The sequence below is a fragment of the Saccharothrix sp. 6-C genome (assembly GCF_016695385.1).
In the GTDB taxonomy this organism is placed as follows: domain Bacteria; phylum Actinomycetota; class Actinomycetes; order Mycobacteriales; family Pseudonocardiaceae; genus Actinosynnema; species Actinosynnema texasense.
Map to the genome: position 1 here is coordinate 7,963,473 of NZ_CP064192.1, position 225,813 is coordinate 8,189,285.

Sequence of the window (225,813 nt, forward strand, 5' to 3'; positions counted from 1 at the left end):
GGATAGTTGAAGATCGAGGAGTACTTCTGCCGGCCCGAGATCAGCTTCTCGGTCAGCTCGCCCCGGTCCGCGCCCAGGGTCTCGGTGGCGGCGTACAGGTAGAGCCCGTGCCCGGCCTCGTCCTGGACCTTGGCCAGCAGGATCGCCTTGCGGCGCAGCGACGGCGCGCGGCTGATCCAGTTGCCCTCGGGCTGCATGCCGATGATCTCGGAGTGCGCGTGCTGGGCGATCTGCCGGATCAACGTCTTCCGGTAACCGTCTGGCATCCAGTCGCGCGGTTCGACGCGCTGCCCGGCCGCGACGGTGCGCTCGAACTGTGCCTCCAGCTCCATGAGAGCGATGTTACACCTGGAGGCCGATTTTGGGCAGGACTGTCACAAGGGTGCCGCGGGAGGTGTCACCAGCGGCGGCGCACCCACCAGAGCAGCGGCGCCAGCACCGCCCACACGGCGAGCAGGAACGTGCCGATCGGCAGCAGCGCGAGCACGGCCGTGCGCCCGGCGACCCGCGCCACCTCGGGGTCGGCCGTGTCGTACTCGATGCGCACCAACTGGCCGGGCTCGAGCCCCGCCGGGTACAGCAGGCCCTGCGACGGGCTGTGCACCGCGCCGTCCGGTGTGGCGAAGCGCACCACGGTGCGCTGGAACGAGACGGACACCACCTCGGCGGTCGCCTTGCCCAGCCGCTCCTCGATCATCAGGTCGTCGCGCCAGCACGCCGCGAGCAGGATCACCCCGATCAACGTCACCACCGCGCCCAGCAGCCCCAACGCGCGGCTGACCAGGAGCCGGACCTTGGGGCGGGCGCCTGTTCGCACTGCGTCGTCCACCACAACTGAGGAGTCTAGGGCGGCCTCCGCGCCGGATCTCAGCGATGAGTCCATACCCTCGACGCCGTGACCTCAGCTCCTGCCTCGCGGACCCGACAACGGCTGCGCGTGCACACCAGGCGCGTCGCGGGCGACGACCTGCTGGACAGGCTGCCCGCGCCGACCGGTGCGCTGAGCTGGGTGCGGGACGGAACCGGCCTGGTCGGATGGGGTGAGGCGGCCCGGTTCGAGGTGTCGGGGCCGGACCGGTTCGCCGCCGCCGACCGCTGGTGGCGCGAGTTCACCGACGGCCTCGACGTGGACGACCGGCTCGGCGTGCCCGGCGCCGGCCCGGTGGCGTTCGTCAGCATGGCGTTCTCCGACCGGCCCGGCCACTCGGTGCTCGTGGTGCCGGAGGTCGTGCTCGGGCGCCGCAACGGGCACAGCTGGCTGACCACGATCGGCGACGTCGGCAAGCGGCGGGTCGAGCCGGTGCGCAGGCCGTCCCAGGTGCGCTACAGCGACGGGCAGGTGTCCGTCACCGGGTACCGCGAGGCCGTGCGCGCGGCGGTCGAGCGGATGCGCGCGGGCGAGCTGGAGAAGGTGGTGCTCGCGCACGACCTGCTCGCGGTCGCGGACGTGGACATCGACCACCGGTTCGTGCTCGAAGGCCTCGCCCGGCGCTACCCCGAGTGCTGGGTGTACGCGGTGGACGGCCTGATCGGCGCCACGCCCGAGCTGCTGCTCCGGCGCAGCGGGTCCGTGGTCGACTCGCGGGTGCTGGCGGGCACCACGTGGCCGCACGACGGCATGTCGGACGACGAGCTGGCCGCCGCGCTGCTGTCGTCGGGCAAGAACCGCGACGAGCACGAGTACGCGGTGGCGTCGCTGGTGCAGACGCTGCGGCCCTTCTGCGAGACGATGTCGGTGGAAGGCCCTTCGGTGCTGCGGCTGCCGAACGTCTCGCACCTGTCCAGCGACGTCATCGGCACGCTCAGCGGCACCCCGTCGCTGCTCGCGCTGGGTGCGGCGCTGCACCCCACGGCGGCCGTCGGCGGCACGCCGCGCGCGGACGCCATCGCGATGATCGCGGAGCTGGAGGGCATGGACCGGGGTCGCTACGCGGGCCCGGTCGGCTGGATCGACGGCAACGGCGACGGCGAGCTCGGCATCGCGCTGCGCTGCGCGCAGGTGGACGGCCGCACGGCCCGCCTGTTCGCCGGCTGCGGCCTGGTCGCCGAGTCCGACCCCGACTCCGAGGTCCACGAGGCGCACGCCAAGATGCTGCCCTTCCGGGAAGCCCTCGAAGGCATGTGACGCACGTCACCGGGACGCCCGAGGGCACTTCGGCCAACCGGTACGTGACCACAGCACTGGACGAACCACCGGACCTGCGCGGGCCGGACGTCACGGCCGCGTTCGCCGAGCTGTTCGACGCGCACGCGCGGCGGCTGCGCGGCTACCTGGCGGGCCGGGTCGGCGATGCCGCGGCCGACGACCTCGTCGCCGAGACGTTCCTGGTGGCGTTGAAGCGGCGGAACAGCTACGACCCCGACCGCGCGCCGGTGACGGGCTGGCTCTACGGGATCGCCACCAACCTCGTGCGCGAGCACGTCCGCCGGGAGACCCGCGGCCGACGCGCGGGCCTGCGCGCGGTCGGCCGCCCCGAACCCGACCACGGCGGCGCGGTCGCCGACCGGGTCGACGCGCAGCGGCACGCCGAGCTGCTCGCCGGCGCCCTGGCCGACCTGCGCGACGAGGACCGCGACGCGCTCCTGCTCACGTCGTGGGCCGGGCTGAGCCCGTCCGAGGTGGCCGCCGCGCTCGGCGAGCCCGCCAGCACCGTCCGCTCCCGGCTGCACCGGGTCCGCACCAGGCTCCAAGCCCTGCTCACCGAGGAGAACCGCGATGCGTGAACTCGACGACGCCCTCGACCGCCTGCACCACGACGTCCGCACCGCCGACGTGCCGCTGGACGCGGTGCGCGCCCGCGTCCTGGCCGCCGCGGCGGCGTCCTCGGCCCCGAAGCGCGCGCGCCACGCCCGGTGGCTCGCGCCCGTCGCCGTCGCCGCGGCGGCGGCCCTGATCACGGGTGTGGTCGTGCTCGACGACGGGGCCGGGCAGCAGCCGGCCGTGGCCGGCACGTCCTCCGGGGCGCCTGCCGCCACGACGCCGCCGGCCGTCGAGCTGCTGTCCGCGCGGGAGTACCTGACGCGGGCGGCCGACGCGATCACGGCCGTCGACCAGCCGTTGGCGGCCGGCCAGTACCGCTACATCGCGGCGCACGAGTGGAACAGGCGCGGCATGATGATCGGGACGTCGGTCGACGAGCCGGCCGCCGCGCCCTCCGGCTACGCGTACCTGGTCGAATCGCGCACCGAGACGTGGATCCCGCAGGACGTGACCCGGGAGTGGCTGAACCGGCGCACGCCGCTGGCGGGCGCGAAGTGGCTCGGCGGGACCGTGCCGCAATCCGAGGCGCCGCTGCCCGAGCCCGACGTGACCGCGAAGGGCGAGCGCCGGGGCGCGTGCGGCGACTTCTTCCCCGGGTCCCTGCCGGAGAAGGTGTGCGGCGACCCGGCCGACTGGGACAACCCGGACTTCTACGCGCCGCTCCCCCGCGACCCGCGGGCCCTGCTCCAGTGGCTGCGCGACCTCACGGCGCAGCGCGGCAGCACGCCGACCGTGGTGTTCCACTTCGGCGTGCAGCTCCTGCACACCGGTCTCGTGCCCGCCGACCTGCGCGCCTCGCTCTACCGGGCGCTCGCGCTGCTCGACGGCGTCACGGTGGCCGACGGCAGGGCGAACCTCGACGGCCGGGTCGGCGTCGCCGTCACCATCGAGGACGTGCACGAGCGGCGCGAGCTGATCGTGGACCCCGCCACCGGCGACTTCATCGGCGAGCGCACCGTCGCCGGCCCGCAGCCCCACGAGCCGTACATCGAGCCGGGCACCGTCACCGGCTACAGCGCCATCACCACGAAGGTCGTCGACGGGCTCGGCGAGACCGGCTGAGCCGCGGCGGGCCGCCCTCACCGGAGGGCGGCCCGCCACCGGTCCTCAGTGCCGATGACCCGCGAGCAGCTCGTGCGTCTCCCGGATCTTCTGGTACGACTTCGGTTCGGCCGCGGCCGCCGCCCGCGCCGCGAAGCCGCCCGAACCCGGCGCGGCGGCCGGCTTGACCGGCGTGGACAGCCAGGTCCGGAACAGCTCGTCGAGCTGCTTGCCGGACAGCGCCTCGGCGAAGGCGATGAACTCGTCCGTCGTCGCGTCGCCGTTGCGCTTCGCGGCCGGCCACTCCTGCAGCAGCCGGAAGAACGCCTCGTCGCCGATCTCGGCGCGCAGCGCGTGCACGGTCAGCGCGCCCCGGTCGTACACCGCGCCGTGGAACTGGTTCGCCGCGCCCGGGTCGCCGGGCAGCACCTGCCAGAACTCGTCGTCGGCGGGGTAGGAGGCGTAGACGAAGTCGGCGTTCTCCTGGACCGTGCCCTCGCCGACGTGCTCGGACCACAGCCACTCGGCGTAGCTGGCGAAGCCCTCGTTCAGCCAGATGTCCTTCCAGCCGTGCACGGACACCGAGTCGCCGAACCACTGGTGCGCCATCTCGTGCGTGACGACGTAGGTGTTCGAGCCGCGGCGGAAGAACCCGGCGTCGTAGGTCGGGCGGGTCTGGTTCTCCAGCGCGAAGCCGATGCCCGGCGCGACCACGCCGCCCTGCGCCTCGAACGGGTACGGCCCGAAGTGGCCCTCCAGGAACTCCGTCACCTCGGGCGTGCGCTCGATGCTGGCGACGGAGGCGCCGTAGTCCGCGCCCAGCCGCTCCGAGTAGGCGTTGAGCACCGGCCGGCCGTTCGGCGCGGTCGACTGGCGGATCTCGAACTGGCCGATGGCGATGAACGCCAGGTACGTGGCCTGCGGCTCCAGGCTGCGGTAGCGCCACCGGGTCCAGCCGTTGATCTGCTGGGTCGTGCCGCCGAACAGGCCGCCCGAGAGCACCTCGACGCCGGTGGGCACGGCCACCGAGATGTCGAACCTGGCCTTGTCGGTCGGGTGGTTGTTGCTCGGGAACCACCACGGCGCGATGTCGGGCTGGTCGATCGCCAGCGCGCCGTCCGGCGTCCGCTTCCACGACGTGTAGCCGTCCACGGCGTGCGTGGAGGGCACGTCGGCGTACGTGACGACGACCGTCACGTTGGAGCCCTCGCGCAGCGTGCCGCGCGGGTCGACCACGAGCTCACCGCCGGACTGGGAGAACGCGGCGACCTTGTTGTTCACCCGGACCGAACTGACCTTCAGCAGGAAGTCGAGGTTGAACCGGCTCAGGTCCTGGGTGGTCTTGGCCAGGATCGTCGTGGTGCCGGACAGGGTGTCGTCGGCCGGCTGGTAGTTGAGCCTGATGTCGTAATGGGAGACGTCGTACCCGCCGTTGCCCGCATTCGGGTAGTACGGGTCGCCGATGCCAGGTGCTCCCGGTTGGGCCGCCGTCGCCGTGCCGGCGAGCAGGAGCAGGGACGCCGCGGTGGCGGTACCGAGGGTCAGCTTCGCTCTCAGGGACATGCGGCGAAGCTAGTCGCGGCCACCGGCGGTCTGTACCCCCGTCGGTAGGATTCCCCCTAGTGGAACGCGGTTGACACGGCGGTTTTCAAACGGGCGTGCAAATCGCGCAATTCGTCTCGTTTCGCCCGGATTTCCACCACCCGGATTCCGCTCGGCCGGTCGAGCGCCCGGTTCAGCTCTTCCGGTGTCGTGGCCCGCGTGTGCGGCACGTGGTGCGCCGCGCACAGCGACTCCAGGTCGACGCCGTGCGGCGTGCCGAAAACGCGTTCGAAGGTCCGCTCGTGCTCCTTCGCGCCCTGCTCCAGCAACGCGAAGATGCCGCCGCCGTCGTCGTTGAGCACGACGACCGTCAGGTCGGGTCTCGGCTCGTCCGGGCCGATGAGCAGGCCGTTCGCGTCGTGCAGGAACGTCAGGTCGCCGATCAGGGCGTAGGTCGGGCCCCGGGTGAGCGCGATGCCCGCGGCGGTGGAGACGCTGCCGTCGATGCCGGCCACGCCCCGGTTGGCGTAGGTGCGCACGTCGCGGCGCGGCGCGGCGACCAGGTCGACGTCGCGGACCGGGTTGGACGAGCCGAGGAACAGGTTCGCGCCCGGCGGCAGCGCGGCGACCAGGTCGCGGGCCACGTGCAGGCCGGTGGGCCACGGCTGCTCCGCCAGCAGGCCGTCCACCACGTCGGCGACCGCCTTGTCCGCGTGCTGCCAGGCGGTGAGCCAGTCGTCGTCCACGTCGTGCTCGCCCAGGACCAGGTCGGTCGACGTGTGCGTGGCGGCGAACCGCGGGTCCGGCCAGTCGAGCTCGTCGGACAGCACGTGCACGACGGGGGTCCGCGCGATGAGGTTGAGCACCCCCCGGGAGAGGGTGGCGCGGCCGACCACGACCACGGCCCGCGGCCGGAGGTGCTCGGGCAGCTCGCCCGCGTTGAGCAGGAGCGTGCCGTGGCGCAGGCCGTGGCCGGTGGGTTCGGCGACGACCGGCCAGCCGGCGCGGTCGGCCAGGTCGGACAGGTCGTGCCCGGTGTCGCCGACGATCACCAGGGTGCGCGGGCCGAGGTGGTCGGCGGCGTGCGTCGAGGTGGTCGTGCGGCGGGCCGCGCGGGTCCACGGCATGTCGAACGGGCGGCCGTCCAGGCTCTCCGGCCAGTCGGCGGCGGCGTCCGGCACGAGGGGTTCGCGGAACGGGACGTTGACGTGCACCGGGCCCTGGTCCCGCGCGGTGGCGACGGCGCGGCACACCAGCGAGCGCCACAGGCCGTTCTGGTCGTCGCGGCGTTCGGCGATGGGGAACTGGAGCGTGTCCAGGCCGAAGACGCGCTGCTGGTCCACGGTCTGGCTGGCGCCCGTGCGGTAGAGCTCGACCGGCCGGTCCGCGGTGAGCGCGATGACCGGCACGCCCGAGTGCCTGGCCTCCAGCACGGCGGGGTGCAGGTTCGCCACGGCGGTGCCGGAGGTGCAGGTGACGGCGGTGACCTCGCCGCTGCCCCTGGCCAAGCCCAGGGCGAGGAAGCCCGCGGTGCGCTCGTCCACGCGCACGTGCAGGGTGAGCCGGCCGGCCGCGGCTGCCTCGTGCAGGGCGAACGACAGCGGCGCGTTGCGCGATCCGGGGCTCAGCACGACGTGTCGGACGTCGTTGCGGATCAGCTCGTCGACGAGCACCCTGGCCTGCGCGGTGGACGGGTTCACCCGCACATTGTCGCTCAGCCCGCGACCAGGTGATCCCACGCGCTGAGCCGGGCCGGTCCCGCTCCCGGCCGCCACGCGGGCCTATTGTCCCTGCCGTGGCAGATCAGGACGTTTCCGAGCTGTTCGACGCCGCCCGCTGGAAGCGGGTCGAGGGCTTCGACTTCACCGACATCACCTACCACCGCGCGGTCGACCAGGGCACGGTGCGCATCGCGTTCGACCGGCCCGAGGTGCGCAACGCGTTCCGGCCGCACACGGTCGACGAGCTGTACCGCGCGCTGGACCACGCCCGGATGAGCTCGGACGTCGGGTGCGTCCTGCTCACCGGCAACGGCCCGTCGCCGCGCGACGGCGGCTGGGCGTTCTGCTCGGGCGGCGACCAGCGCATCCGCGGGCGCAGCGGCTACCGGTACGCGTCGGGCGAGACAGCGGAGACCATCGACCCGGCGCGGGCGGGCAGGCTGCACATCCTGGAGTGCCAGCGCCTGATCCGGTTCATGCCGAAGGTCGTCATCGCGGTCGTGCCCGGGTGGGCGGCCGGCGGCGGGCACAGCCTGCACGTGGTGTGCGACCTCACGCTGGCCAGCGCCGAGCACGCCAGGTTCAAGCAGACCGACGCCGACGTCGGCAGCTTCGACGGCGGCTACGGCTCGGCGTACCTGGCGCGGCAGGTCGGCCAGAAGTTCGCCCGCGAGATCTTCTTCCTCGGCCGGGCCTACGGCGCCGAGGAGATGCGGCAGATGGGCGCGGTGAACGCGGTCGTGCCGCACGCCGAGCTGGAGTCGACGGCGCTGGAGTGGGCGAAGGAGATCAACGGCAAGTCGCCGACGGCGCAGCGGATGCTGAAGTACGCGTTCAACCTGATCGACGACGGCCTGGTCGGGCAGCAGATCTTCGCGGGCGAGACCACGCGCCTGGCGTACATGACCGACGAGGCGGTGGAGGGCCGGGACGCCTTCCTGGAGAAGCGCCCGCCGGACTGGTCCGACTACCCCTACTTCTACTGATGGCCACCCTCGATGAGCTGCGCGCCGCCCTGTCAGGCGGCGACGCGGTGCGGGCACAGCCCGGCGACCTGCCGCCGTTGCGCGGCTGGGAGGCCGGGGCGGCGCTCGCGGTCACGACGTCCGGCTCCACGGGCGAGCCGAAGACCGTGCTGCTCGGCGCGGACGCGCTCACCACGTCCGCCGAGCTGACCCACGCCCGCCTCGGCGGCCCCGGCCGGTGGCTGCTCGCCCTGCCGACCACGCACATCGCGGGCATCCAGGTGCTGGTGCGGTCGGTCGTGGCGGGCGTCGAGCCGGGCGTGATGGATCTGGAGCCCGGGTTCCGCGCCGCCGACTTCGCCGTCGCCGCCCGGCCGGTGCTGGCCACGCCGGGACGCCACTACACCGCGCTCGTGCCCACCCAGCTGGCCCGCCTGGTCGCCACCGAGGGCCCGGGGCTGGCCGCCGCCCGGCAGTTCGACGCCGTGCTGATCGGCGGCGCGGCCACCCCGCCCAGCCTGCTGGAGCGGTCGCGGCGGCTCGGCGTCCGGGTGGTCACCACGTACGGGATGAGCGAGACGTCCGGCGGGTGCGTCTACGACGGGCTGCCGCTGGACGGCGTGCGCGTGCGGCTGGTCGGCGGCCGGATCGAGGTCGGCGGCCCGGTGCTGGCGCTGGGCTACCAGGGCGGCGAGCCGTTCGGCGAGTGGTTCCGCACCGGCGACCTCGGCCGCGTCCGCCCCGACGGCACGGTGGAGGTGCTCGGCCGAGCCGACGACGTGATCATCAGCGGTGGCGAGAACATCGCGCTGACCAGGGTCGAACGGGTGCTGGCCGCCCAACCTGGCGTGCGGGAGGCGTGCGTGGTGGGCCTGCCCGACCCCGAGTGGGGTCAAGTGGTGGCCGCGGCCGTGGTGCCGGAAGATCCGGGTGACCCGCCCGACGCGGACGAGCTGTGCGCGGCGGTCGGCGACGTGGTGGGGCGGTTCGCCATGCCGAAGCGGGTCGCGTTCGTGGCGGAACTGCCGTTGCGCGGGCCCGGCAAGGTGGATCGGAAGGCGGTCGCTAGCTCGTTTGGGTGAGTTTCTGTCTTAATAGCAAGATTGTTGGTTGACAGGTAACCACACCAGGCGATTGGCTCGGCAGCGCCGAGGCGCGCGGCCCTGCCGCGGTCACCACCGCACCGCGCGCCCGGACGAGGAGTGCTGCGATGACCAGGCGCTACCTGATACCGCTCGCCGTCGCCACCGTCCTGACCGCCGGTCTGGCGGCGCCCGCCGCCGCCGAGACCGACCGCGAGTGGACGGCCGACCTCTCCACCGTGAACGCCGACGACAACGGCGTCACCGCGCACCGCGGCGCGGTGCGGCTCGACCGCGCCGCGCCGACGCCCGCCAGCGCGCGGGCCGCCGTCCGCACCGGGTTCCTGCACCTCGACCCGCGGACGTTCGACGCGCCGGTCAACGCCGTCGCCGCGACCGTGCGGAGCAGCGTCCCCGCCGGCGCGGAAGTCGCCGTGGACGTGCGCGGCGCGGTGGGCGACGAGCAGTGGACCGAGTGGGTCGAGACGCGCCCCGACGCGCCCGCCGTGCTGCCCACCGAGGTCACCACCGTGCAGGTCCGGTTGGCGTTGACGGCCGAGAAGGCGTCGCCCGAGGTGAGCCGGGTGGACCTCCGGGCGTTCACCGCGGTCGCCACGTCGGACGTCGGCGCGCAGGCCGCGGGCCTGTCCTACCGGGTCTACGCGACCCGTGAGGGCCTGGTCGGCGGCACCACCGCGAACGGGCACGTGATCGTCAGCCGCGACCACTTCGTCGCCCTGCCGTCCCGGCGCGGCCTGTCCGCCAAGGGCACCGGCACGTACAGCGTGCGGGTGTGCGCGTCGAACGGCCGGTGCGAGTGGGCCCCGGTGTGGGACGTCGGCCCGTGGAACACCAAGGACGACTACTGGAACCCGTCGTCCACCCGGGAGATGTGGAAGGACCTGCCCCAGGGCAAGCCCGAGGCGCAGGCCGCCTACCAGGACGGCTACAACGGCGGCAAGGACCAGTTCGGCCGCGCCGTGGCCAACCCGGCGGGCATCGACCTGGCCGACGGCACGTTCTGGGACGGCCTGAAGCTGACCGACAACTCGTGGGTCACGGTCACCTACCAGTGGACCGGATCGGGTCCGGCCGGCTTCGTGCGCACCGCGGGCGACCCGCTGAACGTGCGCAGCGGCGCGACCTCGACCGCCTCCCAGGTCGGCCTGGCCGCGAACTACGCGCAGGTGCGGGTCGAGTGCCAGGTGACGGGCCAGTCGGTGACGGGCTCGCAGGGCACGTCGAACATCTGGTTCCGGATCGCGTCGGGCAAGTTCATCGCCCGCGCGTACGTGTCGGGCGTGTCGGGCGCCACTGCCTGCTGATCACGCGGCCACCCGGGAGCGGGTCCCCGTTCACCATGTCGGAGGATGTCCGACATGGCCACAGTCGCCCAGTGGGTATCGGGGACCCGCCCCCGCACGCTGCCGAACTCGATCGCGCCGGTGCTGGTCGGCGCGGGCGCCGCGCACCACATCGACGGCTTCGACCCGACCCGGGCGGCGCTGGCGCTCGTGGTGGCGGTGGCGTTGCAGGTCGGCGTGAACTACGCCAACGACTACTCCGACGGCATCCGGGGGACGGACGCGCACCGCGTCGGCCCGTTCCGGCTGGTCGGCTCGGGTGCGGCCGACCCGCGGGCGGTGCGCGCGGCGGCGTTCGCGTCGCTGGGCGTGGCCGCGGTGGCGGGCTTGGCGCTGGTGGTGCTGTCGGGCCGGTACTGGATGGTGGCGTTCGGCGCGGTGTGCATCGCGGCGGCGTGGTTCTACACCGGTGGCCGCAAGCCGTACGGGTACTCGGGCCTGGGCGAGCTGGCCGTGTTCCTGTTCTTCGGGCCGGCGGCGGTGCTCGGCACGTTGTACGTGCAGACCGGGGAGGTCACCGGCATCGGCATCGGCGGCGCGGTCGCGATGGGCGCGTTCTCGACCGGTGTGATGATCGCGAACAGCCTGCGCGACATCCCGACCGACGTCCAGGCGGGCAAGCGGACCCTGGCCTCCACCCTGGGCGACCGCGACGCCCGCCGGCTGTACCTGGCCCTGGTCTCGATCCCGTTCCTGATCACGCTGGCGATCGGCCTGCGCGTGCCGCCGGCCCTGATCGGCTTCCTGGCCCTGCCGCTCGCCGTGCTCGGCGCGCGTCGGGTGCTGAACGGCAGCAAGGGCCGCGACCTGATCCCCGTGCTGCGCGACACGGGCCTGGCCATGCTCGTCTGGGGCATCGCCGTGCCGGTGGCGCTGGTGCTGGACTGACCGCCGGCCGGGAGTCCCGACGCGGACCGGTGACCGGCTACCAGGCGTCCTCGGTGAACGACATCGGCTCGTCGTCGTCACGCGGTTCGGGTTCGGGCGGGACGACGCGCGGCTCCTCGCCGCGGCACAAGGCGGCCAGGGCCTCGCGGTCCGCCTCCAGCGCCGCCTTCACGCCCCGGTCCTCGGCGGCCTCGCCCATGAGGACCTGCCGCCAGCTCAGGTAGCCGCCCGCGATCCGCCGCTGCAACGCCCGCAGTTCCGGCGTCGCCGCGTTCGACTTCGCGTACTGCATCACCCGCCGCACGTCGTCGGCCGACGGCTCGCGCTGCGGGTACCGCAGCTTCGCCGCCTCGCGCATCGCCTTGTCGGCATCGGCGACCGACCTGGCCAGCACGTCCTCCGCCGTGAGCACCTCCGCCGTCCGCCACCCGATCACCGCACACCCCTTCCGACGCGCCGATCCACGCTGCGACGCACGGCACGCGCCGCGCGTTCCCACGAAAGCGAGAATCAGCGGTCCCACGTGCCGGTCGAGCGGAACCTCGCCAGCGTGGCCAGGTGCGGTTCGAGGTCCATGCCCTGCGCGGCGACCCACTCGTCGTCGTAGTAGGTGTTGGCGTAACGCTCGCCGCCGTCGCACAGCAACGTCACCACGCTCCCGCGCAGCCGCGACGCCCGCAGCTCCGCGATCAGCTGGAACGCGCCCCACAGGTTCGTGCCGGTCGACCCGCCGACCCGCCGCCCCAGCACCTCCTCGACGTGCCGGATCGTCGCCAGCGACGCCGCGTCCGGCACCTTGATCATCCGGTCGATCACGTCGCCGATGAACGACGGCTCCACGCGCGGGCGGCCGATGCCCTCGATGCGCGAGCCCCGGGTGCCGGTCAACGACGGGTTCCCGTCGCACCACGCGTCGAAGAACACCGAGTGCTCCGGGTCCACCACGGCCAGCCGGGTCCGCAGCTTCCGGTAGTGGATGTAGCGGCCGATGGTGGCGCTCGTGCCGCCGGTGCCCGCGCCCACCACGATCCACTCCGGCTCGGGCGCGGCCTCCAGCTCCATCTGCTGGAACACCGACTCGGCGATGTTGTTGTTGCCGCGCCAGTCCGTCGCCCGCTCGGCGTGCGTGAACTGGTCCATGAAGTGCCCGTCCAGCTCGGCCGCGAGCCGCCGCGACTCGTCGTAGATCGCGCCCGGCTCGTCCACGAAGTGGCACCGACCGCCCTGGCGCTCGATCAGCGCCACCTTCTCGCGGCTGGTGGACCGGGGCATCACCGCGATGAACGGCAACCCGAGCAGCCGCGCGAAGTACGCCTCCGACACGGCGGTCGAACCGGACGACGCCTCGATCACGGGCGTGCCGCCGACCACCCAGCCGTTGCAGATGGCGTACAGGAACAGCGATCGGGCGAGCCGGTGCTTGAGCGAGCCGGTGGGGTGGGTCGACTCGTCCTTCAAGTACAGGTCGATCCCCCACTCCGGTGGGAGGGGGAAGCGCAGCAGGTGCGTGTCGGCGCTGCGGTTGGCGTCCGCTTCGATGATGCGGACGGCCTCGCACACCCATTCCCTGGTCCGGGAGCTACATCGATCTACCGAAGTCGTCACGCCGGCACGATAACTTCTGCGACGTGAACCCACTTCGGATCGGCTCACTCCGCGGCAGCCTCCTCGCCGGCGCCGTGGGCGACGCGCTCGGCGGTGCGATCGAGTTCGACCGGATCGACCGCATCCGCAGCCGGTTCGGCCCCTCGGGTCTGACCGACTACGCGCCCGCCTACGGCCGGCTCGGCGCGATCACCGACGACACCCAGATGACCCTGTTCACGCTGGAAGGCCTGCTGCTGGCCCGCAAGCGCGGCAGCGACCCGGCGCACGAGGTGCGCGTGGCGTACGCGCGGTGGCTGCGCACGCAGGGCGGCCCGGAGGTCGGACCGGACGGGTGGCTGCTGGACGTGCCCGAGCTGCACGACCAGCGCGCCCCCGGCGCCACCTGCCTGACCGCGTTGCGCTCGGGCGCGCTCGGCACGGTGGACTCGCCGATCAACGACTCCAAGGGCTGCGGCGCGGTGATGCGCGCGGCGCCGGTGGCGCTGTGGTCCGACGACGTGCGCGAGGTGTTCGACCTGGCCGCCGCGACCGGCGCGCTGACCCACGGCCACCCCAGCGGCTACCTGTCCGCGGGCGTGCTGGCCGTGCTGGTGCAGCAGGTGCTGGCGGGCGTGCCGCTGCCGGCCGCGATCGAGGTGGCCCGCGCCGAGCTGGTCCGGTGGGACGGGCACGAGGAGCAGCTGGCCCTGCTGGACCTCGCCGTCGAGCTGGGTGTCGGCGGCGTGCGCCCGACGCCCGAGGTGATCGAGACGACGTTGGGCGGCGGGTGGGTCGGCGAGGAGGCGTTGGCGATCGCGGTGCTGACCGCGCTGGCCGCGCGCGACCTGGCGGACGGGCTGCTGCTCGCGGTCAACCACTCCGGGGACAGCGACTCGACCGGCGCGCTGTGCGGGAACCTGCTCGGCGCGCGGGACGGGGTGGAGGCCGTCCCGGCGCACTGGTTGGAGGCGCTGGAGCTGCGGGACGTGATCGAGCGCCTGGTCGACGACGCGGAGGCCACGTTCGCGGGCTGAGGCGCTGGACAGGCCTTAATCTACATAGGTAGTCTTGTGTCGTGGAACCGCTCGGACGCCTCGGAGGGGCCACGGTCGACGTGCTGGGAGTGCTCCTGGAGAGCGACCAGCCGCGCTGGGGCCTGGAGATCATCAAGCTGACCGGGCGCCCGTCCGGCAGCGTCTACCCGCTGCTCGACCGCCTGGAACGGGCCGGGTGGGTCACCTCGTCCTGGGACGACGACAGCGAACGCCGCGGACCCCGTCGGCGGATGTACGTGCTCACGCCCGGAGGCGCCCTGGAGGCGGCCAAGGCGTGCGCGAAGGCCGGCGGTCGGACGAAGGCCAGGCCCGCCACCCGACCGGAGGTCGCCCGATGAGCAGACTCACCACCCGACTCGCCCTGGCCGCGGTGCGGGTCGCCGCGCTGCGGCTGCGGCGCGAGCAGCGGGACCGCTACCTGGAGCAGTGGCGCGCCGACGTGGCGGGCGCGGGCGAGCTGGGCCTGAGCCCGCTCGGCGTGGCGGTGGGCGCGCTGCGCATCGCGAGCCGGGAGCGCGAGCCGCTGATGCTGCCGATCGGCCCGCTGGCGCTGGCCCTGCGGCTGCGCGAGAGCACGAACATCGGCGCGGTGCTGGCCGTGATGGTGCTGGCCAACCTCGGCGGGGCGATCCTGCTGGTGATGTGAGGGACTAGGCGGTGTCGCCGCGCAACTGCGCGCGCAGCTTCTCGCGCTCGGCGCGCCGCACGGCCTGCTTCTCCTCGAGCCCCTGCGCGACCCGCTTGCGCAGCCCGCCGAACACGAACAGCGACAGCGGCAGCGCCACCACCACGCCGACGGCGAGGGCGACCAGCAGCGGCACGTTGGCGAGCACGAGCAGCGCGGTGACCGCGGCGACCATGCCCAGGCGCGCGCCGATGTAGAGCGTCACATCACGACCCAGGTGCACGGTTACCCAGGCTACGCGTCGCCCGGGGGACCGGCCGCCGCGGTGTTCGGACGGCCCTCGAACCGGGTGGACAGCACGACGGTGGTGCGCGTGCGCGCGACGCCCTGGATGCGCCGCAACCGGCCCAGCGAGCGCTCCAGGTCGTCCACCGTGGCGACCCGGACCTTCACGATGAACGACTCGTCGCCCGCCACCCGGTAGCACGACTCGACCTCGACCAGCTCGGCCAGCGCGACGGCCAGCTCGTCGTCGTCCGCGGTGTCGGTGGGGTGGATGCTGACCAGCGCGGTCACGCCCAGGCCCACGGCGCTCGGGTCGACCACGGCGTGGTAGCCGACGATCACCCCCGTGGCTTCCAGCTTGCCGACCCGCTCGTGCACGGCGGAGGCCGAGAGGCCCACCTTGCGCCCCAGGTCGGCGTAGGTGGCCCGGCCGTTCTCCCGGAGGGCGGCGATGATCTGACGATCAAGAGCGTCCACCGGGCACAGCGTAGGCCCACCGCCCCCGATGTCCGAACCGCGCGCTTCGTCCCTTACTACCTCTTTACCATCACCCAAGCGTTCGAGTACCCGATGGGTGAGGTGCCACGATGCGTCCGGTACGTCTGTTCGCCATCGGGGAGGATGCCGTGACGTTGACGCAGGGACACCAGGGGGAGCGCCTGCTCACGCCGGGCGAGGTCGCGAGCCTGTTCCGGGTCGACCCGAAGACGGTCACCCGGTGGGCCACCGCCGGCCGGATCGGCTCGATCCGCACGCCGGGCGGTCACCGGAGGTTCCGCGAGTCCGAGGTCCAGCAGCTGTTGTCCCAGCTGACCACCGAGGCGACCGAGCCCGTCCGCCACTGACCGCGTCACCTCCGCGGCACGGGTAATGTCGTGGCAAAGGAGGTGGCGACCATGCTCTACCTGCTCGCGGTGATCGGTGCGCTCACCATCGCCGTGCTGCTGTGGCGTGCGTTCGGACCGAACCGGGTCGATACCGCCCCCAGTCGTCGGATCGTGGCGCCGGACGACGACCCGGACTTCCTGCGCAAGCTCGGTGAGCAGCGCAAGAAGAAGCCGGACGACGAGGAGTGACAACGGCGGGGCCTCGCACGGAGGCCCCCTCGTCGTGACCCGACCGGCCCGCCGGCCCGCGGGTCAGTTGTTCGGGAAGTCGTCGGCCACGGTGGCGGCGAGCTCCAGCAGCGCGAGCCGGGTGTCCGGGGCGAGCTTGTCCAGCTCGATCTCCGCGCCCTCTTCCAGGTGCGTGTCGAACGGGATCCTCACCACGGCGCGGCAGCGCTGGGCGAAGTGCGCGGCCAGCTTGTCGAGGTCGACCTTGCCCGAGCCCGGCCGCACCGAGTTGATCACCGCGACGGACTTCGCGACCAGGTCGCGGTAGCCGTGGGCGTCCAGCCAGTCCAGCGTCGCCGCCGAGGTCTGCGCGCCGTCCACCGAGCCGGACGAGACGAGCACCAGCGAGTCGGCCTGGTCGAGCACGCCCTTCATGGCCGAGTGCATCAGGCCGGTGCCGCAGTCGGTGAGCACGATGTTGTAGAAGAGCTCCAGCAGCCCCATCGTGCGCAGGTAGTCGAGGTCGCTGAACGCCTCGGAGACGGCCGGGTCCTGTTCGGACGCCAGCACCTCCAGGCGGCTGGGCGACTGCGAGGTGTACGCGCGCACGTCGCTGTACCGGGTGATCTTCGAGGCGTCGCGCAGCAGGTGCCGCACGGTCGCCGTGGTCTCCCTGGGCACCTTCAGCGCCAGCGTGCCGCGGTCGGGGTTGGCGTCCACCGCGATGACCCGGTCGCCGCGCAGCGAGGAGAACGTCGAGCCGAGCGTGGTCGTCGTCGTGGTCTTGCCGACGCCGCCCTTGAGGCTCAGCATGGCGATCTTGTAGCACCCGCGCAGCGGCTGGTTGATCCGGCCGATCAGCTCGCGCCTGCGGATGTCCGCGGGGCTCTCGCCGAGGTTGACCAGGCCGCCGGTGACCGAGTGCACGGTCTTGCGCCAGCCGGACTGCGGCGGGCGCTTCGCGCGCTTGATCAGCTGCTGCGAGGACACGTCGCTGGCGTTGGCGGGCCGCTGCGGCTGCTGCTGCTGGGGCTGCACGCTCTGCGGGAAGTTGTTGGGGAACCCGCCCTGGTACTGGTGCGGGCCCGACTGCTGCGGTCCCGGCTGGTGCGGGCCCGACTGCCCCGGGCCGGGGTACGGACCGGACTGGCCGCCCGACACCTGGTAGGCGCCCGACTGGCCGCCCGACACCTGGTACGCGCCCGACTGGCCGCCGGGGACCTGGTACGCGCCGGACTGGCCGCCGGGAACCTGGTACGCGCCCGACTGGCCACCGGGAACCTGGTACGCGCCCGACTGGCCACCGGAGACCTGGTACGGCCCGGACTGCTGCCCCTGCACCGGGTACGGCCCCGACTGCTGGCCCTGCACGGGGTACGGGCCGGACTGCTGGCCCTGCGCCGGGAACCCGCCCGACGGGGGCCCGGTCACCGGGCCGGACTGCGCCGGGTCCAGGTACACGGTCTGGGGGTCGACGTAGTGGGCACCCGATCCCGGCTCGACCTGGTAGCCACCCGACTGGTTCGGGTTGGGCTGCTGCCCTTCCGCTCCGGCCGGCTGCTGCCACGACGGCTCAGGATTCTCGTAGCGACCGGTCACCGCTGGGGTCCTCCCTGAGCGAAGCGGATCGAGACTTCCCCGACCCCACGCGTCCGACGGTAGTCGGCGACCAGTGGTTCCACGACACTGGGTGTTCGCTCGCCCGAGCCTTCACGACCGGGTCCGCGAACACCGCGTGACACGTGGTCTACGGCATCAGCCGACGCCCGCGTACGAGTGCATCCCAGTCGTTACGAGGTTGATGAAGAACAGGTTGAACACGGTGAGCGCGAAGCCGAGCGAGTTGATCCACGCGGCGGGCCGGCCGCGCCACCCCGCCGTCGCCCGCGCGTGCAGGTACGCCGCGAACACGACCCACGAGACGAACGCCACGGTCTCCTTCGGGTCCCAGCCCCAGAACCGGCCCCACGCCGCCTCGGCCCAGATCGCGCCGCAGATGATGCCGATGGTGAACAGCGGGAACGCGAACACCGTGCTGCGGTAGGCGAGCCGGTCGAGCACGTCGGCGTCGGGCAGCCTCGTGAACCGCGCGCGGCCCGAGGTCTTCAGCAGGTACAGCACGCTGGCCACGCCGGGCACCAGCAGCACGCCGCTGGACACCGAGATCACCGAGACGTGCACCACGAGCCAGTACGACTGCAACGCGGGCTGCACGGGCGCGGCGTCGGCGTAGAGCACCGTGCCGCCGAGGAACATCAGGATCACGATCGGCACGAGCACGAAGCCGCCGAGCTTGCGGACGTCGAACGTGCGCGACAGCACGAGCCACGTCACGACGGCGGCCAGCGTGAGCAGCGAGCCGTACTCGTACATGTTGCCCCACGGCGCGCGCTCGGTCGCGAACCCGCGCAGCACCAGGGAAGCGGCCTGCAGCAGCGCGCCGAGGACGGTGAGCGCCACGCCCATGCGGCCGAGGCGTTCGGCGCGGGACCGCTCGGGCTTGGTGACCCGGCCGGGCGTCCACGTGCCGTCGGCCCGCGTGCCGCCCGCCGCGACGGCCCCGGCGAGCTCGCGGGTCTTGGCGGGCCGGGCGAACGCCGCCTCGCACAGGTACAGCACGGCGGCGAAGAAGTAGATCGCCACCGCCGCGCCGTAGGTCCAGTCGCTGTAGGTCGCCAGCGTCGTGTTGACCGGCATCAGCTCTCCTCCTTGTCGGCGGGCGGGTCCGGGGAGGGGACCAGGTCACGGGCCAGCACCGTGAACTCCTCGCCGTACCCGGCCTGATCAGTGCGCGCGAGGCCGCCGACCTCGACAACGGTACGCCCGTCCTCCCCCGGCGAGGCCCGCACCCAGACGCGGCGGCGCTTGATGCTCAGCGAGACGGCCAGACCGAGGATGACCAGCACCGAGAACACCAGCACCCACACCTGGGTGGGGTCGTGGGACACCTGCAGCGACACCCAGTCGCGCACGCCGTCGAAGCGGATCACGGTGCCGTCGTCCAGGGTGAGCTGCTCGCCCCGGACGAGGTTCTGCCGGGCGACCTTGGTCAGCTTGCCGTCCTGCACCATCTTCTGGTCGATCGAGAAGATGGACTGGCCGCGCCCGGAGTCGGTGCCCAGGTCGCCGCGGTAGACGTCGATCGCGACCGCCGGGTCGTTCGCGGCGGGGAACGCGGAGTCGAGCAGCTCGCCCTGGAAGGCGGCGGTCGGCGCGAGCAGGCCGGTGATCGCGAGCTGGCTCTTGCGGCGCTGCTCGGCGTCCGGCACGTTCGGCGGGTCGAACTTCGTCGCGCCCTCCGAGGCGAGCGTGACCTGGTCCACCGGGCGCCACTGGGTCGCGCCGGTGCGGGTCTCGCCGTTGGGGAAGGTGACGGTGAACAGGGGCGTGTAGCCGTGGCCGAGCAGGTAGAGCCGGTCGCCCGCGGTGCGCAGCGGGCTGTTGACCTCAAGCGGGTACGGCCGCCAGGTGCCGGTCTCGAGGTCCGCCCCGGACTGGTACTGGATGTTCGCGCGGAAGCTCTCCGCCTGGCCGTTGTGCAGGTAGGAGGCCTCGAAGTCGTCGACCCGCACGCAGAACTGGTTGAGCCGCGTGCCGTCCACGCGCAGGCCCGGGCGGAACGAGTCGTAGTTGTAGACGCCCGAGTTGCAGAACTGGCCGCCGGCGGACTGGACGATGACCTGGCCCTCGTAGCCGAACATCTTGCCCAGCGCGAACGCGACCAGCAGGCCGAGCAGCGAGAAGTGGAACACCAGGTTGCCGGTCTCGCGGAGGAACCCGCGTTCGGCGCTGATGGTGCGCGCGCCGTCCGGCTCGTCGCGGACGACCGTGCGCCAGCCCTTGAGCCGGCGGCCGGCGCGCTCGATGACGGCGTCCGGCGACGAGGTCGTGGTGGCCGACGCGTGGTGGGGCATGCGGGTCAGGTTGCGCGGCGTGAGCACCGGCTTGACCCGCATCTGCTTGAAGTACTCCCACGTGCGCGGCAGCAGGCAGCCCACCAGCGACACGAACAGCAGCACGTAGATCGCGGAGAACCAGAAGCTCGCGTAGACGTCGAAGAACTGCAGCCGGTCCAGCAGCCGGCCCCACCAGCCCTTGTCGGCGATGTACTCGTCGACCTTGAACGAGTTCAGCGAGCGCTGCGGCAGCAACGCGCCGGGCATCGCGCCGAGGGCGAGCAGGAAGAGCAGGGTCAACGCGGTGCGCATGGCCGTGAGGCCGCGCCACGTGTTGCGCAGGAAGGCGAGGACGGCGCGCACTACAACGGCAGTTCTAGGTCGTTGATCACGGCGTCGCGCAGCCAGGCGACGAAGTCGCCCCACAGGCCGGTGACCAGGGCCACGCCGACGCCGATGAGCAGCGCGCCGCCGAACACCTGCACCTGGCGGACGTGCGAGCGCAGCCAGCCGGTCGTGCGGACCGCCCAGCGCGCACCGACCGCGATGAGGATGAACGGCAGGCCGAGGCCGAGGCAGTAGGCGAGCACGAGGACCGCGCCGCGGGCGGAGACCGAGCCGACCTCGGTGCTGCGGGCCAGCGCCATCACGCCCGTCAGCGTCGGTCCGAGGCACGGGGTCCAGCCGAGCGCGAACACGCCGCCGAGCAGCGGCGCGCCGAGCAGGCCCGCCCTGGGCGCGCGGTGCAGGCGGACGTCGCGCTGCAGGGCCGGGACGAGGCCGATGAACACCAGGCCCATGGCGATGGTGATGACGCCGCCGACGCGCTGGAGCAGCTCGGCCTGGATGAGGAACAGGTCGGTCAGGCCGAGCACCACGAACGACATCAGCGCGAACACGACGGTGAAGCCGAGGACGAAGAGCAGCGCGGCGCCGGCGACCCGCCAGCGACCGCGCTTCGCGGTCTCGCCGTCCGCGACGGCCGGCGCCTCCGCGCCGACCAGGCCCGCGAGGTACGCGAGGTAGCCGGGCACGAGCGGGACCACGCACGGTGAGGCGAACGAGATCGCCCCGGCCAGCACCGCCACCCCGGTCGCGAGCAGGATCGGGCCGGAGGTGGCCAGATCGGTCGGGTTCACGTCGTCCAGCGTAGGTATCCGCACCTTGACGCCGTGCACCGGCATCCCTTATGGGCGACCCACGTCACAGGATCGAGGTCATCCGGTTGGCGCTGCGGCAGGTCGTTGAGACGGCCTTGATACCCGATCCAGTGAATGTTTAAACGCGACCATCAACCCTTGTGGGTTAGCGGTCGACTCCATAGCGTGACGGTCATGCGCGCACACCGGCTCACCCTGCCCGTGCTGGCCGTCGCCTTCGCCGTCGTCGCCGCTCCCCTGCCCGGCGGCGCCGCGGAGGCCGGCGGTCCCGGCGCGGAGTGGGTGGAGGTCTTCTCACCCGACGGCACGATCTCGCGGACGCGGGTCGCGGTCGCCGTCGAGACCAGGGCCGCGCCCGGCGAGGTGGCCGCCGACGTGGTGGCCGTCCAGGAGACCGGCGCGCCCGACCAGCGGTTCGACCTCGTCTTCGTCGGGGACGGCTACACCGCGGGTGAGATCGGCGTCTTCCACGAGCACGTGGTGGGCAAGTGGGAGGAGCTCTCCGCCGTGGAGCCCTTCCGGTCCTACCGCCAGTACTTCAACGTCTGGCAGGTCAACGTCGTGTCGAACCAGTCCGGCGTGGACCACGACCCGACCCTGGGCACCAACCGCGACACGGCGCTCGACATGGGCTTCTGGTGCCAGGGCCGCGACACCCAGACCGAGCGCCTGCTGTGCGTGAACCAGACCAAGGCGGGCCAGTACGGCGCGCTCGCGCCGCAGGCCGACCAGGTCATCGCGCTCGGCAACACGGCCAAGTACGGCGGCGCGGGCGGCGGGGTGGCGACCGCGGCGGGCGCGAACGACCAGGCGGGCCAGATCGCCGTGCACGAGCTGGGCCACTCGATCGGCGAGCTGGCCGACGAGTACGACTACCCGTACGACCGGTACAGCGGCGAGGAGCCGGCCGAGGTCAACGTGACCGCGGACCCGACCGGCGCGAAGTGGTCGGCCTACCTGGGCCAGGCGTCACCGGACGGCGGCGTGGTCGGCGCGTTCGAAGGCGCCCGCTACCACGCGCACGGCCTGTACCGGCCGACCGACAACTCGATCATGCGCACGCTCGGGCGCGAGTTCAACCTCGTCGGCCGGGACGCGATGGTCGAGGCGTTCCGGGCGAAGGTGCCCGAGCTGCGCTGACCGTCACGACTCCGCGGCGAGGTCCTTGACCAGCGGGACCAGGTCCGAGGCGATCACCGCCCCGAGGAACGCCGCCGCCACCCGGTGCTGCTTGTCCAGCACGAACGTGGACGGCACGGCGTTGGGCGGCAGGCCGCGGAAGGCCAGCATCGCCCGCCCGGACTCGTCGTAGATCGACGGGTAGGCCAGGTCCCGGTTGGTCATGAAGTCGCGGGGCGACTCGGTCGAGGACTCCTTGACGTTCACGCCCAGCACCCGCACGCCGAGCGGCCCGGTCTCGTCCTGCACCTTCTGCAGCTCCGGGGCCTCGGTCCGGCACGGCCCGCACCACGCGCCCCAGATGTTGACGATCACGACCTTGCCCGCGAAGTCGTCCAGGGAGACGGTCTTGCCGTCCTCCATCAGGCTGGGCCCGGCCAGGCCCGTGACCTGCTTGCGCTCGTCGCCGTCGTAGCGCAGCTTCGTCTCGCCGTTGGGCGCGACGAGCTGGAACTCCGAACCGGCGACCACCGCGTCGTCGCCGGTCGAGCAGCCGGTGAGGAGCAGGAGCGCCACGGCGAGGCCGGCGAGCGGGGACCCGGCCCTCATGCCCCGGTCACCCTCGGGTTCGTCGCGCCGGCGGGCTCGGTGTAGACGACCCGCACCAGCTGCTCCCCCTCGAACACGAGGCTGGTCAGCGACGCCAGCGAGCACTCGCGGCGACGCGGGTCGTGCCACATCCGCTTGCCCTCCAGGAACCGGCGCAGCGTCCAGATCGGCAGCTGGTGCGACACGCACACGGCCTCGTGGCCCTCGGCGGCGGACCGGGCCCGCTGCACCGCGCCGAGCATCCGGTGCGCGATGGCCAGGTACGGCTCGCCCCACGACGGCCGCAGCGGGTTGACCAGCTTCGGCCAGTGCCTCGGCGAGCGCAGCGCGCCGTCGCCGACGGCCACCTTCAGGCCCTCGAACTTGTTGTCCGCCTCGATCAGCCGCTCGTCGGTGTCCAGTTCGAGGCGGTGCGAGTCGGCGATCGGGGACGCGGTCTGCTGCGCCCGGTCCAGCGGGGACGCGACGACGTGCGCGATGTCGTGGTCGGCGAGGTGCTCGGCCACGACGAGCGCCTGCTTCTGGCCCCGTTCGGACAGCTTGAAGCCGGGCAGGCGGCCGTAGAGGATGCCGGTCGGGTTGTGCACCTCGCCGTGCCGCAGCAGGTGGACCACCGTGCGGCTCACTGGGTCGCCTCCGCGGCGGCGCGGGCGGCGTGCGGCAGGGCGTCGGCGATGACCTGGAAGTCGTCGTCGGTCATGGCCGCGTTGACGAACCACGCCTCGAAGGCGCTCGGCGGCGCGTACACGCCGCGGTCGAGCAGGGCGTGGAAGAAGGGCGGGAAGCGCCACGTCTCGGCGCGCTGGGCGCCCGCGTAGTCGGTGACCTCGGCGTCGGTGAAGAACACGCTGACCAGGTTGCCGGCGAACTGGACGCGGTGCGCGACGCCCGCCTCGGTGAGCGCGGCGGTGAACAGCGCGCCCAGGCGCGTGGCGTTGGCGTCCAGGGTGCGGTAGACGTCGTCGGTCGCGGCGCGCAGCGTGGCCAGGCCCGCCGCCACCGCGACGGGGTTGCCGGACAGCGTGCCCGCCTGGTAGACGGGGCCGGCCGGGGCGAGCTTCGACATCACGTCGGTCCGGCCGCCGAAGGCCGCCGCGGGCAGGCCGCCGGACATGACCTTGCCGAACGTGTAGAGGTCGCCCTCGACGTTCTCCAGGCCGTACCAGCCGGCGCGGGAGACGCGGAAGCCGGTCATCACCTCGTCCATGACCAGCAGCGCGCCGTGGTCCCGGCAGAGCTGCTTGAGCTCGGCGTTGTGCCGGGGCGCGATGGCGCCCATGTTGCCCGCCGCGGCCTCGGTGATCACGCAGGCGATCTCGTCGGGGTGCTCGGCGAAGGCCTGCCGGACGGCTTCGACGTCGTTGTAGGGCAGCACGAGGGTGTCGGCGGCCTGCGCGCCGGTGACGCCGGGCGAGGTGGGCAGGCCGAGCGTGGCGACCCCGGAGCCGGCCTGGGCGAGCAGCGCGTCCACGTGGCCGTGGTAGCAGCCGGCGAACTTGACGACCTTGCGGCGCCCGGTGAAGCCGCGGGCCAGCCGGATCGCGCTCATGGTGGCCTCGGTGCCGGAGTTGACCAGGCGGACCTGGTGCACCGGCGCGACCCGGTCGATGATCTCCTCGGCCAGCTCGATCTCGCCCTCGGTGGGCGTGCCGAACGACAGACCGCGCACGGCCGCCTCGCGGACGGCGTGGACCACGTCCGGGTGGGCGTGCCCGAGGATCATCGGGCCCCACGACGACACCAGGTCGACGTACCGGTTGCCGTCGGCGTCCCACAGGTGCGGTCCCTCGCCGCGCACCATGAACCTCGGCGTGCCGCCGACCGAGTGGAAAGCCCGCACCGGGGAGTTCACGCCACCGGGGATCACCGCCGCCGCGCGCTCGAACAGTGCCTGGGATCGCGTCGCTGTCACGCCGTCCAGTCTCACACGTCGGGTTCTTCGCCCTGCTTCCGACCACGGGTGCGCACGGCGAGCACGGTCTGGCGCACGGCGTCGAGCAGCAGCACGCCCGCGATCGTGACGAGGCCCACCGACGCGCCGATCCAGTTGCCCTTGAGGCGGGTGGACTCCAGCGGCGGGTGGTCGGGCACGGGGTAGCTGTAGCGCAGGACACCCCGGTTCCAGCACCACACGGCGAACACCACGAGCAGGGCGATGAGCACCACCTCGCCGGCCGCGACGAGCGCGCGCCTCGGCTGGTGCAGCGTCGGCCCGCCCGGTTCCGGCTCGGGTCCCGGCACGGTCTCGGTCTCGGCGGTGGCCGCAGTCACGTCGGTCAGCCTCTCATGCCCGGGTCGCTCGTCACGCACGTGTGCTCACCAGCTTCGCGATCTCGGCGCGGAGGGCGTCGGCGTCGCGGGCCCAGCCCATCACCACCTCGCCGCCGACGAGCCGCAGCGGCACCGCGGTCGTGCCGCGCGGCAGGGTCCAGGCGCCGCCGAGCACCTTCACGCCCGCGCGCGGTTCGACGCCTTCGACGGCCTCGACGTCGCCGAGCCTCAGCTCCTCGCGGCCCTGGCGCAGGGCGACGGGGGTGAGGCGGACCTGGTAGAGGCGGCGGCGGGCCTGCACCCAGAGGGCGGTGGGCAGGAGCAGGACCAGCGCGACGACGAGCCAGAGCAGCGGGCGGGCGGCGCCGGTCGACGCCTCGACGCCGAACCCGAGCGCGGCGAACACCGGGCCCCACAGCAGCGGCCACCAGGACGTGCCGGACTCGGCGTAGAGGATCGGCTGGTCCACCCGTCAGCTCCCCGAGAAGTACTGCCGGGTGCCGGGCAGGAAGCTGAACGCGGACGCGGCGGCGGGCAGCGCCAGCCGCAGCACGATCACCACCCAGGACACCCCGGTGGTGTCGCCGTCGCGGGCCGCCACGATCGCGGCGGCCAGGGCGAGGACGCCGATGACCAGCGCGCCGCCGCACAGGCCGAGCCGCGCGTGGTAGCTGCCGCCGAGGAGCAGCACCGCGCCCCAGACGTACGCGACGGCCAGGCACGCGCTGGTGAACAACGCCATGATCGGCCCGAACCCGGTGACCGCGCCGTCCTCGGCGAGCGTGCGGACGAGCGAGCCGACCGGCCAGGACAGGGCGGTCAGGAGCCAGAGGACGAAGGAGACGACGACGGCGGTGGGCCGGGGCAGCGCCGCGGTGTGCTGGTCGACGTCGCGCATCTGTCCCGGGTACGGGGACGGGTAGGGCATCTGCGGGCCGGCCTGCGGGTGCTCGACGGGCCGCATGGGCCGGCTGTAGGGGTCGAACGGCGGCTGCGTCACCTCGCCGCCGACCTGGTGTAGGCGTTCGACGCGGGCAGGTACATCGACACGAAGCCGAGCGCGCAGACGCCGAGGAACACCCACGACCACGCCACGCCGACGACCCAGTCCACGTACGTCACGCCGGAGGCGAACATCAGCATGGCGACCAGCCCGAAGGCCGCGACCGGCAGGCCGAGGACGGTGAGCAGGACGCGCGCCCAGTTGCGGCCCGAGCGGAGCTTGGCCGCGGCGATCACGAACGGCACGGACAGCACCGCGAACCCGAGCGCGAACAGGGCCGGGGTCAGCCGCGCGGCCACCTCCGCCTGGCCGCGGGTCAGCGCGTCGGGCCGGTCCGCGGAGTCGCGCAGGAGGTCGTCGGTCAGCCCGTCGATCCCGGTGTAGAACAGGCCGGGCAGCGCGAGCACCACCAGCGCCGCGCCGGCGATCCAGCACCACGAGGCGACGGTGGCCGTGACGGGGCGGCGGGGCGCGTACTCGCCCGAACCGACCGGCGGCATGGGCGCGGACAGCCGGAAGCCGGGCGGCAGGGGCGCGTCGGACCGCCCCTGCCCCGGCAGGTCGACGTGGTGGAAGGGCGAGGCGTACGGATCCGGTTCGGACATGGGGTTCTCCGCAGGGGTCAGTGCTGCTTCACCCACTGTGCCGTACCGGGGAGCCAGGTGAGCGCCAAACCGACGGCGATCAGCAGCAACGTCACCAGGTTCACGGCACTCGCGCCGGGCAGCACGATCCACAGCACGTGCAGCACGGCCACACCGGTGAGCACACCGCGTGACCACCGCCTGCCCCGCCTGAGCAGCCACCCGAACAGGCCGTAGCCGATCGTGAAGGCCACCGCGACGACGGTCAGCTGCGCCAGCAGCCCCGGCACGGCGGCCGGGTCGTCGCCCGCGCGGACGGCGGCCTCCTCGAACTCGGCCCGGCGCAGCCACAGCACGGCATTCTCCACCAGCAGGAACACGCCGAGGGCGAGCCACACCGCGACCGCGCCGCGCACCACCGCGGGCGGCTGCCCGGTCATCCGGCTCGCTTCACCGAGTCGAAGTAGGCCTTCGAGGCGGGCAGGTACAGGGTCACCACGGCGGCGGCCACGACCAGCACGATGACCAGGCCGACCAGCGAGAACCCGATCAGGTGGTAGATGAACACGGCGGCGCCGAGCACGGTCAGCGCGATCCGCGCCCAGTTGCGGCCCGCGCGGGCCTTCATCGCGAAGAGCACCATCAGCGCGGCCAGCACGATGCCGATGATCACGACGACCACCAGGATCGCGGTGACGGTGGACTCGAGCTGCTCCACCGTGATGCCCGGCGTCGCCGGTGCCTTGCGCGCCTCTTCGAGGGCGGCTTCGCGCTGGGTGAGCACGAGCACCGACGACACGACGAGCAAGATCGCGCCGGCCAGCCAGAGGAAGAACGACAGGCGGACTTCCTTCGGCTCCGGCACGGCGGGCCGCTGCGCGCCGTAACCGGCCAGCTCCGAGTCGCTCAGCGGCGGCGGGGCGGGCGTGTAGGGCTGCTGCGGCTGGTACGGCTGCTGCGGAGGTCGGTTGTCAGGGTCCTGTGGGCTGCTCACGCCCGTGAACGCTAGAGGCAGGCCAGGTGGCTGTCCACCGCGACAGCCGGTGGACAGCCACCCTGTGACCCGACGAGGTCAGGCGGCCTTGAAGTAGTAGTTCGAGTCGGACTTGAACATGAACACGATCGCGCCGACGATCGCCACGAGCTGCACCAGGCCCAGCAGCGCCTGGAGCACGCCCAGGAAGCCGACGGCGAACAGGATGCCGATCGCGAGCAGGCCGATCAGGCCGAGGATCGCGGCGATGCCGCCCAGCACGGTCAGCAGGATGCGTGCCCAGTTGGCGCCCTTGCGCATCTGCATCACGACCAGGACCCACACCACGGCGATGGCGAGGCTGAAGATCAGCGACCCGTAGCTCGGCTGGACGTCGACCGCCGTCGAGCCGAGGTTGAACTCCTTCAGCGTCTCTCGCGCCACGGCCTCGGCGGTGAGGAACCCGATCAGGTTCGCCACGACGCCCACGCCCGCCGCGACCAGCCAGAGCAGGTAGGCGGTGTCCACGGACTTCGGGCGGGCGGGGCGGCGCAGCTCGCTCTCGTTCAGCGGCGGGGCCTGCGGCGGGTAGCCGGGTTGTTGCGGCCGGCCCTGGTTGTAGGGGTCATTCGGATTGGTCATGCACCGGACCGTAGGAGGGACGCGGCATTGCGTCGACCGGGAATCACAATCCGTTAGCTACCTGTGGTGGCGTCCCACTGACCGAACGCACTGATCGGAAGTACCCGGAAACTGCCGGCTGGTACATCAGGACCACGGCGGTCGCGTCGATCAGCATCGTGACCACCCCGAACGCCAGGTCGACGCCGTCGACCGCCAGGCCGAAGGCCGCCGCGAAACCGGAGAAGGCGGCGACCAGCCGCACCACGCCGAGGAAGATCCCCGCGCCGGCGATGACGGTGAGCAGGACCCGCGCCCAGTTCCGGCCGCCGGCCATCCGGTTCGCCAGCAGCGTGTAGACCAGGATCAGGCCGACCGCGATCAGCAGCCCGAACACGATGCCACCGGTCGCGGCGGCGTCCAGGTCGTCCTGGCTCAGCTCCGGCTGCCGCACGCGCAGCTCGCGGATCAGCATCTCCCGGTCGCCCAGCTCCACCATGAACCGGACCACGCCGATCGCGGCGCTGAGGATGAACAGCCACCGCGCGAGGTCGATCGGCTTCGGCGGGGTCGGCTTGGGCCGCTTGGCCGGCTTGGGGGCGTTCAGCGCGTTCGTCATCCGCGGTCCAGCCAGGCCGCGGCTTCGACGGCCCAGTAGGTGAGCACGATGTCCGCGCCGGCGCGGCGGATCGACGTCAGCATCTCCAGCACGGTCCGCTCGCGGTCGATCCAGCCGTTGCGGGACGCGGCCTCGACCATCGCGTACTCGCCGGAGATCTGGTACGCGGCGACGGGCACGTCGGAGACCTCGGCGACGGCCTTGAGCACGTCGAGGTAGGGCAGCGCGGGCTTGACCATGACCATGTCGGCGCCCTCGGCGAGGTCGAGCGCGACCTCGCGGAGCGCTTCACGGGCGTTGGCCGGGTCCTGCTGGTAGGTCTTGCGGTCGCCCTGGAGCTGGGACTCGACGGCGTCGCGGAACGGGCCGTAGAGGGCGGACGCGTACTTGGCGCTGTAGGCGAGGACGCCGGTGTCGGTGTGGCCGGCCTCGTCGAGGGCGGCGCGGATGAACCCGATCTGGCCGTCCATCATGCCGCTGGGCCCGACGACGTGCGCGCCCGCTTGGGCCTGGGCGACGGCCATCTCGCCGTAGACCTCGAGGGTGGCGTCGTTGTCCACGGCCCCGTCGGGGGTGAGCACGCCGCAGTGGCCGTGGTCGGTGAACTCGTCCAGGCAGCAGTCCGACATGAGGACCGTCGAGTCGCCGAGCTCGTGGCGGAGGTCGCGCAGGGCGGCGTTGAGGATGCCGTCCGGGTCGGTCGCGCCGGAGCCCACGGCGTCCCGCTCGGCGGGAACGCCGAACAGCATGATCCCGCCGACACCCGCCTGGACCGCCTGGACGGCGGCTTTGCGCAGCGACTCGCGGGTGTGCTGGAAGACGCCCGGCATGCTCTGGATCTCGGTCGGCGCGGTCGCGCCTTCCTTGACGAACATGGGCAGGACCAGCTGGCGCGGGCGCACCGTGGTCTCGCTGACCAGGCGGCGCATGGCCGCGGTGGTGCGCAGGCGGCGGGGGCGGTGGGACGGGAACACGGCGGGTACTCCCTGTTGCTTCAGGCAGGTGCTCTCAGGCAGGTCCGGATCGCGTCGGGTCAGGACCTGCGCAGGCGCTTGGTCTTGCGCGGGGGCGGGAGGGCGCCTTCCGCGCGGAGCCTGGCGGCGTGCTGGGCGAGGGCGTCCACCAGGGCGGGGACGTTGGCGTCCTCGGGTTGGACGTCGACGCGCAGGCCGAACTCGCGGGCCGTCTCGGCGGTCTGCGGGCCGATGCACGCGACCAGGGTGCGGGCGTGCGGCTTGCCCGCGATGCCCACCAGGTTGCGGACCGTGGAGGACGAGGTGAAGCAGACCGCGTCGAAACCGCCCGACTTGATCATCTCGCGGGTGTCCGCGGGCGGCGGGGCGGCGCGGACGGTGCGGTAGGCCGTGACGTCGTCGATCTCCCAGCCGCGATCCCGCAGGCCGGCCGCCAGGGTTTCGGTGGCGATGTCCGCACGCGGCAGCAGGACGCGGTCCACCGGGTCCAGTATGTCGTCGTACGGCGGGAAGTCCGCCAGCAGTCCTTCCGAGGACTGCTCGCCGGACGGGACCAGCTCCGGGATGATGCCGAAGCTGCGGACCTTGGCGGCCGTGCTCTCGCCGACGCAGGCGATCTTCACGCCGGAGAACGCGCGGGCGTCCAGGCCGAACTCGCGGAACTTCTCCCAGACGGCCCGGACGGCGTTGGTCGAGGTGAAGACGACCCACTGGTAGCGGCCGTCGACCAGGCCCTTCACCGAGCGCTCCATCTGGGCGGGGCTGCGCGGCGGCTCGACGGAGATGGTCGGGACCTCGACCGGGATCGCGCCGTGGGAGTGCAGCCGGTCGCTCATCGCGCCCGCCTGCTCCTTGGTGCGCGGGACGAGGACGCGCCAGCCGTACAGGGCGCGGGACTCCCACCAGGAGAGCTTCGGCCGGCCGGCCACGGCCGCGCCGACGGTGACGACCAGCGGGCCGCCCAGGTCGCCGGCGTCGGCGGCCAGGGAGGCGAGCGTGGTGTCCACGGTGCGCTGGCCGAAGCCGGTGCCGTCGCAGGTCACCGCGACCGGGGTCTGCGGGGCCAGGCCGTTCTCCACGAGCGACGACGCGGCCTCGGCCAGGTGGCCGCCGGTGGCGTGCAGGACGAGCGTTCCCGGCGCGGCGGCCAGGCCGGACCAGTCGGTCACCCCCCGGACGTCGGCCTCGGTGTGGACGGCGCCCAGTGCGACGCCGGCGTAGGCGGGCACGGCGGTGCCGGCGGGGACGCCGGGCACCACGTCGAAGGCGATCGTGGTCTTGGAGACGGCTTGCGCCTCCTTCACCACGGAGTCCAGGGTCAGCGGGTCGCCGGCTACGAGGCGGACCACGGCGTGGCCGTTCTTCGCCTCGGCGACCAGGTCCTTCGCGACGTCGGCGGGATCGCCCACGGCGGGTCGCACCTCGACGCCGTCGGGTACCAGCGCCACCACCTCGGCCGGGACGTCCGGGTCCGTGACCACGAGCTCCGCCTTGTGGAGCAGGTCGCGGGCCCGGACCGTGAGCAGCCCGGTGTCGCCCGGACCTGAGCCGACGAACGCGACTCGGCCGGGGGTCTTGCGTGCGCGGGTCATCAGGGCACTCCCCATCAACTACGCCCCGCCGGCGACGCGGTGGCGTGGCCGGAGAGGTCGAGCAACTCGGCGGCCAGCGCGCGGCCGAGTTCCTCTGCTGCGGTCAAGTCACCAGTGGCGGACGCACGGAGGAGGTCGCCATCCTCCGTCGCCATGACCCCGCGCAGGGACAGGCGGAGCACGACTCGCGTCGAGCCGTCCGCGTCCCCGTCGCCTGCGTCTTCGGCGAGGTCTTCCACCACATCGGCCAGTGCGCCGACCGGCGCGCTGCAGCCTGCCTCGAGCGCGGCCAGGAGGGCGCGCTCGGCGGCGACAGCGGCCCTGCTGGCCGAATCGTCCAAAGTGGACTGGAGGAGGTGTTCGGCGTCGACGTCGTCGACCCGGCACTCCACTGCGAGGGCGCCCTGTGCGGGCGCGGGGAGCATTTGGATGGGCTCCAGGGTCTCGGTGATCTCGGCCGTGCGGCCGAGGCGGGCGATGCCGGCGCGGGCGAGCACGACGGCGTCCAGTTCGCCGTCGGCGACCTTGCGGATGCGGGAGTCGACGTTGCCGCGCAGGGCGACCACCTCGATGCCCAGTCCGAGCGCGTTGAGCTGGGCGGCGCGGCGGGGTGAGCCGGTGCCCACCCTCGCGCCGGTCGGCAGCTCGCCGAGGGTCAGGCCGTCCCGGGCGACCAGCGCGTCACGCGGGTCCTCCCGGGGCGGGACGGCGGCCAGCGACAGGCGCGGGTCGCGCGCCGTCGGCAGGTCCTTGTACGAGTGCACGGCGACGTCGATCTCGCCGTTCGCGAGCGCGTCGCGCAGCGCCGAGGTGAACACCCCGATGCCGATCTCGGCGATGGGCGCGGACGAGCGGTCACCGGGCGTGGAGATCGTGACGATCTCCACGGTCGCGCCCGCGTCGCGCAGCGCGTCGGCCACGTGGCCGGTCTGCGCCAGCGCGAGGGCGCTGCCGCGGGTGCCGATCCTCAGGGTGCGGTTCACCGCTTCTCACCTTTGGGTTGCGTCGAATGGGGGGTGCTGACGGCGGACGGCGCCTGCGGGTCGAGCCCGAACAGCTCGCGCAGCGCCTCGGCGTACCCGGCCCCGCCGGGCGCCGCGGCCAGCTCCTTCACCCGCACGGTGGGGGTGTGCAGGAGCTTGTCCACCACCCGGCGCACGGTCTTGGCCAGCTCGTCGCGAACCGGGGCGGGCAGCTCGGGCAGCCGCGAGTCCAGCCGCAGCAGCTCGGCGTCCACGACCTCGGCGGCACGCTTGCGCAGCGCCGTCACGGTGGGCGTGACCCCGGCCGAGCGCTGCCCGGCCAGGTAGGCGCGGACCTCCTCGGCCACGATCTCCGCCGCGCGCAGCGTGCCCTGCCCGGTCGGGGCGTCGGACAGCCTGCGCTGGAGAGTCTCCAGGTCGACCACGCGGACGCCGTCGAGCAGCGCCGCGGCCGGGTCGACGTCCTTGGGCAGGCCGAGGTCGCAGACGACCAGCGGCCGGTCCGGCGCGCGGTCGCCGATGTGCTCGGCGCCGACGACCGTGCCGACGGAGCCGGTGCACGCGAACAGCACGTCGGCCTTGGCGACCTCGTCGGCCAGGGCGGTCAGGCCGGTCGAGGTGGCGTTGACGCCGTCCGCGCGCAGGGCCGTGGCCAGGCGTTCGCCGTTGGCGGGCGTCCGGTTGGCGATCACGACCTCGCCGATGCCGGCCCGGCGCAGGTGGGCGGCGGCCAGGCCGCCCATCGACCCGGCGCCGACGATCAGGGCGGTGCGTCCCTCCAGCCCCACCTTGCCGCCGGAGGCGCGGCGCAGCGCGGTGTCCGCGTCCCTCAGCGCCTCGGAGACGACGGACGCGCCCGCGTGGTCGATGTCGGTCTCGGTGTGCACGCGCTTGCCCACCCGCAGCGCGTGCTGGACCAGCTCGTGCAGCGTGCGGCCGACCACGCCCTGCTCGTCGGCGGCGTTGTAGGAGTTGCGCAGCTGGCCCAGGATCTGGGCCTCGCCGACGACCATCGAGTCGAGGCCGCCGGCCACCGAGAACAGGTGTTCGACGGCGGCGGCGGAGTAGTGCACGTACAGGTGCTCGAACAGGTCGGCGGGCTCGGCCCCGGCCTGGCGGGCGAGCACCTCGACGACCTCGTTCATGCCGCCGTGGAACGTCTCGACGACCGCGTACACCTCGACCCGGTTGCAGGTCGACAGCAGCACGGCCTCGGACACGCTCGGCGCCTTCAGCAGCTGGTCGAGGACCTTGCCGCGGTCGGCGTCGGCGACCACGACGCGCTCCAGCACGGGAACGGGGGTGGTCCGGTGGGAAAGGCCTACGACGAGAACGCTCATGATGCGCGCACCACCGATCGGCTCACTACCCGCACGATCACGGGCGAATCACCACCCCGTCCACACCGATGCCGTTGACCACGTCACCGGCGGCCTCGTCAGCCCGCCGCGCGACGTGGAACGACAGGATCTGCATCTCGACCGCCAGGTCGACCTTGCGCACTTCGACGTAGTCCGGCACTTGGAGCACGACGGGTGCGAAGTTCAGGATGCACTGGACTCCGGCGGATACCAAACGGTCGCAGACGGCCTGAGCTGCCTGTGGGGGTGTCGCGATGACCCCGATCGAGACCTCGCGCTCCGCGCAGACCGACGTGATGTCGTCGATGTGGTCGACCGGGATGCCGCCTACCGGCACTCCCGTCAGGTCCGGGTCGATGTCGAACAGCGCGGCGACCGGGAAGCCGCGGCTGGGGAAGCCGCCGTAGTTGGCCAGCGCGTGACCAAGATTACCGATCCCGACGACCGCCACCGAGTGCTTGCGGGTGAGGCCGAGGATGCGCTCGATGTGGCTCACGAGCACCTCGACGTCGTAGCCGACGCCGCGCGTGCCGTACGAGCCGATGTAGGAGAGGTCCTTGCGGAGCTTGGCCGAGTTGACCCCGGCCGCGCCCGCGAGCTCCTCGCTGGAGATGGTCGTCACGCCCTGCTCGACCATGCCCGAGAGCACGCGGAGGTAGACCGCGAGCCGCGCCACCGCCGCCTCGGGGATCGCGCGCGCCCGCTCCCGGACGTCGGCGGGCGCTTCGGGGCCGGTCTCTCCTGGGCCGGTCTCCCCTGGGCGGGTCACGACACCGTCACCCTCGCCCCGCTGAGCCGCCACGCTGGAACTCCTCGACATCCGTCGCACTGACCCGCCGGGCATCGCCACCAGCGGAGTGATACACCCACCGTACCGCTTGTGAACGCTTGCACAAAGTCGGCGACCGGACCCCCGACCGTGATCGGGGCGCGGTTCCACCTTGGGGTGAATCCAGGGTCACCGGACCGTGAAGAAGACCGAGTGCCAGCCGGTCGCGCCGTCCGGGGCCGGGGCGAGGCGCGCCTGGGGCTGGGTGAAGCCCGCCCGGTCGGTGGCGCGCGACTCGACGGTGTGACCGCCGGGCGGCAGGTCCAGCTCGACCCGCCACATGCGCCACGTCGAGCCGTTGACCTCGTCGGAGAGGGTGGCGGTCCGCCACGGGCCGTTGTCGACGCGCACCTCGACCCGCTCGACGCCGGTGGGCTGGGCCCACGCCACGCCGGTGGCGACGACCCGGCCGGAGACCGCGGACCGGACCGCCGGGCGGTCGATCCGGGACATCACCTTCACCGGCGCCCGTCGCGCCCACCCGCGGTCCAGCCAGTAGCCGCGCCTGGCCTCGAACGTGGTCAGCTCCAGGTCGACGACCCACTTCGTGGCCGAGACGTAGCCGTAGAGGCCGGGCACGACCAGGCGGGCCGGGAAGCCGTGCTCCAGCGGCAGCGGCTCGCCGTTCATGCCGAGGGCGATGAGCGCGCCGCGGTCCTCCTCCAGGACCACGTCGACCGGCGAGCCCGCCGTCCAGCCGTCGGCGCTGGTGGAGAACAGCTGGTCGGCGCCCTCCCGGACGCCCGCCTCCAGCAGCACATCGCGCAGCGGCACGCCGACGAAGTTCGCGGTGGAGATGTAGGGCCCGCCGACCTCGTTGGACACGCAGACCATGGTGATCGTGCGTTCGACCAGGTCACGGCGGCGCAGGTCGTCGTAGCGGAGGGTGAGCTCGCGGTCGACCAGGCCGTGCACGCGCAGCGCCCAGTCCTCGGCGCGCACGCGCGGCACGCTCAGCGCGGTGTCGATCCGGTAGAAGTCGGCGTTCGGCGTGATGAAGGTGGGCGTGCCCTCGGCGGCGAAGTCCGCGCCCGGCGGGACGGGCGGCGCGGGCGAGGCCGGTTCGAGCGCGCCGACGGCCCCCCGTGAGGCCTCGACGTCCACCCGGCCGCCGGCGAACCGGCCGACCAGGGCGGCGAGACCGGCGCCCGCGGCCGTCGCGCCCGAGGCGATGAGGAACGCGCGCCTGCCGGCCGCGGGGTCGACCGGGTCGAGGGCCTTGGCGTGCAGCCACCGGAACACCGCCACACCGGCGACCAGGGCCGCCACCGGCGCGAGGACGCCCAGTTGGCCCAGGTCGGGCCGGTGCAGGGCGGCGCCGACGCCGAGCAGGCCCAGGACGACGGCCAGGACCGTGCCCGGCAGTGGCGAGCGGCGCGACAGCAGGCCCGCGACGACGGCCGCGACCAGCAGGACCACGGCCATGCCGAGCAGCAGCACGAGCTTGTCGTAGGTGCCGAAGGTCCGGACCGCGAAGTCCTTCAGCGCGCTCGGCGCGAGGTCGATCGCGGTGTTGCCCACCGCGAGGAACGGCGAGGCCGACGGGCCGACCACGCCCGCGACGAGGTGCCCGGCCGCGAGCGCGGCGGCCACGCCGAGGATTCCGATGAGGGCGGCGGTCGCACGGGTCACACCCTGATTCGACACCCTCGACCACCCGGTCCGCCGATTCCGTAAGCGGTCGGTAATCGTCCGCTCCCCCGCGCTCAGCGCAGGGCGGCCCGCAACCGGTCCTCCTCGACCGACCAGTACCCGTGCTCCTCGCCGTCGACCAGGATCACCGGCACCCGGTCGCCGTACTCGGCGCGCAGCTCGCGGTCGGCGTCGACGTCCCGCACGTCCCAGGGCACGCCCAGCTCGCCGCAGATCCGCTCCAGGTCGGCCCTGGCCTGCTCGCAGGCGTGGCAGTCGACCCGGCTCATCAAGGTGACGTGGTGGCTCACGGGTTCAGGCTAGGGGTAGGCGCAGCCGGGCCCGCGCGAGCTTGCCCGTCGGCGAGTGCGGCAGCGCGTCGGCGAACTCGACCACGGTCGGCACCTTGAACTTCGCCAGCCGGCCGGCGCAGTGGTCCTTCACCACGTCCTCGGTGAGCTCCGCGCCGGCGGCGGGCACCACGACGACCTTCACCGACTCGCCGGTCCGCTCGTCCGGCACGCCGACCGCCGCCGCCTCGGCCACGCCCGACAGCTCGGCCAGCACCTGCTCGACCTCGTGCGGGTAGACGTTGAAGCCGTTGACGATGATCAGGTCGCCCGCCCGGTCGACCAGGTGCAGGTCGCCCTCGGCGTCGAGGTAGCCGACGTCGCCGGTGCGGAACCAGCCCTCGGCGTCGGGCCCGTGCGCGCCGTCCGGCCAGTAGCCGCCGAACAGGTTGTCGCCCTTGGCCGCGACCAGGCCGGTGCCGGGCTCGTCCTCGTCCTGGTCGAGCGGCCGGCCGTCGGTGTCGACCAGCCGGATCAGCACGCCGGGCAGCGCGCGGCCGACCGAGCCCGCCTTGGGCGCGCCGCCGGCCAGGGTGGTGGTCAGCACGGGGCCGGTCTCGGTCAGGCCGTAGCCCTCGTAGACGGGCAGGCCGACGGCGTCGCGCATGGCGTCCAGCAGGCCGGCCGCCAGCGGCGCCGCGCCGGAGGTGAACAGGCGCACCGTGGCCAGGTCCTCGCGGAGCCGTTCGACGGGCTTGGCCAGGATCGCCGCGTACATCGGCGGCACGCCGACCACCGTGGTCACCCGGTGCTCGCGGATCGCGGTCAACGCCTGGTCCGGGTCGAACCGCTCCAGCAGCACGGCCGTGGCGCCCGCGCCCGCCACCTGGAGCAGGCCGGGGCCCAGGCCGTAGACGTGGAACAGCGGCAGCGCCAGCAGCACCCGGTCGCCCGCCGTCACCGGCGCGGGGCGCAGGGACGCGCACTGGGCGACGTTGGCCAGCAGCGCCCGGTGCGACAGCATCGCGCCGCGCGGCGAGCCGGACGTGCCGGAGGTGTAGCCGAGCACGGCCAGGTCCTCGCCCGAGCCGATCGCGGCGAACTCCTCGCCCGGCTCCATCGACGGCGCGGGCAGCACCTCGACGTCCACGCCGCCGCCGTCGCCGACGAGCAGCTTCGCGCCGCTGTCGTCGATCAGGCGCTGCAGCTCGCGCGCGGGCTGGCCGGGCCCGGCGGGCACCAGCACGCCGCCCGCCCGCAGCACGCCGAACACGGCGACGCAGAACGGGGCGCCGGTGGGCAGCCGCACGACCACCCGGTCACCGGGTCGCACGCCCGCCCGGACGAGCCGGTGCGCCTCGCCGTCGACGGCGGCGTCGAACTCGGCCCAGGTGTGCTCGGTCGCGGTGGTCCGGCCGTCGGCGGTGGTGACATCCACCAGCGCGGCATGCTTGGGTCCACGGTGCGCGGAGGCGCGAACCAGGTCGGCGATGTTGCTTGCGGATGCGGTCAACGTGACCTCCTGGTGAACCACAGCGGACCTCAGCGCAGTCTGTCACGGGCGGGCGGCGTCACGCAGTGCCTCCGTCCGCGTCGCAGATTCGAGACCACTTGCCGCTACCTACTACGGAGTAACAACACGTATGCTGCCGGCACGGCGACTCTGTGGAGGTGCCGCGAGCCGATGACCGCAAGGGCACGCGAGAACTCCGTCCGAACCATCCGGACGCTCCGCTCGAAGTGGAGTGCGGGAGGGCAGTCCAGCACGATCGAGAGCGTGGAGAGCAACGCGGCCGAGGAGCCGTGGAACCTGGTCCGCGCCGCTCAGGGCGGCGACACGGACGCGTTCGGCGCGCTGTACGACCGGTACGTCGACGTGGTGTACCGCTACGTGCTCTTCCGGGTCGGCGACCGCACCCTGGCCGAGGACGTGACCAGCGAGACGTTCCTCCGCGCGCTGCGCAGCATCGGGTCCATCAGCTACCAGGGCCGCGACGTGGGCGCCTGGTTCGTCACGATCGCGCGGAACATCGTCTTCGACCACGTGAAGTCCAGCCGCTACCGGTTGGAGATCACGACGGCCGAGCTGGCGGACAACCGCGAGGTCACGGACGGTCCCGAGCAGGAAGTGCTGACCGACGCGACCAACGCCGAACTGCTCCGCTGTGTCGCCCAACTGGGTGACGACCAGCGCGAATGCATCACCCTCCGCTTCATCCAGGGCTTGTCCGTGGCGGAAACGGCCGCGAGGATGGGACGCAATGAGGGCGCCATCAAGGCCTTGCAGCACCGGGCGGTGCGCCGGTTGGCCCAACTGCTGCCCACCTGGCTGCGGTGAGATCACCGTCGCACCTGCCGGCGTGCGCGTAACCCCGGGACCTCCTGGTTCGTTGTCCTGGGCAGGAGCGCTCGAGACGTGCGGGATGGTTGGCCAAGCGGGATGGTAGGCAACGGGATGACGCCGCTGCGGCGGCACAGGCAGCGCGAGCGGTTCGCTCGCGCGGTCGACGCGCCTCCCGGGTCCGCGCCGCCCGAGGACGAGGAGCTCGCCGAGGAGCTGGCGGTGGTCGCCCTGCTGCGGGAAGCCGCAGTCACGACGGGGCCCGACGAGGCCGCCAAGGCGCGGATGCGGGCACGGGTGCTGGGCGCGGCCGAACCGCCGCCGACGAAGCTCGCCCGGCCCGTCCGGGAACGCCGCACCGGGGCCCGCGGTCGATTAGCGGTGGCCCTCGCCGCCGCGCTGTGCCTGCTGTTCTCGCTGGCCGGGATGAGCCTGCTGCTCAGCCGGGACGCGTTGCCGGGCGACGCGCTGTACGGCGTCAAGCGCACCGCCGAGTCCGCCTCGCTCGGCCTCACCTTCGGCGAGGAGTCGAAGGGCTACAAGCGCCTGGAGTTCGCCGCCGCGCGCGTCGCCGAGGTCGAGACCCTCGTCGACCGGTACCGCGAGTCCGGCGGCGGGCCGCTCGGCGGCTACCTGACCGCGTTGACGGACTTCGACGCCGACGCCGCGGCCGGTTCCCGCGCGCTCGCCGCGCTCGGCTCCAACTCGGACCGGCGCGTCCTGGAAGGGCTGCGCGACTGGGCCGACTCGCAGGCCGCGCGGCTGACCGGGCTGCGCGCGTCGCTGCCCGCCGAGGCCGCCGACCGCGCGGGCACGTCGCTGGACCTGCTCGACCGGATCGCCGACCGGGCGTCCGCGCTGCACGCCCGAGCCGACTGCGCGTCCGTGACGTCGGGGCAGGTCGACCAGGTCGGGCCGCTGCCCGCCGAGGACGAGTGCGCGCCGCCGCCCGCCGTCCCCGGCGCCTCGCCGAGCGACCTGCCGTCCGTGCCGCGGACCACCACCGCCGCCGCCGCCGCGCCCACCACGTCCGGTGACGTGCCCGGCGGCACGAGCACACCGGGCGACGTGCCGGGCACCACGGCCCCGTCCGCGCCGCCGGCGCCGACCACCACGACCCCCGGACCGGTGCTGCCGCTGCCCACGCTGACCCTCCCGTCGCTGCCGCTGCCCGGCCTCGGCGGCTGATCGCTACCCTGTCCCCATCGGACCGCGGGAGGCGCTGACGTGGTGAAAAGGCGTGTGGTGGAGGGCTCGGCGGAACGGGAGCGGCGTGCCGCGCTGGCCGGCGAGGCTTCGGCCGAGGCCGCGACGACGGTCGGGCCGTCCGGGAGCGCGCCCACCGACCTCACCGCCGCCGCCTTCTTCGACGTCGACAACACGATGATGATGGGCGCGTCGATCTTCCACTTCGCCCGGGGTCTCGCGGCCCGCAAGTACTTCAAGAACTCGGACCTGGCCGGGTTCGCGTGGCAGCAGCTCAAGTTCCGGGTCGGTGGCCGGGAGGACCCCCAGAGCGTGGCGGCGTCGCGCGAGCAGGCGCTCTCGTTCGTGGCGGGCCGGTCGGTGGCGGAGCTGATCTCGCTCGGCGAGGAGATCTACGACGAGCTGATGGCCGACCGGATCTGGGCGGGCACCCAGGCGTTGGCGCAGATGCACCTGGACGCCGGGCAGCGGGTGTGGCTGGTCACCGCGACACCGGTGGAGCTGGCGCAGATCATCGCCCGGCGGCTGGGCCTGACCGGCGCGCTGGGCACGGTGTCGGAGCACACGGACGGCATCTACACCGGCCGGTTGGTGGGCGACCTGCTGCACGGCCGGGCGAAGGCGCACGCGGTGCGGGCGCTGGCCGCGAAGGAAGGCCTGGACCTGCGCCGGTGCACGGCGTACTCGGACTCGGTGAACGACGTGCCGATGCTGTCGGTGGTCGGCACCGCGGTCGCGGTGAACCCGGACTCCGGCCTGCGCGAGACGGCCCGCAAGCGCGGCTGGGAGATCCGCGACTTCCGCACGGGCCGCAAGGCCGCGAAGATCGGCGTCCCGTCCGTCCTCGGCGCGGGCGCCCTGGCCGGCGCCGTGGCCGCCACCCTGGCCTACCGCCGCCGCGACCGCTGACGCCGGCGAGTTGTCCACAGGCACGCTCCCGACCGACCTCGATCGTCGGTCCACTGCGGCAGACTCACAGCAGGGGTCCCCTTGCCGGGGACGCCTGCGAAGCCGCGGCCGGGGAGCACGTCGCGACGTCGGCGACCTCCGGGAAGACGTCACCGAGCCACCGCCGAGCCGGGACGAGACGGATCGCGCGCGGTTCGGTGCGGCCATGCCCCGCCGTCCCGGGCGACCCAGCGAGGCACGTCGTCCCAGAATCCCCCTCGCCGGGGACCCCTGCGAAGCCGCGGCCGGCCGGGGAGCACGTCGCGACGTCGGCGACCTCCGGGAAGACATCGCCGAGCCACCGTCGAGCAGGGACGAAGCGGTTCGGTGCGGCGTGCCCGGCCGGCCTGGGTGACCCTGCGAGGCCGTGGTCAGCCGAGGAACACGTTGCGGCGTTGGGTGAGCAGCCGGTACAGGGTCTGCTGGATGGTTTCGCGCACCTGGTCGGTCAGGTTGAACACCAGCATCGGGTCGTCCGCCGCGTGCTCGCCGTAGACGTCGGTCCGGATCGGCTCGCCGAACTCGATGTACCACTTCGACGGCAGCGGGATCGCGCCGAGCGGGCCGAGGAACGGGAAGAACGGCGTCACCGGGAAGTAGGGGAAGCCGAACAGCCTGGCCAGCGCCTTGATGTCGCCGATCTTCGGGTAGATCTCCTCGGCGCCCACGATCGAGCACGGGATGATCGGCACGCCGGTGTTCAACGCCGCCGACACGAACCCGCCCCGGCCGAACCGCTGGAGCTTGTACCGGTCCTTGAAGGGCTTGCCGATGCCCTTGAAGCCCTCCGGCCACACCCCGACCAGCTCACCCGACCTGAGCAGGCGCTCCGCGTCCGGGTTGCACGCCAGCGTCTGCCCCGACTTGCGCGCCAACGCGCCGAGCACCGGCGTCTTGAACACCAGGTCGGCGCCGAGCATCCGCAGGTGGCGGCGCTTCGGGTGGTCCGCGCGCACCGCGTAGGCGGTCATCGTGGCGTCCAGCGGCAGGGTGCCGGAGTGGTTGGCGACGATCAGCGCGCCGCCCTCGCCGGGGACGTTGTGCATCCCGATGGTCTCCACCCGGAACCACTTCTCGTACAGCGGCTTGAGCGGCGGCATCAGGACGTGGTCGGTCAGGTCCGGGTCGAAGCCGAACTCGTCCACCTCGTAGTCGCCCTGCACGCGCCTGCGGGCGAACGCCAGCAGCTCGGCCAGGCGCCGCTCCCAGCCCGCCGGCTCCTCGGCCGACGCCGGCTCGGGCGCGACCTCCGACGCGCGCTCCGCGGCGGCCTCCGACGCAGGGTCCGACGCGGCCGGTTCGGGCACGGGAACCGGCCCGGGAGCCCGGTCCGCGCCGCGCCGTCGCCGGGCCGCCTCCCGGTCCGCACCGTGCAACGGGATCACCCGTGCCTCTGCCACGTGCCACCTCCTCTGTCCGACCGCCGACGTCGTCTGATCGCCGACCCCGCCGACGTCACCGCCGGTGGAACCTGGCGGCCAGGTCGAGCACACCGCGCTCGACCGACGCCGCCATCCCTGGATCGATCACCGGGCGCAGCGCGCGCCCGCTCACGTAGTCGTCGAACGCCTGCTGGGTGGTCCACCTCGGGGTGAACCCGAACTCCCGCCTCAGCAGCGTCGTGTCCATCACCCGGCCCCAGTTCAGGAACCTCATCTGGTCGGGCGAGAAGTCCACCAGCCGGGCGCCGCGGAACAGCCGGCCCACCGTCGGCACCGCCGCGCTGGGCACGGGCAGGTTGACCCGGCCCGCCCGGCGGATGGCCTGCGACAGCATCAGCACGCCGGCGCCGCCCACGTTGTAGACGCCGGGCAGGTCGTGCAGCGTGGCCCGTTCCAGCACGGCCAGCGCGTCCTCGGCGTGCAGCAGCTGCACCCTGGCGTCGTACCCCATCACGGTCGGCACGACGGGCAGGGCGAAGTACCTGGTCAGGATCGTGTCGATGCGGGGGCCGATGAAGTTGCTGAACCGCAGCGCGGTGACGTCCACGTCCGGCCTGCGGCGCGCGAACCCGCGCACGTATCCCTCGACCTCGACCGCGTCCTTGGCGTACCCGCTGGACGGCAAGTCCTTGGGCCCCATGTCCTCGGTGAACACCGCCGGGTCGCGCGAGCTGGACCCGTACACCGCGCTGGTCGACTTCACCACCAGCTTGCGCACGTGCGGCGACTTCTGGCACGCGGCCAGCAGCTGCATCGTGCCGATGACGTTCATCTCCTTCATCACGGTCCGCCCGCTGGGGCCGGCCGGGTTCGCCGTCACCGACGCGTGCACGACCGTGTCGACCTGCGCGGTGGCGATGACCTTCGCGATGAGGGGGTTGCGGATGTCGGCGCGCACGAACTCGGCGCGGCCCATGCGGCGCAGCAGGTCGCGTGACGGCGGCTCGGTGTCGACGCCGAGCACGCGTTCGATGTCGGGGTCGGCCGCGAAGCGCGCGGCGAGGTGACCGCCGAGGTAGCGGCTGCAACCGGTGACGAGAACGACCTTGGGCGCCATGCGACTCCCTGTGCGGGTGGTGCGACTCGACGATGCTAACCGGGAACCGGCGCCGTGATCGGTCGCGGAACGTCCTCTTGACGCAGGTCACCGGCCTTCGCCGGGGAATCACCCGGATGGCGGGGCCGACCTGGGCGGCGTGGGACGAAGACACCGCCAGTCCCGCGACCGGTGCGGCCGGGGACTGGCGGTGCTAGAACCCGCAGGGGCTACTTGCCGCGCTTCCTGCGCTGGACCCGCGTCTTGCGCAGCAACTTGCGGTGCTTCTTCTTCGACATGCGCTTGCGGCGCTTCTTGATGACCGAGCCCATGCGGGTTCCTTCACTACTAGACGTTGGTGGTCTCCACGCGCCGGTGGAGACACCCGTCAAGTGGGCGCGCCGACACCAGGCACGAACGGCCTATGAGTTTACCCGGCGGCCCGATCGCGCCGTCACCCGGCGTCGAAGTAGGCGTTCCGCAGGTACTCGTTGACCGCCTTCTCCGGCACTCTGAACGACTTTCCCACGCGCACCGCCGTCAGCTCACCGGAGTGGACCAGGCGGTACACCGTCATCTTGGACACGCGCATCATCAGCGCGACCTCGGCGACCGTCATGAATCTGACTTGACCGAGCGACTTCTCCTCCGCAGGCATGGATCACCGCGTCCTTCGACACGCGTCGTGCCGTCGGCTTCCCCACCGACGGTTCGACACGCACGTGCTCCCTTGAGGGTAACGGGACGGGTGGGACTGGTGCGACGGCCAATGGCGGTATCAGTCCGCCTCGTGGCCCCGTCCCAGTTCCACCGAACGGTCGCGGGCCGCCTCGATGGCCGCCAGCATGGCCGCGCGCACCCCGTGCTTCTCCAGCTCGCGGATGGCCATGATGGTGGTGCCGGCGGGCGAGGTGACGGCCTCGCGCAGGATCACCGGGTGCTGGCCGCCCTCGTTCAGCATCGTCGCCGCGCCGACCGCCGACTGGATGATCAGCCGGCCGGCCAGGTCGCGCGGGATGCCGAGCAGGATGCCCGCGTCGATCATGGCCTCGACCAGGTAGAAGAAGTAGGCGGGGCCGGAGCCGGACAGCGCGGTGACGGCGTCCTGCTGGTTCTCCGGGACGCGGGCCACCTTGCCGACGGTCCCCAGCAGCTCCTCGACCAGGTTCAGGTGCTCGTCGGTGGCGTACCGGCCCGCCGAGATGGCGCTCATCGCCTCGCCGACGACCATCGGGGTGTTCGGCATGACCCGGACCACGGGGGTGCTGTCGGGCAGCCTGCGCTCGTACAGGGACGTCGGCAGGCCCGCGCACAGGGACACGACGAGCGTGCCGGGCTTGAGCACGGGTGCGAGCTCGTCCAGCAGCGGTTCGATGTCCTGCGGCTTGACCGCGACCACGAGGACGTCGGCCCGCTGGGCGGCGCCGGGCACGTCGAGGCCCTCCACCCCGTACCGCTCGGTCAGCGCGGCGGCCCGTTCCGGGTGCTTCTCGGTGAACAGCAGGTCATCGGCTTCGCGCCCGCCTTGGAGCAGCCCCGACAGCAGCGCTTCGCCGATCTTGCCGGCACCCAACACGGCGATGGTCGTCATGCGCCAAGCGTGCCACGCCGGCACAACCCGAATACCCGCAGGTCCCGCCCCCGCCGACCCCTCAAGATCCGTGAGTCCTGCGTTCACGTCGCGAGAGTCCTACGTCCAGGGCACCTGAGTTGAACGCTCAGGTCGCGGGCGTCAGCGCCAGCTGCCGCGCCTGGCACACGAGCCGCCCGGCCGAGTCGATCACCACGGCGTCCTCGTCGAACCACTGCCCGTGCACCGCGCTGCACGACACCCGCACGCGCAGCCACCCCGGCGCCGGGTTCGCCCGCAGCAACGCCGTCAGCTGCACGGTCGGCGACCACCCGAACCGGCCCAGGTTGAACGTCACCGGCATCGAGATGTCCCCGACGACCAGCGCGAAGTACGGGTCCGGCCGCTCGCCCAGCGGGCGCGCCCACAGCCGCAGCACCAGCGGGTCGCCGACCCGGCCGTTCAGGAACCCCGCGCCCGCCTGGTCCAGCCGCACGTCGCACACCGCGCCGAGCTTGTACACGCCGGCCGAGCCCATGGACGCCAGGTCGATCGCGTCCGGCGGCGGCGCGGCGGGCATGTCGGGCAGGTCGGCGTAGTCCGGCGCGGCCGTCGGCATCCGCCCGACCGTCACCACCGCCTCCACGCAGCTGCGCCCGCGCTGCTCCAGCGTCGACGTCACCACGGTCGCCGTCCGGCCCGCCTTGCGCACCTGGGTCCGCACCAGCACCGGCCCCACCTCGGGCGCGCGCAGGAACTGCGTGCTCACCGCCAGCGGCGCCAGCTCGTCCGACCCCGGCACGGCCGCCCGCGCGCTGTCCACCGCCGCCCGCGCGACCAGGGCCAGCAGGAACCCGCCGTGCGGCTTGGGGCCGACGGTCCACTCGGCGGGCAGGGAGGCGGTGTACGTGCCGTCGCCGAGGGGGCGGACCGCACTGGCTACCGAGAAGGACACAGGGCTCCTCACGAGCGGCTGACCAGCGAACGCAGGAAGAACGCGACGTTGGCCGGCCGCTCGGCCAGCCGGCGCGTCAGGTAGCCGTACCACTGCCGCCCGTACGGCACGTAGACGCGCACGACGTGCCCCTCCGCCGCGAGGTGCCGCTGCTCGGCCGGCCGGACGCCGTGGAGCATCTGGAACTCGAAGTCGTCGACCGCCTTGCCGTACCAGCGGGCGCGTTCGGAGACGATCTCGATCAGGCGCGGGTCGTGGGTGGCGAACATCGGGTACCCGGAGCCGGCCAGCAGGGCGTTGGCGCAGCGCACGTAGTTGAGGTCGACCTCGTGCCGGTCGACGTAGGCCACCGACGGGGGTTCGGCGTACGCGCCCTTGCACAGCCGCACGCGCGTGCCCGCGAGGTCGCGCACGTCGTCCAGGGTGCGGCGCAGGTACGCCTGGAGCACCGCGCCCGTCGACGGCCAGTGGCGGCGCAGCTCGGCGAGCACGCGCAGGGTGGCGTCGGTGGTGGTGTGGTCCTCCATGTCGACGGTGACCGCGGTGCCCGCCTGCTCGGCCGCCGCGCACACGCGGGAGGCGTTGTCGAGCGCGAGCGTCTCGCCCGAGCGGAGGCCGACGGCGGACAGCTTCACGCTGACCTCGGCGTCCGCGGCGAGGCCCAGGTCGTGCAGCTGGTCGAGCAGTTCCAGGTAGGCGCGCACGGCCAGGTCGGCGGTGGCGCGGTCGGTGGTGTCCTCGCCGAGGTGGTCGAGGGTGACGCGCAGGCCGTCGCCGATCAGCCGGCCGGCGGTGTCGATCGCGTCGGCGGTGGTCTCGCCCGCCACGAACCGGCGCACCACGTCACGGGTGACGGGGGCGGTCGCAACGAGCCGGCGCACCGCGTCGTTGCCCGCGGCGGCGAGGATCGACGTGCGCACCGGGTTCACGATCAAGACCCTAGCCGCTGACCCGCGGCGGAGCGGATGCGAGTTGGCCCTCCGTCCACCTGAGCGTTCAACTCACGTGTTCCGAACGTAGGACACGCGCGTTCTGAACGTAGGACTCACGCGGCGTGGAGGTAGGACTCTCGCGGGGGTCAGAGGTGCAGGCGGGCGAACAGCAGGGACTCGGTCAGCAGTTCGGTCCGCTCGGCGGGGGTGCGGGCGCGGCGGGTGTTGACCTCCAGCACGACCTGCCCGGTGAAGCCCGTGCGGGTCAGCCGGCCCAGCAGCTCGCCGCACGGCTGGGTGCCGCGGCCGGGCACCAGGTGCTCGTCCTTGGGCAGGCCGGAGCCGTCGGCCAGGTGCACGTGGGTCAGCCCGTCGCCCATGCGCTTGGCCAGCTCCATCGCGTCCATGTGCGCGGCCGAGGCGTGCGACAGGTCCAGCGTGTAGTTCCGGTGGCCGACGTCGGTCGGGTCGATCGACGGCCGGAACGCCGTGACCTGCACCGACCGCCCCCGCCCGAGGGGGCGCCGCACCGGGAACATGTTCTCCACCGCGATGGCGACGCCGCTGTCGTCCTCCAGCGAGGCGACCAGGTCCGCGAACCCCTCCGCGTACCGCCGCTGCCACACGAACGGCGGGTGCAGCACGACCGTCCGCGCACCCAGGTCGCCGGCGGCCTGCACGCTGCGCCGCAGCCGCTCGGCCGGGTCCGGCGACCACACGCGCTGGCTGATCAGCAGGCACGGCGCGTGCACGGCCAGCACCGGCACGCCGTAGCGCTTCGACAGCCGCCGCACCGCGCTCACGTCCTGGCTCACGGGGTCGGCCCACACCATGACCTCGACCCCGTCGTACCCCAGCTCGGCCGCCGCCTCGAACGCGGCGCCCGCGGGCTGCGGCCACACGGCCGCGGTGGACAGGCCGACCGGGATCAAGAGTTCACCAGCAGCATCGCCGCCGGCGACACCGTCACGATCAACCCGACGAGCACCGCCAGGACGGTCGTCTGGAGGTCGTCGGCCCGGCGGATCTTGCGGACCATCATCACCAGGCCGACGGTCACCGCCAGGGCCACCACCAGCGCCGCGGGCGCGGCGGTGCGCCACAGGAAGTTGAAGCCGAGCCAGAGCGCCGCGCCACCGATCACGCCGGCGGCCAACTGCCCGATCATGAGCAGCCACTCCTTGCCGGCCGAGCGGTCGGCGGGGCGCTCGTCCTCGTCGTCCTCGTCGAGGTCGCCCAGCCCGGCGGGCCCGTCGTCGTCGAGGTCCCGGCGCGCGAAGTCGCGGCGCGGGTAGTCGTCGTCCTCCTCTTCCTCGTCGAGGTCGACGTACGGGTGGAACGCGGTGCTCTCGCCCTCGACGGCCTCCTCCGGCTCGTCGTCGCCGAACCAGTCCTCGGCGGACTGGTCGGGCAGCGGGTCGGGCAGCCTCGGCGGCGCGGGCGGCACGATCAGCACCGACTCGGTCGGCAGCGACTCCAGCGGCACGTTCGGCGAGAGCTTGTCGGTGATGCGCGGCATCACCTCGGTGACCGGCTCGCGGACCGGCGGCTTCACCGCGGGCGGCGCGCCGGGCGGCACGGGCCGCACCACGTTCGTGCGCGACGCCTCGGGCTTGACCGGCGGTTTCGGCAGGGCGGACCGGGACGGCTCACCCTGGTAGTCCGCCACGATCGGCGGCACGACCCGGGTCTCCTCGGCGGGGTCCACCTCGGGCGCGCGTCTGCGCCCGGACTCGGCCTTCTTCGGCGGTTCGAGCCGGGAAGCGGGTGGTTCCAGCCGCGAGGCCGGCGGTTCCAGGCGGGACACCGGCGGCTCGGGACGCGACACCGGCGGCACCGGCGGCTGGTAGGCGGTGCGCTCGGCCTCGACGGGACGCTGCCGCTGCGGCAACGGCGCGGGCGTCGTCGGTGGCGGTGGCGGTGGCGGTGCGGCCGGTGGCGGGGCGGCTGGCGGCGGCTCGGACTCGTCGCGGATGGCGCGCAGCCGGCCGCTGTCGGAGTTGACCCGGTCGATGATGGCCTGCGGAGCGGTGTCCGAGGTCTCTTCGGCACGGCGCCGTCGCCGACGCGGCGTCACCTCGCCGGAGCCCGCGCCGTACTGGGCGAGCAACTCCGCGACGGTGCGCTGGGTCTGCTCCGACTCGCTCTCTCGACTCATCAACTCCACCGTGCCCCGTGGCGGCCAGTCCGTCCAGTGTCACCCGTCCGGCGGGTGCGATCCGGTGGGGTGTCCGGTTCCGAACCATTAGTGTGGTCCAGCCGACGCAGGATGACACCTTCCCGCAGTGCCCAGGGACAAATCTCCAGCTCGCCGAGTGACAGTGCTCGCATGGTGGCCTCCGCCACCAACGCGCCCGCCACCAGCTGGTGAGCCCGGCTCGCGCTCACCCCTTCGAGCTCCGCCAGGTCCGCCGCGGACATCCGGGAGATGAACGCGATGAGCTGCCGCAGGCCCGAGTCGGTGAGCACGCGCCGCGCGTGCGGACCGGCCGACGACGGCGCGGCGCCGGTTAGCCTGGCCAGCGTGCGGAACGTCTTCGACGTCGCGACCACCCGATCGGGGGTCCCCACCCGGCGGAGCTTCTTCGCCACCGGCGCCAGCTGCTCGGCCAGCCACTCGGCGGTCTCGCCCACCTCGGCCCTGGTCGGCGGGTCGTGGCGGAACCGGGTCCGGGTCAGCCTGCCCGCGCCCAACGGCACCGAGAACGCCTCCTCCGGCTCCTCGTCCACGCCGACCGCCAGCTCCAGCGACCCGCCGCCGATGTCCAGGCACAGCAGCCTGCCCGCCGACCAGCCGTACCAGCGGCGCACCGCGAGGAACGTGTAGCGCGCCTCGTCCTCGCCGGTCAGCACCTGCAGGTCGACACCGGTCTCGGCGCGCACCCGGTCCAGGACCTCGGCGGAGTTGCCCGCCTCGCGCACCGCGGACGTGGCGAACGCCATCAGGTCCTCGCAGCCCAGCCGCTCCGCCGCCGCCTTGGACGCGGCGACGGTGCGCACCAGCTGGTCGGCGCCCTCGCGCCCGAGCATCCCGACGCCGTCCAGCTGCTCCGCGAGGCGCAGCACGGACTTCTCCGAACTCATCGGCGTCGGGTGGGCACCACGATGAGCGTCCACCACCAAGAGGTGGACGGTGTTGGACCCGACATCAAGCACCCCTAGGCGCACGCGGTGCACCGTACCTGGTCGGGATGATCAGGATTCGAACTTGTATCCCAGTCCGCGCACGGTGACCAGGTACCGGGGCGCCGAGGGGTCGGGCTCGATCTTCGACCGCAGCCGCTTGACGTGCACGTCCAGGGTTTTCGTGTCACCGACGTAGTCCGCGCCCCACACCCGGTCGATCAGTTGGCCGCGGGTCAGGACGCGGCCGACGTTGCGCAGCAGGTACTCCAGGAGGTCGAACTCCTTGAGCGGCAGGCTCACCTCGCCGCCGTCCACGGTCACCACGTGCCGCTCCACGTCCATCCGCACCGGCCCCGCCTCCAGGACCTGCGGCAGCAGCTCCTCGGACTCGCCGCCGCGCCGCAGCACGGCCCGGATGCGGGCGATCAGCTCACGGGCCGAGTAGGGCTTGGTGACGTAGTCGTCCGCGCCCAGCTCCAGGCCCACCACCTTGTCGATCTCGCTGTCCCGCGCCGTGACCATGATCACCGGCACGGCGGAGCGGGCCCGCAGCTGCTTGCACACGTCCGTGCCGCTCATGCCGGGCAGCATGAGGTCGAGCAGCACGATGTCGGCGCCGTTGCGGTCGAACTCCTCCAAAGCCTCCTGGCCGGTGGCCGCGAGCGCCGCGGTGAAGCCCTCCTTGCGCAGCAGGAAGGCGAGCGGATCGGCGAAGGACTCCTCGTCCTCCACGATGAGCACCCTGGTCACAGCTCTCCTCCGTGGTTGCTGCCCGCGCCGCTCGGCACGGGGCTCGCCAGCTCCTGCGCCGGCAGGTCCTGGGTGGGCTCGTCCTGGTCGGGATGAGCCGGGATGCGCAGCGTGAAGGTGGAGCCGGTGCCCGGCAGGCTCCACAGCTTCACCTCGCCGCCGTGGTTGTTGGCCACGTGCTTGACGATGGCGAGGCCGAGCCCGGTGCCGCCGGTGGCGCGCGACCTGGCCTTGTCGACCCGGTAGAAGCGCTCGAACACGCGGATCTGCTGGTCCTCGGCGATGCCGATGCCGCGGTCGGTGACGGCGATCTCGACGAAGCCGTCGACGAGCTTGCGGCTGACCGACACCGGGCTGCCCGGCGGCGAGTAGGCGACCGCGTTGTCCAGGAGGTTGCTCAGGGCCGTGACCAGCAACGTCCGGTCGCCCTCGACCTCCAGGCCGCTCGGCTCGTCGGTGGCGATCTCGATGCCCGCGGACTCGGCGGCCAGCCGGGAGCGGCCCATCGCCTCGTCGATGACCACGTCGACCTCGACCCGGCTGAGCTCCGGCAGCTTCTCCGCGCCCTGCAACCGCGACAGCGCGATCAGCTCGGTGACCAGCGTGCCCAGCCGGGTGGCCTCCTGCATGATCTTGGCGCTGAACCGGCGGACCTCCTCCTGGTCGTCCGCGGCGTCCAGCACCGCCTCGGCCAGCAGCGCGAGCGCGCCGACCGGGGTCTTCAGCTCGTGGCTGACGTTGGCCACGAAGTCGCGCCTCGTCGCCTCCAGCCGCACCGACTCGGACTCGTCGGTGGCGTCGACCACCACGAAGCCCTCGGTGAGCACCTTGACGGTGGCGTGCACGGCCTGCGGCTGGCGGCCCTTGATGACCTCCAGCGACGACAGGTCCACCGAGACCACCCCACCGCCGCCGCGGGCCATCTCGGCGGCGCGCCTGGCCCGGTCGTCCGCCCGGTTGTTGCGCACCACGCCCAGCTCCTCTGCCCGGGAGTTGTGCAGCACCACGTCACCGAAGGCGTTGAGCACGGCGATGCCGTCGGGGGACGAGTGGACGACCATGGCCATCAGGTCGGCGACGGTGAGCCCGCGCGGACGCGTGTCGCGGGCCCGCGCGGTGGTCCGTCCGGCGAGGAAAGCGACGCCGCCGATCAGCAGAGCGCCGATCGACAGGACGAGGTAACCCGTTGCGGTCACGAGCGCATCGTAAGCAGGTCAGGCGGGGTACGGCCTAGAGCTCAGGCCTGGTTCGTGACTCCTGCGACACCGTCCGGGACCGATGTTCTCCCGGCGGACGACCCCCGTTCACCCAATCGTGTCCAATTGAGCCAGGTCTTGTTCGGACAGGTGCAGATCCGCGGAAGCCAGGTTCTCCTCCAGGTGACGAGTGGAGGACGTGCCGGGGATGAGCAGGACGTTCGGCGCGCGGTGCAGGAGCCACGCCAGCGCCACCTGGCGGTCGGTCGCGCCGTGCCTGGCGGCGACGTCGTTCAGGGTGTCGTGCTGCAGGGGCGTGAACCCGCCGAGCGGGAAGAACGGCACGAACGCGATGCCGTCGGCGGTGGTGCGGTCGAGCAGCGCCTCGTGCTCGCGGTCGGTGACGTTGTAGAGGTTCTGCACGCACACCACCGGTGCGATCGACAGCGCCTGGTCCAGGTGGTGCTCGTGGACGTTGCTCAGGCCGAGGTCGCGGATCAGGCCCTGCTCGCGCAGCTCGGCGAGCACGGTGAACGGCTCCTCGACGGATTCGGGGTCGTGCTCGCCGCCGACGCGCAGGTTGACCACGTCGAGCCGGTCCAGGCCGAGGCGGCGCAGGTTGTCGTGCACGGCGTCGCGCAGCTGCCGGGGCTCCCGCGCGGTGACCCAGTCGGCGTCCGGTGTGCGGCGGTAGCCGACCTTCGTGACGATGGTCAGCTCCTCCGGGTAGGGGTGGAGCGCGGCCTTGATCAGCTCGTTGACCACGTGCGGGCCGTAGAAGTCGCTGGTGTCGACGTGGTCCACGCCCAGCTCGACGGCGCGGCGCAGGACGGCCTTGGCGTTCTCCGGGTCGGCGGGCGGGCCGAAGACGTGGGGACCGGCGAGTTGCATCGCGCCGTACCCGACGCGCTTGAGGTTCAGCATGGTGTCCACGATCGCCGTCCGCCGTCGCGCCCGCCGGGATTGGCAGCTTGCTGCCATGCTCGACGCCATGGACGCGATGACCGTGGTGCGCGGCGAGGCCGAGCTGTACGAGCGGACGGCCCACCTGTTCACGGCGACCAGGAGCGAGCTGCTGTGCGCGGCGAACGCGCTGCGCACGTGGATGGGCACCCACCCGCGCAGCGGCATCGCGCAGCACCCGCCGGGCCTGCGGGTGCGCAAGCTGTTCCGGCTGAGCACCCTGCTCGACCCGCGGTGGGCGCACCACGCGCGGCACATGGCCGAGCACGGCGCGGACGTGCGGGTCAGCGCGCACGACGTGAACGAGACGATCGTGCTGGACGGCCGCGTGGTGATCCTGGCGGGCGACGAGTCGCACGGCGCGCGCAGCTACAGCGTGATCACGCAGCCCGAGGTCGTGCACGGCATCACGTCGCTGTTCGAGGCGGCGTGGCGGGCGGGCACCGAGCTGGCCGTGCACGAGGCGGAGATGGCCGAGCTGCGGGCGTTCATGCCCGGGGTGCTGGACGCGTTGAACGAGGGGTGGACGGACGAGACGGCGGCACGCGCGCTGGGTGTGTCCCTGCGCACGTACCGCCGTCGCGTGGCGGAGCTGATGGCCGCGCTCGGCGCCTCGTCCCGGTTCCAGGCCGGGGCGCGCGCCCACGAGCTCGGCCTGGTCTAGCGACCCTGGTTGGCGACGGCCTTGATGGCGTCGGCCGCGGCGTCCGGGTCGAGGTACTCGCCGCCCGGGTTGAGCGGCTTGAGCTCGTCGTCCAGGTCGTAGCGCAGCGGGATGCCGGTGGGGATGTTCAGGCCCGCGATGGCGTCGTCCGAGATCCCGTCGAGGTGCTTGACCAGGGCGCGCAGCGAGTTGCCGTGCGCGGCCACGAGCACCGTCCGGCCCGTGAGCAGGTCCGGCACGATCGCGGACTCCCAGTACGGGATCATCCGCTTGACCACGTCCAGCAGGCACTCGGTGAGCGGCAGGTCGGGGCCGAGGTCGGCGTAGCGGGGGTCGCTGTCCTGGCTGAACTCGGTGCCGGGCTCGATGGGCGGCGGCGGCGTGTCGTAGGAACGGCGCCAGAGCATGAACTGCTCCTCGCCGAACTCCTCCAGCGTCTGCTTCTTGTTCTTGCCCTGCAGCGCGCCGTAGTGGCGCTCGTTGAGCCGCCAGTCCCGGCGGACCGGGATCCAGTGCCGGTCGGCCGCGTCGAGGGCGAGGTTGGCGGTGCCGATGGCCCGCCGCAGCAGCGACGTGTGCACCACCTCCGGCAGCACGCCCGCTTCGCGCAGCAGCACGCCACCGCGCTTCGCCTCGTTCACACCCTTCTCCGAGAGGGGCACGTCCACCCAACCGGTGAACAGGTTCTCCGCGTTCCAGACGCTCTCGCCGTGGCGGAGCAGCACCAGGGTTCCGACAGCCATGGGCGTCAGCCTGCCAGATGGGCCGGCCCGGCTCACGTCGGACCTTGATCGGTGCAGCCGACCGGGCGGGCCGGGCCCCTCCCGGGCCCGGCCCCGAGGCCGGGTCAGCCGATGCCCTGCAGGTCCACGATCCCGCCGGTCAGGCCGCCGAGCCCACCGGCCGCGCCGCTCGCGCCGCCGAGGCCGCCGGTCACCGGGCCGAGCACGCTCGTCAGGGCGCCCAGCAGGTCGGCGTGGGGGACGGCGTCCATCGCCCCGTACGTCCGCTCCGCGGCGGCGTCGGACGCGTTGGCGGCCGGGGAGGCCAGCAGGATGACGGCCGTGGCGCCGGCCGCGACGGCCAGCCTTCCGAGAATGCGCATGCGTGTGCTCTCCGATGTGTGGTTCCGATTCGCACCCGACATGGTTGTGCCCCGTGACCGACCCGGCGCGCCGAGTAGCCACGATCAACACCATCGAGTGACCGGACAACGGAGGACCCCCGGCAGCGCGATCGCCGCCGGGGGTCTCGCGAGCGGAGTCAGGCAGACGCCTCGCGGGCGCGCAGGTCCTTGCGGAGGATCTTGCCCGCGGCCGACTTCGGGATCGTTTCGATGAACTCCACGACCCTCACCTTCTTGTGCGGGGCGACTCGGGAGGCCACGAACTCCATCACGGCGGCCTCGTCCAGGGCGGTGCCCGGCTGGCGGACGACGAAGGCCTTCGGCACCTCTTCGCCCTCCTCGTCGCGCACGCCGACCACGGCCGCGTCGGCGATCTCCGGGTGGGTCAGCAGCAGGGCCTCCAGCTCGGCCGGCGGCACCTGGTAGCCCTTGTACTTGATCAGCTCCTTGACCCGGTCGACGATGCTGACCAGGCCGTTCTCGTCGATGATCGCGACATCGCCGGTGTGCAGCCAGCCGTCCTCGTCGAGCGTGGCGGCGGTGGCTTCGGGGTTGTTCAGGTAGCCCTTCATGACGTTCGGGCCGCGGCACCACAGCTCGCCGCGCTCGCCGACGCCCACGTCCTCGCCGGTGGCCGGGTCGACGAAGCGGCACTCCATGTTCGGCGCGATGACGCCCACCGTGCCCACGGAGATGTCGTCGCGGCCGTCCGGGATCGCGTGGCTGACCGGGCTCATCTCGGTCATCCCGTAGCCCTGCGAGACGCGGCAGCCCAGGCGCTCGGCGACGATCGCCGCGAGGTCGACGTCCAGCGGCGCGGCGCCGGAGAAGATCGTGTCGATGCCGGACAGGTCGTACTGGTCGACCAGCGGGTGCTTGGCCAGCGCCACGGCCACCGGCGGCGCGATGTAGACGCGGTCGGTCCGGTGGTCCTGGATCACCCGCAGGAACTCGGGCAGGTCGAACTTCGGCAGCGTCACCACCGTCGCGCCGACGTGCAGGCCGTTGTTCATCAGCACCTGCATGCCGTAGATGTGGAAGAACGGCAGCACGGCGAGGATCTTCGTCTGCTCGCCGACCCGGAGCATCGGTCCGCACTGGACGATGTTCGCGACCAGGTTGCGGTGCGTGAGCATCACGCCCTTGGCCCGGCCGGTCGTCCCCGACGAGTACGGCAGCACGGCCACGTCGTGCGCCGGGTCGATCGACACCTCCGGCACCGGCTCGGTGTTCGCCAGCAACGCCGACAGGCTGGGGTAGCCCTCGGCGGCGTCCAGCACGACCACGTCGGAGATGCCCGCCTTCTCGGCGCCCGGCGCGGCGTTCGGCAGCAGCGCGGACACCGTGAACAGCATCTTCGCGCCGGCGTCGGCCAGCTGGTGCGCGACCTCGTCCGCCGTGTACAGGGCGTTGATGGTGGTCGCGGTGGCCCCCGCGCGCAGGATGCCGTGGAACACGACGGCGTAGTACGGGGTGTTCGGGCTGAGGATGCCGACGACGTCGCCCTTGCCGATCCCCCTGGCGGCCAGCGCGGCGGCCATGCGGTCGACCGCACCGGCCAGTTGGCGGTAGGTCAGCGACGCGCCCGAGCCGCCGTCGACCAGGGCCACCCGGTCGGCGCGCTCGCCGAGGTCGGCGAACAGCAACTCGTGCAGCGTGACGTCCGGGACCGCGACATCGGGGAACGGACTGCGGAAGACCATGCGGCTGCCTCACTCATCCAGGGGGCCGGGATCCCGCCATCGTGAGTCAAGCCACATCGCTGGTCAAGGCAGTCGTTCGTCACGCTACAGCGTTACTTAACTCGGCTAAGAACACCCGGATGGAGTAGTGCCGCCCCTTGTGGGGCCCACGGGGCATCTGCCAAGTTGGCAGGGCTCTCGCGGGTCGGCGCCCACGCACTCCGATCGGCCCGCGCGGCACCTCCGCGGTTCGCCATCCCCCCGTCGAACCGCGGCCCGCTCGGAGCCCGGGCTCCCCCCGCCCGGATCCACGTCAGCGGGGACCGACGCGGGGCGGCTTGAGCTCGCGACTCCCCCTCTCTCCCAAGCCGCCCCGCGCTCCCGCGGCTCAGGGCGTGCTCGGCGGCGCGACGGGCGCGACCCTGCGGCGACGCCGCCACCACAGGTAGCCGAACGTCGGCAGGCCCAGCACCACCGCGAACGGCAGCACGCCGCCCAGCACCACCAGCAGCCAGCCGAACGCGCCCACCAGCGCCTTCCAGCCGCCGGCGAACGCTGCCAGGAAGTCGTTCTCGTCGTGCACGACCACCGGCTCGCCGGTCGCGGAGATGACGACGGTCAGCGTCGCCATGGCGACCTGGCCGGTCACCGTCTCGTACCGGCGTTGCAGCGACTCCAGCTCGGACTGGCGCTTGGTCAGCTCGGCCTCGATGTCGGTGATCTCGGACGTGGTCGTGGCCCGGTCCAGCAGCCCCCGCACGCGTTCCACGCTGGCCCGCTGGTTGGCGAGCCGGGCCTCGATGTCCACCACCTGCTCGGTCACGTCCTCGGTCTGCAGCTCCCGCCTGCCGACCTCGACGCCGTCCAGCCCGGTGACCGCCCCCATCACCCGGTCCAGCCGGTCGCCGGGCACCTTCACCGTCACCGACGCCCGGCCGGGCTGCGACCGCTCCTGCGCCGAGTACCCGCCTTGCGCGATGACCAGGTCCTTGACCTGCGTCAACACCGCGTCGGAGTCCGGTGCGCGCAACTCGATCGTCGCCGTGCGCACGAGCTGCCGGTTCTGCTGCGCCGACGTGCCGGCCCGCTCCGCCTCACCCGTGGCCGCCGAGTCCTGCTTGGGCGTGCCGCCCGGCTGCGCCTTCTCCTGCGCGGGCGCAGGCGCCGCCTGGTCGGCCGACGACCCCGACGAGCTGCTCGCACCGCATCCCGCCAGCGCCAGCACCGCGAACGCGGCGACCACCAGCCCCACCCGTCTTCCCATGTGACCCTCCCTGGTTTCCGGTCACGGGTGGGACGGGGCGGGGGATCACCCCCGTTGCTCCCGGGCCATCACGATTCGGACACCAGGTGCCGGAACGCCTCGAGGTTGGCGAGCGACTCGCCGCGCGAGACCCGCCAGTCCCACTCCCGCTGGATGGCGCCGGCGAACCCGATCTCCAGCAACGTGTTGAAGTCGCCGTCGGCGGCCTCCACCACCTGCCCGAGCACGCGGTCCAGCTCGTCGGGTGTCACGGCGTGCGGCGCGATCCGGCCGACCAGGTAGATGTCGCCGGTCGTGTCGATCGTGTAGTGCACGCCGTACAGCTTGGCGTTGCGCCGCAACAGGAACCGGTAGACGTCTTCGTGCGCCTCGTCCGGTTTGCGGCACACGAACGCCTCCACGACCAGCGCGTGCCTGCCCACCACCAGCCAGCAGTTCGTCTGGAGCTTCTTCGTACCGGGCAGGGTCACGAAGAACCGTCCCGGCTCCTTGCGGTCGTAGCGCAGCTCGCGGTCGTCCAGCGTCGACTTGATGACGTCGTCCAGGCTCAAGCGATGACCTCCTCGCGGAACACGTCCCGTGCTTCGGCGTACCCGGCCAGGAGTGAATCAGTCGTCCGGTCCCAGGAGAACCGGCGGGCGTGGCCGACGGCGTTGCTCGCCAGCTCCTCCCGGCACGCCGGGTTCAGCGCGATGGACGTCAGCACCCGCGCCCACGCGCCCGGTTCGTGGCTGTCCACCAACGCGCCGGACACCCAGTCGCGCACGGCCACCGGCAACCCGCCGACCGCCGCCGCGACCACCGGCGTCCCGCACGCCTGCGCCTCCAGCGCGACCAGCCCGAACGACTCGTTGTAGCTGGGCACCGCGACCACGTCGGCCGCCCGGTACACCCGCGCCAACGCCTCGCCGCCCTGCGGCGGCATGAACCGCACCACGTCGGAGATCCGCAGCTCGGCCGCCAACCGCACCAGCTCTTCGGGCGTCTTCATGCCCGACCCCGACGGACCGCCGACCACCAGCACGACCAGCCGCGCCCGCAGCCCGGGGTCGCGCGCCACCATCTCCGCCGCCGCCCGCAACAGCACGTCCGGCGCCTTCAACGGCTGGATGCGCCCCACGAAGGCCAGCACGACCGACTCCGGCCGCAACCCCAGTGCCGCCCGCGCCCCGTCCCGGTCACCGGGCGTGAACCGCTCCAGGTCCACCCCCGGCGGCACGACCAGCACCTTCGACGGGTCCGCGTCGTACAGCTTGACCAGCTCGGCCGCCTCGACGTCGGTGTTGGCCACCAGCCGGTCCGCTTCCGCGACGACCTGCTCCTCGCCGATGACCCGCATCCGGGGCTCCGGTGTGTCGTCGGCCGCCAGCGCCAGGTTCTTCACCTTCGCCAGCGTGTGCGCCGTGTGCACCAGCGGCACCGCCCACCGCTCCCGCGCCAACCACCCGACCTGCCCCGACAGCCAGTAGTGCGAGTGCACGACGTCGTAGTGCCCGGGCTCGTGCCGCGCCTCCGCCCGCAGCACCCCGGCGGTGAACGCGCAGAGCTGACCGGGCAGTTCTTCCTTGCCCAACCCTTCGAACGGCCCCGCGACCACGTGCCGCACCTTCACGCCGGGCGCGAGCTCGGCCACCGGCGGCAACTCCGAGGACGTCGCCCGGGTGAAGATCTCCACCGCGATCCCCCGCCGCGCCATCCGGGTGGCGGTCTCCACGATGTAGACGTTCATCCCCCCGGCGTCACCCGTGCCGGGCTGCTCCAGCGGCGACGTGTGCACCGACAGCACCGCGACCCGCTTCACCGCGACACCTCCGCGACGAACCGCCCGAGGTCGGCCGCGAACCGCTCCGGCCGTTCCAGGAACGGCGAGTGTCCGATTCCGTCGTAGCGGCGCAAGTCGGCTCCGGGGATCAGGGCCGCCGCGTACTCACCGGCGGCCGGGTCGACCACCTCGTCGGCGGTGCCGTGCACGACCAGTGTCGGCTTGTCGACCGCCTTCAGCACGACGGCGCTGTCCACCTCGCGCCGGAACACCTCGCGCCGGACCCACGGCGGCACCCGCAACGCCGTGCCCACCATCCGCTGCACCACGTCACCGGCCAACCCGGGCGCCTGGTCGCGGCAGAAGTCCGTCAACGCCGGCACCGCCACCGCGGGGTCGTCGGAGAACGCCGCGGGCAACACCGCCTTCATCACCCGCCCGGTGACCGCGCCGGGCCTGTCCCGCCCCAACTCGGTGACCGCCCCGACCAGCACCACCCCGCTGATCCCGGCCGTGCCGTGACAACGCAGGTAGTCGGCGATCACCACCCCGCCGTACGACCACCCCACCACCACCGCGGGCCGTCCGACGTGGTCGAGGACGGCCTTCAGATCGGCCGCCCAGGCCGCCGATTCCCGATACCCGCTCCGGGTGACTTCCGACGCCCCGTGACCACGCAGGTCCACCGCGTAACTGCGCAACGACGGCTGAAGCGGCCACACCTCCCCCGACTGCGCCCATCCGTGCACCAGCACGACCGCGGGGGCGTCGTCGGGGCCCGACTCGCGAACCGACAGCCGGACGCCCTCGGCGTCGAGGAGAGTGTTCCGCACGACTTACGACAACGCGGAAATCATCCCACCACTTCCCGCGCAAGCGATTTTGCGCCATCGCCCACACCCGCCGACCACGTGTTGATCAGCGAACACACCTGCACCTGATCGACGGACATCATCACTTCGATCATCGAAACACGCCCACAACGGCCCCGCCGCATCCCCACCGAGGCCCGATTTGACATGGGTTCGGGTGCTTTAGGCTGGTCGAAGCCGGCAGGCCCGGCGGGACGCTTTACCCCGCTGGGCCTGCCGGCTTTGGCCTGCCTGGAGTGCCCGTAAGGGCCCCGTGTCACATCGAGCCGGACCTGGCACCGAGCCTTCGATCCGCCCCGGCACCGCCACCGAACGTCACAGGGCGGACATCGTCTGCCACTGCGCCCACGGAATCTGCCAGTCGTACCAGTCGAACTGCGCCGGCAGCGTCATGCTCGCCCCGGTCACCTCGACGGGATCGCCGACCATCGCGCTGTCGTAGTAGGCCTTGGCGTCGGCCTCCAACAGGTTCGCGCAGCCGTGCGACGAGTTGACCCTGCCGATGTTCGCCGCGTTGTCGTTGTTCTCGTGGATGAACTCGCCGTGGTTGGAGAACCGCACCGACCACTTCTTGACCACGTTGGTGTAGCCGTACTGGGGGTTGTCGAAGCTCCACGTGTCGAACTTCTGCATCACCACGAACGTGCCGTTCGGCGTGTTCAGCGCCGGGTCGTCGTCCTTGCCGAACGACGCCGGGTAGGTCGCCACGGTCTGCCCGTCACGCTGCACCACCAGCTGGTGCGACGGCGTGTCGATCTTCACGACCTGGTTGCGGCCGATGGTGAAGTCGCTGGTCACGTCCGCGCGGCCGAACGCGCCGCCGCCGTAGGCCACGCCGTACAGCTTGGCCTCGACGTGGATCTGCGTGTTGGCGGGCCAGTACTTCTCCGGCCGGTAGTGGACCTCGCGCGAGTTCAGCCACGCCCAGCTGCCCTGGACGCCGGCGGAGTTCGTCACCGTCAACGCCTTCTGCACCGTCGCCCGGTCGGAGACGTCGGCGTCGAACTCGACCTTGATGGGCACGGCCACGCCCATGGTGTCGTTGTCGCCGGGGAACAGCGTCGCGCGCACCTGGGAAGCGGGGTTCAGGGTGGTGAACCCGCCTTTCAGGTCGACGGGCCGCCCGTCCGTCCCGGTCGCCCGGCCCGCGTACGCGTACGCCTTGCCGAACCCGAGGGGCTCCGTGCTGGCCCACGACTTCTTGTCCTCGGCGAGCTTGCCCGCGACGGCCTGGCCCTCGGGGTTGGTGACCGTGACCTGGTCGATCGTCCCCTCGGCCACGGTGACCTGCACCGGCACGTTGACCGGGGCATCGACCGCGCCGTCCGCGGGCGCGGTGGTGAACTTGGCCACGGGCGGGTTGTCGCCGCCGACCGGTTTGGCCGTGCCCGTTTCCACCTTCGCCGAGCAGCCCGCCACCAGGGCCAAGCCGAGCAGCAGAGCCGCCACTGTCCTGTGCACGTTACGACCTCCTGATCGAAGGACGTCCCACCCGACTCCCGGTGCGAGTGATCCGCGTCACATGCGCGTCCCACGCTTAGGATTCCCGGTGTGAACCGTCCTATCGCAGTCGTGACCGGAGCCAGTGCGGGCATCGGCGAGGCCACCGCCCGCAGGCTCGCCGCCGAGGGCTTCCACGTGGTGCTCGGTGCCCGGCGGGTCGACCGCCTCCAGGCTATCGCGGATGAGATCGACGGCGTCGCGGTCGAGTTGGACGTCACCTCGGCGCCGTCGGTCGACGCCTTCCTCGACGCCGTCCCCGCGGCGAACGTGCTGGTCAACAACGCCGGCGGCGCGCGCGGCCTGGCCACCGTCGCCGAGGCGGACGAGGAGCACTGGCGGTGGATGTGGGAGACGAACGTGCTGGGCACGTTGCGCGTCACGAAGGGCCTGCTGCCGAAGCTGATCGCCTCCGGTGACGGGCACGTGGTCACCGTCACCTCGGTCGCCGCCTACGAGGCCTACGACAACGGCTCCGGCTACACCTCCGCGAAGCACGCCCAGTCCGCGCTGCACCGCACCCTCCGCGGCGAGCTGCTCGGCCGGCCGGTGCGGGTGACCGAGATCCTGCCCGGCATGGTCGAGACCGACTTCTCCGTCAACCGCTTCGACGGCGACGCCGACCGGGCCGCGGCCGTCTACCAGGGCGTGACGCCGTTGACCGCGGACGACGTGGCCGACGTGATCGCGTTCGCGGTGACCAGGCCCGCGCACGTCAACCTGGACCAGATCGTCCTCAAGCCCCGGGCGCAGGCGTCGGCGTCCCGCATCCACCGGGCGTGATCAGCTCCACGTCCAACTGGTCGAGCACCGGGCCGACGGGGTTCGCGAACCCCCGGTCCGGGCTCCCGCCGCAGTAGAGCCCCACCACCCGGTTCGCGTCGTCGAGCAGCACCGCGCCCGAGTCGCCGTGGTCGGCGAACCTCGGCGTCTCGATCCGGATCTGGTCGTACAGCCTCCGCACGCCCAGCCCCACCCCGAAGTCCAGCGTGATCACCGCGTCCGTCGACGCCACCACGCCTTCCGTCACCGCCGTCGTCCGGCCGCGCTTGCGCACCCGGTCACCGACCCGCGCCCGCGCCTGCCCGGTCACCGCCCCCAACCCGACCACCTCGGCCCGCGCCCGGGGCGTGGTCAGGGTGATCGCGGCGGCGTCCACCCGCGCCGACAACGCGGCCCGCGCCAACGCGCCGACCCGGTCGTGCACCGGGTGCCCGCCGTCGACCCGGGACGGGTGCACCATCGGGTCGCCGACCGCCCAGGCGTCGTCCACGCAGGCCACGTGGAACGCCGTCAACGCCATCACGATGTGCCTGCCGCGCGGCGTGACCAGCGCGCCCAGCGTCCCGGCCACCACGTAGTCGTCCACTTCCGGGACGTCCGGCGGCACCAACCGGACCGCCCGGCTGGGCCCGAGCCCGATGCCGCCCGCCAACGACTCGTGCCGCTCCGCCCCGCTCACGCCCTCGGGCGAGGCGATGGTGTGGTGCGGCCAGAACGTGTCCTCGACCACGTCGGTCGGCACGCCCAGCACTTCCGGCGGGATGGCGAACTGGGCCGCGGGCCCCTTGCGGCGGACGTACACGACGATCGCCAGCCGCCCGGTGGCCCGGCCGCCCGCGGTCTTCTCGCCGAGGTCGACACCCACCACCCCGGGCCGGCTCAGGAAATCGTCCTCAACCAGCTTCTTGATCGGCCTGACGGCCGCGCGCTCGTCGTCGGCGCAGGCCATGACGACCTCCAACGGGTGCCCCTACCTCCATGAAACGCGCGGAGTGAGGATTCGTCACACGGAGTCACCCGTTCGGCCGTTCGGCCGTTGCGCTCGCGAAGCCCTCGCGGAAGGCAGCCGGCGGGCGCTGGATGGCGATGGCCTCACGGACCAGCTCCAACGCCCGGACCTTGTCCCGCCCGGCCACCACGACGCTCGACCTGGCCAGGTTGAACAACCGCCCGGCCGCGATCAGCAGCCGCCGAGGTCGGTGGCGGCCACGGCCGACTCCCACGTCGTCCCGGACGGGGTGCGCTCGCCCAGCGACTCGTAGATCCGGTAAGCCTCGCGCGCGGGCTCCACCGCGGTGGCCACGTCACCCGCTGCGTTCACGCGGTCACCCCAGTTCGCAGCCCACCAGCACCGGCTCCGGCAGCAGCTCCACCCCGAACGCCGTCCGCACCCCGTCGCGCACCTCGCGCGCCAGGTCCAGCAGGTCCTCCGTGGACGCGCCGCCCCGGTTGGTCAGCGCCAGCGTGTGCTTGCCGGACAGCGCCACCCGACCGCCCGGCCCCCGGTGCCCGCGCCCGAACCCGGCCCGCTCGATCAGCCACGCCGCCGACAGCTTCGAGAAGCCCGGCCCGGCCGGGTAGGTCGGCACGTCCACGTGCGGCCCCAACCGCTCCGCGATCCGGATCAGCACCCCGGCCAGCGTCGAGTCGTCCAGCAGCGGGTTGGTGAAGAACGAGCCCGCGCTCCACGTGTCGTGGTCGGCCGCGTCGAGCACCATGCCCTTGCCGCGCCGCAGCTCCAGCACCGCCTTGCGGGCCGCGTCGGCGGGCACCCGGTCACCGGGCGCGACGCCCAGCGCGCGAGCCAGCTCGCCGTACCGGATGGGCGCGGACTGCCCGCCCGCGGTGAGCGCGAACCGCGCCCGCAGCACCACCGCCTGGTCCGTGCCCTTCAGCACGCTGGTCCGGTACGCCAGCCCCAAGCCGTCCGCCGGCACCTGGTGCACGCGACCCGTGCGCCGGTCCAGCAGGTCCACCGAGGTCAGCACCTGCGCGACCTCCACGCCGTACGCGCCGACGTTCTGCACCGGCGTCGCCCCGACCAGCCCGGGGATGCCCGACAGGCACTCCAGCCCGCCCAGCCCCTGCGCCACGGCCTCCGCGACGACCGAGTCCCAGTCCTCGCCCGCTTCCACGGTCAGCTGCACGAGGCCGTCGCCCAGCGGGTCGAGCCGGCGGCCGGACGTGCCGACCGCCACGACCGTGCCGTCGAACCCGGCGTCGGACACCACCAGGTTCGACCCGCCGCCGAGCAGCAGCAACGGCTCGCCGTCCGCGTCCAGGGCGCGCACGGTCTCGACGAGCTCGGCGGCGGTGGCGGCGCGCGTGAACCTCGCCGCAGGGCCACCGAGCCGCAGCGTGGTGCACTCGGCCAGCGGCACACGGGCACTGGAGGGCGGGGTGGTCACGACGGAGAACGGTAGCCTCCGCGACATGGCACGCCGCATCGAGCACCGAACCACGTCCCGCTGGCCGGCGCGGGACGTGTACGCAGCGCTGGTGGACCAGACCTACCTGCGCGACCGGCTCGCCGAGCTGGGCGGCACGAACCCGGAGCTGGTCGCCTTCACCACCACCGACCAGAGCACGTCCTACCAGCTCAAGCAGGGTGTGCCCGCGGACAGGCTGCCGTCGGTGGCCCGCGGCCTGCTCGGCGGCGACCTCGTGATCGACCGCGCCGAGTCGTGGACCGAGGCCGGTCACACGGGCACGGTGGAGGTGACGCTGAACGGCGTCCCGGGCCGGTTGGACGGCACGATCACGCTCGCCGACACCGCGAGTGGGAGCGAACTCACGCTCACGGGGCAGGTGAAGGTGAGCATCCCGATCATGGGCGGCAAGCTGGAGGCGATGATCGTCGAACAGGTCTCGCTGCTGCTCGACAAGGAATCCGAGTTCACCGCCGAATGGCTCGCACGCCGCGCCTAGCCGCGGGCCGGGCGCGCGCGCTCGGCCTGCCCACGAGGGGCACCACCAACCCGAACCGCCTGCGCCGGGTCGACCGGTGGGTCGCGCACGCCCACCGGGACCTGCTCGCCGCGCCCGACCCGCTGGTGGTGGACCTCGGCTACGGCTCCTCCCCGATCACCACCGTCGAGCTGGCGGCCCGGTTGCGCGCGGTCAACCCGGCCGTCCGTGTGCTCGGCCTCGAACTCGACGCCGAACGGGTCGCCGCGGGCAAGGCGGTCGCCGACCCGCCCGCGCTGGACTTCCGGCGCGGCGGGTTCGAGCTGGCCGGCGCGCGCCCGGTGCTGCTGCGCGCGTTCAACGTGCTGCGCCAGTACACCGAGGAGCAGGCGGCCGAGGCGTGGGACACCATGGTCGGCCGGCTGGCGCCAGGCGGGGTGCTGGTCGAGGGGACGTGCGACGAGATCGGCCGCCGGTGCTGCTGGGTCGCGTTGACCTCCGACGGGCCGCGGACGTTCACCCTCTCCTGCCTGCCCGCCGACCTGGAGACGCCGGGCGACCTGGCCGAACGGCTGCCGAAGGCGTTGATCCACCACAACGTGCCCGGCGAGAAGGTGCACGCCCTGCTGTCCGAGCTGGACGCGTGCTGGGCGACGTGCGCGCCGTTCGCGCCCTACGGCCCGCGTGCGCGCTGGGTGGAGTCCGTGCGGCTGCTGGCCGAGCGCGGCTGGCCGGTGCTGGACGACCGGAAGCGGTGGCGGCTCGGCGAGGTGACCCTGCCCTGGGACGTGGTGAGTCCCTAGGCTGTGCGGAGTGGACCACGTCGACTTCGTGCAGCACCTGAGGACCCAGTACGCCGCACTGCGCGCCGCCGCGGTGGCCGCCGGGCCGGACGCGCCGGTGCCGAGCTGTCCCGAGTGGACGGTGCGGGACCTGGTGGACCACGTCGGCCTCGTCCACTCCTGGGCGTTGCGCGCCTTGCGCACCCCGGTGGACGGCGAGCGGCCGCGACCCGACGACCGCCCCGCCGACTGGGACGAGCTGCTCGCCTGGTGGGACAAGAAGGTCGCCGAGCTGGCCGACACGCTGGCCGGCGCCCCGGCGGACACGCCCGCGTGGACGTTCATCGGGCCGAAGACCTTCGGCTTCTGGTCACGCCGGCAGGCGCACGAGACCGCGATCCACCGGCTCGACGCCGAGCACGCCCGGCACGGCGCGGACGTCCCGTCGCTGCTGTTCGACGTGGAGTTCGCGGCCGACGGCGTGGACGAGTTCCTGACCCGGATGCTGCCGCGCGCCGCCCGGCGCAAGCCGGTCGAGCGGGCGGGCCGGGTGCTGTTCCACGCCGCCGACGCGGGCCGCGCCTGGGAGGTGCGCCTCACGCCCGGACAGCCGCCGGAGGTGGGCCCGATCACCGGTTCGGCGACCGACGAGGACGCCACCGCGGCCGGCACCGCCGACGCGCTGTACCGGGCGGTGTGGGGCCGGCCGAGCGGCGCCATCACATCGGGTGACAGGTCTCTGCTGGACGGGCTGCCGCGACCGTAGATACTTCCGGTCGTGCCCCTGCCTGAACGACGCTACGTGATCACCTTCGGCTGCCCCGACCGCACCGGCATCGTGGCCCGGATCTCCTCGTTCCTGGCCGAGCACGGCGGCTGGATCGTCGAGGCGGCCTACCACACCGACCCGGCCACCAACTGGTTCTTCACCCGCCAGGAGGTCCGGGCCGACTCGCTGCCGTTCGACGTGGAGGAGCTGCGGACCCGGTTCGCCGAGGTGGCCCGCGAGCTGGGCGCGCACCCCGGGTCGTGGCGGGTCGCCGACTCCGGCGAGCGCAGGCGGGTGGTGATCCTCGTGTCCAAGGAGGGGCACTGCCTGTACGACCTGCTGGGCCGGGTGGCGTCGCAAGAGCTGGACGTCGACGTGGCCGCGGTCATCGGCAACCACGCCGACCTGGCCGGGATCACCAGGGCGCACGGCATCCCGTTCCACCACCTGCCGTTCCCGGCGAACGACCCGGAGGGCAAGGCGGCGGCGTTCGCGCAGCTGCGGCAGCTCGTCGACGGGCACCGGCCGCACGCGGTGGTGCTGGCGCGGTTCATGCAGATCCTGCCCCCGGAGCTGTGCGCGGCCTGGGCCGGGCGGGCGCTGAACATCCACCACAGCTTCCTGCCGTCGTTCGTCGGGGCGCGGCCGTACCACCAGGCGCGCAGCCGGGGCGTCAAGCTGGTCGGCGCGACGTGCCACTACGTGACCGCGGACCTCGACCAGGGGCCGATCGTGGAGCAGGACGTGATCCGGGTGGACCACACCGACTCCGTCAACGACATGGTGCGCAAGGGGCGTGACATCGAGAAGGTCGTGCTGTCGCGCGGTCTGCGGTGGCACCTGGAGGACCGCGTCCTGGTGCACGGCAACCAGACCGTCATCTTCTGAGCGTTGAACTCACCCCTCCCGAACGCAGGACTCTCGCGCTCCGAACGCAGGACTCTCGCGAGAGTCGTGCGTTCGGGGCGCGAGAGTCCTGCGTTCGCGTGCCGGGAGTCGGGCGTTCGCACGTAGGCTGCGCCGGTGCGCACCGAGTACACCGACCTCGACCAGGTCCGCGCGGCGGCCGAGCTGAGGCACGCCGTCCTCGTCGGGCTCGACCTGAGCGAGGAGGAGCTGCGCGTGCCGATGGACGGCGCGCTGTTCCTCGGCTGCACGCTCTCCCCGCTCGCCCAGCGGCGCGCGGCGGCGGCCGGGGCGCTGGTGTTCCCGACCATCCCCGACCTGCCCTACGACGTGTACCGGTCGCGGCTCTACACGCCGGCCGAGCTGTTCGCCGGGTTCGACCCGGACGACCCGCTGTCCTACGCCGACACCCCCGACGCCCGGATCTACCGCCACAGCCGGACCCGGGGCCACAACCCCGACCCGCTGCACGCCCTCGCCGAACGCCTGCACGACCACGCGATCACCGAGGCGTTGGCGGACGTGCTGCCCGAACGGCCGGTCGCCGTGATGGGCGGGCACGCCCTCGGCCGCGACACGGACGGCTACCGACGTGCCGTGCGGCTCGGCGCGGCGCTCGGCGAAGCCGGGTTCACGGTGCTGACCGGCGGCGGGCCGGGCGTGATGGAGGCCGTGCCGCTCGGCGTGCGGATCGGCGTGGACGAGCCGACGTTGAAGGACCTGGCGAAGGCGCCCGCGTTCGGCGGCGACGCCGAGTCCGTCGGCCGCTGGATCGCCGCCTGCCCCACCGACCTGCCCACCTCCGACCGACCGCGCACGATCGGCATCCCGACCTGGTTCTACGGTCACGAGCCGCCGAACCCGGCGTGCGAGCTGCACGCCAAGTACTTCGCCAACTCGGTGCGCGAGGAGGGTCTGCTCACCGTCGCCGCCGGCGGCATCATCTACACGCCGGGCAGCGCGGGCACCGTCCAGGAGGTCTTCCAGGACTACTGCCAGAACCACTACGGCTCGGTCGGCCCGGCCGCGCCGATGGTGTTCCTGGGCGCGGACTTCTGGGTCGACGAGGTGCCGGCCGCGCCGCTGGTGCGGCGCCTGGCCCGGGGCCGGGAGGCCGAGCGCTGGATCCTGGTCACCGACGACGCCGACGAGGCCGTCAGCTTCCTGCGGGAGTACGCGGCGTGAGCACCCGCTGCACCACCTCGGCCGCGGCCAGGCAGAGGTCCTCGCGGTAGGCCCGGCCGATCAGCTGCACGCCCACCGGCAGCCCGTCGACCACCCCGGTCGGCACGGCCACCGCGGGCAGGCCCGCGAAGCTGGTCGCGGTGCACAGCCGCATCGCGCCGGTCACCAGGTCGTGGCCCTCGCGCGAGCGGGACTCCAGCCCCGGCTCGGGCGCCGGCGCGGTGAACACCGGCCCGAGCACCAGCGGGAACCGGTCCAGGAACTCGGCCCACGCCCGCTTCACGCCCAGCAGCACGCCGGTGAGCCGCAGGTACTCGGCGACGTCCACCGGCCCGGTCTTCGCCATCGACATCTCGATGTACCGGTGGCCCTCCGCGCCGAGCAGGGTGCGCACCACCGGCCAGCTCGGCGTGAACTCGGTCATCAGCATGGCCCCGTACGCCGACAACGCCTCGTCCAGCGCCGGCACGTCCGCTTCGACGACCTCGTACCCGGCGTCCGACAGCACGCCGGCGGCGTCCTCGACGGCGGCCCGCACCACCGGGTCGACGCCCGCGCCGCCGGGATCGGCCGCCACGGCGACCCGGCGCGGCGCCGGCGGCCCGGTCAGCGGCACGGGCACCGCCCGCGGGTCGCGCGGCGACGTGCCGGCCAGCGCCTCGAACGCCAACCGCAGGTCGCCGACGGTCCGGGCGAGCGGCCCGTCGACCACGAACAGCTGCGCGCCCAGCGGCGGGTCGTCCGGGCCGAGCCGGTGGTCGGCCGGGAACCGCCCGGAGGTCGGCTTCAGCCCGGCCACGCCGCAGAACGCCGCCGGGATGCGCACCGAGCCGCCGGAGTCGTTGCCCAGCCCCAGGCCGGCCATCCCGGTCGCCACCGCCACCCCGTCGCCGCCGCTGGATCCGCCGGGCGTGACGGCCGGGTCCCACGGGTTCACCGTGTCGCCGAACAGCTCGCTGCGCGTGTGCATGCCGGCCAACGTGAGCGTGGGCATGTTCGCGTGCCCGATCGGGATCGCGCCCGCCGCCCGCAGCCGCGCCACCGGCGGCGCGTCCAGGGGCGCCACGAAGTCCTTGAACCGCACCGCGCCGTGCGTCGTCGGCACGCCGCCGATCGCGATGCTCTCCTTCACCGTGAACGGCACCCCGGCCAACGGCCCGCGCGCGCCGTCCCGGTCGACCTGCGCCGCTTCGGTCCGCGCCTGCTCGGCCAGCACCCGCGTGATCGCGTTGACCACCGGGTTCACCTCGGTGATGCGCGCCAGGTGGCTCTCCACCAGCGCCACCGCGGTGGTCCGCCCCGAGCGCACCGCGGCGGCCTGCTCCGCCGCCGTCCAGTCCCACATGACTTCCCCCGTTCCGATGCAAGTGCATCGGATACTATCCACGGGTGCCCAAGCAGGTCGAATACGAATCCCGGCGCAGGCAGATCACCGACGCGGTGCTCCTGCTCGCCGACGAACGCGGCCTCGAAGGCGTGACCTTGAGGGATGTCGCGGCGCGCGCGGACGTCTCGATGGGCGCGGTGCAGCGGTGCTTCCGCACCAAGGAGGAGATGCTGCGCTTCGCGCTGGAGGAGGTGGGCAAGCGCGTCCTCGGGCGGGTGGGCGACACCGCCGCCGAGGCGGCACGCGCCATCGCGCTGCCCGAGCGCGCCGAAGCCAGGGTGTGGCTCGCGTTCGTCGCCCAGGCCGCCGTCAGCCCCGCGCTCGCGCCCGTCCTGCGCGCGAGCTACGCCGACCTCGAAGCCATGTTCACCAGGCTCTTCGGCGACGGTACGCGGGCGCGGGCGGTGCTGGCGCTGGCCGACGGCCTCACCACGCACGTGCTCATCGGGCACCTCACGCCCGACCAGGCGCGCGAGGTGCTCGACCGGCAGCTGGCCGGGCCGGCGGGCTAGCTGTTCTGTCCGGGGAGGTTGTGAACGGTCCGACACGTAGTCGGATGATGTTGGAATGAGGGAGGGCCTCCGGGTTCGGTGTGGATTGCGACGTCTACACCTGACCGACGGAGGCCCTCGTGACCCACGCTAACGCACCGCTGACTCCGGCGGGCAGGCTGCGCCTGGCCCGGTGTGTCGTGGAGGACCGGTGGCCGTTGCGGCGGGCCGCGGAGCGGTTCCAGGTGTCGGTGTCCACCGCGAAACGCTGGACGGACCGCTACCGCGACCAGGGTGGTGCGGGCATGGTCGACCGGTCCTCGCGTCCGCGTACGAGTCCGCGCCGCACTCCGACCCGGACCGAGCGGCGGATCGTCAAGGTGCGGGTGCTGCGCCGGTGGGGCCCGGCCCGGATCGCCTCACATCTGGGCCTGGTGTGCTCGACGGTGCACCGGGTGCTGGTCCGCTACCGGTTGGCGCGGCTGTCACACCTGGACCGGGCCACCGGTCGCGCGGTGCGGCGCTACGAACACGCCGCGCCCGGCGACCTGGTCCACGTGGACATCAAGAAGCTCGGCAACATCCCCGACGGCGGCGGCCACAGGGTGCACGGCCGGCACGCGGGTCGGCGCAAACAGCTCCGCACATCGCGATCCCGACCGGCCCCGCACGACCCACCGCCATCCCAACCTGGGCTACTCCTACCTGCACAACGCCGTGGACGACCACAGCAGGCTCGCCTACACCGAGATCCTGCCCGACGAGACCAAGGGCACCGCGACCGCGTTCTGGACCAGGGCACAGGCGTTCTTCGCCGCCCACGGCATCACGGTCAAGCGGGTGCTGACCGACAACGGGTCCTGCTACCGCTCACGCCTGTGGCACGACACCCTCACCGGTGCCGGGATCACGCACAAACGCACCCGCCCCTACCGGCCCCAGACCAACGGCAAGGTCGAACGCTTCAACCGCACCCTGCTCGACGAATGGGCCTACGCCCAGCCCTACGCCTCGGAGGCCGAACGACGAGCGGCGCTGCCGCGATGGCTGCACACCTACAATCACCACCGCGGCCACACCGCACTCGCAGGCCAGCCACCCGCCAGCCGCGTCCCCAACCTCACGGGGCAGTACAGCTAGCGGGCCAGGCCCTCGACGACCTCGGCGGTCGGCAGCTTCGCCAGCACCTCGCCGGGCACGAGGATCTTGCTGCCGCGGAGGCCGCTGCCGATGACCAGCTCCGGCGCCGCCGCCACCTCGGGCGACAGCAGCACGGGCCAGTCCTCGGGCAGGCCGACGGGCGTGATGCCGCCGTACTCCATGCCGCTGAGCGACACCGCGTCGTCCATCGGCGCGAACGACGCCTTGCGCGCGTCGATCCGCCGCCGCACGACGCCGTTCACGTCCGCGCGCGTGGTCGCCAGCACGACGCACGCCGCGTAGCGGACGGTGTCGCCGCGCTTGCCCGCCACGACGACGCAGTTCGCCGACGCCGACAGCGGCGAGCCGTAGTGCGCGCAGAACTCGGCCGTGTCCGCCAGCGCGGGGTCGATCTCCGCGACCGCGAGCCGGGCGCCGTCCGCCATCGACCGCAGCGCCGCCGCGACCGGGTCGGCGACCAGGTCGAGCCGGTCGAGCACGGGCAAGGGGGTCAGGGTTCCCGCGATGGTCCACACGCCGACCATCCTGCCGGCCGCCCTTGACGTTGACGTTGCGTCAACCCCTAACGTGGTCGGCACAGGGAGGGAGCACGGTCATGGCCTGGTCGATCGCGCAGGTCGCGCGCATGTCGAAGGTGACTTCGCGGACGTTGCGGCACTACGACGCGATCGGCCTGCTCGAACCGGCGTGGATCGGCGGCAACGGCTACCGGTACTACGAGCGCGAGCAGCTGCTCCGGCTCCAGCGCATCCTGCTGCTGCGCGACCTGGGGCTCGGCCTCGACACCGTGGCCGAGGTCCTGGACGGGCGGCACCGAACGGTCGACGTGCTGCGCAACCACGCGCGGTGGCTGGCCGCCGAGCAGGACCGGCTGGCGAAGCTGGCCCGGACCGTCTCCCGCACGATCGAGGAACTGGAAGGGGGTGACGAGGTGAAGATGGAAGAGCTGTTCGACGGCTTCGACGCCGACCGCCAGGCCCGCTACGAGGCGGAGCTGGTGGAGCGCTACGGCGAGGACGTCCAGCGGCACGTCGACGACAGCAAGAGGCGGATGCGCGGCTGGAGCAAGGCCGACGCGGACGAGTTCACGGCCGAGTGGGTCGCCGTCGGCACGGCCTACGCGGAGCTGTTCGACGCCGGCGCGGCGGTCGACGGGCCGCAGGCGCTGGACGTGACCGACCGGCACTACCGGTGGATCTGCCGCAGCTGGACCCCTGACCGGGAGTCCTACACCGGGCTGGGCCGGCTGTACGTCGACGCGCCGGAGTTCAAGTCGCAGCTGGACGCGCACGCCGAAGGCCTGGCCGAGTACGTCCGCGACGCGATCGCGGCGTACGCGCGGGCCAGGCTGTAGGGGTCCGGCGGTAGCGGACCGGGCCGCGAGCCCACGGGGAGGTGCACATCCCCGTGGACCCGGACCCGGTGCGGGTCAGATGTCCTGGAGCCCGAAGGCCTTGAGCGCCTCGCGGTTGAACGCCGGCAGGTCGCCGGGGTTGCGGCTGGTGACCAGGGTCCACCCGGCCGCGTCGCAGACCCGGACCTCCTCGTCGGCCCAGTCGGCGCCCGCGTTGCGCAGGTCGGTGGCCAGGCTCGGGAACGAGGTCAGCTTCTTGCCGCGCACCACGTCCGCCTCCACCAGCAGCCACGGCCCGTGGCAGATGGCCGCGATCGGCTTGCCCGCGGCGACGTGCTGCTTGACGAACTTCACCGCGTCGCGGTCGAGTCGGAGGTTGTCCGAGTTGGCCACGCCGCCGGGGATCACCACGGCGTCGTAGTCCATGGGATCCGCGTGCGCGAACGGCACGTCCACGTCGAACTTGTCGGCCGGCGTCAGGTGGTCGTAGGCCTGCACCTGCCCCAGCTTGGGGGCGAGCAGCCTCGGCACGGCGCCGGCCTTCTCCACGTGCTGCCAGGGCTCGGTCAGCTCGACCTGCTCGATGCCCTCCGTGTCGACCAGGAATGCGATCCTCTTCGGTTCGGCCATGGGGTTCGGCTACCCGCGCAGGAAGTCGACCAACCACGTGCGTACGTCACCGCGGTGCGTCAGCCACGACGGCACGAGCTCGAGCCGGCCGTTCGGGAACGTGGCGGCCACCTGCTCGGCCACGTCTGCGGGGTGCAGCGGGTCGGCCGTGGCGCCGATCACCAGCACCGGGGCGGTGACCTGCGCCAACACCGCGCGGTCGGCGACGGCGACCTGGCCGGGCAGCTCGTCCAGCGCGCCGTCCAGCCGGGCGAACGCCCGCCGCCGTTCCGCCTGGTAGTCGGGTGGGCCGCCGACGGCGACGATCGCCTCCTCGCGGGCGAGCACCCGCCTCGGCTCGTCCAGCACGGCGGGCAGCAGCAGCGCCACGCGGTCGAACGCGTCGGGTTCGTCGGCGAGCAGGGCCAGCAGCGCGCCCGCCGTCAACGACACGCCGACCGCCCGGGTCGCACCGGTCTCCCGGGCCGCGGCGCGCAGGTCGGCGGCGACGCGCCGGTAGGTCCAGTAGCCCTCGGGCGCGTCCGGCGCGTCACCGTGCGAGGGGAGCGTGACCACCACTTTCGTGCCCGGCAGCCCGGAGGTGGGCAGGCGGGCTTCGCCGGGTGTCGCGCCGAGGCCGTGGCCGACGAGCGTGACGGGCGCGCCGGAGCCGAAGCTCCGGTGCGTCACCACCGCGGGCCGCGCTGCACCTCGATCAGCCGGGGCCGGACGTCGACCACGTACACCGTGACCGCGACCAGCCCGGCGAGCCAGAACATGCCGCCGGCGGAGAACGGGTGGAACAGCAGCAGCGCGAACGCGCCACCGCCGGTGATGCCGAGCCACGCGGGCTTGGTCATGCGCTCGGCCGCCGTGAAGGCGTCGGCCCGCTGCGAGAGGGCGTGCGCGAAGGCGAACACGCCCATGACCAGCGCGGCGTAGTACACCGCGAACATGACCCAGGCGTCCAGGTAGAGGGGACTGAAGTCTGGGAACGTTGGCAACACATCTCCAGCCTACGTGCGCGGCGTGCTCGCGGTACAGCCGAAACGGGGCGCCCTCGTGGGGCGCCCCGTCGCGGTCGGGTCACTTGGCGCTGTCGGTCGGCTTCCTGGCCGCGGCCGGGCGGGCGCCCGCGGGCTTGGTCGCGGCGGGCTTCGCCGTCGTGACCGGCTTCGTCGCGGCGGGCTTGCGCGGCGCGGCCTTGCGGGTGGTGTCGCGCACCTCGGCGGCGACCTCACCGCCGATCTCGACCACGGTCTCGGCCAGCTTCTCGCTCGCGTCGTCCAGGTCGTCGGCGACCTTCTCGCCGACCGCGCGGGTGCGGCGGGAGACCTTGCCGAGCACGTCGTCGGCCAGCACGCGGGCGTCCGCGGCGGCGGCCTCGGTGCGCTTCTGCGCGGTGCCGACGGCCTCCTCGACCTGGTGCAGGGCCTTCTGCAGGCCCGGCTGGGTCTTCAGCTTCTCCAGCGCCTCCTCGCCGTGCTGGGCGAAGAACTGGTAGAGGTTCAGCGCGGACTGCGTGTAGGCGTCCACGACCTTGCGCAGCTCGGCCGGGTCCAGCCGGTCGCGCAGGTCCTTCTTCAGGTCGGCGGACTCGGCCGCGGTCTTCGCCGACTCGGCGCGCTCGCGGGCCTTGCCCAGCGCCTCGATGACCGCCTTGGCGGCCAGGTCGCCGGCGCCGAGGGCGGCCAGCAGGGGGGTGCGGGCGGCGGCGACGGCCTGCTCGCCCGCCTTGCGCAGCTCTTCGGTGGTGGGCAGGTTCGGCATGGAGATCACTCCTCCTTGTTCTGGGTGGCGGCGGCCGGTCCGGCCCCGCCGGCAACCGGCCGGTCGCCGGTCTTGCCGGTGGTGTTCTCCCGCCGGAACGACTCGTAGACGTCGAGCAGCACCTGTTTCTGCCGCTCGGTCAGGTCGGGGGCGGTGACGATGGCGTCCGCCAGGGCGCCGCCTTCGCGCTGCTCCAGGATCCCGGCCTCGACGTACAGCGCCTCCGCCGAGATCCGCAGCCCCTTGGCGATCTGCTGCAGGATCTCCGCGCTCGGCTTGCGCAGGCCGCGTTCGATCTGGCTCAGGTACGGGTTGGAGACGCCGGCGAGCTTGGCCAGCTGCCGCAACGAGATCTTCGCCGTGTTGCGCTGCTGGCGGATGTACTCGCCGATGTCGCGGCCGAGATCGGCCACCGCCTCGTCGATGGACTTGTCCAACTTCTGCGGCACCTCCTCGATCCGCTTCCGACGGTACGCGGAGGTGCTAGCTGCTGCAAGCGCTCTGCTAGCGATCGGGACGTGTGCTCGCCCACAGCGCTACGGTGGAGCGCGTGGACGTTGCGGCGCACCTGCGAGCACAGCTGGCCGACTCGCTGCTGACCGCCGGCGTGCTGCGCGACCCCCGCTGGGCGGACGCGTTTCGGCAGGTCCCGAGGCACGCGTTCCTGCCGGGGTTCTTCGTCCAGCGCCCCGACGGCGCCTGGGAGCCGGTGACCGCCGAGCACCCCGACCACCTCGCGCTCGCCTACCGCGACGACGTCTGCGTGACCCAGCTCGATAACGACGACCACGCGTGGCAGCAAGCACTCGTCACCGGCGCCGTGACCGGGGTACCCACCAGTTCGTCGAGCATGCCGACGATCATGGCGATCATGCTGGAGGCCCTGGCCGTCGCGCCGGGCGACCGGGTGCTGGAGATCGGCACCGGCACCGGCTACAACGCCGCCCTGCTCTGCCACGTGCTCGGCGACGCGCGGGTGACCTCGATCGACGTCGACGAGGGCGTGCTGCGGCGGGCCGAGGCGCGGCTGGCGGCCGCCGGGCACCACCCGACGTGCGTGCGGGGCGACGGTGAGCGGGGACACGCGCCGCGCGCCCCTTACGACCGCGTCCTCGGCACGTGCGCCGTGTCGCGCGTCCCCGCGGCGTGGCTGGAGCAGACCGCGCCCGGCGGGGTGATCGTGACCACGTTCAACCGGGCCATCGGCGCCGGCCTGGTGCGGCTGACCGTGCGCGACGGGCAGGCCACCGGTCGCGTGCTGGCGGAGGACGGGCGGTTCATGCCGTTGCGCGCGCACCGGCAGGCGTGGGCGGACGAGGCGCTGCTGGGGGCGCTGACCGAGGAGCCGACCACGTCCCGCACGACCCTGCTGTCCTCGCGCAGCGTGCTCGACCCGGCCGGCGGCTTCGAGTTCTTCGCCGGGCTGGCGCTGGCCGGGGTGGCGGTGGCGGCCGACCCGGTCCGCCTCGTGCACCGCGACGGCTCGTGGGTCCGGCACCGCGGCGCGGTCGTGGACCAGGGCGGGCCGCGGGCGCTGTGGGACGTCGCCGAGGCCGCCTACCGGCAGTGGCGGGCGCTGGGCCGACCCCGCCGCGACCAGTTCGCCTTCACCGCGACGCCGACGGCGCAGCACTTCGCCCTGGACGGCACCGACCTGACCTGGCCGCTCCCGTGAACCCCCCGCCGCGCGTGTCCTACGTCCAGAACACGCGTGTCCTACGTTCGGAACGGCCGTGTCCTGCGTTCGGAACACCCGAGTTGAACGCTCGGCGCGCGCAGTCGGCCGTTCAGTCGAGCAGCTCCTCCAGGAAGCTGCGCTTGCGCCGCGGGTAGTACGGCTGCGGCGCGTAGTACACGGCGGGCGGCGGCGCGGCGGGCGCGGCGCCGGGCGGCGGCTGGTACGGCGGCGGCGGACCGGTCTGCGTGCCGGGCGGCGGCTGGTAGGGCGGGGGCGGACCGGCGGGAGGCGCGGGAGGCGCGGCCGGCGCGGCCTGCGCGGCGGCGTGCTGCGGATCGGCGGCGGGCTGCGACCCGTCCTCCACCGGCGTGTCGCCGTCGACCGGCAACGTCCCCTCGATCGGCACGACCGCCGTCGGCGCCGCAGCCGGCACGGGCACCGGCACCGGAACGGGCACCGGCACACCCTCCGGCCGGTAGGGCTGCGCGTAGTGCGCCCGCTCGGCGGCGATGATCTGCTCCAGCTCGCCGCCGTCCAGGAAAACGCCCTTGCAGTTCTCGCACTGCTCGATGTGCACGGAGCCACGGCTGATGGTCCGCATGAGGTCCTGGCATTTCGGGCAGATCACGCCTTCGAGGGTACGCACGACACAGGGGTCACCGCGTCACCACCATCCGTGACCGGTCAGTCATGATGCGGTGGTGTCCAGATTCCGCCAACGGGCCGTGCTCACGGGGTGCGTGCTGGCCGCCGTGCTCGCCGCGGCCGGGCTGTTCGTCACCGACTACGGCATCGACCCCGAGCTGTGGCTGTCCGGCCTCGCCCTCGGCTTCCTGGCGCTGCTCGCGGCGCTGGACCCGTGGCTGCACCGCAGGCGGGCCGCGGGCCTCGCCACGGACGACAACCTCGACGCCGCCGCGAGCGCCCTGGCCCGCGCCCTGCACGCGCAGTGGAACGAGGAGTGCCGCGCCCGCGGCCTGCCGGAACACCTCCTCGACCTGCACTGGAGCGCCGTGCGGGGCGAGCCGGGGCACAGCGACGCGGTCGTCCGCGCGTTCCAGCGCGAGCACCGCATGGTGTTCCTCGGCGAGCCCGGCGCGGGCAAGAGCACGACCGTGATGCTGCTCACGATCGGCCTGCTCGACCGCCTCGTGGACGGCCCGGTGCCGGTCCTGCTGCCACTGTCCACGTGGAACCCGGAGGCGGAGGACGTCCGCACCTGGATGACCCGGCGGCTGTACGAGGACCACCCGGCGCTGCGCAACACCGAGCTGTACGGCAGCTACGCGGGCGACCTGCTGGTGGAGCAGCGCCGCGTGTTCCCGGTGCTCGACGGCCTCGACCAGATCCCGCCCGAACGGCGCGCGGACGCGCTGGACCGCATCAACCGCGCGTTCCCCGGCAACCACCCGCTGGTGCTGACCAGCCGGACCGACGAGTTCGCCGAGCTGACCGCCACCGTGCCGAACGCGCAGGTGGTGGAGCTGCAACCGGTGGACCTGGAGGAGGTGGCGGGCTACCTGCGGTCGGTGTCGGACCCGGTGACGGCGGCCCGCTGGGAGCCGGTCTTCCTGCACCTGCGCGCCGAGCCGGACGGTCGGCTGGCCGAGTCGCTGTCCACGCCGCTGGCGGTGTGGCTGGCGGGCGTCGTCTACGGGTACGGCGAGCCGAGCGAGCTGCTGGACCGCACCCGGTTCCCCGACCGGGTCGCCATCGAGGACCACTTGGCGGACCTGCTGGTCAGCGGCGCGTTCGGTGATCGCGGGGTGGCGCACCAGGCCCGGGCCAGCCAGGTCTGGCCGAGGGACAGGGCGGCCCGCTGGCTGGCGTTCCTGGCCGGCGAGATGCGCCGGCGCGGGGTGCGCGAGCTGGGCTGGTGGGACCTGCGCCGCTCGGTCGGCACCACGTGGCTGGCGCTGCTCGGCGCGGTCACGCTCGGCGCGATCGGCGGTTTCGGCGTGGCCTGGCTGATGGCCTACGCGAGCACGCCGAGGCTGGCGCCGATCACCGGCCTGGCCGCCGGGCTCGCGGTGGCCGTGGCGGCGCTGTACGCGTCCGGGCACCGCGCGGTGAAGCCCCGGCTCGGGGTGTGGCGCAGCCTGGTGGTGGTCAGCGGCGTGCTCGGCACGGCGGCCGGCCTGGTGTTCGGCGCGCTGTACGGGCTGTCGGCCGGCCTGGTCGTCGGCCTCGGCATCGCGGTGGCGGTGGCGCTGCGGTTCGGGTTGGGCAGCACGGCCGAGCTGAGCCACCCGTCCAGTCCGAAGTGGACGATGGCGCGGGACCGGATCGCGGTGTGGACCGGGTCGCTGGTGCTGGCCGTGGTGTTCGGCGCGGCGGCCGGGCTGGTGTTCGGGCCGAGCCAGTCGGGCATGGTCGGGCTCGGCCTGGCGTGCGGGCTGATGCTCGGCTTCACGCTGTCCGTGCTGCACCTGCGCTGGTGGTGGTTCACCGTGGCGCGGATCTGGCTGGCCGCGCGGGGCAAGCTGCCGTGGGAGCTGATGGTGTTCCTGGAGGACGCGCGCAAGCTCGGCGTGCTGCGGCAGGCGGGCGCGGCCTACCAGTTCCGGCACGCGCTGGTGCAGGACCGGCTGGCGGGCGCGCGCCCGTCCCAGGTCACGTCAGACGCTTAGCCCGCGCAGCCGGCCGATGGCCTCGTCCAGCACCTCGTCGCGCTTGCAGAACGCGAACCGCACCAGGTGCCGCCACTGGTCCGGGTGGTCGGTGAACACCTGCACCGGCACGGCGGCCACGCCGATCCGGCCCGGCAGCTCGCGGCACAGCTGCGCGCCGTCGGTGAAGCCGAGCGGCCGGACGTCCGCGGTGATGAAGTACGTGCCCTCGCTGGGCCGCACCGCGAACCCGGCCTCGGCCAGGCCAACGGCCAGCCGCGACCGCTTGTCCTGCAACGACGTGCGCAGGCCCTCGACCCACTCCAGCTCGTGGCGCAGCGCGTGCGCCACGGCCGGCTGGAACGGCGCCCCGCCGACGAAGGTCAGGAACTGCTTGGCCGCGCGCGCCGCGCCGACCAGCTCGGCCGGACCGCACGCCCAGCCGATCTTCCAGCCCGTGCAGTTGAACGACTTGCCCGCGCCGGAGATCGTCACGGTCCGCTCGGCCATGCCCGGGAACGTGGCCAGCGGCACGTGCGCGAGGCCGTCGAAGACCAGGTGCTCGTACACCTCGTCGGTGATCGCCACCAGGTCGTGCTCGACGCACAGCGCGGCGACGGCCGCCAGCTCCACGTAGTTGAACACGGTGCCGGTGGGGTTGTGCGGCGAGTTGAGCAGCAGCGCCCTGGTCTTCGGGCCGATCGCGGCGCGCAGCGCGTCGACGTCGAGCCCGAGCCGACCGGTGCCCGGCTCCTCGACCAGCCCCACCGTGCGGCGGGTCGCGCCGGCCAGCGCCACGGACGCCGCGTAGGAGTCGTAGTAGGGCTCGATGAGCACGACCTCGTCACCGGGCTCCACCAGCGCCAGCAACGTGGCCGCGATGGCCTCGGTGGCGCCTACCGTCACCAGGACCTCGGTGTCGGGGTCGTAGTGGGTGCCGTAGCGCGCGCGGTGCTCGGAGATCGCCTGGCGCAGCTCGGGCATGCCCGGGCCGGGCGGGTACTGGTTGAGCCCGCCGTCGATCGCGGCCTTGGCCGCGGCGAGCATCCCGGCCGGTCCGTCGGTGTCCGGGAAGCCCTGCCCGAGGTTCACCGCCCCGGTGCGCGTGGCCAACGCCGTCATCTCGGCGAAGATCGTCGAGGTGAACGGCCTCATCCTGGTGACTAGCGCTGGTGCCCGCACAAGGCCGAATCTTCACGGACAATGGCGGCGTGGAGCAACTGACCCCCGCTGACCAGCTCAAGCGCCAGGGCCTGCGCCGGATGAAGCTCGTGGCGACCGGCTTCTTCCTGGCCGCGACGGTGATCTTCGTCGTGGCCCTGCTGTTCGAGGACGGTGGCCCGGCGTGGCTCGGCTACGTCCGCGCGGCCGCCGAGGCGGGCATGGTCGGCGCGTTGGCCGACTGGTTCGCCGTGACCGCGCTGTTCCGCCGGCCGCTCGGCCTGCCGATCCCGCACACGGCGATCATCCCGACCCGCAAGGACAGCTTCGGCGACGCGCTCGGGTCGTTCGTCGGGACGAACTTCCTGTCCGAGGCGGTGGTGCGGGACAAGCTGCGGCGGGCGGGCATCGGCCGGCGGCTCGGCGAGTGGGTCGCCCGGCCCGAGCACGCCGAGCGGGTGACGTCCGAGCTGGCCAACGTGGTGAAGGGCGCGGTGACCGTGCTGCGCGACGACGACGTGCAGGCCGTGGTCGAGCAGGCGCTGGTGCGGCGGTTGGTCGACCGGCCGTGGGGCCCGCCGCTGGGCAAGCTGCTCGGCCAGGTGCTCACCGACGGCGCGCACCACAAGCTCGTCGACCTGGTGTGCGACCGGGCGTACGACTGGGTGCGGGACAACTACGACAAGGTCATGGGCGTGGTGTCGGACCGGGCGCCGACGTGGTCGCCGAAGTTCGTCGACTCGCTGCTGGGCGACAAGGTGTACACCGAGCTGCTGAACTTCGCGTGGGCGGTGAAGACCGACGTCAACCACCCGATGCGGCTGGCGGTGGACCAGTTCCTGATCGAGTTCGCGGGCGACCTGCGCACCGACCCGGCGACCATGCAGCGGGCCGAGCAGGTCAAGCAGCAGATCGTGGACCACCCGGACGTGCAGCGGGTGATCGGGTCGGCCTGGGGCACGGCGAAGAAGATGCTGCTCGACGCGGCCGAGGACCCGTCGTCCGAGCTGCGCAAGCGCGTGCGCGAGGGCCTGATGACGTTCGGGCAGCGGATGGTCGAGGACGAGTCGCTGCGCGACAAGGTCGACGGGTGGCTCGAAAGCGCGGCCGGGTACGTGGTGACCAACTACCGCGACGAGATCACCACGCTGATCACGGACACCGTCGAGCGCTGGGACGCCGAGGAGACCTCGCGCAAGATCGAGCTGCAGGTCGGCCGCGACCTGCAGTTCATCCGGATCAACGGCACGGTCGTCGGCGCGCTCGCGGGCCTGGCGATCTACACCGTCGGTCAGCTCCTGACGTGACCTGAGCGTTCGACCCGGGTGTCGCGGACGTGGGACACGCGCGTTCCGAACGCAGGACTCTCGCGAGGGTCCTGCGTTCGGGCACGGCGGGTCCCGCGGTCAGCTCACGCTCAGCGCGCGGCGTTCCCGCCAGTTGCGCGCCTTCTCCCGGTTGCCGCACGTCTGCATCGAGCACCAGGTGCGCGAGCGGTTGCGCGAGCGGTCGAAGAACGCCCACCGGCAGTCGTCCGCCTGGCAGATCTTGAACCGCTCCCACGACCCGAGCACGGCCAGCCGGGCCGCCGCGCCGAGCACCGCGCCGAGCGCGTCGGTGCTGGACATGGTCGGCACGCCGTGGCTGAGGTCGACGCGGATCAGGCCCGCGACGGGGGTGGGATCGGGTCCGTCGTGCCGTTCACCCAGCGAGGCCCGCAGCGAGGCGCGGACGGCGCGGACCTCCTGCGGGTCGCCCGCCCGGCCCAGGCCGCGTTCGGTGACCCACGCGCGCCAGGCGGCGGCGCTGTCCAAGACGTCCGTGCCGAGTTCGAGGTCCCGGGTGTTCAGGAAAGCGAGCAGCAGCTCCACATCGTGTTCCGCATCGCCGGCTCGACCCTGCGTGAAAGCCGCGTGGTCCCAGCCGGCCGCCAGACCAGTCACCCCTCCACTGTAGGCGTCGGAGCCTCGTGATGTGGCGAAGTAACCGGCAAATCATCACCATCGGTTACTCCCACTGCCCGGTCGGACCAACGGTCCCCGTGCTCCGATCGGGCTATGAACCGTGTGTATACCTCGTGTGTATAGTGCCCGGCATGTCGATCGGACACACCTTGCTGGGACTGCTCGAAAAAGGTCCGCGGCACGGCTACGACCTGAAGAAGGCCTACGACGAGCGCTTCGGCCAAGACCGGCCGCTGCACTACGGGCAGGTGTACACCACGCTGTCGCGCCTGCTCCGCAACGGCCTGGTCGAAGAGGCGGGCGTCGAGTCCGGCGACGGCCCGGAGCGCAAGCGGTACGCCATCACCGACGCCGGCGTGACCGACGTCGAGCACTGGCTGGGCACGCCCGAGAAGCCGGAGCCCTACCTGCAGAACACGCTCTACACGAAGGTCGTGCTGGCGCTGCTGTCCGGTCGCAGCGCGGACGACGTGCTCGACGCGCAGCGCGCCGCCCACCTGGCCACGATGCGCGACCTGACCAAGCGCAAGGCCGGCGGCGACCTGGCCGACCAGCTGATCTGCGACCATGCCCTGTTCCACCTCGAAGCCGACCTGCGCTGGCTGGAGCTCACCGCCGCGCGCCTCGGCCGGCTCAAGACGGCGGTGACCAAGTGAGCGACGACCCGGTGACCGGCGACCTGACCGGCGGCGACCCGACGATCGGCGGCCCGACGATCGGCGACGCGCCCAACGGCACGGACCAGACCCGCGTGCTGCTGGAGGCCGTCGACCTGCACAAGTCGTTCGGCCCCACGCCCGCGTTGGACGGCGCCGGCCTGAAGGTGCGCGCGGGCGAGGTGGTGGCCGTGATGGGGCCGTCCGGCTCCGGCAAGTCCACCCTGCTGCACTGCCTGGCCGGCATCCTCACGCCGGACCGGGGCACGGTCCGCTACCGCGACGTGGAGCTGAGCGCGATGGGCGACGGCGCGCGCAGCGAGCTGCGGCGCACCGACTTCGGCTTCGTGTTCCAGTTCGGCCAGCTGGTGCCGGAGCTGACCTGCCTGGAGAACGTGGCGCTGCCCCTGCGACTGGGTTCGGTGAAGCGCAAGGAGGCCGAGTCGCGGGCCCGCGAGTGGCTGGACCGGCTGGAGGTCGCCGACGTCGCGGACAAGCGCCCCGGCGAGACCTCCGGCGGCCAGGGCCAGCGGGTCGCCGTCGCGCGCGCCCTCGTCACGGGACCGCGCGTGGTGTTCGCCGACGAGCCGACCGGCGCGCTCGACTCGCTCAACGGCGAGCGCGTGATGCAGCTGCTGGTCACCGCGGCGAAGGAGACCAACGCGGCCGTGGTGCTGGTGACGCACGAGGCGCGGGTGGCGGCCTACTCCGACCGCGAGGTCGTGGTGCGCGACGGCAAGTCCCGCGAGATGGAGCCGGTCAGGTGAGGCTCTGGTTCGCCGACCTCGCGCTCGGCGTCCGGCTGGCGCTCGGCGGCGGGCGCACGTCGTGGGTGCGGCTGGCGCTGACCGGCGCGGGCATCGGCCTCGGCGTGGCCGTGCTGCTGGCCGCGTCGTCGGTGACGACGGTGCTCACCGAACGCGCGGAGCGGCAGTCCGCGGCCGGGCCCGTCGTCGACGAGAACGCGTCGCGCGGGCAGGCCTCGGGCGACGTGCTCCACATGACGTTCTGGAACACCGACTACCGCGGCGTGGCGATCACCGGGAACTTCGTGCGCGGCACCGGGCCGGGCGCGCCGGTGCCGCCGGGCGTGTCGAGGGTGCCCGGCGACGGCGAGATCTTCGTCTCGCCCGCCTTGGCGGAACTGCTGGCCGGGCCGGACGGCGAGCTGCTGCGGGCGCGGTTCCCGCAGCAGGTGGTCGGCACCATCGCCCAGGGCGGCTTGATCGCCCCGCACGACCTGAAGTTCTACGCGGGCGACGCGTCCGTCGGGCACGACGGCGAGAACGCCATCATCGGCTTCGGCGGCGAGGTCACCGATCGCGAGCTCGAACCGGTGCTGATCCTGCTGATCATGGTCGGGTCGGTCGCGCTGCTGTTCCCGGTGCTGGTGTTCGTCGGCATCACCACCCGCTTGGCGGGCGCCGAGCGGGACCGCAGGCTGGCGGCGTTGCGACTGGTCGGCGCGGGCTCGCAGCGGGTGCGCCGGATCGCGGCCGGCGAGGCGCTGCTCGGCGCGTTCGTCGGGCTGGCGGTCGGCGCGGCGCTGTTCTCCACCGCGCGGCAGTTCGTCGAGGAGATCCAGCTCCTGGGGATCAGCGTGTTCGTCGACGACCTGACGCCGTGGCCGCCGCTGGCGGTGCTGATCGCGGTGCTGGTGCCCGTCATGGCGGTGCTGACGTCGGTGATCGCCATGCGCCGCACGGTGGTCGAGCCGCTGGGCGTGGTGCGCCGCACGAAGCCGGTGCGGCGGGTGCTCTGGTGGCGCGTGGTGCCGATCGCCCTCGGCGTGGCCGCGCTGCTCACCCAGGCGGGCGCGTTCGGCGGTGAGGTGGTCCAGGGGTCCGACGTGCTCGTGATCGGCGGGGTCATCCTGCTCCTGCTGGGCATCCCGGTGCTGCTGCCGTGGGTGGTGGAACGCGCGGTCGGCCGGCTGCGCGGCGGCGCGCCGTCGTGGCAGCTGGCGATCCGCAGGCTGCAACTGGAGAGCGGCACGGCGGCGCGCGTGGTCGGCGGGGTGGCCGTGGTCCTGGCGGGCGGGATCGCCCTGCAGTCCGTGCTGGCCAGCACGCAGACCAGGATCGTGGACCGGCCGACCCCGGAGGCGGACAAGGGCCGCATCGTGGTCAGCCTCCAGGACTCGCCGCCCGACGCGACCGATCGCACCGCGGACCTGCTGGCCCGGTCGGCGGGCGTGCAGCGCGCGCTCCCGATGCGGACCGTGACGTTCCAGACGGGCCCGAACGAGTTCCACATGGCGACGGTCGGCAGCTGCGAGGCGCTGCGGACGCAGGCGGCGCTGCCGGGCTGCCGGGACGGCGACACCTTCTACGTCGACCCCGGCTCCTCACGCGGCTCCGACCGCCCGAAGCTCGAGCCGGGGCAGGAGGTCTCGGTGCTCCTGTACTCCGACAGCGGCGAGCAGGAGGGACCGAAGTGGACGGTCCCCGCGTTCACCGAGGTCGCCCGGCCCGACGACACGTCCATGTACCGGTACGGCCTGCTGGTCACGCCGGCGGCGGCGCGGGACCTGCCCGTCGACCCCGACAACGCCAGCGTGCTGGTGCAGGTGGACCCGGACCGGCCGGACATCGCCGAGCACGTCCGCAACGCCCTGGCCCCGATGACGTGGCGCGCCTACACGTCGTACTTCGGCGAGGTCGACGTGACCGAACGGGTCAAGGAGTTCGAGAGCATCCGGCAGGCGTTGCTGGCCGGTTCGCTGGTCACGCTGCTGCTGGCGGGCGCGAGCCTGCTCGTGCTGGCGCTGGAGCAGGTCCGCGAGCGCAGGCGGCCGCTGGCCGTGCTGGCGGCGAGCGGTGTGCCGCGCGGCGCGCTGAGCCGCTCCCTGCTCTGGCAGAACGCCGTGCCGCTGCTCCTGGCGCTCGTCGTGGCCGTGGGCGTGGGCGGCGGCCTGGCGGTCTTGCTGCTGCGGATCATCTCCGCGCCGATCGTGCTCGACTGGGCCGGGATCGGGCTGCTCAGCGGCGCGTCCGCGCTGCTGGTCGTGATCGTGACGCTGCTGTCGCTGCCGTCCCTGCGACGGGCCACCGGCGCCCTCGGCCTGCGTTCCGAGTAGGTCCGAGGGGGTGTCGCCGCCCCTGACGCCCCCAAGCCCGGGGCGGCGACGCCATCTCAGTCGGCACCCCGAAGCCACGTCCGGGCGCTCCGAGACGTCTGAAGAGGTGTGACCCCCATTCCCCACCACCCCCACCACGTCACCCGCGCGGGCGGCCGGAGCGTGCGCCGATGAGGTGGGCCGCCGACCTGGTCCTCGGCATCCGGCTGGCCGTCGGGGGCAGCCGGACGTCGTGGGCCAGGTTGGCGCTCACCGCCGCCGGCGTCGGCCTCGGCGTCACCGTGCTGCTGCTCGCCGCCTCGATCGGTCCCGCGCGGGAGGCCAAGGCGCAACGCGTCCACTCCGCCTCCGTCCACCCGGTCGGGTCCGCCCCGGTCGGCTCGGCGGCGGGGGACGCGAAGCTGAAAGCCCGCCACGTCGGCGTTTCCTGGCAGGGCCGCCGCATCACCGGCGTGGAACTCGCCGCCACCGCGCCCGACGCGCCCGCGCCGCCCGGCGTCGGCCGCGTCCCGGGACCGGGCGAGCTGGTCGTCTCACCCGAGCTGCTCGACCTGATGCGCACCGAAGACTCGGTCCGCGCCCGGTTCCCGGAGAGCGTGATCGGCGTGATCGCCGACGCGGGCCTGCCGAGACCGAAGTCGCTGATCTTCTACGCGGGCCTGCCCGAGGCCCACCTCGACGGCGCCTACCCGGCCACCGGCTTCGGCAGCGACCAGCCGCCCGCCACCCTGCCGCCGGTCTACCGGCTGCTGATGGTCGCCGCGATCAGCGCCCTGCTCGTGCCGCTCGGCATCTTCGTCCTGGTCGCCACCCGCCTCGGCGCGACCGGCCGGGCGCAGCGCCTGGCCGCGATCCGGCTCGTCGGCGCGTCGCGCACGCAGATCCGCTGGATCGCGAGCGGCGAGACGTTGACCGGCGCGGTGCTCGGGCTGTTCGTCGGCGTGGCGCTGTTCTTCGCCGCCCGGCCGCTGGCCCGGTTCATCGAGGTCGAGGGAGTCGGCTTCTTCCCGACCGACCTGCTGCCCGACCCGCTGCTCGGCGCGCTGATCGCGCTGGGCGTGCCGGTGGTGGCCGTGCTGTCGGCGCTGTTCGCCCTGCGCACGGAGGACGTCGGCCCGCTCGGCCTGTCCCGCGCCGTCGAACTGCCCCGGCACCGCGCGTGGTGGCGGTTCGGGCTGATCGGCGCGGGCGCCGCGCTGATCACGGCGATCTCGGCGATCGGCAGCTACTGGCAGGTCATGACCGACACCCGGTTCGCCGTCGCGCTCGGCATCGGCATCGCGCTGGTCCTCGCGGGCACGGGCGCGGTGCTGCCCTGGCTCGTCGGCAAGGTCGCCCACCGGGTCGAACCGGAGGGCGTCGCGCCGCTGCTCGCCCTGCGGACCCTCCGCTTCGACGCGGGCACGCCACGCGTGCTGTCCGGCGTGGTCGTGGTGCTGACCGGCTCGTTGACGTTGCAGGTCCTGCTCGGCGTGGCGGCCCAGCTCACCGCCTCGCCCCCGTCGGACACCCCCGACCGGTGGGTGCTCGACCTGCCGCAGCACTCCTCGGTGCGGTCGCTGGAGGAGGCGATCGCGCTGGTCGGCGGCGTGCGCCAGGTCAGCGAAGTGCGCCTGCACACGATCGAGGGCGCCGGCGGTGGTGTCGTCACCAGCACCGACTGCGTCGAGATCGCCGAGCGCCTCGACGTGGCGGACTGCGTGACCGGCTCCGCGTACCTGGCGGGGTGGGTGGCGAAGTCGGAGCCGAAGGCCGGCGACGAGGTCAGGGTCAACGGGCGGGACTGGGTCGTGCCGCCGTACCGGAAGGTCCGCGGCGACCTCTTCGGGCTCGTCGTGGCGGGAGGCGCCGATCCCGTGCTCGCCTCGACACCGCCGACCGAGCTGGTCGTGCGCGGCGACCCCGACGAGTCGTTCGGCGACCGCCTGCTGGCCGCCACCGGCCGCGCCGACCGGGGCGTCACGCTGCGCCGCCAGTCCGAGGCCGGGCAGGTCGAGCTGTACTCGTCCCTGCGCAGCGGCGTCATCGGCGGCTCGGTGCTGCTCACCCTGCTGGCCGTGATCGGGCTCGCGGCGGCGGCCGTCGACCAGGTCTTCGAACGCCGCCGCCCCACCGCGGTGCTGGTCGCGAACGGCGTGCCACCGAAGGTCCTCGCGGTGTCCGCGCTGTGGCAGTCGGCGATCCCCGCGGCGCTCGGCATCGGCCTGGCCGTCCCGATCGGCCTCGGCACGGCGTGGCTCGTCGCGCCGTCCGGGCGGTTCCGGGTCGACTGGACCGAGATCGCCACCACCGTCACCGCCGCGGCGGTCGTCGTGCTCGTGGTGTCGCTGTGCACGGTGCCCGCGCTGCGCTCGGCGATCCGCCCGGCCGTCCTGCGAACCGAGTAGCGACGCACGGGAACGACCTCCGGTTCCGCCGGCCACACCATCGAGCGGCGCCGGTATCCCCAGGTCAGACCGGGTGCTCTGAAGGAGCATGCACGATCGGGACAACACTGAGCTGCTCATCCGCGCCGGCTGCGGCGACGCCGCCGCGTGGCACGAGATCGTCCGCCGGTACGCGCGCCTGGTGTGGGCCGTGCCGCGCTCGCACCGGCTGGGCCCGGAGGACGCGGCCGACGTCTGCCAAGCCACCTGGCTCGCCCTGGCCGAGAACCTCGCCCGCATCCGCCGCCCCGAGCGGCTGGGCGCCTGGCTGGTCACGACCACCCGCCGCGAGACGCTGACCGTGCTGCGGCTGCGCGGTCGGGAGGTGCCGCTGGAGGTGTGGGAAGCGGCCGACGACGGGCCGACGACGGAGGACCGCGCGCTGGCCCGGGACACCGGGCTGTGGCGGGCGTACGCGACCCTGACCGACCGCTGCCGGGAGATCCTGCGACTGGCGGCGTTCGCGCCGGAGCTGTCGTTCACGCAGGTCGCCGAAGCGGTCGGGATCCCGGTCAACAGCCTGGGCGCCACCCGCGGCCGGTGCCTGGCCGTGCTGCGCCGCCGCCTCGGCGCGGAGGCGTCGCGGTGATCGGGCTGGAGCACGCGTCGACCGACCGGGAACTGCTGGACGCCCTCGCGCAGCTGGTGGACGACCTCGACCCGATGCCGGTGTCGCTGGCCGCGCGGGCGTGCTCGGCGCTGGGCGAGCGCACCGACGCGCTCACCCTGGCCCCGTCGTTCGACTCGGTGCGCGTCGAGCCGCTCGGGCCGGCCCGCCGGATGGCGTTCGCCGGGCTCGACCTGCGGCTCTCGCCGGCGGCCGGCGGCCTGGACGTCACCGGGACCGCCGCGGTCGGCGCCCTCGTGGTCGCGCGGTGGCCGGGCGGGCAGGTGACGGCGGAGGTCGACGCGGCGGGCCGGTTCCACGTCGGGCGGCTGCCCTTCGGACCGGTCAGGTTCGTGCTGCGCGGTGTGGACGCCTCGGGCCGCGAGCACGCCACGCCGTGGTTCGTCGCGTGACGGACCAGACGGCGCGGCGGGCAGTCACCGTCCGACCTGTCGTCACCTACTTGAGTGACGCCCGAACAGGTGGAACGGACCACTGGTACCGAATCCGCCGGTCAGGCGTTCAGGATCGGTCCACAGCGGACCCGGCGCGGGCGTCCACAACGGACATTTCACGTCGTCACCCCCTGGGGTGGGCACGACGGACCGTGGTCGCGGACGGGTGGGGCGACACGGACAGCCGCACCGCACCGCCCTTCCGAGCGGTTTCCGCCGGAGAACGTTCGAAAATGCGGTTCCCAGTGCTAGACATAGCAGAACGTCGACCTCGAACGGTCCGTCCCGTTCGCCTCACCGGAACGGTGGTGATCCACAGTGGCAACTCCCGACGCGGTGCGCCTGGGTGGCTCGCTGCTGCTCCGGACGCTCGCCGTCAGCGGGCTGGCGGCGGCGGCGTGGTTCGTGTGCGCCGGGGTCGCGACCGCGGGCGAAGACCACCCGGACGAGGCAGCGAAGACCCTCGACTCGGTGAACGTGGCGATCGACGCGCAGCAGGCGGCAGCGGCCGACCTGATCGCGTCGGCCGTGCCCGCCGACGCGGCGCCGTTCACCACCGTCGCGGTCATGCCACAACCGGCCGAGCCACCGTCGCTCGTCGGGGTGGCGCTGCCCGGGTTGGCGTCCCGACCGGCCGTCCTGCCCGTCGCGCCCGAGCCGGAACCGGACGCCGACCGGGACGAGGAGCCGTACCCGGAGTCGACCGCGGACGGTCTCGGCCACACCGGCGGGTACAGCCACAGCGGTGGCTACTCGAGCGGTTACCGCTACTCCGGCGCGGTGTCGAACACGATGCCCGTGCCGCTGTACGAGGCGAAGGTGGCCGAGAAGGCCGCCGCGCGCGCGGTCGCCGTCGACGCCCCGCGGCCCGTTCCCCTGCCCGTGGTCGTCCCCGTGCGCGGGAACGACCAGCCCGTGCCGACCGCTTCACCGTCACCGGCCGTCTCCCAGGTCGCCCCGGACGCCGAGGTGATCTGGGAGGCGCCGGCGCCGAACGCGCCCGCGCCGACGCCGAAGCAGGCGCCCGCCCCGAGCGCGCCGACGGCGTCCTCGGGCGGTGCGGACAGCGGCGGCGGTGGCCACCGGGGCGGCGTGACCGCGTCGTTGACCGGGCAGGCGGACCCGAAGCCGTTGGCCGCGTGGTCGGCCGAGCAGTGGGACGACGGCCGGTCGCCGGGCAGCGTCCCGGGGCTGCCCAGCACCTCACCCGACTGAGGTCCGACGGGATCCGTGTGCCCTGAGCACGCGTGACCGCACACCGTCCGACCAGTCGTTTCGCGCACCTCACGTGTCACTGACGCCTGTCGCGCACCACCCATGGGTTCCCGTCCTGCCAACCGCGCCCTGGCAGGACGGGCCAGGTCCCGTCGCCGCGCTGCCCCCGCGAGCGTTGGGACCGAACGGGAACCTGCGGCAGGGGACGCCTATCCCTGGAGCGTCCCCGCCGCAGGTCCACGAACCGCCGCCGTCGGGCTCCGGCTCACCGAGGGGCTGCGCCGGATCCCGACGGCCCGGACTAACACGATCGGGTGGTCCTCACCCGAAAATGTACGGAAACACTGTTACCGCCCCTCGGTTAAACCATGAGGACCCCCGCCAACCACCCCCCGCATCCCCGAACCCACCCGCCCCACCGCCCCACCCCAACCCCACGCCCGACCATCCCCACTCCCCGCCCCGCCCCCGAGCACCAGCACCTCACCGCCCCACCACCGCCCCGGCCCACGTGCGGCCGCCCGCCCCGCCCCGCCGCTAGACGAGTAATGTGTAAGTCGGTCAGTGGTCGTAGGCGGTCAGGGACCGGGTGACGGGTCGGCCGGTGGCGCGGTTGTGCCAGATGGCGGCCGTGAGTGCCAAGAGCCGTTGGGCGATGCGGACACCGACGCCCTCGATGGTGCGTCCGCCATGCTGTTCCAGGTCGAGTTGGCCTTTGAGCGTGTCGTTGACCGACTCGATGAGCTGGCGGACGGCTTTGAGCAGCGGCTCGCCGGGGTGCGGAGTCCGGTTGCGGTAGGACGGCCGGATCAACCGGAGCCCGCGTTCGGTGAGGTAGTGGTCGAGTTCGGCGGAGACGTAGCCCTTGTCGGCGATGATCAGCAGACCGGGTCGGTCGGTGAGCAGGTGGGGTTCGTGGTCGCAGAGCGCCATGAGCACCTGGCGCTCGTCGATCTTCGGATCGGCCAGTGCCCAGGCGATCGGCAAACCGGCCGGGGTGCAGACCAGGTGCAGCCGCAGGCCCCAGAACCAGCGTGAGTGCGAGCGGCAGAAGCCGTACTTCGCCCAGCCGGCCAGCTCAGAGCGCTTCACGGTGGGCAGGGAGCGTCCGCATTCGACCGGGGTGGAGTCCACGATCCAGGTGGTGTCGGTCCACAGGTCGGTGTCGGCCGCCAACCAGCGCATGACCTGCTTGACCAGTGGTAACGCGGCGCGCAGTCGGCGGTTGTAGCCGGACTGGCCGGGCAGGTACCGGAACGCGCCGGGCATCCGGACGGGCAGGAACCGCAGCCACCGGGCCTCGGAGGTGAACCCGAGCAGCGCCTGGGCGACCGCGAGGGTGACCAGCTCCGCGTCGGTCAACTTCGGCGGTCTGCCCACGCGGGTCCTGCCCGCCAGGTGATCGTCGATCTTGACGTAGAGTGCGGTCAGAAGGGTGTTCAGGTCTGTCGTCACAAACGGATCTTGAACACCCTTCGTCCGTCTCCGGACACCGCCCCGACTTGCGCATTACTCGTCTAGGCGACCGGCACGGCGAGGTCGGCGTCGGCGAGCACCGTGTGGCCCGTGACGGACGCGGCGACCAGGCCCAGGCGGCGGACCGCGTCGCGAAGGACGTCCGGTGACTGCACGAACGGCAGGCGCAGCCAGCGCTCGAAGCCGCCGTGGACGCCGAAGCGCGAGCCCGGGGCCAGCCGGATGCCGTGGTTCTGGGCCACGACCGCGATGCGCGTGCTCACCGGCGCGTCCAGTTCGCACCACACGCTGAGCCCGCCCGCCGGCCGCCGGAAACGCCAGGTCGGGCAGTGCTCGCGCAGGCCCTCCATGAGCACGTCGCGCTGCGCCGCCAGTTGGGCCCGCCGTTCGCGCAGCGCCGGCTCCGGGTCGGCCAGCAGCTCGGCCAGCACGAGCTGATCGACCACGGCCGAGCCGAGGTCGAGGGCGGTGCGAGTGGAGATCAGGCGGTGGACCACCTCGGCCGACGCGCGGATCCAGCCGATCCGCAGGCCACCCCAGTGGGACTTGCTGGCCGAGCCCAGGGTCACGACCAGGTCGTCCGCGAACTTCGCCAACGGGGGCGGGCCGGACAGCGGGTCGCCGTCGAGGTCCAGTTCGGCGACCGTCTCGTCCACCACCAGCGGGGTGCGGGCGCGGCGGGCGGTGTCGGCCAGTTCGGCGCGGCCCGCGGCGTCCAGGCGGTGGGCGGTGGGGTTGTGGAAGTCCACCACGACGTAGGCCATGCGCGGTGCGGCTTGGCGGAGGGCGGCGGCGATCCCGGGCAGGTCCCAGCCGGTGTCGGTCATCGCGACCGGCACCGGGATGGCGGAGACGGCCTTGATCGCGTCCAGCGCGTTCGGGTAGCTCGGCTGCTCCACCAGCACCCGGTCACCCGGACCGGTGAACAGGCGCAGGGTCAGCGCCAACGCGTGCTGCGCGCCGCTGGTCACCACGATCTGGTCGGGTGACGTCGGCAGGCCGCGCGCCGTGTACCGGTCGGCGATGCGCTCCCGCAGCTGCGGGACGCCGTGCTCGTAGTACCCGTGGTCCGCGAGGTGGTCCGGCAGGTAGCGCCGGACCTGGTCGAACGCCGCCAGCACGCCCGGCAGCGCCGGCGGCGCGGCCCGCGCGAAGTCGACCATGCTGTGCCCCACCAGCGGGGTGTCCGGCACGACGCCCAGCGTGCCCGTCGGCAGGCTGATCCACGACCCCGCGCCGCGCCGGCTCGCGACCAACCCCTCCGACCGCAGCTGGTCCAGCGCCGCCGTGATCATGGTGCGGCTCACCGGCAGCACCTCGGCCAGCTCCCGTTCCGCGGGCAGGCGGGTGCCCGCGGGCAACCGGCCGTCCAGCACCAGCATCCGGATCGCCGCGGCCAGGTCCGCCGAACCGTGACGTGCGCCACGGCGCCGCCACTCGCCGAGCAGTCTGGCCAGGCGGAAGCCGGATATGCGTCCACCTGGTGGGACATCGGAGTTCATAAGGCCAATTATTGCCAATTGGCTCTGGAATACAAGGCCAATCGACACGAAGGATGGCCACATGCTCGCCGCACTCACCCAGGTCCCGGTCACCGTCTCGCCCGTCCGCCGCCTCCCCCAGCTGCTGGTGGGGCTGTGGCTCTACGGCGCGAGCATGGCGCTGCAGATCCGCGCCACCCTCGGCCTCGACCCGTGGGACGTGCTGCACGAGGGCCTTACCAAGATCACCGGTCTGTCGTTCGGCCTGATCACGGCCCTCGTGGGCGTCGTGGTCCTGCTCTGCTGGATCCCGCTCAGGCAGAGACCCGGGGTCGGCACGGTCAGCAACGTGGTCGTCATCGGCCTGGCGGTGGACGTGACGCTGTTCCTGCTGCCGAACCCGACCGACCTGCTGCCGCGCATCCTGTTCCTCACCGCCGGCATCGTGCTGAACGGCCTGGCCGCCGCCGTCTACATCGGCGCCCGCCTCGGCCCCGGCCCGCGCGACGGCCTGACGACCGGATTCTGCGCGCGGACCGGGACCTCGTTGCGACTGGTGCGCACGGTGGTGGAGGTGGCCGTGCTCGGCATCGGCTGGCTGCTCGGCGGCACGATCGGCATCGGCACCGTCCTGTACGCCTTCGCCATCGGCCCGTTGACCCAGCTGTTCCTCCCGCTGGTCACCTGGGTGAGCGAGCGACCCGCTTCCTGACCTCGACGTAGTTCACGCCACGCGCCCCCAGCACCTCGGCCACCAACCCGTGTTCCGCCAGCAGCGCGAGCAGCATGTGCTCCTCGCGCAGCGAGTGGTGGCCGAGGTCGCGGGCTTCGACCAGGCTGCGCTCCAACGTCTTCTTCGCCGCCGCCGTGAACGGCAGGTGGTTGCCGAAGAACCGCCGCCGGCGGCGGGTCGGCGATCCGGCCAGCGCGCCTTCGCCGTGGCTGCGCTCGACCGACGCCACGATCTGGTCGACGTCGATGCCGAGCCGCCGCAACGCCTCGGTGTCGGCGTCGCTGAGCCCGCCCTTGCGGCGGGCGGCGGCGAACGCGTCGACCACCTCGTCCCGCGCCAGGTCGAACTCGGCCAGGACCGGCGAGTCGAGCAGCGCGAGCGCCAGGTGCTCGGGTCCGATCTCCGGCGCGTCGAGCCGTTCGGCCTGCACGACGGCCTCGTGGACGGCTTGGCGGGCGGCCCTGGTGAACCGTTCCCCGATCATCGGTGTCCCCCGTGCTTCTTGTGGACGGCCTGCCGGGTGACGCCCAGCTCGGCCGCGATCTCCTGCCATGACCAGCCGCGGGCGCGGGCGTTGCGCACCTGCACGGCTTCGAGTGTTTCCAGCAGCCGGCGCAGCGCGCTCACCGCTCGCAGCCCGACCCTGGGGTCCTGGTCGCCCGCCGCCGAGGCGAGCTCCGTCGCTTCCGTCATGGCGTCAACTTTGGTTGACACACGCCGACTTGTCAACCCAGGTTGACGCACTAGGCTCGGCGACGATGCCGGAGATCACCACCGCCGAACGGGCCGGAGTGGGCCGCGACGGCTTGCCGCGCCCCACCGAGGACCGGGTCGTCCTGCTGCCGAACGCCGTGGTCCTGCTGGACGGCGCGACCTCGCCGACCCCGCGGGAGCGTGACGGCGGCTGGCACTCCCGCCACCTCGCCGCCGAGCTGGCGCGACTCGACGCCGACGACCGTGCCGACCTCCGGGCGCCGGCGGAGCCCCACGACCTGGCCGACGTCCTCGCCCGGGCCATCGCCCGCCTCGCCGCCGCGCACGGCCTGGCGCCGGGTGACTCGCCGTCCAGCACGGTCGCGATCACGCGCTGGACCGACACCGCCGTCGACGTCCTGGTGCTCGCGGACAGCCCGGTGGTCGTGTTCACCGACGCCGGCGTGGAGGTCGTCGCCGACAACCGGCTGCGGGACCTGCGGGGGAAGGTCGACCGGATCACCGACTGGCGCAACCGGGAGGACGGCTGGTGGGTGGCGGAGGCGGAGCCGGCCGCGGCGCACCGGGCGGTGCGGGCGAGTTGGCCGCGTGACCGGGTGCGCGCGGTGCTGATGGCGACCGACGGCGTGTCCTGCGGTGTGGACGACTACGGCTTGTTCGAGGACTGGCGGGCAGTGTTGCGCATCACGTCGGAAAAAGGGCCCGAAGCGGTCTTGGACGAGATCCGGGCGGCCGAAGCGGGTGACGCGGATCGCATGAAGTGGCCGCGCCCGAAAGTGCACGACGATCAGGCGTTGGCGGTCATCCGATTCATCGCCGGAAAATGAGAAAAGCCCCTCGCGGGAGGCGAAGGGCTTTTCTGCGTTCTGGTGGCCAGGGGCGGGGTCGAACCGCCGACCTACCGCTTTTCAGGCGGTCGCTCGTACCAACTGAGCTACCTGGCCAGGTAGCGGATCGACCAACCGGCCGAACTGGCTTGCGACCCAGACGGGACTCGAACCCGCGACCTTCGCCGTGACAGGGCGACGCGCTAACCAACTGCGCCACTGGGCCTTGCTTACTGCTGTGTCTTGCCGTTCGTCACTGTACTGCATTCACTTGTACTGCGTGCCCCCAACGGGATTCGAACCCGCGCTACCGCCTTGAAAGGGCGGGGTCCTAGGCCGCTAGACGATGGGGACCCAGTTCCTCCGGCAGCCCTTGGGCCACCTTCTTTCCCAGGCCCTCCACGCTGTCCGGTGGAAGCATCGTAAGCATAGGGCACAAGGGTCCACACCTCCAAAACGGGGGTGGCGAACGGTGTTGACCTGCGATTCCACCCCCGGTTCACGGCGGTTCGCCCGTGCGCCGGAGTCACCGGGCGAGCAGTCGGGCGGCGAACTCCGCCCGTTCGGCGTCGGTCAGCACCGCCCAGGCGTCGTCGAACCGGTCGTCGGTCGCCTGCTCCGCCTGCCGCCACCGGGCGGCCAGGTCCGGCCGGCCCGCCACGGCCGCCGGCAGCGCGTCGGCGTCCTCCGGACGCCACCCGGTGCGCAGGAGCCGTCCGCGTCCGCCGCCGGGGTCGAGGGCGACGGCCTGGGTCACGCCGAGCCCGACGGCGCGCAGCGCGGCGAAGTGCAGCCCGCCGCGCAGCTCGCGCAGCACCATCAGGGCGTGGCCGAGCGCGGCCGGGCCGTCGTCGGGGCGGGCGACCTCGCGCCAGCCGCGGAACAGCGGGAGCGCGGACGCGTCCGCGCCGTCGACGACGGTGAACGCGAGCTCGGCGAAGCGGGCCGGCTCGGGCGTCCCGCCGAGGTGGTTGCGGGCCCAGTCCCAGCAGGCGCCCAGGTACGCCTCGATCGCGCGCTCGGCGGGCAACGTGCGCACGAGCGCCGTCTGGACCAGCCATTCGGGGAAGATGCCGAGCACGGACGCCACCACCCCGGGCGGCGGGTTGCCGAGCACCGCGGTGCGGCCGCGGAAGTAGAGGGTGCGCGGCGGCAGGCCGGCGGCTTCCTCGCGGGCCGCGAGTTCCGGCGAGGTCATGAACGACCCGGCGCGCCCGACGAGGGCGTCCCGGGTCGACCGAGCGGTGGAGAGCATTCCGTAACGGTGTCACAAAACCCTGCCCGACACCACCGGGCAGGCGGCGCGAGCGACCGCGACCCCTTCGCGGACGAGTCCCGAAGGGGCCGCGACTGCGGCGTCCTACCGCTGCACGGGCGGCACGCCCCCGTCCTCGCCCGGCGACAGGCCGAGCATGTCGAGCAGCAACCGGCAGTCCTCGGCGCTGGTGGCGCCGCGCGCCACCGACAGCCTGGCCCGGTGCACCTGCTCGTCCGAGATCCTCGACGGTTCACCGGTTCGCTGGGCAGGCACCCCACCGCCGCCCGGCCTGGACATCGTCTCGTCCTGGTTCCACAGGAACTGACGCACTTCTAGTGACCCGCTCATGACGCCTCCCCGACTTGAGGTTGGCGCGAGGCTAAGCGAGCCCATCGAACCACCGCAGCCCCCCGGAGAGTGATTCAGGGGCAACGGAGCGTCACTTTCCGTGTAGGCCACTTGGTGTCAAGCGTCGCGTGATGTGCTTGACGCGAACGAGGAGGGTGCAACCCATGACCGAACCGGTACCGGGGCAGACGCCGGAACCAGCGGTGGCGGACGACGCGATCGCGCCGCCGCCGCCGGCAGGCGAGCCCGAGCCCGACACCGCCGCCACCGAGCCGGCGCCCGATGCGACCGCGTCCGATGCGACCGCGTCCGACGCGACCGGTGCGACCGGGACCGGCCACACCGCCGGGCCCGCCGGCGCCGGCGAAGCCGACGGACCGCCACCGGCGGCGAACCCGCAGGAGCTGTTCGGCAGCCTCTCGCTGTCCGCGATCGAGGCGGACATCGACCGGTTGATGAGCGACAAGATGAGCCAGCTCGACGGGATGCTCGCGGGACTGGAGGACCTGGTGCAGCGCTTGGAGGGCGAGATCACCAACCTGGAGCCGCCACCGGACGGGCCCGATACCCCCAAGGGGTAGCCCTCCAGGTGTGGTCGACGGGCAAAAACGGGCTGAGCACAGGGTTCGGGGCACCGACTGCCTGAAGATTTCGGCCCAACCCACTCCCCAGGCACACGTGCGCGTGCAACAATCCGAATTGCTGACACACCCCCGGTCAGCGCCTGTGGAGATCCCCTCCGGCCCCCGCGTTCCTCCCCCTGGCGCGGGGGCCTCTCCATGCACACATCTGTGACCCAGACCACAGTGTGGCCGGTTCCGCAATCCAACCGTTATCGTGTCGCCGTGCCTCTTGGATCCCTTGGACGGTCGAAGTCAGGCCGGCATCGCCCGCCCGCGCGTGAACTGGACGAGACCGCTGTGCCCGCCGACGAGGAGCTGGAGTCGTACCTGGCCGCCCTCGCCCCGGAGACCGCGGACGCGGAGACGACGGCCGGCACCAGCTTCGGCACCGCGCAGGTCTACCAGCTCCGCCTCCAGCTGATGGCGAACGAGCAGCTGAAGGAACTGGCCGCCGAGCGGCAGACCTCACCCCAGGCGCTGGCCACCGAGTGGGTCATGCAGCGACTGGAGTGGGAAGCCCGCCAGCGCGGTTACTAGGACTCGTCACCAGCACGACACCACCGCCCCGGCACCCGAACGCCGGGCCCGAACGCGAACAGGCCCCCGACCGTCCCGGTCGGGGGCCTGTTCCGTTGGGTGCCTGAGACGTGAGTTGGAACGATCCGCCGCGATCAGACCTTGCGCACGTTCTGGGCCTGCGGACCCTTGGTGCCCTGGCCGATCTCGAACTCGACCCGCTGGTTCTCCTCCAGGGTGCGGAAGCCCTGACCCTGGATCTCCGAGTAGTGCACGAAGACGTCCGGCCCGCCGTTCTCCTGGGCGATGAAGCCGAAGCCCTTCTCGGAGTTGAACCACTTGACAGTGCCCAGTGCCATGTACCTGCCTCCATCGCAGGAAAGCTTGGGGCTGCACCGTGCAGCCCCGGCCGTCCCGGGGCGTTTCCCCCACCGCTCAGGGTGGGGACGGCACGCCCGCGTGTCGTTCCGCGAGCGTGAGACACGAACACAGAAACCACGGCCTGCGTGGCTGAGCGTATCGGTTGGTGACGCCCAGCACTACACCCTCGAAGTCATTGGTCCACCGGACAGCTACTTCTCGGTCACCTTGGGTGGTTCCGGGAGCCGCACGTCGGCCTGACCGATGTTGCGCTCCAACGCGGAGCGCCACTCGCCGGAGCCGACCATCTTCTCGATGGCCGCGCTGACGTCCGCCCGGCCCTTGGCGTCCGCCTTGGCCAGGCCGATGCCGTAGCGCTCGGTGGTGAACGGCGTGCCGACCAGCTTGAGCAGCTCGGGGTTCTCCGCCACGTACCCGGCGAGGATCACCTCGTCGGTGGTGACCGCGTCGACGTTGGCCGCGAGCAGGGCGATGACGCAGTCGGAGTACTGGCCGTACTCGACGAGCTGCACGTCCTGGGCGAACTGCTCCTTCACCTTCTGCGCGGACGTCGAGCCGGTGACCGAGCACAGCTTCTTGCCGTTGAGCGTCTCGGGGCCGCTGATCTCGTCGTCGGTGAAGCGGACGAGGACGCCCTGGCCGGTCTCGAAGTAGGGGCCCGCGAAGGACACCTGCTCCTTGCGCTTGTCGGTGATCGAGTAGGTGGCGACGACGAAGTCCACCTCGCCGGACTCGATCAGCTTCTCGCGGTCGGCGGAACGCGCTTCGCGCCACGTGATGCCGGCTTCGTCGACGCCGAGCTGGGCGGCCACGTACTTCGCCACGTCCACGTCGAAGCCGACGTACTTGCCGTCGAGCCTGCGCTGGCCCAGGCCCGGTTGGTCGAACCGGATGCCGATGGTCAGCTCGCCGTCGTCGGCCTTGCCGGACAGCGTGTCGTCGCTCGCGCCGCCGCACGCGGCGAGCAGGGAGAGTGCCGTGACCAGGGCGGTCGCGGGCAGCAGTCGTCGGGACAGCATGAGGTGCGAACCTCTCGGGGTGCTCGGGTGGCTGGCGCGGATCGACGCGCCGGACGTTGGCCATGCTAGGCAAACCGAGCGGTGCTCCAGATGCGATAAAGGTCGCAGTGGTCCATGCCACTGGGCCGTTCGGCCCAATCCGCGCTGTGAGCCCGACGACTACCCGTTCAAGGAGCTACGACGGGAGGAGCGCGCGCCTCGGCGCGACCCACAGGCCGAGCCGCCGGATCGCCTTGTTCACATGGCCTTCCGGCACGCCCCAGCGGATCGGCGCGGGCACCAGCAGGGCGGCGGTCCGCACGGCGCGCAGCAGGGCGGTGGCGGCCGGCTCGGGGTACGGGCGGTGGCCGTGCAGGGCGATGGCCCACGCGGGCAGCACGGAGTACGCGAGGTGGCCGAGCAGCGGCTCGTAGGCGTCCAGGCCGAGGCGCAGCACGCCGTCGACGGGCGGGCGGTGCAGGAACCGGTACACCACTTCGGAGTCCGCGGTGCGCTTCAACCCGGGCAGGGCGGAGGCGAAGTAGTCGGCCACCTCCGCGGCGCTGCCGGGCACCTCGTCGGCGTGCAGGCCGACCAGGGCGGCGGTGCGGCGTTGTTCGGCGTAGTAGCGGTCGACCTGGGCGTCGGTGAGGCGGTAGCCGGCGCGGCGCAGGACGGTGACGAAGCTGTGCACCTCGGCGCAGTGCACCCAGAGCAGCAGCTCCGGGTCGTCGATGCGGAAGCTCCGGCCGGTGGCGTCCGTCGCGCGCAAGGTGCGGTGCACGCCCCGGACGCGTGCCGCGGCCCGTTCCGCCTCTTCGGTGGAGCCGTAGCTGACCGTGCCGACGAAGTCCGCGGTCCGCATGAGGCGGCCGAGCGGGTCCCGCTGGAAGTCGGAGTTCTGCACGACGGCCGCGACGGCGCGCGGGTGCAGCGCTTGGAGGTAGAGGCTCGCGATGCCGGCGACCCACATGGCGGGGTCGGCGTGCAGCTGCCAGGTGACGCTTCCCGGTCCGAGCACCCCCACGTCCACCACCCGATCGTGTCATGCCGGACGGTTTCCGTCACCCCCCGCGACCTGCCGGAACAGCATGGGGCGTAACGCCTTCAGCGGCGCGAACGATTCCACGTGACACCGTGGAGCCTGGATCGGGTGCTGGGATGAGCAGTGGCAGGAGTGTCGCCTTCGCCGGCGTGGCGCTGTTACTCGCGACCGGTGCTCTCGTGGCGTTGGCGCTCACCGTGAACGAACCGAGGCCGGTGGACGCGCGCCAAGTGCACCTGAGCCCGGCCGAGCCCGGCGTGCTCAGCGCCACGTACACCACCACGCTGGAGGTCGCCCGGCCGACGACGATCCCCGCGGTCGTCCCCCCGCCGGAGCAGCGGCCCGTGCCGCCGATCACCACCGTCACCACCGTCGCCGTGACGACGACTACGACGACGTCCGAGCCGCCGCCTCCGTCGTCCACCACGCCGCCGACGAGCACCACGTCCACGCGACCGTCGTGGGGTGACAACTGCGACTACTCGTACCTGACCGACGGCGCGTGCGTGCCGTGGCGGTTCCCGCGCGGGGTGTCGCAGCCGTGCGAATGGCTGTACGAGCAGGGCATCCGGCGCATCGAGGTGGTCGGCTGGGACCGCCACCGGCTCGACCGGGACCACGACGGCATCGCCTGCGAACGCGCCGACTGACCGACCGCGGTGACCGGAGCGTTCAACTCGGGTGTCCCGAACGCAGGACACGCGTGTTCCGAACGCAGGACACGCGTGTTCCAGACGCAGGACACGCGTGTTCCGAACGCAGGACACGCGTGTTCCAGACGCAGGACACGCGTGTTCCGGACGTAGGACACGCGCGGCGGAACGCGGTCAGCGGTCGGCCAGGCGGTCGAGGGCGGCGCCCACGCGGTCGGTCAGCAGCGACAACGCGCCGACGGTGCGGGTGGTCGGGTCGTCGGTGGCGCCGCCGAGGGCCTGGGCGCGGACGTAGGCGGCCTTGACCTCCGCCCAGCGGGCGGCCGCGGCCGGGGTCAGGGCGCCGCGCAGCTCCGCCAGCTTCAGCAGGTTCGCCTCGGCGCCCGAGGTCAGCGTCTGCGCCTCGCCCGCGTAGTGGTCGTCGATCACGGCGGCCAGCTCGGCGTCGTTCATCACCGGCACCACCTTCTCCGCCAGCTTGTTCATGTTCCGGTAGGAGCCCTGGAGCCGGAACGGCGGCTCGACGCGCGAGGCGTCGGCCTGGGCGGCCGAGGCGATGTAGGCCTGGTTGTTCGCCAGCACGACCTCCTGCACCCGCAGCAGCTTGCGCAGCACGGACAGCACCTGCTCCAGCTCCACCGACGAGTACGGGTGCGCGAGCCGGTCGGCCCGCACGTCCTCGCCGCGCGCCATCCGCACGAGCAGCTCCACGTCGCCCCGGTCCCGGGTGGACAGCGGCGCGAGCACCGGGTTCGACGTCAGCGCGTTCTCGATGTAGCTCAACGCGAACAGGTCCTCGCGCCCGGACAGCACGTCGCCCAGGTTCCACACGTCGGCGCGGTTGGCGAGCATGTCGGGTATCCGGAACCGCTGCCCCGACTCGGTGTACGGGTTGCCGGCCATGCACACCGCGAACCGCTTGCCGCGCAGGTCGTAGGTGCGCGTGCCGCCGTCCCACACGCCTTCCATCCGCCGCTGCGCGTCGCACAGCGAGATGAACTTCTGCAGCAGCTCCGGCGACGTGTGCTGGATGTCGTCCAGGTACAGCAGCACGTTGTTGCCCGCTTCCAGCGCGAACGAGATCTTCTCGACCTCCTGCCGCGCGGTGGCGTTCGGCGCGTCCGCCGGGTCGACCGACGTCACGTCGTGGCCCAGCGACGGGCCGTTGACCTTGACGAACACCAGCCCGAGCCGGTTGGCCACGTACTCCATCACCGTGGTCTTGCCGTAGCCGGGCGGCGAGATGAGCAGCAGCAGGCCCATCTGGTCGGTGCGCTTGCCGTCGCCCGCCGCGCCGAGCTGCTTGGCGAGGTTGTCGCCGATCAGCGGCAGGTACACCTCGTCGAGCAGCCGGTTGCGCACGAACGCGCTCATCACCTTCGGCTGGAACTCGTCCAGGCGCAGGCGCGCGCGTTCGGCGGCCACGACCTCGTTGCGCCGCCGCTGGTAGGCCCGGTAGGCGGGGACGCGCTCGTCGCGGAACCGGCGGGTGCGGGTCAGCAGCTCGTCCAACCGGACCGGCAACGACCGGTCGGCGATGCGCGGGTGCGCGCCGAGCAGACCGTCCGCGGTGGCCGTGAGCTGCGCCGACGACTCGTGCCGCGGCAGGTCGCGGCACAGCTCCAGCGCGACCGCCTCCGGCAGGTCCGGCAGGTACCGGTCCTTCTCGGGCAGGCCACCCAGGAACGCCTCGTACCAGCCCTCCACCAACCGCCGCCGCACGTCGAGGTCCGCGACCGCCCGCAGGTCCTCGTCGAACTCCTTGCGCCCGCCCAACGCCCGGTGGAACGCGTCCACCAGAGCGCGCGCCCCGGCGCTGGTGGCGAACCCGAACGGCGCGCTGCACAGCTCCTCGAACAGGTACTCGCCCGCCAGCGGGTCACCGGCCGCCTCGGCCAGCTCGGCGCACAGCTCGTCGATCGCCGCCGTGTGCCCGAACGCCGCCCGCGCCCGCCCCAACGACGAAGCCCGCCGCTCGAACAGCGCCCGCTCGTCCTCGTCCGCCGAGGCCCAGAACAACTGCGCCGCCGCACGCGCGGACGGCGGGTACCGCAGCACGCCCGCGCCCGCGTGCAGCCGCAGCACCACGTCGAGGATCCGGGCCGCGTCGTGGTCGTGCACGCCCCGCTCGTAGCCCTCGTCCAGCCGCGACTCGGCCACCTGCCGCACCAGGTCGGGCAACCGGTCCTCGGTGACGGCGGCGTGCAGGTCGTCCAGCGGGTGCGCGGCCAGGATCGAGGTGGCCAGGTGCTCGGCCCGGTACACCTCGGCCGTCTCCGACACCAGCAGCTGGTCCCAGAACGGCCTGGTGTCCGCGAACGCCGGGTCGCGCACGGGTGAGCGGAAGTCGGTGCCGGTGATGGCGAACACCGGCTCGCCGTCCTTCGGCACCAGGGTCAGGTCCACGGGCTGGGTGTTCACCGCGAACCGGTGCCTGCCGAGCCGGATCGTCCCGCCGTCGAACAGGTCGAGCCGGTCGCGCAGCGAGCGCCCCGCCTCCTGCCGCGCGGCCAGCACCCGCCCGTCGAGCTCCTCGGCCCGCACCTCGTCGCCGAGCGACCGCAGCTGCTCGGCCACCGAGCGGACCTTCAGCACCATCGGGTCGGTCGCGAAGTAGGTGTTGACCTCGTCCAACGACGCCAGCGACGCCACCCGCCTGGTCACGCCGGCCAGGATCCGGTCGGCGGAGGACGCGAGCCGGTCGGCGCGCCGGGCCCGGTCGTCCAGCAACGCCTGCTTGCGCGAGGAGAACGCCTCGTAGACGTCGGTCCGCTTGTCGCCGAGCCGGGTGAGGAAGTCGTCGAACTCGCCGAAGCGCGACTCCAGGTTCTCCAGCTGCAGCAGCAGCCGGCCCAGCTGCTCGTCGCACCGCTGCGGCGTGTCCGCGACCGCCAGCGCGCCGGTGATCGCCTGGCCGAGCAGCGCGAACTCGGCGGCGAACTCGGCCCGGCCCTCGGTGGCCAGCAGGGCACGCCGGCGACCGTCCACGGTGGCCCGCGCCCGGTTCAGCCCGCCCAGCACCTCGCCGATGCGCTCCAGGATCGACGTGCGCACGGTCGCGTCGGCGATGTCCAGCGAGCCGACGACCTCGGTCAGCACCTCCAGGCCGCGCTGCCGCTCGGCCAGCTCCTCCACCACCGGCCCGGCCTCGGCGACCGTGCCGATCGCGTCCGCCGCGCCGACCAGCGCCTCGACCTGCTCGTGGTAGTCGGCGAACGCGTCGTCGCGGCGCAGGTGCTCGACCGCGCGACGCGCCGTGCCGCCCAGCTCGTCCGCCAGTGACGACACCAGGGCGTCGATGCGGGCCGCATCGACGTACCGCAGGTCCTTCAACGTCACCAGGTGCCCCTGCGCCTGCCGCAGGTCGGCCAGCTGCCGCACCCACGCGTCGGCGGTCGTCGGGACCTCGCCGCGCACCCGGCGGACCATCGACGCGATCCGCTCGTCCGCCTCGGCCACCGCGGTCGCCGCCTGGCCGGTCAGCGCCTGCACGGTCTCGAACTCGTCGAGCACCTGCTCGGCCGTCGCCCGGACCTGCGTCAACGGCGTGCGCAGGTCCTCCAGCTCCGCGTCACCCAGCCAGTGGTAGGCGTCGAACACCCTGGTGCACGAGGAGATCAGGTCCTCGAACACCGGCACGGACGGCGCCATCTCGCCGACCATCCGGCTCACCGACAGGCAGTCGGAGATGCCGCGCACCAGGTCGGCGTTGCCGACCCGCTCCAGCGGTCCCGTGCCGACGGGCTGCGCGGCGGCGTAGGCGTCGGACAGGTACGGCGTCTGCCACACCTGCATCGGGTGCACGCGGGTCGGCTCGTCGCTCATCGCGCGGAACACGACCAGCGTGCCGTCGTCGAACAGCGAGTACCCGTGGCACGTCAGCGGGTTCGCCACTTCCTTGCGGATCACGTTGTACGGCAGCAGCAGCGACCGGCCGTCGCGGCGGGCGTGGAAGACGTACAGCACGTCCTCGCCGTTGGTGGAGCGGATGACCCGCTCGAACTCCAGCTCGTCGACCGGGGTGTCGAAGGTCTTGCTGACGCCGGTGGCCAGGTAGTAGCCGCCGGGGAAGATCAGGCCCTGGTCCTCGGGCAGCCGCTGGCACGCCTGGCCGATGCCGTCGAGCCGCACGACCGACCGGGTGCGCGTGTTGAACACCAGGTGCCGCCACGCGGTCTCGTTGTACGGGCGGATGCGCAGCAGGATCAGCGAGCCGACCCGCGCGTACTGCACCTCGCCGTCGGCCAGCGACTGCAGCGGCTCGTCCACCGGCTCGGTGTAGACGCCCTCGCCGGTCTCGGTGTTGTTCTCCACCTTGATGGTGAGGTCGCCGCCGATGGTCTCGACGAACACCTCGTCCTCGATGGAGATGTGCGGGTGCCGGCCGAGGACGTGGTGCTCGCGGCCGGTCACCACCCACTCGAAGTCGTGCGACGGCGGGAACACGTGGTCGCGCTCGCCCCGGTTGTCCAGGTACGCCACCGTGCCGTCCGCGCCGAGCTGCCAGCGCAGCACCCGGATGTCGCCGATGCGCGCGCCGGTCTGGAACACCGCCAGCAACCGGCCCTCGACCTTGCGCAGCTGGATCAGCCTGGTGTCACGGTAGTACCGGTACAGCTCGGCGAAGTCGCGCTCGAACTTCGCGTCGCGCAGCAGGCCGGGCAGCTCGTCGTCGGCCGGGTCGCCGGACCCCGCGTCCTCGAACCGGAACGCGTCGCCGTCGCGGGTGAAGCGGTGCAGCGAGAACACGTCGTCGACCGTCGTCTCCGGCTTGAGGCCGATGAAGACGTTGTAGCCGAACAGCATCAGCCCGGCCACCTGCGACCCCCGACCCTCCGCGACGGAGAGCGAGACGCAGTCGCGCGGCACGCAGTTGTGCTCGGTGCGGATGCGCTCGGTGCCCAGCAACGTCAGCTCGGCGCCGCCGAACGCGTCCAGCCGGCGCGCGTTGAGCGCCTCCGCCCGGCGGGCCAGCCCGGCCGCCTGCTCGGCCAGCCGGGCCCGCAGCACCTCGTAGGTGCCCGCCTCCAACGTCGCCGGCGCCACCTCCACGGGCGTGCTCACGACAGCGAGGCGACCGGCCGCTCGGCCACGCCGAGGCGCTGCGCGGCGGCCAGCAGCTCGCGCAGCTTGCCCTCGTCCGGCCCACCGGAGTTGATCAGCTTGAGCAGCAGCGCGGACACCGTCAGGTTCTTCACGTCACCGGTGCTCAGCGAGCCGAGCAGCCTGCCGACGTCGTCGGTGAAGCTCGCCGACCCGTTCAGCCACGGCCCGGCGAGGGTCTGCGCGACCTCGGAGTGCCCGACGAACCCGTCGACCTGCTTGCCCATCGTGATGGCGCCGACGATCCGGTCGAAGAACATGCTGTCGCCGCCGACGATGTCGATGTCGGCCTTCTCCAGGCCGGCCGCCAGCACCAGCGCCTGCGACTCGGCCACCTGCCGCTGCACGTCGATCCCGGCCAGCCGGACCTCCTTGTCGGCCTCCAGCCGCAGGCGGTACTCCTCGTGCTCGCGGGTGGCGTCGTCCAACGCGGCCATCGCGCCCGCCTTGTCCGCCAGGCCCTCGGCCTCGCCCTTCAGCTTCTCGCGGATCGCGAGGGCCTCGACCAGCGCCTTCTCCCGGTCCACCACGGCCTCCGCGCGGCCGACCTTCTCGGTCGCCTCCGCGTCGCGCTCGCGCACCTGCACCGCGGCCAGCCCGGTCGCCGCCGCCTCGGCCTGCTTGCCCTCGGCCAGCCGGATCATCGCGCGGGTGTCCAGCTCGGCGGCCTGCTGCCGGGCCTCGGCGAGCAGCAGCTCCTCGCGGGCCTTGAACTTCGCGGCCTGCTCGGCGGCCTCGGCCGCCTTGATGTCCTTGACCAGGCCCTCCTGCGCCTCGGCCTCGGCCCTGATCACCACGGTCTGGCGGTCGCGCTCGGCCTCCTCGACCACCCGCAGCCGCTTGATGATCTCCTCCTGCTCGGCCACGGTCTTCTCCACCGCGATGCGCTCGCGCACCACCTCGGCGATGGACCGCTTCTCGGCCTCCAGCTCCTTGTCCGCGGCGATGCGGGACAGCTCCGTCTCCCGCTCCCGGCCGATGACCTCCAGCAGCCGGTCCTTCTCGATGCGCTCGGTCTCGATCGCGATCACGCGCTCGCGGTTCTTCTCCGCCACCGCGATCTCGCGCGCCTTGTTCTCGGTCTGGATGCCGAGCTGCTCGTCCGTGCGGATGTGCGCGGTGTTCGACTTGAGGCGCTCCTCGGCCTGCACCTTGGCGATCTCCGCCTCCTCGCGCGCCCGCATCGTCTCGACCTCGCGCTTCTGCTTGATCTCCGCGTCCGCCTGGCGGCGCTCCAGCTCCAGGATCGCCTCGCGCGCCTCGACGTTCTGGCGGGTGATCTCCTTCTCCTCGTGCCGGGTGAACTCGTTGGTCCGCACGTGCTCGATCGCGGTCAGCTCGGTGATCTTGCGGATGCCCTGTGCGTCGAGGATGTTCGACGGGTTGAGCTGCGCCATCGGCGTCTGCTCCAGGTAGTCGATCGCCGCGTCCTCCAGGCTGTACCCGTTGAGGTCGGTGCCGATGACCTGGATGATCCGGTCGCGGAACTCGTCGCGCTTGGTGTAGAGGTCGATGAAGTCGAGCTGCTTGCCGACGGTCTTCAACGCCTCGGAGAACTTGGCGTTGAACAGCTCCTGCAACGTCTGCTCGTCGCTCGCGCGGGCGGTGCCGATCGCCTGGGCGACCTTGATGACGTCCTCGACGGTCTTGTTGACCCGCACGAAGAACGTGATCCGGATGTCGGCGCGGATGTTGTCCTGGCAGATCAGGCCTTCCTGCCCGGCGCGGCGGATCTCGATGGTCTTCACCGAGATGTCCATGATCTCCGCGCGGTGCAGCACCGGCAGCACCACGGCGCCGGTGAACGTGACGTCCACCTTGCGCACCTTGGAGATGATCAGCGCCTTGCCCTGGTCGATCTTCCGGAACAGGCGGCTGACCAGGATCAGCAGGCCGATGACGACGACCAGGACGACGGCGATGAGAATGCCGAACCCGGTGGTGATGACGTCCATCAGTGGTCCCCCCGTGTGAGTGCCGGGTCGTGTCCGATGTCGAGGGACGCGACCCAGAAGAACTCGCCGTCCACGTCGTAGTCGAAGATGAGCGCGGTGGCGCCCGCGGTCAGCGCGTCCGACCCCGGCTGCCGCACCTGCACGACGGCCGACGAGCCGTCCGCGGCGGTGACCTCGGCCTGGCCGAAGGTCTGCGTGACGCGGCCCGTGCGGATGACGCAGGTGCGGCCGACGAAGTCGAGGCGCGAGGCGGGCGGGTCGGCCGGGAACAGCCGCTTCAACGGCGTCATCACCAGCCGGGTCGGCACCAGGCCGACCGCGAGCGACCCGCCGAGCACGCCCGCGCCCGCGAGCGCCGAGGCCGGTTCGAGCACGACGACGCCCGCGAGGCACGCGAACCAGGAGAACGCGACCAGCAGGGAGATCCCGAGCGTGGCCGGCACGCCGCCGATGTCCAGCTCGACCCAGTCCGCGTCCGCCGCGCCGAAGGCGACCAGCAGCCAGTAGGCCACCACGATCACCAGCAGGACGCTGAGCACCGCGACCGGGAACTCCAGCGATGCCGCGAAGAACTCCCCCATGTACCCCCCTCGTCGGGACCCTAACCCGTTTTGTGCGGGCGCCAGGGGGGAATGACGCAACGCGGTCGGGCCGCCCCGGTCAGTGCACGAGCAGCCCCGACACCTTGGTCAGCGGGTTGCCCGCGTAGCTGACCACGGCGCCGTCGGCGAACGGCATGGACCGGATGCTCATGCCCGCGAACCCCTGGTCGGTCACGAACCAGCCCCACGTGGTCAGCCACGGCCGGTCGTCGCCGGGCACGACGTCGGGCGTCGGGCGCACGCGTTCCTGCACCACGAACGGTTGACCGGCCACGTCGTCGAGCAGCTCGGCCCACTCCTTGTCGGTCATGAGCCAGCCGGGGTGCACGCCCGCGCCCGCGAACCCGCCCGCCGCCTTGACGATCAGCTCCTCCCGGTCCGCGCGCAGCCGGTCGCGCGGCACGTCGCGCAGGTAGCGGGTCCACGGCACCAGCCGGTCCACCAGCGCCCGCTCGTCGTCGTCGAGCAGCTCCCGGTGCTCGGACAGCAGGGCGATGGTCGACTTGCTGCCGTAGTAGTAGCTCGACAACGGCGTGTACAGCTCGGTCTTGTGGCCCTTGGCCAGCAGGTCGGCGTACCCCACGGCCTGGGTGGCGGAGAAGTACCGCACCGCCACGTCCAGCTTCGTGCCGCGCAGGTGCAGGAAACCGTTGCGCTCGGTCACCTCGTGCAGCTCGCCGAGCAGCACGTCCACGCCGAGTCGGGCGCAGCTCTCCTGGAAGCTCGCGAAACCCTTGGCGAACCTCGTCAGCATCCCGCCCTCTTCGAGGAACGCCACCTGCCGGTCGCGGCCGACGGCGTCGAGCAGCTTCTCGATCGGGTTGAAGTAGGCCAGCTCGTGCTCGCGCACGAACGGCTGGAAACCGGGTTCCTCGTGGATCACGCGGGCCAGCTCGCCGAGGTCCGGGCCGCCGAGCTGGGTGCCCGCGTTGATCTCCAGCAGCCGGAACTCGTCGCCGACCCGGTAGATGTCCGCGCGGCCGTGCATCGGCGGGCGGTCCGAGCCCATGATCGCCGCCTCCTCCGGCGGGATGCCGATGGCTTCGGCGAACCGCGTGAAGCTGCCGTCGAACATCCTGCGGGGTAAGGAGAAGAGCAGCTCGAAGAAGTCCAGCACGTCCGCCGCGATGCTGTGCGCGGTGTGCTCCTCCAGGAAGAACGGCCGGTCGACCAGCCGGTGCGCGTAGGCGGCGCGCAGGTGTGGCGGCAGGTCGAGCCGTCCCATCACCCCGTGCAGGCTCTCGTCGTCCAGGTAGGCCTGCGTCACGTGGTCGGTCACCGTCGCCGCTCCTCGGGTCGTGGGTCGGCGCACATGATGGCGGAGCGGTCAGCCCCCGAGCATCCCCCGAAGCACCGTGCGCAGCGCCGCGGCGGGGTCGAAGCGGGGGCTCGGGTTCGCCAGCTGGTTGGCCAGCAGACCGTCGATCACGGCCAGGAGCAGCGCCAGGTCGGCCGGCGGGTCGGCCGAGCCGAGGCCCGCGACCAGCGGCAGTGCCCAGCTCCCGATCTCGCGGTGCGCCCGGTCGACGTCGCCGCGCAGCCCGGGTCGCTGGGCGACCTCGACGAACAGCACGTGGCGGGCGAGCGTGAGGACGCGGTCCTCGGCCAGCCGCTCGACCAGGGCCCCGACGGCGGCGGCGAAGGCTTCGGGGGTGGCGACGTCGCCGGCCAGGGCGGTCCACAGCTCGGTCTCGCGTTCCAGGAGGCGACCGAGGACGGCGCCGATCAACACGTCGCGGGTGCGGAAGTGGTTGGACGTGGAGCCCTGCGGGAGACCGGCTTCGGTGTCGACGGCGCGGTGGGTGAGCCGGCGCATGCCGCCCGTGCCGAGGACGCGGATCGCGGCGTCGAGCACCTGCTGTTGCCTGGTCATCACCGTCGATACTACATCCGTAGTGTTCGTCACTACACCTGTAGTACGGTGCGTCGCATGGGACTTCGGCGGGCAGCGGTGATCGGTGGCGGGGTCGGCGGCCTGGCCGCGGCCGTCGGGCTGCGGCGGCACGGGTGGCAGGTGGACGTCTTCGAGCGCTCGGCGGCGTTGCCGGAGGTCGGCACGGGCCTCGCCATCCGGCCCGACGCGCTGGCGGCCCTGGACCGGATCGGATCGGGCGACGCGGCCCGGCGGGCCGGGCGGCGGCAGGCGGACGGGGTGGTGCGGAAACCGGACGGGACGGTGATCGGGACCATCGCGGCCGGCTCGGTGCACCTGCTCACGCGGCCGGCGCTGCTCGGCGTGCTCGCCGGGGCGTTGCCGCAGGGGGTCGTCCGGTTCGGCGCGGCGGCGGGGCTGGCGGACTGCGCCGGGTACGACCTGGTCGTGGGGGCGGACGGCGTCCACAGCGGCGTGCGCGGCGAGCTGTTCGACGCGCCGGTCCGCCGGTCGGGGGCGATCGGGTGGCGCGGCACCGTCGACGTCCCGGTCGAGGCGGGCGGCGAGACGTGGGGGCGCGGCGGCAAGTTCGGCTTCACGCCGCAGGCCGACGGGCGCACCAACTGGTACGCGCTGGGGCCGGACCTCTCGATGTTCGCCGACTGGCACGACCCGATCCCGCGCGTGCTGGCCGCCGCGGGCGACGTGCTGCGGCACGAACTGCTGCACCTGTCGCCGTTGCCGCGCTACACCTCGGGGCGGGTGGCGCTGCTCGGTGACGCCGCGCACGCCATGACACCCGACCTCGGGCAGGGCGCGTGCCAGGCGATCATCGACGGGGTGGTGCTGGCCGAGTGCCTGACCGGCGGCGTCGACGAGGGACTGCGGTCCTACGACGCGAAGCGCCGCCGGGTCACGCAACGGCTCGCCGCCCGGTCGCTCCAGCTCAACCGACTGGCCCGGGTGCGCCGGTTCACCGGCGCGCGTGACCTCGGGCTGCGGGTGGCGCTGGCGCTGGCGCCGCGGCCGTCGTGGCCGTCGTGGAGCGCGGACCTGGAGCGTGACGAGCTGGCGGGCTAGGACTGCGGGAGCTTCACCGCCTTGCGGGCGCGCGGCGCGGACGGCGGCGGCACGACCGGGCCGATGTCCCCGTCGGGCGCCTCGTCCAGGTCGACGACCACCGGGGCGTGGTCGCTCGGCCCCGTGCCCTTGCGCGCGTGCCGGTCGACCCACGCCGCCTCGACCCGCGCGGCGACCGGGGTCGACGCCAGCACCAGGTCGATGCGCATGCCGAGGTCCTGGTGGAACATGCCGGCGCGGTAGTCCCAGTAGGTGAAAACCCGCCGGTCCGGCCACCGGTCGCGGACCACGTCGTGCAGCCCGACCGCCTGCAACGCCGCCAGCGCCTCCCGTTCGGGCGCGGTCACGTGCGTGTGGCCGACGTAGGCCGCCGGGTCGAACACGTCCGCGTCGGCGGGCGCGATGTTGACGTCACCGCAGACCACCACGTCCCGCGGCCCGGCCGCGACGACGTCCCGCAACGCCGCCAGCCAGGCCAGCTTGTAGTGGTAGTGGTCGGAATCGGGCGTCCGCCCGTTGGGCACGTAGACGGAGTGCACCCGCACCCCACCACACGTCGCCGCCACCGCCCGCGCCTCGGGGTGCGGGAACCCGGGCCCGTCGGCGAGCCCGTCGACCACGTCCTCCAGGCCCACCCGGGAGAGGATCGCGACCCCGTTCCACCGGCTCTCCCCGTGCGCCGCCACCTCGTACCCGCGGCTGGACAGCTCGTCACCGAGGAGCGCCGCGAACGCGTCGTCCGCGAGTTTCGTCTCCTGCAGGCAGACGACATCGGGCTGCCTCTGGTCGAGCCACGGCAACAACCGCGGCAACCGCTGCTTGACCGAGTTCACGTTCCAAGTAGCCACCCGCACCCACCCCACCGTAGTCCGCCCCCACCACCCCGACCGACCGACAACCCCCTGACCTGCGCCGCACCCTCTGGCGTGCGCCGGAACGTGACACCACCCACATCACGCGGTCGACCACCCTGCTCACCGCGACGCCCGGCCTCGGTAAGCTGTCGGGCACGGGCTGCTAGCTCAATTGGCAGAGCAGGAGACTTTTAATCTTCGGGTTCAGGGTTCGAGTCCCTGGCGGCCCACCAGACTCGCTGGTCACGACGATCTGTCGGAGGCCGAGCAACCTCGAAACCCCCATTTACCCCTCACTTACAGGGATGACCGCCCCGAGCGCGTCCGCCGCCGCCCGACCGGGTGACCGGCGGCCCATGTAGACGTCCTGCGTCATCGACGGCCGCGAGTGACCGAGCAGGTCCGCGATCTGCCTCGCCGTCAAGCCGGCCTCATCGAGCAGCGTCGCAACCGTCCTCCGAAAGGTTCGGAAAGCCCTGACTGTGCGAGTTGCCGGCAATGCGAGAGTCGCTGCGGCGACCACGCTCGATCTCCTAACAGGCAGCCCCGGTCCGGCGGTAACGCCGAGTGGCGCGAGGAGGGGGGAGGTCAGCCAGCTCGCCCGTCTCTACTGTTTATGGCGCGTCCTTCTGGACGGTCGAGGCGACGGAGTAGGTGTCTAAGTGAGTGACAGTACACCGTCACTTCCTTGGCACTGGAAGTAACTTCGAAGCCGCGAGACCCGCCTTCAACGCTGGGCTGTAGCGGCTGAGTCGGTGCGACCGACAAGCATGGTGTGACCGAATCATCATCCGAGCCTGTCGGGCCGCCCTTGCTTGAGGATCTCAGCGACCGTGAGCATGAGGTGGTCCGAGGCGGCGCGTAGAGGCGTACAGGTGGTGTGCGCGCCTGGAGTGTCTATCGTGGAGTTAGCGAACAGCGAAGACCCAGCGCACCTGGTGCGGGCAGAGTTGATCCGTGAACTGATTTTGGGGCGGCGCGGTGCACTCGACCCTCGGGGGATCCGGCTGGTTGGCGCTCGGATCGTCGGCGTACTGGATCTCGACCATGTACACACCAGCACCTCTTTAAGGTTGGCCGACTGCACGCTTGCCGAGCCGCTGACCGCGTACTCCGCGAACCTGAGCCAGGTCAATCTTCAAGGCAGTTACCTCCCCGGCTTTCACGCCGACGGGCTTCGTGTCGATGGCAACCTGTTCCTACGGGGTGCGACAGTGCGCGGCAGCGGCGATCGTGGCGCGATACGCCTACTCAACGCGCACGTCAGGGGCGTACTCGACTGCGACGAAGTCGAGATCGGCAACAACACCGGCCCCGCCCTAAGCGCCGACAGGCTTCGTGTCGACAGCGGCCTGTTCTTACGTGGTGCGACAGTGCATGGTAGCGGCGGCCGTGGTGCGATACGCCTGCTCGCCGCGCACGTTAGCGGCCCATTCGAATGCGACAAAGCTGAGATCAACAACGATACCGCACCCGCCCTGCACGCCGACGGGCTTCGTGTCGATGGCAACCTGTTCCTACGGGGTGCGACAGTGCGCGGCAGCGGCGATCGTGGCGCGATACGCCTACTCAACGCGCACGTCAGGGGCGTACTCGACTGCGACGAAGTCGAGATCGGCAACAACACCGGCCCCGCCCTAAGCGCCGACAGGCTTCGTGTCGACAGCGGCCTGTTCCTACGGGGTGCGACAGTGCGCGGCAGCGGCGACCGTGGCGCGATACGCCTACTCAATGCCCACGTCAGCGGCCAGCTCGCTTGCCAAAGGTTGATGGTTGGCAACGACACCGGCACAGCCCTGGTCTCCGACGGGCTTCGTGTCGATGGCAACCTATTCCTGCGTGGTGCGACAGTGCGCGGCAATGGCGACGATGGCGGAATATGCCTGGCGAACGCCTACGTCGGTGGCGAACTCGGTTGCCAGGAGTTGGTGGTGAGCAACACGTCGGGACTGATGCTGGATCTCGGGAAGGCGCGTGTGGAGGGCACGGTGTTCTTGCCCGCCTCCGTGGTATGCCCCGACGCCAGCCGCAGCGGCGACTGTGGACATCAGAGTCGAGTGGATCTGGACGGTTTTGTCTTTACCGCGTTGGCGCAAGTCGACTGGCGGCAGTGGCTGCACCTCGTCGTCCACCACACCAACCGCTATTCGCCCCAACCGTATCAGCAACTGGCGGCGATCGAACGCGCCGCCGGACACGACGGCAATGTCCGCCAAGTACTGATCGTCCAACAGGATGACCTGCGCCGCCGTGAACCCTCCGCGATCGGCGGCCGATGGGCCAGATCGGTACATCGGCTGTGGGGACGGCTGGCCGGATACGGCTACCGCGCCCGCACCCTCGCCCTTGCCCTGTTGCTCGCGCTGGCCGCAGCAGGCCTCATCGGCTACATCGCCGGTCAGGTACCCACCCGGCCAGGGCACCACGCCGCAGAGCGCGTTCCCCTGCCGGGCAATCCCACCACTGCCCCAGGCATACAGTGCTCGACCATCGAACTGATCGGCTTGGGCCTGGACCGCGGCCTACCTCTGGGAGCCACCGGCCTGCGAACCAAATGCGACCTGGACAGCTCCACCTTTCGCGGCCAGGGCATCACCCTCACCATCTGGATCATTCAGGCCATGCTCTGGGGGCTGATCACCCTAGCCGCAGCCGGCTATACCAACCTTATCCGTAAAACCCTCTGATACCAGCGCAACAATAGCAAAGCAGCCCCAGGCCGGCACTTGACGATATGGTCAGTGCGCGTTCGGGATCCGCGAGAACCACGTGTTATGCGCCAAAGCGAACAATCCGAAGGGGAGCACAAGTGGGCATGCTCGTTGTGGAGTGTACGACTGACTAAAAGGCAAACCGACCTCCTGGGGAACAGTGTCCCCGATACGGCAATGCCGTCAGAACCTGTAGAGGATTTCACAGTGCCATGAGCGGTCGGTAAGCGAGCATTGCGGATGCTCGCAAATGGCTGATTGAAATGCGGGACGCGGGGTTCGTCGGGGCAACGCCACCGGAACGGGTGATGGCGGTGGCGGTGGGGGTGGGGTGGCGATAAGCAGGTGCCATGTACCTCGCTGCGGCACTTGCTCTTGTGGCCTCGTTGACGACTGTGTCCGGGGAGCTGACCAGCTATGACGCGCGTGTGCCCGTGGGGGCGCGGGCGGAGGTGGTGGTGGCGCCCCTGGCCGGTGGCACGGTCGTGATGCTGCGCACGAGCGGTCTCCTGCCGGACCGCGACTACGGCGCGCACGCGCACGTGAATGCCTGCGGGCCGGTGTCGACCGATGCCGGACCGCACTACCAGCACGTGCAGGGCGGGGCGACGGATCCCGCGTTCGCCAACCCGCGCAACGAGATCTGGCTCGACTTCACCACCGACGCGCACGGTCGTGGTCAGGCGTGGACGCGGGTCGAGTGGCAGTTCGGCGAACGGCGCGCCGGATCGGTCGTGCTGCACGAGGAGCACACGCACACCGAACCCGGGCACGCGGGGACGGCCGGTGCGCGGTTGGGGTGCCTGACCGTGCCGTTCTGACGCCCAGGACGGCCACCGCGCGCCACGCCCACCTCGCGCGGAAGGTGGCGGGGGTCACCGCGGGTGCGGGCGATTCGCCGATGTGGCGCCCACCACTACCGGCGCTGGGCGACAATGGACGGCGATGTCCACCGCCCTGCACGCCACCAAGCCCCTGACGATCGGCCGCCACCCGGTCGATCCCGCCGTCGTGCTCGCACCCATGGCGGGCATCACCAACGTGGCCTTCCGGCAGCTCTGCCGCGAGTTCGGCAGCCCCACGTCGCTCTACGTCTGCGAGATGATCACCGCCCGGGCGATCGTCGAGCGCGACGCCAAGACGATGCAGATGATCACGTTCGGCGCGGACGAGAGCCCCCGCTCGATGCAGCTCTACGGCGTCGACCCGAAGTCGATGTCCGAAGCGGCGAAGATCATCGTGGCCGAGGACCGGGCCGACCACATCGACATGAACTTCGGCTGCCCGGTGCCCAAGGTGACGCGCAAGGGCGGCGGCGCGGCGCTGCCGTACAAGCGGCAGCTGTTCCGGCAGATCGTGCGGGCCGCGGTGCGCGCCGCCGAGCCCGCCGGAGTGCCGGTGACGGTCAAGTTCCGCATCGGCATCGACGACGAGCACCTCACCTACCTCGACGCGGGCCGCATCGCCGAGGACGAGGGCGCGCAGGCCGTCGCCCTGCACGCGCGCACCGCGGCCCAGCGCTACTCCGGCCAGGCCGACTGGTCCGCCATCGCCCGGTTGAAGGAGGCCGTGACGAGCATCCCGGTGCTCGGCAACGGCGACATCTTCAGCGCCCAGGACGCCTTGGACATGGTCGCCCGGACCGGCTGCGACGGCGTCGTCGTCGGCCGCGGCTGCCTCGGCCGGCCCTGGCTGTTCGGCGAGCTGCAGGCGGCGTTCCGGGGCGAGCCCGTCCCGCCGGGACCGCGCCTCGGCCAGGTCGCGGCGATCCTGCGGCGGCACGGCGTGCTCCTCGCGGACTTCCTCGGCGAGGACAAGGGCCTGCGCGACCTGCGCAAGCACATGGCCTGGTACTTGAAGGGCTTCCCGGTCGGCGCGGAGCTGCGCCGCAACCTCGCGATGGTCTCCACCCTCGCCGAGCTGGACGACCTGGTCGGCCGGCTCGACCCGACGCTGGAGTTCCCGGACAACGCCGACGAGCCGCGCGGCAGGCAGGGCTCGCCCGGCAAGGTCGTGCTGCCCGAGGGCTGGCTGGACGACCCGGAGGACGCCACCGTGCCCGTGGGCGCCGACGAACTGCACTCGGGTGGCTGACGTGGCGCGCGCCGCGACGGCGCTGGCGTGTGCCCTGCTGCTGGCCGGCTGCGGTTCGACGGTCACCGGCGTCGCCCGGCCGCTCCAGGTCACCGACGTGGAGCGGGAGCTGGTCTCCGGCTACTTCGCCGACCTGAACGAGGCCGGCGGGCAGGGCACGTCCGAGCAGCGCGACCTGCTCAAGGACACCCAGCACCCGGACTTCCACGACGAGGACTGCCGGCTGCCCTCGGGGACCATCAGGGTGCAGCCGACCATGTCGACGCTGCGCCTGGACCCCGCGTGGACGCCGCCCGGCGAGGACGAGCACCCGCGCGGCGTGGTGCTGGTCGTCGCGGTCACGTTGACCGTCGTGCAGGAGGGCTCCGAGATCGGCAGTCAGATCGGCTCCCAGCACGTCGTGCTGCTCAACGGCAAGGCCTACGGCTTCGCCCCGTGTGTCAATTGAGGTCACGCCGAGCCGACTGACCACGCTCCGTCAACTTTTCGGCAGTTCGATCACCGAATGCCACTAGTTCGGAGCAGTGCACAGTCAACCAGTCGAGGGAAATCCCTCTATGACGCGTCCCGCCGGCTCAAGCGTCGCCTCGTATCAGACGACACCTTGGCAAGGAGGGAGGTGAGCGCGATGACCGCACTGCGACCCGAAGTCGCGGAGTCCGACCGCGACGGGCGGCCCGGCGCAGGCACGCCCGCTTCCGAGAGCGAGGGCACCGGCCTGGTGCAGCTGCACGAGTCGATCGCCGCGCTGCTCGCTTCCCGGGGCCAGTGGCGGCAGGCCTACCAGCACCTGCGCTCCGCGTTCGACCTGGTCTACGCCGACCAGGACGACCCGCCGCAGGTGCCCGAGCAGCTGCGCCGGGAGGTCGACCGGCTGCGCCGCGAGCACGCCGAGGCGCGCGAGCAGAGCCTGCGCGACAGCCTCACCGACAGCTACAACCGCAGATACCTGGACGAGCGACTGCTCGACATCGTCGCCGAGCGCGGCTCCACCGCGGCGGGCCTCGCCATCGCGCTGATCGACCTGGACTGGTTCAAGCAGGTGAATGACACGTTCGGGCACCTCTTGGGCGACCGGGTGTTGCAGCGAGTGGTCGAGCTGTTGCAGGAGGAGCTGCCGGAGGGCGGGTTCTGCGCCCGCTACGGCGGCGAGGAGTTCGTCCTCGTGCTGCCCGACGTCGAGCCCGGGCCGGCGGTGGAGATCGCCGAGTCGGCCCGGTTGCGTGTCGAGCGTCACGCCTGGGCTTCCCTCGCGCCGGGTTTGCGAGTGACCGTCAGCATCGGGTTGGCCTATGAGCCGCCGCCAGCCGGCGCGCCGACCCGCGCGCCGGTCGCCCCGGAGCAGCAACTCCTGCGCGCCGACAGCCTGCTGTACACCGCCAAGCAGTCAGGACGGAACGCCGTCGCCTACCGGGCGAACGGCCGCGTCCTCCTCGCGGGTGCCGCTTCCGGGCGACGAGGTATAGCTGAATCGCGGGTCGCCGGTTACTGACACCTGACGTCCACTCACCCTTTCGGACGTAGTCTGCTGCGCGCAACCGAGTACTGCCGACCCCTGTATCACCGGGAGTGGTCGTCAGGACTGGCCGTCATCCGTAGTATCGCCAAGGCAAGTGACACGCCGTTGGTGCAACCAATGTGTCCTTGCCGTCGTCAACTCGTGATGACGACCGACTAATGACCGAAGCTGAAGGGAGACCGGGTGCCCGACGAGCCCCGCCGTGGCGGCCCCGGACCCGGAGGTGACCAGGCCCCTCAGGAAGACCAGCCGACCGGCCGTCGCCGCAGGTCGCTGGACGATGGCGGGCTGAGCGTGTCCGACCTGCTGGAACAGCACAGCCGCACGAACATCCCGCGCCCGGTCCCGCCCGGTCCGTCGGACACCGGCAGGCGCGCCGCGCCCGAGCCGGAGCCGCCCCGCAGACCCGCGCCGCCCCCGAACGGCAGGCACGCCCCGGAGGGCACCGGCCGCCGCGCCGCGCCGGAACCGCCGCCGCGCAGGCAGGCCCCGCCGCCGGACTACGCGCCACCGGCGCCCGAGGACACCGGGACCCGGCCCAGGCCGACGAACGGCGCGCCGCCCGCACCCGGACGCCGCCCGACCGCGCCGCCCCCCCGAACGACTTCTTCGCCACGAACGACGGCACCGGCACCCGGACGCCGCGCCCCGCGCCGGAGGACACCGGCGCGCGCCGCCGTCCCGAGGAGCCCGGCCCGGCACGCCCCGGCCGTCCCGTGCCGCCGCCGGCGACCGGACCCGCGAACGGCTACGCCGGTCGACCCGACGACGTGGTCCCGGGACGTCCGGTCGCGCCGCGCCCGGTCCCCCCCGGCGAGCCGGGCGCGCGCTTCCCCGCCAACGGCCGCCCGCAGGACCCGGCCGGGCCTCGACGCGCCGAGAGCACCGGCCAACGCCCGCGCCCCGACCTCCCCGGCGCCGCGCCGGGTCGACGGCTCCCCGACGGCAGCGGACCGCGGCAGCGCCCGGAAGGGCTCGCGCCCGACACGCCCAGGCGACTGGCGGACGGCGGCGGTCCCCGCCCCGAGGACCTGGCCCCCGACACACCCCGCCGCCTCGCCGACGGCAGCGGACCCCGGCCGCGACCGGAAGACCTCGCGCCGGGCGCGCCGCGGCGTCCGGCGGACGGCAACGCGCCGCGCCAACACCCCGAGGGCCTCGCCCCCGACACGCCTCGCCGCCCGGCGGACGGCAGCGGACCGCGCCCGCGCCCGCGCCCCGAAGACCTGCGCCGACGCCCCGACGAAGCAGGACCGCCCGGACGTCGCGCCGTCGTCGAGGGCGCGCCGGCCGAGGGCATCGGCAGGCGGCTCGCGGACGGGCCGCGCCCCGGCGAGAACACCGGCCAACGCCCCCGCCCCACCCCGCCGCCGCCGCCGACGGGCCCCGTCGCCTCGCCGACGGCAGCGGCCCGCACGACCTGACCGGCGGCCCGCGCCCCGGCCGCCGACCAGACCCGGCCGTCGACCCGCGCCGCCCGGCACCCGTCCCGCCCGGCTTGCCCGTCCCGCCCGGCTTGCCCGGCTCACCCGGCTTGCCCGTCGAGGACCCGGCCGGCCGCCGGCCCGAGGGCGGCGGACCCCGCCGCCTCGCCGACGGACCCCCGGTCGTGCCGGTCGACGGCGGCGCACCGCGCCGGCTCGCGGACGGACCACCGGACGGCAGCGGACCCCGCCCGGCCGGCGACGCGCCCGGCCGGAGGTTCGCCGACGACGCCGCCACGCCCGACCCGGCGCCGCCCGTCATCGCCGCCCGCCTCGACGCGGGCCCCGAACCGCGCGAGGCCATCGACCCGGCCAGCCTCACCACGGAGATGGAGGCCATCAGCGACGACGTCAAGAAGCGTCGCGAGGTCGACCACACGCTGGCCCGCTTCTCCGCCGTGCACGACGAGCTGGCCGAGCAGGAGCGCCTGCGCAAGGAACGCCGCCAGAAGCTCATGCCGTGGAAGGCCGAGCACGACGAGGACGCCACCGAGTACGCCTCGCCGGTCGACGACCCCGACGACGACGGCCCGCGCCGCCGCGGCCGCACGGCCAAGCACAGCAAGATCGTGGGCACGGTCAAGGTCGTCGCGCTGGCCGCCGCCGTGCTGGTGTTCGTGTCCACCGGCCTCGGCTGGGGCGCGATGCTCTACATCGACAGCCAGATCACCGAGATCGAGGCGCTGAACACGAACTCCGCCGCGGTGCACGAAGCGGAGAAGCAGCTCGGCGACGAGAACTTCCTCATCGTCGGCTCGGACACCCGGGCGGGCGCCCGGCCGGAGGACGGCGTCGGCGACGCGAACTCCGAGATCGGCGCGCGCTCGGACGTGCTGATGCTCGCGCACATCCCGGCCGACCGTAAGCGCATGGTCATCGTCTCCGTGCCGCGCGACCTGCTGATCACCCGTCCGCAGTGCGAGGAGTGGGACCCCACCACCGGCCAGTACACCGGCACCCAGCTCGACTCCGCCGACGACGTGAAGGCCAACGAGCCGTACGCGGTCGGCGGGCCGAAGTGCGTCAGCAAGTTCATGACCGAGCTGACCGGGCTGGAGATCAACCACTTCCTCAGCATCGACTTCAACGGCTTCAAGGGCATGGTCGACGCCATCGGCACCGTCCCGGTGTGCGTGTCGAAGCCGATGGACGACGAAGAGCTGGGCGTGATCTTCGACAAGGCCGGCCGGTACGAGATCGACGGCAACAAGGCGCTGGACTTCGTGCGGGCCCGCAAGGTCGAGGGCGAGTCCAAGACCGACTTCGACCGCGTCGGGCGGCAGCAGCAGTTCCTGTCCTCGTTGCTGCGCAAGGCGTTGTCGTCGGAGATCCTGCTGAACCCGGGCAAGCTCAACGGTTTCCTCAACGCGTTCGCCGCGTCGACCGTCGGCCAGAACATCGGCGTGAACGACATGCTGACGCTGGCGCAGTCGTTGCAGAGCCTGGAAGCGGGCCGGGTCACCTTCGTCACCATCCCGCACGAGACGGCCGAGGGCCCGACGCCGTCCACCGACGACAACCTGGAGCTGTTGAAGGAAGACGACGTCAAGGCGTTGTTCCAGGCCATCATCGACGGCACGCCGCTGCCCGAGGAGACGCCGGACAACGCGGCGGCCGACCCGAACCAGGCCCAGGGCCAGACCTCCGCCGCCGCGCCGGCGCCCGGACCCAAGCAGGGCAAGGTCGTCGACCACAAGGGTCTGAAGATCCAGGTGCGCAACGGCGACCCGAACAACGACGGCGCGTCCCGCCGCACCACCCTGGCGTTGCGGGAGCTCGGCTACGACGTCGTCCTCCCCGGTGACGCGCCACCCGCCGAGAAGACCGTGATCCTGTACGGCGTCGGCGGGGAGGACGCGGCGGCGACCCTGCTGTCCTCGGTGCCGGGCGCGACGTTGCAGTTCCAGGCGAACATGGCCGGCTCCGTGCAGCTGCTCATCGGCCCCGGCTGGGACGAGGAGGTCCGGGCGCCGCAGGCCGCGGGCACCGATCCGGGCAAGGCGACGCCACCGGAGGACCTGACCGTGGTCAACGCGGGCAAGGACCCCTGCGCCTGAGCGGACTGGACGTTTCGGGTTCACCGCGGGTTCACCGGGGTGGGTCGCTACCGCGATGACCTGGCCGTAGGCTGACGCCCATGCGTGAGGCCTACCACGACCGGCTCGGACAACTCGCCGACCAGCTCGCCGACATGTGCGGCATGGCGGGCGACGCGATGGAGCGCGCGACCGCTTCCCTGCTCGGGGCGGACCTCGCCCTCGCCGAGCAGGTGATCGGTGACGACGCCAAGATCGACGACGTGCGCGCCGACATCGAGGAGCAGTCGTACGCGCTGCTGGCGTTGCAGGCGCCCGTCGCGACCGACCTGCGGATCGTGCTCGCGGTGATCCACGCGGCCGAGAGCGTGGAGCGGATGGGCGACCTGGCGCTGCACGTGGCCAAGGCGGCGCGGCGCAGGCACCCGAACCAGGTGCTGCCGGACACGGTGCGGCCGTACTTCGCCGAGATGGGCCGCATCGCGGTCGAGCTGGCGCGCGAGGCCACCGACATCATCCGCACGCAGGACGTGAAGCGGGCGCGGTCGTTGGAGGACGCCGACGACGCGATGGACGACCTGCACCGCCACCTGTTCACGGTGATCATGGACAAGGACTGGGCGCACGGCGTGCCGTCCGCGGTGGACACCACGCTGCTCGGCCGGTTCTACGAGCGCTTCGCCGACCACGCGGTGTCGGTGGCCAAGCGCACCGTCTTCGTGGTCACCGGCCGGATGCCCGGCTACCACGGCGACACCGGCGACGACGCCTGAGCGTCAGCCGAGCAAGCCGTTGGGTCAGCCGAGCAGGCCGTTCAGCTCCTGCGCGAGCTGGGCGGCGATGCGCGCGTTGTCGGCGGGGGCGTGGTTGAGCCACTTGCGGCCGTCCGGCCCCTGCCGCGTCTGCGACATGTAGCGGCCCTGGTCGTTGTCGAACCACGCGACCTGCGGCGCGCGCTGCTCCCGCCCGTGCCTGCCGCGCACCGTGACGCCGAACTGGCCGGCGCGCAGCCGGGGCCGCTCGAACACCGCTTCCAACGCGCGGACCTGCGCGGACGCCGTCGAACGCGGCGCCATGGTCTGGGTGAACGTGGCGTTGCCGAAGTCGTCGTCCCGCTTGGGCGGCGGTGGCGCGGACGTCGGCATCGGCACCGTGACCGACTGGCCGGGGCCCGGTCGGGACGGTGGCACGAGGTCGACGACCGCGCGCAGCAACGCGGGCGCCCGCATCAGGTCGACCTTGATCTGCCGGTCGTCCATCACCGCGAGCGCCGCGGTCTCACCGGCCGCGCCGCCGCGCGCCAGCAGCTGGCGCTCGACGTTGCGCGCGTCGAGCGAGGCGACCGCGTTGAGGCTGTAGTCGAAGCGCACCAGCAGGGTGAGCGCTTCCTGCACCTCGGGTGCGACCCGGCCGCGCTGGGCCAGGCCGCGCGACTCCAGGTCGCGGTAGACCGCGTTGCGGATGCCGCGCCGCTCGTCGACCGTCTGCCCGAGGTAGGGGAACTCGAACGGGTAGGGACGGCTGCCGAGCTTCAGGTCCTCCCAGAGCATGTCGGCCGCCGCGTGGGACAGGGCGAACGAGAACACGCTCACCCGCCGATGACCGGCGGAGCGACCATGGTGCCGTCACCGAAGACGTCCTCGGTCTCCACCAGGTAGGACGCGGCCTTGTGCTCCTTGTCCTCGTCACCCTGGCCGCGCGCGCCACCGGCGCCCGCGCCCATGCCCGCGCCCATGCCGCCGGCGCCACCGCGGCCCGCCGCGCCCGCGCCGCCGAGACCACCGCTGCCGCCGGGACCGAAACCGCCCGCGCCGGACCGGCCGGCCTCACCGCCGAGCGTGCCCGCGCTGCCGCCGGGGCCGAAGCCGCCGAGGCCGCCCATGCCGCCGCGACCGGCCGCCGCCAAGCCGCCGGGACCGCCGCCGCCGGGGACGCGGCCCATACCGCCTCCGCCTCCGCCGCCACCACCGCCGGGACCGCGGCTGCCGGGACCGTTCGGCAGGCCCGTGCGCCCGCCGGGCGGGATCGTCGGCCGGCCGTTGGGCCCGGTGCCGGGCGGGTAGACGCCGGGCGGGTAAGGACCGCCGCCGGGGCCGGGGATGGTGTTGTTGCCACCGCCGCCGGGACCGGGGATCGTCGTGCCGCCACCGGTGGGACCGTTCCAGCCGGACTGGTTGGTGTTGCCACCACCGCTGCCGCCGCTCCCACTGCCGCCACTGCCGCTGCCGCCACCGCCGGGCACCCCGACGTCACCGAACCCGCTGCCGCTGCCCGTGCCCGTCCCGGTGCCGCTGGGGATGGTCTGCCGACCGTTGATCTCCCCCGTGCCGTTCTTCCCGGGATCGCCGCTGCCGCCGGAACCCTCCATCGGCGGGGGCGGCGAGAAGGCGGGCATCGTCGAGCCCGACTCCTGGAAGCTGGTGGACATGGTCGTCATGACCTCGGCCGCACGTTCGTGGGCCTGCTGCTTCTCCTCGAACTTCTGCTCGATCTGGTCGATCGTCTCGGCCCACTTGAACGGGTTGGGCTCGGCGAAGAACATCTTGTAGGCGTCGGCGGTGCTGAACTCGACCGGCTCGGGCATCGCGTTCTTCGCCTGCTCGGCCGCCGTGCTCTGGGTGTACAGCTTGTTGCCGGTGAGCTGCGCGCCCTGCGCGGCGTTACCGGACCAGGTGGCCACGTTCGTGAAGTAGCCCTGCGCCGACTCCGCCGCCGCGCCCTGCCACGCGCCCTTGCTGGCGGTCGTGGCGCTGCTGAGGTTGGTCTGGAACCTGGCCAGGATGTTGCCGATCTTCGTCCAGGCCTCGCCCTGCTCGTTGGCGGTGCTCGGGGCCATGTTCGTGGTGACCATGTCCTGGAGCTTCGGGTGGTCGTAGCCCATGTAGAACGAGCCCGCCGGGTTCATCGGCGGCCGGTAGGTCTCCACGACCTGTTCGAGGTCGCGTTCCTGCGTCTGCTGGTACTGCGCGGACTGCGCCCGGACCTGCATCTCCCGGACGAAGTCGACGAACGACGGGAAGAGGCCGGGGTTCTCCCGCTGGGAACGCGCGTAGTCGGCGCGCAACTGCGCTTCGTTGTCCCCGGCGTAGGTGACCTCAGTCGCCTGGCTGTTCTGCGGCTGCGAGTTCTGCGGCGCCACGACGTCCTCCTCGGACTTACTTGGGGAGCTTCGGCTCGACGGCGGTCGCGACCTTCGTGGCGGCTTCGCACGCCTCGTCGAGGGAGGCGTTCGCCGACGCGACGAAGTCGACCCGGGAACTCGACGTGATCGCCACCGTCACCGCGCACGAACTGGAGGACGCGGGTGCGGTGACGCGCTTGGCCTGGTGGCCGCCGATCGGCAGGCCGGAGATCTTCGAGTTCGGGCCGGGCACGTAGTCCTCGACGCCGAGTTCGGGGAACGCCTTCACCCGGACGGAGATCGTGCCGGCGTACCGCCCCTTGCACTCCTGCACGCCATCTTCCTCGACCTCGGTCACGCCGAGCGACGACGCGACCGCCTCCAGCTCCGCGCACGGGTCGAAGTCAGCGAGGTCGCCCCCGGCGGCAGCGGAGGTCGTGGTGGGGTCGGTGTCCTCGGTCGCGGTCGCCGTCGTGGTGGTCGCGGCGGTCGGCGTGCCCGGGGTGTCCGAACAGCCGGCGAGCACCAGTCCGAGCACGGCGGCCGACAGGACGGATCGAACGACCGGGTTCCTGGTCAACTGCATCCCCATCTCAGTATTGCCCGTAGCCGGAGGCGGCGGAGTCGTCGACCTCGGTGTAGTTCTCGATGGCCTTCTGCAGGGCCAGCCGAGCCTCTTCGAGAGCCGTCTTGAGCTGGTCGATGGCCGGGATGATGCCGGTCGTGCCCGCACCGCCCATCGCGCCGTCCATGTTGTACCGGGTCATCGCCTGGGCGTCGGGGCTCGTGCCGAGCTTGGTCTCCTGGCGCAGCACGGCGGTCTTCGAGTCCAGCTCGTTGAGGTCGAACTGGGCGTCCTCGATCGCCTTCAGGTACGCCTTCGCGCCATCCTTGCTGATGGCGAACGAGCCCGAGTCCGCAGCTGCCTTCAAGCCCTGGGCGCTGGCCGTCATGGCCCCCATGGACTGGACGCTCCACGCACCTTCCGCCGCCACGACTACCCCCTGCAAGTCCGCCGATCCCAGCCGTCACGGTACCGGTGAACGGTTGGCCGTGTCTCGGCTTTGACGGCCCGGGTGGTTGTCCGGTTCCGCTGTCACCCTAATGAGCAAGAGCCCTCCCACCAGCGGTGGGAGGGCTCTCGGGGCCGGGTGGTGATCAGCCGAAGCGGCCGGAGATGTAGTCCTCCGTGGCCTTCTGGCTCGGGTTGGAGAAGATCTTCTCCGTGTCGTCCACCTCGATCAGCCGGCCCGGCTGGCCGACGCCCAGCAGGTTGAAGAACGCGGTCTGGTCGCTGACCCGCGCCGCCTGCTGCATGTTGTGGGTCACGATGACGATCGTGTACTCCTTCTTCAACTCCGTGATCAGGTCCTCGATCGCCAGGGTCGAGATGGGGTCCAGCGCCGAGCACGGCTCGTCCATCAGCAGCACGTCCGGCTGCACGGCGATGGCCCGGGCGATGCACAGCCGCTGCTGCTGACCGCCGGACAGGCCGCCGCCGGGCCGGTCGAGGCGGTCCTTGACCTCGTTCCACAGGTTCGCCCCGCGCAACGACCGCTCGGCCACCTCGTCGAGCTTCTTCTTGTTCCGCTCGCCCGCGAGCTTCAGGCCCGCGACCACGTTGTCCCGGATGGACATCGTCGGGAACGGGTTGGGGCGTTGGAACACCATGCCGATGGTCCGGCGCACCTGCACCGGGTCGACGGCGGAGGCGTAGATGTCCTCGCCGTCGAGCAGCACGGTGCCCTCCACCCGCGCCCCGGGTGCCACCTCGTGCATGCGGTTCAACGACCGCAGCACGGTGGACTTCCCGCAGCCGGACGGGCCGATGAACGCCGTCACGTTCTTCGGCGGCACGGCGAGCGAGACACCGTCCACGGCGTGGAACTTGCCGTAGTACAGGTTCAGGTCTTTCACGTCGATGCGCTTGGCCATGACCGCCCGCTCACTTCGTCTTCGGAGCCAGCCACCGCGAGATCACGGTGGCGAGCAGGTTGAACAGCGTGATGATGATGACCAGGGTGATCGCCGCACCCCAGATCCGCTCGAAACCGGCCTGCGTCGGGTTGTTCCGCTCCGACGTCATGAGCAGCGGCAGCGACGCCATCGGCCCTTCGAACAGGTTGTAGTTGATGTACGGCGCGTACGCGGCCAGCACGAGCACCGGCGCGGTCTCGCCCATGACGCGGGCCAGCGCCAGCATGATGCCGGTGATGATGCCGGACAGGGCGGTGGGGATGACGACCTTCACGATCGTCTTCCACTTGGGGATGCCGAGCGCGTAGGACGCCTCGCGCAGCTCGTCCGGCACGATCTTCAGCATCTCCTCGGTGGTCCGCACGATCACCGGCACCATGAGCAGCACCAGCGCGAGCGACACCGCGAACCCGCTGCGGCCGAAGCCGAAGTAGGTGATCCACAGGGTGTAGACGAACAGCGCGGCCACGATGGACGGCACACCGGTGAGGATGTCGACCATGAACGTGGTGGCCTTGGACAGCTTGGACCGGCCGCCGTACTCCACCAGGTAGACGCCGACGAACAGGCCGAGCGGCACGGACAGCGCGCCGCACACCAGGCCTTGCACCAGCGTGCCGTAGATCGCGTGGTAGACGCCGCCGCCCTGCTGGCGGCCCAGCAGGCCGGACAGCGACTTCTGCCACCAGTCGCCGTCGAGGACGACCGGGAAGCCGCGTTCGACCACCACCCACAGCACCCAGATCAGCGGCACGATGGCGACGAGGAACGCCCCGTACACCAGGACGGTGGCGATGCCGTTCTTGAGCTTGCGCGCGCCGCTGACGCTCTGGAACGTCGGCGGTGTGGCGAGGCGGTTCAGGTCCGCCGTGTCGGTCGTCATTCGTACTCCTTGTGACCGGCGACGATGGACCGGGCGACGGCGTTGACGCCGAAGGTGAGGACGAACAGCACCAGGCCGGCGGCGATGTAGGCGCCCGCCGTGCGCGGGTCGTTGAACTCGGGCGCGGCCAGCGCGATCTTGGACGCGAACGTGGCGCCGCCGTCGAACAGGCTCCACGCGAACGCCGCGCCCGTGCCGCTGAGGATGATCGTCAGCGCGATGGTCTCGCCGAGGGCGCGGCCGAGGCCGAGCATGGAGGCGCTGACGTAGCCCGCCTTGCCGAACGGCAGCACGGTGGTGCGCACGACCTCCCACTTGGTGGCGCCGAGCGCGATGGCGCCTTCGACGTGGACGACCGGTGTGCGGTCGAACACCTCGCGGCTGACCGCGGTGATGATCGGCAGGATCATCACCGCCAGCACGATGCCGGCGGTGAAGATGGTGCCGCCCAGCTCGATGCTGACGTTGCCCTCGGCGAACAGCGGGATCCAGCCGAGGGTCGAGATCAGCCACTCCCCGACCGGGGTGAGCACCGGGCCGAGCACGAGCAGGCCCCACAGGCCGAAGATGATCGACGGCACGGCGGCCAGCAGGTCGATGACGTAGGCGAACGGCCGGGCGAGCCGGCGCGGCGCGTACTGGGTGAGGAACAGGGCGATGCCCAGGGCGATCGGCATGGCGATGACCAGCGCGAACGCGGACGACACCACGGTGACCAGGAGCAGGTCGAGGATGCCGTAGCGCATGTCGTTGACATCGCCGGTGGACCACTCGCGGCTGGTCAGGAAGTTGACCTTGTCCAGGGTGAGCGAGGGGATGGCCTGGAGCAGCAGGAAGACGCCGATCGCCGCGATCAGGACCACGATGAAGATGCCCGACCCCGTGGCCAGGCCTGCGAAGATCCGGTCACCCGGCCGGACGTGGGTCTTCTGGTCGGCTTCCGTGGTCGGGGGAATCGGAGCCTCCGAGTCGGGTCGAGCAGCCGGAACGCCCTCGCGGGCACCGGTCGTGCCGGTGCCCGCGGGGCGCGGGGCCACGATGCGGTCGTTCATCGCGATGGCGTTCCCGGGAAGTCTGCCGGCCTGGTCAGGCGATGGCCTTGACGGCGGTCAGCAGCTTGTCCTGGAAGGCCTTCGGCAGCGGAGCGTAGCCCGCGTCCGCCAGGCCGTCCTGGCCAGTCGTCGCCGCCACGGTGAGGAACGCCTTGACCGCCTTCGCGGTGTCGGCGTCGTAGCCCTTGGAGCAGACGATCTCGTAGGTGGCGAGCAGCAGCGGGTAGGCGCCCGCGGTGGTGGAGCCGTAGATCGAGTCCAGGTCGAGGACCAGGTCGTTGCCGGCGCCCTTGATCTTGGCGCCGTCGATGGCCTTGCCGACCGTCTCGTTGGTCAGCTCGACGGGGCCGGCGCCGGTGTCGATCCTGGCCAGGGACAGCTTGTTGTCCTGCGCGAACGACAGCTCGACGTAGGTGATGGCGCCGTCGACCGAGCCGGCGGCCTGCGCGACGCCGGCGGACTTCTCCTTGGCCTCGCCGACACCGCCCTTGAACTGCTTGCCGTCACCCTGGGTCCACGCGCCCTTGGAGGCGGCGGTCAGGTACTTCTGGAAGTTGTCCGTGGTGCCCGACTCGTCCGAGCGGTAGACGACCTTGATGTCCTTGTCCGGCAGCGACGCGCCGGAGTTCAGCGCCGCGATGGCCGGGTCGTTCCACTTCTTGATGCCACCGTTGAAGATCTTGGCGGTGACCTCGCCGTCGAGGACCAGGTCCTTGACGCCTTCGAGCTTGTAGCCCAGCGCGACCGGGCCGAAGACCAGCGGCAGGTTCCACGCCGGGTTGCCCTGGCAGCGCTCGGCCGCCGCGGCGACCTCGCCCTTGCTCTCCGACAGCGGCGAGTCCGAGCCGCCGAAGTCGACCTGGGCCGCGTTGAACTGCTTGACGCCCGCGCCGGAGCCGGAGGCGTTGTAGGCGAGGTCGGAGCCGGGGCACTTCGCCTGGTAGGCCTGGATGAACGTGGCGATGGCGTTCTGCTGCGCGGAAGAGCCCTCGGCGCTCAGCTTCGACTTGCCGCCGCACTCGACGGGGACCGACGAGTCGCCGGCCGCCGACGTCGAGCCCGCGCCCGGGGCGTTGTTGTCGCTGCCGCACGCGGTGAGCAGAAGCGCACCGGCCGCGATCAGGCCGAGTACGGCGCCGTGTCGCTTGGTCTTCACCTGAAGGTCCTCCAGCTACGGAAGCGGGTTTCGCGGCGAAGCTCCGCCGCTCGACACGGACGGTAGGTAGCGAGGGTGGACAGGCGCCCAGGAGAAGGTGAACGACGGGTGAACACCACACGGGAAGTGACCGAGTACACCGCCTTTTGGGTGTCCCGTGACCTGCACGTTTGCGTGGCGTGATGGGTTTGTCACTACCGGGCGTATTGGACGTCCGAGTCCCAGCGGGTGAATCCCAACCGGTCGTACACGGCCAGTGCCGCCGCGTTGTCGGACTCGACGTACAGCATCACCTCGGCGAGCCCGGCGGCACGCAGGTGGGCGAGGCCCGCGAGGGTGATCGCCTTGCCGAGGCCGCCGCCCTGCGCGTCCGGGTCGACGCCGACCACGTACACCTCGCCGAGCTCGGCGGTGTGCGCCTTGGTCCAGTGGAAGCCGAGCAGCCGCCCGTCGTCGTCGACCGCGAGGAGGAACCCGGCCGGGTCGAACCACGGCTGCTCTTCCTTCTCCCGCACGTCCTCGATGCTCATCGCGCCCTGCTCGGGGTGCCACGCGAACGCGCGGTGGTTGACGTAGACCACGGCGGCCTCGTCCCGGCCCGGCACGAACGAGCGCAGCGTCACGCCGGCCGGCAGCACGGGCTCGGGCAGCTCGACGTCCAGCGGGCGGCGCAGGCGCAGCAGCTCGCGGACCTTGCGGTAGCCGAGCTTCGCGGCGAGCGCCTCGGCGCCGGGGTGGCCGCCGTGCGACCAGATCCGCACGGGCTTGGCGCGGTCGGCCACGGCCTCGACGAGCGCGGCGCCGTGCCCGCGTCGGCGGTGCTCGGGGTGCACGGCCAGCTCGGCGACCTCGTTGCCGTCGGAGTCGCCGAAGACGTCCAGGTGCAGGTAGCCGACCAGTTCGCCGTCGGCGCGGGCCAGCAGGTGGCGGCTGCCCCGCGCCTCGGGGCGCAGGCGCAGGATCACGGCTTCGCCGACGGGGGCGACGCCGTCGGCGGCTTCGGCTGCCCCGAGCAGGCGGAGGACTTCGTCGGCCTGCTCGGGGGACAGCTCCTCAACCCAGGTCAATTCCACGTGACGAACCTAGTGGAGTTGTGCTCCGCGAGGTCGCGCCGGCCTCGACGTCCGCGAAGCGCGGCGATCAAGCGCGGTAGATCAGCTCGGCTTCGTCGATGGTCGGTTCGTGGGCGTCGATCGCGTGGTCCACGCGCCGGGCGCTGCCCGGGCGCGGCGGGCGGACGAACTTGTAGCCCACGTTGCGCACGGTGCCGATGAGGGACTCGTGCTCGGGGCCGAGCTTGGCGCGCAGGCGCCGGACGTGCACGTCCACCGTCCGCGTGCCGCCGAAGAAGTCGTAGCCCCAGACCTCCTGCAGCAGCTGCGCGCGGGTGAACACGCGGCCCGCGTGCTGCGCCAGGTACTTGAGGAGCTCGAACTCCTTGTAGGTCAGGTCGAGCGGGCGGCCGCGCAGGCGGGCGGTGTAGGTCGCCTCGTCGATGACCAGCTCGCCGAGCTGGATCGACCCGTCGCCGCCGGGCTGGGTGGCGCCGCGCCGGGAGCGCACCAGGCGCAGCCGGGCGTCGACCTCGGCCGGGCCGGAGGTGGGGAGCAGGATCTCGTCCACGCTCCAGTCGGAGTTGACCGCGACCAGGCCGCCCTCGGTGACGACCGCCACCACGGGCACGTCGACGCCGCTGGAGTCGAGCAGCCGGCACAGGCTGCGCGCGGCCACCAGGTCGGTCCTGGCGTCGACCAGGACGATGTCGTGCGGACCGGCTTCCAGCAGCGCCGAGACCTCCGGGCGCAGCGGGCGCACCTCGTGCGGGAGGAGCGACAGCGCGGGGAGAACGGCCTCGGGGTCGGAGTCGGTGGTCAGCAGCAGCACATCGATACTCATCGTCGCGGCGCCCTCTCGTTCGGCCGGTGCGTGGTCACCGACCAAGCACAGGCGAAGTACGGTGACCGGGCCCCGTTGCCTGCGGATGACGGAGACGATACCGGTGCACACCACGAAAGACCCAGGTCAGCAGGTCAGAGTCACAGTTGTTTCCACAAGCGTCACGCCTGTTACATCCATGTCACATGACGCCGTCCGCCTGCACGGTGTGCATGTGAGATCGACACCGTCCGTGACGGATCTCGCGTTCGTGGTCGGTCACGGCTTCACCAACCACGTCCGCAAGCCGTTCGTGTCACGCGTGTTGCACCGGTTGGCGCGGCACGGCGGGGTGGTCGCGCTGGACTTCCGGGGCCACGGCCGCTCCGGCGGGCGGTCCACCGTGGGCGGTGACGAAATCCACGACCTGGCGGCCGGTGTCTCGCTCGCCCGCGAGCTCGGGTACCGGCGGGTGGCGACCGTCGGCTTCTCCATGGGCGCGTCCATCGCGCTGCGCCACGCGGGCCTGCACGACGACCGGCCGGACGCCGTGGCGGCGGTCAGCGCGCCGTCGCGCTGGTGGGTGCGCGACACGGTGGCGATGCGCCGCGTGCACTGGCTGCTCGAACAGCCGCACGGCAGGCTCGCCGCCCGCGCGCTCGGCGTGCGCCTCGGCCCGCCGTGGCGGACCACGCCGGAGAGCCCGCTGGAGGTGGTGCACCGCATCACCCCGACCCCGCTGCTCATCGTGCACGGTGAGCAGGACCACTACTTCGGCCCGGCGCACGCGGTCGCGCTGCACCGGGCCGCGGGCGGCGCCGCCGAGCTGTGGCTCGAGCCGGGGGTCCGGCACGCCGAGTCCTCGATGACGCCCGCTCTGGTAGACCGGATCGCGACCTGGCTGGACGAACACACCTCGCAGCACCACACGGACCGGACAGAGGGCAGGCGATGACCGCGACCGACACGAACCGACGCCGTTCCACCCGCGGGCGCAAGCTGATCATCGCCGCGCTCGTCGTGGGCGCGCTGCTGGTCGCCGCCGACTTCGCGCTGGCCGCGGTCGGCGAGTACCAGGTCGCGCAGAAGATGCGGGAGAAGTTCGGGCTGAGCGAGGACCCGTCGGTCCGGATCAACGGCTTCCCGTTCATCACGCAGGCGATCGGCGGCGACTACCGCGACATCGAGATCAGCGCCACCGGCGTGCCCGTGCGCGACCAGCTGCGGGACCTGGAGATCCGGGCGAACCTCAAGCACACCCGCATCGGCCTGTCGGACCTGCTGGCCGGCAACACCCGCGACGCGCGGATCGACCAGGTCAAGGGCAGCGTCAAGATCAAGGTCAACGACCTGAGCCGGCTGGTCAACCAGATCACGCCGTTCACCGACCTGGCGATCGACCCGGACAAGCGCACCAAGGTGACCGACGGGCAGCCGCCGGACCCGACGGTGGCGGCGGTGAAGCTGTCGGGCAAGACCAACGTCGCCGGGCGCGACATCCGCATCACCGCCTACGGCACGGTGTCGCTGATCAGCGGCCAGGTGGTGATCGCGGTGAACGACGTCGAGCTGGACGACCTGGCGCTGAACGGGCTGGACGCGGTGCTCGGCGTGGTGCGCGAGGCGTTGAGCGTGACGATCGACCCGGGCTCGCTGCCCTTCACGGTGACGCCGACCGCGGTCAAGGTGGAGAGCGGCGCGTTCACCGTGGAAGGCTCGATCAACGACATCCTCCTCGACCAGGGCGGTAACTAGGTGACCGGCGCGTGGGCGTTGCTCGGGGCGGTCGCGGTCGTCGCCGCGGTCGCCGCGGTCCTGCGCGTCCGCGACGGCCGCGTGCGGGCGGCGAAACCCCGCCTGGACCTGCCCGCGCCCGTGCGCGACCTGCTCGACCGGGACACGCCGGTGACGCTGGTGCAGCTCTCCACGACGTTCTGCGCGAACTGCCGGCAGACCCGCGCGGTGCTCGAAGACCTGGCCGCCCGCACCGCCGGGCTGCGGCACGTCGAGCTCGACGTGACCGACCTGCCCGACGTGGCCGCCGACCTCAAGGTGCTGCGCGCACCCACCACGCTGGCGTTGGACGCCTCGGGCGCGGAACTCCTCCGGTTCGGCGGCGTGCCCAAGCCGGACCGCCTCGTTGCGGCTTTGCGCCCACACCTGCCTGACCCGATCGGGTGAACCTGGGCATTCCCACGCTGTGGACGCCCCTCCCGACAGCAGGGACGAGCGGCTAGGCTCGGACCCATGACCACGCTGCTGACCAAGCGACTCGCGGTGGACCTGTGCCGCGTGCGCAGCAGCCTGTGTCGCGCGGCGCGCTGACCGGGCGGTTCCCGGCGGCCCGCACACCCTTGACGGTGGTGCGCGCCTGCCCCTAACACCGCCTGAGACGGACTACCAGTCTTGTCCACCGTCAGGAGGTCGCCGTGCCGTTAACCGCCACCGCCACCAAGGACGCGCCGGTCGACCCGCGCGGTCCCCGGTTCAGCGCCTGGATCACCACCGCCATCCTGGCGGTCGTCCTGCTGACCGGCTCGTGGCGGCTGCTCGCCGCCCAGACCGTGCTCTTCGCCATGTGCGCGTTCATCTCGCTCAAGCTCAACCCGTGGGGCCACGTCTACCGGTTCGCCGTGCAGCCGAGGATCACGCCCACGACCGAGCGGGAGGAGGCCGCGCCGCTGAGGTTCGCGCAGGGCGTCGGGTTCGTCTTCGCGCTCATCGGCACGATCGGCTACACCACCGGACTCACCGCGCTCGGCGTCGTCGCCACGTCCGCCGCACTGGTCGCCGCGCTGCTCAACGCCGCGCTCGGCCTGTGCCTGGGCTGCGAGCTGTTCCTGCTCCTGCGCCGCCACGCACCCGCGCTCGCCCGACCCCAGTGACAGAAGTAGCAGTAAGCAACGAAGAAATTGGAGCAGCTCGATGAGCCGTGAAGACGTCCTGGTCTCGGCCGCTTGGTCCGAGGAGAACCTCAGCGCGCCCGGCGTGGTGTTCGTGGAGGTGGACGAGGACACCACCGCCTACGACGGCGGCCACATCCCGGGCGCGGTGAAGATCGACTGGAGGAACGAGCTCCAGGACCCGGTGCGGCGCGACTTCGTCGACCGCGCGGGCTTCGAGAAGCTGCTGTCGGCCAAGGGCATCTCCAACGACGACACGGTCGTCCTCTACGGCGGCAACAACAACTGGTTCGCCGCCTACGCCTACTGGTACTTCAAGCTCTACGGCCACGACGCGGTGAAGCTGCTCGACGGCGGCCGCAAGAAGTGGGAGCTCGACGGCCGCCCGCTGGACAAGGAGCAGGTCGAGCGCCCGGCGACCAGCTACACCGCCCAGGAGCAGGACCTGGCGATCCGCGCGTTCCGCGACGAGGTCGTCGACGCGATCGGCAACAAGAACCTGGTCGACGTGCGCTCGCCCGACGAGTTCTCCGGCAAGCTGCTCGCGCCCGCCCACCTGCCGCAGGAGCAGGCGCAGCGCGCCGGCCACATCCCGAGCGCGATCAACGTGCCGTGGAGCAAGGCGGCCAACGAGGACGGCACGTTCCGGTCCAACGAGGAACTGGCCGAGATCTACGGCGAGGCCGGCTTCGACGGCTCCCGCAAGACGATCGCCTACTGCCGCATCGGCGAGCGCTCGTCGCACACGTGGTTCGCGCTGCACGAGCTGCTCGGCCACGAGGACGTGAAGAACTACGACGGTTCCTGGACCGAGTACGGCTCGCTCGTCGGCGTGCCGGTCGAGCTCGGCAGCGGCAAGGAGGCCTGATCATGAGTCTGGACGGTTGCGGCGCGCCCGAGCAGGGCGTGGACATCCAGGTCGGCGCGAACGAGGTCGTGCTGTCCGGCAAGGTCAGGTCCGAGGGCGCCCCGGTCGGCGGCGCGTTCGTGCGCCTGCTGGACGCCTCGGGCGAGTTCACCGCCGAGGTCGTGTCCTCGGCCGAGGGCGACTTCCGGTTCTTCGCCGCGCCCGGCACGTGGACCATCCGCGCGCTGCACCGCTCGGGCAACGGGCAGGCGTCGGTCAGCGCGGAGGGGCCGGGCGTGCACCCGGTCGAGGTCGCGGTGGCCTGAGACCACACCCCGATACCCGGGGAGCGCACGGGCTGCCCCCGGCGCTACCCCTCGCCGACCCCGGTGGCGTTCGCCACCGGGGTCGGCGGCGTCCGGGGCCGGGTGCCTAAACTGGCCGGGTGGAACACTTCTTCACAGGACTGCTGGTCCTCGTGTCCCTGCTGGTCGTGTGGTTCGCCGGGTACGTGGTGTACCGCCTGTTCTCCGACCAGCGGTGAGCGACAACGGGCCCGTTCCGGGCAGTGGTGACGCGGCCGTGCAGGCCGCCGCTTCGCGCGCCTCGGTGACCGGGGCGCGCAACCTGCCGCAGTTCGACGACCTGCCGATCCCGGCGGACACGGCGAACCTGCGCTCCGGCCCCTCCCTGCACGACGCGTGCCTGGCGCTGCTGCCGCTGGTCGGCGTGTGGCGCGGCGAGGGCGAGGTCGTGTACCCGACGATCGACGGCCCGTTCCGGTACGGGCAGCAGATCACGTTCGCCCACGACGGCAGGCCGTTCCTGTACTACGAGGCCCGCGCGTGGCTGCTGGACGAGGACGGCGGCGTGATCCGCCAGGCGGCCCGGGAGACCGGTTTCTGGCGCCCGCAGCCGGACGACACGATCGAGGTGCTGATCACGCACAACACCGGGATCGTGGAGCTGTACTACGGCAAGCCGCGCAACCAGACGTCGTGGGAGATCACCACGGACGCGGTGGTGCGCACGGCGACCGCCAAGGAGGTCACCGGCGCGCAGCGGCTGTACGGCATCGTCAACAACGGCGACCTGGCGTACGTCGAGGAGCGGGCCATGGTCGGCCAACCGCTCCAGCCGCACACCTCGGCCCACCTGAAGCGCATCGTCGGCTGAGTCGGGTGGCGCCGCCCCCGGCGTCACCGACCCGGACGCCGGAGTGGATTGTTCAACAATCCTCATCTAATCTGGTCCCATGCAGCTGCGACAGTGCGGCGACGACGCGGTGCTCGTCGAGGTGGGTTCGCTCGGCGAGGTGGAGTCCGTGCGCGCCGCCGTCGCGGGGCTGCCGGACGTGGTCGAGCTGGTCCCGGCCGCCCGCACCGTCCTGGTCGTCACCCGGCCGGGCAGGCTGCGCGCCGTCCGCGAGGTCCTGACCACCGCCGACCTCGTCCACCACGCGGTGGCCGCGGGCGACGAGGTGGTCATCGGCGTCCACTACGACGGCCCCGACCTGGACCTGGTCGCCGAGACGGCGGGCCTGACCGCGGCCGAGGTGGTCGCGCTGCACACCGGCGCCGACTACCGGGTCGCCTTCTGCGGTTTCGCGCCCGGCTTCGCCTACCTGACCGGTCTGCCCGAGCCGCTGCGCCAACCACGCCTGGACTCGCCGCGCACGAAGGTCCCGGCGGGTTCGGTGGGCGTGGCGGGCGAGTTCACCGCCGCCTACCCCCGCGCCACCCCCGGCGGCTGGCGGCTCATCGGCCGGACCGACGCGCCCCTGTTCGACCCGCGCCGCCCCACCCCGGCCCTGCTCACCCCCGGCGACCGCGTCCGCTTCGAGGCCCTCCGATGACCACCCGCGAGAGCTCTCCCGTCGAACCGCGGGAGCCCCACCCCCGGGACCCCCGAGCCCACCGCTCGCGCACCCTCACCGTGCTGCGCACCGGCCCGCAGGCCCTGGTCCAGGACCTGGGCCGGCCCGGCCACGCTCACCTGGGCGTCCCGCCCTCCGGCGCCCTGGACCGGCCCTCGCTCGCGCTCGCCAACCGCCTGGTCGGCAACCCCGAGGACGCCGCCGGCCTCGAAGTGCTCCTCGGCGGCCTCTCGCTGCGCGCCGACGCCTCCTGCACGGTCGCCGTGACCGGCCCGGCCACGCCCGTCCTGGTCGACGGCGTGCCGCGCGACTCGCCGCTGCACCTCGCCCCCGGCGACACGCTGACCCTCGGCACGCCCAGCGGCGGCCTCCGGTGCTACGTCGCGGTGTCCGGCGGCGTCGCGGTCCCGGCCGACCTGGGCAGCCGCTCCACCGACCTGCTCTCCGGCCTCGGCCCCGCCCCGCTGCGGCCCGGCGACGAGCTGCCCCTCGGCGACCCGACCGGCGTGCCGGTGGGCGTGGACGTGCTGGTCGGCGTCCGGGTGCCGGACGAGCTGGTCGTGCCCGTGCTGCTCGGCCCGCGCGAGGACTGGTTCGACGACCCGGCGCGCCGGCTGCGGGACGGCCGCTGGACGGTGTCCGACCGCAGCAACCGCGTCGGGCTCCGCCTGACCGGCACCGCGGTGGACCGGGCCGCGTGCCGGGTCGGGCAGGAGCTGCCGAGCGAGGGCCTGGTCACCGGCGCGGTGCAGGTCCCGGCCGACGGGAAGCCCGTCGTGTTCCTCGCCGACCACCCGACGACCGGCGGTTACCCGGTGATCGGCGTGGTCGCCGCACGCGCCCTCCCGCTGCTCGGCCAGGCGCCGCCCGGCACGCGGCTGCGCTTCGCCCCGCAGGGCTGAACGGACGCAATTGGTCTAGACCCATTGTCAACGACCGCCGCACGACCTACGTTCGGAGGAGTTCCGGGAAAGACCGGCACGACATTGGGCCGCCGTGGTTCTCGACCATCCCTGTCTCGAGAGGCACACCCTGATGCGCCGACCAGCCATCGCGCTCCTGGCCTTCCTGCTGGCCACCGCAGCGCTGTCCGCACCGGCCGCCGCCGCGACCGGCCTGACCGCCACCTTCAGCAGAACCGGCGCCACCGGCACGTTCGTGGTCGCCAACCCGACGACCGCCGCCGTCTCCGGCTGGTCGATCAAGTTCGACCTGCCCGCCGGCGTCACCGTCAGCGGCGCGCAGCACGCCACCACCACCCAGACCGGCACGCGGGTGACGCTGACGCCCGCGTTCTACATCGGCACGATCCAGGCGGGCCGGACCACCGACCCGTACAGCCCGACGTTCACCCTCAGCCAGGCCGTCGACCCGACGGCGTGCGCGGTCAACGGCGCGAACTGCGACGGCAGCGGCCCACCGCCGCCACCTCCCGCACCGACCACGGCCGAGTTCAGCCTCACCGGCTCGACCGGCAAGTTCGTGGTCACCAACAACACCGACGCCGTGCTCGCCGACTGGTCCGTCACCTTCACCCTGCCCGCCGGCGTCACGGCGAGCGGCGCGCAGCACGCCACGATCAGCCAGACCGGCAACGCCGTCACGCTCAACCCGGTGCACTACAACCGCAGCGTGGGCGCACGCCGCTCCACCGAGCCCTACAGCCCGACGTTCACCCTCAGCTCGGCTGCCCAACCCGTCACCTGCCGGGTCGACAACGCCAACTGCGACGGCACGCCCGACACGCCGCCCACCCCGCCGGCCGCCCTGCGCTCGCCGGTGAGGACCACCAAGACCGTGTCCCTGGCGTGGACCGCCTCCGCCCCCGGCTCGCTGCCGATCGCGGGCTACGAGGTCTACAACGGCTCCGCCCTCGCCACCGCGGTCACCTCGACCAGCGCCACCGTCGTCGGCCTCGCGCCGAACACCGCCTACAGCTTCACGGTGAAGGCCAAGGACACCAAGGGCACGTTGTCCGCGGCGTCCGACGTCCTGGCGGTGACCACCAACAACCCGGCCGACGACACCCAGCCGCCGACCGCGCCGACGAACCTCCGCGGCACCGCGAAGGACGCCGGCAGCATCACGGTGAGCTGGGACGCGGCCACCGACAACCGGGGCGTGGCCAACTACGACGTCTACCAGGGCGGCACCGTGAAGGCGACCGTCACCGGCACGACGGCACGCGTCGACGGCCTCTCACCGTCCACCGCCTACACGTTCACCGTCCGCGCCCGGGACCTGTACGACAACGTGTCGGGCCCGGGCAACGCCGTCACCCTGACCACGTCGGACCTCGTCGACGGGTACGCGCGGGTCGGCTACTTCGTGCAGTGGGGCATCTACGGCCGCCAGTTCTTCGTGAAGAACCTGGACACCAGCGGCACGGCGGCCAGGCTGACGCACCTGAACTACGCGTTCGGCAACATCGACCCGGTCAACCTGACCTGCCTGCACGGCGTCACCAAGGGCACCTCGCCCGACCCGCAGGACCCGAACCAGGGCGACGGCGCGGGTGACGCGGAAGCCGACTACAGCAGGCCGTTCGGCGCGGCGCAGTCCGTGGACGGCGTCGGCGACACCGGCTGGGAGCCGCTGCGCGGCAACTACAACCAGCTGCGCAAGCTCAAGGCCAAGCACCCGCACCTGAAGGTGCTGATCTCGCTGGGCGGGTGGACCTACTCGAAGTACTTCTCCGACGTCGCCGCCACCGACGCGGCGCGCAAGAAGTTCGTCAGGTCCTGCCTGGACGTCTACCTCAAGGGCAACCTGCCCGTCTACAACGCGGCCGGCGGGCCGGGCACGGCGGCGGGCGTCTTCGACGGCATCGACCTCGACTGGGAGTGGCCGGGCGCGGAGGGCCACGCCGGCAACCACATCGGCCCGGACGACAAGCGGAACAACACGCTGCTGATCGAGGAGTTCCGCCGGCAGCTCGACGAGCTGGGCGCGCAGACGGGCAGGAGGTACGACCTGACCGCGTTCACCCCGGCCGACCCGGCGAAGATCGAGGCCGGGTGGGACCTGCCGCAGGTGGCGAAGTCCCTGGACGTCTTCAACGTGCAGGGCTACGACTTCCACGGCGCGGGCAGCGACAACTCGTGGGAGCCGAACCGCACCGGCCACCAGGGCAACCTGCACGCCGACGCGGACGACCCGTACTCGTCCCACTTCAGCGTGGAGAACGCGGTGAACGCCTACACCTCGGTCGGCGTGCACCCGCGCAAGATCACCATCGGGTTGGCGTTCTACGGCCGCGGCTGGCAGGGCGTCCAGGCCGGCGCGAAGAACGGCGAGTGGCAGTCGGCGACCGGGGCGGCGCCCGGTCAGTTCGCCGAGGAGGCGGGCACGCGCGGGTACTCGAACCTGCTCGCGAGCGTGCCGGGCTGCGCGGTGCACCACGACGAGGCCGCCGTGGCCACGTCCTGCTTCACCGGCAACGGCGGGCAGTGGTGGACCTTCGACGACGTGTGGGCGATCCAGAAGAAGACCGCGTGGCTCAAGCAGCGCGGCCTGCTCGGCGCGATGATCTGGGAGATGTCCGGCGACACCGCCTCCGGCACCCTGATCAACGCCGTGGACGCCGGCCTGAAGTAGCGGACCAACCCCACCTCCCGCGAGGTCGCGTCGGTCGTTCGCGCCTCGTTTCCCGGCGATCACGCCCTTCGATCGCCGGGAAACCAGGCGCGAGCGGCCGACTCTCAGGCGACCTCGCCGCCGCCTGCGGAGCAGCGGCCATCAGCACAGTCGCGTCGGTCGTTCGCGACTCATTTCCCGGCGATCACGCCCTTCGATCGCCGCGAAACCAGGCGCGAGCGGCCGACTCCCAGGCGACCTCGCCGCCGCCCGCGGAGCAGCGGCCATCAGCACAGTCGCGAACGACCGACTCTCAGGCGACCTCGCCGCCGCCCGCGGAGCAGCGGCCATCAGCACAGTCGCGAACGACCGACTCTCAGGCGACCTCGCAGCCGCCCGCGGAGCAGCGGCCATCCACTCAGTACTCCGACTCGTACAGGTCGGCCAGCCGGACGTGCAGGTCGGCGGCGTCCGGCAGCGCCTTGCCGTCCAGCGTGTGCACGCGGGTGATCTTGCGGACGCTCGACACCAGGAACACGCCGTCGGCCGCGTACAGCTCCGCCACGTCGACCGGCCGCACCTCGACGGCCCAGCCCTCGCGCTCGGCGGCCCGGAACAGCGCGGCCTGCGTGGTGCCGGGCAGGATGCCCAGCTCGGCGGGCGGCGTGGTCAGGGTCCGGTCGCGGGCCATGACCAGCGTGGACGTCGGCCCTTCCAGCACCGAGCCGGACGACGTGGTGAACACGACCTCGGCCGCGCCACGCCGTTCCGCCTCGCGGATCGCCGCCATGTTCACCGCGTACGACAGCGACTTGGCGCCCAGCAGCAGCCACGGGGCGCGGTCCATCAGGCCCGGCTCGATGCCCCGGTCGAGGGTGACCGCGGCGATGCCCTCGGCCCGCTGCGCCATCACCTTCGGCGAGATGTCCATGCCGAGCGCGAAGCCGGTCGGCGTGCCGTCGCCGCCCTCGACACCCCGCGTGTAGACGAGCTTGAGCGCGACCTCCGCGCCGCCCGTCCAGTTGGTCAGCACGAGGTCGACGGCGCGTTCGAACGCCGCGCGGTCCGGCTCGGGCAGGTCCAGCATCGCCGCCGAGCGGGCCAGCCGGTCCAGGTGCGGAGCCAGTTCCCGCGGTGTGCCGCCGACGACGAGGATGGTCTCGAAGACACCGTCGCCGCGCATCAGCCCGAAGTCGTCGACCCGGATCAGCGGGGCGTCGGGGTCGGCCAGCGTTCCGTCCAGTAGTGCGAGCACGCGCATACGGTGAGACTACTCACGGCCTACCATCGGGTTCGTGGACACCGCCGGCGCTCCGAAAGCCCTGCGCAAGACGCTGCACGAACGCGGCATGCGGATGACACCCCAGCGCCAGCTCGTGCTCGACGCCGTGCGCGAGCTGGGGCACGCCACACCCGAGCAGATCTGCCAGCGCGTCCAGGTCACCGCGCCCACGGTCAACATCACCACGGTCTACCGCACGCTCGACCTGCTCGACCGGCTCGGCCTGGTCCGGCACACCCACCTCGGGCACGGCGCGCCCAGCTACTCGGTCGACGCGCACGAGCACGTGCACCTGGTGTGCCACCGGTGCGGCCGGGTGGACGAGGTGCCGTGCGACCTGCTCTCCCCCCTCGGGGGAACACTGCGGGACGGGTACGGGTTCGAACTTGATGCGAGCCACCTCGCGCTGTCCGGCACCTGCCACGAGTGCCTGAGCGCACCGAAGGAGTCCGAGTGAACTCACCGCTGTTGACCGCCCCCGGCGCCGTCGCGCCCTTCGAGGGCGCGCCCGACCAGGGCGTGCCGTGGCACTTCGGCGACCCGTTCGCCGAACAGCGCTCGGCGGCGCGGTCGGTCGCGGTGTTCGACCGGTCGAACCGGGCCGTGCTCGCGGTGCCCGGCGACGACCGGCTGACCTGGCTGCACTCGCTGACCAGCCAGCACTTCGCCGCGCTCGGCGAGGACGAGGGCACCGAGGCGCTGATCCTGGACGTGCAGGGCCGGGTCGAGCACCACGCCGCGGTGGCGAACGTCGGCGGCGTCGTCTACCTCGACACGGAGGCGTCGCGGGCGGCCGAGCTGCTGGCGTACCTGACCAAGATGGTCTTCTGGTCGAAGGTGGAGCCGCGCGACGCGACGGCCGAGCTGGCGGTGCTGACCGTCGTCGGCCCGGAGGTCGCCGGCTTGTTCGGCGAGCTGGACCTGCCGCTGCCCGCCGGCCCGCACGGCGTCACCGCCCTGCCGAACGGCTTCGCCCGCCGCACCACGTGGCCGGGCCGGGACGCGGTCGACCTGGTCGTCCCGCGCGGCGAGATCGCCGACTGGTGGGCCAGGCTCACCGCGGCGGGCGCGCGCCCGGCGGGCAGCTGGGCGTTCGAGGCGCTGCGGGTCGAGTCGCTGCACGCCCGGCTCGGCGTGGACACCGACGAGAAGACCATCCCGCACGAGGTGAACTGGATCGGCGAGGCCGTGCACCTCGACAAGGGCTGCTACCGGGGCCAGGAGACGGTCTCGAAGGTGCACAACGTCGGCCGGCCGCCGCGCCGGATGCTGCTGCTGCACCTGGACGGGTCCCGCGAGGTGCAGCCGGAGACCGGTGACCCGGTGCTGGTCGAGGACCGCGTGGTCGGCCGCGTCGGCAGCGTGGCCCTGCACCACGAGCTGGGCACGATCGTGCTGGCGCTGGTCAAGCGGTCGGTCTCGCCCGAGACCGAGCTGCTGGTCGGCGCGGAGGACCGGCGCGTGCAGGCGAGCGTCGACCCCGACTCGGTGCCGCCGGACACCCCCGGCCTCGGCCGCGAGGCGGCCCGCAACCTGGGTCGCTGATCATCCGGACCGGAAAACCGGCGACCTCGCCTGCCTGCGGTTCCCGGTCCGGAGGGCACCGCTGACGCGCTAGCCCGAACGGGTTCTGTGCCAGGATCACGACATGTCCCGACCCGGATCCCACGGCACGCTGCTCACGGTCGCGCCCACCGGCGCCGAGCACGCGAAGGCCGACGTGCCCCAGCTGCCGGTCACGCTGGAGGAACTGGTCGCCGCCGCACGGGCGTGCGAGCAGGTCGGCGCCGCGATGGTGCACGTGCACCTGCGCGGCGCGGACACGAGGCCGACGCTGGACCTCGGGCTGCTCAAGGACGCGGTCGCCGCGCTGCGCGAGCAGACGGGCCTGATCGTGCAGCTGTCCACGGGCGGCGCGGTGACGGACCCGGAGGCCGACCGGCTCAGGGTGCTCGACGCCCTGCCCGACTCGGCGTCCTGCACCATGGGCACGGTGAACTTCGGCGACGACGTGTTCCTGAACCGCTGGGAGTTCGTGGTCGCGTTGCACAAGGGGATGCAGGAGCGGGGCATCGTCCCCGAGTACGAGATCTTCGACATCGGCCAGCTGGCGTCGCTGCGGCGGCTGCTGGACCAGCACGGGCTGCCCGCGGGCGGCAAGGTGCACGTCGACCTGGTGATGGGCGTGCCGGGCGGCATGCCGGGCGACGCGGAGACGCTGGTGGCGGCCTTGCGGCTGCTGCCGGAGGGCGCGTCGTTCTCGGCGACGGGCATCGGGCGGACCACCCTGCCGGTGATGCTGACGGCGTTGGCCGCCGGCGGTCACCTGCGGGTGGGCATGGAGGACACCGTTTCGTACGCCAAGGGCCAACCGGTCCGGGACAACGCGCAGCTGGTCGCCCGCGCGGCGGGGCTGGCGAAGATCGCCCAACGACCGCCGCTGTCGTCCGCGGACGCCCGTGCGCTGCTGGGCGTGCGCAGTCCGGTACAGGTTTGAGACAACTTTGGAAGCAGGTTTGTGTTGGCGGGTGGACACGAACTACCTCAGGATGAGTACGTGATCGAGGTGCGTCCTGGCGGGCGCCGCCGTATCGACCGGGTGCTCGCCCCCGACTACACCGAGGGGGTCGAGCGGCTCCCGCTCGCCGAGGTGCGCGCGCTGCGCGACGAGGCGGCGCAGGAGGAGACGGACCTGTCGTACCTGCGGCGGCTGCTGCACGCGCGGATCGACATCGTGCGGGCCGAGCAGGAGCGCCGGACGTCCGGCGGTTCGGCGGTGGTGGACCAGCTGGCGACCATCCTCGCGTCGAACGCGGTCGGGCCCGCCACGGGCCTCGGGCGCTACCAGACGCAGGAGCCGTCGCGGGCGGAGGCGCACCGGCGGCACGTCGAGGCCCTGGTCTCCGACGTCGACCTGTCGGACGTGAGCGCGCTCACGGACGACAAGCTGATCCTGGCGCTGCGGGTGTTCATCGGCGAAGAGGCCTCGGTCTCCTCCCGGCGGCGCGAGGTGCAGGCCGTGGTCGACTTCCTCAACGCCGAGATCGCCGGGCGGTACCAGAGCGGCAGCGCCTCGGTGGACGAGCTGCTGGCCGCCGAGCGGGGGTGGCCCGCCAACCCGGGCCGCACCAAGGAGTAGCCCACAGTCTGGGAAAGTACTCCCGCCATCTGGACGGGCCGCTTACCGTGGCCGGTTGATGGCACAACAACGGTCCGCCTCGCCCGGTTACCGGTGGGTGGTGCTCGCGGTCGGCGCGGTCGCCCAGGGCACGAACGCCGCCGTGTTCCTGGGCCTGCCGGCGATCACCCCGCAGCTGCGCGCCCACTTCGGGCTGTCGTTGCCGCAGGTCGGGATGCTGCTCGGCGCGGTCAACCTGGGCACCATGCTCACCCTCGTGCCGTGGGGCGCGGCGGCCGACCGGCGCGGTGAGCGGCTCGTCATGGCCATCGGCGGCTTCGGCGCGGCCGGGTGCCTGGCGCTCGCCGCGGTCGACGGGCCGGTGGTGGCCGGGTTGGCGCTGGTCGGGGTGGGCCTGTTCGGCGCGAGCGTGAACGCGGCCAGCGGCCGGGCGGTGCTCACCTGGTTCCCCGCGCGGCGGCGCGGGCTCGCCATGGGCATCCGGCAGACCGCCACCCCGCTGGGCGCGGCCCTGGCCGCCGCCGTGCTGCCGGTGGTGGCGCTGCGGGCCGGCGTGCCGGTGGCGTTCCTGGTGCTGGCGGGCTTCACCGCGTTCGTCGCGGTCGCGGTGGCGCTGTGGGTCCGGGAGCCGCCGTGGGCGGTGCGGGCGGGCGGTGGGCGGCACGGGGTCGTGCTCAAGGACCCGGCCCTGATCCGGCTCAGCGCGGCGAGCGGCCTGCTCGTCGTGCCCCAGTTCACCGCCGCCGCCCTCATGGTCGAGCTGCTGCACGACCACCGGGGCGTGGCCGTGGGTCTGGCCGCGGGGCTGTTCGCCGCCGCCCAGGTCAGCGGCGGGATCGGCCGGCTGGTCGTCGGCGTGTGGTCGGACCGCGCCGCCACCCGGGTCCAGCCGCTCAAGGCGCTGAGCGTGCTGATCGCGGTCGGGTTCGCGCTCTGCGCGGCCCTGGACCGGGCGCCCGTCTGGGCGCTGGTCTGCGCCCTCGTGCCCACCGCCGCCCTGGCCCTGTGCTGGAACGGCGTCGCGATCACCGCGGCGGGCGAGCTGGCGCCTCCCGGCCGGACCGGGATCGCGCTCGGCATGCAGAACACCGCCAACTACCTGAGCGCCACCGTCACACCCCCGCTGGCCGGGTTGGTCGCGGTCGGCATCGGCTGGCCCGCCGCCCTGCTCATGGCCGCGGCGGCGGCCGTGGGGGCCCGCGTGCTGCTAGCCGTGCCGTTCGCGGCGCGCGAGCTCGCCCCAGAACTCCCGTAGCCGCTCGTAGCGGAGGGCGACCTCCTCGGCGTCACCGGTCTCCAGGGCGTCCACGATCGCGTTCACGTCGGTCGCGGAGCTGTCCTCGAGCAGGTCCTGGTCGTCGATGAGCTGCACCAGCCCGCCGTAGTCCAGCTCGACGGCCGAGTCCGGCGCGAAGTGGTCGAGCCAGCGGCCGGTGTCCTGGAGCACCTTGGCCGGGCCCGCCTCGCCCAGCGAGCCGGTCACCACCCGGTGCGCCCTGGCCACCCGCGCGCGGGCGTCCGCCATGGACACCCGCCACGAGACCTGGCGCTCCGGGTCGGACCTCGGGGCCAGCACGATCCGCCGCGCCTCCGGCTCGACCAGCGCGAACCAGGGCAGCGGCACCGTCCAGGTGGTCGAGATGACGTGCACGGCGCCGGCGGTCAGCTCGGCCATCACCGCCGACGCCCGGGACCGGACGTCCTCCGGCTCGACCGCCACGGCTTCCTCCAGCAACGGGCCGGTGGCCGTGGCCAGGAAGCCGACCAGGGCGGCGGCCGACCTGGCGCGCAGGTCGAGGGGGCAGACCAGGGGACCGGGGCCGACCTCCCCCGGCACCTCGGCGGGGCTGATGGTCATCACGTCGAACGGCGCGTCGGGCGCGACGCGGCCGTCCGACCGCTCACCGGGCAGGAGGCGGCGCGGCCGGGCCAGCTGTGATCGCAACCACAGCTCCCGTTCGCGCGCGCCGACGTCCGCCCGGCTCAAGACCCCGTCTTCCAGGGCTTTTCGCACCTGATCCGCCAACGGTGCGTCAAGAGCCGACAGCGGTTCGTACACCCTGAGGTAGGCGACGAACGGTTGAGGCACCCGCGCATCCTCCCACGGTGAGATTTGGCGGCACGTGTCACGCCTACCGCGTCGCGGGGAACCCCTTCGACACGGTACGGTAGTTACCAGGAACTAGTTGTCGAGACGAGTGGGGCCGCCGTTCCCCCGGCCGCCCCCGTCCCTGTGCGAGGGGGTCGAGCCATGGGGCGCGGCCGAGCTAAGGCCAAGCAGACCAAGGTGGCGCGGGAGCTCAAATACAGCTCTCACAACATCGACGTCGACGCCTTGCAACGCGAGCTGTCCGGCGGCGAGTCCGCAGGTGTTCGCCGAAGCGAAGAACGCTTCGACGACCCGTCGGACGACGAATACGACGACTACCGTCGCTGACACACACAACACCCGCTGCTGAGGTTGGGCTGCCGGTTATCCAGACCGGCAGCCCGACCTTTGCAGCGGGTCCAACTACGCCCTGGCGTACTGCCTCGGCGGGCTGACCTGCACCCCCAGCTGCTGCGCCGCGTGGCGCGGCCAGTACGGGTCGCGCAGGAACTCCCGGCCGAGCAGCACCAGGTCGGCCGAGCCATCGGCGAGGACCTGCTCGGCCTGCCGGGCGTCGGTGATCATGCCGACGGCCCCGGTGGGCACGTCGGCCTTCCGCCGCACGGTCTCGGCGAACGGCACCTGGTAGCCGGGGCCGGTCGGGATGTCCGCCGTGGGCGTGTTGCCCCCGGTGGACACGTCGATCACGTCGGCGCCCAGGGCCGCGAGGTCGCGTGCCAGCACGACGCTGTCCTCCGCGGTCCAGCCGCCCTCGACCCAGTCGGTGGCGGAGATGCGCACGAACACCGGCACGTCCTCGCCGACGGCTTCCCGGACGGCGGCCGTGACCTCGCGCACCAGCCGGGTCCGGTTCTCCGGGGAACCGCCGTAGGCGTCCGTGCGGTGGTTGCTGAGCGGCGACAGGAACTCGTGCAGGAGGTAGCCGTGCGCGGCGTGCACCTCGACCACCCGGAAGCCGGCCGCCAGCGCGCGCTTCGCCGCGGCGGCGAAGTCCGCGACCACCCCCGCGATGCCCTGGTCGTCCAGTTCGACCGGGGTCCGGTAGGTCTCGTGGAACGGCGCCGGGCTCGGCGCGACGGGCGTCCAGCCGCCGTCGGCGTCGGCGACGCCACCCCGTCGCGGAGCGAACGGCGCGTAGGTCGACGCCTTGCGGCCCGCGTGGGCGAGCTGCACGCCGGCGACCGCGCCGTTCGCGTGGATGAAGTCCACGATCGGCCGCCACGACGTGATGTGCGCGTCGTCCCACAGCCCGGTGTCCTCGGGCGAGATGCGGCCGACGGCCTGCACGGCGGTCGCCTCGGTGAGCACCAGGCCCGCGCCGCCGACCGCGCGCGAGCCGAGGTGCACGAGGTGCCACTCGTCCGGGTGACCGTCCCGCGCCGAGTACTGGCACATGGGACTGACCGCGATGCGGTTGGGCAGCGTGACGCTGCGGAGGGTCAGCGGGCTGAACAGCTGGCTCACGGGTGGCTCCTGGAGACGTTCCGGTATGACAACGGCCCTGCGGCGCGTCACCAGGTCCAAGTCCACCGGATCGGCCCCTTGTTCCCCGGTGTGGCACCCGTCCCACCTCACGGGAGCTGCGCAATTCCATTCGAATCGGTATTGCGCGTGCATTCGCACGTGATCTTCAATGGGAGGTCGGCGGGCAAAACGCCGAACATGAGGACACCAGTTACGCCCATTCGGGTGTACTGTCCGCATCACGTTCGGGGAGACCATCACTTGCCGCCCGACGCAGGTCGGCCCATTGGAAGTTCCCGCCGGTCACGACAGTAACAGGATCCACATGCTGCCCATGCCGACCACGATGACACAGGATCCAGGGTGGCCCAGCAACAGCCTCCTGGGTCGCCTCCGAGACAACACCCGACAAGAGCTGTTGAACATCGGCACGGTCGTGCGGTACACGGCCGACCGCGAAGTCATCGAGCAGGACGCGAAGGACACTCACGTCCTTCTGCTGCTCGACGGCGTGGTCAAGGTGCAGACCACCGACGAGACGGGCGACACCGCGCTGCTCGCGATCCGGGTCGCGGGCGACCTGGTCGGCGAGATGGCCGCACTGGACCAGAAGCCGCGCTCGGCCACCGTCGTCACGTGCGGCGACGTGGTCGCGAAGCTGATCACCAGCGGTGAGCTGATGGGCTTCCTGCACCGGCGCAACGACGTGTTCGTCGAATTGATCGGGATGATCAACGACCGGCTCCGCTGGGCGAACCAGCGCCGGCGCGATTTCCTGTCCCACCCGGCCGCCGAACGGGTGGCCCGGGTGCTGGCCGAATTGGTGCAGACCTACGGGCGCGAAGAGGCGCACGGGTGGACGTTGGGAATTCCGCTGACGAAGGTGGAACTCGCCTCGATCGCCGGGATGAAGCCCAGAACGGCCGAGAAGGCGTTCTCCGATCTGCGAAAAGCGGGGGTGGTGGTGAGTCACCTGAGGCGTGACGTGCTGGTGCCGGATCTGGCGGGGCTGAGGAAATTCGCGGGCTTCTGACGCGAGACCGCATTTCTGCGGTAATCCCGCCGATGCAGTAGTCCACAGTGACTCTGCGCAGTCGTGCGTCCGCAGTGCGTCAGCACCCGTCGAAAGGCAGGGCCCATGAGCTTCCAGCGCAGTCTGCTGGTGTGTTGTGACCTGAGGAGCTACGGGTCGGCCGACGACCTGCTCCAGCGCGAGCTCCAGGAGCTGCTGGTGCGCAGCCTGGACCGCGCCGGGGAGGCCGCCGGCCTCGACCGCTCGACGTGGCGGCGGCAGGCCAAGGGCGACGAGGAGTGGGCCGTGCTGCCCGCCACGGCGTCGGAGGGCGACGTCGTGGACCGGTACGTGCGCGCGCTGGACGCCGAGCTGGCCTCGACCAACCGCTACCGGGTGCCGGAGGCCAGGCTGCGGATGCGGATGGCGATCCACTTCGGCACCACCGTCGAGGGCGCCAACGGCTACCCCGGGCAGGACGCCGTGCTGGTCAGCAGGCTGCTCAACAGCGACCCGGCGCACGCGGCGCTGGAGCAGTCGCCGGGCTCCGACCTCGTCGTGGTGCTCTCGGACACCCTGTTCACGTCGCTGGTCGCGGCCCGGTACACCTCGCTGCGGCCCGAGGACTTCCGGCGCGTGGACGTGCGCGTGAAGACCTTCCGCGGGCACGGGTGGATGTGGCTGCCCAGCGGTGACGTGCACTCGCTGGTCCTGGACGGCGAACCGGACGCCGCGCCGGGTGTCGAGCCGGGTGCCGCGGCCGGCCCGGTCTCGCCCGTCGTCGACTCGCCGTCGTCGGTGAACCAGCACGCGGTGGCCTCCGGCGGGGCGACGGTGGTCCAGGCGGCCCGCGACGCGCACGTGACGAACCAGAAGGCCGACGTGATCCAGCACTTCGACCGCAACGACCAGCGGGGCTCGCACTTCGGCCCGACCTACCGCAGGGACACCGACGAGAGGGCGTGAGGTGCGCGAGCAACCGCTGAGACTCCTCGCCGGCGCGGCCGCGGGCGCGCTGGCGACGGTGGCGGACACCGAGCAGTGGCCCGACCTGCGGACACGGGTGGCCACCGCCCTCGCGCCCGACCTGGTCGAGCTGGTCAGCGCCCGGATGGACGAGGCGCGCAGCCGGCTCGTCGCCGTGCCGAGGGCGCGGCTGGAGCTGGCGCGGGCCGAGTTCACCACCGAGTGGCGCGGTTCGATCCACACCATGCTCTGGGAACGCCCGGAGGCCGCCGGGCCGCTGCGCGCGGTGCTGCACGACGTGAGCCCCGCCCTGCCGCGGGTGGTCGGGGACTTCGCGGCGGGCGCCACCGCGCCGCGGTGAGCGGGGACTCCAGCGGCGCCGCCGGCGGCGCCCCGGTGACCAATGACGTCAGCGGCGCCGTGTCCGGGACCGTGGTCCAGGCGGCGCACATCTCACACCTCCACGTGCACCCCGGAACGCGCATCGCGTTGGCCGGTCTGCCGCCGTCGGAGGCGGCGTTCACCGGACGCGCGGAAGACCTGGCGAGGCTGGCGGCAGCGTTGACGACGCCCCGGGCGCCGGTCACGGCCGTCGCCGGGTTGGCGGGCGTCGGCAAGACGACCCTCGCGGTGCGGGCGGCGAGCCGGTTCGCGGGCGGCGTGCTGTTCATCGACCTGCAGGGGTACTCGGACAGCCCGGTCCAGCCCGCCGAGGCGCTGTCGGTGTTCCTGCACGCGCTGGGGGTGCCGGGCGAGCACGTGCCCGCGGCCCCGGCTGCCCGCGCCAACCTCTACCGGTCCGTGTTGGCCGACCGCGCCGAACCGGTGCTGGTGGTCGCGGACAACGCCTCGTCCGCCGACCAGGTCCGCCCCCTGCTGCCCGGCGGCGGGGCGCACCGGGTGCTGGTGACCAGCCGTGAGGTGCTCGGGGAGCTGGGCGCCCACCAGATCCGGGTGGACGTCCTGCCGCCGGCCGAGGCGGAGGAGCTGATCCGGGCCGCCGTCCGCACCCGCGTCCCCGACCGCGTCCTGGACGGCCCGGTCGCCGAACTCGCCGCGCTGTGCGGGCACCTGCCGTTGGCGCTGGGCATCGCGGCGGCGCTGCTCGCCGAGGACGCCGACCTGTCCGTGCACGACCTCGTCGGCATGGTGACCAGCACGACCGACCGCCTGGACGGCCTGGCGTACGGGGAGGACTTCGCCGTGCGCGCCGCGTTCGAGCTGTCCTACCAGCGGTTGGGCGAGGCCGAGCGCCGGGCGTTCCGGCTGCTGTCGCTCAACCCCGGCGCGCAGACGAGCGCGGAGGCGGTGGCCGCGCTCGTCGACGAGCCGGTCGCCAAGGCGAAACGCCTGCTGGCGGCCCTCAAGCGGGCGCACATGGTGGAACCGGCCGGTCCGGGTCGAGTCCGGCTCCACGACCTGCTCCGGATCTACGCCGCGGAGTGCCGCGTCCGCGACGAGCCCGACCGCGAGACCCCGTTCGAACGCCTGCTGGACCACTACGTGTCCACCGCGCGCCAGGCCGTGCCGCAGTGGGTCGAGGTCGAGCGTCCGAACCTGGTCGCCGTCATCGAGGTGGCCGACGACGACCGGGCCGTCGACCTCGCGGTGGCGATCGGCGAGGCGTCCGCGCCGACGACGCGGTGGGACGACTGGGAGTCGACCTACCGGCACGCCCTGGCCGCCGCGCGACGCCGGGGCCGGGTCCGCGACGAGGGCCTGCTGCTCGACAAACTGGCGATGCTCGTGCTGGAACAGCGCCGGTTCGACGAGGCACGCGCGCTGTGCGACCTCGCCCTGACCGTCCACCGCGCGATCGACGACCGGCACGGCGAAGCGGTCACCCTGAACACGATGGCGGACCTGACCCTCGACCAGGGCGACTTCGGCGGCGCCGGCCGGCTCTACCTGGACGCCTTGCGGATCTTCGAGGAGCTCGGCGACCGGCGGTGGCAGGCCGTGGTGCTCAACCACCTGGGCGCCCTCAACTGCCGGGAGAGCGCCTTCCGCAACGCGGGGATCGCGTTGCGGGCCTCCCTCGGGATCTACCGGGAGGTGGGCGACGTCCACGACGAGGCCAAGGTGCTCACGAACCTGGGCAACCTGGCGCTGCGGACCGGGGACCTGGCCGGGGCACGTCGACTGTCGGTCCGGGCGTTGGCCGCCTTCCGCGCGGCGGGTGACCGGCTCGGCACGGCGAAAGCACTGGTGAACCTCGGGATCGTGCACGAACGCGTGCACATGGTGGAGAAGGCACGCGAGTACTGGACCGAGGCGCGGGACGCGTTCCGCGGGTTCGGCGACCGGGAGTCCGCCGGCCACGTCGAACGGTGGCTCGCGGAACTCGACGGTCAGAGATAGCGGATCTGCTTCGCCTTCCCGCCGGCCACGTCGTCGTGGGCCGCGGTGATTTCCGGGCGGTGCGCCACTTCCGGCACGCCGACCTCCCACCACGCGCCCGCTTCGGTCCACGCGGACGGGTGAGTGCGGATCACGACCACGGCCGGGCGGTGTCCGGTCCTCGCGACTTCCCGCGCTTCGCGGTAGGCGGCGCGGAGGCCGTCGAGGTCGTCCACCGGGAACGTCGCGCACCCCATCGAAGCGGCATGCGCGGCGAAATCGGTGCGCGGGGGTCGCGCGTGCCGTGTCGTCACGTCGTCGTAGAGGTTGTTGAAACCCGTGCCGCCCTGCCCGGTCTGAAGGCGGTGGATCACGGCGTAACCGTCGTTGTCGCACACCACGGCCACGAAACCGTGCCCGGCGAACGCCGCCGAGAACAGCTCCGAGTTGAGCATCAGGTAGGAGCCGTCGCCCAGCAGCGCGGTCACCACGCCGTCCGGCCGGGCGATCGCCGCACCCCACGCGCCGGCCAGCTCGTAGCCCATGCAGGAGAAGCCGTACTCGACGTCCATCGTCGCCTCGCCGACCGCGCGCCAGCCGCCGATCAGCTCGCCGGGCAGCCCGCCGGACGCCGTCAGCACGTAGTCCTCCGGCGTCGACTCCTCGTTCACCACGCCGACGACCTGCGCGTACGTCGGCGTGCCACCGGGGGCGCGCAGACCGTCGACGTGCGCGTCCCACCTGCCCCGCTCCTCGGCCGCGCGGGCGGCCCACGTCGGGTCGGCCCGCCAGTCGCCCAGGTCGTCGGTCAGCTCGCGCAGGCCCTCGTCGGCGTCGGCGACCAGGGACAGCGCGCCGTGCTTCACCGCGTCGAACCGGGCCGTGTTGAGGGAGACGATCCGGACGCCCGGCGCGAAGACCGTCCACGACGCGGTGGTGAAGTCCTGCAGGCGGGTGCCGACGGCGAGGACCACGTCGGCCTCGGCGGCCAGGGCGTTGGCGGAGGCGGAGCCGGTGATGCCGAGCGGTCCGGCGTGCAGGGGGTGCTCGTGCGGGACCTCGGTGCGGCCGGCCGTCGTCTCGACGACGGGGATCGCGTGCTGCTCGGCGAAGCGGATCGCCCGGCCGGCGGCGCGGGAGTAGCGGACGCCCCCGCCGACGACGAGCAGCGGCCTGCGCGCGGCGCGGAGGGTGGCGGCGGCTTCGGCGAGGGCCCGGGTGTCGGGGCGCGGGCGCTGCGGGCGGTGCAGGACCGGCGTGAACAGGGCGTCCGGGAAGTCGAACGACTCGGCCTGCACGTCCTGCGGGAGGGCGAGCACGACCGGGCCGCAGTCGGCCGGGTCGGTGAGCACGCGCGCCACCTGCGGGAGGGTGTTGAGCAGCTGCTCGGGCCGGGTGACGCGGTCGAAGTAGCGGCTCACCGCGCGGAACGCGTCGTTGACCGTGGTGGTCGGGTCGCCGAAGTGCTCCACCTGCTGGAGCACCGGGTCGGGCGCGCGGCTGGTGAACGTGTCGCCGGGCAGCAGGAGCAGGGGCAGGCGGTTGGCGTGGGCGACGCCGGCGGCGGTGACCATGTTCAGCGCGCCCGGACCGATGGAGGACGTGGCGACGCCGACCTGGCGGCGGTGGGTGGCCTTGGCGATGCCGACGGCGGCCAGTGCCATGCCCTGCTCGTTGTGGCCGCGCCAGACGGGCAGGTCGGCTCGGGCTTCTTCGAGGGCGTTGCCGAGGGCGAGGACGTTGCCGTGGCCGAAGATCGCGAAGACGCCGGGGAACAGCGGCGCCCGGCGGCCGTCGGGCAGTTCGGTGTGCTGGGCGGTGAGCCAGCGGACCAGGGCCTGTGCGGTGGTGAGCCTCATTCCACCCGTCCTTCGGCGGTCGTGCCCTCGGTGGTGGTGTCCCGGGCGGTCGTGCCCCGGGCGGTCGTGCCCTCGGCGGTCGTGCCCTCGGCGGTCGTCACGGGGCAGCGGGGGTCGGGGTCCTGGCTCGCCCAGGTGTCCCGGACCCAGGTGTGCGCGGGGTCGTCGCAGAACGCCATGGAGCGCTCGGCGTTCGGGCCTGCCAGGACGTTCAGGTAGTACATGGGGTAGCCGGGGGCGGCGACGCAGGGGCCGTGGTAGCCGCGCGGGACGAGGAAGACGTCGCCGTCGCGGACGACCACGTCCTCGTCGATGTCGCCGTCGTCGGTGTAGGTGCGGTGGAAGCCGAACCCCTCGCGCGATGGGGTGACCTTGTCGCGGCCGGCGATGCGGAAGTAGTAGATCTCCTCGTTGACGACGTCGCAGGTGTGGTCGTGCTTGTGCGGCGGGTAGGAGGACCAGTTGCCGTCAGGGGTGATCAACTCGCAGGCGATGAGCTTGTCGGCGTGGTCCCAGGCCCCGGGCACGCCGAAGTCGGTGACCTGGCGGGTGGCGTTGCCCGCGCCCCTGACCTCGACGGGCACGTCCTCGGCCGGGCCGTACCTCGGGTCCAGCCTGCGGTCGCACCGGGCCATCGGCAAGGCGACCTCGACACCGTCCTTCGTGGACAGTCGGACGGCGGCGTCCCGCGGCAGGTAGGCGAAGTCCGTGACGCGGGTGAAGACCGAGTCCCGGCCCCGCAGCTCGAACCGCTCGCCGTCGACCTCGACCACGCAGCCACCGGAGAGCGGGAGCACGAACGCCTCGTAGTCACCGGTCTCGAACGTGGTCACTCCACCGGCGGGCAGCAACAACACGCGCAACCCTGCGTGATTCCACCCGGCGGCGTCGGGGGTGAGCTCGACCGCGTTCTCCCCGCGCGCCAACGTGCCCAATGGCCGATGCAGGCTCATCCCGCCACACCCTTCCCCGCGCCATCCGCCGTTCCGGCCTCTCCGGGCCCTGGTCCCGCCGCCGCGTCCGCTCCCGTTCGTGCCGCTTCCCGTGCCGTGCGCAACACCCTCGCCGCCGCCTCGACCGCCGCCGCCACGTCACCGTCCGGCGGGTAGAGCAAGGCGCGGCCGACCACCAGCCCTCGCACGGTCGGGTGACGCAGCGACCGACCCCATGACGCCAAGTCATCACTCAACCGGGTGGACGGCACCCCACCGAGCACGAGCGCGGGCAACGTCGTCGCCCCCAACACCTCATCGGGTGACGGTGGCAGCTTCAACCAGGTGAACGCCGACGTCACCCCCAACCCGGCCGCGACACTCCCGGCCCGTGCCAACGCGGCGGCGTCCCTCTGCAACACCAACTCCCCCGCCGCGTCGCGCGCGTACGGCAGCGGCTCGACCAGCGCCATCAACCCGCGCTCCGCCAACGCCGACACGGCCGCCGCGCAGCTCTCCAGCGTCGCCACGGTGCCGGGATCGGAGTCCACCAGCCGCAGCAACATCTTCCCGCCGTCCAACCCGTTGCCCGCGATCGCCGTGGGGTCGTAGGCGGTGAACCGGTCGTCGATCTCCCAATCCGCGCCGGCCAGCCCGCCGCGGTTCATGGAGCCGATGACGACCTTGCCGTGCAGGCCGTCCAGCAGCAGCAGCTCTTCGATCACGTCCGGTGTGCCGAGCACCCCGTCGACCGCCGGGTTCGCCAGTGCGGTGAGCAGGCGGTCCAGCAGGGAGCGGCGGTCGGCCATGGCCAACGGGTCCCCGCCGACGCCGAGCGCGCCCCGGGCCGGGTGATCGGCCGCCACCAGGAACAGGGTGCCCTGGTCGGACAGCAACTGCGTCCGCCGACGGCGGGCCTGGTAGGCGCGGCGGATGGCGGCCGGGTCGGTCGCCCTGGTGTCGAGCAGCGCTGTCCACTGCTCATCGGCGATCACCCGCCACCTCCCGCCGGGGTCGGTGGGCGCACCGGGGTCCGTGGGCGCGCCGCGGCCGGCAGTGCCGGCGGGGTCGGTGCGGTCGGTGGTGGTGTGGTCGGTGGTGGGGTGGTGGGTGAGGGGTGGGAGGGGTGGTTGTCGGGCGCTCGGTCTTCGTTTAACCGAGGGGCGGTAACGGTGTTTCCGTACATTTTGGGGCCAGGTTCACCCGATCGTGTCGCTGGGCCGGCGGTGGGCGATTGATCTTGGCACGGAGGGCCGGCCGGCGCCTGGCGAAGTGTTCTCACAGGTGGGCCTCGATCTCCGCCTCGGTCGGCATGGCGTCGGCGCACGCCAGGCGGCCCGCGACGAGAGCGCCGGCGACGTTGGCGTAGCGGGCGATCCGGTCCGGTGGCCAGTCCGACAGGAGGCCGTGGGCCAGGGCTCCGCCGAACGCGTCGCCCGCGCCCAAGCCGCAGACCACGTCCACCGGATGCGGTGCGACCGTCCAGGACTCGGTGGGGGTCGCGAGGAGGACGCCCGACCCGCCCAGCTTCACGACGGCCAGCTGGACGCCGCGCGACAGGAGGCGGGTGGCGGCTTCTTCGGGGTCCGCGGTGCCCACCGCGACCTCGACCTCGGTCCGGTTGCCGACGGCGACCGTCACGTGGTCCAGCATCCAGTCGATCTCACGGCGGGCGGTCGGGGCGTCGGGCCAGAACACGGGGCGGTAGTCGAGGTCCAGGACGGTGTGGGGGCGGCGGGAGCGGTGTCGCAGGATCTCGCGCTGGGTCTCACGGGCGGGCGAGGCGGAGACGCCCGTTCCCGTCAGCCAGAGCAGCGGGACGTCGGCCACCAGGTCCCACGGCACGTCGTCCGGGGTGAGGGAGAGGTCCGGGGCGAGAGGCGCGCGGTAGAACAGCAGTGGCGGGTCCTCCGGTGGGTCCAGGGCGCAGAAGACGACCGGGGTCTGCAGGTCGGGGGCGGTGCCGACGTGCGACGACGAGACGCCGAAGGACTCCAGCGCCGAACGCACGTAAGGGCCGAAGCCGTCCGGGCCCACCTTCGTCAGCACCGCCGACGACCGGCCCAGGCGCGCCGCCGCCACCGCGACGTTCGTGGCCGTCCCGCCGAGCGACTTGGCGAACGTCCGCACCTGCGCCAGCGGCACGCCGCTCTGCTCCGGGTAGAGGTCCACCCCGACCCGGCCCACCGTCAGCACCTCGACCGTCATCCGGTGACCCCGCGCAGCTCGTGGGCCAGCGCCTCCAGCTCCGCGCCGCCCGCCATCTGCCTGGTCAGCTCTTCCAGGCCGATCTGCGGCTTCTCGTACGTCCCCAGCGCTCGTCCCCGCTTGAGCAGCAGGAACCGGTCGCCGACGGGGTAGGCGTGGTGCGGGTTGTGGGTGATCAGCACGACCCCGAGCCCGCGGTCGCGTGCCTGGGCCACGTACTTCAGCACCACGCCGGCCTGCTTCACGCCGAGCGCGGCGGTCGGCTCGTCCAGGATCAGGACCTTTGCCCCGAAGTGCACGGCCCGCGCGATGGCGACGCACTGCCGCTCGCCGCCGGACAGCGTGCCGACCGGTTGCTCGACGTCCCGCAGGTCGATGCCCATGCCGGCCAACGCCGTCCGCGTCACGTCCCGGGCCCGCCGCCGGTCGAGGAGGCCGAGCCGGGTCCTCGGTTCCGAGCCGAGGAAGAAGTTGCGCCACACGCTCATCAGCGGCACCACGGCCAGGTCCTGGTAGACGGTGGCGATGCCGCGGTCGAGGGCTTCGCGCGGCGACGAGAAGCTCGCCGGGGAGCCGTCGACCAGGAGTTCGCCGGCGTCGTGGCGGTGCACGCCCGCCAGTACCTTGATCAACGTCGACTTGCCCGCGCCGTTGTCGCCCAGCACGCACGTGACCTCGCCGGCGTTGACGACGGTCGAGACGTCGCGCAGCGCGATGACGCTGCCGTAGGTCTTGCCGATGTCGCGGGCTTCCAGCAGTGGGGATGTCATCGCCGCACCCTCTCCGCCCGTCGCCGCAGGGCGTTGTTGACGAGCACGGCGGCCAGCAGCATCACGCCGAGGAAAAGCTGGAACCAGTCCGAGTTCCAGTTCGCGTAGACGATCCCCTGCCGGGCCATGCCGAAGATCAGCGCGCCGATCGCCGCGCCGACGGCCGAACCGAACCCGCCGGTCAGCAGGCACCCGCCGATCACCGCGGCGATGATGAACTGGAACTCCAGCCCGATGCCCTGGTTGGCCTGCACGCTGGTGAACCGCAGGATGTTGATCGACCCGACCAGCCACGCCGCGCCGGCCGTGGTCATGAACAGCAGCACCTTGGTGCGCACCACGGGCACGCCGACCGCCCGGGACGACAGCGGCGAGCCGCCGACGGCGAAGATCCAGTTGCCGAACCGGGTCCGCAGCAGCACGACCGCGGCGATCGTCGTGCACAGGACCCACCACACGATGGACACGTAGAAGCCGGTGCCGCCCAGCGTGACCGTGGACGCGAACAGGAACCCGGCCGACGGGTAGCCCTCCGCGGAGCGCATGCCGGAAACCTGCACCGACCCCGTGACCAGGCGGGTGACGCCGAGGTTCAGGCCCTGCAAGGCCAGGAACGTCCCCAGTGTCACGATGAAGCTGGGCAACCCGGTGCGCATCACCAGCCACCCGTTCAGCGCGCCGACGGCCAGCGCGAACGCCAGCGACGCGAGCAGGGCGAGCCACACGTTCCAGCCGAGCCGGGTCGCCAGGACCGCCGTGACCAACGCGGTGGACGCGGTCATCACGCCGGCCGACAGGTCGAACTCGCCGCCGATCATGAGCAGCGCCACCGCGACCGCCATGATGCCGAGCGTGGACGCGTCGTCCAGCCAGGTCGCCACGCCGCCGACGCTGAGGAACCGCTCGGTCGCGACCGAGAAGAACGCGAAGACCAGCACGGCGCCGAGCAGCGAGCCGATCTCGGGTCGCAGCACCAGCCGGTCGAGCAGCCGGGCGGAGCCGACCCGCTCGTCCGCGGGCGCGGCCAGGGGCGCTGAAGTCACCGGCGTCCCCCTCAGCGGGTGCCGCGCTGGGCGTACTCGGCCACCTTGTCCACGTTGGACCGGTCGACGAAGCCGGGTCCGGTGAGGACCGGTTTGCCGCCGCCGACGGTGTTGGCGTTGTCGCGGTAGAGCTTGAGCATCACGACGGGCAAATAGCCCTGCTCGTACTGCTGCTGGTCGACGGCGAAGAGGACGTCGCCGGCCTTGATCGCGGCGGTGACGTCGGCGTTGAGGTCGAACGTGGCCACCGCCGCCTTCGAGGAGGCGCCCTTGACCGCGTTCACCGACGACACCGCGACCTGCGGGTTGAGCGCGAGGACGCCGTCGACGGACGGGTCGGTCTGCAGCGCGCCCTTGATCCGGGACTCCACGTCGGTGGGGTTGTTGATGTCGACCTGGAGGTTGGTGACCGTGCCGCCGAACCCGGCGCGCGCGCCGTCGCAGCGCTCGTTGAGGCCGACGTTGCCCGCTTCGTGGATCACGCACAGCAGCTTGGTCTTGCCCGCCTCGTCGAGCTTGCGCCCGGCCTGCTCGCCGGCGACGCTCTCCTCCTGGCCGACGTGCGCGAGCGCGCCGAACGCCGCGCTCTTGTCGGAGCCGGAGTTGATGGTGATGACCGGGATGCCCGCCTTGACCGCGTTCTCGATCGAGGTCTTCACCGCGTCGGGGTTGGCCATCGAGACCACGATGCCGCCGACGCCCTGCGACACCGCGTTGTCGATCAGGGTGGACTGCCGGCCGGGGTCGCCGTCGGAGTTGTAGTCGACCGTGACGCCGAGCTGCTCGCCCGCGGCGGTGGCGCCGTTCTTCACCACGTTCCAGAACGCGTCGCCGGCCGTGCCGTGGGTGACGACGGCGACGCGCAGGTCGCCGGTCGGGGCCGGGGCGGCCGGGGCGCCGGTGGTCGTGGCGGTGTTCTCCGCGGCGGGGCCGCTGCACGCGGCCAGCAGCGCGAGGCCGGTCAGGGCCAGGCCCGCTCGCAGGGCCGTTCGAGTGGACGTCACTGTCTCTCCTCGCTGGGGTTCAGGCGGTGATCCGGGTGAGGTGCGCGAGGCTGCGCGCGGTGTCCCGCACGGGGGTGTCGAGCGGGCTGTCGTCGCCGAGCGCGGTGTCCTGCTCCAGGACGTACCAGCCGGTGTAGCCGGCGTCCCGGAGGAACGCGACCAGGGCCGCCACGTCCACGTCGCCGTCGCCCAGCGGCACGTACATGCGCTGCTGCACGGCGGCCATGTAGCCGATGCGCCCTTCGCGGACGGTGGCGGCGATGTCGGCCCGGACGTCCTTGAGGTGCACGTGCCCGATGCGCCGGGGGTGGCGGCGGGCGAGGTCGACCGGGTCCGTGCCGCCGATGAGGAGGTGGCCGGTGTCGAGGCAGAGGTCGAGGTCGGAGTCGGCGAGGAAGCGCTCGACCTCGGCGGCGCGTTCGACGTGGGTGCCGACGTGCGGGTGCAGCGCGGTGCGCAGGCCGTGGTCGGCGGCCCGGTCGCGGACGAGCGCGGCGGTGGCGATGAGGGTGCGCCACTCGTCGTCGGTGAGCGCGGGGCGTTCGTCGTAGCCGTCGAGGCCGGTCGCGGCGGCCAGCACGAGGACTTCCGCGCCGGCGGCGGCCAGCAGCGCCGCCACCCGGCCGGCTTCGTCCACCGCGGACCGCTCGCCGGTGTGGAGCGGGACGGCCAGGAAGCCGCCGACGAGCGCGAGGCCGTGCCCGTCCAACAGGGACTTCAACGACGACGGTTCGGCGGGCAGGTAGTCGGGCGGACCGAGTTCGGTGGCCCGCAGTCCCAGGGACGCCATCTCCGCCAGCACCGACGGCGGTTCGAGCACCTTCCCCCAACCGGGAACTTCGCAGACACCCCACGAGATGGGCGCTCCGGCGATCTTCACGCGGCGACCTCCGTCCCGATCCGGACCGGCGCGCCCGAACGCCGCGACCGCTCGCACGCCTCGGCGAGCCGGAGGCTGGTCAGACTCTCCCGCGCGGGCGACGGGTTCGCCACCGTCCCGGCCACCACCTGCGTGAACACGAGCACCTCGGCCAGGTAGGCGCGGTGGAAGCGCTCGGCGAAGCCGGGGTAGGAGTCGGCCGCCTTCGGGCCGTCGGGCTCCAACGACGTCAGCGGTGTGCGCGGGTCGAGGCCCGCGGCCAGGCAGTCGCGGCTGCCCAGCACCTCGATGCGGTGGTCGTAGCCGAGCGGGTCATGCCGACCGCCGGCCAGCACGGCGTGCGCGCCGCCCGCGAACTTCAGCAGCACCACGGCGTTGTCCACGTCGTCGGCGTCCGCGAACGCCTGGTCCACCAGGACGGACCCGGACGCGTACACCTCCACCACCGGTTCGCCGACCAGCCAGGGCACCGCGTCCAGGTCGTGGATCAGCAGGTCGCGGAAGAGCCCGCCGGACTGGGGCAGGTAGGAGAAGTCCGGTGGCCGGGCGTCGTTGCCGAGGGCGCGGACCAGGTAGACGTCGCCGACGTCGCCCGCGCGGACGCGCCGGTGCAGTTCGGACACCGCCGGGTCGAACCGGCGCTGGAAGCCGACCAGCACCTCCACCCCGGACGCCTCCACGTCGTCCACCAACGCGCGCATCTCGTCCAGGTGGCTCGCGATCGGCTTCTCGCACAGCGTCGGCACGCCCGCCGCGACGGCCGCGCGCAGCAGCTCCGGGTGCGTGGTGGTGGGTGTGGCGAGCAGGACGCCGTCACTGGCGGTGAGCAGGGCGTCGAGGTCGGGCACGCTCCTGGTGCCGGGCAGCAGGGCCGACGCCTGCGCCGCGCGGCCGGGCACGGGGTCGAACAGGACGACTTCGTCGACCTCGTCGAGGGTGGCCAGGTTGGTGGCGTGCATGGTGCCGATCCGACCCACTCCGGCTACTCCGATGCGCATGCCGCAGGTCTCCGTCCTGGTAGAGGCGCTCCGGCGTTAGAGCGCTCTATTTGTTGGAGCGCTCTAAGGCTGTAGCGTCCGTCACACGGGTGTCAAGGGCGCGTTGCCCGCCCGTGACGTCCGCCGTCGCCCAGGAGGAGGGGGACACCGTTGGCCAGACCCACGATGGACGACGTCGCGGCGCGTGCCGGGGTGTCCCGCGCCCTGGTGTCGCTGGTGATGCGGGGATCACCGAAAGTGAGCGACCAGCGGCGGGCGGCGGTGCTGAAGGCGGCCGAGGAGCTGGGGTACTCGCCGCACGCGATGGCGCGCTCGTTGGCCAGCCGGACGTCCCACGTGCTCGGGGTGATGGTGTCCGACCTGCACAACGCGTTCTTCGCGGAGGTGGTGGACGGGCTGGACGCGGTGGCGACCGGGCACGGCTTCGACCTGATCCTCAACACCGGGGGGCGCAGTCCGGCTCGGGAGCGGCGGGCGTTGCTGAGCCTGCTGTCGTTCCGGCCGGCGGGCCTGGCCCTGCTCTCGCCCGTGGTGCCGTCGGCGGACATCGGCCGGGCGGCGGAGCAGACGCCGGTGGTGCTGGTGGCGCGGTCGTCGCGACTGGCCACCGTGGACACGGTGAACGACGACGGCGAGCGCGGCATCGCGTTGGCCGTGGACCACCTGGTGTCTTTGGGGCACAAGCGGATCGCGCACCTCGACGGCGGCGAGGGCTCGCAGTCCGCGCCCCGCCGGCGCGGCTACCTGGCCGCGATGGCGGCGCACGGGCTCGCGCCCCGCGTGGTGGCCAGCGAGTACACCGACGCGGGCGGCGCGCGCGCCGTGCGGGGGTTGGCGGGCGACATGCCCACCGCGATCGTCTCGTGCAACGACTTCAACGCGGTCGGCGCGATCTCGGCGCTGGCGGAGGCCGGGTTCCGGGTGCCGCGGGACGTCTCGGTGGTGGGGTACGACAACACCTCGCTGGCCGCCCTGCGGCACGTCTCGCTGACCACGGTCGACCAGCCGCGCAACGAGTTCGGCCGGCTCGCCGCCGAAGCCCTGCTGCAACGGGTGCGCGGCGAACGGGCCGAGCCGGTGCGCCACCTGCTGCACCCGTCGCTGGTCGTCCGCTCGACGACCGCGCCGCCGGTCAGGTGAGCTTGAGCCCGACCACGCCCAGCACGATGAGCGCCAGGCACGCCAGCCGCCACGGCGACGCGCTCTCCCCGGCGCAGATGCCGACCAGCACCACGCCGACGGCGCCGAGCCCGACCCACACCGCGTAGGCCGTGCCGACGGGCAGGTCGCGCATGGCGACCGCGAGCATCGTGAAGCTCGTCACCGCCGCCGCGATCCCGATCCCGGTGGGCCACGGCCGGGTGAAGCCGGCCGACCGGCCCACCGCCGTGGCCCACACGACCTCGAGCGACGCCGCGCCGAGCAGCAGCAACCAGGCCACGGCTACGCCACCGCCCCCGCGTCGACCACGAACGCCGCGCCGGTGGTGTTGCGCCCGCCGTCGCCGACCAGGTGCGCGACCGTCGCGGCCACGTCCTCCGGGTCGCAGTAGCGGCCCAGCGCGGTGTGGCGGCGCTCCTCGTCGGCGTCCGGGCCGTCGGCCGGGTTCATCTCGGTGTCGGTCGAGCCGGGGTGCACGAGGTTGACCGTGATGCCGCGCGGGCCGAGGTCGCGGGCCAGGCCCCTGGTCAGCCCGGTCAGCGCCGCCTTGCTCATCGCGTAGAGCGCCCAGCCCGGGTACGGCACCCGTTCGACCAGGCTGCTGCCGATGCCGACGATCCGGCCGCCCGCCGTCATGTGCGGCACGGCCGCCTGGACCAGCACGAACGCCGCCCGCGCGTGGATCGCGAGGACCCGGTCGACCTCGTCCGCGGTGACGTCCTCGATCGGGCCGTGCACGGCGACGCCCGCGTTGTTCACCAGGACGTCCAGCCCGCCGAACGCGGCCACCGCGCGGTCGACGGCGGCACGCAGGGCGTCGACGTCGGTCGCTTCGGCCCGCACCGCGAGCGCCCGCACGCCCATCGCGGTCATCTCGTCGACCACTTCCCCCGCGCGGTCGGCCGAGCGCGCGTAGGTGATCGCCACGTTCGCGCCGTCGCGTGCCAGCCGCTTGGCGATCGCCGCACCGATGCCGCGACTGCCGCCCGTGACGAGCGCGGACCTGCCTTCGAGCTGTCCCATCACTGCCCCCAATTAACCGGAACTGGTTCCGCTTCAGCTTAAGCGGAACCAGTTCCGGTTGTCGAGGTCGTTAAGCTGCCGAGGTGACGCGCGAGCGGGCCGACGCCGCCAAGAACCGGGCGAAGATCCTGGCCGCCGCCGCCGACATCGTGGCCGAACGCGGCATCGAAGGCCTCGCGATGGCCGACGTCGCCGCCGCGTCCGGCGTGGGCGTCGGCACCCTCTACCGCCGCTTCGGCGACCGCTCCGGCCTGGCCCACGCGCTGATCGACGCCTCGGAGCGGGAGTTCCAGGCCGCGTTCCTCACCGGCCCGCCGCCCGTCGGCCCCGGCGCACCGCCCGCCGACCGCGTCCGGGCCTTCCTGCACGCCTTGGTCGACCGCACGCTCGCCCAGCTGGACCTGCTGCTGATGGCCGAGACCACCGGCCCGTTCGCCCGCTTCGGCGGCGCGTACGACGCCCACCACCGCCACCTGACCGTGCTGGTCGCCCAGGCCCGCCCGGACGTGGACGCCGCGTTCACCGCCGACGCCCTGCTCGCCCCGCTGGCCGCGAACCTCGTCGCGCACCGGGGCGCCGGGGCCGCCGGGATCAAGCTCGGCCTCGACACCCTGCTCGACGGCCTGCTGCCCCGCTAGGCCACGACCCCGGTCAGGCGTCCACCTCCTGCGGCGCTCGCGAAGGACAGGATGCCCGCGCACAGGTACGGCCGGGGGATCAGGCCCCGGACCAGCGCGGCTCCCGCTCGAACAGCAGCGGCCCCGGCTGGATGCCGTGCTGCTGGAACACCGCCGGCACCACCGCCGCCACCGCCGTGGTCGGCAGGCCCAGCGTCAGCATCGACATCGGCGTGCCCGCGACCGGCGGCGCCTGGAGCACTTCGTGAGCACCGGCAAGGCCGAGGTGCGGCTGAAGTACGGCGGTGCCGGGCAGCCCGAACGCCTCTACGCCTGGCCGGGCCGGTCGGGCTGACCGGCCCGGTCGGGCCCGCCGCTCTTGCGCACGATCAGGTAGCCCTGCCGCGTCTTCTCCCACTTCGGGTCGAGCGGCTCCCGCTCCAGCCGGGTGTGCGGCTCGAACCCGGCCTCGGCGAGCTGGCCCAGCACCCGGTCGGGGTCGAGCCGGAACACGTCCAGCAGGATGTCGTGCCCGTAGCCCTGCTCGTAGCGCCGGACCTCCTGGCCGATCTGGAACGCCAGCACCAGCAGGCCGCCGGGCGCGAGGACCCGGTGGAACTCGGCGAACACCGCCGGGTGCCGCTCCCACGGCACGTGGATCACCGAGTACCAGGCCAGCGCGCCGCCCAGCGAGCCGTCCGGCAGGTCGAGGTCGAGCATCGAGCCCACCTCGAACCGCACGTCCGGGTGGTCGCGGCGGGCGACGGCGACCATCCCGGGCGACAGGTCGACGCCGAACACGTCCACGCCCAGGCGCTTGAGGTGGCCGGAGATCCGGCCGGGACCGCAGCCGACGTCCGCGACCCGGCCCCGCACCAGCTCGGCGAACAGGCCGAGCACCGCCCGGTCCGCCGGGATCTCCGCGAGCAGGTCGCGCGCGAGGTCGGCGTAGTCGTGGGCGACGGTGTCGTAGGCGGTGCGCGCCATGGTGAGGAACTCCGGCTCGGTCACGGCCCGACGGTACCGACCCGGGCCGGCTAGTCCCAGCCGCCGCCGCGGCGGCCCTGCTTCGTCTGGGCGCGGCGCTTCTTGTCCGCGATGCGGCGTTCCTTCGAGCCCCTGGTCGGCTTCGTCGGCCGGCGCACCGGCGCGGGCGCGGCGGCGGCGTCGCGCAGGAGTCGGGCCAGCCGTTCCCGGGCCGCCTGCCGGTTCTGCAACTGCGCCCGGTGCTCGCTCGCGGTCACCGTGAGCACGCCGTCCACCAGGCGCTTCTCCAAGCGGCCGAGCATCCGGGCGCGCAGCCACTCCGGCACCGACGGCGAGGCAGCCAGGTCGAAGCTCAGCTCGACCCGGCTGTCCGCCGTGTTCACGCCCTGGCCACCGGGACCGGAGGACCGGGAGAACCGCTCGCCCAACTCGGCCGCCGGGATCACCAGCGTCCGCGTCACGGTCAGGTCCTCGGCCACACCACCAGATTAGAAGACCAGGCCGGGCACCGTCACGATCTTTGCCAGCTGCTCCCAGGTGAGCGGCGGCGCCGGCCCGTCGGGGGTGACGTTGTCGCTGGTGTTGGACGCCTGCGCCGACACCACCGCGCCGTCGGGCGCAGCCGTGCTGACCGTGACCCGGATCATGCCGTCGTGCTCCTGCGTGGACACCGTCACCGCCCGGCCGGCGTACTGCCGCACCTGGCACCTGGTGTCCCCCGGGTCGCACCGCGTGCTCTCGCGGAAGGTGTGCAGGTGCAGGAGCACGGAACCCCGGCCGGCCGGGGAGGTGACGTCGGCGCGCGACAGGTACCCGCTCGTGTCGAACGCGTAGAACTCCCACGGCTCCATCAGGGACGGGTCGAGCGCCGAGCGCGGGACCGCCGTGCCCGTCGCGTCGGCCGGGATCGCCCCCGACGCGGCGATCACCGCGCTCAGCTCGGCCGCGCGTCGCTCCGTCACCGGCTTGGGCGGCGGCGGGACGGGCACCGTGACGAGCCCCGAGCCGGGGTTGGAGCTCGCCTCCGTCCCGGGCGCGGACGTGCCGGTGACGGCCGGCGGTGAGCTCGGGGCGGTCGAGGACAGCTCGGCCGCCGGCGGCAGGTGCGCTCCCCCGCTGCCACCCCCGGCTCCCGACCAGAGCAACGCCGGCACGGCGACCGCGACGACGGTGGCGAGCAGCGCCGCGCCCGTGTAGCCGCGGCGGAGGGCCGCCTTGCGCCGGCCGTCGCGGATGATCGCCGCCTTGTCGATGCCCAGCGGCGGCTCGTCCTCGAACGCGGTCGCCAGGCTCTGCTTGATGTCGGTCATCGCTGCTCCTCGAAGACGTGGCGGCCGAGAAGTTCGCGCAGCGCGGCAAGACCCTTCGCCGCCTGGCTCTTCACCGTGCCCTCGGTCCGACCGAGCAGTCGGGCGGTTTCGGTGACGCTCAGGTCCTCCCAGTAGCGGAGCACGACGACGGTGCGCTGACCCGGCGGCAGCAGGGCCAGCGCCCGGCGGACGTCCAGGTCGGCGGGCGCGGTCCCGGGCACCGGGGTGTCGGGGACGGCGCCGACCACGGTCTCCCGCCTCCGGAAGCCGCGCCGGCCCTCGTCGATGGCCGCGCGCACCAGCACCTTGCGCGCGTAGGCGTCCACGCTGCCACGCCGCACCCGCGGCCAGGCGACGTACAGCTTGGTCAACGCCGTCTGCACCAGGTCCTCGGCGCGGTGCCAGTCACCGCACAGCAGGTACGCGGTCCTCCGCATCACCAACGCGCGGGCATCGACGAACTCACCGAACTCGCGATCGCGTTCCACTCACCCTCCTCGGTCGCCGCTTAGTACGCGACGACGACCGCCGGGGGTTGCCGGTGGCTAGAAACGCGGGTGGTCGCCCACCATCGCGGCGCCCGGCTCGTCCGAGCGCACCACGTCGCCCAGCACCCACGCGGGCACGTGGCGGGCCGTGAGCACGGCCAGCGAGCGGTCGACGTCCTCGGGCGCGACCACGGCGACCATGCCGACGCCCATGTTGAACGTCTTCTCCATCTCCTCGCGCTCCACCCGGCCGCGCTGGGCGATCAGGGCGAACACCGGCGCGGGCGTCCAGGTGCCGCGGTTCAGCTCGGCGCGCAGGCCCTGGGGCAGCACGCGGGCCAGGTTCGCGGCCAGGCCGCCGCCCGTGACGTGGGCGAACGTGCGCACCTCGGCCTCGGCGGCCAGCGCCAGGCAGTCCTTGGCGTAGATCCGGGTCGGCTCGAGCATCTCCTCGCCGAGGGTGCGGCCGAACTCCTCGACGTGGCCCTCCAGCGGCATCCGGGCGATGTCCAGCAGCACGTGCCGCGCCAAGGAGTACCCGTTCGAGTGCAGGCCGGAGGAGCCCATGGCGATCACCACGTCACCCGCGCGCACCCGCTCCGGGCCGAGCATCCCGGACGCCTCGACCACGCCCACGCCCGTGCCGGAGATGTCGTAGTCGTTGGCGCCCATCAGGCCCGGGTGCTCGGCGGTCTCGCCGCCCAGCAGCGCGCACCCCGCCAGCACGCAGCCCTCGGAGATGCCCTTGACCAGCGCCGCGACCTTGTCCGGGTCGACCCGGCCGATCGCGATGTAGTCCTGCATGAACAGCGGCTCCGCGCCGCACACCACCAGGTCGTCCACGACCATCGCGACCAGGTCGATGCCGACCGTGTCGTGCTTGTCCAACGCCTGCGCGACCGCGATCTTGGTGCCGACGCCGTCGGTCGAGGACGCGAGCACCGGCTCCTTCCAGCGGTCGAGCTTGAGCTGGAACAACCCCGCGAAGCCGCCGATGCCGCCGAGCACCTCGGGACGCTGCGCCTTGGCCGCCCACGGCTTGAGCTTCTCCACCGCCTCGTCGCCGGCTTCGATGCTTACTCCAGCTGCGGCGTAGGTCGCCTTGGCGCTGTCCGTCACGTCTCTGTGCTCCACGTTTCAGGGCATCCACATTCAGGGCATGTCTGCATCCGGGCGAGCGCCCGGCACCGCCGATCAGGGGCGTCGCAGGGCGTCCTCGGCACCGTACCCGTTCGTCAGGACGGGGGTCGCCGAGCCCGCGACGCCCCGGATCCCCTCGAGCAGGTGCTTGCCGATCAGCGCGTCCTCGGGCAGCGGGATCGGGTAGTCGCCGTCGAAGCACGCCGTGCACAGCCGCGTCTTGGGCTGCTCGCTGGCCGCGATCAGCTCCTCCAGCGACACGTAGCCCAGCGAGTCCGCGCCGACCGAGCGGCGGATGCCGTCGATGTCCAGGCCGTTGGCGATCAGCTCGGCCCGGGAGGCGAAGTCGATGCCGTAGAAGCACGGCCACTTGACCGGCGGCGACGCGATCCGCACGTGCACCTCCAGCGCGCCCGCCTCGCGCAGCATCCGGACCAGGGCGCGCTGCGTGTTGCCGCGCACGATCGAGTCGTCCACCACGACCAGGCGCTTGCCGCGGATCACGTCCCGCAGCGGGTTCAGCTTCAGCCGGATGCCGAGCTGGCGGATCGTCTGCGACGGCTGGATGAACGTGCGGCCGACGTAGGCGTTCTTGACCAGGCCCGAGCCGTACGGGATGCCGCTGGCCTGCGCGTACCCGATGGCGGCCGGGGTGCCGGACTCGGGCACCGGGATGACCAGGTCGGCCTCCACCGGGTGCTCCGCGGCCAGCCGGCGGCCGATCTCGACGCGGGTGGCGTGCACCGAGCGGCCGGCGATCGTGGTGTCCGGTCGGGCCAGGTAGACGTACTCGAAGATGCAGCCCTTGGGCTCGGGGTTGGCGAAGCGGCTCGACCGCAGGCCGTTCTCGTCGATCGCGATCAGCTCGCCCGGCTCGACCTCCCGGACGAACGACGCGCCGACGATGTCCAGCGCCGCCGTCTCGCTGGCGACGACCCAGCCGCGCTCCAGCCTGCCCAGCACCAGCGGGCGCACGCCCTGCGGGTCGCGGGCCGCGTAGAGGGTGGACTCGTCGGAGAAGGTGAGGCAGAACGCGCCGCGCAGCGTCGGCAGCAGCTCCAGGGCCGCCTGCTCGATGCCGACGTCGGCGGCCTGCGCGGCGAGCAGCCCGCAGATCAGGTCGGAGTCGGTGGTGGCGCCGTGGCTGGTGTCCACGCCGACCTCGCGCGCCTTCACCATCAGCTCGGCGGTGTTCACCAGGTTGCCGTTGTGGCCCAGCGACAGGCCCGAGCCGGTGGCCGTGGTGCGGAACGTCGGCTGCGCGTTCTCCCACGTGGTGGAGCCGGTGGTGGAGTAGCGGCAGTGGCCGACGGCGACGTGGCCGCGCAGCGCCTGGAGCACCTGCTCGTCGAACACCTGGCTGACCAGGCCGAGGTCCTTGAAGACCACCACCTGGCTGCCGTCGCCGACCGAGATGCCAGCGGCTTCCTGGCCGCGGTGCTGCAGGGCGTAGAGGCCGTAGTAGGTGAGCTTGGCGACCTCTTCGCCGGGTGCCCACACGCCGAACACGCCGCATTCCTCGCGGGGTTCGCGTTCTTCCTGGGTGTCGGGGTCAATGCGGCCGGTTGCTGAATGGTCGGTGACCACCGGGTTGCTCCCTAACGACGAGGGTGGGCTGCACCATCGAGTGTAAGGCTGATGGGGGGTGCACCACCCCCCTCAGCCCCCCTCCGACGTGACGAAACGCACCCTCGCCGGTCGGGTCAGTCGAGCTTCAGCGCGAACCAGACCCGCTCGTCACCGGTGTGCTTGAGCGGCAGCCGGCCCCACAGGCCGTAGTGCACGAGCTGCGCCTCGCCGGTGACCTGGAGGTCCGTCTCCTCGCCCGGCCAGGCCGCCCGCACCTCCGGCACGACGCCCGGCGCGAACGTCACCACCCACGCCTCGGGCACGTCGGTGAGCTGGACCAGCGCGGTGCCCCGGGTGGTCGGCGGCACGTCGGTCGCGTACTTGGCCGCGAGGAGGGTGGTGAGCGCCTCGTCGATGCCGTCGACGGCGAAGTCCGCGTCGCCCACCACCAGCTCGCGCAGGGCCGCCTGGGCGTCCCAGCGGCGCAGGTCCAGCTCGTGCGCGAGCCGCCGGTGCCAGACCCACGCCAGGTCCGGCGCGGCGGGCGAGAACGTCCAGGTGGCCCGGTTGCCCGGGATGGCGGGCAGCAGCTCGGCGGCCTTGGCGAGCTGGGTGTCCAGGTACGCCAGCGGCTCCACCTCGGCCGGCGGGCGCGGCAGGCGGAGCTGGACGGGGCTGCCGGTGCGGAGGTACTCCAGCGACGTCTCCAGGAACCTGCCGACGTGCAGCGTCAGGTCGGTGAACGTCCAGCCGGGGCAGCTCGGGACCTTGGCGGTGGGGTCGGCCTTCCCGACCGCCGCCCGGAACATCTCCGCCTGCGCGGTGAAGACCTCGGTCCACCGCTGGGTGGTCCAACCTCCAGGCACGTCCAGCCTCCCGCTCGAGTCGATCCGGTGCGCGGCCATCGTGCCGCACGGGGCGCGGCCCCGGCGGCGCGAGGCCGACCTTCCCCCTGTCGACGCGCGGACCGGGCCGCCGGTGCCGTCGGATCGCGACGACCTCGCGGCGCGACCCGGTGGGAGGCGGGCGGTTCCCGGTCACCAGGGCCGGTCGGGGTCTTCGCCGCGGGCCACGGCGTCCAACCGCGCCACGGCCTCGTCCCACCACCGGGCCAGGTCGCCGACCTCGAACTCCCAGGCGAGCGGTTCCACGACGGTGGTCTCGGCGTCGGTCCCGGGATCGGGGACCTCGGTGGCGTCGACGGGCTCGACGGGTCCGGTGGCGGGCTCGGCGGCGGCGTGGGCGAACACGCGCTCGGTGAACGCGGGCCAGGCGGCGGGCGACTCGGTGACGCCGGGCCGGTCGAGGGTGTGGGCGAACCGGGACCGGCCGGCGTGGACCGGCTCGGGCAGGTGGCCGGCGAAGAACGCGTCCGGGTGCTCGCCGCGCGGCTCGGCCACGGGCCCGGACGGCGGTTCACCCCACGGTTCGGCCCACGGCTCGGCGCAGGGCTCGGTCCACGGCTCGGCGCACGGTTCCGTCCACACCTCCGACCACGGCTCGGCCGGCGCCTCGGACCACTCCCGCGCCCACGGCTCGGGCGCCGCTCCGGGCGCGGTCCCGACCCACTCCCCGGGCCACGCCTCGGGTTCCGCCGGGTCGTGCGCCGGGACGTTCGGCATCGCGCAGTCGCTCGCCGGCGCGTGCTCGTCGATCCACCGGCGGTCGTCGGGGTGCAGCGGATCGGGGGACTGGGCCGTTCGGGGAGGGGGGTCCAGCGCGCCCCACGCCGGCGTGCGCGAGGTCTCGCGGCGGTCGCGGACCGGGGTGCGCGGTTGCGGCACGGAGCCGGTCGGCAGGTCGACGACACCGGTGGCGACGTAGTCCGCCAGCTCGGACTTCCAACGACGCCAACGGATCTGGCCCGGGCTGAGCACCCGGTGGCGCGCCTTGGCGGGCTTGCGGGTCAGCAGGACCACGAGGAATCGGCGGAGTCGGTCCGTCGCGTCGCGCAGGGCGTGGAAGGCCACGGCCCGCGGTATCGGGAGCAAAAGTGTCATGTGTCAATGGTCGAACTGCTGTTCGACGCAGGCAAGATCACCTTCGAGTGATCACCAACGGGCGGCTTTCCCCACCTCCTTGGCCCAGGGGGCGGGGGAACCGGGGACGGTCGACGTGCGTCGCAGTGCCAGCGGCTGACGGCACGAAGGGTGGGCAATCGTGTTCGGGGTGCGACCAGAGACGCTGCGCGAGGCGTCCAAGCAGTTCCACGAGGGCGCGGACGCGGCAGGCGACGGCGCGGAGATGATCTCCATGCTCAGGCTGGACGCCGACGCGCTCGGCCAGGTGCCCGCGGCGGCGGAGTTCGTCGACGCGCTGGCCAAGTGGTCCGGCGAGCAGTCCGACGACCTGCGCCGGGGCAGCGCCTGGTACCGCGACGCCGGTGCCGGCCTCGACGAGAACGCCGAGGCCTACCAGCGGGCGGACGACGACTCGAACACCTCGTTCCGCGGCATCGAAGGGGGCATGGCGTGAGCTACACCGACCCGGAGGTCCTGTACGGGCGGTTGGCCGCGGGCGACGCGGGCCGCGTCGCGGCCGCCGCCGACCCCATCACCGGCGCGATGAGCGCCGTCGAGCGCGCGGGCCAGTCGGTCTCCTCCGGCGGCCGCACGGCCACCTCCACCTGGCAGGGCGACGCCGCGACGAGCTTCGGCGCCCGCGCCGAGCTGTCCACGAAGTCCGCCACCGTCGCCGGCGAGCGGCTGGGCGCCGGCGCGGACATCGTCCAGGCCGCTTCCCGCGCCTACGGCCAGATGCGCGGCAGCGCCGACCAGCTGATCGACTTCTGGCGCGGCCGCTCGCCCGCGTTGGACGAGGCGCAGACCCGGGAGCTGGCCGGCCGGGTCAACGAGCAGCTCACCAACGTGAAGACCGGCTACGAGCGCGTCCTCCGCTCCTACGCCGACGCGCTCACCAAGGTCCGCCCCGGCTTCGAGGAGACCGCGGGCAAGGACTCCGGGTGGAACACCGCCGTCACGGCCCTGCGCACGAGCGCGACCGTGCCCGGCCCGGGCGCCGACCCCAAGCAGGTCGCCGCCTGGTGGAAGTCGCTGACCAAGGAGCAGCAGGACGAGCTGCTGCGGACCAGGTTCCAGGAGCTCGGGCAGCTGCGCGGCCTCCCGTCCGGCGTGCTGGACCAGGCCAACCGGATGCGCATCGCGGACGACCTCCAGCGCTTCGGCGCGCAGCGCGACCAGCTCGACACGCAGATGGCCGAACGGGCGCGGGAGTTGGGCCTGGACCCGGGCAACTCCGACGACCTGACCAAGCTCCTGAACGACGAGCGGTACGCGTCGCTCAACGAGCAGCGCCAAGAGGCCGCCACCAAGGCCGAGAACGCGCGGAAGGCCGCGGACAGCCTCGAGAACGCCGAGCAGATCGCCGTCAAGAAGGGCTGGGACGAGAGCGACGTCCGTCTCCTCGCCTACGACCCGTACGGCCCGCGCGGCGACGGCGGCATGGCGGTCGCGTACGGCGACCCGGACACCGCGGACAACCTCGCGGTCTGCGTGCCGGGCACCGGTTCGGACCTGGGCGGCTTCGGCCTCGACCAGGCCGCGAACCTGCGCGAGCAGATGGGCGCGAACGGCAACGCCACCATCCAGTGGCTCGGCTACGACGCGCCCGGCTGGGCGCCCGGCGAGGTCGACAACCCGGCCCAGGCCCGGGAGGGCGGCGCGAACCTCGTCGCCGACGTCGACGGCTACCGCGCCGCCGCCGAGGCCGCCGGCCGCGACCCGCACGTCACGGTGATCGGCCACTCCTACGGCTCCACCACGGTGGGCTACGCGGGCATGAACGGTCTGGCGGCGGACGACATCGCGTTCGTCGGCTCGCCCGGTGTCGGCGCGTCGAACGTCGACCAGCTCTCCGCCGGCCCCGGTCACGTCTACGTCGGCGCGACCGAGCACGACCCGGTGGTGCAGGGCACGAGTTCCAGCTGGTTCACCGAGGACGGCTCCTCGGTCGGCCCGTACGACGACCGGTTCGGCGCGCGGACCTTCGGCACCACCGACGGCACGTCCCTGCTCGGCGCGCACTCCGAGTACTACACGAAGGGTTCGGAGTCGGTGCAGAACCTGGCCCGGATCGCGACCGGTGACGGCGGCTCGGTGACCTCGCAGGACTGGGACGAGAACCCGCTCGGCCCGTCGCTGCCCGGCTCGCACCTGCCCGGCGTCGGGCCCGTGGTCGACTTCGTCGGCGGCACGGCCGTCGGCGCGGCGGACCTGGCGGTCGACGCGGGCACCGGGCTGTGGAACGCCGGTCGCGACGCGGTGAACGGCAACTGGTCCGAGGCGGGCACCGGTCTGCTCGACACCGGCAAGGAAATCGTCAACGACGCCGTGGACGTGGTCGTGGGCGGCGTCGGCGACGTGGTCGAACTGGGCCGCGACGCGGTCGAGGGCGTCGGCAAGGCCTGGGACAAGACCGTCGGGTCCTGGTTCTAGGCCAACCGGCAGGGACCGACCTCGGACTCCGGTCCGAGGCCGTCGAGGTTGTTCTCCTCGACCTGGCGCACCTCGCAGATCACCGCGTCACCGGCCTTGATGCCTTCCGGGAACTGGTCGATCCCGGCGCCGCTCGTGCTCAACGACACCAGCGGTCCGGGATCGTCCTGGTCCAGCGCGAGGACCACGTAAGGCGGGGACATCCGACCCGGGACGGTCTCGCGCTCGGGCGTGATCCGGGTGACCTTGAACCGGACCTCCTCCTCCCACTTCGAGCTGCAACCGACGAGGAGGGTTCCGACCGCGAGGATGGCGAGACACGCCTTGAGCGCCTTCACGCGGTCGAGCTTAGCTAGAAGCGGAGCACCGGGAGCAGGGTCGAGAGATCGGCCCGGCTCCCGGACGCGGTGACCTTCGCGTCGCCGACCGCGTCCGCCCACCCGAGCCGGCCGACGGCCAGTTCCAGCCACGTGCGCGGATCGGTCTCGACGACGTTCGGCGGCGTGCCGCGGGTGTGCCGGGGACCGGCCACGCACTGCACGGCGGCGAACGGCGGCACCCGCACCTCCACGCTGCGGCCCGGCGCGACCTGCTCCAACGTCCGCAGGCTCAGCCGCACGGCGGCGGCGAGCACCGGGCGGGCCGGCTGCTCCGCCTCCCCGGCGAGCCAGGGCAGCACGGCCTCGACCGCGGCGCGAACCTCGTGGGGGTCAACGGACTTCGACGGCATCCGCCCAGGCTATCGCCGTGCGCGCGGCGGCCGACGCGCCTGTGTCGCGCGGAGGTCAGATCTTCGCCGCGCGCACCGCTTCGGCGAGCAGCTCCTCGACCTGGTGCGTGAGCCGGCGCGAGTCGGTCGGGCTGAACGTGCTCCACGGCGCGGTGCCGTTCGACGCCCGCCGCTGCTGGAGGTAGCGGCCTTCCTCGGTGTCGAAGAACGCGACCACGCGGTCCGGCCGGCACCGCTTGCCGTACCGGTCGCGGGCCGCCGCGCCGAAGTTGCCGGTGTGCACGAGCCCGGTGAACATCTTCACCAGCGTGGCGGCGTCCTCCTGGCGCACCCCGTGCTGGCGCAACGAGTTCTCCAGGCTCTTGGGCGAGCCGTCGGACTTCTTGACCGCGGCCTCCAGGTCGGCGCTCGGCATGGTGACCGAGTGCCCGGCGCCGGCCGGGTGCGAGGGCAGCGCGCCCAGCACCGCCGACGGCAGGCCGCTGCCCGCCGCGCGCCGGAACGTGAGCCGGTTGTCGGTGAGCGTGGCCACCGCGCCGTCGTCGCCGTTGGCCACGGCCAGCACCCGCACGCTCTTGCCGATCCACACCCGGCCGTCGACCTCGCGTTCCGGCCGGTTGAACAGCCGCAGCAGGTGGTCCAGCTCCGGGTGCAGCCCGGTCGGCCCGCCGAGACCGCGCGCGCCGAGGCCGTGCCAGACGCGTCGTTCGAGGTCGGCGCGTTCGGCGTGGGTCTTGCCCGGCGACGGCACCTTGATCACCAACGGCATCTGGCCCAGGTCGAGCCGTTCCCACAGCACGTCGAACTCCTCGGCCGAGAGCTCGACCGGCTCCCGGTCCGCGGTCCCCCCGAAGTACGTCACCGACATCCCCGTCCCCTGAACGCCGGACACGGGCCCGCGTCGTGTCGACGCGGGCCCGTGCACCGGAGGATCGAACCTACTGCGGCACTTCCCCGATCACCGGCGGCGCGACGAGCCGGTCGTCGCCGAACACGTCGTTCGTCTCGACCAGGTAATCGGCTGCCTTGTGCTCGAGGTCGTCCTCGCCCTCTCCGCCGCGCGCGCCGGCCGCCCCACCGGCCGCGCCCGGACCGCCCGCGCCCGGACGACCCGCCGCGCCGGGGCCACCGGCCTGGGGGCCGAACCCGCCGGCCGCGCCACCGCGACCGGCCGGACCGGCCGCGTTGCTGCTGCCGGGCACGCCACCGGAACCGGGCATGCCCGAGCCGGGCATCCCCGAGCCGGGCACGCCGCCCATGCCGGGCACACCGGGGCGCATGCCGCCGGGACCGCCCGGACCGTGGGGGCCGGGACCGCCGGGCATGCCCGGCAGGCCGGGACCGCGACCGGTCGGCAGACCGGGACGCGGCTGACCGCCGGGACCGGTCGGCACCCTCGGCGGGACCTGCGGGCCGTTGGTCGGCGGCTTCGGCGGGGTCCACGTGGGAGGGGGCAGCGGGCCGACGGGCGGCCGCACCGGCGTGCTCACCGGCGGGGTGACCGAAGGCGGCGGCACCGTCGGGGTGCCGGTCGTCGGCGGCGCCCACGAGGTGTTCGTGGTGCCACCCGTGCCGGGCACCAGGCCGGGCTGCGGCACGACCGTGCCGGTCGACGGCGGGGCCCACGACGTGGTCGTCGTGCCACCGCCACCGCCCGGCGGCGTCCACGTCGGGGTGGAGCTGTAGCTCGCGCTCGTGTTGTTGAACTCGCCGGAGCCGGCCGGCGGCGGGGTGTCGATCACGACCTTCGGCGGCGGGACGAACTTGCCCAGCGTGTCGGCGTTCCACTCGCTGCTGGACTGGTAGTTGTTCATCACCTCGACAGCCTTGGCCTCGGCGTTGTCCTGCGCCGCTTCCTGCTGCTCGTGGTCCTGCTGCTGCTGGATGACGTGCATCATCCCGACCGGACCGGTCAGCCCGCCCAGGATCTTGTCGCCGAGCGACGGCGCCTCGGTGGTCACCGGGACCGGCTCGGGCATCTCCTTGCGGGCGTTCGCGATGTAGTCCGCCTGCAACTGGGCGGAGGTCTCCATCGTGCCCGAACCCTGCTGGGCGTCCGACGCCCACTCGGCGAGCGGCGACAGCGTGGCCGTCGTGGTGTCGGCGGTGTCGCCCTCCCAGCTCGCGCCGAGCTTGGCGAGACCCTGCTGGATCGACGTGTCGATCTCGCCCAGGGCCTCGGACAGGGACTTCCAGGAGTCCTCGAGCGGCCGGGACGCGGCAACGCCCGGTCCCTCGTTGATCATCCGGTAGAGATCGGGGTGGGCATACCCGCGCCAGCGGTGGTCACCCATCGTGCTCGCCCCCCTCGGGTGCGTAGGTCAGCAAGGTCAGCCGTTGTTGACGCGTCCCCAGGACGCGGTGTTGTCGCCTTCGACTTGCCGGTAGTCGGCCTCGATCGCGGTGAGCTGGTCGACCACGAGCTGGAGCTGCTCGCGGTAGGCCTTGAGGGCCGTCAGGCCGGCCGAGTCGCCCGCCTCGAAGGTGTCCTGGTTGAACCGGTCGGCGGTCTCGTTGCTCACCGGGTCGCCCGCCCACGGCTTCGCCCTCAGCTGCGCGATCGCCACCCGGAGCTTCCCGTCCAGCTGGTTCAACGCGTCCGTGAACACCTTCCGCGCGTCCGGGATCGCCGAGGGCTCGATGCTGAGCTTCCGCTGCGCCCCGCTGTAGTCGGGAAGCGTCGTCGGCGTCGACCCTCCGCCACCACCATCCGCGATGAACACGGCACACCCCTCCTCAGTGCTGCACAAACCCCAGCGTGTGCATCTGGGACGACTTTAGCTCTGATGCGTGACGCGGGTGAGCGGTTCCCTCTGCAAAGGGGCAGTTCTACTCGTCCAGGTTGGTCACGACGGCCGCGGCGACCGGCTGGACGATCCGGCAGAGCCCCGTGAGGTCGACCTCGCCGAGGCTGAACGCGCCCACGTCGACGACCTGGCCGTCCGCGACGTCCACCGTGACCGAGCAGGACAGGCCGAGGGCGGTGTCCGCCTCGACCAGCAGCGCCGGGAAGCCGCCGACCTCCAGCCTGGTCACCTTGCCCTCGGACTTCGCGTAGTCGTCGACCCCCGCGGTGGTGTCGGCGGTGATGCCGACGAAGTGCTCGCGGTCGCCGCGGCTGATCGTGCAGCTCTTCTTCCCGGGCGCGTCGTCGTTCGGCTGCGGCGGCTGGTCCAGGCCGAACTCCGCGCGCTGCGCATCGGTCAGCAGCGCGCACGGGTCCACGCCGGCGACGTCGATCGCCTTCGGGCGGTCGGCCGGTCCGGTCGCGGTCGAGCTGGGCCGGTCCGATCCGGACGGCCGGGCGGCGGTGGTCGTCGGCGTCGGGCCACCCGGGTTCGCCGAACCGTCCGTGGCTTGCGAGCAGCCCCCGAGCAGGGCCAGGGCGGCGATGAGCGGCACGACACGGCGCATGAGGACCAACGTATCGGATCGACGTCACCGGTAAGACGCAGTGCCGGCAACGCGACGCCCGGACCGGTGGTCAGCAGCCGGCGTAGCGGCAGGCCACCACCGCGGGCCGCGCCACCGGCCGTCCCGCGTCGATCGACCACGCCAGCCGCACGTACTGGGCGTGCGTCCAGGCCAGCGGTGTCGCCGACGTGGTGCCGCGGCCGTCCCGGACCTGCTCGGGCAGCATCCGCCCGGCGTTCGCGGTGGAGGCGATGTCGGCCAGCCGGCGGCGGGCCGCGCCGACGTCCCCGGCCAGCAGCTCGTACTCGCCGCGCTCGCCGGCGAAGATCGGCCACAGCCCGCCGTACGTGCGGCCGTGGCCGATGTTCCACGGCCCGCCGTCGGCGCGTTCGCCGTAGCCGTCGCCGTTGTACCGGTGCCAGAAGCGGTCCACGCCCAACTGCTCGTCCACGACCTCGACGGTGTTGCGGACGACCGGGTCGCCGTGCGGGCGCACGCCCAGCCGCACGAGCTCCAGGAAGCTCGGGTCGACGGCGGCGCGCTGGTCGATCGCCGTCGGGTGGTTGTCGCCGGGGTTGTAGGCGGTGGCCGCGTCGGGCCGCCCGTCCTTGGTGAGCCGCAGGTAGTACGGGTCGGGCGAGAACGGGCCGGTGCGGGTGACCGTCCAGCCCTCCAGGCGGCGCTCCCAGTCGTCGGCGACGGCGAGGTACTTCGCGGCGCGGGGGTCGCCCGACCGGTGGAGCAGGTCGGCCAGGCACACCAGGCCGGCGATCTCGGCGGCGATCGTGCCCGGCGAGTAGCCGCTCTGGTTCTCCCACCGCTCCTGCTGCGTGAACGGCGCGTCCGGCTGGGCGACCATGAACTCGGCGACCGCGACCAGCGCGTCCACTGTGGACCGGTCCGCCCGGCCGAGCAGCCAGGCCAGCAGCATCGGCGCGGCCTGCTCGTCCTGCTGGACGTTGGTCCAGTGCGGCTCGCCGTCCACCCTGGTGTTCTGCGGCAGGTGCCCGTCGGGCTGCCGCTGGACGTCGAGCATGAAGTCGAGCGCGCGGTCGGCCGCCGCGCGGTCGCCGGCCGCGAGCATCGCACTGGCCACCTGGTAGAGGTCACGCGGCCAGACCAGCGCGTACGAGCCGAACTCCGGCGCGATGGTCCGGTCGAACCCGAACGCCCACGGGAAGCCCGGCGAGGCGATGAACGCGCCGGGGTGGGCCTTGTCCTCCGTCGCCGCCAGCACCATCATCGACGTCTCGTAGAGGTCGCGGTCGGCGCTCTGCGGCCGCCGCAGTCCCCCGAGGTAGTCCTCCCAGCCCTGGTCGTACCGGCGGGCGTGCCGCGGGAAGCCCTCGACCAGGGACTTCTTCGCCGTGGCCAGCGCTTCCCCGGCGGTCGGCCCGAAACCCACCGCCAGCGTGACCTGGCGGTCGCGCACGCCGTCCACGCGCAGGTCGCCGGTCTGCACGACGTTGCCCGTGGTGGAGGTCGGCGAGGTGATCGGCTCGTCGGCGACCAGGGCGCTCGCGGACCGCGCGTCGTGGGCCACCAGCGCCCCGGGCCGCTCGACGGCCGTGTCGTCGTCCCCGTCGCGGGACAGGTTCGGGTCGAAGACCACCTGCACGTCCACCGGCCGTTCGGCGCGCAGCCGCACGTCGGCCAGCACGGTCGGCCGGGACGGGTCGGTGGTGTAGGTGACGTCGGCCTGCCAGCCGTCGCCCCGGAACTCCTGCCGGTAGCGGAGCCTGCCGACGGGCTCGGTGCGGCCCTCCGCCGCGCGGCCGTCGACGACCAACCGCAGGTCACGGGTCGCCGGTGTGCTCAGGTCGGGGTAGAAGACCTCGGTGGGGCCGGTGCGGCCGAGGGTGAACCAGACCGGGCTCGTCGCCTGGCGGGCGGTGCCGAACCCCTGCTTGTCGGCCGGCGCGTAGGTGGCCGGGGGACCGGGGACGGTCAACGCGCTCGCCAGCAGCACCACGACTAAGGAGGTCATGCCTCCTTGGGTGCGCAACACCGCGCGGCGTCAAACGCGGGTACGTAGGGTCGTCGGGGTGGGAGACACGGGACCTGGACGGATCGAGGACTACGCGCTGCTGTCGGATCTGCGGACGGCGGCCCTGGTGGGACGGGACGGGTCGATCGACTGGCTGTGCATGCCGCGGTTCGACTCGCCGTCCTGCTTCTCGCGGCTGCTCGGCACGGAGGAGGACGGGCACTGGCGGATCGCGCCGACCGGCGAGGTGGTGTCGGTGCGGCGGTCCTACCGGGACGGCAGCCTGGTGCTGGAGACCGAGTTCGAGACCGTGGACGGCGTGGTGCGGCTGATCGACACCATGCCGCCCGAGCAGGACGACTGGGACGCCGACACGCGGGTGGTGCGCGTGCTGGAAGGCGTGTCCGGGCAGGTCGAGATGTCGTTGCGGTGGGTGCTGCGGTTCGCCTACGGCGACTCGGTGCCGTGGGTGCGGCGCGGCGAGCGGGACGGGCAGGAGTGCATCGTCGCGCTCGCCGGCCCGTCCGCGGTCGCGCTGTACGGCGACCGGCTGCCGTACCGGGTGCACGGCCGACGCGCGCACGAGGCGGAGTTCACCGTCTCGGCGGGCGAGCGGCTGTCGTGGGTGATGGAGTTCGCGTACTCGCCCGACGAGCCGCCCGCGCCGGTCGACGCGATGGCGGAGGTGGCGCGGTCCGAGGCGTTCTGGCTGGCCTGGTCGTCCCGGATCGGCTACGACGGGCCGCACGCGCAGGCCGTGCGGCGGTCGCTGATCACGTTGAAGGGCCTGTCGTACGCGCCGACCGGCGGGATCGTGGCCGCGCCGACCACGTCGCTGCCGGAGACGTTCGGCGGCGAGCGCAACTGGGACTACCGGTACTGCTGGCTGCGCGACGCCACGTTCACGTTGCTGGCGCTGGACAACTTCGGCTGCACGGACGAGGCGGCGGCGTGGCGCAAGTGGCTGCTGCGCGCCGTCGCGGGCGACCCGGCCGACCTGCAGATCATGTACGGCCTCGGCGGCGAGCGGCACCTGGTCGAGTGGGAGGTCGACTGGCTGTCCGGCTACCGGGGCGCGCGGCCGGTGCGGATCGGCAACGCGGCCTACCGGCAGTTGCAGCTGGACGTCTACGGCGAGGTGATGGACGCGCTGCACCTGGCCCGGGAACGCGGCCTCGGCGAGACGCCCGACTCGTGGGCCATGCAGCGCGGCATGATGCGGCACCTGGAGAAGGTGTGGGAGCAGCCGGACAAGGGGCTGTGGGAGGTGCGCGGACCGGACCGGCACTTCACCCACTCGCGGGTGATGCTGTGGGTGGCGTTCGACCGGGCGGTGCGCGCGGTGGAGGAGTTCGGCCTGCCCGGGCCGGTGCAGCGGTGGCGCGAGCTGCGCGAGGCCGTGCACGCCGAGGTGCTGGCGAAGGGCTGGAACGCGTCGCTGGGCGCGTTCACCCAGTACTACGGCGGCACCGAGCTGGACGCGGCCACGCTGCTGATCCCGGCCGTCGGCTTCCTGCCCGGCGACGACCCGCGGGTGGTCGGCACCCTGGACGCGGTCTCCCGGGTGCTCAAGCACGGCGACCTGGTGGACCGGTACGAGACGGGGCACGGCGAGTCCGAAGTGGACGGCCTGGTCGGTGTCGAGGGAAGCTTCCTGGCGTGCTCGTTCTGGTACGTCGACGCGCTGGCGTTGGCCGGGCGACGCGAGGAGGCGCTGGTGATGTTCGACCGGCTCGTGGACCTGTGCAACGACGTGGGGCTGCTGGCGGAGGAGTACGACGCGGGCACCGGGCGGATGCTCGGCAACTTCCCGCAGGCGTTCAGCCACCTGGCGCTGGTGAACAGCGCGGCCGTGCTGTTCGGCGGCCACACCCGCGACGAGCGCCACCGCGGCGGTGCGGCGTGAGGGCGGCCGAGGTCGTGCCCGGTGAGCCGGCGGCGTCGCGGGTGGTGGACCGCGAGGTCGGGCCGGTCGACGGCGAGCTGCTGGTGGAGGGGCTGCTGGCGGGCGTGTGCGGCACCGACGTGGAGATCGTCCGCGACGGCTTCGGCCGGCTGCCGCCCGGCCGGGGGCACATGGTGCCGTTCCACGAGTCGCTCGGCCGGGTGATCGGCAGCCCGACGCCGGACTTCGCGCCGGGCGACCTGGTGGCCGGGGTGGTGCGCCGGCCCGACCCCGAGCCGTGCCCGGCGTGCGCGGTCGACGCGTGGGACTTCTGCCGCAACGGCAAGTACACCGAGCGCGGCATCAAGGAGCTCGACGGGTACGGCGCCCAGCGCTGGACCGTGCCGCCGAAGTTCGCGGTGAAGCTCGACCCGACGCTCGGTGACGCGGGCGTGCTGACCGAGCCCACGTCGGTGGTGGCCAAGGCGTGGGCGCAGGTGTCGGCGGTGGCCGCGCGGTCCCACCTGCCGGTCCGGTCGGTGCTGATCACCGGCGCGGGACCGATCGGCCTGCTGGCCGCGCTGCTCGGCGTGCAGCGGGGGCTGGAGGTGCACGTGGTGGACCGCGTCACCGACGGCCGCAAACCCGACCTGGTCACCACCCTGGGCGCGACCTACCACCCGGACCTGGCCGGGGTCACCGCCGAGGTGGACGTGGCGATCGAGTGCACCGGTGTCCCGTCCCTGGTGTGGGAGTGCGCCCGCCGCGCGTCGGTCACCGTGGTGGCGGGCATCTCGGGCGAGCACACCCCCGTGCCGCTGGACCCGGGCGTCTTCGACGGCATGGTGCTGGGCAACAAGACGGTGTTCGGCACGGTCAACGCGGGCCTGCCGGACTACCTGGCGGCGGCCACGGCCCTCTCCGAAGCCAGCCGCCCGTGGCTGAACGGCCTGATCACCCGCCGCGTGCCGCTGGCGAGGTTCACCGACGCGCTGGAGAAGGAGCCCGACGACGTGAAGGTGGTCGTGGACCTGGCCTAGCGGCGCAGGAGGTCGTCGATCTCCTCCGGCTTCATCGGCTTGGCGAAGAACCAGCCCTGGCCCGTGTCGCAGCCGATCCGGTGCAGGCGCTTGGCCTGCGCCGGGGTTTCGACGCCCTCCGCGGTGACGCCCAGTTGCAGCGCGTGGGCCAGCTGCACGAGCGTCGAGACGATCTGGGCGTCCACCGCGTCCTCTTCGTCCGCCGCGCGCAGGCCCTCCATGAACGAGCCCGCGATCTTCAGCTCGTGCACGGGCAGGTGCTTGAGGTACGCCAGGTTCGAGTAGCCGGTGCCGAAGTCGTCGATCGCGATGCGCACGCCCATGTCCGACAACGCCCGCAGCGCCTCCAGCGGCTCGTCGGCGGTGCCCATGATGGCGCTCTCGGTCAACTCCAGCTGAAGGTGGTGCGGCGGCAGCGCGCACTCGTCCAGGATCCGCTTCACGTCCCGCACCAGCTCCGGGTCGCGGGACTGGCGCACGGCCAGGTTCACCGACACGAACGGCGCGGAGTCGCCGAACTCCTCCAGCCACCGCCGCGCCTGCTCGCACGCCCGCCGCAGCACCCACCGGCCCAGCGGGACGATCAGCCCGGTCTCCTCGGCCAGCTCGATGAACCGGTCCGGCGCCAGCCGCCCGAACTCGGGGTGCTGCCAGCGCACCAGCGCCTCGACGCCGACCACGGTGCTGTCCTCGAGCCGCACCAGCGGCTGGTAGTCCACGTAGAACTCGTCGCGCTCCAACGCCGCCGGCATCGTCGCCGACAGGGTGAACCGGGCGACCTCCTTGGCGTTGCGCTCCGGGTTGTACAGCGCCCACCGCGACTTGCCGTCGGCCTTCGCCCAGTACAGCGTGATGTCCGCGTCGCGCATCAGGTCGGCCGCCGTGGTGCCGGACAGCGCCCGCTCCACGATGCCGATGGACGCCGACACCGTCAGCTCGTGCCCGCCGATCCGGATCGGCGACTCCAGCTCCCGCAGCACGCGGTCGGCGACGTCGACGATGTCCTGCGTGTCCTGCGAGCCCTCCACCAGGATGACGAACTCGTCGCCACCCATCCGGGCGACGAGCTTGCCCTCGCCGGACACCGAGTGGTCCAGCCGCCGGCCCACCTCGACCAGCAGCTGGTCGCCGATGTCGTGGCCGAGGCTGTCGTTGATCACCTTGAACCCGTCCAGGTCCAGGTAGCACAGGCCGGCGCGGTGGCGGGCCCGGTTGTTGAACACGCGGCCGAGGCGCTCCAGGAACAGCGCCCGGTTCGGCAGGCCGGTCAACGGGTCGTGCAGCGCCTGGTAGCGCAGCCGGTTCTGCAGCAGGTGCCGGTCGGTGACGTCCTCGATCATCGCCACCTGGTACTGCGGGTCGCCGTGGTCGTCGCGCACCAGCGACAGCGTCAGGTGCGTCCACACCTGCTCGCCGTCGGCCCGGCGGAACCGCTTCTCCGCCCGGTAGTGGTCGCACTCGCCCGAGGTGATCTGGTCGTACAGCCGCCAGACGCTGCCGCCGTCCTCCGGGTGCATCAGGTCGCGGATGTTGTACTGCCGCATCTCCTCGACGCTGAACCCCAGCATGTCCTGCAACGCCTGGTTCACGTCCAGGATCCGGCCCTCGATGTCGGCGATGCCGATGCCGATCGCGGCCTCGGTGAACATCGCCCGGAACCGCGCCTCGGACGCGCGCAGCGCGGCTTCGGCCTGGTCACGGGCGTCCAGCACGGCCGCGCGGATCGCCTCCTGCTCGGCCAGCGTGCGTTCGCGCAGCGCGCGGGCGTACCCGGCGGCCAACGCGCCCTGCAACGCGGCCAGCCGCGAGCGCATCAGCTCGTCCGGCTGGATGCCCAGCTCGCCGAGCAGGTCGTCGCCGAGCAGCTGCACGGTCCGGCCCAGCGTGTCGGTGCCGGTGAAGTGCGCCTCGACCAGGCGCGCGCCGATCTCGTAGCCGGGCGCGGTGCGGAACGGGCTGGCGTGCAGCGCGTGGACCAGCACCTCCGTCAACGCCTGGAGGTGCTCGGCGACCTCGGCCCTCGTCATGGGGACGTAGCTGCTCCCGATGACGGCGGTCGCCCAGGTGCGGGCGAAGGACTCCGCCCCGGCCAGTACGGCGGGGTCGAGGTTCGATCGGCCCGGTGCTGCCACCCGATGGTCAACCTGTTCCGTCATGTCCGCCGGCCTACCGCCACAACCCAGAGGATACGGCCGGTCGCGGGGCGCGGTCGACAACCGGGCCGGGCGCGCGATCGGCGTCGCGGCCGTTCATCAGGCCTTCCGCCCGACGCCGCCGAAGCTGATGAAGCGCGCCGCGCCCTCGTCGACGTCCTCGGGCGACTCCGGCCGCCACAGCGGCAGCCGCGCCACGCCGGGCTCGACCAGGTCGAAGCCGTCGAACATGCCCTCGATCTCGTGCTGCCGCCGGAAGCACATCTCACTGACGCCCCGGTTGTAGACGCCGCGCGCGTCGTCCCACGCCGGGTCCCAGTCGTCCTCCTCGAACCCGGCGTGCGAGATCGCCAGGTAGCTGCCGTCCGGCAGCGCGTCGCGGTAGTCGCCCACGATCCCGCGCGGGTCCTCGGCGTCGGGCACGAAGTGCAGCAGCGCGATCATCAGCACGCCGATCGGCTCGTCGAAGTCCAGCAGCCCCTGCACCTCGGGCGAGGCCAGCACCTGCTTGGCGTCGCGCACGTCGGTCTGCAGGACGTTCACCAGCTCGTTCCCGGTGAGGATGGCCCGGCTGTGCGCGACCGCGACGGCGTCCATGTCGACGTACACGACGCGGGCGGACGGGTCGGTGGCCTGGGCGATCTCGTGCACGTTGCCGACCGTGGGGATGCCGGAGCCCAGGTCGAGGAACTGGCGGATGCCCCGCGACAGCATGAACCGCACGGCCCGGCGCAGGAACGCCCGGTGGTTGAGCACGATGCTCTTGATCACCGGCACGTCCCCGAGCACCTTGTCCGCGACGGCCCGGTCGACGGCGAAGTTGTGCGCCCCGCCGAGCCAGTAGTCGTAGACCCGGGCGATGCTCGGGCGGGCCAGGTCGATGTCGCCCGGCGCCCAGTTGGGCCGATCCACGCTCTCCACCCGGAAGCTCTCCTCTGACGTGCTCGTGTTCCCACCGTTGCGGTGACACCCACATCATGGGCCAATCCGGTGAGTTAGCACACCGTCGGTTCGCGCGAGTTCTTCAATCACCCACCCCCGATCTGATCACCGGGAAGAATGACGGCCTTGTGAAGCACCTGTGGATCGCGGGCGCGGTCGTCTCGGTGGCGGCGCTGATCTGGCTCATGATCAAGCACCGCCGGCGGCGTGGCCTGGTCAAGCCCGTCGTGCTCGGCGCCATCGGCGCGTTCCTGCTGGTCACGGGCTGGCTGTTCGCCACCGACGCGGCGGCGCCGAAGCAGGAGGCGATCAAGACCGGCGGCTTGGCCGCGGGCGCCATCGTGGCCCTGTACGCGCTGTGGCTCAACGACCGGCGGCGGCGCACGGACGAGGACCGGCAGCGGATCGAGTCCAAGCGGCAGGAGCTGGAGATCGAGCGGGCCGAACACGACCGGTCGCGGGTCGCCGACGAGCGGTTCGCCCGATCGGTGGAACTGCTCGGTCACGACGCGGAGCAGGTCCGGGTCGGCGCGATGCACGCCCTCGCGGGGCTGGCGCGGTCGCGCCAGGAGTACACCCAGACCGTGCTCGACGTGCTGTGCGCGTACCTGCGGCGGCCGTTCGACGTGACGCGGGAGGGCGACGGGCTGGTGCGGGACGAGCGCGAGCTGGAGGTCCGGCTCACCGCGCAGCGGCTGGTCGCCGACCTGCTGCCCCGGGCCGACCTCGACGCCGCCCCGCGCTACAACCTGGACCTGACCAGGGCCTACCTGGAGTACTTCGACCTGTCCCACCGGCAGGTCGGCGACCTGGTCCTGCGCGCCGCGCACCTGCGCGAGTCGAACTCGTTGCACCACGCGGTCGTGCGCGGCGGCGCCTGGTTCACCGACGCCACCAGCGACGGGCGGCTGCACCTGCACGACATGGTCCTGCACGGCAAGGCGTGGTTCAGCCGGTTCAGGTGCCGCCAGGCCGCCGACTTCACGGCGACGAGGTTCCTCGGCCCGGCCAAGTTCGCCGGGGTCGCGTTCACCGGGCCGGTCACGTTCGAGGGCGGCGAGTTCGCCGAACCGGTCGACTTCGAGGACGCGAGGTTCGCCGGCGGCCTGACCCTGCGGCTCGCGAAGCCCGTCGAAGCACGCAAACGGGGCCTGCGGGTGTCCCTGGAGCACCCGAACGCCCTGCCCGACGGCTGGGTGGTGGAGGGCCGCGAGGACGGCGGCCTCGGACTGGTCAGGAGCTGACGTGCGGGGACGCTGGTTGCTGGTCGCGAGCGTGCTCGCCGCGATCGTGGTGACGGTCGCGACGGCCGCGGCGCTGATCCTGGTCGACCCGGGGCAGCCGAAGGCCGAGGCGATCAAGACCGGCGGGCTGGCCGGCGGCGCGATCGTGGCCCTGTACGCGCTGTGGCTCAACGACCGGCGGCGGCGCACCGAGGAGGCGCGGCACGAGCTGGAGGGCGCGAAGGTCGCCCTGGAGAGCGAGAAGGTGGCCGACGAGCGGTTCGCGCGGGCCGTGGAGCTGCTCGGCAACGAGGCCGACCAGGTCAGGGTGGGCGCGATGCACGTGCTCGCGGGCCTGGCCCACACCACGCCGCGCTACAAGCAGACCGTGCTCAGCGTGCTGTGCGCGTACCTGCGGCGGCCGTTCGAGCACGCGTCCATCGAGGAGCAGCCCGATGACCCCGACCAGGCGTTCTTCGGCGAGCAGCGCGCGGTCGAGCCGGCCCAGGACCACGAGATGACCGTCCGGATGACCGCGCAACGGCTCATCACGGACCTGCTGCCCTGGGGCGAGGACCCCGACGACACGCCCTACCAGCTGGACCTGACGGGGGCGAAGCTCGTGCACTTCCGGCTGGAGGGCCGCCGGTTCGGCCGCCTCGTCGCCCGCCGCGCGCAGTTCTACGGCATCACGCGGTTCGCGGAGGCCGTGCTCACCAAACCCGCCCTGTTCTCCGGCGCCGCGTTCCACGGGCGGGTGGACTTCCGGGACGGCAGGTTCGACGGCGGCATCTCGTTCCAGGACGCCGCGTTCGCCCGGAAGGTCGACGTCGGCGGGGCCAGGGTCGGCACCTTCCTGCACGTCTCGCCGCGACCGCCGGCGGAGCTGGTCGGCACGCTCGAGGTGTCGGCGGGCACCGCGTTCCGCAACGACCCGGCGGGCTGGCGGCTAACCGGCGACGGGCAGCCCCCGGCCCGCCTCCAGGACCATGTCCAGCAGGACTGACGCCGCCGCGCTCACCGTCGGCGTGGTGACGACGAGGGTCTCGGCGGTCGGCGCGTCGAGCAGCTCCACGAACCGCGCCCGGGTCTGCTTGGCCGCGAACGACGCCGGCACCAGCGCCACCCCGAGCCCGAAGCCGACGAAGTCCAGCAGCGAGTGCACGTCGTTGACCTCGACCGCGACCCGCCGGTCCACGCCGGCGGTGGCCAGCGCGCGGTCCACGTCGTCACGCGTGCCCCAGTCGGGGTTGAAGTCCACGAACGCCTGACCGGAGAGCTCGGCCAGCCGCACCGACTCCCGTTCGGCGAACGGCAGCTCCGGCGCGCACGCCAGCACCAGCGGTTCACTCGACAGGGTGGACACCGCGAGGTCGTCGGCCGCCCGGCCGGACGTGACGAACGCGAGGTCCAGCCGACCGGCCCGGACCAGGTCGACCAGCTCGCCGGAGCCCGCCTGCCGCAGCCGCAGCTCGACGCCGGGGTGCAGCTCGTGGAACCGGGCCAGCACGGCCGGCAGGTGCACGGCGTGCAGGCACTGGATGCTGCCGACGGCCAGCGTGCCGCGCAGCAGCCCCTGGACGGCCGCCACCGCGTCCCGCGCGGCGTCGATCGTGCCGAGCACGCGCCGCGCCTCGACCAGCAGGGCGCGCCCGGCCTGGGTCAGCTCCACCTGGCGGGTGCTGCGCACGAACAGCGGCGCGCCCAGCTCCACCTCCAGCGCCCGGATCGACGCGGAGAGCCCCGATTGGGCGACGTGCATGCGCCGCGCGGCACGGGTGAAGTGGCACTCCTCGGCCACGGCCACGAAGTACTCGAGCTGGCGGAGTTCCACGATTCATCACCCGTACTGCTGAATGGCATCAGGTTCTTCTGTTGGACAGCTTAATGCCCACCGCCCAAGCTGGGGCGCACCAGTACGACAGACGGAGGTATGCCAACCATGCTGACTCGCCGAATCGGAGGGGTCGAGGTCAGCGCCATCGGCCTGGGCGCGATGCCGATGTCGCTCGAAGGCCGCCCCGACCGGGCCCGGTCGATCGAGACGATCCGCACCGCCCTGGACAAGGGCGTCACGCTGATCGACACCGCAGACGCGTACTCGGCCGACGACAGCGACTTCGGGCACAACGAGGAGCTGATCGCCGAGGCGCTCAAGGGCGTCGACGGCGTCATGGTCGCCACCAAGGGCGGCCACACCCGCGTGCCCGGCGGCGGCTGGGAGGTCGACGGCCGCCCGGAGTACCTGAAGGCGGCGTGCGAGGCGTCGTTGCGCCGGCTCGGCGTGGACGCGATCGACCTCTACCAGTTCCACCGGCCCGACCCGGCGGTGCCGACCGCCGAGTCCGTCGGCGCGCTGGCCGAGCTGCTGGACGCGGGCAAGATCAAGCTCGCGGGCGTGTCGAACTTCGACCCCGCGCAGATCCGCGAGGCGAACGACGTCCTCGGTGGCCGGCTGGCGAGCGTGCAGAACCAGTTCTCGCCCGCGTTCCGCTCCAGCGAGCCGGAGCTGGAGCTGTGCGCCGAGCTGGGCATCGCGTTCCTGCCGTGGAGCCCGCTCGGCGGCATCAGCGCGGCCGGGCAGCTGGGCGAGCGGTTCGGCGTGTTCGCCGAGGTCGGCCGGGCGCACGGGGCGAGCCCGCAGCAGGTCTGCCTGGCCTGGATGCTCGCCAAGGCGCCGCAGGTGGTGCCGATCCCGGGCTCGTCGCGGCCGGCGAGCATCGCCGACTCGGCGGACGCGGTGCACCTGCGGCTGTCCGAGGAGGAGCTGAAGCGCCTGGACGGGTGACACCCAGCGGATGCGGCGGCGGACGTCCGGCCTGACGATCTAGGCCGGACGTACCAGCCCTGCCGACCGAATGGGGGCGTTGATGGCTACGCACACCCGGCTGCGCACCATGATCACCCGACTGGGTGCCGTCACGATCACGTTGGCGATCGTCCCGGCGCCTGACGCCCGAGCGCTGCCCGAAGGGTCCGCGGACCACTTCGCGGGCTCGCAGATCGCCGAGCACGAGGGCGGGGGCCGGGCCGCGCGGTCCCGGCCCCTCCTCGAGGGCTCCGTGCCCGGCATGGACGTCAGCAGCCACCAAGGCGACGTCGACTGGGCCAGGGCGTGGGCGGACGGCGCCCGGTTCGCCTACGTCAAGGCCACCGAGGGCACGGGGTACCGCAACCCGCACTTCACCCAGCAGTACAACGGCTCCTACGACGTCGGCATGATCCGCGGCGCCTACCACTTCGCGCTGCCGGACCGGTCGGACGGCGCGGCGCAGGCCGACTTCTTCGTCTCCAACGGCGGCGGCTGGTCGCGCGACGGCAAGACCCTGCCCGGCGCGCTGGACATGGAGTACAACCCCTACGGCGACACGTGCTACGGCCTGGGCCAGGCCGCGATGGGCGCGTGGGTGCGCGCGTTCAGCGACCGCTTCTTCGCGCGGACCGGCCGGCACCCGACCATCTACACGTCCACCACCTGGTGGAACCGGTGCGTCGGCGAGGCGGACCGGTTCGGCGACACGAGCCCGCTGTGGGTGGCGCACTACGCCGACGAGCTCGGACCGCTGCCGAACGGGTGGGCCTACGAGACGATCTGGCAGTGGCAGGCGGCCGGGCTGTTCCCGGGCGACCAGAACCTCTTCAACGGCAACGACGAACAGTTGCTCAGGGTGGCGCTGGGGTAGCGCCGTTGCTCCGTTTTCGTGACTAATTAACAAGAACCTTGGTGAACTGGTTAGCCGTGCCGCACACTGCCCAACGAGTCAACCCCCTGCACTGGCTCGAGGAGTCACCCATGAACCTCGCACGCACCACCACCGCCCTCCTGACCGGCATCGGACTGGCCGTGCTCGGCTTGACCGCACCCGGATCAGCCCTCGCCGCCCAGGCCGCGCCCGTCGTCGAAGACCACGCCATGGGCTCGCAGATCGCCAAGCACGAAGGCGGCGGCGACCGGCGCGTCGTCATCCCGACCGATCCGAGCGCCCAAGCCGTCGTGTACGGCATCGACGTCAGCGGGCACCAGGGCAACGTCGACTGGAACTACTGGTGGGGTCAGGGCAAGCGGTTCGCCTACGTCAAGGCCACCGAGAGCACCACCTACCGGAACCCGTACTTCGCCCAGCAGTACAACGGGTCCTACAACGTCGGCATGATCCGCGGCGCCTACCACTTCGCGCTGCCCGACCGGTCCGCCGGCGCCACCCAGGCCGACTACTTCGTCAACAACGGCGGCGGCTGGTCCCGGGACGGCAAGACCCTGCCCGGCGCGCTGGACATGGAGTACAACCCCTACGGCTCCACGTGCTACGGGTTGTCCAAGGCGAGCATGACGTCGTGGATCCTGTCGTTCAGCGACCGCTACCACGCCCGCACCGGCCGCTGGCCGGTCATCTACACCTCCACCAGCTGGTGGAGCCAGTGCGTGAGCGGCGACTTCAGCTCCACCAACCCGCTGTGGGTCGCGCGCTACTCGTCCACCGTCGGCACCCTGCCCTACGCGTGGCCGTTCTACACGATCTGGCAGTACTCGTCCTCGCCGATCGACCAGAACCAGTTCAACGGGGCCTACGACCGGCTCCAGGCGCTGGCCAACGGCTGATCCCCGCACCGGGGTGGTCGGCCGGGCACGCGCCCGGCCGACCACGTCGGCACGTCAGTCGAACAGCGCCGGGAGGGTGCCCTCCCAGGCTTCGCGCAGCTCGGCCAGCGGCAACGAGCCCAGCTCCTGGACCTCCAGCGCGTCGGACTCCGGGTCCACCACGCCGACCTTGCGCCACGGCAGGCCGCGCGCGGTGCACATGTCGGTGAACCGCAGCTCCTCCGTACGCGGCACGGCGACCAGCACGCGGGCCGTCGACTCGCTGAACAGCTCGGTGAACAGGTCGCCCTCGAGGAACACCCGCGCGCCGACCTCGCCGATCAGGCACGTCTCCACCAGCGCCTGCGCCAGGCCGCCGTCGGACAGGTCGTGCGCGGCGGACAGCATGCCGTCACGCGAACCGGCCACCAGCACCTCGCCGAGCAGCTTCTCCCGCGCCAGGTCCACCTTCGGCGGCAGACCGCCCAGGTGCCCGTGCACGACGTGCGCCCACTCCGAGCCGCCGAACTCCTCGCGCGTCTCGCCGAGCAGCAGCAGCGTCTCGCCCGCCTCCGCGCCGATCCCCGTCGGGATGCGGCGGCGGACGTCGTCGATCACGCCGAGCACGCCCACCACCGGCGTCGGCAGGATCGCCGTCGAACCGGTCTGGTTGTAGAAGCTGACGTTGCCGCCGGTCACCGGGATGCCCAGCTCGGCGCACCCGTCCGCGAGGCCCTTCACGGCCTGCTCGAACTGCCACATCACCGCCGGGTCCTCCGGCGAGCCGAAGTTCAGGCAGTTCGTGACCGCGACCGGCGTCGCGCCCGTGGTCGCCACGTTCCGGTAGGCCTCGGCCAGCGCCAGCTGCGCGCCCGCGTACGGGTCCAGCTTGGCGTAGCGGCCGTTGCAGTCCGTGGACAGCGCCACGCCCCGGTTGGTCGACTCGTCGATCCGGATCATGCCCGAGTCGGCGGGCTGCGCGAGCACCGTGCCACCGCGCACGTACCGGTCGTACTGCTGGGTCACCCACCGCTTCGACGCCAGGTTCGGCGACGCGGCCATGGACTTCACCAGCGGCAGCAGCTCGGCCGCGGCGGGCCGGGCCAGCCGGTCCGGCGTGTCGGCCTGCAAGGCGTCCTGGTCGGCCGGGCGCTCGATCGGCCGGTCGTACACCGGGCCCTCGTGCGCCACCGTGCGCGGCGGCACGTCCAGCACGACCTCGTCGTGCCAGGTGATCACCAGCCGGTCGCCCTCGGTGACCTCGCCGATCTCGGTCGCGATGACGTCCCACTTCGCGCAGACGGCCATGAACGCGTCCAGGTCCTCCGGCCGCACGACCGCGCACATGCGCTCCTGCGACTCGCTGGACAGGATCTCCGCCGGCGTCATGCCCGTGGCGCGCAGCGGCACCCGGTCCAGGTAGACGTGCATGCCGCCGTCACCGGCGCTGGCCAGCTCCGACGTCGCGCACGCCAGGCCCGCGCCGCCCAAGTCCTGGATGCCGACCACGATGCGCTCGGCGAACAGCTCCAGGCAGCACTCGATGAGCACCTTCTCGGTGAACGGGTCGCCCACCTGCACGCTGGGCAGCTTCTTGCGCTTGCCCGCCGTGTCGTCGAACGTCTCGCTGGCCAGCACCGACACGCCGCCGATGCCGTCCAGGCCCGTGCGGGCGCCGAACAGGATGACCTTGTTGCCGGTGCCCGAGGCGTGCGCCAGGTGCAGGTCCTCGACCCGCATCGCGCCCACGCACAGCGCGTTGACCAGCGGGTTGCCCGCGTAGGTCGCGTCGAACACGACCTCGCCGCCGATGTTGGGCAGGCCGAGGCAGTTGCCGTAGCCGCCGACGCCGGCCACGATGCCCGGCAGCACGCGGCGGGTGTCCGGCGCGTCGGCCGGACCGAACCGCAGCGGGTCCATCACGGCCAGCGGGCGCGCGCCCATCGCCAGGATGTCGCGCACGATGCCGCCCACGCCCGTCGCCGCGCCCTGGTACGGCTCGACGTAGGACGGGTGGTTGTGGCTCTCGGCCTTGAACGTGATCGCCCAGCCGTCGCCGATGTCGACCACGCCCGCGTTCTCGCCGATGCCCGCGAGCATCTTCGCGCGCATCTCGTCGGTGGTCGTGTCGGAGAAGTACTTCAGGTGCACCTTGGACGACTTGTAGGAGCAGTGCTCGCTCCACATCACCGAGTACATGGCCAGCTCGGCGTCCGTGGGGCGGCGGCCCAGGATGTCCTTGATGCGGGCGTACTCGTCGTCCTTCAGGCCCAGCTCCTTGTAGGGCTGCTCCTGGTCGGGCGTGCTCTCGGCGTTCTTGACGGTGTCGACGGTCATCAGGCCTTCACCACCGAATCGACGAGGGACAGGAACATGCCGAGGCCGTCGTCGGTCGGCCCGGTGAGCGCGTCGATCGCGTGCTCGGGGTGCGGCATCAGGCCGACGACCCGGCCGTTGGCGCTGGTGATGCCCGCGATGCCGTTGCGGGAGCCGTTCGGGTCGTCGCCGACGTAGCGGAACACCACCCGGCCCTCGCCCTCCAGCTCGTCCAACGTGGACCGGTCGGCCTGGTAGCCGCCCTCGCCGGACTTCAGCGGCACGAGGATCTCCGCGCCCTGGTCGTAGCGGGACGTCCAGGCGGTCGAGTTGTTCTCGACCTTCAGCCACTGGTCGCGGCACACGAAGTGCAGCTTGTGGTTGCGGATGAGCGCGCCCGGCAGCAGGTGCGCCTCGCAGAGGATCTGGAAGCCGTTGCAGATGCCCAGGACCGGCATGCCCTTCCTGGCCGCGTCCACGACTTCCTGCATGACCGGGGCGAACCGGGCGATCGCGCCGCAGCGCAGGTAGTCGCCGTAGGAGAACCCACCGGGCACGATGACCGCGTCGACGCCCTTCAGGTCGTGATCGGCGTGCCAGAGCTTGACCGCCTCCCCGCCCGCATACCGGACCGCGCGCTCGGCGTCGACGTCGTCCAGCGTGCCGGGGAACGTGATGACCCCGACCCTCATGCCTCCACCCGCCTCACGACCCAGTCCTCGATGACGGGATTGGCGAGGAAGGTCTCGGCGATCTTCGCGAGCGTGGCGTCGTCGACGTCGTCGGCGACCTCCAGCTCGAAGTGCTTGCCCTGGCGGACACTGGTGATTCCGTCGAACCCGAGACGGGGCAGCGCGTTGGCCACCGCCTGTCCTTGCGGGTCGAGGATTTCGGGCTTCGGCATGACGTCGACGACGACTCGGGCCACGACAGGCTGCTCCAAGCTAGGAGGGCTGGCGGTACTCGCGGAGCCTACCTGACCTGTGTGTTCATCAACTTCGCACGTGGTGGGCAGCACACGTTCACCTGGGATCACCCGATCGTGAGGCCACGTTCCGGTGCCGGTTCCTGCTAACCTGATCTCGCCGAGGCCCCGTAGGCCGAGGAAGTGAGCACGGCACCCGTCCGGACGGTCGGCGGCCGTGCTTCGCGCTTTCTAGGGCCAATCCAGCCGAATCACGGAACCGATCACCGGGGCGACGCGACGACTCCAGTCGCCACCCGCGCCGTAGCTCCACGCGGCGATGTCGGCCAACCACAACAGCGGTTCGAGCGCGCTGTCGAAGTGCTCGTACAGGAGTCCGCTGTCCCGCGGGCGTTTGCCGGAGGCATCTCGGATCGTCCGGATGTCGTGCTGGTCGCGACCGGGCCGGCTGTCGAGCACGAGTCGCCGCGCATCGACGTCGAGCAGGTCGTCCACCAACCGGATCAAGCACGTTCGGCGAGCCGCTTCCTCGCTCCGCCGACAATCGGCGTGATAGAGATCGACCCGCACCTCCAACTCCACCACCCTGGAGAGGATCGACTTCCGCCGCTGCGGCGTCTCGCGCTGGAAGTGCAACTCACGCTGGCCGGGAAAGAGCAGGCTTCGCAGTGCCGTGCGCAGGCGGACCAGATCGCTCAGGCCGACCAGCGCCGCAGCGAGGAAGTACGTGTCTTTTCGGCGTGATTCATCGACAAAAGCTTGCACAGCCACAGGGGCTTATCGGCACTTGCCCCACTCGGCTGGAGCCATTCGCCCCGGACGTGTCCCGCGTGGACCACTGGTACCGGAAACGGCGGATCCGGAATTGAATTCCGACGTTCCTTCCCGTTGAGTTCGGAGCAGCCGAGACCCGGTGAGCCGAGGAAGTGGGCACGGTCCTCTCCGGACGATCGGTGGGCGTGCTCGCGCTTTCCGGCCGAGGTGGGCGTTCGCCATCGGCGGACGTGGTGGCGGCGCGGCCGGGGGGACCGCAGGGTGGGGACCATGCGCATCCTGGTGCTCGGCGGAACGGTGTTCCTCAGCAAGGCGACGGCCGCCGAAGCGGTGCGGCGGGGGCACGAGGTGGTGTGCGCGGCCCGGGGGGAGTCCGGGCGGGTGCCCGACGGCGCGGTGCTCGTGGCCGTGGACCGGGACGTCGACCTCGGGCCGTTGGAGGGCGCCCGCTTCGACGCGGTGGTGGACGTGGCGAAGATGTCGGTCACCTGGGTCCGCCGGGCGTTGCGGGCGGTGACCGCGGACCACTGGACGTTCGTCTCCAGCTGCTCCGTCTACGCCGACCACTCCGCCCCCGGCGCCACGGCCACCCTGGACCCGCTGGAGGACGACCCCGACGCGCCCATGTCGTCCGACCGCTACGGCGCGGTCAAGGTGGCCGGTGAGCACGCCGTCCGGGACGCCGTCGGCGACCGCGCGTTCATCGTCCGCGCCGGCCTCATCACCGGCCCCGGCGACCCGAGCGACCGGTTCGGGTACTGGCCCGACCGGCTGTCCCGGGGCGGCCGGGTCGCCGTGCCCGACGCGCCGGACCAGCCCGCGCAGCACGTCGACGTGCGCGACCTCGCCGCCTGGATCGTGGACGCCGCCGAGCGGCGCACCACCGGCACCTACGACGCGATCGGGCCGGCCAACCCGTTGTCGCTGGTGCTGGGCGAGATCGCGGGCGCCGTCGCGCCGCCGGGCACGGTGCTGGTCCGCATCCCGGAGCCGGTCCTGCGGCGGCACGGGGTCGAGCCGTGGGTGGGGCCGCGATCCCTGCCGCTGTGGCTGCCGCCGTCGCACCGGTCGATGATGTTCCGCGACGCGGGCCCCGCGCTGGCCGCCGGGCTGCGGGTCCGGCCCACGGCCGAGACGGCGGTGGACGCGTTGGCCTACGAGCGGACCCTCGACCCGGACCGCACCCGACGCGCGGGCCTGCCGCCGGACGTCGAGGACGCCCTGCTGCACGACGTGGACTGACCGACACGGACCGACACGGACCGACGCCGACCGACGCCGACCGGCCGCGTCGACCGGGCGACGCGGGACGGGCGACCGTCCCCGGAGCGGAGTAGAACTTCTCCTCGAGGACCGGGAGACCGGACGAGAGGAGCGCTCATGCTGATCGCCCACTTCGGGCACTCGTGCCTGCTGGTCGACACCGGCGCCGCGCGGCTGCTGTTCGACCCCGGCGCGTTCTCGTCGGGCTTCGAGGTGGTCGAGGGCTTGGACGCGATCCTGGTCACGCACGAGCACCGCGACCACGTGGACCCCGACAAGCTGGCCGCGGTCCGCGCGGCCAACCCCGGCGCCCGGCTGGTCGCCCCGTTCGACCTGGCGGGCGCGGAGGTCGTCGCGCCGGGTGACGCGCTGGAGTTCGGCGGCACGGTCGTCAGCGTCCTCGACGCGCCGCACGAGGTCATCCACGAGCGGGTCGAGCTGCCGGTGAACGTCGGCTACCTGGTCGACCACGGCGCGTTCTACCACCCCGGCGACTCGCTGAAGGTGCCCGAGCAGCGCGTCGACGTCCTCGGCCTGCCCACGGCCGCGCCCTGGATGAAGGTGTCCGACGCGGCGGACTTCCTGGCCCGGGTCGGCCCGCGCAAGGCCGTGCCGATCCACGAGGCGATCCTGGCGCGGACCGAGATCTTCTACCGCGTCCTGGTCGGCACCGCGCCCGAGGGCGTCGAGGTCGTCGTGCTGCCCCGCGGCGAGGCGGTCGAGCTGTAGGTCGTGGGCGACGCGCCGTGGCCCAGGGCCAGGTCGACGGCCTCCAGCAGCACCTCGCGCGGTCCGAGCCGGTCGAGGTCCGCCGCGTCGACGCCGATCCGCACGAGCCCGCCGCGCCGCGCCGCCCGGCCCACGCCGAGCAGGTAGCTCCAGTGCTCGTCGAGCATCCGCACCCGGCCCGGCCGCACGTCGCCGGTGCGCAGGTCGCGCACGCCCGCCACGTCGGCGCACACCGCGAACCGGTGCCGGCGCAACGCGGCCACCGTGCCGGGTGAGGCGGGCCTGCCGGGCGGCGCGAACAGGTCCGTGGCCAGCCCCGACCGCGCCACCGCGGCCCGCGCGGCGACCAGCCGCAGGCCCGCTTCGTGCGCGGGCAGCGCGGAGCCCCCGCGGGGGAACGCGGCCCGGCGCGCGGGCTCCGGCCGGAGGTCGAGACCGTGCAGCACCAGCGCGTCACCGGCGGCGACCCGGCTCAGCACCCAGTCCGACGTGGCGCCGGGCACCGCGTCGCGCGGCGCGACGAGCAGCGACAACGGCACCCGCCGCCGGTCCAGCTCGGCGGCGAGGTCGGCGCACCGGGCGAGCGTGCTCGGCCCGATGCCGGACAGCGAGACCACGAGTTCGGCGACCACGCCACCAGTGCGCCGCACCGGGGTGTCGGCCGCTCGAAGACGAGGTGACGGCCGGGTGCGGAGCCGGCGAACTATCGCGCGCCGGTCCCCTCGGGGGCGGGCCAGTCCGCGAACGAGCGGCCGGTGATCCGCTCGTACGCCTGCACGTACCGCGAGCGGGTGGCGGCCACGACGTCGTCGGGCAGCGGCGGCGGCGGGGTGTCGGACGCCCGGTCCCAGCCGGAGGCGGGCGAGGTCAGCCAGTCGCGCACGTACTGCTTGTCGAACGACGGCTGCACGCGCCCCGGCTCGTACCCCTCCAGCGGCCAGTACCGCGACGAGTCCGGCGTCAGCACCTCGTCGCCGAGCACCAGCGCGCCGGACCGGTCCAGGCCGAACTCGAACTTGGTGTCCGCCAGGACCACGCCGCGCGACCGGGCGAACTCCCGGGCCGCGCCGTAGACCTCCAGGGTGGCCTCGCGCAGCCGGGCCGCCAACGAGGCGCCCACCTGCGCTTCGACGTGCTCGAACGACACGTTCTCGTCGTGCGCGCCGAGCTCGGCCTTGGTCGCCGGGGTGAAGATCGGCGGCGTCAGCTCCGAGGCCTCGACCAGGCCGGGCGGCAGCTCGACGCCGCACACCGACCCGGTCCGCCGGTACTCGGCCATGCCCGACCCGGTCAGGTAGCCGCGCGCCACGCACTCCACCTGGACCATCTCCAGCCGCCGCACGAGCAGCGCCCGGCCGCGCACCTCGGCGGGGATGCGCGGGTCGTCCCACGCCACCAGGTGGTTGGGCACCAGGTCCGCGAACCGCTCGAACCAGAACACGCTCATCGCGGTGAGCACGCGTCCCTTGTCGGGGATCTCCGTGGTCAGCACGTGGTCGTAGGCGGAGATCCGGTCGGACGCCACGAACAGCAGCAGGTCCTCGTCCACCTCGTGGACCTGGCGGACCTTGCCTGCGGCGACCTGGCGGTAGTCAGCGAGCTTGGGCACGGCCGAAGCGTACTTGTCCCAGCTCGTGGGCCGCCCTTCCCACCTGCGGCAAGATGCCTCCCATGCGTGCACCCGGACTGATACTCGCCGTGACCGCCGTCCTCGCGGTCGCCTGCGCCCCCGCGGACGAGACCACGACGCCGACCAACCAGGTGGACGGCGTGACCTGCACGAAGGACAAGCTGCCGACGCTCACCCCGGGCAAGATCACCTTCGGCACGGACCAGCCCGCGTACGAGCCGTGGTTCGTGGACGACGACCCGACCAACGGCAAGGGCTTCGAGTCCGCGGTCGCCTACGCGCTGGCCGAGGAGCTGGGGTACGCGAAGACCGACGTGGTGTGGACGCGGGTGCCGTTCAACGCGGCCATCCAGCCGGGCCGCAAGACCTACGACATGGACCTGAACGAGTTCTCGATCACCGAGGAGCGCAGGCAGGCCGTCGACTTCTCCGCGCCGTACTACGACGTGGACCAGGCCGTGATCACGCTGGACTCGTCCAAGGCCGCGTCGGCGAAGACGCTGGCGGACCTCAAGCGGGTCAAGATCGGCGCGCAGGTCGGCACGACCAGCTTCGACGCCGCCCGGCGCCTGCAGCCCGAGCAGGACGTGGCGGTCTACAACACCAACGACGACGCCAAGGCCGCGCTGCGCGCCGGGCAGATCGACGCGCTGGTGGTGGACCTGCCGACCGCGTTCTACATCACGTCGGCGGAGCTGGAGGACGGCCTGATCGTCGGCCAGATCCCGGCGGGCGACGGCAAGCCCGAGCAGTTCGGCATCGTGCTGGACAAGGGCAGCCCGCTCACCGCGTGCGTCTCGACGGCGGTGGAGAACCTGCGCACCGAGGGCGCGCTGACCAGGATCGAGCAGGAATGGCTGTCCTCCGCGGGCACCGCACCCGAGCTGAAGTGACCAGCGAGCTGCAGCGGGAGCGCTTGGCCTACAAGCGCTCCCGCTCGCGGCGGTCCACCCTGGTCGCCCTGCTGTCGACCGCCGTGTTCGCCGTCGCGGTCGGCGTCGGCGTCACCGGCGCGCCCGGCTGGCCGCGGGTGCGCCAGTCGTTCTTCGACGTGGAGATGGCGTGGCGGTCGCTGCCCGCGATCCTCGAAGGGCTCTGGCTGAACCTGCGCGTGCTGGCGGTGTGCGGCGTGCTGATCGTGGTGCTGGCGCTGCTCGTGGCGACGATGCGCACGCTGCGCGGCCCCGTGTGGTTCCCGCTGCGGGCGCTGGCCACGGTGTACGTGGACCTGTTCCGCGGCCTGCCGCTGATCATCCTGCTGTACCTGGTCGGGTTCGGCCTGCCCGCGTTGCGGCTGACCGGCGTGCCCAACGACTCCGTGGTGCTCGGCGGCGCGGCGCTCGTGCTCGCCTACACCGCGTACGTGGCCGAGGTGTTCCGCGCCGGCATCGAGTCCGTCCACCCCTCGCAGGTCGCGGCGGCGCGGTCGCTCGGCCTGGGTCCGCGCGAGACGTTGCGGCTGGTCGTGCTGCCGCAGGCGGTGCGGCGGGTGATGCCCGCGCTGCTCAACGACTTCGTGGCGCTGCAGAAGGACTGCGGGCTGATCTCCGTGCTCGGCGCGGTGGACGCGGTGCGCGCGGCGCAGATCGAGCACGCCCGGGCGTTCAACTTCACCCCGTACGTGGTGGCGGGGCTGCTGTTCGTGCTGCTCGCGGTGCCCACGGCGCGGTTCGCCGACGCCCTGGGCCGCCGGCTGGAACGCCGTCAGGGGGGACGATGACCGACCCGGTGCTCAGCGTGCGCGGTGTCGTGAAGCGCTACGGCGAGCGCACCGTGCTGGACGGGATCAGCCTCGACGTGCGCGAGCACGAGGTCGTGGCCGTGATCGGGTCGTCCGGTTCGGGCAAGTCGACCCTGCTGCGCTGCGTGAACCTGCTGGAGGAGCTGGACGACGGCCAGGTGCTGCTCGACGGGGTGGACGTGTCCGACCCGCGGGTGGACGCCGACGTGGCCCGGCGCGGCATGGGCATCGTGTTCCAGGCGTTCAACCTGTTCCCGCACATGAGCGTGCTGGACAACGTCACCCTCGCGCCGCGCGTGGTGCACGGCGTGCCCCGCGGCGAGGCGGAGCGCAACGCCCTGGACCTGCTGGACCGGGTAGGTCTCGCGGACCGGGCGCGCAGCTACCCGGAGCGGCTGTCCGGCGGGCAGCAGCAGCGGGTGGCGATCGCGCGGGCGCTGGCCTACTCGCCGCGGTTGCTGCTGCTGGACGAGATCACCAGCGCGTTGGACCCGGAACTGGTCGGCGAGGTGTTGGCGCTGGTCAGAGAGCTGGCGGAAAGCGGACGGACGATCTTGATGGCCACCCACGAGATGGGGTTCGCCCGGCAGGTGGCCGACCGCGTGGTGTTCCTCGACGGCGGCAGGCTGGTCGAGTCCGGACCGCCCGGGCAGGTGCTCGGCGAGCCCGTGCACCCGCGCACCCGGCAGTTCCTCCGGCGGATCATCGAGGCAGGCCGCCTTTAGGCCGCTCGGGAGACTCCACTTGGGGTATCGGACGAGTGACCCCTACTCTGCTTGGCGTGGTCCATCCGAAGGCATTTGTGGCACCCGTCGCGGCGAGCGGCGGACTGCTCCTGCTGCTGCTCACGGGAGCCTGCGCGAGGCCGTCGGCGAGCCCGGAGCCGGTGGTGCTCCCGACGGTGTCCAGCTCGGCGCCGGTGACCTCGATCCCGGCGGTGGCGAACATCTCCGTGCGCCCGGCGGTCACCACCACCACGCCGCCGCCGCCACCTCCGACGGTCGACGAGACGACCGAACCGCCGCCACCGCCTCCGGTGGACGTCCAGCCGCCGCCCCGGCAGACGACCGAGCCGACCACCACCCCGCCCCGGTTCGACCAGGTGGCCCTGGAGGGCTTCCCGTGCGACGAGGAGGGCGCGACGGCGGTCGACCCGGCGGGCCGCCGCCTGGTGTGCGAGCCCACCCGCCGAGGCCGCCTGGTGTGGGACAGGGTCTGATTGCCGCTGCTCCGCGGACGGCGGCTCGGTCGCCGGGAAGTCGACCTCGCGTAGGGTCCGAGCGCCGGCGCAGCCCCGGGTTGGGGCAGGGCGGCTAGAGGATCGGTTCCGGGACGTAGCCGGCGGCGGCCGGGTACTCGGCCAGCACGTCCTCGACCTGCCGCACGACGTCCGCGACCTGGTGCTCCGCCACGCCGGTGAACGAGAGGCGGTCGGCCAGCAGGTCGTCCAGGGCGGCGCGGTCCAGCGGCAGGCGGTCGTCGGCGGCGAACCGGTCCAGCAGGTCGTTCTCGGCCAGGCCCTGCTCGCGCATCGCCAGCGCCACCGCGACCGAGTGCTCCTTGATGACCTCGTGCGCGGTCTCCCGGCCGACGCCCGCGCGGATCGCCGCCATCAGCACCTTCGTGGTCGCCAGGAACGGCAGGTAGCGGTCCAGCTCGCGGGCGACGACCGCCGGGTACGCGCCGAACTCGTCCAGCACCGTGATGAAGGTCTCCAGCAGGCCGTCGAAGGCGAAGAACGCGTCCGGCAGCGCGACCCGGCGCACCACCGAGCACGACACGTCGCCCTCGTTCCACTGGTCGCCGGACAGCTCGCCGACCATGGACAGGTAGCCGCGCAGGATGACCGCGAAGCCGTTGACCCGCTCGCACGACCGGGTGTTCATCTTGTGCGGCATCGCGCTGGAGCCGACCTGGCCCGGCTTGAAGCCCTCGGTGACCAGCTCGTGGCCCGCCATCAGCCGGATCGTCTTGGCCAGCGACGACGGGCCCGCGGCGAGCTGCACGAGGGTCGACACGACGTCGAAGTCCAGCGACCGCGGGTACACCTGGCCGACGCTGGTCAGCACGGTGGTGAAGCCGAGGTGGCCCGCGACGCTCCGCTCCAGCTCGACCAGCTTGTCCCGGTCGCCGCCGAGCAGGTCCAGCATGTCCTGGGCGGTGCCGACCGGGCCCTTGACGCCGCGCAGCGGGTAGCGGGCGATCAGCTCGTCCAGCCGGCGGAACGCGGCCAGCAGCTCGTCGGCGGCGGTGGCGAAGCGCTTGCCGAGCGTGGTGGCCTGGGCGGCCACGTTGTGCGAGCGGCCCGCCATCACCAGGTCGGTGTGCTCGGCGGCGCGGCGGGCCAGGCGGGCCAGCACGGCCGCCGTCTTCCCGCGCACGTGCTCCAGCGACCGCAGCACCTGCAGCTGCTCGACGTTCTCGGTGAGGTCGCGCGAGGTCATGCCCTTGTGCACGTGCTCGTGCCCGGCCAGCGCGTTGAACTCCTCGATGCGCGCCTTCACGTCGTGCCGGGTGACGCGCTCGCGCCCGGCGATGGACGCCAGGTCGACCTGCTCGACCACCCGCTCGTAGTCCGCGACGGCCTCGGCGGGCACGTCGAGGCCGAGCTCGGCCTGCGCCTTCAGCACGGCGAGCCACAGCCGCCGCTCCAGCACGATCTTGTGCTCGGCGGACCACAGCGTGGCCAGCTCGGTGGAGGCGTAGCGACCGGCGAGGACATTGGCGATGCGGGGCTTGACCGTCACGTGACCAGCTTATTTCGCCACGACGGGTGCCCGGACGCCGGGGAGCGTCACGACGCGGCGAGGTCCGGGTCGGTGGCCAGCGAGACCAGCTGCTCGTACCCCAACGCCACCTGCTCCCGCGCCTCGCCGTCCGCGGGCGGCTCGTAGCCGAACCCCGTGGCCTCCACCACCGAGCCGTCCACGCGGAAGTGCGACACGGTGTGCATGACGCCCTGGGGGTCCGCGCCCTTGGGGTCCGGCACGGCGGTGGTGCGCCACGTGGACGTCACGTAGCTGCCGTCGGCCCGGAGGACCGGCTCCTCGCACCCCGCCTCGGCGCAGTACTCGCCCCGGGTCACCCCGGACGAGGAGGGGACGAGCCGCACCAGCACCCTGCTGGCGCCGACGCCGTCGACGAAGCTCAGCCACGCGTAGAGCTGCTCCGGCGGGCTGCCGGTCGTCTCCGCCGACACCACCTTCGCGTAGGGCGCGACCTCGACGAACTTCTTGCTCAGGTACAGCGGGACGTGGCTCTTGGCGGTCCCGGCGGTGGCGGGCGGCCGGATCAGGGCCGGCGGCGACGTCGAGGCCTGCGCCGGGACCGGGGTCCGGGTCGTCGTCGCGGCCCCCGTGGTCGTCAGCACCGGGCCGTCGGCCGCGTCGACGGTGCGCCGCTGGTCGAGGACGCCGGGCAGGGCCAGCACCGTGCCGGTGAGGGCGAGCGTCGCCACCGCCACCGCCACCAGCGCCCGTCGACGCCTGCGCACGTGCTGGGCGCGGCGGATCAGCTCGTCGGCGTCGAAGTCCAGCGGCGGCTCGTCACCGACCGCGGCCCGCAGCCCTTCCCGCAGGTCCGCCTCGCTCACGACGCCACCACCGCCCCTCGCTCCAGTTCCTCGACCGCCGCGCGCAGCGCCACCAGCCCGCGCGCGGTCTGGCTCTTGACCGTGCCCTCGGTGCACCCCATCGCCACCGCGACCTCGCTCACCGGCAGGTCCTCGAAGTACCTCAGCACCAGCACGGCCCGCTGGCGCGGCGGCACCCGCAGCAGCGCCGCGTGCACCAGGTCCCGCGCCCACAGCCGTTCACCCGTCCGGTCCGGGTCCGCCGCGAGGTCGGCCACGTCCGGCACCTCGCCGTCGCGCTGCTCGGCCCGCCGCCACGGTCTGCGCTTCTCGTCCAGCCACGTGCGCAGCAGCACCTTGCGGGCGTAACCGGACGCGGTGTCCCGCCACTCGATGCGGTGCCACGCCTGGTAGAGCTTGAGCAGGCTGGCCTGCATCAGGTCCTCGGCCGTGTGCCAGTCGCCGCAGAACAGGTACGCGGTGCGCCGCAGCGAAGCGGCGTGGCTCACCGCGAACTCGCGGAAGCCCTGTTCGTCGGCCGTGCGCATGCGATCCGGTCCCCTTCCGCGCCCCACCCCTTAAACGCGGTCGGGTGTCAGGGGGGTTGCATCGACTTGCCGAGCATCCGCCGGGCGGCCGCCCTGGGGTCCGGGCTGATCTCGATGAGCGCGTTCACCACGGCGCCGTCGACCAGCGCGATCAGCTCTTCCACGCGTTCCCGGCCGACCGGCCGGCCGGCGCGGGCGAAGATGTCGAACAGCAGGGAGTGCAGCTCGCCGGACATCCGGCGCATCAGCGGCCGCAGGTAGGGCCGCCTGCCGGTGGCGACCAGGCGCTCGTAGCGCAGCAGCACGGCTTCGGCGTCGCGGTCGCCGGCCGGGCCGAGCAGCAGGTCGAGCACCAGCTCGACGAACGCGTCGCCGCCGCACTCGCGCGGGTCCAGCTCGTCCAGCCTGGCCTTGCCGTAGGCCAGCTCGGCCTCGCCCTGGAACTCCAGGGCGGCGGTCACCAGGTCGTCGAGCGAGTCGAAGTAGTAGGTGGTGGAGGCCAGCGGCAGGCCCGCGCGCTCGGCGACGGCGCGGTGCCGGATCGCGTCGAAACCGCCGTCGACCAGGAGGCCGGCGGCGGCTTCGACCAGCGCCTGGCGCCGGCGTTCGCCCTTCGGCGTTGCGGCTGTCATTGCAGGGAAGGTACTAGTGCCCGCCACCGGCCAGGTTGAGGCCGATGACGCCGCTGACGATGAGGCCGAGGGAGACCAGCTTGATCGTGCTGACGCCGTCGCCGAGCCAGACCATGCCGATCACGGCGGTGAGCGCCGCGCCGATCCCGGTCCACACCGCGTACGCCGGCCCGGCGGGCAGCTGCTTCATCGCCCAGGCCAGCCCGGCGAAGCTGATCAGCGCGAACACCGCGAACGCCACGGTCCACCACAGCCTGCTGAAGCCGTCGGACAGCTTCAGCGCGACCGCCCAGCCGGCCTCGAAGAAGCCGGACACGATGAGCACGGCCCACGCCATGACGACCACCTCCCAATCTGGCACAACCGTACCAAATTTGTGGTACGCAAGTACTAGAATGCCTGGTGATCCCGGTCTCCGCGACTCAGAAGCGGGCGGCGAGCCGGTCCGCGAGCTCCGCCAGGTCGTCCGCCAGCGGACCCTCCGACGAGCCCTGCGCCGGCCTGCTCAGCACGTGCAGCTCCTCGCCACCGGACGTCCTCGCGCTCGCGTGCGTCCCGGAACCGGCCGTCACCTGCGCGGCGGCGCCCTCCCGGGCGAGCACCGCGGACACCGTGCCGTAGACGTCGCCGTCGCGCACGAGGAAGCTCGCGCCCCGCGCGTCGGTCGGGCAGTCGGCCACGGCGGGCGCGGCCTGCTCCGCGTTGGCGACCGAGAGCTCGTCGGCGAGGGCGACGGCGAGCTCCCGGTCCACCTCAACGCACCCGCGTTGGGCGCTGCCGGCCAACGTGCGACCGGCGCTCCCCGATGGATCGTCCCCCTGCGTAGACGGGTCCTCGGGGATGCTCTCGGGCGGATTTCCACCGCTGCGGTCGGCCGGCGCGTCCTTCGACAGCACTTCCGGCTCGCCCGCGCTGAAAGGAGTGACCACGTTAGGGGACGAAGCGTGCTCAGCGGAACCCGCGGCGGCCGTGTCGCTGCTCGTGTTCCGCGCGAAGTTCGCGGAGAGCACCAGGCCGCCGAACACGAGCACGAGCGCCACGGCGGAGCCGAGCGCGACGGCCGACCTGCGCCGGGCGGTCGCCCGCGCCGAGGCCGACCGGACCGCGTCCACGTCGAAGGACGGGGGCGGCGCGTCACCGGCCGCGTCGCGGAACAGCTCGCCGAGCTTCTGCTCGTCCACCTACCTCCTCCTCCCGCTCACGACGCCGGCCGCAAGTCGTCGATCGTGTCGCCCAACGCCTCGCGGAGGGCTTCCAGCCCCCTGGAGGTCTGGCTCTTCACCGTGCCCTCGGAGCACCCGAGCGCCTCGGCCGCCGCCGCGACGTCCAGGCCCTCCAGGAACCTGAGCACGAGCACCGCCCGCTGCCTCGGCGGCACCCGCCGCAAGCCCGCGACCAGCGCCTCGCGCGTCGCCACCGAGTCGGCCACCTCGCCGTCGCCCGAGGGCCGCTCCGGGACCTCGTCCACGAAGCGCTCCCGCCGCCACGGCCGGCGCGACTCGTCGATCACCGCGCGCACCAGGGTCCGGCGGACGTAGGCGTCCAGGGCCTGCTTGTCCCGGACCTTGCGCCACCGGCGGTGCAGCGCGACGAACGCGGTCTGCGCGAAGTCGTCCGCCCGGTGCCAGTCACCACAGAGCAGGAACGCCGTTCGGCGCACGGCCTCCCGGCGAGCCACGAAGTACTCCGCGAACTCCTGCTCGTCGCGCTGATCCACGCGGACTCTCTCCGCTCGTCGTGCTTGCACTTACCGGACGGAACCGGTGGCGCCCACGGTTGCACGCCGGTTCACCGAGACTTGCGTCACCCCCCATCGTGGTACCGCCGACGCGGTCGGGTCAGGGCTTGCCCCGTGTGATGTGATCCATTCGTGACCCAGCTCTCGCCACTCGACTTCCGCTCCGACACCGTCACCCAGCCGGACGAGACCATGAGACTGGCGATGTCCAGTGCCGAGGTCGCCGACGACGTGCTCGACCACGACCCCACCATGCGCCGGCTCGAGGACCGCGTCGCGGAGCTGCTGGGCGTCGACGCGGCCCTGTGGGTGCCCTCCGGGTCGATGGGCAACCTCATCGCGCTGACCGTGCACCTGCGGCCCGGCGACCGGTTCCTCGCGCCGCGCGGCGCGCACGTGCTCGACAACGAGCTCGGCACGGCCGCGTGGATCGCGGGCGGGATGCCGCACCCGCTGGAGTGCGACGCGGGCCCCGGCCGGGCCTCACCCGACGCGGTGCGCGCGGCGGCCGGGACGTCCGGGCCGTACTACGCGATGCGCACGACGCTCCTGTGCCTGGAGAACACGCACAACGCCGCCGGCGGGGCCGTGACGCAGCCCGACGAGCACGCGTTGCTGGTGTCGGCGGCGCGGGAGACCGGCCTGCGCGTGCACCTCGACGGCGCGCGGCTGTGGAACGCGGCCGTGGCGCTGGGCCTGCCGCCCGCCGCGCTGGCGGTCGGGGTGGACACGGTGCAGGTGTGCCTGTCGAAGGGCCTCGGCGCGCCGGTCGGGTCGGTGGTGGCCGGGACGACGACGTTCGTCGCGGAGGCGCGGCGGGTGCGCAAGATGCTCGGCGGCGGGGTGCGGCAGGGCGGCGTGCTGGCCGCCGCGGGCCTGGTGGGGCTGGACCGCATCGACGACCTCGCGCGGGACCACGTGAACGCCCGCGCGCTGGCCCGCGGCCTGGCCGAGCTCGGCTGGCAGGTCGACGAGCCGGAGACCAACATCGTGCTGGCGGGCGTGCCGGACCTGGAGGTGACGTTGACCGGGCTGCGGCACCTGGGCGTGTTCGCCGGGCCGATGGCGGGCAAGGTGCGGTTCGTGCTGCACCGCGACGTGAACGCGGACGACGTGGCCGAGGCGTTGCGCCGGATCGGGTCGGCGAGCTGACGTGCGCTGGGTGGTGTTCGACTACGGCGAGGTGCTCAGCGAGCCGACCGGGGAGCTGCCCGCGCTGGCCGCGCTGCTCGGCGCGCCGGTCGAGGACTTCGCGCGCGGGTACTGGGCCGCGCGGGACGCCTACGACGCCGGCCAGTCCGACCTGGAGTACTGGCGCGCGGTCGGCTCGACCGTGGACGTGCCGGTGGACGAGGCGCTGGCCCGGCGGCTGACCGAGGTGGACGTGCGCGGGTGGCTGCGGCCGGCGGCCGGCGCGGTGGAGCTGGTGGCGGAGCTGGCCTCGGCCGGGGTGCCGCTGGCGCTGCTGTCGAACGCGCCCGTGTCGTTCGCGCGGACCGCCGAGCGGGAGCCGTGGACCAGGCACTTCCGGCACCTGGTGTTCTCCGGCGACCTCGGCGTGGCCAAGCCGGACCCGCGGATCTTCGCCGCGCTGGCGCAGCGGCTCGGGGCGCGCCCGGCGGACTGCGTGTTCTTCGACGACCGGCAGGTGAACGTGGACGGCGCGGTCGCGGCCGGGCTCCGGGGCGTCCGGTGGCAGGGGCCGGTGCACGCGCGGCAGGTGCTCGGGGACTAGCGGCCGAGGTCCGAGGGCTCAGCGACCGCTCTCGGACCTCGCCGCGCGCAGCTCCTCGCGCAGCTCGGCCAGCTCCGCCCGGACCAGGCGGAGCTCGGCCGCCGTCGCCTGCTCGGCCTCGGCCACCGAGCCCTCCACGCCGCTGAGCCGTTCGACCAGCCAGGACGCGATCGTGCCGGTGATGACACCCAGCAGGGCGATGCCGCCGATCATCAGCAGAGCCGCGACCAGGCGACCTTCCCAGGTGACGGGGTAGCGGTCGCCGTAACCGACGGTGGAGATCGTGGTGAGCGTCCACCACGCGGCGTCGCCGAACGTGGTGATGGAGGCGTCCGGGTGGTCGCGTTCCGCGTCCAGCACGGCCAGTGAGGCGCACAGGCCGACCAGGAAGGTGACGCCCGCGGCGTAGACGCCGACGCGTTGCCGGAACTTGCCCGCGAACCGCTTGTTGAGCACCTTCAGAACGCTGATCAGCCGCAGCACGCGCAGCTGGCGGACCATCGGCAGCAGGACCGCCAGCAGGTCGAACAGGTGGGTGACGACGAACCTGCGCTTGTCGACGGCCAGCTTGAGGCGCACGCCGTAGTCCACCGCGAAGACCAGCCAGATCAGCCAGAGGGCGACCTCCAGCACGGCGTGCACGCCGGGGGTCGAGTGGCCGTCGAGCACCTGCCAGGCGTAGACCACCACGAAGAGGACCGCCAAGCCCGTCAGCGGCCACTCGGCGCGGCTCTCCCACCGGTCGAGGCGTCGTTCATCGGTCTGGAACACCGACCCATGGTGCGGGTCGGCTCGTCGTTTTACCAGCTCGCGGGGCAGATCGAGCCGGGTCAGGGACCCTTGATGCCCTTCGGGCGCTTGCTGCTCTTGATGGCGCCGTACGCGGCCGTGCCGAGGAACAGCACGCCACCGATCACCGCGAGCCAGAAGACGCCCTTGATCACGGCGCCGAGCACGGTGATCACGAGCCAGGCCGCGAGCAGCCACACGATTATCCGGACCATGTCATCCGAACGACCGGACCGCCCGATCGGTTCCCCGCTCCGACCTGGGCCGGGAGGACAACCGTCATCGCGAGGACGACAACCAGGCGCCGAGGCGCCGCAACGCCTCCTCGATGTCGGGGGCGGCCCCCGCGAAGGACATCCGGACGAACTCGTGCCCGCGCACGGGGTCGAAGTCGACGCCCGGCACGATCGCGACCCCCGTGTCGTCCAGCAGGCGGCGGCAGAAGTCCATCGAGTCGCCGGTGAGGTGCGAGACGTCGGCGTAGGCGTAGAAGGCGCCGTCGGCCGGGGCCACCTCGTCGATGCCGAGGTCGGCCAGTCCCTTGAGCAGCACGTCCCGGTTGAGGCGGTACCCCTCGACCAGCCGCTCGGCCTGCGCGTACGACTCGGGCTCGAACGCGGCGACCGCCGCGTGCTGGGCCAGGGCGGGCGGGCAGAGCGTGAAGTTGCCCGTCAACCGGTCCACCGCCCGGCGCAGGTCGGGCGGCAGCAGCATCCACCCCAACCGCCAGCCGGTCATGGCGAACGCCTTGGAGAAGGAGTTGACCACGACGGAGTCGCGGGAGGTCTGCCACGCGCTGGCGAGGGGCGCGCCGTAGCTGATGCCGTGGTAGATCTCGTCGCTGACGAGCCGCACGTCGTGCTCGGCGCACCAGGCCGACAGGCCGGCCAGCTCGTCGGGGGACAGCACGGTGCCGGTCGGGTTCGCCGGGCTGGCCACCACGAGCCCGGCGAGCGGACCGGCGTCGTCCAGCATCGCCACCGTGGGCTGGAACCGGGTCTCCGGGCCGCAGGGCAGTTCGACGACCTCGCACCCCAGCGCGGTGAGGATGTTGCGGTAGGCGGGGTAGCCGGGCCGGGCCAGCGCGACCCGGTCGCCTGGCTCGAAGGCGGCGAGGAACGCCAGCAGGAACCCGCCGGAGGAGCCGGTGGTCACCACGACGTCGTCCGCCGAGACCTCCAGCCCGTACTGCCGGAAGTAGTGACCGGCCAGCGCTTCCCGCAGCTCCACGATGCCCAGCTGCTCGGTGTAGCCCAACGCCTGCTCGCGCAGGGCGCGGTGCGCGGCCTCCAGCACCGGCGTGGGCGCCGGGCTGGACGGTTGCCCCGCCGCCAACGACACCACGTCCCCGACGACCCGCTGCCGCCGCGCCGCGGCGGACAGCACCTCCATGACGTGGAAGGGAGGCACATCCGCACGTCCGGCAACACCGACCATGCCGGCCAGGCTAATCGAACCCGCCGGACATCCCGCGGGTCACCACCGCCGCCCACCGCGGGATCCCACCGCGCACCCGCCGGCAGCCCTGCCGGCCGCCGCCCGCGCGCCGACCGTGCTCCGGGACGGAACCGGCGGGCGCACCGCCGTTATCGCCGCAATTCCTCCAACAGGCCGGTGACCCTCTTGCGCAGCAGGTCGGCGTCGGTCGGCCCGTGGAAGTCGACGACGTCCGCCGCCCGCCTGCGCCGCCCGCTTCGGTCGATCACCGCCGCGCCGAACTGGCCGCGCAGGTCGGGTCCGCCGACCAGGCCGTCGGCGATCACCGGCAGCAACCCGACGAGCGCGGTGGCGAGGTCGTCGTCGACGTCCCGCACGGTGAGCAGGTCCCCGGTCAGCACGGCCAGCACCGAGCCCGTGGCGGCGGACGCGGCGAGCGCGCGCACCGCGGCTCTGCCCAGGCCCAGCCGCAGGTCCGCCGAGCGCGGCGGGTGGGCGAGGAGCTTCAACGCCGCGCCGAGCCACGGGTCGAGTTCGCCGCCGCGGGCGTGCCCCTGGGCGGTCAGGTGGCTCCACGGCGCGGGGTCGTCCGGCACGTGCAGCACGATCGGCATGGCGCCGAGGTCGAGGTGTGCCCAGGCGGTGCGGAACGCGGTGGCGCTGAGGGTCGCTTCGGTCACCAGACGTCACTCCCGAATGACGGCGGGCACTGCTCCGGCCCCCCAGGCCCGCTCGCGGAACTGACGTCGCCGAGGACGCGCGGGTTCCGTTCGGGCGCGGGGAACTCAGACCTCCTGCACCAGCTCCCACACGCACCCGGCGAGCCGGGCGTTGTCGATCGGGGTAATCGTGCTCCAGCTGCGGCCGTCCGAGCTGGGCCGCACCTGGTGCAGGTACCGGCCGGACGGCGTGTCGTGCCAGGCGACGACGCGGTCCGCGCGCACGGGCGGGCCGGCGGGCCGGGCGCGTTCCACGCCGAACTGGCCGCGGGTGCTCATCCCGTCGCACATGCCGGCCAGCTCCTGCGCCTCGTGCAGCGGCAACCCCTGCCGCTCCAGCGCCAGCACCAGCTTCTCCGCGTCCCGCCCGGCTTCCTGGGACGCCGCGCGCAGCACGTCGTTCGGCAGGCTGATCGACCGGCCGTACCCGGCGGGCATGTCGCCGGCGACGGACACCGCCGACTCGGCCAGCGCGCTGCCCCGCGACTCGATCAGCCACACCTCGTCGCCGTCGACCACGGCGAGGACGCCCTCGTCGCCGGCGGCCGCCGCCAGGCCCTTGATCTTGCGGCGGTCGACCCAGATCCAGAGGTCGATCGACACCTGCGGGTTGGCCAGCAGCGCGAACGCGTCGGCCAACTCGGGCGTCAGCCGCCGGTTCGCCGCCAGGCCGCGCTCGGCGAGCGAGGCCCAGGCCTGCTCGACGAGCACGGCGCGCTCGGTGTGCGTGATGCCCGGGCTCGGCACGTCCAGCGCGACGTTGCGCCGGGCAAGTCGCTCACCTTCCCACGCGACGTCGAACTCCAGCGTGGACAGGACAACCGTGCCGCTCACCTCACTTCTTCTCGGACTCGTCGCCGATGACCGACTGCACGACCATCCGCTCGTCGCCGAACACGTCGTCGGAGTCGACGCCGTACTTGCGCACGTGCTCGCCGTCCTCCTCGCCCTCGCCGCCCTTGGCGCTGGCCGCCGGCTGCAACATCGAGGAACCCGCGCCGCCCTTGCCCGCGACGCCGCCGGCCGCGCCCCGACCGTGGACCCGCTCGTCGGGGTCGATGGCGCCGATCGTCGCGGAGATGCCGGGCTTCCCGGTCAGCGTGCCGGGCATCCCGGGCACACCGCCCTTGCCGCCCGCCCCGCCGCCGGTCCCCTTGCCGCCGGCGTGGCCTTCGGGCGCCTTGCCGCCGCCGGGCATCGCCGGGGCGGTGTTGCGCACGACCCGCCCGCCGCGGGCCTGCGTCGCCGCGAGCCCCAACCCGAGCCCGCCGGCCAACCCGAGCCCGAGCCCCAACCCGAAGTTGGAGCCGCCCGGCTTGCCGCCCAACGCGGCCGGCGGCAGCACCGTCTGCCCGCCGGGCGTGGTCGGCAACAGGCCCGTCGAGCCACCGGGCAGCTGCCCGGGCACCTGCGGCGGCAACCCGACCGTGCCGCCACCGGGGAGGTGGGCGGTCGACCCGCCGGGAACGCCGCCCGGCACGCCACCGGGGATCCCGGGCGTGGGCCCACCGGGCAACCCGACCGAGGCGACCGGCGTGCTGACGCTGGACGCGGCCGTCACGTCGAACTGCGGCGGCCTGTTCATGCCCTGGTACTGGTTCAGCGCGTCCCGGCTGGCCTCGGTGTACTGGTCGAGCCCTCGGATCGCCTGCTCGCGCGCCGCCTGGGTCTCCTTCACCTCTTTGGCGTGATCGGTCTCGTACCCGAAGAACCCGCCGACGTCGTCGACCACGTTGGTCTCGCTCGCCCCGCGCAACTGCTGCGGCTCGGGCATCCCGTTCCTGGCCTGGCTGTAGTTCGCGCCCTGCACAGCGGTGGCCTTGGAGTTCGTCTGGCCGGCCTCGGTGCCCGAGGTGGCCGTGTCGGCCGAGACCGTCACCGCTTGGCCGGCGTTGTCGCCCGCGGCGCCGCGCCAGTCGATGCCGAGCTTCTTCAGCTCGGTCCGCAGCGCCTGGTCCGTCTCGTCCAACGTGCTCGCGAGCTGCCGCAACGCGTGCGACGCGTCGCTGAACCGCTGGGCGGCGTCACCCGTCTGGAATTGCCCGACCAGCTCCGCCAACCCGGTGTTGGAGTACCCCTCGAAGCGGTGGTCGGTGATCTGCCTGAAGCCCATACCTCCCCCTTACTTCAAAGTTTTCAACGTCGTCATGACCATCTCCGCGCCCTTGGCCGCGTTCCGGCACATCTCGTCCTGGGTGAAGCCGTCGCCCACCGGCAAGAAGGAGACGAACACCTGCTGCCCGTCGGCCACGTCCACGGCGAGCGCGCAGTCCGCCTTGCTCGTCCCCGCCAGCGTCACCTGGACCGCGCCGTACCCGGCGACGGTCTTCGACACGACGTCGAGGTTGCCGCCGCCCTGCCAGTAACCGGCGCCCTCGTCGGAGATCAGCGTGACCTCGTAGCTGAACAGCGGACGCGAGTTGGCCCGGAAGCTGCACCCGGGCATCTCCCGGTCCTCGATGACGTCCATCTGCTGGCCGTGCGCCGCGTCGATGCCCAGCTCGCGCTGCTGGTCCTCGGTGAGCGTCGCGCAGGCGTCCGCGATGCCGTCGACCTTGATGTCCGCGGGCCGGGGCGGGAAGTCGACCGGCGACTCGGAGGTCTCCGGCGCCGTGGTGGAGCCGGTGGCGGGCGCCGCGGACGTGGCGTCGCCGGGTTCCTTCTGCGTGCAGCCGGCCAGCACCGCGCCGGCCGTCAGCACGAGCGCGACGAGTGCCTTACTGCTGCGAAGCACTCGCTGCCCCCATAGCCGCCGTGACCTCTTCGTCGGTGTGGCCGTACTGCTTGGCCGCGGCGCGCAGCTGCTCGACCAGCGCCACGAGGCTCTCGATGTACTGCTCGACCCGCCGGGCGTACGAGTCGTCGTGGTCGAGCAGGCGTTCGTTCCACGCCTCGGCGATGTCCTCGTTCACGGCGTCGAGGCCGCCCATGCTCACGCGGAGGTCCCGGACGGCGGCGCCGTAGCTCGTCCACAGCGCGTCGACCTGGCCCTGGATGATCTTGCCGGCCTGGAGGACCGTGTCCTTGGTGACGGTGAACTGCTGTCCGCCGGCCGGTCCGCCGGTCACCGCGTCCCCGAGCCGCTTCTCCGCCTTGAACACCTCGCCGACCGCTCTGCCGACGGCTCCCCCCGCGGCGGCGACGGCTCCCAGCAAGCCGGTCTCCTGTTCCACGACGCCCTACCCCCGTACGGTCGGTAACGGATTGAACCCGGTTCGAGGCTACCAACGACCACGTGAGCCGGGTCTGAGGTTGGACGAAGAAACGCCCGGCCCGGTTCCCGCGGGGTGGCGGCGGTCGACCTGGAGGTCCGCGACCGGCGCTAGGGGGCGGTGATCTCCCCGTTCGCCGCGCGCAGCGCGATGTCCGTGCGGTGGTGGGAGCCGGTCAGGTGGACGCCTTCCACGCGGCGGTAGGCGTCGGTGCGGGCGTCGGCCAGGGTCCGGCCCGTGCCGACCACGGAGAGGACCCGGCCGCCGATCGAGACGACGGCGCCGTCCTCGCGGCGGCGGGTGCCCGCGTGCAGGACGCCGTCCGCCTCGGACCCGCTGATCACGTCGCCCGTGCGGGGCCGGCCGGGGTAGCCCTCGGCGGCGATGACGACGGTCACGGCGTGGTCGTCGGCCCAGTCGAGCGGCGGCGCGGACGCGAGGTCGCCGGTGGCGGCGGCGTGGAACAGGGCCGCCGGCGGGGTGCGCAGCAGCGCCAGGACGGCCTGGGTCTCCGGGTCGCCGAACCGGCAGTTGAACTCGATGACCTGCGGGCCGGTGGAGGTCAGGGCCAGGCCCGCGTAGAGCAGGCCGGTGAACGGGGTGTCGCGGCGCGCCAGCTCGTCCACGACCGGCTGGACGCAGGTGGCCACGATCGTGTCCACGAGGTCGGGCGAGGCCCAGGGCAGGGGCGAGTACGCGCCCATGCCGCCGGTGTTGGGGCCCGAGTCGCCGTCGCCGACGCGCTTGAAGTCCTGCGCGGGCAGCAGCGGCACCACGGTGGCGCCGTCCACCAGGCAGAACAGCGACACCTCGGGGCCGTCGAGGAACGACTCCAGCAGCACCGGGTGGCCGTGGTCGAGCAACGTCATGGCGTGCGCGCGGGCCACGGCGCGGTCCGCGGTGACGACCACGCCCTTGCCCGCGGCGAGGCCGTCGTCCTTCACGACCCACTGCGGGCCGAAGCGGGTCAGCGCCGAGTCGAGCCGGGCCGGGTTGTCGACGATCTCCGACACGGCGGTCGGCACGCCGGCGGCGGCCATGACGTCCTTCGCGAACGCCTTGGAGCCCTCGATCCGGGCCGCCGCGGCCGACGGGCCGAAGCAGGGGATCCCGATGGCGCGCACGGCGTCCGCCGCGCCCGCCACCAGGGGCTGCTCCGGCCCGACCACGACCAGGTCGGCGTTCCACTCCTTGGCCAGCGCCGCGACGGCCCCGGCGTCGGTGACGTCGACCCCGTAGGTCTCGGCGACACCGGCGATGCCGGCGTTGCCCGGCGCGCAGGCCAACGCGATCACCGAAGGATCCCGCGACAAAGCGAGGACAAGGGCATGTTCACGGGCGCCAGACCCGATGACCAGGACACGCACGGTGCGGAAGCCTAGATGACCCGCCCGGTCATTCGCCCAGTGCGTCCAGCGAGCCGGGGTGCAGCGGCACCGGGTCGGTCATCCCGGCCTTCTCCTGGCGGATGTCCTTCGCCGCCGGGTGCACGGCCTCCAGCTCCGACTTCTTCTCGTAGATGAGCTTGGTCACGGCGCACGCGTCGCCTTCCGGGAAGTCCGCGCGCACGAGCAGGACGTTGGGCACGGCGACCGTCGGCACGTCCGCCGGCTGCCCGTAGGTCGCGGCCGGGATGACGCCCTGGTCGTACACCTCGTTGACCTTCTTCAACGCGTCCAGCTGCGGCGTGATGTCGATGAACTTGACCTGGTCCTTCAACGACGTGGTGATGTCGGTGATCTGCGCGGTGGGCAGGCCGCCGGACCAGACGAGACCGTCGATGCTGCCGTCCTTCATCCCGTCCGCGGTCTTGGCCAGGTCGAGCCGCTGCGCCTGCACGTCGGTCTCGGGGTTGAGCCCGGCCGCGGTCAGCAGCCGCTGCGCGATCACCTCCGTGCCCGACTTGGGCGACCCGGTCGAGATCCGCTTGCCGCGCATGTCGGCCACCGAGTCGATCCCGGAGTCGGCCCTGACCAGCACCTGCGTGTAGTTCGGGTACAGCCGGGTCAGCGCCTGCACCTGCTGCGGCTTGCCCTCGAACGCGCCCTTGCCCGCGACCGCGTCGGCCGCCGTGTCGGCCAGCGAGAACGCCATGTCGTAGTCGCCCGCGACGAGCTGCTGGATGTTCTGCACCGACGCCCCGGTCTCGGCGGCGGTGGCCTTGAGCTTGGTGTTGTCGCTGATCAGCTTCGCCAGCCCGCCGCCGACGACGTAGTACACGCCGCCGGAGTTGCCGGTCGCGATGGTGATCCGGCCGTCCGCCGCCTCGCAGGCGGCTCCGCCCGGGTCGCCGCTCGACGCGGCGGGCGTCTGCTTCCCCCCGCACCCGGCGGCGACGAGGCCGACCGAGAGCGCGCCCACGGCGACCTTAAGCGTCCAGCTGCGCATGCTGTTCCTCTCCCGAGTGGATCTTCCGGCGGAGCACGACGTGCACCGCGACCGCGGCCAGCAGGAAGCCGAGGCCGACGGCGATGGTGACGGGTTGCAGGTAGAGCAGGGCGACGGCGGCGGGCGCGCACAGCAGGCGTTCCGGCCACCGCGCGCGGCCGAACATCCAGCCGCCGGTGAGCACGGCCAAGGCCGCCACGCCCAGCGCGGAGACCGCGAACACCCACACGCCGTCGAGGAACGACGCGCGCAGCAGCAGCCCGGCGCCGTTGTCGGTCAGCACGAACGCCAGCGGCACGAGGAACGCGGGCAGCGTGTACTTCCACGTCCGCCACATCGTCTTCATCACGTCGCCGCCGGTGATCGCGGCGGCGGCCACGGCGGCGAGCGCCGTCGGCGGCGTCACCTCGGACAGCACCGCGTAGTAGAAGATGAACATGGCGGCTTCCTCGCGCGCCACGCCCAGCTCGATCAGCGCGGGCCCGATGACGACCCACGAGATGATGAACGACGCCGTCACCGGCACGGCCAGGCCGAGCAGGCTCACCGCGACCGCCGCCAGCACCACGGTGACGAACAGCACCACGGTCGGGTTGGACGAGATCGCGCCGGCCACGTCGACCAGCGTCGACGCCAGGACCTGGCCGAGCCCGGTCTTGGTGATGGTGGAGGTGATCACGCCGGCCGCCGCGCACACCGCGATCACCGGCAGCGCCGACCGGACGCCCAGCGACAGCGAGTCCGCCATCGCCCGCACCCAGGCGCGCACGTCGCCGCGCAGGGCCACGAGGGCGAACAGCGCCGCGACGCCGGTCGCGTAGACGACGGCGGAGAACACCGGGATGTCCAGGGCGAGGAACACCACGATCACCGCGAGCGACAGGAAGTGGTACCCGCCGCGCTTGAGCAGCGCCCACGGGCTCGGCGAGTCGATCTCCACCGGCTTCGCGCCGAACTTGCGCGCGTCGATCTCCACGGCCAGCGCGATGCCCAGGTAGTACAGCAGGGTCGGCAGGATCGCCCAGATCAGCACCTGGAGGTAGGACGTCTCCAGGTACTCGGCGATGATGAACGCCGCCGCGCCGAGGGTCGGCGGCGACAGGATCGCGCCGATGCCGGACGCGGCGAGCAGGCCGCCCGCGTTCTCCTTGGGGTAGCCCGCCTTCTTCAGCATCGGCCAGGTCACCGCGCCCAGCGACACGGTGGTCGCGGTGCCCGAGCCGGACACGGTGCCGAGCAGGAACCCGGCGGTGGCGGCGGTGCGGCCCGGCGCGGTGCGGGACTTGCGGAACGCGGAGAAGCTGATGTCCACGAAGAACGCGCCGGCGCCGGAGGCGTTCAGCACCGAGCCGTAGATGGTGAACAGCACGATGTAGGTGGCGGCGACGTCCAGCGGCGTCCCGTAGAACCCGGTGGCGTCGTTGTAGAAGCCGTTGATGATCTGCGAGAAGTCCACGCCGGCGTGCGAGATCGTCCAGGACGGCGGCAGGAACCCGCCGTAGTAGGCGAACGCGATGAACGCGACGCAGACGACCGGCAGCACCCAGCCGGTGGTCCGCCGGCACGCCTCCAGGACCAGCACCAGCAGCAGGGACCCGGCGACGACGTCGAGCGCGGTCAGCTGGCCCTGGCGGTCGAGGAACGCGTCGAACCCGCCGAACAGGGGGTAGGCGCCCACGACGAACGCGCAGGCCGCCGCCACCCAGTCCAGGACGCCGGGGTCGTCGGTCCCGCCGCGCCTGCCGCGGGGCCGGTAGCAGAGGAAGACCAGCGGCAGCGTGACCGCCAGGAAGATCACCAGGTAGTACTGGCCGCCCTTGCTGAACGGCCAGAACACCTGCTTGAGCACGAGCAGCGCGATGGCGAGACCCGCCACCCGCACACCCAGCTCCCACCGCCGGGACAAGGCGCGCGACGGGCGCTCCTCGTCGTACTCGGCGAGCAGTTCATCGACTTCGACCTGCGGCTTGGTCGGCACGCGCACCCCTTCGTGTCGCGCTGGATGAAGCGCTCACGAAGTTACTTGTGTCGCCGGTCACAGCCATAGGGCAACCGTCTAAAGGGACTGTAAAGACGCGCCGGGAGGGGCGGTCGCGGGGATCACACGATCCGGGCGTCGACGTAGCACCACCGCCAGTCCTCCTCGGGCTCGAACGACCGCATCACGGGGTGCTCCGAGGCGTGGAAGTGCGCGGTCGCGTGCCGGCGCGGGCTGGAGTCGCAGCACGCGACGTGGCCGCAGGACAGGCAGATCCGCAGGTGGGCCCAGTTGTGCTCGTCGGCGGCGAGGCAGTCGGCACAGCCCTCGGGGTTGTCCGGGGTGACCGCTTCCGGGAGCTCTGGGACGTGAGGACAGGTCATACCGGTCATCATCACGCAAGATTGCGCCATGCACGGTCCGGAACTGCTCCTGCTGCTCGTCGGCGCGTTGCTCGTCACGGCGGCGGCGAAGCGCCTCAACTTCTCGGCCCCGCTGGTGCTGGTGGGCGTCGGGCTCGCGGTGTCGTTCATCCCCGGCCTGCCCGAGTTCGCCCTGGAGCCGGAGCTGATCCTGGTCCTGGTGCTGCCGCCGCTGCTGTACTCGGCCGCGCTGGACAGCTCCTACCACAACATCAGGGCGAACCTGAGGCCGATCGGCCTGCTCGCGGTGGGCCTGGTGCTGGTCACCACGACGGCCGTGGGCCTGGTCGCGCACCTGGTGCTGCCCGGCCTGTCGCTGCCGGCGGCGCTGGTGCTGGGCGCGGTGGTGGCGCCGCCGGACGCGGTCGCGGCGGTCGCGGTCGGCCGGCGGCTCAACCTGCCGCGCCGGACGATGACGCTGCTCACCGGCGAGAGCCTGATCAACGACGCGACCGCGTTGACGGCCTACAAGGTGGCCGTCGCGGCGGCGGCGGGCGCGGCCGCGACGTGGGTGGACGGCACCCGCACGTTCGTGATCAGCGCGGGTGGCGGCGTGCTCGTCGGGCTGGTGATCGGCTGGGGCGTGCGCCGGATCCGCGACCGGCTCGACGACGGCGTGATGGAGAGCGCGCTCGGCATGCTGGTGCCGTTCGGCGCGTACATCTTCGCCGAGGAGCTGCACGCCTCCGGTGTGCTCGCGGTCGTCGTCGCCGGGCTCTACATCGGGCACAACGCGCCCCGCAGCTCGTACTACACCCGCTTGCAGGACACGGCGGTGTGGCGGTCGGTGGACGTGCTGCTGGAGTCGTTCGTGTTCGCGTTGATCGGTTTGCAGCTCAACAGCGTGGTGCGGGACGTGGACATCACCGCCGGGCTGGTGTGGGCGGCGGCGGCCGTGCTGGCGGCGACGATCCTGGTGCGGTTCGCCTGGATGTACCCGGCGGCCTACCTGCCCCGGCTGCTGTCGAGGCGGGTCCGGGAGCGCGAGCCCGCGCCGGGGTGGCGTGGCGTGACCGTGCTGTCGTGGGCCGGGATGCGCGGCGTGGTGTCGCTGGCCGCGGCGAGCGCGTTGCCGCTGGACCTGCCCGGCCGCGAGGTGATCGTGTTCTGCGCGTTCGTGGTCACCGTGGGCACGCTGCTCCTCCAGGGGC

The 225,813-nt window shown here is 72.8% G+C and carries 238 protein-coding genes, 4 tRNA genes and 3 pseudogenes (2 of these 245 running past the window's edge); 92 read left to right on the top strand and 153 right to left on the bottom strand.

Annotated elements, in window-relative coordinates:
- Both paaA and IOD16_RS34410 read right to left on the bottom strand, forming a co-directional pair.
- Positions 1-332: the start of a 1,2-phenylacetyl-CoA epoxidase subunit PaaA gene (gene paaA, locus IOD16_RS34405; RefSeq protein WP_201437756.1), read on the bottom strand. 604 nt of this gene lie to the left of the window's left edge; the window shows 332 of its 936 coding nt (coding positions 1-332); its start codon is at positions 330-332; its stop codon lies off the left edge, out of view.
- 65 nt (positions 333-397) lie between these two features.
- The gene (locus IOD16_RS34410) at positions 398-883 is read right to left on the bottom strand and encodes a DUF3592 domain-containing protein (protein ID WP_123745190.1); all 486 of its coding nucleotides are present in this window, start codon (positions 881-883) and stop codon (positions 398-400) included.
- Positions 884-895: 12 nt separating this feature from the next.
- Here IOD16_RS34410 and IOD16_RS34415 point away from each other — a divergent pair, with 12 nt between their 5' ends.
- The 3 genes from IOD16_RS34415 to IOD16_RS34425 are packed head-to-tail and all read left to right on the top strand — an operon-like array spanning position 896 to position 3,823.
- Complete coding sequence (locus IOD16_RS34415; protein WP_201437757.1) at positions 896-2,125, top strand: isochorismate synthase; 1,230 nt, start codon at positions 896-898, stop codon at positions 2,123-2,125.
- Positions 2,126-2,169: 44 nt separating this feature from the next.
- Positions 2,170-2,724, top strand: a complete 555-nt coding sequence (locus IOD16_RS34420) for an RNA polymerase sigma factor (protein ID WP_236594550.1) — start codon at positions 2,170-2,172, stop codon at positions 2,722-2,724.
- Entirely contained in the window at positions 2,717-3,823 is a 1,107-nt protein-coding gene (locus tag IOD16_RS34425; RefSeq protein ID WP_201437759.1) for a CU044_5270 family protein, read from the top strand. Before IOD16_RS34420 ends, IOD16_RS34425 begins: the two co-directional genes overlap by 8 nt.
- Before the next feature lie 45 nt (positions 3,824-3,868).
- On the opposite strand, the gene IOD16_RS34430 is transcribed toward IOD16_RS34425, so the two are convergent.
- Both IOD16_RS34430 and menD read right to left on the bottom strand, forming a co-directional pair.
- On the bottom strand, positions 3,869-5,365 hold the full coding sequence (locus IOD16_RS34430; RefSeq protein ID WP_201437760.1) for a M1 family metallopeptidase: 1,497 nt from the start codon (positions 5,363-5,365) through the stop codon (positions 3,869-3,871).
- A 56-nt stretch (positions 5,366-5,421) separates the two neighbouring features.
- Positions 5,422-7,044, bottom strand: coding sequence for a 2-succinyl-5-enolpyruvyl-6-hydroxy-3-cyclohexene-1-carboxylic-acid synthase (gene menD, locus IOD16_RS34435; RefSeq protein WP_201437761.1), 1,623 nt, complete (start codon positions 7,042-7,044; stop codon positions 5,422-5,424).
- Positions 7,045-7,139: 95 nt separating this feature from the next.
- Here menD and IOD16_RS34440 point away from each other — a divergent pair, with 95 nt between their 5' ends.
- The 4 genes from IOD16_RS34440 to IOD16_RS34455 all read left to right on the top strand — a co-directional run bounded on the left by IOD16_RS34440 (position 7,140) and on the right by IOD16_RS34455 (position 11,364).
- Positions 7,140-8,051, top strand: coding sequence for a 1,4-dihydroxy-2-naphthoyl-CoA synthase (locus IOD16_RS34440; protein ID WP_201437762.1), 912 nt, complete (start codon positions 7,140-7,142; stop codon positions 8,049-8,051).
- On the top strand, positions 8,051-9,112 hold the full coding sequence (gene menE, locus IOD16_RS34445; RefSeq protein ID WP_201437763.1) for an o-succinylbenzoate--CoA ligase: 1,062 nt from the start codon (positions 8,051-8,053) through the stop codon (positions 9,110-9,112). The genes IOD16_RS34440 and menE overlap by 1 nt, the downstream gene beginning before the upstream one ends.
- A 128-nt stretch (positions 9,113-9,240) precedes the next feature.
- The gene (locus tag IOD16_RS34450; protein ID WP_201437764.1) at positions 9,241-10,437 is read left to right on the top strand and encodes a hypothetical protein; all 1,197 of its coding nucleotides are present in this window, start codon (positions 9,241-9,243) and stop codon (positions 10,435-10,437) included.
- A gap of 54 nt (positions 10,438-10,491) precedes the next feature.
- Entirely contained in the window at positions 10,492-11,364 is an 873-nt protein-coding gene (locus IOD16_RS34455) for a 1,4-dihydroxy-2-naphthoate polyprenyltransferase (protein ID WP_201437765.1), read from the top strand.
- A gap of 37 nt (positions 11,365-11,401) precedes the next feature.
- Here IOD16_RS34455 and IOD16_RS34460 read toward each other — a convergent pair whose 3' ends face one another.
- Both IOD16_RS34460 and IOD16_RS34465 read right to left on the bottom strand, forming a co-directional pair.
- A complete protein-coding gene (locus IOD16_RS34460; RefSeq protein WP_123745180.1) occupies positions 11,402-11,800 on the bottom strand; it encodes a hypothetical protein in 399 nt (132 codons plus the stop codon).
- Between the two features lie 74 nt (positions 11,801-11,874).
- Positions 11,875-12,924, bottom strand: a complete 1,050-nt coding sequence (locus IOD16_RS34465; RefSeq protein ID WP_268957655.1) for a PLP-dependent cysteine synthase family protein — start codon at positions 12,922-12,924, stop codon at positions 11,875-11,877.
- Positions 12,925-12,992: 68 nt separating this feature from the next.
- Between IOD16_RS34465 and IOD16_RS34470 the strand changes: the two genes are divergently transcribed.
- Genes IOD16_RS34470 through IOD16_RS34480 form a run of 3 tightly spaced genes read left to right on the top strand, consistent with a single transcriptional unit; the run spans position 12,993 to position 14,652 of the window.
- Positions 12,993-13,985, top strand: a complete 993-nt coding sequence (locus IOD16_RS34470) for an ADP-ribosylglycohydrolase family protein (RefSeq protein WP_236594551.1) — start codon at positions 12,993-12,995, stop codon at positions 13,983-13,985.
- Between the two features lie 41 nt (positions 13,986-14,026).
- Positions 14,027-14,344, top strand: coding sequence for a PadR family transcriptional regulator (locus IOD16_RS34475; protein WP_201437766.1), 318 nt, complete (start codon positions 14,027-14,029; stop codon positions 14,342-14,344).
- Complete coding sequence (locus IOD16_RS34480; RefSeq protein WP_201437767.1) at positions 14,341-14,652, top strand: hypothetical protein; 312 nt, start codon at positions 14,341-14,343, stop codon at positions 14,650-14,652. The genes IOD16_RS34475 and IOD16_RS34480 overlap by 4 nt, the downstream gene beginning before the upstream one ends.
- Before the next feature lie 4 nt (positions 14,653-14,656).
- On the opposite strand, the gene IOD16_RS34485 is transcribed toward IOD16_RS34480, so the two are convergent.
- Complete coding sequence (locus IOD16_RS34485) at positions 14,657-14,914, bottom strand: DUF4229 domain-containing protein (RefSeq protein WP_268957656.1); 258 nt, start codon at positions 14,912-14,914, stop codon at positions 14,657-14,659.
- 11 nt (positions 14,915-14,925) lie between these two features.
- Entirely contained in the window at positions 14,926-15,393 is a 468-nt protein-coding gene (locus IOD16_RS34490) for an Lrp/AsnC family transcriptional regulator (RefSeq protein ID WP_123745175.1), read from the bottom strand.
- 110 nt (positions 15,394-15,503) lie between these two features.
- Here IOD16_RS34490 and IOD16_RS34495 point away from each other — a divergent pair, with 110 nt between their 5' ends.
- Together IOD16_RS34495 and IOD16_RS34500 are read left to right on the top strand one after the other, a co-directional pair.
- A complete protein-coding gene (locus tag IOD16_RS34495; protein ID WP_236594552.1) occupies positions 15,504-15,761 on the top strand; it encodes a BldC family transcriptional regulator in 258 nt (85 codons plus the stop codon).
- Between the two features lie 51 nt (positions 15,762-15,812).
- The gene (locus IOD16_RS34500) at positions 15,813-15,992 is read left to right on the top strand and encodes a hypothetical protein (RefSeq protein ID WP_053715371.1); all 180 of its coding nucleotides are present in this window, start codon (positions 15,813-15,815) and stop codon (positions 15,990-15,992) included.
- A gap of 63 nt (positions 15,993-16,055) precedes the next feature.
- Here the strand turns inward: IOD16_RS34500 and IOD16_RS34505 are convergent, their stop codons facing one another.
- The 4 genes from IOD16_RS34505 to IOD16_RS34520 all read right to left on the bottom strand — a co-directional run bounded on the left by IOD16_RS34505 (position 16,056) and on the right by IOD16_RS34520 (position 21,006).
- Positions 16,056-17,570: a nucleotide-binding protein gene (locus tag IOD16_RS34505; protein WP_201437768.1), complete on the bottom strand. Its 1,515-nt coding sequence runs from the start codon at positions 17,568-17,570 to the stop codon at positions 16,056-16,058.
- A gap of 156 nt (positions 17,571-17,726) precedes the next feature.
- A complete protein-coding gene (gene ccsB, locus IOD16_RS34510) occupies positions 17,727-18,668 on the bottom strand; it encodes a c-type cytochrome biogenesis protein CcsB (protein ID WP_201437769.1) in 942 nt (313 codons plus the stop codon).
- Complete coding sequence (gene resB, locus IOD16_RS34515) at positions 18,668-20,230, bottom strand: cytochrome c biogenesis protein ResB (RefSeq protein WP_442978074.1); 1,563 nt, start codon at positions 20,228-20,230, stop codon at positions 18,668-18,670. Before resB ends, ccsB begins: the two co-directional genes overlap by 1 nt.
- Positions 20,230-21,006 carry a cytochrome c biogenesis CcdA family protein gene (locus IOD16_RS34520; protein WP_201437770.1) on the bottom strand — a complete coding sequence of 259 codons (777 nt, stop codon included), beginning with the start codon at positions 21,004-21,006 and terminating at the stop codon, positions 20,230-20,232. The genes resB and IOD16_RS34520 overlap by 1 nt, the downstream gene beginning before the upstream one ends.
- 195 nt (positions 21,007-21,201) lie before the next feature.
- Between IOD16_RS34520 and IOD16_RS34525 the strand changes: the two genes are divergently transcribed.
- Complete coding sequence (locus tag IOD16_RS34525; protein ID WP_201437771.1) at positions 21,202-22,167, top strand: M64 family metallopeptidase; 966 nt, start codon at positions 21,202-21,204, stop codon at positions 22,165-22,167.
- A 3-nt stretch (positions 22,168-22,170) separates the two neighbouring features.
- On the opposite strand, the gene IOD16_RS34530 is transcribed toward IOD16_RS34525, so the two are convergent.
- The 19 genes from IOD16_RS34530 to IOD16_RS34620 form a co-directional block, all read right to left on the bottom strand.
- A complete protein-coding gene (locus tag IOD16_RS34530; RefSeq protein WP_201437772.1) occupies positions 22,171-22,755 on the bottom strand; it encodes a TlpA disulfide reductase family protein in 585 nt (194 codons plus the stop codon).
- Positions 22,752-23,381: a histidine phosphatase family protein gene (locus IOD16_RS34535; RefSeq protein ID WP_123745171.1), complete on the bottom strand. Its 630-nt coding sequence runs from the start codon at positions 23,379-23,381 to the stop codon at positions 22,752-22,754. The genes IOD16_RS34530 and IOD16_RS34535 overlap by 4 nt, the downstream gene beginning before the upstream one ends.
- A complete protein-coding gene (hemL, locus tag IOD16_RS34540; protein ID WP_123748274.1) occupies positions 23,378-24,667 on the bottom strand; it encodes a glutamate-1-semialdehyde 2,1-aminomutase in 1,290 nt (429 codons plus the stop codon). The genes IOD16_RS34535 and hemL overlap by 4 nt, the downstream gene beginning before the upstream one ends.
- Positions 24,668-24,678: 11 nt before the next feature.
- A complete protein-coding gene (locus IOD16_RS34545; protein WP_201437773.1) occupies positions 24,679-25,026 on the bottom strand; it encodes a hypothetical protein in 348 nt (115 codons plus the stop codon).
- A gap of 31 nt (positions 25,027-25,057) precedes the next feature.
- Positions 25,058-25,495: a hypothetical protein gene (locus IOD16_RS34550; protein WP_123745169.1), complete on the bottom strand. Its 438-nt coding sequence runs from the start codon at positions 25,493-25,495 to the stop codon at positions 25,058-25,060.
- A 3-nt stretch (positions 25,496-25,498) separates the two neighbouring features.
- Entirely contained in the window at positions 25,499-26,026 is a 528-nt protein-coding gene (locus tag IOD16_RS34555; RefSeq protein WP_201437774.1) for a hypothetical protein, read from the bottom strand.
- Positions 26,023-26,634: a hypothetical protein gene (locus IOD16_RS34560; RefSeq protein WP_201437775.1), complete on the bottom strand. Its 612-nt coding sequence runs from the start codon at positions 26,632-26,634 to the stop codon at positions 26,023-26,025. The genes IOD16_RS34555 and IOD16_RS34560 overlap by 4 nt, the downstream gene beginning before the upstream one ends.
- Before the next feature lie 17 nt (positions 26,635-26,651).
- Positions 26,652-27,053, bottom strand: coding sequence for a hypothetical protein (locus IOD16_RS34565; RefSeq protein WP_123745166.1), 402 nt, complete (start codon positions 27,051-27,053; stop codon positions 26,652-26,654).
- Positions 27,050-27,607, bottom strand: coding sequence for a hypothetical protein (locus IOD16_RS34570; protein ID WP_201437776.1), 558 nt, complete (start codon positions 27,605-27,607; stop codon positions 27,050-27,052). Before IOD16_RS34570 ends, IOD16_RS34565 begins: the two co-directional genes overlap by 4 nt.
- Positions 27,608-27,685: 78 nt before the next feature.
- Positions 27,686-28,228, bottom strand: coding sequence for a hypothetical protein (locus tag IOD16_RS34575; RefSeq protein WP_201437777.1), 543 nt, complete (start codon positions 28,226-28,228; stop codon positions 27,686-27,688).
- Between the two features lie 43 nt (positions 28,229-28,271).
- The gene (locus IOD16_RS34580; protein ID WP_201437778.1) at positions 28,272-28,826 is read right to left on the bottom strand and encodes a hypothetical protein; all 555 of its coding nucleotides are present in this window, start codon (positions 28,824-28,826) and stop codon (positions 28,272-28,274) included.
- Positions 28,823-29,800, bottom strand: a complete 978-nt coding sequence (gene hemB / locus IOD16_RS34585) for a porphobilinogen synthase (protein ID WP_201437779.1) — start codon at positions 29,798-29,800, stop codon at positions 28,823-28,825. Before hemB ends, IOD16_RS34580 begins: the two co-directional genes overlap by 4 nt.
- 59 nt (positions 29,801-29,859) lie before the next feature.
- Positions 29,860-31,392, bottom strand: a complete 1,533-nt coding sequence (locus IOD16_RS34590; RefSeq protein WP_123745161.1) for a uroporphyrinogen-III synthase — start codon at positions 31,390-31,392, stop codon at positions 29,860-29,862.
- A 14-nt stretch (positions 31,393-31,406) separates the two neighbouring features.
- On the bottom strand, positions 31,407-32,375 hold the full coding sequence (gene hemC, locus IOD16_RS34595; protein WP_123745160.1) for a hydroxymethylbilane synthase: 969 nt from the start codon (positions 32,373-32,375) through the stop codon (positions 31,407-31,409).
- Positions 32,372-33,715, bottom strand: coding sequence for a glutamyl-tRNA reductase (locus IOD16_RS34600; RefSeq protein ID WP_201437780.1), 1,344 nt, complete (start codon positions 33,713-33,715; stop codon positions 32,372-32,374). The genes hemC and IOD16_RS34600 overlap by 4 nt, the downstream gene beginning before the upstream one ends.
- Positions 33,716-33,752: 37 nt before the next feature.
- The gene (locus IOD16_RS34605) at positions 33,753-34,538 is read right to left on the bottom strand and encodes a redox-sensing transcriptional repressor Rex (protein WP_236594553.1); all 786 of its coding nucleotides are present in this window, start codon (positions 34,536-34,538) and stop codon (positions 33,753-33,755) included.
- 156 nt (positions 34,539-34,694) lie between these two features.
- Positions 34,695-36,197 (bottom strand): molybdopterin-dependent oxidoreductase, encoded by a 1,503-nt coding sequence (locus tag IOD16_RS34610; RefSeq protein WP_236594554.1) that lies wholly within the window; start codon positions 36,195-36,197, stop codon positions 34,695-34,697.
- A 74-nt stretch (positions 36,198-36,271) separates the two neighbouring features.
- Positions 36,272-36,508, bottom strand: coding sequence for a glutaredoxin family protein (locus IOD16_RS34615; RefSeq protein ID WP_201437781.1), 237 nt, complete (start codon positions 36,506-36,508; stop codon positions 36,272-36,274).
- A gap of 4 nt (positions 36,509-36,512) precedes the next feature.
- On the bottom strand, positions 36,513-38,000 hold the full coding sequence (locus IOD16_RS34620; RefSeq protein WP_201437782.1) for a class I adenylate-forming enzyme family protein: 1,488 nt from the start codon (positions 37,998-38,000) through the stop codon (positions 36,513-36,515).
- A 171-nt stretch (positions 38,001-38,171) separates the two neighbouring features.
- On the opposite strand from IOD16_RS34620, the gene IOD16_RS34625 reads away from it, so the two are divergent.
- The 3 genes from IOD16_RS34625 to IOD16_RS34635 all read left to right on the top strand — a co-directional run bounded on the left by IOD16_RS34625 (position 38,172) and on the right by IOD16_RS34635 (position 40,943).
- Positions 38,172-38,825 (top strand): sigma-70 family RNA polymerase sigma factor, encoded by a 654-nt coding sequence (locus tag IOD16_RS34625; RefSeq protein WP_201437783.1) that lies wholly within the window; start codon positions 38,172-38,174, stop codon positions 38,823-38,825.
- A 102-nt stretch (positions 38,826-38,927) separates the two neighbouring features.
- Positions 38,928-40,016 carry a DUF5667 domain-containing protein gene (locus tag IOD16_RS34630; RefSeq protein ID WP_201437784.1) on the top strand — a complete coding sequence of 363 codons (1,089 nt, stop codon included), beginning with the start codon at positions 38,928-38,930 and terminating at the stop codon, positions 40,014-40,016.
- A gap of 39 nt (positions 40,017-40,055) precedes the next feature.
- Positions 40,056-40,943: an HAD family hydrolase gene (locus IOD16_RS34635; protein ID WP_123745153.1), complete on the top strand. Its 888-nt coding sequence runs from the start codon at positions 40,056-40,058 to the stop codon at positions 40,941-40,943.
- Positions 40,944-41,353: 410 nt separating this feature from the next.
- Here the strand turns inward: IOD16_RS34635 and IOD16_RS34640 are convergent, their stop codons facing one another.
- The 13 genes from IOD16_RS34640 to IOD16_RS34700 form a co-directional block, all read right to left on the bottom strand.
- On the bottom strand, positions 41,354-42,382 hold the full coding sequence (locus IOD16_RS34640; protein ID WP_201437785.1) for a lysophospholipid acyltransferase family protein: 1,029 nt from the start codon (positions 42,380-42,382) through the stop codon (positions 41,354-41,356).
- Positions 42,383-42,437: 55 nt separating this feature from the next.
- Positions 42,438-43,481: an NAD-dependent epimerase/dehydratase family protein gene (locus IOD16_RS34645; protein ID WP_201437786.1), complete on the bottom strand. Its 1,044-nt coding sequence runs from the start codon at positions 43,479-43,481 to the stop codon at positions 42,438-42,440.
- A gap of 209 nt (positions 43,482-43,690) precedes the next feature.
- Positions 43,691-43,792, bottom strand: coding sequence for a 30S ribosomal protein bS22 (locus IOD16_RS34650; protein ID WP_015105422.1), 102 nt, complete (start codon positions 43,790-43,792; stop codon positions 43,691-43,693).
- A gap of 122 nt (positions 43,793-43,914) precedes the next feature.
- On the bottom strand, positions 43,915-44,118 hold the full coding sequence (locus tag IOD16_RS34655; RefSeq protein ID WP_123745150.1) for a helix-turn-helix domain-containing protein: 204 nt from the start codon (positions 44,116-44,118) through the stop codon (positions 43,915-43,917).
- A gap of 120 nt (positions 44,119-44,238) precedes the next feature.
- The gene (gene proC, locus IOD16_RS34660; protein ID WP_201437787.1) at positions 44,239-45,051 is read right to left on the bottom strand and encodes a pyrroline-5-carboxylate reductase; all 813 of its coding nucleotides are present in this window, start codon (positions 45,049-45,051) and stop codon (positions 44,239-44,241) included.
- Positions 45,052-45,178: 127 nt separating this feature from the next.
- Positions 45,179-45,985, bottom strand: a complete 807-nt coding sequence (locus IOD16_RS34665) for a thioesterase family protein (protein WP_201437788.1) — start codon at positions 45,983-45,985, stop codon at positions 45,179-45,181.
- Positions 45,986-45,993: 8 nt separating this feature from the next.
- A complete protein-coding gene (locus IOD16_RS34670; RefSeq protein ID WP_201437789.1) occupies positions 45,994-46,914 on the bottom strand; it encodes a proline dehydrogenase family protein in 921 nt (306 codons plus the stop codon).
- Positions 46,915-47,063: 149 nt separating this feature from the next.
- A complete protein-coding gene (locus tag IOD16_RS34675; RefSeq protein ID WP_123745147.1) occupies positions 47,064-47,849 on the bottom strand; it encodes a sugar phosphate isomerase/epimerase family protein in 786 nt (261 codons plus the stop codon).
- Positions 47,846-49,075, bottom strand: a complete 1,230-nt coding sequence (locus IOD16_RS34680; protein ID WP_201437790.1) for a hypothetical protein — start codon at positions 49,073-49,075, stop codon at positions 47,846-47,848. The genes IOD16_RS34675 and IOD16_RS34680 overlap by 4 nt, the downstream gene beginning before the upstream one ends.
- On the bottom strand, positions 49,075-50,085 hold the full coding sequence (locus IOD16_RS34685) for a Ppx/GppA phosphatase family protein (RefSeq protein WP_201437791.1): 1,011 nt from the start codon (positions 50,083-50,085) through the stop codon (positions 49,075-49,077). Before IOD16_RS34685 ends, IOD16_RS34680 begins: the two co-directional genes overlap by 1 nt.
- A 27-nt stretch (positions 50,086-50,112) precedes the next feature.
- Positions 50,113-50,793, bottom strand: coding sequence for a response regulator transcription factor (locus IOD16_RS34690; RefSeq protein WP_123745146.1), 681 nt, complete (start codon positions 50,791-50,793; stop codon positions 50,113-50,115).
- Positions 50,790-51,989: a sensor histidine kinase gene (locus IOD16_RS34695; RefSeq protein WP_123745145.1), complete on the bottom strand. Its 1,200-nt coding sequence runs from the start codon at positions 51,987-51,989 to the stop codon at positions 50,790-50,792. The genes IOD16_RS34690 and IOD16_RS34695 overlap by 4 nt, the downstream gene beginning before the upstream one ends.
- 108 nt (positions 51,990-52,097) lie before the next feature.
- A complete protein-coding gene (locus IOD16_RS34700) occupies positions 52,098-52,913 on the bottom strand; it encodes an oxidoreductase (protein ID WP_201441692.1) in 816 nt (271 codons plus the stop codon).
- 55 nt (positions 52,914-52,968) lie between these two features.
- On the opposite strand from IOD16_RS34700, the gene IOD16_RS34705 reads away from it, so the two are divergent.
- The gene (locus tag IOD16_RS34705) at positions 52,969-53,616 is read left to right on the top strand and encodes a DNA-binding response regulator (RefSeq protein ID WP_236594555.1); all 648 of its coding nucleotides are present in this window, start codon (positions 52,969-52,971) and stop codon (positions 53,614-53,616) included.
- Here the strand turns inward: IOD16_RS34705 and IOD16_RS34710 are convergent.
- The 8 genes from IOD16_RS34710 to IOD16_RS34745 form a co-directional block, all read right to left on the bottom strand.
- Positions 53,613-54,359, bottom strand: coding sequence for a phosphoglyceromutase (locus IOD16_RS34710; protein WP_123745144.1), 747 nt, complete (start codon positions 54,357-54,359; stop codon positions 53,613-53,615). The two genes, IOD16_RS34705 and IOD16_RS34710, sit on opposite strands and share 4 nt — an antisense overlap.
- 104 nt (positions 54,360-54,463) lie before the next feature.
- Positions 54,464-54,721, bottom strand: coding sequence for a hypothetical protein (locus IOD16_RS34715; RefSeq protein ID WP_123745143.1), 258 nt, complete (start codon positions 54,719-54,721; stop codon positions 54,464-54,466).
- A gap of 158 nt (positions 54,722-54,879) precedes the next feature.
- Entirely contained in the window at positions 54,880-56,445 is a 1,566-nt protein-coding gene (locus tag IOD16_RS34720; protein ID WP_201437792.1) for a 4-coumarate--CoA ligase family protein, read from the bottom strand.
- Positions 56,446-56,812: 367 nt separating this feature from the next.
- Positions 56,813-57,688: a DUF4349 domain-containing protein gene (locus IOD16_RS34725; protein ID WP_201437793.1), complete on the bottom strand. Its 876-nt coding sequence runs from the start codon at positions 57,686-57,688 to the stop codon at positions 56,813-56,815.
- A gap of 68 nt (positions 57,689-57,756) precedes the next feature.
- Positions 57,757-58,239: a YbjN domain-containing protein gene (locus tag IOD16_RS34730; RefSeq protein ID WP_123745140.1), complete on the bottom strand. Its 483-nt coding sequence runs from the start codon at positions 58,237-58,239 to the stop codon at positions 57,757-57,759.
- The gene (mshA, locus tag IOD16_RS34735; protein WP_123745139.1) at positions 58,236-59,489 is read right to left on the bottom strand and encodes a D-inositol-3-phosphate glycosyltransferase; all 1,254 of its coding nucleotides are present in this window, start codon (positions 59,487-59,489) and stop codon (positions 58,236-58,238) included. The genes IOD16_RS34730 and mshA overlap by 4 nt, the downstream gene beginning before the upstream one ends.
- Complete coding sequence (locus tag IOD16_RS34740; RefSeq protein WP_201437794.1) at positions 59,486-60,283, bottom strand: alpha/beta fold hydrolase; 798 nt, start codon at positions 60,281-60,283, stop codon at positions 59,486-59,488. Before IOD16_RS34740 ends, mshA begins: the two co-directional genes overlap by 4 nt.
- 354 nt (positions 60,284-60,637) lie before the next feature.
- Positions 60,638-61,783 (bottom strand): L,D-transpeptidase, encoded by a 1,146-nt coding sequence (locus IOD16_RS34745; RefSeq protein WP_201437795.1) that lies wholly within the window; start codon positions 61,781-61,783, stop codon positions 60,638-60,640.
- 90 nt (positions 61,784-61,873) lie between these two features.
- On the opposite strand from IOD16_RS34745, the gene IOD16_RS34750 reads away from it, so the two are divergent.
- Entirely contained in the window at positions 61,874-62,605 is a 732-nt protein-coding gene (locus tag IOD16_RS34750) for an SDR family NAD(P)-dependent oxidoreductase (protein ID WP_201437796.1), read from the top strand.
- Here the strand turns inward: IOD16_RS34750 and IOD16_RS34755 are convergent.
- The 4 genes from IOD16_RS34755 to IOD16_RS34770 form a co-directional block, all read right to left on the bottom strand.
- Complete coding sequence (locus IOD16_RS34755) at positions 62,559-63,554, bottom strand: hypothetical protein (protein WP_201437797.1); 996 nt, start codon at positions 63,552-63,554, stop codon at positions 62,559-62,561. The two genes, IOD16_RS34750 and IOD16_RS34755, sit on opposite strands and share 47 nt — an antisense overlap.
- 64 nt (positions 63,555-63,618) lie before the next feature.
- Positions 63,619-63,828, bottom strand: coding sequence for a hypothetical protein (locus IOD16_RS34760; RefSeq protein ID WP_201437798.1), 210 nt, complete (start codon positions 63,826-63,828; stop codon positions 63,619-63,621).
- Positions 63,786-63,926, bottom strand: coding sequence for a hypothetical protein (locus IOD16_RS34765; RefSeq protein ID WP_201437799.1), 141 nt, complete (start codon positions 63,924-63,926; stop codon positions 63,786-63,788). Before IOD16_RS34765 ends, IOD16_RS34760 begins: the two co-directional genes overlap by 43 nt.
- Positions 63,927-63,930: 4 nt before the next feature.
- Entirely contained in the window at positions 63,931-65,040 is a 1,110-nt protein-coding gene (locus IOD16_RS34770; protein WP_236594556.1) for a UDP-N-acetylmuramate dehydrogenase, read from the bottom strand.
- Between IOD16_RS34770 and IOD16_RS34775 the strand changes: the two genes are divergently transcribed.
- The 5 genes from IOD16_RS34775 (at position 65,039) to IOD16_RS41150 (ending at position 69,154) form a co-directional block, all read left to right on the top strand.
- Positions 65,039-65,533 carry a DUF2505 domain-containing protein gene (locus IOD16_RS34775; RefSeq protein WP_170185192.1) on the top strand — a complete coding sequence of 165 codons (495 nt, stop codon included), beginning with the start codon at positions 65,039-65,041 and terminating at the stop codon, positions 65,531-65,533. The two genes, IOD16_RS34770 and IOD16_RS34775, sit on opposite strands and share 2 nt — an antisense overlap.
- Positions 65,512-66,315: a class I SAM-dependent methyltransferase gene (locus IOD16_RS34780; protein ID WP_123745132.1), complete on the top strand. Its 804-nt coding sequence runs from the start codon at positions 65,512-65,514 to the stop codon at positions 66,313-66,315. Before IOD16_RS34775 ends, IOD16_RS34780 begins: the two co-directional genes overlap by 22 nt.
- Positions 66,316-66,325: 10 nt before the next feature.
- The gene (locus IOD16_RS34785) at positions 66,326-67,060 is read left to right on the top strand and encodes a maleylpyruvate isomerase family mycothiol-dependent enzyme (protein WP_201437800.1); all 735 of its coding nucleotides are present in this window, start codon (positions 66,326-66,328) and stop codon (positions 67,058-67,060) included.
- Positions 67,061-67,072: 12 nt separating this feature from the next.
- Entirely contained in the window at positions 67,073-67,951 is an 879-nt protein-coding gene (purU, locus tag IOD16_RS34790) for a formyltetrahydrofolate deformylase (protein WP_201437801.1), read from the top strand.
- A 135-nt stretch (positions 67,952-68,086) separates the two neighbouring features.
- A complete protein-coding gene (locus IOD16_RS41150) occupies positions 68,087-69,154 on the top strand; it encodes an LOG family protein (protein WP_201437802.1) in 1,068 nt (355 codons plus the stop codon).
- On the opposite strand, the gene IOD16_RS34800 is transcribed toward IOD16_RS41150, so the two are convergent.
- On the bottom strand, positions 69,126-70,499 hold the full coding sequence (locus IOD16_RS34800; protein WP_201437803.1) for an amidase: 1,374 nt from the start codon (positions 70,497-70,499) through the stop codon (positions 69,126-69,128). The two genes, IOD16_RS41150 and IOD16_RS34800, sit on opposite strands and share 29 nt — an antisense overlap.
- Before the next feature lie 44 nt (positions 70,500-70,543).
- Between IOD16_RS34800 and IOD16_RS34805 the strand changes: the two genes are divergently transcribed.
- Together IOD16_RS34805 and IOD16_RS34810 are read left to right on the top strand one after the other, a co-directional pair.
- Positions 70,544-71,053: a TetR/AcrR family transcriptional regulator gene (locus IOD16_RS34805; protein ID WP_201437804.1), complete on the top strand. Its 510-nt coding sequence runs from the start codon at positions 70,544-70,546 to the stop codon at positions 71,051-71,053.
- A gap of 119 nt (positions 71,054-71,172) precedes the next feature.
- Positions 71,173-72,172, top strand: a pseudogene (locus tag IOD16_RS34810) (IS481 family transposase).
- Here the strand turns inward: IOD16_RS34810 and IOD16_RS34815 are convergent.
- Entirely contained in the window at positions 72,169-72,717 is a 549-nt protein-coding gene (locus tag IOD16_RS34815; protein ID WP_201437805.1) for a YbaK/EbsC family protein, read from the bottom strand. The pseudogene IOD16_RS34810 and the gene IOD16_RS34815 overlap by 4 nt on opposite strands.
- Positions 72,718-72,788: 71 nt before the next feature.
- Between IOD16_RS34815 and IOD16_RS34820 the strand changes: the two genes are divergently transcribed.
- On the top strand, positions 72,789-73,547 hold the full coding sequence (locus IOD16_RS34820) for a MerR family transcriptional regulator (RefSeq protein WP_201437806.1): 759 nt from the start codon (positions 72,789-72,791) through the stop codon (positions 73,545-73,547).
- 75 nt (positions 73,548-73,622) lie between these two features.
- Here the strand turns inward: IOD16_RS34820 and IOD16_RS34825 are convergent, their stop codons facing one another.
- The 5 genes from IOD16_RS34825 to IOD16_RS34845 form a co-directional block, all read right to left on the bottom strand.
- Positions 73,623-74,177, bottom strand: coding sequence for a type 1 glutamine amidotransferase domain-containing protein (locus IOD16_RS34825; RefSeq protein WP_123745124.1), 555 nt, complete (start codon positions 74,175-74,177; stop codon positions 73,623-73,625).
- A gap of 9 nt (positions 74,178-74,186) precedes the next feature.
- Positions 74,187-74,849, bottom strand: coding sequence for an alpha/beta fold hydrolase (locus IOD16_RS34830; RefSeq protein WP_236594557.1), 663 nt, complete (start codon positions 74,847-74,849; stop codon positions 74,187-74,189).
- Positions 74,843-75,127: a DUF2516 family protein gene (locus IOD16_RS34835; RefSeq protein ID WP_425471353.1), complete on the bottom strand. Its 285-nt coding sequence runs from the start codon at positions 75,125-75,127 to the stop codon at positions 74,843-74,845. The genes IOD16_RS34830 and IOD16_RS34835 overlap by 7 nt, the downstream gene beginning before the upstream one ends.
- A 115-nt stretch (positions 75,128-75,242) precedes the next feature.
- Positions 75,243-75,926 carry a hypothetical protein gene (locus IOD16_RS34840; protein WP_201437807.1) on the bottom strand — a complete coding sequence of 228 codons (684 nt, stop codon included), beginning with the start codon at positions 75,924-75,926 and terminating at the stop codon, positions 75,243-75,245.
- Positions 75,927-75,931: 5 nt separating this feature from the next.
- Entirely contained in the window at positions 75,932-76,375 is a 444-nt protein-coding gene (locus IOD16_RS34845) for a helix-turn-helix domain-containing protein (protein ID WP_236594558.1), read from the bottom strand.
- A gap of 101 nt (positions 76,376-76,476) precedes the next feature.
- Here IOD16_RS34845 and IOD16_RS34850 point away from each other — a divergent pair, with 101 nt between their 5' ends.
- Positions 76,477-77,601, top strand: coding sequence for a methyltransferase domain-containing protein (locus IOD16_RS34850; RefSeq protein WP_236594559.1), 1,125 nt, complete (start codon positions 76,477-76,479; stop codon positions 77,599-77,601).
- Between the two features lie 112 nt (positions 77,602-77,713).
- On the opposite strand, the gene IOD16_RS40760 is transcribed toward IOD16_RS34850, so the two are convergent.
- The gene (locus tag IOD16_RS40760; RefSeq protein ID WP_236594560.1) at positions 77,714-78,232 is read right to left on the bottom strand and encodes a TFIIB-type zinc ribbon-containing protein; all 519 of its coding nucleotides are present in this window, start codon (positions 78,230-78,232) and stop codon (positions 77,714-77,716) included.
- Positions 78,233-78,305: 73 nt separating this feature from the next.
- Here IOD16_RS40760 and IOD16_RS34860 point away from each other — a divergent pair, with 73 nt between their 5' ends.
- The gene (locus IOD16_RS34860; RefSeq protein ID WP_236594561.1) at positions 78,306-80,234 is read left to right on the top strand and encodes an NACHT domain-containing protein; all 1,929 of its coding nucleotides are present in this window, start codon (positions 78,306-78,308) and stop codon (positions 80,232-80,234) included.
- Here IOD16_RS34860 and IOD16_RS34865 read toward each other — a convergent pair.
- Complete coding sequence (locus IOD16_RS34865) at positions 80,223-81,395, bottom strand: pyridoxal phosphate-dependent aminotransferase (protein ID WP_201437809.1); 1,173 nt, start codon at positions 81,393-81,395, stop codon at positions 80,223-80,225. The genes IOD16_RS34860 and IOD16_RS34865 overlap by 12 nt on opposite strands.
- Positions 81,396-81,424: 29 nt before the next feature.
- On the opposite strand from IOD16_RS34865, the gene IOD16_RS34870 reads away from it, so the two are divergent.
- Complete coding sequence (locus tag IOD16_RS34870; protein WP_442978075.1) at positions 81,425-82,681, top strand: DUF445 domain-containing protein; 1,257 nt, start codon at positions 81,425-81,427, stop codon at positions 82,679-82,681.
- A gap of 99 nt (positions 82,682-82,780) precedes the next feature.
- Here IOD16_RS34870 and IOD16_RS34875 read toward each other — a convergent pair whose 3' ends face one another.
- Entirely contained in the window at positions 82,781-83,317 is a 537-nt protein-coding gene (locus IOD16_RS34875) for a CGNR zinc finger domain-containing protein (protein WP_123745119.1), read from the bottom strand.
- A gap of 152 nt (positions 83,318-83,469) precedes the next feature.
- On the opposite strand from IOD16_RS34875, the gene IOD16_RS34880 reads away from it, so the two are divergent.
- The 7 genes from IOD16_RS34880 to IOD16_RS34910 all read left to right on the top strand — a co-directional run bounded on the left by IOD16_RS34880 (position 83,470) and on the right by IOD16_RS34910 (position 91,776).
- Complete coding sequence (locus IOD16_RS34880; protein WP_123748263.1) at positions 83,470-83,994, top strand: PadR family transcriptional regulator; 525 nt, start codon at positions 83,470-83,472, stop codon at positions 83,992-83,994.
- A 44-nt stretch (positions 83,995-84,038) separates the two neighbouring features.
- A complete protein-coding gene (locus tag IOD16_RS34885; protein WP_442978138.1) occupies positions 84,039-84,761 on the top strand; it encodes an ABC transporter ATP-binding protein in 723 nt (240 codons plus the stop codon).
- The gene (locus tag IOD16_RS34890) at positions 84,758-87,073 is read left to right on the top strand and encodes an FtsX-like permease family protein (RefSeq protein ID WP_123745118.1); all 2,316 of its coding nucleotides are present in this window, start codon (positions 84,758-84,760) and stop codon (positions 87,071-87,073) included. Before IOD16_RS34885 ends, IOD16_RS34890 begins: the two co-directional genes overlap by 4 nt.
- A gap of 170 nt (positions 87,074-87,243) precedes the next feature.
- Entirely contained in the window at positions 87,244-89,460 is a 2,217-nt protein-coding gene (locus IOD16_RS34895; protein WP_201437810.1) for an FtsX-like permease family protein, read from the top strand.
- Positions 89,461-89,548: 88 nt separating this feature from the next.
- Positions 89,549-90,088 (top strand): RNA polymerase sigma factor, encoded by a 540-nt coding sequence (locus tag IOD16_RS34900; RefSeq protein WP_201437811.1) that lies wholly within the window; start codon positions 89,549-89,551, stop codon positions 90,086-90,088.
- Positions 90,085-90,519, top strand: coding sequence for a hypothetical protein (locus tag IOD16_RS34905; RefSeq protein WP_201437812.1), 435 nt, complete (start codon positions 90,085-90,087; stop codon positions 90,517-90,519). Before IOD16_RS34900 ends, IOD16_RS34905 begins: the two co-directional genes overlap by 4 nt.
- Before the next feature lie 360 nt (positions 90,520-90,879).
- Positions 90,880-91,776 (top strand): hypothetical protein, encoded by an 897-nt coding sequence (locus IOD16_RS34910; protein ID WP_201437813.1) that lies wholly within the window; start codon positions 90,880-90,882, stop codon positions 91,774-91,776.
- Positions 91,777-92,337: 561 nt separating this feature from the next.
- On the opposite strand, the gene IOD16_RS34915 is transcribed toward IOD16_RS34910, so the two are convergent.
- Both IOD16_RS34915 and yczR read right to left on the bottom strand, forming a co-directional pair.
- Positions 92,338-93,231 carry an IS982 family transposase gene (locus IOD16_RS34915; RefSeq protein WP_201437814.1) on the bottom strand — a complete coding sequence of 298 codons (894 nt, stop codon included), beginning with the start codon at positions 93,229-93,231 and terminating at the stop codon, positions 92,338-92,340.
- Between the two features lie 62 nt (positions 93,232-93,293).
- Positions 93,294-94,754, bottom strand: coding sequence for a MocR-like transcription factor YczR (yczR, locus tag IOD16_RS34920; RefSeq protein WP_201437815.1), 1,461 nt, complete (start codon positions 94,752-94,754; stop codon positions 93,294-93,296).
- A gap of 61 nt (positions 94,755-94,815) precedes the next feature.
- Between yczR and yczE the strand changes: the two genes are divergently transcribed.
- Positions 94,816-95,445: a membrane protein YczE gene (gene yczE, locus IOD16_RS34925; protein ID WP_123745112.1), complete on the top strand. Its 630-nt coding sequence runs from the start codon at positions 94,816-94,818 to the stop codon at positions 95,443-95,445.
- Here the strand turns inward: yczE and IOD16_RS34930 are convergent.
- Together IOD16_RS34930 and IOD16_RS34935 are read right to left on the bottom strand one after the other, a co-directional pair.
- A complete protein-coding gene (locus IOD16_RS34930) occupies positions 95,414-95,950 on the bottom strand; it encodes a Clp protease N-terminal domain-containing protein (protein ID WP_123745111.1) in 537 nt (178 codons plus the stop codon). The two genes, yczE and IOD16_RS34930, sit on opposite strands and share 32 nt — an antisense overlap.
- Entirely contained in the window at positions 95,947-96,159 is a 213-nt protein-coding gene (locus tag IOD16_RS34935; protein ID WP_106616971.1) for a helix-turn-helix domain-containing protein, read from the bottom strand. Before IOD16_RS34935 ends, IOD16_RS34930 begins: the two co-directional genes overlap by 4 nt.
- A gap of 65 nt (positions 96,160-96,224) precedes the next feature.
- Between IOD16_RS34935 and IOD16_RS34940 the strand changes: the two genes are divergently transcribed.
- Complete coding sequence (locus tag IOD16_RS34940; RefSeq protein WP_201437816.1) at positions 96,225-97,007, top strand: protein phosphatase 2C domain-containing protein; 783 nt, start codon at positions 96,225-96,227, stop codon at positions 97,005-97,007.
- 40 nt (positions 97,008-97,047) lie between these two features.
- Here IOD16_RS34940 and IOD16_RS34945 read toward each other — a convergent pair.
- The 5 genes from IOD16_RS34945 to IOD16_RS34965 all read right to left on the bottom strand — a co-directional run bounded on the left by IOD16_RS34945 (position 97,048) and on the right by IOD16_RS34965 (position 98,613).
- Positions 97,048-97,124, bottom strand: a tRNA-Phe gene (locus tag IOD16_RS34945).
- Positions 97,125-97,159: 35 nt separating this feature from the next.
- A tRNA-Asp gene (locus IOD16_RS34950) sits at positions 97,160-97,233 on the bottom strand.
- Positions 97,234-97,288: 55 nt separating this feature from the next.
- Positions 97,289-97,361: transfer RNA gene (locus tag IOD16_RS34955), tRNA-Glu, on the bottom strand.
- Between the two features lie 172 nt (positions 97,362-97,533).
- A complete protein-coding gene (locus IOD16_RS34960; RefSeq protein WP_201437817.1) occupies positions 97,534-98,262 on the bottom strand; it encodes an SCO6745 family protein in 729 nt (242 codons plus the stop codon).
- A gap of 105 nt (positions 98,263-98,367) precedes the next feature.
- Entirely contained in the window at positions 98,368-98,613 is a 246-nt protein-coding gene (locus tag IOD16_RS34965; RefSeq protein WP_123745109.1) for a hypothetical protein, read from the bottom strand.
- 164 nt (positions 98,614-98,777) lie between these two features.
- Between IOD16_RS34965 and IOD16_RS34970 the strand changes: the two genes are divergently transcribed.
- Both IOD16_RS34970 and IOD16_RS34975 read left to right on the top strand, forming a co-directional pair.
- The gene (locus tag IOD16_RS34970) at positions 98,778-99,194 is read left to right on the top strand and encodes a hypothetical protein (RefSeq protein WP_201437818.1); all 417 of its coding nucleotides are present in this window, start codon (positions 98,778-98,780) and stop codon (positions 99,192-99,194) included.
- Positions 99,195-99,533: 339 nt separating this feature from the next.
- Positions 99,534-99,773, top strand: a complete 240-nt coding sequence (locus IOD16_RS34975; protein ID WP_236594562.1) for a hypothetical protein — start codon at positions 99,534-99,536, stop codon at positions 99,771-99,773.
- Positions 99,774-99,907: 134 nt separating this feature from the next.
- Here the strand turns inward: IOD16_RS34975 and IOD16_RS34980 are convergent, their stop codons facing one another.
- The 3 genes from IOD16_RS34980 to IOD16_RS34990 form a co-directional block, all read right to left on the bottom strand.
- On the bottom strand, positions 99,908-100,111 hold the full coding sequence (locus tag IOD16_RS34980) for a cold-shock protein (protein WP_015105489.1): 204 nt from the start codon (positions 100,109-100,111) through the stop codon (positions 99,908-99,910).
- A 213-nt stretch (positions 100,112-100,324) separates the two neighbouring features.
- Positions 100,325-101,152 (bottom strand): glutamate ABC transporter substrate-binding protein, encoded by an 828-nt coding sequence (locus IOD16_RS34985; protein WP_201437820.1) that lies wholly within the window; start codon positions 101,150-101,152, stop codon positions 100,325-100,327.
- 175 nt (positions 101,153-101,327) lie between these two features.
- Positions 101,328-102,164 carry an oxygenase MpaB family protein gene (locus tag IOD16_RS34990; protein WP_201437821.1) on the bottom strand — a complete coding sequence of 279 codons (837 nt, stop codon included), beginning with the start codon at positions 102,162-102,164 and terminating at the stop codon, positions 101,328-101,330.
- Between the two features lie 128 nt (positions 102,165-102,292).
- Here IOD16_RS34990 and IOD16_RS34995 point away from each other — a divergent pair, with 128 nt between their 5' ends.
- Positions 102,293-102,826 carry an excalibur calcium-binding domain-containing protein gene (locus IOD16_RS34995; RefSeq protein WP_201437822.1) on the top strand — a complete coding sequence of 178 codons (534 nt, stop codon included), beginning with the start codon at positions 102,293-102,295 and terminating at the stop codon, positions 102,824-102,826.
- A 177-nt stretch (positions 102,827-103,003) separates the two neighbouring features.
- Here the strand turns inward: IOD16_RS34995 and IOD16_RS35000 are convergent, their stop codons facing one another.
- From IOD16_RS35000 to IOD16_RS35020, 5 genes are all read right to left on the bottom strand, one after another.
- Positions 103,004-107,893 carry a DNA repair ATPase gene (locus IOD16_RS35000; protein WP_201437823.1) on the bottom strand — a complete coding sequence of 1,630 codons (4,890 nt, stop codon included), beginning with the start codon at positions 107,891-107,893 and terminating at the stop codon, positions 103,004-103,006.
- A complete protein-coding gene (locus IOD16_RS35005; RefSeq protein WP_123745103.1) occupies positions 107,890-109,887 on the bottom strand; it encodes an SPFH domain-containing protein in 1,998 nt (665 codons plus the stop codon). Before IOD16_RS35005 ends, IOD16_RS35000 begins: the two co-directional genes overlap by 4 nt.
- On the bottom strand, positions 109,887-110,468 hold the full coding sequence (locus IOD16_RS35010) for a hypothetical protein (RefSeq protein WP_201437824.1): 582 nt from the start codon (positions 110,466-110,468) through the stop codon (positions 109,887-109,889). The genes IOD16_RS35005 and IOD16_RS35010 overlap by 1 nt, the downstream gene beginning before the upstream one ends.
- A 79-nt stretch (positions 110,469-110,547) precedes the next feature.
- Positions 110,548-111,768 carry a hypothetical protein gene (locus IOD16_RS35015; RefSeq protein WP_201437825.1) on the bottom strand — a complete coding sequence of 407 codons (1,221 nt, stop codon included), beginning with the start codon at positions 111,766-111,768 and terminating at the stop codon, positions 110,548-110,550.
- Positions 111,769-111,816: 48 nt separating this feature from the next.
- A complete protein-coding gene (locus IOD16_RS35020) occupies positions 111,817-112,362 on the bottom strand; it encodes a TetR/AcrR family transcriptional regulator (protein WP_201437826.1) in 546 nt (181 codons plus the stop codon).
- Between the two features lie 57 nt (positions 112,363-112,419).
- On the opposite strand from IOD16_RS35020, the gene IOD16_RS35025 reads away from it, so the two are divergent.
- Positions 112,420-113,442 (top strand): FAD-dependent monooxygenase, encoded by a 1,023-nt coding sequence (locus IOD16_RS35025; protein WP_201437827.1) that lies wholly within the window; start codon positions 112,420-112,422, stop codon positions 113,440-113,442.
- Here the strand turns inward: IOD16_RS35025 and IOD16_RS35030 are convergent.
- Positions 113,439-114,296: an exodeoxyribonuclease III gene (locus tag IOD16_RS35030; RefSeq protein WP_442978076.1), complete on the bottom strand. Its 858-nt coding sequence runs from the start codon at positions 114,294-114,296 to the stop codon at positions 113,439-113,441. The two genes, IOD16_RS35025 and IOD16_RS35030, sit on opposite strands and share 4 nt — an antisense overlap.
- Before the next feature lie 157 nt (positions 114,297-114,453).
- On the opposite strand from IOD16_RS35030, the gene IOD16_RS35035 reads away from it, so the two are divergent.
- Positions 114,454-114,529, top strand: a tRNA-Lys gene (locus tag IOD16_RS35035).
- Between the two features lie 53 nt (positions 114,530-114,582).
- Here IOD16_RS35035 and IOD16_RS40765 read toward each other — a convergent pair.
- Positions 114,583-114,768, bottom strand: a pseudogene (locus tag IOD16_RS40765) (tyrosine-type recombinase/integrase); the annotation flags it as partial.
- A 430-nt stretch (positions 114,769-115,198) separates the two neighbouring features.
- Between IOD16_RS40765 and IOD16_RS35040 the strand changes: the two are divergent.
- From IOD16_RS35040 to phoU, 8 genes are all read left to right on the top strand, one after another.
- Positions 115,199-116,983: a hypothetical protein gene (locus tag IOD16_RS35040; RefSeq protein WP_201437829.1), complete on the top strand. Its 1,785-nt coding sequence runs from the start codon at positions 115,199-115,201 to the stop codon at positions 116,981-116,983.
- Between the two features lie 419 nt (positions 116,984-117,402).
- Entirely contained in the window at positions 117,403-117,828 is a 426-nt protein-coding gene (locus tag IOD16_RS35045) for a superoxide dismutase (RefSeq protein ID WP_236595260.1), read from the top strand.
- A gap of 124 nt (positions 117,829-117,952) precedes the next feature.
- On the top strand, positions 117,953-119,101 hold the full coding sequence (dusB, locus tag IOD16_RS35050; protein WP_123745096.1) for a tRNA dihydrouridine synthase DusB: 1,149 nt from the start codon (positions 117,953-117,955) through the stop codon (positions 119,099-119,101).
- Positions 119,094-119,549 carry a hypothetical protein gene (locus IOD16_RS35055; protein ID WP_201437831.1) on the top strand — a complete coding sequence of 152 codons (456 nt, stop codon included), beginning with the start codon at positions 119,094-119,096 and terminating at the stop codon, positions 119,547-119,549. Before dusB ends, IOD16_RS35055 begins: the two co-directional genes overlap by 8 nt.
- 180 nt (positions 119,550-119,729) lie before the next feature.
- Complete coding sequence (locus tag IOD16_RS35060; protein WP_201437832.1) at positions 119,730-120,593, top strand: GGDEF domain-containing protein; 864 nt, start codon at positions 119,730-119,732, stop codon at positions 120,591-120,593.
- A gap of 797 nt (positions 120,594-121,390) precedes the next feature.
- Entirely contained in the window at positions 121,391-122,044 is a 654-nt protein-coding gene (locus IOD16_RS35065) for a hypothetical protein (protein WP_201437833.1), read from the top strand.
- 110 nt (positions 122,045-122,154) lie between these two features.
- A complete protein-coding gene (locus tag IOD16_RS35070) occupies positions 122,155-124,161 on the top strand; it encodes an LCP family protein (RefSeq protein WP_201437834.1) in 2,007 nt (668 codons plus the stop codon).
- 80 nt (positions 124,162-124,241) lie between these two features.
- Positions 124,242-124,913, top strand: coding sequence for a phosphate signaling complex protein PhoU (gene phoU / locus IOD16_RS35075; RefSeq protein WP_201437835.1), 672 nt, complete (start codon positions 124,242-124,244; stop codon positions 124,911-124,913).
- Positions 124,914-124,937: 24 nt separating this feature from the next.
- Here the strand turns inward: phoU and IOD16_RS35080 are convergent, their stop codons facing one another.
- The 10 genes from IOD16_RS35080 to IOD16_RS35125 form a co-directional block, all read right to left on the bottom strand.
- On the bottom strand, positions 124,938-125,732 hold the full coding sequence (locus IOD16_RS35080) for an ESX secretion-associated protein EspG (protein ID WP_201437836.1): 795 nt from the start codon (positions 125,730-125,732) through the stop codon (positions 124,938-124,940).
- The gene (locus IOD16_RS35085; RefSeq protein WP_201437837.1) at positions 125,729-127,279 is read right to left on the bottom strand and encodes a hypothetical protein; all 1,551 of its coding nucleotides are present in this window, start codon (positions 127,277-127,279) and stop codon (positions 125,729-125,731) included. Before IOD16_RS35085 ends, IOD16_RS35080 begins: the two co-directional genes overlap by 4 nt.
- A gap of 16 nt (positions 127,280-127,295) precedes the next feature.
- Complete coding sequence (locus IOD16_RS35090; protein ID WP_201437838.1) at positions 127,296-127,847, bottom strand: DUF3558 family protein; 552 nt, start codon at positions 127,845-127,847, stop codon at positions 127,296-127,298.
- Positions 127,848-127,854: 7 nt separating this feature from the next.
- A complete protein-coding gene (locus tag IOD16_RS35095) occupies positions 127,855-128,223 on the bottom strand; it encodes a hypothetical protein (protein WP_201437839.1) in 369 nt (122 codons plus the stop codon).
- A 196-nt stretch (positions 128,224-128,419) separates the two neighbouring features.
- Complete coding sequence (pstB, locus tag IOD16_RS35100; protein ID WP_123745088.1) at positions 128,420-129,196, bottom strand: phosphate ABC transporter ATP-binding protein PstB; 777 nt, start codon at positions 129,194-129,196, stop codon at positions 128,420-128,422.
- Between the two features lie 10 nt (positions 129,197-129,206).
- Complete coding sequence (pstA, locus tag IOD16_RS35105) at positions 129,207-130,121, bottom strand: phosphate ABC transporter permease PstA (protein WP_123745087.1); 915 nt, start codon at positions 130,119-130,121, stop codon at positions 129,207-129,209.
- Complete coding sequence (gene pstC / locus IOD16_RS35110; RefSeq protein ID WP_123745086.1) at positions 130,118-131,173, bottom strand: phosphate ABC transporter permease subunit PstC; 1,056 nt, start codon at positions 131,171-131,173, stop codon at positions 130,118-130,120. The genes pstA and pstC overlap by 4 nt, the downstream gene beginning before the upstream one ends.
- Before the next feature lie 34 nt (positions 131,174-131,207).
- The gene (gene pstS / locus IOD16_RS35115; protein ID WP_123745085.1) at positions 131,208-132,329 is read right to left on the bottom strand and encodes a phosphate ABC transporter substrate-binding protein PstS; all 1,122 of its coding nucleotides are present in this window, start codon (positions 132,327-132,329) and stop codon (positions 131,208-131,210) included.
- Positions 132,330-132,523: 194 nt separating this feature from the next.
- Positions 132,524-133,402 (bottom strand): mycothiol synthase, encoded by an 879-nt coding sequence (mshD, locus tag IOD16_RS35120; RefSeq protein ID WP_123745084.1) that lies wholly within the window; start codon positions 133,400-133,402, stop codon positions 132,524-132,526.
- A gap of 67 nt (positions 133,403-133,469) precedes the next feature.
- Positions 133,470-134,225 carry a response regulator transcription factor gene (locus IOD16_RS35125; RefSeq protein WP_123745083.1) on the bottom strand — a complete coding sequence of 252 codons (756 nt, stop codon included), beginning with the start codon at positions 134,223-134,225 and terminating at the stop codon, positions 133,470-133,472.
- A 232-nt stretch (positions 134,226-134,457) separates the two neighbouring features.
- Between IOD16_RS35125 and IOD16_RS35130 the strand changes: the two genes are divergently transcribed.
- The 11 genes from IOD16_RS35130 (at position 134,458) to IOD16_RS35175 (ending at position 143,427) form a co-directional block, all read left to right on the top strand.
- Positions 134,458-135,159 (top strand): alpha/beta hydrolase family protein, encoded by a 702-nt coding sequence (locus IOD16_RS35130; RefSeq protein ID WP_328809381.1) that lies wholly within the window; start codon positions 134,458-134,460, stop codon positions 135,157-135,159.
- Positions 135,156-135,959, top strand: a complete 804-nt coding sequence (locus IOD16_RS35135; RefSeq protein WP_201437840.1) for an LmeA family phospholipid-binding protein — start codon at positions 135,156-135,158, stop codon at positions 135,957-135,959. The genes IOD16_RS35130 and IOD16_RS35135 overlap by 4 nt, the downstream gene beginning before the upstream one ends.
- Positions 135,960-136,385, top strand: a complete 426-nt coding sequence (locus tag IOD16_RS35140) for a thioredoxin family protein (RefSeq protein WP_201437841.1) — start codon at positions 135,960-135,962, stop codon at positions 136,383-136,385.
- Between the two features lie 66 nt (positions 136,386-136,451).
- Positions 136,452-136,529, top strand: coding sequence for a putative leader peptide (locus IOD16_RS41605; RefSeq protein ID WP_360462167.1), 78 nt, complete (start codon positions 136,452-136,454; stop codon positions 136,527-136,529).
- Positions 136,530-136,633: 104 nt separating this feature from the next.
- Positions 136,634-137,089: a DUF4395 domain-containing protein gene (locus IOD16_RS35145; RefSeq protein ID WP_201437842.1), complete on the top strand. Its 456-nt coding sequence runs from the start codon at positions 136,634-136,636 to the stop codon at positions 137,087-137,089.
- 40 nt (positions 137,090-137,129) lie between these two features.
- Complete coding sequence (locus IOD16_RS35150) at positions 137,130-137,975, top strand: sulfurtransferase (RefSeq protein ID WP_123745078.1); 846 nt, start codon at positions 137,130-137,132, stop codon at positions 137,973-137,975.
- A gap of 2 nt (positions 137,976-137,977) precedes the next feature.
- Positions 137,978-138,280: a DUF1416 domain-containing protein gene (locus IOD16_RS35155; RefSeq protein ID WP_123745077.1), complete on the top strand. Its 303-nt coding sequence runs from the start codon at positions 137,978-137,980 to the stop codon at positions 138,278-138,280.
- A 214-nt stretch (positions 138,281-138,494) separates the two neighbouring features.
- Positions 138,495-139,130: an FABP family protein gene (locus tag IOD16_RS35160; protein WP_123745076.1), complete on the top strand. Its 636-nt coding sequence runs from the start codon at positions 138,495-138,497 to the stop codon at positions 139,128-139,130.
- Positions 139,131-139,209: 79 nt separating this feature from the next.
- Positions 139,210-139,809, top strand: coding sequence for a 5-oxoprolinase subunit B family protein (locus tag IOD16_RS35165; protein WP_201437843.1), 600 nt, complete (start codon positions 139,210-139,212; stop codon positions 139,807-139,809).
- 80 nt (positions 139,810-139,889) lie between these two features.
- Positions 139,890-140,732: a biotin-dependent carboxyltransferase family protein gene (locus IOD16_RS35170; protein ID WP_442978139.1), complete on the top strand. Its 843-nt coding sequence runs from the start codon at positions 139,890-139,892 to the stop codon at positions 140,730-140,732.
- A 133-nt stretch (positions 140,733-140,865) separates the two neighbouring features.
- Positions 140,866-143,427 carry a glycosyl hydrolase family 18 protein gene (locus IOD16_RS35175; protein ID WP_201437845.1) on the top strand — a complete coding sequence of 854 codons (2,562 nt, stop codon included), beginning with the start codon at positions 140,866-140,868 and terminating at the stop codon, positions 143,425-143,427.
- A gap of 397 nt (positions 143,428-143,824) precedes the next feature.
- Here IOD16_RS35175 and IOD16_RS35180 read toward each other — a convergent pair whose 3' ends face one another.
- Positions 143,825-144,667, bottom strand: a complete 843-nt coding sequence (locus tag IOD16_RS35180; protein ID WP_201437846.1) for an aminodeoxychorismate lyase — start codon at positions 144,665-144,667, stop codon at positions 143,825-143,827.
- Between the two features lie 34 nt (positions 144,668-144,701).
- Here IOD16_RS35180 and IOD16_RS35185 point away from each other — a divergent pair, with 34 nt between their 5' ends.
- The 5 genes from IOD16_RS35185 (at position 144,702) to IOD16_RS35205 (ending at position 149,082) form a co-directional block, all read left to right on the top strand.
- The gene (locus IOD16_RS35185; protein WP_246037801.1) at positions 144,702-145,145 is read left to right on the top strand and encodes a Fur family transcriptional regulator; all 444 of its coding nucleotides are present in this window, start codon (positions 144,702-144,704) and stop codon (positions 145,143-145,145) included.
- A complete protein-coding gene (gene ygfZ / locus IOD16_RS35190; protein WP_201437847.1) occupies positions 145,142-146,233 on the top strand; it encodes a CAF17-like 4Fe-4S cluster assembly/insertion protein YgfZ in 1,092 nt (363 codons plus the stop codon). Before IOD16_RS35185 ends, ygfZ begins: the two co-directional genes overlap by 4 nt.
- Before the next feature lie 103 nt (positions 146,234-146,336).
- On the top strand, positions 146,337-147,185 hold the full coding sequence (locus IOD16_RS35195) for a 3-keto-5-aminohexanoate cleavage protein (RefSeq protein ID WP_201437848.1): 849 nt from the start codon (positions 146,337-146,339) through the stop codon (positions 147,183-147,185).
- Between the two features lie 60 nt (positions 147,186-147,245).
- Positions 147,246-147,827, top strand: coding sequence for an RsiG family protein (locus IOD16_RS35200; RefSeq protein ID WP_053714273.1), 582 nt, complete (start codon positions 147,246-147,248; stop codon positions 147,825-147,827).
- A gap of 58 nt (positions 147,828-147,885) precedes the next feature.
- On the top strand, positions 147,886-149,082 hold the full coding sequence (locus IOD16_RS35205; RefSeq protein WP_236594563.1) for an MFS transporter: 1,197 nt from the start codon (positions 147,886-147,888) through the stop codon (positions 149,080-149,082).
- Here the strand turns inward: IOD16_RS35205 and IOD16_RS35210 are convergent.
- The gene (locus IOD16_RS35210; protein ID WP_201437849.1) at positions 149,035-149,916 is read right to left on the bottom strand and encodes a hypothetical protein; all 882 of its coding nucleotides are present in this window, start codon (positions 149,914-149,916) and stop codon (positions 149,035-149,037) included. The genes IOD16_RS35205 and IOD16_RS35210 overlap by 48 nt on opposite strands.
- Positions 149,917-150,078: 162 nt before the next feature.
- On the opposite strand from IOD16_RS35210, the gene IOD16_RS35215 reads away from it, so the two are divergent.
- Positions 150,079-150,264 carry a DUF3073 domain-containing protein gene (locus IOD16_RS35215; protein ID WP_123745067.1) on the top strand — a complete coding sequence of 62 codons (186 nt, stop codon included), beginning with the start codon at positions 150,079-150,081 and terminating at the stop codon, positions 150,262-150,264.
- A gap of 75 nt (positions 150,265-150,339) precedes the next feature.
- On the opposite strand, the gene IOD16_RS35220 is transcribed toward IOD16_RS35215, so the two are convergent.
- Positions 150,340-151,401, bottom strand: coding sequence for an NADH:flavin oxidoreductase/NADH oxidase (locus IOD16_RS35220; protein ID WP_123745066.1), 1,062 nt, complete (start codon positions 151,399-151,401; stop codon positions 150,340-150,342).
- A 286-nt stretch (positions 151,402-151,687) separates the two neighbouring features.
- On the opposite strand from IOD16_RS35220, the gene IOD16_RS35225 reads away from it, so the two are divergent.
- From IOD16_RS35225 to IOD16_RS35240, 4 genes are all read left to right on the top strand, one after another.
- Positions 151,688-152,434, top strand: a complete 747-nt coding sequence (locus IOD16_RS35225) for a Crp/Fnr family transcriptional regulator (protein ID WP_236594564.1) — start codon at positions 151,688-151,690, stop codon at positions 152,432-152,434.
- Between the two features lie 105 nt (positions 152,435-152,539).
- Positions 152,540-153,379, top strand: coding sequence for a hypothetical protein (locus IOD16_RS35230; RefSeq protein WP_201437850.1), 840 nt, complete (start codon positions 152,540-152,542; stop codon positions 153,377-153,379).
- A gap of 1 nt (position 153,380) precedes the next feature.
- Positions 153,381-153,740, top strand: a complete 360-nt coding sequence (locus IOD16_RS35235; protein ID WP_123745063.1) for a hypothetical protein — start codon at positions 153,381-153,383, stop codon at positions 153,738-153,740.
- Complete coding sequence (locus tag IOD16_RS35240) at positions 153,737-155,740, top strand: tetratricopeptide repeat protein (protein ID WP_201437851.1); 2,004 nt, start codon at positions 153,737-153,739, stop codon at positions 155,738-155,740. The genes IOD16_RS35235 and IOD16_RS35240 overlap by 4 nt, the downstream gene beginning before the upstream one ends.
- On the opposite strand, the gene iolD is transcribed toward IOD16_RS35240, so the two are convergent.
- From iolD to IOD16_RS35285, 9 genes are all read right to left on the bottom strand, one after another.
- The gene (iolD, locus tag IOD16_RS35245; protein ID WP_201437852.1) at positions 155,731-157,578 is read right to left on the bottom strand and encodes a 3D-(3,5/4)-trihydroxycyclohexane-1,2-dione acylhydrolase (decyclizing); all 1,848 of its coding nucleotides are present in this window, start codon (positions 157,576-157,578) and stop codon (positions 155,731-155,733) included. The two genes, IOD16_RS35240 and iolD, sit on opposite strands and share 10 nt — an antisense overlap.
- Positions 157,575-158,531 carry a 5-deoxy-glucuronate isomerase gene (iolB, locus tag IOD16_RS35250; protein WP_201437853.1) on the bottom strand — a complete coding sequence of 319 codons (957 nt, stop codon included), beginning with the start codon at positions 158,529-158,531 and terminating at the stop codon, positions 157,575-157,577. Before iolB ends, iolD begins: the two co-directional genes overlap by 4 nt.
- The gene (locus IOD16_RS35255; RefSeq protein WP_236594565.1) at positions 158,528-159,505 is read right to left on the bottom strand and encodes a Cgl0159 family (beta/alpha)8-fold protein; all 978 of its coding nucleotides are present in this window, start codon (positions 159,503-159,505) and stop codon (positions 158,528-158,530) included. Before IOD16_RS35255 ends, iolB begins: the two co-directional genes overlap by 4 nt.
- A 283-nt stretch (positions 159,506-159,788) precedes the next feature.
- Positions 159,789-160,718, bottom strand: a complete 930-nt coding sequence (gene iolC, locus IOD16_RS35260) for a 5-dehydro-2-deoxygluconokinase (RefSeq protein WP_201437854.1) — start codon at positions 160,716-160,718, stop codon at positions 159,789-159,791.
- Positions 160,715-161,488, bottom strand: coding sequence for an ATP-binding cassette domain-containing protein (locus IOD16_RS35265; protein WP_201437855.1), 774 nt, complete (start codon positions 161,486-161,488; stop codon positions 160,715-160,717). The genes iolC and IOD16_RS35265 overlap by 4 nt, the downstream gene beginning before the upstream one ends.
- Positions 161,485-162,531 carry an ABC transporter permease gene (locus tag IOD16_RS35270; RefSeq protein ID WP_236594566.1) on the bottom strand — a complete coding sequence of 349 codons (1,047 nt, stop codon included), beginning with the start codon at positions 162,529-162,531 and terminating at the stop codon, positions 161,485-161,487. The genes IOD16_RS35265 and IOD16_RS35270 overlap by 4 nt, the downstream gene beginning before the upstream one ends.
- Before the next feature lie 11 nt (positions 162,532-162,542).
- Entirely contained in the window at positions 162,543-163,535 is a 993-nt protein-coding gene (locus IOD16_RS35275) for a sugar ABC transporter substrate-binding protein (RefSeq protein ID WP_236594567.1), read from the bottom strand.
- Positions 163,536-163,554: 19 nt separating this feature from the next.
- Positions 163,555-164,415 carry a TIM barrel protein gene (locus tag IOD16_RS35280; RefSeq protein ID WP_442978077.1) on the bottom strand — a complete coding sequence of 287 codons (861 nt, stop codon included), beginning with the start codon at positions 164,413-164,415 and terminating at the stop codon, positions 163,555-163,557.
- Entirely contained in the window at positions 164,412-165,413 is a 1,002-nt protein-coding gene (locus tag IOD16_RS35285; protein WP_123745057.1) for a Gfo/Idh/MocA family protein, read from the bottom strand. The genes IOD16_RS35280 and IOD16_RS35285 overlap by 4 nt, the downstream gene beginning before the upstream one ends.
- Positions 165,414-165,563: 150 nt before the next feature.
- Here IOD16_RS35285 and IOD16_RS35290 point away from each other — a divergent pair, with 150 nt between their 5' ends.
- Positions 165,564-166,553: a LacI family DNA-binding transcriptional regulator gene (locus IOD16_RS35290; RefSeq protein WP_201437856.1), complete on the top strand. Its 990-nt coding sequence runs from the start codon at positions 165,564-165,566 to the stop codon at positions 166,551-166,553.
- On the opposite strand, the gene IOD16_RS35295 is transcribed toward IOD16_RS35290, so the two are convergent.
- Both IOD16_RS35295 and IOD16_RS35300 read right to left on the bottom strand, forming a co-directional pair.
- A complete protein-coding gene (locus tag IOD16_RS35295) occupies positions 166,546-166,854 on the bottom strand; it encodes a DMT family transporter (protein ID WP_201437857.1) in 309 nt (102 codons plus the stop codon). The two genes, IOD16_RS35290 and IOD16_RS35295, sit on opposite strands and share 8 nt — an antisense overlap.
- 2 nt (positions 166,855-166,856) lie before the next feature.
- Positions 166,857-167,597: an SDR family NAD(P)-dependent oxidoreductase gene (locus IOD16_RS35300; RefSeq protein WP_201437858.1), complete on the bottom strand. Its 741-nt coding sequence runs from the start codon at positions 167,595-167,597 to the stop codon at positions 166,857-166,859.
- A gap of 83 nt (positions 167,598-167,680) precedes the next feature.
- Between IOD16_RS35300 and IOD16_RS35305 the strand changes: the two genes are divergently transcribed.
- Positions 167,681-168,235 carry a TetR/AcrR family transcriptional regulator gene (locus IOD16_RS35305; protein ID WP_201437859.1) on the top strand — a complete coding sequence of 185 codons (555 nt, stop codon included), beginning with the start codon at positions 167,681-167,683 and terminating at the stop codon, positions 168,233-168,235.
- A 35-nt stretch (positions 168,236-168,270) separates the two neighbouring features.
- Here the strand turns inward: IOD16_RS35305 and IOD16_RS41610 are convergent.
- The 9 genes and pseudogenes from IOD16_RS41610 to IOD16_RS35355 form a co-directional block, all read right to left on the bottom strand.
- Positions 168,271-168,497: pseudogene (locus tag IOD16_RS41610) on the bottom strand (tripartite tricarboxylate transporter permease); the annotation flags it as partial.
- Between the two features lie 44 nt (positions 168,498-168,541).
- Positions 168,542-169,201, bottom strand: a complete 660-nt coding sequence (locus tag IOD16_RS35320; protein ID WP_201441702.1) for a class I SAM-dependent methyltransferase — start codon at positions 169,199-169,201, stop codon at positions 168,542-168,544.
- Positions 169,202-169,251: 50 nt separating this feature from the next.
- The gene (gene arfB, locus IOD16_RS35325) at positions 169,252-169,680 is read right to left on the bottom strand and encodes an alternative ribosome rescue aminoacyl-tRNA hydrolase ArfB (protein WP_201437860.1); all 429 of its coding nucleotides are present in this window, start codon (positions 169,678-169,680) and stop codon (positions 169,252-169,254) included.
- A gap of 9 nt (positions 169,681-169,689) precedes the next feature.
- On the bottom strand, positions 169,690-170,511 hold the full coding sequence (locus IOD16_RS35330; protein ID WP_201437861.1) for a hypothetical protein: 822 nt from the start codon (positions 170,509-170,511) through the stop codon (positions 169,690-169,692).
- The gene (locus IOD16_RS35335; RefSeq protein WP_201437862.1) at positions 170,508-170,999 is read right to left on the bottom strand and encodes a SigE family RNA polymerase sigma factor; all 492 of its coding nucleotides are present in this window, start codon (positions 170,997-170,999) and stop codon (positions 170,508-170,510) included. The genes IOD16_RS35330 and IOD16_RS35335 overlap by 4 nt, the downstream gene beginning before the upstream one ends.
- A 57-nt stretch (positions 171,000-171,056) precedes the next feature.
- Positions 171,057-172,118 (bottom strand): phosphoribosylformylglycinamidine cyclo-ligase, encoded by a 1,062-nt coding sequence (purM, locus tag IOD16_RS35340; protein WP_201441703.1) that lies wholly within the window; start codon positions 172,116-172,118, stop codon positions 171,057-171,059.
- Positions 172,119-172,193: 75 nt separating this feature from the next.
- A complete protein-coding gene (gene purF / locus IOD16_RS35345) occupies positions 172,194-173,726 on the bottom strand; it encodes an amidophosphoribosyltransferase (RefSeq protein ID WP_201437863.1) in 1,533 nt (510 codons plus the stop codon).
- Between the two features lie 116 nt (positions 173,727-173,842).
- Positions 173,843-174,574, bottom strand: a complete 732-nt coding sequence (locus tag IOD16_RS35350; RefSeq protein WP_201437864.1) for a maleylpyruvate isomerase N-terminal domain-containing protein — start codon at positions 174,572-174,574, stop codon at positions 173,843-173,845.
- A gap of 171 nt (positions 174,575-174,745) precedes the next feature.
- A complete protein-coding gene (locus IOD16_RS35355; RefSeq protein WP_201437865.1) occupies positions 174,746-175,708 on the bottom strand; it encodes a hypothetical protein in 963 nt (320 codons plus the stop codon).
- Positions 175,709-175,877: 169 nt separating this feature from the next.
- Here IOD16_RS35355 and IOD16_RS35360 point away from each other — a divergent pair, with 169 nt between their 5' ends.
- Positions 175,878-176,183 (top strand): hypothetical protein, encoded by a 306-nt coding sequence (locus tag IOD16_RS35360; RefSeq protein ID WP_236594569.1) that lies wholly within the window; start codon positions 175,878-175,880, stop codon positions 176,181-176,183.
- Entirely contained in the window at positions 176,180-178,162 is a 1,983-nt protein-coding gene (locus IOD16_RS35365; protein ID WP_201437866.1) for an alpha/beta hydrolase, read from the top strand. The genes IOD16_RS35360 and IOD16_RS35365 overlap by 4 nt, the downstream gene beginning before the upstream one ends.
- On the opposite strand, the gene IOD16_RS35370 is transcribed toward IOD16_RS35365, so the two are convergent.
- The 7 genes from IOD16_RS35370 to IOD16_RS35400 form a co-directional block, all read right to left on the bottom strand.
- Positions 178,159-178,500, bottom strand: a complete 342-nt coding sequence (locus IOD16_RS35370) for a hypothetical protein (RefSeq protein ID WP_201437867.1) — start codon at positions 178,498-178,500, stop codon at positions 178,159-178,161. The two genes, IOD16_RS35365 and IOD16_RS35370, sit on opposite strands and share 4 nt — an antisense overlap.
- A gap of 14 nt (positions 178,501-178,514) precedes the next feature.
- Positions 178,515-178,892, bottom strand: a complete 378-nt coding sequence (locus IOD16_RS35375) for a sterol carrier family protein (protein WP_123745042.1) — start codon at positions 178,890-178,892, stop codon at positions 178,515-178,517.
- Positions 178,893-178,947: 55 nt separating this feature from the next.
- Positions 178,948-179,754: an ESX secretion-associated protein EspG gene (locus IOD16_RS35380; protein ID WP_201437868.1), complete on the bottom strand. Its 807-nt coding sequence runs from the start codon at positions 179,752-179,754 to the stop codon at positions 178,948-178,950.
- A gap of 76 nt (positions 179,755-179,830) precedes the next feature.
- Positions 179,831-181,186, bottom strand: a complete 1,356-nt coding sequence (locus IOD16_RS41155; protein ID WP_201437869.1) for a PPE domain-containing protein — start codon at positions 181,184-181,186, stop codon at positions 179,831-179,833.
- A 36-nt stretch (positions 181,187-181,222) separates the two neighbouring features.
- Positions 181,223-181,615: a transcriptional regulator gene (locus IOD16_RS35390; RefSeq protein WP_123745040.1), complete on the bottom strand. Its 393-nt coding sequence runs from the start codon at positions 181,613-181,615 to the stop codon at positions 181,223-181,225.
- Between the two features lie 106 nt (positions 181,616-181,721).
- Positions 181,722-182,306 carry a DUF3558 domain-containing protein gene (locus tag IOD16_RS35395; protein ID WP_201437870.1) on the bottom strand — a complete coding sequence of 195 codons (585 nt, stop codon included), beginning with the start codon at positions 182,304-182,306 and terminating at the stop codon, positions 181,722-181,724.
- Between the two features lie 70 nt (positions 182,307-182,376).
- Positions 182,377-184,293 (bottom strand): glycoside hydrolase family 15 protein, encoded by a 1,917-nt coding sequence (locus IOD16_RS35400; RefSeq protein ID WP_201437871.1) that lies wholly within the window; start codon positions 184,291-184,293, stop codon positions 182,377-182,379.
- Here IOD16_RS35400 and IOD16_RS35405 point away from each other — a divergent pair.
- Positions 184,292-186,199 carry a glycoside hydrolase family 15 protein gene (locus IOD16_RS35405; RefSeq protein ID WP_201437872.1) on the top strand — a complete coding sequence of 636 codons (1,908 nt, stop codon included), beginning with the start codon at positions 184,292-184,294 and terminating at the stop codon, positions 186,197-186,199. The genes IOD16_RS35400 and IOD16_RS35405 overlap by 2 nt on opposite strands.
- On the top strand, positions 186,196-187,218 hold the full coding sequence (locus IOD16_RS35410; protein ID WP_201437873.1) for a glucose 1-dehydrogenase: 1,023 nt from the start codon (positions 186,196-186,198) through the stop codon (positions 187,216-187,218). The genes IOD16_RS35405 and IOD16_RS35410 overlap by 4 nt, the downstream gene beginning before the upstream one ends.
- Here the strand turns inward: IOD16_RS35410 and IOD16_RS35415 are convergent.
- Both IOD16_RS35415 and IOD16_RS35420 read right to left on the bottom strand, forming a co-directional pair.
- On the bottom strand, positions 187,215-189,374 hold the full coding sequence (locus IOD16_RS35415; RefSeq protein WP_201437874.1) for a putative bifunctional diguanylate cyclase/phosphodiesterase: 2,160 nt from the start codon (positions 189,372-189,374) through the stop codon (positions 187,215-187,217). The genes IOD16_RS35410 and IOD16_RS35415 overlap by 4 nt on opposite strands.
- 96 nt (positions 189,375-189,470) lie before the next feature.
- Positions 189,471-190,292 carry an SAM-dependent methyltransferase gene (locus IOD16_RS35420; RefSeq protein WP_201437875.1) on the bottom strand — a complete coding sequence of 274 codons (822 nt, stop codon included), beginning with the start codon at positions 190,290-190,292 and terminating at the stop codon, positions 189,471-189,473.
- Positions 190,293-190,441: 149 nt separating this feature from the next.
- On the opposite strand from IOD16_RS35420, the gene IOD16_RS35425 reads away from it, so the two are divergent.
- Together IOD16_RS35425 and IOD16_RS35430 are read left to right on the top strand one after the other, a co-directional pair.
- Positions 190,442-191,557 (top strand): pentapeptide repeat-containing protein, encoded by a 1,116-nt coding sequence (locus tag IOD16_RS35425; RefSeq protein ID WP_236594571.1) that lies wholly within the window; start codon positions 190,442-190,444, stop codon positions 191,555-191,557.
- 1 nt (position 191,558) lies between these two features.
- Entirely contained in the window at positions 191,559-192,542 is a 984-nt protein-coding gene (locus IOD16_RS35430; protein WP_201437877.1) for a pentapeptide repeat-containing protein, read from the top strand.
- On the opposite strand, the gene IOD16_RS35435 is transcribed toward IOD16_RS35430, so the two are convergent.
- Positions 192,486-193,370 (bottom strand): LysR family transcriptional regulator, encoded by an 885-nt coding sequence (locus IOD16_RS35435; RefSeq protein WP_123745032.1) that lies wholly within the window; start codon positions 193,368-193,370, stop codon positions 192,486-192,488. The genes IOD16_RS35430 and IOD16_RS35435 overlap by 57 nt on opposite strands.
- Before the next feature lie 108 nt (positions 193,371-193,478).
- On the opposite strand from IOD16_RS35435, the gene IOD16_RS35440 reads away from it, so the two are divergent.
- The 3 genes from IOD16_RS35440 (at position 193,479) to IOD16_RS35450 (ending at position 196,136) form a co-directional block, all read left to right on the top strand.
- Positions 193,479-194,324: an aldo/keto reductase gene (locus tag IOD16_RS35440; protein ID WP_123745031.1), complete on the top strand. Its 846-nt coding sequence runs from the start codon at positions 193,479-193,481 to the stop codon at positions 194,322-194,324.
- 82 nt (positions 194,325-194,406) lie between these two features.
- Complete coding sequence (locus IOD16_RS35445) at positions 194,407-195,219, top strand: lysozyme (protein ID WP_236594572.1); 813 nt, start codon at positions 194,407-194,409, stop codon at positions 195,217-195,219.
- Between the two features lie 110 nt (positions 195,220-195,329).
- Positions 195,330-196,136: a lysozyme gene (locus IOD16_RS35450; RefSeq protein ID WP_201437879.1), complete on the top strand. Its 807-nt coding sequence runs from the start codon at positions 195,330-195,332 to the stop codon at positions 196,134-196,136.
- Positions 196,137-196,190: 54 nt separating this feature from the next.
- On the opposite strand, the gene purL is transcribed toward IOD16_RS35450, so the two are convergent.
- The 4 genes from purL to IOD16_RS35470 form a co-directional block, all read right to left on the bottom strand.
- A complete protein-coding gene (purL, locus tag IOD16_RS35455; RefSeq protein WP_123745028.1) occupies positions 196,191-198,452 on the bottom strand; it encodes a phosphoribosylformylglycinamidine synthase subunit PurL in 2,262 nt (753 codons plus the stop codon).
- Positions 198,452-199,123 carry a phosphoribosylformylglycinamidine synthase subunit PurQ gene (purQ, locus tag IOD16_RS35460; RefSeq protein WP_123745027.1) on the bottom strand — a complete coding sequence of 224 codons (672 nt, stop codon included), beginning with the start codon at positions 199,121-199,123 and terminating at the stop codon, positions 198,452-198,454. Before purQ ends, purL begins: the two co-directional genes overlap by 1 nt.
- Positions 199,120-199,359, bottom strand: coding sequence for a phosphoribosylformylglycinamidine synthase subunit PurS (gene purS, locus IOD16_RS35465; protein WP_033428368.1), 240 nt, complete (start codon positions 199,357-199,359; stop codon positions 199,120-199,122). Before purS ends, purQ begins: the two co-directional genes overlap by 4 nt.
- 228 nt (positions 199,360-199,587) lie before the next feature.
- Positions 199,588-200,127 carry a hypothetical protein gene (locus IOD16_RS35470; RefSeq protein ID WP_201437880.1) on the bottom strand — a complete coding sequence of 180 codons (540 nt, stop codon included), beginning with the start codon at positions 200,125-200,127 and terminating at the stop codon, positions 199,588-199,590.
- Between the two features lie 273 nt (positions 200,128-200,400).
- On the opposite strand from IOD16_RS35470, the gene IOD16_RS35475 reads away from it, so the two are divergent.
- Positions 200,401-201,372: an NAD-dependent epimerase/dehydratase family protein gene (locus tag IOD16_RS35475; RefSeq protein WP_201437881.1), complete on the top strand. Its 972-nt coding sequence runs from the start codon at positions 200,401-200,403 to the stop codon at positions 201,370-201,372.
- Positions 201,373-201,510: 138 nt separating this feature from the next.
- Positions 201,511-202,122 carry an MBL fold metallo-hydrolase gene (locus IOD16_RS35480; protein ID WP_123745025.1) on the top strand — a complete coding sequence of 204 codons (612 nt, stop codon included), beginning with the start codon at positions 201,511-201,513 and terminating at the stop codon, positions 202,120-202,122.
- Here IOD16_RS35480 and IOD16_RS35485 read toward each other — a convergent pair.
- A complete protein-coding gene (locus tag IOD16_RS35485) occupies positions 202,044-202,754 on the bottom strand; it encodes a DUF2334 domain-containing protein (RefSeq protein ID WP_201437882.1) in 711 nt (236 codons plus the stop codon). The genes IOD16_RS35480 and IOD16_RS35485 overlap by 79 nt on opposite strands.
- Positions 202,755-202,825: 71 nt before the next feature.
- Entirely contained in the window at positions 202,826-203,731 is a 906-nt protein-coding gene (locus IOD16_RS35490; RefSeq protein WP_201437883.1) for a phosphoribosylaminoimidazolesuccinocarboxamide synthase, read from the bottom strand.
- A 62-nt stretch (positions 203,732-203,793) separates the two neighbouring features.
- On the opposite strand from IOD16_RS35490, the gene IOD16_RS35495 reads away from it, so the two are divergent.
- The 4 genes from IOD16_RS35495 to IOD16_RS35510 are packed head-to-tail and all read left to right on the top strand — an operon-like array spanning position 203,794 to position 206,712.
- Positions 203,794-204,645, top strand: a complete 852-nt coding sequence (locus tag IOD16_RS35495; protein ID WP_201437884.1) for an ABC transporter substrate-binding protein — start codon at positions 203,794-203,796, stop codon at positions 204,643-204,645.
- Positions 204,642-205,472, top strand: coding sequence for an amino acid ABC transporter permease (locus IOD16_RS35500; protein WP_236594573.1), 831 nt, complete (start codon positions 204,642-204,644; stop codon positions 205,470-205,472). The genes IOD16_RS35495 and IOD16_RS35500 overlap by 4 nt, the downstream gene beginning before the upstream one ends.
- The gene (locus IOD16_RS35505; protein ID WP_123745020.1) at positions 205,469-206,218 is read left to right on the top strand and encodes an amino acid ABC transporter ATP-binding protein; all 750 of its coding nucleotides are present in this window, start codon (positions 205,469-205,471) and stop codon (positions 206,216-206,218) included. Before IOD16_RS35500 ends, IOD16_RS35505 begins: the two co-directional genes overlap by 4 nt.
- A gap of 56 nt (positions 206,219-206,274) precedes the next feature.
- Complete coding sequence (locus IOD16_RS35510; protein ID WP_201437886.1) at positions 206,275-206,712, top strand: hypothetical protein; 438 nt, start codon at positions 206,275-206,277, stop codon at positions 206,710-206,712.
- A 94-nt stretch (positions 206,713-206,806) separates the two neighbouring features.
- Here IOD16_RS35510 and purB read toward each other — a convergent pair whose 3' ends face one another.
- The 7 genes from purB to IOD16_RS35545 form a co-directional block, all read right to left on the bottom strand.
- A complete protein-coding gene (gene purB / locus IOD16_RS35515) occupies positions 206,807-208,240 on the bottom strand; it encodes an adenylosuccinate lyase (protein WP_123745018.1) in 1,434 nt (477 codons plus the stop codon).
- A 47-nt stretch (positions 208,241-208,287) separates the two neighbouring features.
- Positions 208,288-209,085, bottom strand: coding sequence for a hypothetical protein (locus IOD16_RS35520; protein ID WP_201437887.1), 798 nt, complete (start codon positions 209,083-209,085; stop codon positions 208,288-208,290).
- Positions 209,082-209,612: an RNA polymerase sigma factor gene (locus IOD16_RS35525; RefSeq protein WP_123745016.1), complete on the bottom strand. Its 531-nt coding sequence runs from the start codon at positions 209,610-209,612 to the stop codon at positions 209,082-209,084. Before IOD16_RS35525 ends, IOD16_RS35520 begins: the two co-directional genes overlap by 4 nt.
- 47 nt (positions 209,613-209,659) lie before the next feature.
- Positions 209,660-210,244 (bottom strand): TetR/AcrR family transcriptional regulator, encoded by a 585-nt coding sequence (locus IOD16_RS35530; RefSeq protein ID WP_201437888.1) that lies wholly within the window; start codon positions 210,242-210,244, stop codon positions 209,660-209,662.
- A 13-nt stretch (positions 210,245-210,257) separates the two neighbouring features.
- Entirely contained in the window at positions 210,258-210,605 is a 348-nt protein-coding gene (locus tag IOD16_RS35535; protein ID WP_442978078.1) for a DMT family transporter, read from the bottom strand.
- 61 nt (positions 210,606-210,666) lie between these two features.
- The gene (locus tag IOD16_RS35540; protein ID WP_201437889.1) at positions 210,667-211,425 is read right to left on the bottom strand and encodes a hypothetical protein; all 759 of its coding nucleotides are present in this window, start codon (positions 211,423-211,425) and stop codon (positions 210,667-210,669) included.
- 17 nt (positions 211,426-211,442) lie between these two features.
- Positions 211,443-211,961, bottom strand: coding sequence for a SigE family RNA polymerase sigma factor (locus IOD16_RS35545; RefSeq protein ID WP_123745012.1), 519 nt, complete (start codon positions 211,959-211,961; stop codon positions 211,443-211,445).
- Positions 211,962-212,114: 153 nt separating this feature from the next.
- Here IOD16_RS35545 and IOD16_RS35550 point away from each other — a divergent pair, with 153 nt between their 5' ends.
- Both IOD16_RS35550 and IOD16_RS35555 read left to right on the top strand, forming a co-directional pair.
- On the top strand, positions 212,115-213,134 hold the full coding sequence (locus IOD16_RS35550; protein WP_201437890.1) for a threonine aldolase family protein: 1,020 nt from the start codon (positions 212,115-212,117) through the stop codon (positions 213,132-213,134).
- Position 213,135: 1 nt separating this feature from the next.
- The gene (locus IOD16_RS35555; protein WP_201437891.1) at positions 213,136-213,717 is read left to right on the top strand and encodes an HAD family hydrolase; all 582 of its coding nucleotides are present in this window, start codon (positions 213,136-213,138) and stop codon (positions 213,715-213,717) included.
- Between the two features lie 18 nt (positions 213,718-213,735).
- Here the strand turns inward: IOD16_RS35555 and IOD16_RS35560 are convergent, their stop codons facing one another.
- The 12 genes from IOD16_RS35560 to IOD16_RS35615 all read right to left on the bottom strand — a co-directional run bounded on the left by IOD16_RS35560 (position 213,736) and on the right by IOD16_RS35615 (position 224,623).
- Positions 213,736-214,488 (bottom strand): potassium channel family protein, encoded by a 753-nt coding sequence (locus IOD16_RS35560; RefSeq protein WP_123745009.1) that lies wholly within the window; start codon positions 214,486-214,488, stop codon positions 213,736-213,738.
- Positions 214,489-214,547: 59 nt separating this feature from the next.
- Positions 214,548-214,721: a hypothetical protein gene (locus IOD16_RS35565; protein WP_170185188.1), complete on the bottom strand. Its 174-nt coding sequence runs from the start codon at positions 214,719-214,721 to the stop codon at positions 214,548-214,550.
- 64 nt (positions 214,722-214,785) lie between these two features.
- A complete protein-coding gene (locus IOD16_RS35570; protein WP_201437892.1) occupies positions 214,786-215,943 on the bottom strand; it encodes a pyridoxal phosphate-dependent aminotransferase in 1,158 nt (385 codons plus the stop codon).
- A 149-nt stretch (positions 215,944-216,092) separates the two neighbouring features.
- Complete coding sequence (locus tag IOD16_RS35575; protein WP_201437893.1) at positions 216,093-216,623, bottom strand: ESX secretion-associated protein EspG; 531 nt, start codon at positions 216,621-216,623, stop codon at positions 216,093-216,095.
- A 105-nt stretch (positions 216,624-216,728) separates the two neighbouring features.
- The gene (locus IOD16_RS35580) at positions 216,729-217,496 is read right to left on the bottom strand and encodes an ESX secretion-associated protein EspG (RefSeq protein ID WP_201437894.1); all 768 of its coding nucleotides are present in this window, start codon (positions 217,494-217,496) and stop codon (positions 216,729-216,731) included.
- Between the two features lies 1 nt (position 217,497).
- Positions 217,498-218,775 carry a PPE domain-containing protein gene (locus tag IOD16_RS35585; RefSeq protein ID WP_201437895.1) on the bottom strand — a complete coding sequence of 426 codons (1,278 nt, stop codon included), beginning with the start codon at positions 218,773-218,775 and terminating at the stop codon, positions 217,498-217,500.
- Positions 218,776-218,784: 9 nt separating this feature from the next.
- The gene (locus IOD16_RS35590) at positions 218,785-219,396 is read right to left on the bottom strand and encodes a DUF3558 domain-containing protein (RefSeq protein WP_201437896.1); all 612 of its coding nucleotides are present in this window, start codon (positions 219,394-219,396) and stop codon (positions 218,785-218,787) included.
- Positions 219,380-219,835, bottom strand: a complete 456-nt coding sequence (locus tag IOD16_RS35595; protein ID WP_123745003.1) for a hypothetical protein — start codon at positions 219,833-219,835, stop codon at positions 219,380-219,382. The genes IOD16_RS35590 and IOD16_RS35595 overlap by 17 nt, the downstream gene beginning before the upstream one ends.
- 149 nt (positions 219,836-219,984) lie before the next feature.
- Complete coding sequence (gene purD, locus IOD16_RS35600; protein WP_201437897.1) at positions 219,985-221,241, bottom strand: phosphoribosylamine--glycine ligase; 1,257 nt, start codon at positions 221,239-221,241, stop codon at positions 219,985-219,987.
- Between the two features lie 28 nt (positions 221,242-221,269).
- Positions 221,270-222,262 carry a TAXI family TRAP transporter solute-binding subunit gene (locus tag IOD16_RS35605; protein WP_123745001.1) on the bottom strand — a complete coding sequence of 331 codons (993 nt, stop codon included), beginning with the start codon at positions 222,260-222,262 and terminating at the stop codon, positions 221,270-221,272.
- A complete protein-coding gene (locus IOD16_RS35610) occupies positions 222,243-224,240 on the bottom strand; it encodes a TRAP transporter permease (protein WP_201437898.1) in 1,998 nt (665 codons plus the stop codon). Before IOD16_RS35610 ends, IOD16_RS35605 begins: the two co-directional genes overlap by 20 nt.
- Before the next feature lie 122 nt (positions 224,241-224,362).
- The gene (locus IOD16_RS35615) at positions 224,363-224,623 is read right to left on the bottom strand and encodes a UBP-type zinc finger domain-containing protein (RefSeq protein WP_123748251.1); all 261 of its coding nucleotides are present in this window, start codon (positions 224,621-224,623) and stop codon (positions 224,363-224,365) included.
- 28 nt (positions 224,624-224,651) lie between these two features.
- Here IOD16_RS35615 and IOD16_RS35620 point away from each other — a divergent pair, with 28 nt between their 5' ends.
- Positions 224,652-225,813, top strand: partial view of a Na+/H+ antiporter gene (locus IOD16_RS35620; RefSeq protein ID WP_201437899.1) — the 5' portion only. 389 nt of this gene lie beyond the right edge of the window; the window shows 1,162 of its 1,551 coding nt (coding positions 1-1,162); its start codon is at positions 224,652-224,654; the stop codon falls past the right edge of the window.

Excerpts from the sequence above, each read along its gene's own strand:
- IOD16_RS34710 (WP_123745144.1), bottom strand. The coding sequence starts at position 54,359 with ATGGCTGTCGGAACCCTGGTGCTGCTCCGCCACGGCGAGAGCGTCTGG.
- IOD16_RS35010 (WP_201437824.1), bottom strand. The coding sequence starts at position 110,468 with ATGGGGGAGTTCTTCGCGGCATCGCTGGAGTTCCCGGTCGCGGTGCTC.
- yczE (WP_123745112.1), top strand. The coding sequence starts at position 94,816 with ATGCTCGCCGCACTCACCCAGGTCCCGGTCACCGTCTCGCCCGTCCGC.
- IOD16_RS34560 (WP_201437775.1), bottom strand. The coding sequence starts at position 26,634 with ATGTCCGAACCGGATCCGTACGCCTCGCCCTTCCACCACGTCGACCTG.
- IOD16_RS34480 (WP_201437767.1), top strand. The coding sequence starts at position 14,341 with ATGAGCAGACTCACCACCCGACTCGCCCTGGCCGCGGTGCGGGTCGCC.
- IOD16_RS34630 (WP_201437784.1), top strand. The coding sequence starts at position 38,928 with ATGGTAGGCAACGGGATGACGCCGCTGCGGCGGCACAGGCAGCGCGAG.
- proC (WP_201437787.1), bottom strand. The coding sequence starts at position 45,051 with ATGACGACCATCGCCGTGTTGGGTGCCGGCAAGATCGGCGAAGCGCTG.
- IOD16_RS34880 (WP_123748263.1), top strand. The coding sequence starts at position 83,470 with ATGTCGATCGGACACACCTTGCTGGGACTGCTCGAAAAAGGTCCGCGG.
- IOD16_RS34825 (WP_123745124.1), bottom strand. The coding sequence starts at position 74,177 with ATGGCCGAACCGAAGAGGATCGCATTCCTGGTCGACACGGAGGGCATC.
- IOD16_RS34940 (WP_201437816.1), top strand. The coding sequence starts at position 96,225 with ATGCCGGAGATCACCACCGCCGAACGGGCCGGAGTGGGCCGCGACGGC.
- IOD16_RS34530 (WP_201437772.1), bottom strand. The coding sequence starts at position 22,755 with ATGAGGGCCGGGTCCCCGCTCGCCGGCCTCGCCGTGGCGCTCCTGCTC.
- IOD16_RS34430 (WP_201437760.1), bottom strand. The coding sequence starts at position 5,365 with ATGTCCCTGAGAGCGAAGCTGACCCTCGGTACCGCCACCGCGGCGTCC.
- IOD16_RS34580 (WP_201437778.1), bottom strand. The coding sequence starts at position 28,826 with ATGACGAACGCGCTGAACGCCCCCAAGCCGGCCAAGCGGCCCAAGCCG.
- IOD16_RS34815 (WP_201437805.1), bottom strand. The coding sequence starts at position 72,717 with ATGGTCGGCGTGTGGACCATCGCGGGAACCCTGACCCCCTTGCCCGTG.
- IOD16_RS35180 (WP_201437846.1), bottom strand. The coding sequence starts at position 144,667 with ATGCGCGTGCTCGCACTACTGGACGGAACGCTGGCCGACCCCGACGCC.
- IOD16_RS34900 (WP_201437811.1), top strand. The coding sequence starts at position 89,549 with ATGCACGATCGGGACAACACTGAGCTGCTCATCCGCGCCGGCTGCGGC.
- IOD16_RS34755 (WP_201437797.1), bottom strand. The coding sequence starts at position 63,554 with ATGGCCTGCGCCGACGACGAGCGCGCGGCCGTCAGGCCGATCAAGAAG.
- IOD16_RS35395 (WP_201437870.1), bottom strand. The coding sequence starts at position 182,306 with ATGCGCCGTGTCGTGCCGCTCATCGCCGCCCTGGCCCTGCTCGGGGGC.
- IOD16_RS34720 (WP_201437792.1), bottom strand. The coding sequence starts at position 56,445 with ATGGTCTTCCGCAGTCCGTTCCCCGATGTCGCGGTCCCGGACGTCACG.
- IOD16_RS35020 (WP_201437826.1), bottom strand. The coding sequence starts at position 112,362 with ATGACCAGGCAACAGCAGGTGCTCGACGCCGCGATCCGCGTCCTCGGC.
- IOD16_RS34985 (WP_201437820.1), bottom strand. The coding sequence starts at position 101,152 with ATGCTGTCCCGACGACTGCTGCCCGCGACCGCCCTGGTCACGGCACTC.
- menE (WP_201437763.1), top strand. The coding sequence starts at position 8,051 with ATGGCCACCCTCGATGAGCTGCGCGCCGCCCTGTCAGGCGGCGACGCG.
- IOD16_RS41155 (WP_201437869.1), bottom strand. The coding sequence starts at position 181,186 with ATGGGTGACCACCGCTGGCGCGGGTATGCCCACCCCGATCTCTACCGG.
- IOD16_RS35060 (WP_201437832.1), top strand. The coding sequence starts at position 119,730 with ATGACCGCACTGCGACCCGAAGTCGCGGAGTCCGACCGCGACGGGCGG.
- IOD16_RS35165 (WP_201437843.1), top strand. The coding sequence starts at position 139,210 with ATGCAGCTGCGACAGTGCGGCGACGACGCGGTGCTCGTCGAGGTGGGT.
- IOD16_RS35095 (WP_201437839.1), bottom strand. The coding sequence starts at position 128,223 with ATGGGGGCCATGACGGCCAGCGCCCAGGGCTTGAAGGCAGCTGCGGAC.
- dusB (WP_123745096.1), top strand. The coding sequence starts at position 117,953 with ATGTCCACCGCCCTGCACGCCACCAAGCCCCTGACGATCGGCCGCCAC.
- IOD16_RS35230 (WP_201437850.1), top strand. The coding sequence starts at position 152,540 with ATGAGCTTCCAGCGCAGTCTGCTGGTGTGTTGTGACCTGAGGAGCTAC.
- IOD16_RS34450 (WP_201437764.1), top strand. The coding sequence starts at position 9,241 with ATGACCAGGCGCTACCTGATACCGCTCGCCGTCGCCACCGTCCTGACC.
- IOD16_RS34705 (WP_236594555.1), top strand. The coding sequence starts at position 52,969 with ATGCTCGACGCCATGGACGCGATGACCGTGGTGCGCGGCGAGGCCGAG.
- IOD16_RS34600 (WP_201437780.1), bottom strand. The coding sequence starts at position 33,715 with ATGAGCGTTCTCGTCGTAGGCCTTTCCCACCGGACCACCCCCGTTCCC.
- IOD16_RS35605 (WP_123745001.1), bottom strand. The coding sequence starts at position 222,262 with ATGCGCAGCTGGACGCTTAAGGTCGCCGTGGGCGCGCTCTCGGTCGGC.
- IOD16_RS35400 (WP_201437871.1), bottom strand. The coding sequence starts at position 184,293 with ATGACCTCCTTAGTCGTGGTGCTGCTGGCGAGCGCGTTGACCGTCCCC.
- IOD16_RS35320 (WP_201441702.1), bottom strand. The coding sequence starts at position 169,201 with ATGGCGCGCACCGCCTACGACACCGTCGCCCACGACTACGCCGACCTC.
- IOD16_RS35355 (WP_201437865.1), bottom strand. The coding sequence starts at position 175,708 with ATGACACTTTTGCTCCCGATACCGCGGGCCGTGGCCTTCCACGCCCTG.
- IOD16_RS35285 (WP_123745057.1), bottom strand. The coding sequence starts at position 165,413 with ATGCGCATCGGAGTAGCCGGAGTGGGTCGGATCGGCACCATGCACGCC.
- IOD16_RS34770 (WP_236594556.1), bottom strand. The coding sequence starts at position 65,040 with ATGTCGCGGAGGCTACCGTTCTCCGTCGTGACCACCCCGCCCTCCAGT.
- IOD16_RS34935 (WP_106616971.1), bottom strand. The coding sequence starts at position 96,159 with ATGACGGAAGCGACGGAGCTCGCCTCGGCGGCGGGCGACCAGGACCCC.
- IOD16_RS34775 (WP_170185192.1), top strand. The coding sequence starts at position 65,039 with ATGGCACGCCGCATCGAGCACCGAACCACGTCCCGCTGGCCGGCGCGG.
- iolD (WP_201437852.1), bottom strand. The coding sequence starts at position 157,578 with ATGAGGCTCACCACCGCACAGGCCCTGGTCCGCTGGCTCACCGCCCAG.
- pstC (WP_123745086.1), bottom strand. The coding sequence starts at position 131,173 with ATGAACGACCGCATCGTGGCCCCGCGCCCCGCGGGCACCGGCACGACC.
- IOD16_RS35175 (WP_201437845.1), top strand. The coding sequence starts at position 140,866 with ATGCGCCGACCAGCCATCGCGCTCCTGGCCTTCCTGCTGGCCACCGCA.
- IOD16_RS35495 (WP_201437884.1), top strand. The coding sequence starts at position 203,794 with ATGCGTGCACCCGGACTGATACTCGCCGTGACCGCCGTCCTCGCGGTC.
- IOD16_RS34495 (WP_236594552.1), top strand. The coding sequence starts at position 15,504 with ATGCGTCCGGTACGTCTGTTCGCCATCGGGGAGGATGCCGTGACGTTG.
- IOD16_RS34425 (WP_201437759.1), top strand. The coding sequence starts at position 2,717 with ATGCGTGAACTCGACGACGCCCTCGACCGCCTGCACCACGACGTCCGC.
- pstA (WP_123745087.1), bottom strand. The coding sequence starts at position 130,121 with ATGACGACCGACACGGCGGACCTGAACCGCCTCGCCACACCGCCGACG.
- ccsB (WP_201437769.1), bottom strand. The coding sequence starts at position 18,668 with ATGCCGGTCAACACGACGCTGGCGACCTACAGCGACTGGACCTACGGC.
- IOD16_RS34500 (WP_053715371.1), top strand. The coding sequence starts at position 15,813 with ATGCTCTACCTGCTCGCGGTGATCGGTGCGCTCACCATCGCCGTGCTG.
- IOD16_RS34625 (WP_201437783.1), top strand. The coding sequence starts at position 38,172 with ATGACCGCAAGGGCACGCGAGAACTCCGTCCGAACCATCCGGACGCTC.
- IOD16_RS34780 (WP_123745132.1), top strand. The coding sequence starts at position 65,512 with ATGGCTCGCACGCCGCGCCTAGCCGCGGGCCGGGCGCGCGCGCTCGGC.
- IOD16_RS34680 (WP_201437790.1), bottom strand. The coding sequence starts at position 49,075 with ATGAGTCGAGAGAGCGAGTCGGAGCAGACCCAGCGCACCGTCGCGGAG.
- IOD16_RS35195 (WP_201437848.1), top strand. The coding sequence starts at position 146,337 with ATGTCCCGACCCGGATCCCACGGCACGCTGCTCACGGTCGCGCCCACC.
- IOD16_RS35155 (WP_123745077.1), top strand. The coding sequence starts at position 137,978 with ATGAGTCTGGACGGTTGCGGCGCGCCCGAGCAGGGCGTGGACATCCAG.
- IOD16_RS35090 (WP_201437838.1), bottom strand. The coding sequence starts at position 127,847 with ATGCAGTTGACCAGGAACCCGGTCGTTCGATCCGTCCTGTCGGCCGCC.
- IOD16_RS35405 (WP_201437872.1), top strand. The coding sequence starts at position 184,292 with ATGCCTCCTTGGGTGCGCAACACCGCGCGGCGTCAAACGCGGGTACGT.
- IOD16_RS35205 (WP_236594563.1), top strand. The coding sequence starts at position 147,886 with ATGGCACAACAACGGTCCGCCTCGCCCGGTTACCGGTGGGTGGTGCTC.
- IOD16_RS34590 (WP_123745161.1), bottom strand. The coding sequence starts at position 31,392 with ATGACCCGCGCACGCAAGACCCCCGGCCGAGTCGCGTTCGTCGGCTCA.
- IOD16_RS35480 (WP_123745025.1), top strand. The coding sequence starts at position 201,511 with ATGCTGATCGCCCACTTCGGGCACTCGTGCCTGCTGGTCGACACCGGC.
- IOD16_RS34575 (WP_201437777.1), bottom strand. The coding sequence starts at position 28,228 with ATGACCAATCCGAATGACCCCTACAACCAGGGCCGGCCGCAACAACCC.
- IOD16_RS34525 (WP_201437771.1), top strand. The coding sequence starts at position 21,202 with ATGCGCGCACACCGGCTCACCCTGCCCGTGCTGGCCGTCGCCTTCGCC.
- IOD16_RS34895 (WP_201437810.1), top strand. The coding sequence starts at position 87,244 with ATGAGGTGGGCCGCCGACCTGGTCCTCGGCATCCGGCTGGCCGTCGGG.
- iolC (WP_201437854.1), bottom strand. The coding sequence starts at position 160,718 with ATGACGGTCGAGGTGCTGACGGTGGGCCGGGTCGGGGTGGACCTCTAC.
- IOD16_RS35450 (WP_201437879.1), top strand. The coding sequence starts at position 195,330 with ATGAACCTCGCACGCACCACCACCGCCCTCCTGACCGGCATCGGACTG.
- IOD16_RS35475 (WP_201437881.1), top strand. The coding sequence starts at position 200,401 with ATGCGCATCCTGGTGCTCGGCGGAACGGTGTTCCTCAGCAAGGCGACG.
- IOD16_RS35330 (WP_201437861.1), bottom strand. The coding sequence starts at position 170,511 with ATGACCGACATCAAGCAGAGCCTGGCGACCGCGTTCGAGGACGAGCCG.
- IOD16_RS35570 (WP_201437892.1), bottom strand. The coding sequence starts at position 215,943 with ATGGTCGGTGTTGCCGGACGTGCGGATGTGCCTCCCTTCCACGTCATG.
- IOD16_RS35150 (WP_123745078.1), top strand. The coding sequence starts at position 137,130 with ATGAGCCGTGAAGACGTCCTGGTCTCGGCCGCTTGGTCCGAGGAGAAC.
- IOD16_RS34655 (WP_123745150.1), bottom strand. The coding sequence starts at position 44,118 with ATGCCTGCGGAGGAGAAGTCGCTCGGTCAAGTCAGATTCATGACGGTC.
- IOD16_RS35615 (WP_123748251.1), bottom strand. The coding sequence starts at position 224,623 with ATGACCTGTCCTCACGTCCCAGAGCTCCCGGAAGCGGTCACCCCGGAC.
- IOD16_RS35585 (WP_201437895.1), bottom strand. The coding sequence starts at position 218,775 with ATGGGCTTCAGGCAGATCACCGACCACCGCTTCGAGGGGTACTCCAAC.
- IOD16_RS34930 (WP_123745111.1), bottom strand. The coding sequence starts at position 95,950 with ATGATCGGGGAACGGTTCACCAGGGCCGCCCGCCAAGCCGTCCACGAG.
- IOD16_RS35565 (WP_170185188.1), bottom strand. The coding sequence starts at position 214,721 with ATGGTCCGGATAATCGTGTGGCTGCTCGCGGCCTGGCTCGTGATCACC.
- IOD16_RS35375 (WP_123745042.1), bottom strand. The coding sequence starts at position 178,892 with ATGCCGTCGAAGTCCGTTGACCCCCACGAGGTTCGCGCCGCGGTCGAG.
- IOD16_RS35300 (WP_201437858.1), bottom strand. The coding sequence starts at position 167,597 with ATGGGACAGCTCGAAGGCAGGTCCGCGCTCGTCACGGGCGGCAGTCGC.
- IOD16_RS35525 (WP_123745016.1), bottom strand. The coding sequence starts at position 209,612 with ATGCGCACGGCCGACGAACAGGGCTTCCGCGAGTTCGCGGTGAGCCAC.
- IOD16_RS34970 (WP_201437818.1), top strand. The coding sequence starts at position 98,778 with ATGACCGAACCGGTACCGGGGCAGACGCCGGAACCAGCGGTGGCGGAC.
- IOD16_RS34410 (WP_123745190.1), bottom strand. The coding sequence starts at position 883 with ATGGACTCATCGCTGAGATCCGGCGCGGAGGCCGCCCTAGACTCCTCA.
- IOD16_RS34840 (WP_201437807.1), bottom strand. The coding sequence starts at position 75,926 with ATGCCGAACCTGCCCACCACCGAAGAGCTGCGCAAGGCGGGCGAGCAG.
- IOD16_RS34715 (WP_123745143.1), bottom strand. The coding sequence starts at position 54,721 with ATGCGCATTCTCGGAAGGCTGGCCGTCGCGGCCGGCGCCACGGCCGTC.
- IOD16_RS35025 (WP_201437827.1), top strand. The coding sequence starts at position 112,420 with ATGGGACTTCGGCGGGCAGCGGTGATCGGTGGCGGGGTCGGCGGCCTG.
- IOD16_RS34820 (WP_201437806.1), top strand. The coding sequence starts at position 72,789 with ATGGCCTGGTCGATCGCGCAGGTCGCGCGCATGTCGAAGGTGACTTCG.
- IOD16_RS34725 (WP_201437793.1), bottom strand. The coding sequence starts at position 57,688 with ATGGGAAGACGGGTGGGGCTGGTGGTCGCCGCGTTCGCGGTGCTGGCG.
- IOD16_RS35215 (WP_123745067.1), top strand. The coding sequence starts at position 150,079 with ATGGGGCGCGGCCGAGCTAAGGCCAAGCAGACCAAGGTGGCGCGGGAG.
- pstB (WP_123745088.1), bottom strand. The coding sequence starts at position 129,196 with ATGGCCAAGCGCATCGACGTGAAAGACCTGAACCTGTACTACGGCAAG.
- phoU (WP_201437835.1), top strand. The coding sequence starts at position 124,242 with ATGCGTGAGGCCTACCACGACCGGCTCGGACAACTCGCCGACCAGCTC.
- IOD16_RS34565 (WP_123745166.1), bottom strand. The coding sequence starts at position 27,053 with ATGACCGGGCAGCCGCCCGCGGTGGTGCGCGGCGCGGTCGCGGTGTGG.
- IOD16_RS34645 (WP_201437786.1), bottom strand. The coding sequence starts at position 43,481 with ATGGCGCCCAAGGTCGTTCTCGTCACCGGTTGCAGCCGCTACCTCGGC.
- IOD16_RS34700 (WP_201441692.1), bottom strand. The coding sequence starts at position 52,913 with ATGCTGAACCTCAAGCGCGTCGGGTACGGCGCGATGCAACTCGCCGGT.
- purQ (WP_123745027.1), bottom strand. The coding sequence starts at position 199,123 with ATGAGGGTCGGGGTCATCACGTTCCCCGGCACGCTGGACGACGTCGAC.
- yczR (WP_201437815.1), bottom strand. The coding sequence starts at position 94,754 with ATGAACTCCGATGTCCCACCAGGTGGACGCATATCCGGCTTCCGCCTG.
- IOD16_RS35505 (WP_123745020.1), top strand. The coding sequence starts at position 205,469 with ATGACCGACCCGGTGCTCAGCGTGCGCGGTGTCGTGAAGCGCTACGGC.
- purL (WP_123745028.1), bottom strand. The coding sequence starts at position 198,452 with ATGACCGTCGACACCGTCAAGAACGCCGAGAGCACGCCCGACCAGGAG.
- iolB (WP_201437853.1), bottom strand. The coding sequence starts at position 158,531 with ATGAGCCTGCATCGGCCATTGGGCACGTTGGCGCGCGGGGAGAACGCG.
- IOD16_RS35005 (WP_123745103.1), bottom strand. The coding sequence starts at position 109,887 with ATGGACGTCATCACCACCGGGTTCGGCATTCTCATCGCCGTCGTCCTG.
- IOD16_RS41605 (WP_360462167.1), top strand. The coding sequence starts at position 136,452 with ATGACCACGCTGCTGACCAAGCGACTCGCGGTGGACCTGTGCCGCGTG.
- IOD16_RS34800 (WP_201437803.1), bottom strand. The coding sequence starts at position 70,499 with ATGTGGGACTGGACGGCGGCGGAGCAGGCCGCCGCGGTGCGCTCGGGG.
- IOD16_RS35440 (WP_123745031.1), top strand. The coding sequence starts at position 193,479 with ATGCTGACTCGCCGAATCGGAGGGGTCGAGGTCAGCGCCATCGGCCTG.
- IOD16_RS35415 (WP_201437874.1), bottom strand. The coding sequence starts at position 189,374 with ATGACGGAACAGGTTGACCATCGGGTGGCAGCACCGGGCCGATCGAAC.
- IOD16_RS35125 (WP_123745083.1), bottom strand. The coding sequence starts at position 134,225 with ATGAGTATCGATGTGCTGCTGCTGACCACCGACTCCGACCCCGAGGCC.
- IOD16_RS34960 (WP_201437817.1), bottom strand. The coding sequence starts at position 98,262 with ATGCTCTCCACCGCTCGGTCGACCCGGGACGCCCTCGTCGGGCGCGCC.
- IOD16_RS34995 (WP_201437822.1), top strand. The coding sequence starts at position 102,293 with ATGAGCAGTGGCAGGAGTGTCGCCTTCGCCGGCGTGGCGCTGTTACTC.
- IOD16_RS34980 (WP_015105489.1), bottom strand. The coding sequence starts at position 100,111 with ATGGCACTGGGCACTGTCAAGTGGTTCAACTCCGAGAAGGGCTTCGGC.
- IOD16_RS35135 (WP_201437840.1), top strand. The coding sequence starts at position 135,156 with ATGACCGCGACCGACACGAACCGACGCCGTTCCACCCGCGGGCGCAAG.
- IOD16_RS34965 (WP_123745109.1), bottom strand. The coding sequence starts at position 98,613 with ATGAGCGGGTCACTAGAAGTGCGTCAGTTCCTGTGGAACCAGGACGAG.
- IOD16_RS34455 (WP_201437765.1), top strand. The coding sequence starts at position 10,492 with ATGGCCACAGTCGCCCAGTGGGTATCGGGGACCCGCCCCCGCACGCTG.
- IOD16_RS35265 (WP_201437855.1), bottom strand. The coding sequence starts at position 161,488 with ATGACATCCCCACTGCTGGAAGCCCGCGACATCGGCAAGACCTACGGC.
- IOD16_RS35530 (WP_201437888.1), bottom strand. The coding sequence starts at position 210,244 with ATGACAGCCGCAACGCCGAAGGGCGAACGCCGGCGCCAGGCGCTGGTC.
- IOD16_RS35445 (WP_236594572.1), top strand. The coding sequence starts at position 194,407 with ATGGCTACGCACACCCGGCTGCGCACCATGATCACCCGACTGGGTGCC.
- IOD16_RS34650 (WP_015105422.1), bottom strand. The coding sequence starts at position 43,792 with ATGGGCTCGGTCATCAAGAAGCGCCGCAAGCGCATGTCGAAGAAGAAG.